Origin of the sequence: Streptomyces broussonetiae (assembly GCF_009796285.1) — a bacterium.
In the GTDB taxonomy this organism is placed as follows: Bacteria; Actinomycetota; Actinomycetes; order Streptomycetales; family Streptomycetaceae; genus Streptomyces; species Streptomyces broussonetiae.
The window spans coordinates 1,360,188-1,588,370 of the sequence record NZ_CP047020.1 but is presented as its reverse complement, the minus strand read 5'-3'; the positions used below and the strand labels follow the sequence as shown (position 1 = coordinate 1,588,370).

The window sequence follows — 228,183 nt, the reverse complement described above, 5'->3', positions numbered from 1 at the left end:
AGTTGCCCGGGCACCAGGACATCACCGGGGCTGAGCCGGTCGTCGAGCGGGCGGGCGGTCGTCCGGACGATCTCGCTCATCAGTGGTTCCGGCTGGCGACGTAGTCGGTGAGCGACAGCAGGGGGGTCGTGCGCTCCACGGGCAACTCCCGGACGGCGCCCAGTTCCTCGCGGGCCAGCTTCCCGAAACGCTCGATCTCCCGCACCGCGCTCACTCTGCCCCCGGCCCGGGTGACCAGGTCGGTGATGTGCCGCGCCTCCTCCTCGCCCACCGGCCCCTGGCCGGCGTAGAAGCGGGCGAGTTCGGCGGCCTCGGGAGTACCGGAGGCCAGGGCGGCCGTCACGGGGAAGCTGCCTTTCCTGTTGCGAAGGTCGGACCCGACGGGCTTGCCGGTACGGCGTGGGTCGCCCCAGATGCCCAGGATGTCGTCGGCTATCTGGAACGCCAGCCCGAGATGGAGCCCGAACCGGTTGAACCGCCGGGTCGCCTCCCCGGAGGCGCCGGCCAGGAGGGCCCCCAGTTCGCAGGCGCAGGCCAGCAGTGCCGCGGTCTTGTCCGAGGCGACCGCGAGCGCCTCGTCCGGGCTGGTCTGGGCCCGGCCCTCCAGCGTGAGGTCGGCCATCTGTCCGGCGGCGAGCCGGGTGACGGTGTCGGCCAGCAGCCGGGTCGCCTCCGGGTAGGAGGCCGAGGACCCGTTCAGCATCAGCGGGGCCTGGGCCAGCAGCAGGTCGCCCGCCAGGATGGCGGCCGGTACGCCGTACTCGTGCCAGACGGCCGGGCGCCCACGGCGTTCGGCATCACCGTCCATGACGTCGTCGTGGATGAGGGAGAAATTGTGGATCATCTCCACGGCGGCCCCTGCGGCCGCGACGCGGGAGATCGCCGCGGCGTCGTCCGTGAAACACTCACCGGCCAGGACGGTGAGCGTGGCGCGCACCATCTTGCCGCTGGTGGTCGCGGGCGGCAGATCGGTCTCCGGCCACCCGAAGTGGTGGGCGATCACGGGCCGGAGCCGGTGGTCGAACTCCGTGACGGCCCGGTGGAGAAGCGGGGTCACCATACGGTTCACCCGCTCGATCTCCGGCGGGACCGCTCTCGGGGCGGCGTTAGGAGGCCGGGAGGTCCCGGCGTGTTGGGTTGCTGCCGTCTCGGTATGCACAACTCACCTCGGAAGTCTCTTGCTCAGGAGAAGCGGAGGTACGTTCCGGCGGGCCGCGCAGGCCACCAGCGGTCGGGTGGTGCACCCGCGGGGTGGCACCGGATCGGCGGTCACGCGGGGCTGCGAACCGGCCGGGGACTCTGGTCCGAGACCTCGCTGATCAGCTCGGCGGGCACGGTGGCATCGTCGAACCAGCGCCCTCCGAAGGGACGCGGCATGGGCAGGATCTGATCGCTCGAATAAGCGAGGATCTTGCGGTTGTACGCGCGCATCTCGTCCCGCAGGCAGGCGGGGAGCCTACCGTCCAGGGTGAGAGCGCGTTCCATCTCCCCGAGCAGCCGCCGGGTCTGGGCGATCGTCTCCAGCACCGCCTCGCAGAACTCGCCGGGCAGGACGCCGTATTCGCCCTTGATGCGGACCAGGCGTTCGATCGCCTCGTAGGAGACGTCCTGCAGGTCGCGTCGGCTGAGCCAGCGGGTCTCATAGTTGAGGCGGCGGTACCACATCGGTTCGATCATGGCCTGCCGGTGTTCCTCCAGCGTGCGGTGGAAGATCCGGTAGCCGTGCTGTTCGGGCTCCTCGAAGAAGCGGCATCCGGGGTCGAGGAAGGGCACCATCGGGCAGATGAGGGGCAGCGCGGGCCACCCCTTGAACTTGCGGATCAGGTGCTCGGAGTACTCGACGGTGTCCATCACCGACTGGCGGTCCTGGTATGGCATGCCGATGAAGAACCACACCATGACGCCCTTGATCCCGGCGTCCAGCGCGCGCGGGATCCACTGTTCCATCTGCTCCATGGTGAACGTGCCGCGACCGGCCGCCTTGCTGATCCTGGGGTCGTGGGACTCGGGGGAGAGCAGGATGTAGGCGTCGGTCGATTCGCCCATCTTCTTCAACGTGTCGTCCGGCGTCAGGTTGAACTGCTCGAAGTGGACGCTCCGGTAGCCGAAATCGTGCACGGCATCGAGGTATTGGTGCATTCGGGTCTTGTTCTCGGAGTAGCACTGCAGGGCGTAGATGGAGGTGTGCTTGGCCGCCTCACCCATCGTGCTCAGCTCTTCGACGATCAGGTCGTGATCCTTCTGCACCAGCGTCTTGCGGACGTCCATGATGTTGCGGTAGGCGAAGCGGGAGCCGCCGCACCAGCCGCAGTCGTGGGCGCAACCGGTGTTCGGCAGCGTCATGATGAGCTTGCTGGCGAGCGGCGTCACCGGTGTCTTCTGGTAGTACGACCAGTCGTTGGCGACGTTGTTGTAGTTGGTCGCGGGCTTGTGGTCGAACCCCGTGGACTCGATTCCGTCGCCGGACGTGTAGAGGAGGTTCGGGATCGTGCGGAAGTCCCGGTTTCCCCTGAGCACCTCCTCGGTGAGGCGGCGAACGGGTTCGAGGGTGTCGTAGCCCTGGACGACGACGTCCACCGCGTCGTAGCGGGAGAGTTCCTCGGCGTAGTAGGTCGCCGAAATGCCGCCGAAGACGGTCAGTGCCTCCGGATGCACCCGCTTGACCAGCTTCGCCAGCTCGATCGCGCCGTGGCACTGCGTCATCCAGTGCAGGTCGAAACCGAAGATCGGTGCGTCGAGCCGGCGGATCAGCTCCTCGACGTTCAGTTCCGGGTGCATCAGCATCAGTGACGCGACGTTGACGATGTCGCACTGCACGTCGTGCTCGGCGAGGTGCTGTTTGATCGAGAACCAGCCGATCGGGAACATCTCGTAGACGGAGGTGACGTTGACGCTGTCGCTGTCGCTCAGATAGGCGAAGAGGAGATCGTCGCGCTCACGGAAGTCGAAGACGCTCGGAGCGTGCAGCAGGAACATGTCGGACTTCAGCTCATGCATGGGCGGAGCGCCGCCTCTCGTGCACCATCGAGCTGAGGCTGTCCACGTTCTTGAAGGCCTCCGGGGTGACGTCGTGCAAGGGCACCTTGACCCCGAAGGCATCGACCATGTAGGCGATCAGGGTCGCGGTGTTCAGCGAGTTGAGGACGCCCAGTTCGAGCAGCGGCGTGTCGCCGGTCAGCTCTCCCTGAGGATCTCCGGAGAGGAACCTCTCCCGGATGAACGCGAGGAGCGTCGTTGCGATCTCTTCTCGTTCCGGCGTGGCTGTCACTGAAACTCCTCAGGTGTCGTGTGCGGAGACCAGGGCCGCGAGGTCGAGCTTCCCCCGGTGGTTTCGGGGCAACTCGTCGACGAAGCGCACGTCGTCGGGAATCATCTGCGGGGGAAGCAGCCGCGCCAGGTGGCGTCTGAGCGCGATGTTCCCGAGGACACTCGCCGGGGTCCGGGCCACGAACGCGGCCAGGCGCCGGTCGAGCCCGTCCCCCACGGCGGCGACCGCGGCCTCGGCCACCTCCGGATGCGTGTGCAGTGCCGCGGTCACCTCGCTCAGTTCGATGCGGTGGCCGCGGACCTTGACCTGTCCGTCGGCCCGCCCCAGGTAGTCGAAGGAGCCGTCGGGGCGGACCCTGACCCGGTCTCCGGTGGCGTAGGGGCCGTTCTGCGCCGGCCGTCCCCAGTACCCGAGAAAGACGGTCGGGCCGCTGACCATCAGCTCGCCCTCCTCGCCGGGACCGGCCGCCCGGCCGTCGGGCTTGCTCGCCCAGACCCGGTCGCCGCTGCAGGCCGTGCCGATCGGGACCGGAAGGTCGCGTTCGAGGTCTTCGGGCTGGACCTCGTGCCGGGTGCACACGTTGGTCTCGGTCGGACCGTAGAGGTTGAGCAGCCGGGCGTCGGTCCATTCGGCGAACAGCCGGACGTGGTGGATCGGGAACGGCTCGCCGGCGAAGAGCAGTGCGCGCAGCGACCCGGGTGCGGGCCGATCGAGCAGGCCGCCGTCACGCTGCATGAGGATCAGCACGGAAGGAACGGAGTACCAGACGGTGATGCGCTCCCGGTGCAGGAACTCGACGAGACGCCCCGGGGCGTACGCGAACTCGGTGGGCACCGGACAGACCGCCGCGCCGACCGCGAACGCCGCATAGATGTCCAGCACCGACAGATCGAAGGAGAACGAGGCGTGGTTGGCGAACCTGTCCCCGGGACCCGCGGACAGCTCCTCGACGGCCCATGCCACGAACGCCAGGGCGTTGCGGTGGCTGACGGACACGCCCTTGGGCGTTCCCGTCGAACCCGAGGTGAAGAGAATGTACGCGGGCTCGTCCTGGTCCACCAGGACGCTCACCGCCTCGCGCGGACCCGCACCGTCCGGTGCCGCGTCCGCGCCCTCCGGGGGAGCGGTGTCGACGCAGACCAGGAGCTCGCGGAGTGCGCCGGGAACGCGCGAGAGCAGATCGGCCGGGGCGCACAGCGCCCGCGCGGAGGACTCGCGGGCGATGGTCGCGACGCGCTCCACGGGGCTGAGGGGGTCTATCGGGACGTAGGCGGCACCGAGCCGCAGGACCGCCTGCATGGCGGCGAGTGCGTCCGGCGACTTGGGACTCCACACGAGGACGCGGTCGCCGCGGCCCACGCCGTAGCCGGCCATGACGCCGGCCAGGGCGTCGGCGCGGGCGTCGAGCTGCGCATAGGTGACCGCACCGCAGGGGCCCGCCACGGCCAGGGCCTGCGGGGTTCGCGCCGCGGCCTCGGCCATGAGCTGGTGGAGGTTGGCGGGCCTGCTCACAGGCCCATCCCTCTGGCGATGATCTCCCGCTGGATGTCCGTCGTCCCGGAGAAGATGTGCATGGGCACGGCGTCCTTCAACTGGTCGCCGATCCCGTCGTCGGCCAGATATCCCCTCGCGCCGAACAGCCGCACCGCGTCGACGGCGTTCGCGACCGCGGCCTCGGCGACGGCCACCTTGGCGAGCGCCGCCGCCTCACCGGCGTCCGGGCCGCCCTGGTCGACCTGCCAGCACGCCCGGTACAGCAGCAGGCGGCTGCTCTCCAGGCGCTGCTTCATCGTGGCCAGACGGTGGGAGACGGCCTGGAAGTCCCCGATGCGCCTGCCGAACTGCCGTCGTTCCCGGCTGTGCGTGACGCAGCGCCGCAACTGGACCTCCATCGCACCCAGGTAGATCGCGGGCAGGCAGGCCCGTTCCCAGGTCATGGACCCGTGGAAGACGGCGCTTCCCTGCCCTTCGGAACCCAGCAGATGGCTGCGCGGGACCCGGCACTCGGAGAACTCCACCCGGGCGGCGGCGCACCCTTCCAGACCCACCTTGGCGAGGGTGGGGCCGACCCGGAGGCCGGGCGAGCCGGCGGGGACGGCGAACGCCGACAGTCCCAGATAGCCGGCAGCGGGCGAGGTGACCGCGTAGGTGACGAAGACGTCCGCCAACGGGCCGTTGCTGGCGAACGACTTGACCCCGTTCAGCACGTAGGAGTCACCGTCCGGCACCGCGGTCGTCGCGAGCCGGCTCACATCCGACCCGGCCTCGTTCTCGGTCATCGCGTTGGCGGCGATCGTCTTGCCGGAACTCATTCCGCGCAGGAGGTCGGCCCGCACCGGCTCGTGGGCGTGTTCCGCGAGAGCGGTGCCACAGGCCAGCAGGTGCGCGGCGATGGCGAAGGCGAGCCCCGTGTCGGCGCCGCCCGCGCAGAACGCCTCCAGGCCGAGAGCCGTGTCGAGCGCACCGAGCCCGCCTCCCCCGCAGTCCTCGGGCAGGCACAGGCCGGTGATCCCGGATTCTCCCGCGGCCTGCCAGATGTCCTTTCCGGCGGCCTCTCCCGGCTCTGGGCGGGGCAGCAGGCGGCCGGCGGCTTCGCGGATGCGCTCGGTCCGCCGTCGTTGCTCCGCAGTGAGGTCAAAGTCCACTGGCCTGGGCCTCACGTTTCCGTGTCGGGTCGGTGCTGAGGATGCGGATGACCGCGGCCTTGTAGGTCACTCCCGGGGAGAAGCCGCACAGCAGCACGTGGTCCCCGGCTTCGAGGCGGCTCGTCGACAGCAGGTGGTGCAGCGCAGCCATGTGATCGCTCGCGCCGAGGTGTCCGACGGTCCTGCTGAAGTCCCACGTCGACTGTTCCAGGGAGAAACCGAGGACCTTGAGGTAGGAGGCGGCCGCCTGGCGCGGCATGCCGTGGATGAGGACGCGGCTGATGTCGCCCGCCGCCACACCGGCCTCCGCCAGCGCCCGCCCAGTGCATTCCAGGTTGTGCCTCTGGTGGCCCAGCAGCAGCCGCACCCATGATCCGTCATCTTCGGCCTTCCGTTGGAAGGAGGCGGCTCTCGCTCCGTAGTCCAGCGCGGTGCCGGCGGTGACGTTGGGCGGGAACAGCGGCTCCTCGCCTCGATGGGCCTCCTCCATCTCCGAGAACGTGGCCGAGCACAGGGACCTCAGCTCGGCGAATCCCGGCGCGGTGCTGAGCACTACGGCGCTGGCGCCGTCACCCAGATAGGACACCCCGTCGCCGGGGCTCCACCTGTCGATCAGCCGCGTGCCGAAGTTGTCGCTCGCGGTGACGAGCGCCGCCGGGATCCCAGGGGAGGCCTTGAGATACCCGGCGGCCAGTTCCAGTGCGCTGAAGGTGCCGTTGCAGCCGTTCCTGATCTCGACCGCGAGCAGGTTGTCGCCGAGCAGGTGCCGTTGCAGGTAGGCCTGCGGACCCCAGCCGTCGGGGCCCTGATGCCAGACTCCCGTGTACAGGAGCAGTCCGATGTCCTCGGCGCTCATCCCGCTGTCCTTGAGCGCCTCCTGCGCGGCGGCCAGGGCCATCTCCGGCGCTGCGAGCCGTCCCGCGACGGCGACCCCCGAGAGGTCGTACTCCGCCGCCCTGCCGGCCGGGACGAGCCCCTGCTCCACTGCCGATTCGATGCTCTGCGCCGCGGGCAGGAACACGCCGACTCCGGCGAGGTATATACCCCGGGTACGCACTTGTTCCCCCCTCGTTCAAGCGGTGTTGTCGGAATGCCTTCGCACCACAAGGTCCGAAATCGAGCGCAGCGAGCTGGCGGCGCCAGGAGATGTCTCGGTGTCCCAGTCGATGTGGAACTCCGAGGCCACTTTGTCGAGCAGCAGGACCAGCGTGAGCGAGTCGACGCCGAGACTGATGAATGATGCGTCGCTCTGGACCGGAACGTCAGCGAGGAGCGGGCCCCGGACTTCCCTGAGCATCGCATCGAGACGGGCAAGAACGTGTTCTGGATCGGTGTTCTCCGTGACCATGTCTACAGAACCTCGGTTCAATTGGTGAATCGGCCACGACGCCTCAATGCGGCAAGGGGATCCACGCCTTGGAAGACGACATCCGTCAGCGGCTCTCATGCTCTTCACCGTGTCACCTGATCGGGGATTGCAGGAAATCCTCGCACGCGATTTCCCAGGGGAGTACCCCAACTTGTGGGGGACCGTTTCGGTCGCGGCCGCCGGCCTGTCCGCCCGCTAAGGCCGAGCTGAAGCGCGACAAGGTTTGATTTGGTGACGTTTTAGATCCGGCTGGCACCGTGGGGAAGGCGACCGGCGGCCCGAGGCGGCGCGCATGTGAAGCCCGTAGTGAAGCTGGACCACGAGAGAGGACCGGAATGGCGACCCCGGAACCCGATATCTCAGACGTCACAAAGGCGCTCACCGCACGACAGACCGAGGTGGTCCGGCTCGCAGCGCTGGGTCTGACCGCGAAGGAGACCGCCCGCCGACTCGGAATTTCCAAGACCACCGTGGACGAGCACCTGACCGAGGCGCGGCGACGCGTCGGCGCCACCACCAAGTCGCATCTGGTCGGCCTGGCGGTGGCCGCCGGGATCGTTTTCCAGTGAGTCCCGATGTGACGGATCGCAGCGCGCGAGCAGAACGCGGCGTTCACGGCCCGGGATGAGCAGCAGGATCAGTCCCCCAGAACCGCAAGCAGGCCCGTGCCGAGGTGGCGCGGGCCTCTGCGCGTGGTCGTGCGCCCGCTCATGGCGGGTCCACGACCACGGCATTTCGCAGTGCGACGGGAGGAGGGGCTACGAACGCCGGTCCGACCAGAATCGCACCGGCGACGGGTCTTCGAAGTCCTTGCTGCCCCATTCCCTGCGCGCGAGCTTGCGGAACAGGCCGCCGACCGGGCACTGCGTGGACAGGAACTCGTCGATGCGCCGCTCGCGTACCGCGGCCTGCATGTCCAGGTACCCCTCGACGAACGGGCCCTCTTCGAAAGCCGCGGCGGAGGGCCGTCCGAGCGCCCGCGCCCCCTTGGCCATTCGGGAGATCTGGGCCTTGTCCAGGTTCGCCCCCATGAGGCCGGCGAACCTGTCGGCGGCGACGAGGCCCATCGCGTACGAGCCCCACTCGGCGTGGGTGGCCGGCCTCCGGGCGTCGACCGTCCCACTGAGGATCCAGTTCGCGATCTCGTGGGCGAGGATGCCGAAGGAGTACTGCGTGGGCGGATTGAAGACGTCCCGCTGGTCCGCCATGTTCGTGCACACCGTGACGCAGAAGGGCTCGGCGGCGTTGGGGTAGGCGAGCGAAACGGCCCACCAACCGAACGCGTAGTGACCCACGGAGCGAACGCAGTAGTCCGTCGCTGCCGGATCTCCGGACAGGTGGACACCGAATCCGACCCGGCTGCCGTCCCGCGCGGTCGTCCGGGGCCGCAGGATCGTCTCGGCGACCTCACCACGGAACATGCCCTCGGGGCCGGTCAGCGCCAACATCAGCGTCGTGTAGTCGGCAGGGGTCATGACCGCTCCCACCGAGTGGTACGTCCCGCATTCGTGCCACGGCAGCGGAACAGCGCGGTTTCCGAACACCATGTGCCCCGTCGTGCAACGGCCACGCACCTCGTCCCAGTTCGGGCTGTCGAGCCAGGCGGTGTCGCGCATACCGAGCGGGTCGAGGATCTCGGCCTTCACGTAACGGCCCAGCGGCATCCCGGTCACCGCCTCGGCCGTCAACGCGGCCACCTGGTACATGAACGAGGACGATCGCCACTCGTCCGTGTCCGCCGAGCTGACGAACCGGGGCGCGCCGGTGCCGTATTCGTGGACGACCCCGCGCTTCAGCTCGCGCTCGATGTATCCCATCGCCGGCTCGGGCCGCTCGACCCAGTCGTATCCGTCCGTGGCGGCACCGCTGAGCATGGCCAGTGCCTTGGTCAGCGTTATCGTGCCGCCTTTCGGATTGACGACCGGAAAGGGCAGGTGCTTGTCGATCGGTTCGTCCAGATCGAGTTCACCGGACCGGGCCAGTCCTGCTATCGCGGTGGCTACCAGGAGTTTTCCGAGACTGCCGACCCGCATGGTGTGCGACTCGGTCATCGCGGCGCCGGTCTCCGCCTCGGCCAGCCCGAACGGCGCGGTCAGCGGGCTCTGCCCCGCGATACCGACGGATATGAGGGCGCCAGGAGTGCTGGTGACCTCCAGCACCGGGGGGACGACCTGGTCGATGCCCGCTCGCAGCGCTTCCCGCGACAAACTCATGTGAGTTCCTCTCGATCTCTGTGCACGGTCACCAGGTGACGGGAATGGACGTGGGGATGGCGGCGAACGAGGTCGGGCGCACGGTGAGGTCCTCGGCCGGCACGGTCAGGCGCATCCGCGGAAAGCGCTGGACCAGCTGACCGAAGGCGGTCTGCAGTTCCAGCCGGGCGAGCGGTGCTCCGATGCAGTACCGCAGGCCGAAGCCGAAGCAGAGATGGGGGTTGTCCTCGCGGGTGACGTCGAAGCGGTCGGCGTGGGGGAAGACGGACTCGTCATGGTTCGCGGCGTAGATGGCCAGCATCACCAGCTCGCCGCGCCGCACGGGCGTCCCGGCGATCTCCAGGTCCTCACGGGCGTAGCGGATGACCGGAGGGAGCAGTCGGCTGACGGCCCGCACGCTCTCCTCCGCCACGGAGGCGGCCAGCTCCGGGTTGTCGAGCACCGCCCGCCACTGCTCCGGGGAGTCCAGCAGGAGCGCCGTGCCGACGCAGAGCGCCGCCGCGGTGGTCTCGTACCCGGCGAACAGCACCCCCATGGCGAGTTGGGCGACCTCGTCGTCCGAGAGGGTTCCGTCCTCGCACAGCCAGGAGATGACGTCCTGGCCGGGCCGCGCGCGCTTGCGGCCCACCAGCTCTCGGCCGTAGCCGTGGAGGCCGGCCAGCCCCGCCATCGAGCGTTCCCGGTCGCCGGCGTCGCTCACGGCCGTCGTCCACTCGTCCAGGAGCGGCCTCTCCTCCACCGGAACCCCCAGCAGCTCGCTGATCACCTCCCGCGGCAGGGACAGCGCCAGGGCATCGGCCAGATCAGCCGACGGGCCCTGCTTCGCCAACCGGTCGAGGAGATCGGCGGTTATTGCCTCGACGCGGGGGCGCATGGCCTTCACGTGCCCAGGCGAGAAGAACGGCTGCAGACGGGAGCGCAGGGTCGCGATCCACTTGTGCTCGGTCTCGAAGTCACCGCGCGGACCGTCGAGCAACGCCGATGCACCGCTGCGTGCCGCGTTGTCGGGGTCGAAATGGCTGCGGCCCAGCCGAGGGTCGGCGAGCAGCTCCTTGATCTCCTGGTAGCCGGTCACCAGCCAGGCGGGGTCGCCCACGGCAGTGCTGACCCGGTGCACCGGAGCCAGTTTCTGGAGCGCCCCGAGGTTGCTCTGCAGTCGCGCCGGATGCGGTGGGTCGAGCGGAAGCCGGATCTTGGCGGCCATACCTGATTACCTCTTCCTGTAAGCAGCGAAAATCACTTTTCCGGACGCCGCCCGCGCCGGCCAATCCCCGATTTCACAGGGGTTCGCTCATTCGCGACGCCAGTGTTAAAGTCCACCGAATTTTTGCGCTATCGCATTGGCTGCCGAATGGTCATCGGGTGTCGGACGGGAGGCTCGACGTGCACGAGGGAACAGGGCCGGTGAGATTCGGCGTGATCGGTTGTGCCGACATCGCGTGGCGGCGGACCCTGCCTGCGATGCGGGCGGAACACAGCGTCGAGATACGGGCTGTGGCGAGCCGTGACCTGGGCAGGGCCGAGCGGTTCACCGGCAGCTTCGGCGGAGTGGCGGTGAACGGCTACGCGGAGCTGCTGAAGCGGGACGACCTGGACGCGGTCTACGTACCGCTGCCGGCCGCGTTGCATGCCGAGTGGGTCGAGCGGGCGCTGCAGGCCGGCAAGCACGTCCTCGTCGAGAAGCCGCTCACCACTCGGTCGCGGGACACCAGACGCCTCATCGGCCTGGCGGAGGAACGGGGGTGCCTGCTGCTGGAGAACATGATGTTCCTGCATCACCCGCAGCACCGTCAGGTCGATGAACTCGTGTCGGGTGGGGCCATCGGCGAGGTCCGGTCGTTCCTGAGCACCTTCACGATCCCACCGAGGCCGCCGGACGACATCCGCTACCGGCCCGACGACGGCGGTGGCGCGCTGGTGGACACCGGGGTCTATCCCCTGCGTGCCGCACTCAGGTTCCTCGGGCCCCGCCTGCGTCTGGTCGGCGCGGTGCTCCGTGTCGAACGAGCGAGGGGCGTCGTGGTGGGGGGCAGCGTCCTGTTGACCGATCCGGGTGGTGTCGCGGCTCAGCTCTCCTTCGGCATGGAGCATTCCTACTGCACCGGTTACGAGCTGAGAGGCGACTGCGGTCGACTCTTGCTCGACCGGGTGTTCACGCCGCCGCCCGAGCATCGCCCGGTCGTCCGGATCGAGCGCCAGGACCGATGTGAGGAGATCGCCCTCTCGCCGGGGGACCAGTTCGCGAACGTCGTTGCCTTCTTCGCCGCCGCCGTCCGGTCCGACGGTGGTGCGGCCGCCCGGGACCTGTCCGCCCGGAACGCTGATTCGCTCCGCCAGGCCGAACTCGTCGATGACATCCGTGACGGGGCCGAGTACGTGGACGTCTCCTGAGCGGAAGCGACGGTGGGACCGCCTTCGGCCGCGATGGCGAAACCCCTCCCGCCGCCTGCGAAGCCGTGTCCCGCACGCCTCGATCGGCAACCTCACACGCCGGCCGTCGCGTTCAGGCACAACAGGAGCGTCCGTGCCTGGACGCTGACGTAGTGGCTGTAACGCGTGAGAGCGGCGAGCTGGTCCCGTGAGACCCAGCGGAACCCGGGCGGTGCGTCGAGCGGTGCCTCGCACTCGTCGGCTTCCAGGACGAGGTAGCGGCTCACCGAGTCCAGGAAGCGGCCGCCCTCCTCGGAGTGCAGTGCGGAGTAGCGGATCCGGGAGGGGGGTGCCGTCGTGGCCAGGTCGAGGAAGAGTGGTCGGTCCGCGGCCGGCAGGTGTGCGTAATTCCCGGGCTGGCACTGCACGGTGGGGCCCAGCTCCGCGTCGATGAAGCCGCCTTCCGCGCGGGCCCGGACCAGCACGTGCGGCACGCCCTCGAACGTGCGGGTGAGGAACGCGACCACGCCCTGCCCGCGAGGCTCGATCAGTGGCTGGGTCCAGTGGCCGACCTCGCGGCTGCTCGCCCGCACCGACACGGCCACGGTACGGAAGTAGCGGCCGTCCTCGTGGTCGATCGAGAACCTGCCACGGGTCCAGCCCGTCACGGCGGCGAGCGGGACGCGTTCGCTGCGGATCGGGGTCGTGGACCGTCGCTCGGTCAGCCAGGACAGCAGCTCCGTGTCCGAGTGCAGTGCGTGGGACGTGCTGGGCACCTCCAGGCCGGCGAGGACCGAGCGCGCGTCCATGTTCACCGTGTTGTCGTGGCGCAGGAGTTCATGGATCTGGCCCAGCGTGAGCCAGCGGAAGTCCTCGTGCTCGGGTACCTGGCCGGTGGCCTCGACGATCATGTTGCGGTTGCGCTTGCGGTGGAACCAGGAGCCGTGCTCGGACTGCAGCACGTCCGACAGGACACGGCCCCGGGACGGGTCGGTGAAGTACTCCAGGTAACGGACGGAGGCGCCGTTGTGGACCTTGGTGTAGTTGCTGTACGTGGCTTGCACGGTGGGCGAGAGTTGCAGCAGCCCGGGGTTGCCCGGCTCCATCTTGGCCTGCACCAGGAAGTGCAGAACCCCGTCGAACTCCCGGGTGAGGATGCCCAGGATCCCGACCTCCGGCTGGACGATGACGGGCTGCTGCCACTCCACTCGACCGGGCTGCTCACCAATGCTGGCGCGCAGCCCCTCCACGGTGAAGAACCGGCCGCTGCGGTGCACGAGGTTCCCGGTCTGCGGGGCGAACGACCAGTCTTCGAGTGCCTCGAAGGGGATGCGCTCCACCGCGAACGACTGCTCCATGCGGCGCTGTTGGAGCCAGTCGTGGATCTCGTCCGTGGGCTCGCCGGCCAGCGCCGCCGCGGACCGGGCGACCCGGTCGGCAAGCGCGGCATCCTGCCGGGCCCTGAGCGACGGCCCCACCCGAGTGCTCCCGCTCACCGTCACTGGTGGGCCCCCACGAACTCGGAGATGGAAGCGATGACGTAGTCGATCATCTCCTCGGTGAGTCCGGGGTAGACGCCGACCCAAAAGGTGTGCTCGGTGACGATGTCGCTGTTGGGCAGCTCGCCGGAGACCCGGAACCCGCGGTCCAGGTAGGCGGGATGGCGCGTCAGGTTCCCGGCGAACAGCCTGCGCGTGCCGATCTTGCGGTTCTCCAGGAAGTCCACCAGCTCGGCGCGCCGGAAGGGCGCCTCGGGGTCGACGGTGATGACGAAGCCGAACCAGCTCGGGTCGCTGCCCGGCGTGGGTTTTGGCAGCAGCAGCCACGGGACGTCCGCGAGGCCGTCGTGCAGCTGTCGCCAGTTGCGCCGCCGTGCCGCGCCGAACTCGTCGAGCTTGTCCAACTGGCTCAGACCGAGCGCCGCCTGGAGATCGGTCGTCTTCAGGTTGTAGCCCACGTGCGAGAAGATGTACTTGTGGTCGTAGCCGGCCGGCAGCGTCCCCATCTGGTAGCCGAAGCGCTTGCGGCAGGTGTCGCTCTCGCCCGGCTCGCACCAGCAGTCCCTGCCCCAGTCCCGCAGGGACTCCACGATCCGGGCCAGGACCAGGTTCGAGGTGAGCACACAGCCGCCCTCGCCCATGGTGAGGTGATGGGCCGGGTAGAAACTGACGGTGGCGAGGTCGCCGAAGGTCCCGGTGAGCTGTCCGCGGTAGGTGCTGCCGACCGCGTCGCAGTTGTCCTCGATCAGCAGCAGGTCGCGTTCCTCGGCGAGTTGCGCCACCTCCGCGACCTCGAAGGGGTTGCCGAGGGCGTGGGCGACCATGATCGCCCGGGTCCGGGGTCCGACGGCCTTCTCGATGCGCTCCGCGGTGGTGTTGTACGTGTGCAGGTCGATGTCCACGAAGACCGGGACCAGGCCGTTCTGCAGGATGGGGTTGACCGTCGTGGGGAAGCCCGCCGCCACCGTGATCACCTCGTCGCCCGGCACGAGCCTGCGCTCCCCCAGCTGCGGGGACGTGAGGGCGGTGACCGCAAGGAGGTTCGCCGAGGAACCGGAGTTGGTCAGATGCGCCTTGCGCCGCTGCATCCGGCGCGCGAAGACCGACTCGAACTTCCGGGCCGAACTGCCCGCCGCGATCCGCAGGTTCAGGGCTGCTTCGACCATGGCCGCCCTGTCCTCGTCGTCGAGTACGGCGCCGGACGGCCAGATCTCCGTGACGCCGGGGACGAACCCCCTGTCGTCCTTGCTGTCCTGGTGGTATTTACGCACCTCGTCGAGGATGTGCGCGGCCCGTTCACTCATGTCTTCCGTACCCTTCTTCGTGGGCTGATCCGGGTCATTCGTGAGATCGGGACACCCGGGGGAGCCGGGTGCGGCTGACAGGCGGTCACCCTTGTCGAGGCACACGGAGATCGGCCGCCGCGCTCCATCACGTGCCGGCTCGGCAAGTGTGGCCTGCGCGGCTAAAGCCGATCTAGGCTCTGTCTTGTGCGGGCCTCACCGCAGAACCCATGTCGACGCCGGGGCTGCTCCGCAACGGAGCACGCCCCGGCGTCCGATGCCGGTCTTCGATTCGCCGTATCCCGGGCACCCGCCGACTACTGCGGTGCCGCGACGCTCTCAGCCCAGTGCAGCATGATGGAGTCGGTGACCGGCGCCGTCGTCGCCAGTGCCATGTCGTGACCGGTTTCCGGGACCAGTGCCACCTCGAGCTTCGCTTCGGGCAGGTAGAAGCTCGACTCGTAGGCGCGCACGCTGGCCGGGTCGCTGCAGTCATAGCTGGTGACCCCCTGGCAGGTCAACCAGTCCTGCGCACCGTCGAGGACGATCACCGGTACCCGGATCCCGTACGGCGGTGCCGCCGGCACGGTCTTCGCGGTCGGAACGACGTCCTTGGTCTCCTCGTCCGCTGCCACCACCGAGGGATCGGTCGTGGCCGGATAGTAGAACATGGAACCGCGCGTGCCCGGCTTGGTGGTCATGTATCCCGGGTCGTAGCCGGAGTTCGCGAACTTGGGATCGTCGATCGCCGGGTACGTATTCGCGACCGCGGTCGCGGCGTGGTCCGGGTTGTAGCCGCTCAGCGCGCCGGTGAGGATGGCCGCGTCCACGTCGTTGTACTGCGGGATCTCGCGCCAGGCATAGAACGAGCCGAGTGCGTGTCCTACCCAGATCACCTTCTTGAAGGCCTGGCCGTCGAGGGTTCCGTGGCGCAGAGCGGTGATGGCGTCGTGCAGTGCGACGGAACCGGCGTCGCCGGTGACCAGGCTGCTCTGGGGGTGGGAGCTGTTGCCCGAACCGATCGGGTCGACGTTGAAGGTGGCGTACCCGGCCGCGACGGCGTGGCGCACGTACGAGTAGTAGCCGTCGCCGACCGGGAAGTCCCAGTACTCGTGGTTGTAGTACCCGCCGTGCACGAGCAGTTGCACCGTGGTGGGACGGCTGTCCCGGGGCTGGCAGAGTTCTCCCCACAGGGTCTGCGTCGCCTCTCCGGGATCGGACATGCGGACCGGCAGCGAGTAGGCCTTGCAGATCGGATCCCCGCCCGCCTCGTCCGCGGAGGCGGGCGGTGCCGTGGTCACCAACGCGGCGGCCACCGTGAACGCCGAGACAAGCAGGTATTTCCATTTTGATTGTTTAGCTAACACAGGGTCACCGCTTCACGGCCGAAGTGGACAAATTCTACGGGGGGCTCTGCCGGATCTGGCACACGGCGCCCGAGGACGGGGAGACGACCCTCATCGGGATCAAAGTGGGCACCGGCCCACCATGATGCCTGTGAGGAGCGCTATGTCAACAGTCCGCCGCGGTCGGGGCGTTGCCGCGTGGGACCGCAACGTTGCGGACGGGACGCGCTCCGTACCATAGATTTCAGTGAGACGGTACCCTGATCAGCCCGGCTTGTGGCGGCCGTACCGAACCGGCAGCGTTGGTCGCACGCTCACATCTGCTGACGAGAATGGTCGGGTATCGGATGCGCATACTTTTCATTCCGGCTTCCGCGCCGTCGCACTATTTCCCGATAGTGCCGCTGATCTGGGCCTGCCGAACCGCCGGCCACGACGTCTGTGTCGCTGCACAGCCCTGGGGCGAATCGGTCGTCGTGAGTTCCGGCGTTCCGATGGTCACCATCGCCAAGTCGTTCGACATGACCGCCGAGTTGGCGAGGCATCGGGAGAGGGGCCCGGTGGCGACCGAGCCGGGCGCCCCGAATCCGCTGTTCCAGACACTGGTCAACGCCCAGATCCGGTTCGCCGCGGAGGCCGCGAACGACGTCGTCTCCCTCGTCCGTGATTGGCGCCCCGACCTGGTCGTCGCGGATCCGCTCGTACTCGCGGCGCCACTGGCGGCCGCGGCGGCCGACGTACCGCTGGTCCACCACCTCTGGGGGCCGGATCTGCTGCGCGCCTCCGAGTACGGCTACCCCGGAAGCGGGATGTCGCCGGACGCCTGGCCCGAACCACTGTGCGAACTCTACGCGCGACACGGATGCGCACCGCGAGCCGAGAACGCCGTCGCAACGGTCGACCCGTGGCTGGAGGCCATGCAGATCGTCGAGGTCCCGTCGCGGATCCCGGTCCGCTTCGTCCCCTACAACGGGTCCAATGTCCTGCCGGCCCCGGTTCTCGCTCCTTCGCGGCGGCGACGGGTCCTGGTCACCTGGGGCTCGATGCTGGTGATCCGCGACGGCATCGAAGCGTTTCCGGTCGCCGACGTCGTCAAGACGCTCCACGAGCACGACACCGAGATCGTCCTCGCGGTCACGAGCGCCGATCGCAGCCTGGTCCCGAGCCTGCCCTCGGGAGTCACCGTGGTGGAGAACGTCCCCCTCAACGCGATCATGCCGTCCTGCGACGCGGTCGTCCACCACGGCGGAGCCGGCACGATCATGACGGCCGCGTACTACGGCGTCCCGCAGCTCGGCATCCCGGCCACCCGTGACGTACAGACATGTTGCTCCCGTCTGGCCGACACCGGAGCCGGCATCTCCGTCCATAACGAGGAAGCGACCGTGGACGCACTCTCCGGCGCCATAGCGACCGTGCTGACCAGTGACCGTGTCGGGCGATCCGCCGCGGCGCTGCGCGCCGAGGTCCTCGCCCAGCCGGCCCCCGCCGAGGTGGTCGCGCGCTTGAGCGCGCTCGCCGCCGGCGGCCTCGGGTGACTCACGGAGCGAGCGCGTCCAACACACCGGACAGGCCGTCCGTCAGCCGGACGAGCGGCCGCCAGCCCGTGGCCGCGGCGAAGGGTGATGGATCGGCGTTCACGTCCCCGAAGTCGGTGGCGTCCGCCCAGTCCGGCGGCGGCACGGTGACCACGGGCACGGGCGGGCGTCCGGTCCGGGCGGCGACCAGGTCGGCGAGGGTGCGGAACACCTCGCCGAGCTGCGCGGGCCGGCCCGTCCCCACCAGCCACTGGCCGCCGCTGAGGGCCTCGGGCGCCTGCATCGCAGCGACGAAGGCGCGCGCGGTGTCCGTGACGTGCACCAGGTCCCGCTCGACCGTGCCGTCGTGCCACATGGTGATCGGCTCGTCGGCGAAGGCCTTGCGGGCCATCGCGGCGACCACACCGCGTCCCGTCGAGCCGGTGAGCGGAGTGCGCCCGTAGATGGTGGCCGGACGGAGCGCGATCCCGCGTACCGCACCGTCCCGGGTCGCCTCCGCGAGCAGTTCCTCGGCCGCGATCTTCTGCCGTACGTAGTCGTTGCGCGGCAGCCCGGGAGGGGCCGATGCCTGGACGGTGCTGGCGAACACGACGATCGGCGGTCGTCCGCGCACCGAGCGGACGAGCGTGTCGAGCAGGCCCGTACTCAGCTGCTCGGACTCGCTACCCGGCGCGCGCCACGACCGTTCGTCGGAGAGGTGAGCCGCCAGGTGGATAACGGCGTCCGCGCCGTCGAGAGCCTCACGCACCGCCTGCGGGGCGGTGAGGTCCGCGAGGCGGACTTCGGCCGTCGGAACCGGAAGCCGCCGCTCACGAGAGACGAGTCGAAGGCGCACCGGCAGGCGGGTCAACTCCGCGGTGACCGCGGCGCCGAGGAACCCGGACGCGCCGAGTACCGCTACGAGCGGCCGTTTCTCGGTCGGTGGCACCATGATCACCCCTCTCCGCTCGTGCGTGACCGAACCGTCGTCCCGGCCGGGACCCGCCGACCGCGGCCGGCACGCCGACCGCCGCCGACCGGAAAGGGATCGTCGGGTGTCCGTGGGAACACGCTCGTGATGCCCTCGACTCCCGAGTCGACAACCGTGATCGGCTCACTGCTTCCACAGGCCCGGCACTCAGAGATCACGATGCCGTCCCTGCTTCTCCTCGCCCGCCCGGGCGGCCGGTACCGCGAGAGAGCCGATGTAGTGGGGGAGTATCCCGGCAGCCGCCGCCTCCCGAAGACCCGGTGCAGCCCTGTCCTTGTCCGAGATGGTCGGTTCCTCGTCGAGGATCCAGGGCAGGGCGAGTTCGGGGTCCAGCGGATTCACGTCGATCTGGCTGCCCGGGACGAACTGTTCCGCGCACAGGTAGCTGATCGCGGTGCCCTCGGTGAGCGTCTGGTAGGCGTGTCCGAGACCGTCGACGAGGAACACCAGATCGCCGGACTCCTCGGTCAGGGCCGTGGTGTCGAACGCGCCGAAGGTCGGCGACCCCACACGCAGATCGACCACGACGTCGAGGACCGCACCGCGCACGCAGCTGATCAGCTTGGCCTCACCGGAGCCCGCCCCCGTGCCGTGCACGCCGCGGATCACCCCGCGCCTGCTGACCGAGACATTGCCCTGGCGGACATGAAAAGGAAAGCCTGTCGCGCGGGCGAGTTCCTCGGTCCGGAAGGCTTCGAAGAAACACCCCCGGTGGTCACGGAGTTTGTCCGGGATGACGCGAAACGCGCCTGCTATCGCCATCTCCTTGATCTCCACCCGCCGGCCGCCTCCTGTTCGTCAACGGGTGCCCTCGTCATGAGATGGGGAAACAAATGCTGGTCACCCGTGCTCCAGTATTCTGCTGGTGGGGCGACGTGACGTCATCCCCTATCTTTCGGGGTTGCGTTGTGGATTTACCGGAACCCTGCGGCACCGGCCGGGTTTCGGGACCAGGAAAGACGTCCGCAGCGCTGGGCCTGGTCGCCTCAACTGCCGTGACTGTGACCCGCTTCCTCACCTTCGATCGGTCGGGTTGGTGTGTTGACCAGGAAGGCGCACCCTCGTTAACGTCAAAAACATGACTGATATCCCCGAAGTGACTCCGCGGGACCTTGATGGGCGAATGAATTCCGAGACCGGCACCCCTGGTTACACAGTTCCGGCGCAGGTGAACGAGATGTGGCGGGAAACGCCCGTGCGCAAAATAACGACCAGGGACGGCCGCGACGCCTGGCTGGTCACCGGAATGGCGCAGGTGCGCGCCGTCCTCGCCGACCCGCGGTTCGGTCGCGCCGAGGCGCGGAGGCTCGGCGCCGTGATGAGCCCCGCCGTGATCTTCACCAAACCTGCCATCCTCGACATGGACCCGCCGGAGCACACCCGGCTGCGTCGCCTGGTCGCCGGGGCGTTCAGCGCCCACCGGATCCGGCGCTTCCGGCCGCGGATCCAGCAGATCACCGACGAGCTGATCGCGGAGATGGTTGCGGCCGGTCCACCCGCAGACCTGGCGGAGTCGCTGTCCTATCCGCTGCCGATCGCCGTGATCTGCGAGATCCTGGGCGTCCCCTATGCGGATCGGGAACTCTTCCGTGGCTGGGCCGACCGCGTCAGCGCCCCCGGAACGAAGCCCGACGAGGCGATCTCGGCACTTCGATCACTGTTCGAGTACATGGGCGGACTGGTCGAGGACAAGCGCGCCCACCCCGATGACAGTCTGCTCCACGCGCTTGTCACCGCACGCGACGAACAGGACCGTCTCGACGACGACGAACTCATGACCCTTGGCTGCGGCCTGCTCCTGGCCGGCTACGAGACGACCGCGAGCATGCTCGGCAAGGGGCTGCTGGCCTTGCTGGACAATCCGGACCAACTGGCGACGGTCGGCGCCGATCCGGCGGCGGTGCCGGTCGCCGTGGACGAGGTGCTGCGCTACGTCACTCCCGGCGTCGACCCGCACACCGGACTGATCCGCGCCACCACGACCGACGTGGACCTCGGCGGGACCACCATCCCCGCGCACAGCGTGGTCATCGCGTGCAACTCGGCAGCCAACTTCGACCCGGCGACGTTCCCGCACCCGGACCGCTTCGATGTCGCCCGGGAGGGAGCCGGGGAGCACCTCGCCTTCGGTTACGGGATGCACCGCTGTGTCGGTGCCCAACTCGCCCGCATCGAACTCGAGGTCGCGATCGGCACCCTCTTCACCTCGATTCCCGGGTTGCGGCTGGCGGTGCCCTCCGACGAGATCGTCTACAGCGACGGCACGCTCCTCAGGGGCCTGCGCTCGCTGCCGGTCACGTGGTGAGCGGCTGAGGCGCTCCTGGATTGACTAGTGGGCAAGCGCCCACTAGGGTGCTGCCATGACGAACTGGAAGACTGGCGGCGAACTCCACCAGCAGCGGCGCGTGGCCGAGAACTACGGTGTGGACGCTGAGCGCTACGACCGGACCCGGCCGCGCTATCCGGACGCCCTGGTGAACCGCGTGATGCGGTCGTGCCCGGGCGCTGAGCTCTTGGACGTGGGCGCGGGTACGGGCATCGAGGCGCGCCAGTTCCAGGCCGCCGGGTGTTCGGTGCTCGGCGTGGAGCCGGACGCGCGGATGGCGGAGTTCGCACGGACTCGGGGCACGGAAGTGGAGGTCGCGCGGTTCGAGGAATGGGATCCGGCGGGACGTCGGTTCGACGGGGTGATCTCGGGCCAGGCGTGGCACTGGGTGGACCCCGTGGCGGGTGCGGCGAAGGCGGCATCGGTGCTGCGTCCGGGAGGACGGCTGGCCGCCTTCTGGAACGTCTTCGAGCCTCCGGCGCAGGTGCGCGAAGCCTTCCGCGAGGTCTACGTCGAGGTGGTGCCGGACGCACTGGCCACTCGCGCCTACAGCATGCCGGCGCCCCCGCCGAACACTTCTCCGCTGCTGACCAAGGCCATTGACGGGATCCGCGCGGCCGGCGTGTTCGGCGAGCCCGAGCAGTGGCAGTTCGAGTGGGACTACGCCTACAGCAAGGACGAATGGCTGGATCAGCTGCCCACCCAGGGGGACCACGCCCAGTTCGCGCCCGAGAAGCTGGACAGGGTGCTGGAGAGGGTCGGAGCCGTCATCGATGCCATGGGTGGCAGCTTCACCATGAAGTACACCGCCGTCGTGGTGTCCGCGACGCTGCCCACGTCCTGACTGCGCGTCGCCCTCCTCCCGACGGTGCGTTCCGGCTCTGAGCCGAGTCCGTCGGAGGAGCGGCTGCTCTGGGGGCCGGCCCGGCGCTGCCGGGCCGGCCCCCAGAGCGTAACGGGCGCCCCGGACAGGGGCATTGGAGCACGCCCGGGTCCGACGCCGCATGCAGCAGGCCACGGGTGGGCCCTCTCCGGCATCCCCGGAGCGGAGACCCCGGCGAGACCGGTCGACCCGCGCGGACACGATCGGAGTTCCGCCCGCACGTCCAGCACGACCGAGCCCGGTGGCACTCGGCCCGCGACGCTTGTGCGTTGGGGCTCGGTCCGCGACGCCTGTGCGTTGGTACTCGGCCCGCGACGCCTGTGCGTTGGTACTCGGCCTCCGACGCCGCGGCACTGGAGCGGCCCACCGGCAGGCGCACCGGCTCTGCCTCCCCGCGGGAAGCACCTCACCCGCGAGGCCGAGCGGCTCATGAAGGAGCCGGCCGCCTGGAGTTGCTCTTCGAGAGTGCGGACCGACCCGCCGACGAGGCCCCGGCCGGCCCAGCCGTCCGGCCGGGGAGTTGACACCGCATCCGGGCATCGCGGCGGCCCGTCGGATCACCGACCGCTCGCGCGCCACCCGCCGCCGGCGCCTCAACCCCGCCCCGCCGGCATGCTCAGCCCGGCCGTGCAGGCCGTGGCCCCTCGCAGGTCTTCACCTGGGACATCGCGCGAGACCGGGCGGCCGGCTCATCCACTGCTGATGCGCTCGCTGCCACCGGTCGACTTCCTTGCGGCGAGCCGCATGCATGCGGTATGCGCGTCAGTAGTCACAGTCGTCGCCATGTTGACAATGCTGCGCAATCGCAACAACACTGTTACGCGCGCCGCTGTGGCGCATTGACGTGCAGTGCGGCTGTACGTGCTACGGCACTGGATTTGAAATCGTGATCGTTCTTGGTCGGATCTTCGCCAGGTGAGCACATGGGCGGCAAGGGGCCACCGCGCCGGCGGCAGTGGATGACGACGACACGGGTCTGGTGTCGGGCGCGCCGTTGGTGCCGCTGGAGTGCCGACCGAGGGGCGATGGGGTGAGTGACGGGAGCGCGACGAGCAGGGAGGCGAGAGCCGGGACGGCCGGTCGCATTAGCTGCGGCTGGTTCTGCCCTCCGTGGCGGGTGGCCCGGTGATCTGCTTGCCGGCCCTGCCGTTCTCCCCGGTCTGCCGGCCTGCGCCCGTACGGCGGATGAGCAGGCGGTCGGCGAAGCCGTCGACGGAGGGTTCGTCGCGGAGGAGGGCCTCGAACCAGGCCCGGCCGTAAAGGCGTTGCCCCTTGGAATCCTCGCCCCTTGCAGTGGCGTTGCCACTGGTCGCGGGCGTTGGCGTGGTGCGCGTTTCGCCCGCGGCCCGAGAGATCTCCAAACCCCGAGGCGAATGGGACCCACTCGTCCGCCCCCCTCCCATGTCCTCCGGCAACGCGTCGACCAGCGTGATCAGACAACGTTATCCACGATCTGCAGTTACAAGCTGAGGCTCTAGTACACAGGAGTAACGGGGGACCAGGGGCGCGATGTTCGAAAACGCCGAAAAGAGCAATGAAAAAACGATTCGACATGCCGAACTTGAACTGTTGACCGCCGCCTTGAACCAAGTATCCGCCGGTGGGTGCGGACAATTAGTGGAATTGATAGGTGAGCCAGGCGTCGGGAAGACCCAACTGTTGTCGGCGTTGACCAGCGAGGCAACGAGCAGGCAGGCCACGACCCTGACCGCCAGGTGCGTCAATCCGGAACGGGCGGGACGCTTCGACCCGTTCCTCCTGGCGCTGGCCGCCCAAGGAGTACCTCTGGGTCGATTGATCCACAAAATCAAATCATCCCGCCAGGAGCCGTGCGACAGCCCAATCGGCAACAGTCTGCATCTGCGATGCGGCTTCGAGGAACTGAAGAGAGAGATCGCGCGACAGGCCGCGCACGGCACACTGGTCCTGGTCCTGGACGACTTCCACCATGCCGATGTGCACTCCATCGGCCTGGTCGAGCATCTCGTCCTCGCACCGATCCCCGACGTGCTGGTGGTGATCGCCCACCGCACCCGTCAGGCCTCGGCCCGGCTCAGGGACGCACTGGCCCACGGCAACGGTCTGGGCACCGTACGAAGCATCCAGCTGGGCGCAGTGAACCTCGAGCAGGCCGCCGAACTCCTGGGTCTGCCTCAAGAGGACCGTGTCGTGGGCGAGTTACACCGGGCAAGTGGCGGAATACCCGGGTACCTCCTGGAACTCGCGCGCATCCGGGCCAACGGTGAGACCGCGGGCGCCATGGCGTCCGGTCGGCAGTGGAGTGCGCTGATGAGCGAACTCACCCCATTGAGCCCCGAGGAATCGGCTGTTCTCTCCGCCGCCGCCGTCCTCGGTGATCTGTTCGACATGGAAGCGCTCAGCCATGTCTCCGGGTTCACTCCCGAGCAGGTCGCGGGCGCGGTCAGCACCCTGATGCGGGCTGATCTGATCCGCCCGGTCGACCGCCCGCCCGCCTACTCCCTGCGTCACCCGGTCGTCCGATCGATGCTCTATGCGCGCTCCGACCCCGCCTGGCGCATCGCGGCCCACCGCAGGGCACTTCACCTGCTGACCACACGGGGCGCGCCCGTGGAAGCGCAGATGGCTCATGTGGAAAGCCTGCTCGGCCAGTCGGATCCGGGCGACATACCGCTGTTCGTACGCGCCGCCGAGGAGGCCATCGCCGCCCACCCGTCGTCCGCGGTTCGATGGATGCGAGCAGCACTGCGCCTGTCCTTGCTCCACCCGCACGAACGCCACTCACGCCTGGACCTCGCGCACACGCTGGCCAGGAGTCTGATCGCGGTGGACCGAGTGACCGAAGCCCGGGACGCGCTGCGGGAGGCGCTCTTCACGGCGCCACCCGGACCGGCTTCGGACCGCGCGCCGGCGGCAGTGTTGTGCGCGCAACTGGACTGGCTGTTGGGGAACCGCACGGAGGCGCAGAGCCTGGTCGAAGGGGAACTGCCCACCGCGGAAGGGAGCACAGCAGGCGATACGGTCACCCTGACCGTCACCCGTCAGCTGGTGGGTGGCCTGCAGGGCGATGACCAGGCCTTCCGTGAGGCTGCGCGATGTGTTCGCCTCGCGCGTGACCTGCGTGACCCCGTCGGTGAGGCCGGGGCCCTCGCTCTCCTTGCCACGCACGAGGCGAGCGTCGGCGACTCCCCGGCCGCACTGGCGACGCTCGGCGCCTGCACGGCGATCGTCGACCAGCTCGCGGACCACGAACTCGTCGGCGCGATCGAGTATCCGGCCCTGCTCGGATGGGCGCAGTGCAGCCTCGAGCAGTACACCGAAGCCCGGCGTCAGCTCCAGCGCGCCGAATGCCTCGCCCGCAGCGCCGGACGCCGTCACCTCCTGCCGTTCATCCTCATCGGGCTGGGCAAGACGCATCTGGCCATCGGTCCCCTGAAAAAGGCGCGGCAGTCGGCGGACGAAGGGCTCAGGCTGGCCCGTGAACTGGGGTCCCAGCACCTGACCGCACTTGCCATCGCCGTTCAGTCGGCCTGCGTGATGGCCGCCGAGCCGGCAGACGCACAGGCTCTCCGGCTCGCCGAGATCGCTACGGCCACCCTGCCCGTGGACGAGCCTCTGTGGCGCGCCGACTGTGCCATGTCGCTGGCCGACGCCGCGATCGAGAGCGGCGATCCGCTGCGCGGCACGGCCTTGATCCTGGACATCGGCGGCGGCCCGGGCCTCTCGGCGCTGCCCAGGGCCAAACGACCGGACTGCTTCGAGCTGCTCACCAGAGCGTCGCTGCGGGTCGGCGATGTCCTGCAGGCGGAACGGTGGGCCGCCCGGGCGGCGTATGCCGCCGATGCCACCGGACTGGCTTCCCACCGTGCGATCGCGTCGGTCGCCCGCGCGCACGTGCTCACCGCGCAACGGCAGCTGGAGAAGGCATTGCACTTCTATCGCACCGCCGCCGAGCTGTTCTCCAGCGTCACCCTGACCAGGGCTCAGGCGCAGGTCCTCGTCTCGGCGGCCGCCTGTGCGCTGGCCTTGAACATGTTCCGAGAGACCGCCTCGATGCTCGCGCTCGGCAAGGAGCTGGCCCGCCGAACCGGTGCGTCAGCAACCAGCCGCAGGGCTGCGGAGCAGCAGCGCATGATGGAGGACATCAGCAGCCGGACCCGGAGCGGACAGGACGTGGATCCGCTGCTCTCCGTTCTTACGGCCCGGGAATACGAAATTGCGAGCATAGCGTCGGAGGGGAAGAGGACGAAGGAGATCGCGCAGCAGCTGAATCTGAGTGCCAGAACGATCGAGACCCACCTTTCCCATGTCTACCGGAAACTCGGGGTCAGTTCAAGGGCAGCGCTGGCCAGCATGATGGCTCAATTCATACGGCAAGGACGCGGAGCAAGTTGAGATCCCATCAGGGCGGAATCACAGGATCCGCATGTGCGGCTCTGATGCGGATCAGACTTGGTGTGACAGAAACCTGCAGAATGCCCACGCGCATCCAGACATGATGACACCTGATCTACGTAGTTTCCCTGATGCGAGTTCCTCGGCCACCATGCAAGGGTGAGTGTGTCATGTCATTGCAGCAGGCATCGGCAGCGGGCAGTGCGGCTTCAGGGGGATGCATGAAGTACCATGTCCTGGGCAGTCTCCGAGTGGTCAATGGCGATGATGTCGTATTCATCAACGCCACAAAGGTAAAAACCCTACTGGCGATCCTGCTTATCCGGGCGAATCAGGTCGTCCCCTTCGACCACATCGTGACCGAACTCTGGGGAGAAAACCCTCCACGCCGGGCCAGTGCGGCGGTTCATGTCTACGTGTCTCAGTTACGGAAGCTCCTGAGCAATCCGGGCTGCCAGAAAGGTCCGATCATCACCCGGGCGCCGGGCTATCTCCTGCAGGTGAACCCGGACGACTTCGACCTGAACGTCTTCATGAGGCTGATCGAACAGAGCAGGGTCAGCAGACGCGAGCAGCGGCATCAGGACGTGATCGAGCTGGCCCGGACGGCGCTCGACCTGTGGCGCGAGCCCGTACTGGGCGACCTGCGCGAGAGCCCGGCCGTTGCTCGATTCTCGACGTGGCTGGAAGAGCTTCGCATCGAATTCATCGAGATGATGATCGATTCGCACCTCGAGTTGGGTCGGGATCGCGAATCGGTGAGCTACCTCTATTCGCTGCTGCAGGACTATCCGCTGCACGAGACGTTCTACCGGCAGCTGATGATCGCATTGAGTAACTGCGGCCGGGCCGGCGAGGCCCTGCAGGTCTATCGATCGGCTCGGGAAACCCTGCGAAACGAACTGGGGTTGGAGCCCGGACAGGCGCTCCAGGACCTCCGATGGCACATCCTGTGTGAGAACGGGAGCCCCCGACCAGGGCTGACCGCATCTCACAGCGGCTGAGTTCCCGAACGGCAGAGCGTCAGTGCCGACGTCCTCGTCGGCGACCCGCCTCCTCATCTGCGCACGCCACCCCGCCGTTTTGGTGGGCCTGTCGATGGTTTTTGAAAAGCGGGTACTGAGACACACCCCGTAGGCACGCCACCCCGACTTCCGGGGGAGAAGGACCGGTGTGCGACATGCCCGGCGCGCCGAGACGGAGCCAACCGCCCGTCCGCACGGCGATCGCCGACGGCCGGCTCGGCCCGGTCAACCCTGTCGGCCCGACAGCCGGCCGTCCCCGCATAGGACGCGGGACGGCCCCAGGGCCGCAGTCCGTACCGCGGGGGCAAGTTGGACGGGACGGAACCGGGAGCGGGGCACGGCCACGGAAAGGGCGGCCACCGTGCTGCCGCCGACGGAAACGGGCGCCGCGACACAGCTCACCCGCAGGGCGGCCTCCCTGCTCCTCGTAGGCGAGGCCCGAGACCTTGATCTTCTCCAGGGCCTTGCCCCCGCCGGTACAGGACAGAGGCAGGCTGCCGTCGCTGCGGGACGTCAGCTGCAGGGCCTCGTGCCCGTGGACACGTTCCAGGTGGACGACCTCCCCACCTTCGCGGACTCCCGGGTGGACGGTCTCACGAGTTCCTGTTGCGAGCCGAGGTGGTACAGGGCAGGCCCTCTTCTCGGAGCCGGTCCGAACGCCGGGCGCAACAGCCGGTGTTGAGGGGCCACTGAGCGAGCCCGTGGACTTCAGCCGGCGGTCGAGGCCGACCAGTTCCGCGCCGCAGACCCGGACTGCTGCGCAAATCCCGGTGCTGATTGACTGCTCGGCTCGGCGGGCCCGGTGTCCGTCGCGCCGGACGCGGCCGGCTGGACGACGAGGTCCAGGGGCTCCGTAGGTTGCACCGAGCGGGGAGGTCCGTGCGGGGCGGGGCCGGCACTGAGGCGTAACGGTCGTGCGGAACGGCGCCGTTGGTTTCCCTGCGCTGCTTTACCAATAGAGACAGCCCCAACCGCCAGATGCATCTGTCGTTCCTCGGGTGGTATCGACCAAGGGGCGATCAAATGCCCAATAACGTACGGTGTGATGGACGCAGCAAGCCGGGGTCGCCGTGACGGAAGCGGCTACGCAGCGCGCGGTAACCCCGGCTCGTCCAGGCCGGAGGAAGAAGCATGACCATACGCGTCCGGCAGCAGCCCAGGAGCCGCCGCCGCATAGCCCTGCGCACCGGGGTCCCGCTGGTCACCCTGGCGCTCGCCGTCACAGGCTGTGGTGCGTCGGTGGCGCCAGGGGCGCCCGCCGGCTCCCCCCGGTCCCCCGCTGCAAGCCATGGCAGCCGAACCCTGGGTGCCGGCAGTGCACTGCCGAGCCCTACCAGCACCGATGCTGCCCCGGTCACCGCGAGCACCGTCCCGTCGGCGACTGCCGCCACCTGCACGGACCGATACCTGTCCGGCATGACCACCGCTCAACGGGTCGGCCAGCTTCTCATGGGGGGAATCTCCGCGGCCCAACCCGACCAGGCCCAGCTGCGCACTCTGCGTGACAACCATGTGGGGTCCGTCATGCTGACCGGCCGCAGCACCGCCGGTACGACGGCGACCAGAAAGCTCGTCGACGGTTTCCGAGGCCAAGCGGACCAGGTCGCCGGCCGGCGGGTCGGCCTCTTGGTCGCGACGGACCAGGAGGGCGGCCGGGTACAGGTGCTCAGCGGCCCCGGCTTCTCGGCCATGCCCAGCGGCCTGACCCAGGGCGGCTGGCCGACCGCGACGCTGCGTACCCAGGCGGCCGAGTGGGCCAGGCAACTCAAGGCTGCCGGGGTCAACCTGAACCTGGCCCCGGTCGCCGACGTGGTCCCGGCCGCGCTGGGCACCCGCAACATCCCCATCGGTTCCTTCCAGCGGGAGTACGGCCATACCGCAGACACCGTGACCTCCCACACCAGCGCCTTCGCCGCCGGCTTCGCGCAGTCGGGCGTGATGACCACGCTCAAGCACTTTCCCGGTCTGGGCCAGGTGATCGGCAACACCGACACCACCGCCAACGTCGTGGACTCGGTGACGACTGCCGACAGTGGCAGCCTCGCGCCGTTCCGCGCCGGAATCCGGGCCGGGTCACCTTTCGTGATGGTCTCGTCGGCCACCTACACCAAGATCGACCCCAAGCACCTGGCGGCCTTCTCGCCCACGGTCATCGATCACCTGCTGCGCAGCCAGCTCGGCTTCAAGGGCGTGGTCATCTCGGACGACCTCGGCAACGCGGTCGCGGTACGGTCCTTCACCCCTGCCCAGCGGGCCGTGAACTTCATCGCGGCGGGCGGAGACATGATCCTCACGGTGCGGCCGAGCACGGTACCCGCGATGGCGCAAGGCATCCAGGCCCGGATGCAGCAGGACGCCTCGTTCCGGGCCAAGGTCAACGACAGCGTGCGTCGGATACTCGACGCCAAGCACAACGCGGGCCAGCTCGACTGCGGTTGAGGTCCCAGCGCGTTCCAGCGGCCGGCACGGCCGGCACCGCCGGTACGGTCGGATTCACGCCACCGAGGCATTCCGGGCCCGTATTTCATGGAAACAAATCCGGATATTCCGAGCCGAGAAGTGTGTTTGAATCCGGTGCTCCGGCGAGGTCATGCCCTTGGGTCGTGAGCGAAAACATTGCAGCTGCGCGTACCGTGCTAAACTTGTTGTAGTTGCAGTTGTGGTTCCCGAAACTTCAAGTGCCTCGGCGACTGCATGTCGTCGGGCATTTTTGTATCTCCGGTGCTTATCCGGACGGGGTTCATTGTGGCAACGCAGGGGTCCACACGGTGTGGGCCCGCGGGCACTGCCCCCGAGGAGATGTGACATGGCTACTGGCACCGTCAAGTGGTTCAACGCGGAAAAGGGCTTCGGCTTCATCGAGCAGGACGGTGGCGGCCCGGACGTCTTCGCCCACTACTCGAACATCGCCGCCCAGGGCTTCCGTGAGCTCCAGGAAGGTCAGAAGGTGAACTTCGACGTGGTTCAGGGCCAGAAGGGCCTGCAGGCGGAGAACATCACTCCCGCCTGACGTCGAAGCATATGAGAGGGCTGGGGCCCCGCCTCACGGCGGGGCCCCAGCTTGCTGCCTCCTGTATTCCAGCGGAATTCTTTCAGTCTCACATTCGGCCCGTTCTTGCGATTCTTCCGGCTCATTCCCGTCGGGAATTCCTCGATGCGCGCCCTGCCGAGGAAGGTTCTCCATGAGCCGTTCAACTCGCACGAACGACCGTTTCCGTCCGCAGGGCCCGGGCCGCCCCGACGTCGGTCCCGGCGACACCAGGCGCCGTCCCTCCGCACCGCAGGGGGAGTTCGCGCTGCCGGTCACCGTCACCCCGGCCCTCCCCGCGGTCGCGACCTTCGGTGAACTGGACATGCCCGTCGAGTTGCTGAGGATGCTCACCAGTCTCGGCCTGAACGAGCCGTTCCCGATCCAGGCCGCCACGTTGCCGAACTCCCTCGCGGGACGCGACGTCCTGGGCCGCGGGCGCACCGGATCGGGCAAGACGCTCGCCTTCGGCCTGGCGCTCCTCGTGCGCACGGCCGGCCAGCGTGCCGAGTCGCGAAAGCCCCTGGCCCTGATCCTCGTCCCCACGCGCGAGTTGGCCCAGCAGGTCACCGATGCGCTCACACCGTACGCCCGGTTGCTGAAGCTGCGGCTGGTCACCGTGGTCGGGGGGATGTCGATCGGTCGGCAGGCCGGCGCGCTGCGTGCCGGCGCCGAGGTGGTCGTCGCGACCCCCGGCCGTCTCGCGGATCTCGTCGAGCGCAAGGACTGCCGCCTGGACCGGGTGCACGTCACCGTTCTGGACGAAGCCGACCAGATGGCGGACATGGGTTTCCTGCCGCAGGTCACCGCACTGCTGGACCAGGTACGTCCCGATGGCCAGCGCATGCTGTTCTCGGCCACGCTGGACCGCAACATCGACCTCCTGGTCCATCGCTATCTCAGCGATCCGGTCGTCCATTCGGTCGACCCGTCGGCGGGCGCGGTCACCACCATGGAGCATCACGTGCTGCAGGTGCACGGCGCCGACAAGTACGCCACCGCCACCGAGATCGCTGCCCGCGACGGGCGCGTGATCATGTTCCTGGACACCAAGCATGCCGTCGACCAGTTCACCAAGCACCTGCTGAGCAGCGGCGTGAAGGCCGCGGCGCTGCACGGCGGCAAGTCGCAGCCCCAGCGCACCCGCACCCTGGCGCAGTTCAGGACCGGCGACGTCACGGTGCTGGTGGCCACCAACGTCGCGGCTCGGGGCATCCACATCGACGACCTCGATCTCGTCGTCAATGTCGACCCGCCCAGTGACCACAAGGACTACCTGCACCGTGGCGGTCGCACGGCCCGCGCCGGCGAGTCCGGCAGCGTCGTCACGCTGGTCCTCCCCAGCCAGCGCCGGGACATGGCCCGCCTCATGTCCGACGCAGGCATCAGGCCGCAGATCACGCATGTCCGCTCCGGCGAGGCCGAGCTGAGCCGCATCACCGGCGCCCAGGCTCCCTCCGGCGTCCCCGTCGACGGCAGTGGGCCGGTCGTGGAGCGCCCGAAGCGCGGCGGTGCCCCCTTCCGAGGCCTTGGCAACCGTCCGGGGCGGGCCGGTGGCGGTGGCGAGTCCCGCCGGTCCGCCGAGGCCCGCCAGATCGCCGAGGCCCGCAAGGCCGCCCGGGTCCGTCGCGGCGCATAGGCCGGCAGGCAGCCGTACCCTCGTACGCTGTGCGCGTGACTGAGGCCGCAGCCCGGTTTGCGCCACGCGGAGAGGTGCTCCGTGGCGTCCTGGGCGAACGGCGTTCCGTCCCAGTCCGCGACGCGTCGGTCCAGCTCGATCCCCGCGCTCCGTGCCATCAGGCCGAGCTTCGCCGGCCATGCGGACCGGTGCCGGCAGTTGCCGCGGCGAGGTAGCGACTCTGTAGGCGTGCGAGGGCGGGCACCCACGCTCTGCCACCGCGTTCCTGCCTCGACGCAAGGGGGCCCGTCGCCGTCACGCCGACGGTCGGCGCAATGGCGGTCGTCAGCGGCGCGGACGCTCCAGAGTGAGCAGCAGGCCCTCGACCGCACCGGGCCCTATACGGCCCTTGACGTCGGCGGACGTGATCGCCTTGAGAGCCCAGCCGTCCTCGGCGTGCTTGTTCAGAACCTTCTCCAGCTTGTCGCTGTCCAGTGCGTCTCCGATCAGTGACTCGCGAAAGGTGACGACCTTGTACTCGAGTGCGTAGGGGTTGCTCATGGCTGGGGCCTTTCCGTGGACGGGCCGACTGGCTGACGGAACAGGGGACAGCCAATCACCGTCCGACGCTGCCCCACACCGCGGGGTGGGGGTCATGTCATCGGGGGAGGGGGCGGGGGCGAAGCGGGCCGGCGGCGCCCGCGTCAGCGCTGGGCCGGTACGTCCCAGTGGACGCGCAGAGCCGGGGGCTTTTGGAAGACCAGGCCCCTGGGCGTGGTGGGCGAGGTCGCGTCGAGGCGCAGGCCGGGGAGCCGGTCGAGGAGCGCGAGGAGGCAGGCGCGGGTTTCCAGGCGGGCAAGGTGGGCGCCCAGACTGAAGTGCGGGCCGTGCGCGAAGGCCAGTTGGAGGCGGGAGTCGACCCGTCGCAGGTCGAAGCCGTCGGAGTCCTGGAAGATCTCGGGGTCGCGGCCTGCGTCTCCGCCGAGCGGCTGCACGTGGCCGAGTCGATCCGTGACCGGTTCGTCGACGCGTTCGTCGCCCGTACCAAGCGGCTCAAGATCGGCCCCGCATACGACTACAGCATCGATGTCGGCAGCCTCACCACCTCCTCTCAGCTGGTGACCGTCACCGCGCACGTCGACGACGCCGTCGCCAAGGGAGCGACCGTACTCGCCGGCGGGACGCGGGCGGCGGCGGCCCGGCCGCGGGTCGCCCGGGCCAATGCCACGCCGACCTTTGTGGGGCAGGCCGTTCGAGGTCACGCAACGCGTACGGTGCCGCCCTGGCTGCACCACACCACGCGAGCCCCGAAGGAGGACGAGTCCCGACATCGCCCTGGCCGCGTCCGGACCCGCCACGGCAGGACCCTGTGGCGACCAGCGTGCCTACAGACCGGAAGGGCCCCAGGCGGTCGGTGGCGCACCGGCGGCTCCGGGGGCGCCGTCCGGGCGGGAGTCGGCTGCCGGTCTGACGTTCACCGGGGTGGCGCCTCCTAATGTTGACACTGCACACTCCCGCCATCTAATGTGCGTGGTGTAAACATTGGGGCATGTGAACGGAGCGTCATGAAGGCGGTGTCGATCAAGGAACCCGGTGGCCCTGAGGTCCTGGAATGGATCGAGGTCGAGGACCCGCTGCCGGCCGTCGGTGAAGTGCTCGTCGATGTGGTGGCCGGTGGCCTGAACCGGGCGGACATCATGCAGCGTTGGGGCCTCTATCCCCTGGCGCCGGGTACTTCGCCGTATCCGGGGCTGGAGGCCTCGGGCCGCATCAGCGCCGTCGGCGAGGGCGTGAGCGGATGGCGGGTGGGCGACGAGGTCTGCGCGCTGCTGACGGGAGGCGGCTACGCGCAGAAAGTCGCCGTCCCCGCGGGACAACTGCTCACGGTGCCCAGGGGAATCGGCCTGGTCGAGGCCGCGGGCCTCCCCGAAGCGGCCGCCACGGTGTGGTCCAACATCGTCATGACCGCCGGGCTGAACGAGGGCGAGACCCTCCTCGTGCACGGAGGGGCCGGAGGCGTCGGCACCGCGGCGATCCAGATCGCCAAGGCGCTGGGCGCCCGGGTCGTCACCACCGTCGGCGGACCCGAGAAGGTCGCACGAGCGCAGGAACTGGGCGCCGACCTGGCGATCGACTACCGCACACAGGACTTCGCCGAGTACGGCCCGTACGACGTGATCCTCGACGTCATCGGCGGCGACTACCTCGAGCGCAACGTCCGGTCCCTCGCCACCGACGGGCGCCTTGTCGTCATCGGCCTCCAGAACGGCCTCGAGGGCAGACTCAACCTGGCCGAGATGGTGTTCAAGCGCGCATCCGTACACGGCACCACCCTGCGCACCCGGTCCAAGGAGCAGAAGGCCGCCATCGTCGCCGAGGTGCAGAAGCGCGTCTGGCCGATGATCGAGAGCGGAGCCGTGCAACTGCTCATCGATCAGCAACTGCCCATGGCCGAGGCCGCCGAGGCGCACCGGCGCATGGAGGCCGGTGGGCACCTCGGCAAGATGCTGCTGGTGAACAGCTAGAGCGCGGCGCGGAAGACCGGGCGGGCTGCTCCGCCCTGACGTCGGCGGCCGTCGCCGAGCGAGCGGGCGTTCCCACCGCCCCTGTCCGACACCGGATTCACCGCCCGCAAGGGCGGGGCCCAGGCAGCACCGGAACGCGAGGTCAGCCACCGACAGGGACGACAGGCCGACGCCGAGGACCACACGGCCGTCGGTCGATCCGCAGGCCGTCAACCATGTGCTCGACGGCACCCATGTGGTGTCGGTGGAGAACCCCGGCCGCGCGGTGGTCAGTTGGGGCCCACTAACCCTTGACCTCTATGGTGACCCGCCACCTGCCTCCTGACGGGTTCGAACTGCTCAGCACCGCCGTGCCGTCCGTCGTGCCTACGAACATCGCCGGGGTGACGCCGACCGGTGCGGTCATCACGCCTGTGTTCGCGGGCGCCAGCACGCCGTTCCCGGCAGTCTGGACCGGTTGCCACCGGCCGCTCTTCCCCGCGGACAGGAAGACGTCCACCCGCTGACCACGCGGGAGGCAGTACACGCCCTCGCGTTCCTGTGTCAGTTGGCCGGCGGAGTGCGGCAGCACGCCGGCCGGCAACTTCGCGCAGGCCGGAGGTGACGGCGGGGCCGAGGACGGCGCCGGGACGGCGGCCACCGTGGTTGGCGCGGCGCTGCAGGCGGACAGCAGGGCGGCGGCCATGAGTGTCAGGACGGACAGGGCTCGGCTCACGATCGACCTCCGGGGATCAGCCCGCAGGCAGAGCCCGCCCCGGTGGGGGAAGGGCTCGGCCCGCGGAACCGGATGCGGTGTCAGTGCTGGTTGCTCGCGCCGGTGTAGGAGACCACGCAGCCACCCGCCCCGCCGTTGAAGTTGTTGCTCCACAGCGACTGCACGGCGAAGTTGGTGCCGTTCAGGCCGACGATTGCGGACGCGCCCTGCCCGCTGGAGATCCAGGCGCACTTGTCACCGGTCTCGTAGCCCGTGCTGTCCACCCAACCGCTGCTCGGGGCGGGGTCGGTAAGGGTCTCGGCGTACTCGTGGCCGCCGACGATGGTGATGCCCTCGGTGGCGCCGCTGACCCCGGACGAGCCCGCCGCGACGAAGTTCGCACCGCATCCCGCACCCGCGTCCGTGATGTACGGCATGTTGGTGTAGGGCAGGTCGGCGCCCGAACCGGTGGTGGTGTGGTCGTGCCAGGCGCAGTACTGGGACTTGAAGCCGTTGGGCACGACGCCGTGCGGCAGGTCCACGATGACCTCGACGTTGTCTCCGGAGACCCCGAAGTGCGCGGCGGCCTTGACCGCCTCCGCGGCGATCGAGGCATCGCTCGGTCTGCTGGTGACCTTGGCCGAGCTGTCGAGCCAGGTGCCGCCCACGGGGTTGGAGGCGGGGTGGCCGACCGCCGTGCCGGACCCGTTGCACTGGGTGGTGCCGACGGCCACGCCCTGGCAGTACTGGGTCTGCGAGTTGGACCAGGTGTCACCGCTGCCGTATGCGTGCTGGAAGAAGTTCAGCTGCAGTGCGGCCTCGCCCGAGGGGTCGTTGGTGACCGTGGAGCCGCTGCCCCACTGATTGCCCCAGTAGACGACGTAGATCCGCGGGTTGGTGACGACGTTGCCGCCGCTGTAGGAGAGGTTGTTGCCCGCGGCGGTCGCGGCCTGCGTGCCGTGAGTCTTCATCTGGTGGCGGTGCGGTGCGAGTTCGCCGGCCCCTGCGGGTGCGGCGGCGGCGAGACCGGCGACGGCGAGCGCGGTGGCGCAGCCGACGGCGAATGCAGAACGAAGCACGGTGGTGCCCTTCTCTGTCCGGGAGACTTGCGGGAGGGCTGTGCAACGCCGCTGGCCAGGCGGCACGTTGGTGTCACCACGTTGGAACGTGCCTTGCGCCGCGAGACGCTAGAAGGTCTCTCGCCTGCAGTTCAAGACTGCACCAACACCCTCAGAGCGAACTCAGAGCATCGGGAGGCACGGCCGACTCGCGAGGAAGTACGGAAACGGCGGCAGTGCCCCGCGTGCGCGCGGATGCCCGACCAACGTCCTCCGAACCTCAACTCCCTTGTGACTCCTATGAAGCTTCTATGTCCCGTCAACCCCCAATTCGGCCGCGGCGGCGTTGTTGAGATGACGGTAGAGGCGTCGGGCGAGGTAGCGCTTGAGGCAGCGGCGGATCTCGCGGTCTGTCTTGCCTTCGGCCCGCCGTCGGTCAACGTAGGCGCGGGTTTGCGGGTGATGCACCATGCGGACCATCGCGATGACGTTCAGAGCTCGGTTGAGACGCCTGTCGCCGCCGCGATTGAGGCGGTGGCGAGTGGTGTTGCCCGAGGAGGCGGGTATGGGGCTCACTCCGGCGAGGGCGGCGAACGCGGCCTCGTCACGGACCCGTCCCGGGTGGGACCAGGCGACCAGGACGGTGGCAGCGGTGACGGGGCCGATCCCTGTTTCCTCGGGGAGGCCGGCCGCAGGGCTGGCGTCAACGAGCTCGCCTATCCGGTTCATGTTGTCCGCGATTTCCGTGTCAAGGGCGAGGATCCTCTTGGCCAGACGGACGGCCTCGGTGCGGGCCGTCGTGGCGGCGAGGTCCTCCTCACGGGGGCGCCAGCGGGCGATTTCGCCGATCTGCCTGGCGCTGAGGGGACGGCGGGCGTCTATGCCGAGGTCGGCGATGCGCACAAGGGCAGTCAAGGCGTTCACGGCCCTGGTCCGCTCGCTGGTGAGCTCGTCCCGGGAGGTGAGGAGGATCTGTGCTGCCGCCCGAACCCCCTCGTCCATTCGTGGAGTGCGCAGCTGTTCTTCGGGGAGCGGAAGCACGGCAGCGGCTATCCGCCGGGCGTCGATCGGGTCGGATTTGCCGATGCCGCGGCGGCCGGCGCGGCCCATTCTGGCGGCTTCAACCACCTGGTAGCCGGCGCGTGCCGTCTGGCGGGCGATCTGGGCTCCGTAACTGCCCGCCCCCTCGATCACCCACAGAGCACCGAGGTCTCCACCAGTGCGACGTCCAGCCCAGTTGATGGCTCGTGCCCTGCCAGCGTGGGTGTTGGGGAATGCCTCCGTGCCCAGGTGCTCACCACTGGAGGCGAGCACGGCGTAAGTGTGCGTTTTGGCGTGGGTGTCGACGCCGATGATGAATGAATGCGCCTGGGCGACAATGGTGTTCACGCGATCAGGGTTCCTCTCCGTGAGGCGGTGGTCCCGGTCGCTGCGGACCGGCGCCGTGCCCGGGAGAGGTCACTTCGAGGCAGAACTGTGACGGGCCACGGCCCTTTGGGGCCGGGCAGGCTTCTTATCAGGCCACCGAGGTGGGCCGGGTCGGCGCCGACCGCCCGCCATAGTCGGACAGTTCATAGGCAAGGCACCCGTGGGGGCCACTTTTGTCACGAGTCACGACTACGACGAGGCGACCGACGTCAACCCTGCCAGCCGGTCCCGGACCAGCCAGATGAAGACTCACAGGAGTTGTCAGACGACCGAGGTTCTCGCGGCTGCTTCGCGTGCGGGTGAAGTGACCTCGGCGGAACTGACCGGCGAGGGCGATCGCCCGTATCGGGCGGGACGACAAGACGGTCAACGCGATCTGTGTGCCGGACTTCGACCGTGCACGGGCTGCCGCGCGGGATGCCGACCAGGCGCGTGCCCGAGGTGAGGACCGGCCGCTGCTCGGCATTCCGGTGACGGTCAAGGAGTCCTACAACATTGCGGGGCTGCCCACGTCCAGGGGCATTCCGCTGCACCGGAACTACATGCCGGCCGAGGACGCGGTGCAGGTCGGTGCTGTGCACGCAGTTGCTGTTCTCGAGCGCCGTTGCACGTCTTCCCGTCGAGGGGCACGAGCAACTGCGGTCCGAGGGAACGGTGGATCCACATCGACGGTGTCGCGTACCCGTACTTCGACCAGTTGGTCTGGGCGGGTCTGGCCACCATGCCCGGCCTGCCCGCAACCGCCGTACCGACGGGCCGGTCCCCCGAGGGGCTGCCGGTGGGAGTGCAGCTCATCGGTCCGATGTTCGAAGGCCGTACTCCGCTGGGACTGGCCGAACTGCTCGAGCACAGGATCGGCGGCTTCCAGGCGCCGAAGCAGGGCGGGTGACGAATTCGACGAACGCCCAACTGCCCACCGACGACGTCGAGTTGTTCAAGGCGTCGGCCGCGGTGGTCAGCGCCCCTCGACAGACTCGGGGCTCATGTGGACGAAGTGTGGAGACTGTCCGGGTCGACCGATGAAAACCGATGAAAGTCCTGAGGGCCGCGTGACGGGTCGCTCCGGGTGCGGTTTTACTGGGAGTTACCCATGGACCATCGCTGGGGCCAGGCGTGTCGGCGATCAGGGTAACGGGAGGACTGTCGATGGCTTTCGCCAAGGGATACGACGTGTCCGACTTCCAGTCGGGCATACCGGGGGACGCGGGTTTCGTCTTCATCAAGGCGACCGAGGGGGCACACACCGAACAGGCCGGTTACAAGCAGAAGTTGGCCGTTGCTCGACGCCGCAAACTGGTGGTCGGGCACTACCACTTCCTGCACGCGGAGAACCCGGTGGAGGGCGAGATCGACCACTTCTGCAGGGTGGTCGGCCATGTGCCGCAGGGCGAGCTGCTGGCGCTGGACTTCGAGCCCTACGGGCAGAACGTCAGTGACGCGCACGCGACCCAGGTGAAGAACCAGTGGCTGGCGGCGGTGAAGCGGCACTATCCGGACAACCGGGTCGGCCTCTACACCAGTCAGGACTACTGGTTCCGGACCGACGACAACGCGGGTGAGTTCCTCTGGATAGCGGACTACGTCAAGCCGGGCGCCCCCAGGATCCGGGCCGCGTGGAAGTTCCATCAGTACACCGACCGGCCGCTGGACATCGACGTGTACCACGGCACGATGCAGGAGCTGAGGGAGTGGGCGGGCGCCACGGCGACCAAGCCACAGCCGCAGCCCAAGCCCCGCCCGAATCCCACGCCGCCCCCACACCCGTGGCAGGGACTTCAGTTGGTCTCCCGCGCGGAATGGGGCGCCCGCCCCTGGCGGGAGCCGAACGGGTCGATCCCGTACCACGAGCCGCGCAAGGGTGTGAAGATCCACTACCTCGGTACGCCCTACACCTTCGGCCCGCACTCCACCTGCGCGGCGTATGTGCGCCGCATCCAGGGCGGGCACATGGACTTCGACAAGTGGTCCGACATCGGCTACAGCTTCGTGGTCTGTGAGCACGGCGTGGTGTTCGAAGGCCGTGGGCTGAAGCGACGCAACAGCGCCAACGGAAACGTGCCGCTCAACGAGGCGCACTACGCGGTCTGCGCACTGGTCGGCTCCTCGGGGTCCACCACGCCCACCTGGGACCAGCTCAACGGTCTGCGGGACGCGGTCGAGTACTGCCAGAAGCACGGCCCGGCCGGACCGGAGATCAAGGGCCATCGGGACGGGTACGCCACCGTCTGCCCCGGGCCCGTGCTCTACGCGTGGGTGCGCGAGGGGGCGCCGCGGCCGTCGGGCTCGGGCACCAGCCCCACGCCGCAGCCCGAGCCGCAGCCCAAGCCACAGCCGGATCAGCCGACACGCCGTCAAGTCACCCTCGGCGGACTGCAGTACGGCTTCGGGGCCAGGGGCATGCACGTCACGGCGGTCGGCCGGGCGCTGGTCGGCGCCGGGTTCGGCAAGCACTATCACGACGGACCCGGGCCCGAGTGGACGGATGCCGACACGCTCAACTATGCGGATTTCCAGCATAGTCGGGGGCTTTCCGGATCCGACGCGGACGGCGTCCCCGGCGAACGTTCGCTGCGTGCCCTGCTGCGCGGTGCGATCCCGCTCGCCACGGTCGCGCACGCCAAGGTGGTCGACTCGGCACGGCGCGACCCGGGCGCCCCACAGGGCGCCACCAGCAACCCGGACCACGTCCTCACCGTCGAACTCGCCCTGGCCGAAGAGAGCCTGCTCGACCGCAAGTGGGTCGACGGCTCCTTCGGCACCAAGACCGTCACCGCCTACTCGCAGCTCCAGAAGCGCTACGGCTACACCGGGATGATGGCCGATGGCATCCCCGGCAAGGACTCGCTGACCAGGCTCGGTCACGCGCACGGCTTCGCCGTCGAGTGACCTGCTGCCGGGAGAGACTGAGGAACCGTCATGTACCAGATACTCCTGTCCCTTTGGCGCACGTTCGTGCCCTACCTGGTGGCCTTCGTCGTGCTGCAGGCTGCCCGACTGGGCATCCATCTGAACAACGCCACCGTGAACTCCGCACTCACCACCGGCTTCGGCACGGTCTACTACGCGGTCTTCCGCGTGCTGGAGCAGCGCTACGGCGCCCGCTGGGGCTGGTTCCTGGGTGCGGCCAAGCCGCCGGCCTACGCGCCCGCGGGAGCCACCGCCGCCACAGGCAGCCACGCGATCGACTACACCAAGCTCCCCGAGGGGGGTTGAGACACCGTCTCAAGTCCCCTTGGTTCAAAGGGAGTTGATCGTTCACCAAGTGAGTTGTGAAGGAGGTTGGGGCGAAGCGTGCAGATCCCTGTTTCCGGGCGGGAATGACCAGAACTGACCCGGTGCGGTCCTTGACTGGCGCGCAATCGGACCGTGAAACTCGACCTGCACTCAGGCACCAGGGACTTCATACACAACCAGCGCAGCGCCTCCGCGGTACAGGTTCCGCGGGGGCCGCGACGGGGGAATCAGTAACGGCCTCACCGGCCCTTTCCGGTGCCCGCGTGTCGTGACTCCACGCACGTTGGGCGGCGGCGACCACGCACTGCGCCGTCCGCCGGTTCGCGCGCGTTTTCCTCCTTCTTCGTGTCCCCGGGTGCGACTAGGGAATGGAGGGGGAATTGACGACGACACCGACCTATCCCGGAGTCTACATAGAGGAGCTGCCCAGCAGCGTCCGCACGATCGGTACCGTGACCACCTCGGTCACCGCCTTTGTCGGGCGCACCCGGCGGGGACCGGTCGACCGGCCCGTGACCATCACCAGTTTCGCCGACTACGAGCGGCAGTTCGGCGGTCTCGACCCGCAGAGCCCGGTCAGCTACGCCGTGCAGCAGTTCTTCGTCAACGGCGGCACCGTCGCCGTCATCGTCCGTGCGGTGGCGGCCGGCACCGGCAAGTCGGCGACGGTGTCGCTGCACTCGACCGAGAGCAGCACCGAGACCCCGGTCCTGGAGGTCACCGCCGAGCAGCCCGGCGCCTGGGGCGCGGGCCTGCGGCTTTCCGTGGACTACGACACCACCGCCCCGGACAGCACCTTCAACCTCCGGGTCTTCGACATCACCGGCGGCGTCAACGAGTTCTTCTCCGGGCTGTCGGTCAAGGCAGGCGACTCCAACTTCGCCGAGACCGCGGTCAACGACGGCTCCGACGCCATCCGGGTGAAGGTGCTCGCCGAGCAGCGTCCTGACCCGGTGGGCACCGTCTCCAAGCCCTTTGCCGCCACCCTGCCCGACCTCACGAAGCAGATCGAGGTCAAGATCGGGGAGACCCAGCGCACCTTCCGTATCTACGACGCCGAGCAGGACGGCAACGCCCCGCAGACCGTCACCGATCTCGCCCTGCTGCTCGAGCGCAAGCTGCGCGCGCTGCCGGACGCCCCTGGCAAGCGCGTCTTCGCGGGGACCACGGTCACCGCCTTCGGCAAGCGCCTGCAGATCGTGGCCGGTTCCACCGACCCCGCCGACACGGTGCGCTTCGTCGGCGAGGCCGCCAACAACCTCGGCCTGGAGGCCGGCGTCAATCCGCCGGTCTTCGCACTGGCCGGCGGTGAGGACGGGGGTGCGCCCGGCCCGACCGACCTCATCGGCAGCGAGTCGCAGAAGAGCGGCATCCAGGCGCTGCGCGACGTCCAGGACGTCAACCTGCTGGTGCTGCCCGAGATCTCGGCCTACCCCGACATCGAGGACCAGCTCACCGTGCTGTCCGCGGCGCAGGCGCTGGCCGAGGAGAAGCGGCTCTTCATCATCGCCGACGCCCCGCAGACCTGGTCGAGCGTGGACGCGGCGCGGGCGGGTCTGTCCGCCTTCGATCCGGTGCGCGGCGACCATTCGGCGCTGTACTTCCCGCAGTTGGAGCTGGTCGACCCGCTCACCGGCCGACTGCGCTCCTTCCCGCCGTCCGGCACCGTCGCCGGGGTCTACGCCCGGACCGACGCCGCCCGCGGGGTGTGGAAGGCACCGGCCGGGACGGAGACCCCGCTCTCCGGGGTGCGGGCGCTGGGCGTCAAGCTCACCGACAAGGAGAACGGGCTGCTCAACCCGCTGGGCCTGAACTGCGCGCGGAGCTTCCCGGTCGTCGGCCCGGTGGTCTGGGGCGCACGGACCCTGGCGGGTGCGGACGCGCTGCAGTCGGAGTGGAAGTACGTCCCGGTGCGGCGCCTGGCGCTGTTCATCGAGGAGAGCCTCTACCGCGGGCTGCAGTGGGTGGTCTTCGAGCCGAACGACGAGCGGCTGTGGTCGCAGATCCGGCTCAACGTCGAGGCCTTCCTGCAGAAGCTCTTCCAGCAGGGGGCGTTCCAGGGGACGACCCCGCGCACGTCGTACTTCGTCAAGTGCGACAGCTCGACCACCACACAGGCGGACATCGACCGCGGAGTGGTCAATGTGCTGGTCGGCTTCGCTCCGGTGAAGCCCGCGGAGTTCGTGGTCGTCCAGATCGAGCAGATGGCCGGGCAGTCCGAGGCATAGGTTCAGGGGTTAGGAAGCAGCTTTCATGGCCGAGTTCACCGTCAACCCGCAACGATTCGACCCCTACAAGAACTTCAAGTTCCTGGTGGTCTGGGACGGCCGAGTGGTCGCGGGCGTCAGCAAGATCAGCCCGTTGAAGCGGACCACCGAGGTGGTCAAGCACCGCAACGGCGGCGATCCCAGCTCGCCGCGCAAGTCTCCGGGCCGTACCGAGTTCGAGGCGATCACCCTGGAGCGCGGAGTCACCCACGATGCGGAGTTCGACCGCTGGGCCAACAAGGTCTGGCAGGTCGGCGCCGGGCTGGGCTCCGAGGTCTCGCTCGCCGACTTCCGCAAGGACCTGGTCATCCAGGTGCTCAACGAGGCCGGCCAGGTGGCCGTCACGCACAAGGTGTTCCGGGCTTGGCCGAGCGAGTACCAGGTGCTCGGCGAGATGGACGCCAACGCCAACGCGGTCGCCATTCAGAGCCTCAAGCTGGAGTGCGAGGGCTGGGACCGGGACTGGGCGGTTCCGGAGCCGCAGGAACCCTCGTACACCAACCCCGCGTAGCCGACAGTGATTTCGCAACGCTCCGTGGGCGCGGCGGCCCTGCTGGCGGTCTGGGAGGCGGGGCAGGTCGCGGGCTACGCCCAGCGCGCCCTGCTGCTGCACTCCGCCGCCCGGCCGACCGTGGGCAGCGAGGAACTGCTCGCGGTGCCGGTCGGCCGTCGCGACGCCGATCTGTTCGCGCTGCGCCGTGAACTCTTCGGGGAGCAGCTGGAGTTGCGCGTCACGTGCCGTCAGTGTGCCGAGGAGATGGAGTTCACGCTCGGGGTGCAGGACGTCGTCGGCGCCGGGGCGGCCGAGGTCGCGGACGGCCCGCTGGCCGTCGAGGCCGACGGCTGGACGGTGCGGTTCCGGCTGCCGACGGCCGGAGACCTGGCGGCGGTCGAGGCCTCGCCTTCCGCGCAGGCCGGAGCCGAACTGGCAGCCCGTTGCGTACTGCACGCCGAACGTCTTGGAACCGAGGTGGATGTCGACACACTGCCCGAGCATGTGCGGCAGCGCGTCGCCCGGGCCGCGGCCGAGGCCGACCCGGGGGCCGACGTCCGGCTCAACCTGGCCTGTCCGTCCTGCGGTCACGCGGCCACCGCCGAGCTGGACATCGCCTCGTACCTGTGGGCCGAACTGGACGCCTGGGCGCGGGGCACCCTGCAGGACGTCCATCTGCTCGCCGGCCACTACGGATGGAACGAGTCCGAGATCCTGGCGCTCAGCCCGCTGCGGCGCCGCTACTACCTGGAGCTGTGTGCGGATGTCTGACCACTTCGACCGCCTGGTGGGGCGGGCCGCTCCGGCGGCCGTGCCCACCGGTGGCGCGGGCGGCGCTGCGGACGCCGGTGTGGTGCGGGTGCGCCCGCGTCTGCCGGGTCCGTTCGAGCGGCTGGACGCCCTCGGGACGCGTGTCGAGCCGCTCGGATTGGACTTCGAGGACCGGGAGTCCACGGAGTCCACGGGTCGGACGGAGTCAACAGCCTTGCGCCGAAAGCCGGTTGCGACGGAACCGCGAGACCGTCCGATGTCTTTCCAGGCATCCGTTCGGCAGCTGCCGTTGGTGCTGCGTGAACAGACCGCTCCGCAGCGTGGGGTGCTGACCGCCGCCGCTGTCCCGCAGCCTGTCACCGAATCCGCTCCGCGGCCGGCGGCGCGTGCCCCCGGAGAGGGTGAGCGTGGTGATGCGACACGGCGACCGCAGGTCACCGGACGGCGGCCGACCCAGTTGACGGTGCGTCACATCGATGCCGCGGCCGGTCGGGAGGCCGCAGCTCCCCCCACCGCTGTCCCCGCCCGGGCCGCGGCACGGCCTGCCGAGGCCGCCGCCGGGCGCCGGTCTGCCCGCGACGACGCGCGGCAACGGTCGCAGGAGCGCACCGTGCACATCAGCATCGGCCGCCTCGAGGTCCGCGCCGCGGGCCGGCGGGGCGACGCTGCCGCACGCCCGCGTGAGCGTGCACAGCAGCCCGGTCGGCAGTCGCCCGTCCTGAGTCTGGAGAAGTACCTGTCCCGAGGGGAGGTTCAGCGATGAGCAACACGCTCGCCGTCGCCACGGTCACCGAGGCCCTGCGCCAGCAGATCGCGCAGTCGCTGGCACCCGACATCCCGTTTGCCGTCGACGTCGCCGCGCGCAAGCCGCCCACGGACCCGCCGGCCGAGCCGACCATCACCATCTTCCTGTACCAGGTGACGCCCAACGCCTCGCTGCGCAGCACGGACGCGCCCACCCGCGCGGCCGACGGCACCGTGCTCACCCGGCCCTCGGCCGCCCTCGACCTGCACTACCTGATCAGTTTCTACGGCGAGGAGGCAGAGCTGATCCCGCAGCGACTGCTGGGCTGCGTAGTGCGTACCCTGCACGAGAGCCCGGTGCTGTCCAAGGCGATGATCGAGGCCGCCGCCGAGCAGCCCTACCTGCAGGGCACCGACCTGGCCGCCGCCCCGCAGCGGGTGCGCTTCACACCCACCGCGCTGGACATCGACGACACCTCCAAGCTCTGGGGGATGCTCTACCAGAACAACACCCCCTACGCCCTCTCCCTCATCTACCAGGGCATCGCCGTGCTGATCGACGGCCGTTCGACGCCGGTCGAGCCCAAGCCCGTGAAGACCCGCACCGTGCACGCGGTGCCGGATGCCGGCTGAGCGGGAGCGGAGTCACGGCCATGGGAGGGGAGAGAGCGAAGGTGCCGGGCGGCGGCGATCTGCACCACAAGACGCTGGCGGTGGCGGTGGAGGCGGTGCTGGCCCGGCTGGACGCACATGCGTCCGGGCGTGACGGCGACGGCACGGCCACCGCCACCGCCCGGTCCGAGCTGCCCGCCTGCCCCGAGCCGGAGCCCGGCAGCGCCCTGGGCACCCTGTGCTCCTGCTTCGGCCTGAGCCCCTTCGAGCGCGACATCCTCGTCCTTGCCGCCGCCGCCGAGCTGGACTCCACCACCGCGAGCCGCTGCGCCGCGGCCGGCGGTGACCCGGCGCGGCCGTACCCGACCTTCTCGCTCGCCCTGGCTGCCCTGGGCGACACGCACTGGAGCGCACTCGCCCCGGTCGGACCGCTGCGCCGCTGGCGGCTGCTCGAACTCGACGACCGGGACGGCACGGTGGCCCTCACCGCCGCACGTCTGCGGATCGACGAGCGGATCCTGCACTTCCTGGTCGGTGTCGACTATCTGGACGTCCGCCTGCACGGCCTGCTCAAGCGGATCACCCCGTCGGCGGAGGCCCTGCCGGCCGCGCACGAGCGCACCGTGGATGAGGTGTCCGTGAGTTGGGCCGCGGCCGAGCTGGACGCGCTGCCCCATGTCGAGCTGGTCGGGGCCGACCGGCAGACACGCTGGGAGATCGCCGCCGCGGCGGCCCGCGAGTCCGGGCTCAGCCTGTACGCGGTCTCCGCCGAGGACCTGCCGACCGATCCCGGCGAGCGCGACCGACTCGCCCGGCTGTGGCAGCGGGAGGCGGTGCTGCTGCCCGCGGCCCTGCTGGTGGAGTCGAATGACGGTGCGTCGGTCTCGCTGGGCGAGGCGCCGTCCGGTCTGTCCGCCCGGGACACCTCGGCCGCTGTCGACGCCCTGACCGGCGGGCTCGCCGTACCGCTGGTGCTCTCCGCCGACGATCCGCGTCCCGCGACCGCTCGCGCCCGCGCCGAGCGGGTGAGCGTTCCGGCGCTGTCCGCCGAGGAACAACTGGACGTCTGGACCGCCGCGTTGGGCGGCCTTCCCGATGTCACCGAGAGCGGGCTTCGCGGGCTGGTCGCCCAGTTCTCGCTGCCGGCACACGTCATCCGCTCGGCGGCGACGTCGGTCCGGCGTTCCTCGGGCTCCGCAGACGGGGGCAGCGATCCGACCCAACTGGCCTGGCGCGCCGGTCTGGTGGAGGCCCGTATGGCCCTCGACGAACTCGGCCGCCGGGTGGAGCCGCGCGCAGGCTGGCACGACCTGGTCGTCGCCGAACGCCAGCGTGCGATCCTCCGCGAGATCGTCGCGCATGTGCGCCGTCGGGCCACGGTCCACCAGGAGTGGGGATTCGAGGGCGTGCTGCGCCGAGGGCTCGGCGTCACCGCGCTCTTCGCGGGCGGATCCGGCACCGGGAAGACGCTGGCCGCCGAGGTCATGGCGGGGGAGCTGGGCGTCGACCTCTTCGTCATCGACCTCTCGCAGGTGGTCAGCAAGTACATCGGTGAGACGGAGAAGAACCTCCGGCGGGTCTTCGACGCGGCCGAGCGCGGCGGTGCCCTGCTGCTCTTCGACGAGGCCGACTCCCTCTTCGGCAAGCGCAGCGAGGTCAAGGACAGCCACGACCGGTACGCCAACCTGGAGGTCAGCTACCTCCTGATGCGCATGGAGGCCTACCGCGGACTGGCCGTCCTGACCACCAACATGAAGAAGGCCCTGGACAACGCCTTCATGCGGCGGATCCGCTTCGTCGTCGACTTCCCCTTCCCGTCCGTGCCGGAGCGCGCCGAGATCTGGCGCCGCGTCATCCCGGAGCGGACGCCGACGGAGGGACTCGACCCCGATCGACTCGCCCAACTCACCGTCGCGGGCGGCTCGATCCGCAACATCGCGCTGGCGGGTGCCTTCCTCGCCGCCGAGGCGGGCAGCCCGGTGCGCATGGAGCACATGCTCGCCGCGGCGCGCACCGAGTACCTCAAGCTCGAACGCTCCCTGACGCCTTCGGAGGTGGACGGGTGGGTGTGAACGACGTACACGACATACACGGCGCACAGGACGAATACGGGGTACGCGGCGCACGCGACGGATACGACGTGCGCGGCGTACAGGGCGTGAACGATGTGCGCCAGGCGACCGTGGACGGAGGACAGGTATCCGCGCCCGCCGCAGCCGCGCCGACCGCGATCCGCATCGACATCGGCGAACTGACCCTCGATGGCTTCGACTTGGGCCCGCGTGACGCCGACCGCGTCCGGGAGTCGTTCCACAGCGAGCTGGAACGGCTGGTCCGCGAGCGCGGTGTCCCGGCCGCGCTGCTCGCCGACGGCGACCGCGCACTCGACCTCCTCTCCGGGCTGCCCGAGCTGCCCGCCACCGGTAACCCGCGCCGCCTGGGCGAGGCTCTCGCCCGCGCGGTCCACGCAGGCCTGTCCGGCGGCGGTGCCTCCGACCGTGGTGGGAGGCGCCGATGAGCAACAGCACCCACGCACCCGCGCAGAGTCGGCAGTCCGGCAGCGACCGCAAGGAGAAGGCCCGCAAGGCGCAGCGCTCCGCCCGGCTGCCCGCGCCCAAGGAGATCATCAGCGGCGCCGGGCACCCCCTCGACCCCAGCGTCCGGCGGGACCTGGAGGCCCGACTGGGCCACGACTTCAGCCGGGTGCGGGTGCACACGGACGAGGCCTCGGCGGAGCTGGCCGAGCTGGTCGGCGCGGACGCGGTCACCGTCGGCCAGGAGATCTTCTTCCGCAAGGGAGCCTTCAAGCCCGGCACCGAGGACGGCCGGCGCCTGCTCTCGCACGAGCTGCTGCACACCGTCCAGGCGCCCGACCAGCCCGGGCGGCTGCGCTCGGGCCGCGACTTCGGCGGCGTCAGCCTGCCCACCGACGCCCTCGAGCAGCAGGCCGAGCAGGGCGCGCGCGGCGCGGACGTGGCAACGCCGGAGGTGACCCGTGACTCCTCCGCCACCCCCGGCTGGCTCCGCTACGCCCGCCTCGACGCCGACCGTTTCCGCAGCGAGCGCCTGGACCCGGCCACCCTGGTGGACCGGCTGACGGCCGGCATCCTGCGCTCCCTGCGCGGCGACCCGACCGACTCCTCCGGGCGCGTGCGCAGGCAACTGGTGCGTTTCGCACCGGAGCTGGAACAGGCGGTGCTCGCCAGACTCGAACTCCGGCTGCCGTCCTCCGACTACCAGCGCGTCCTCGCCCTCGCCGAGCAGACCTCGCACCTGCCCGAGGGCATGGACACCCCGCTCACGCCCGTTCCGGTCACGGACACGGTCGACCGGACCGAGGCCGAGCACGACCAGGACGACGTGCTGGAACGTGATCACCACGAGACCGAGCAGGAGTACCGCGACGACTCGGCCGAGGGCCGTCGACGCGAGCGCCAGCACCCGGACGGTTCCTCCCGGGAACGGGGGGAGGAGCGGGATGGGCAGCGGCCCGAGCACGACCCGCACGAGGAGAAGCACCCGCAGCGCGACCACCAGGAGGAGCTGAAGAAGCGCAAGCCCTCCGGGCGGCACAAACGCGGAAAGCAGCACTCCCGGCAACAGGGCGGGACTTCATCCTCGTCCGGCTCCGGTGGCGCCTCCGCCGACGCATCCGCGTCCTCGGAGTACTCCTCGCCCGAGGGTACGACCGCCGGCCAGTCCGCTTCCGCGCAGCCCGGCGTCGCCACCGGGGACCAGGCGCAGGCAGCCCAGCCGGGCCGGGACCAGGCCCAGAGCGAAGTCCAGCAGCAGGCCGACGGCAAGGACGCCCAGGACAAGAACAGCAAGGACCAGCAGGCCCAACAGGACCAGCAGGACAAGAAGGACCAACAGGCCCAGCAGCAGAAGACCGAACAGAGCAAGGACCCCAAGGACAAGCCTGCCGCCGCGAAGGCCGAGGGCTCGCCGGAGCACGAGCGGAAGTCCGCGAGCAGGCAGCCCGTCGCCGGCAGCAAGCCGCGCAATCCGGACCACCTGCCCACCCCGCAGCCCGGCCCCGTCCGCCCGGAGGAGGTCGACAGGACCGCCGAGGAGCGCGATGGCTCGCTCGCCCGCCACGGCGTACTCGAGGGCGACGAGAAGAACGGCGAACACCCCGAGCAGGAGCAGCCCGAGGGCCTGGAGCCGGGCGCCGACAGCGAGGTCGACGGTCCGCACGGAGCAGAGCAGCCCGGCGCCACCGGCGAGGCGGAGACCGCGCTCAAGCCGGAGGACTTCGTGCCCTCCACCGACCTCGACGTCTCCTCCGTTCCGACGGCCGATCAGCTGCGGCTGCCCGCCGACGGATCCGCCCCGGCCCCCGCCGAGGTCCCCAGCTTCCCGGCCCCGCCCCCGACCAAGGCGGAGCAGGTCCAGGCGGCGCGCGAGAGCGAGCGTGCGGACGACGAGCCCGCCGAGCCCCCCGCTGCGATGGCCCCTCCCGCTCCGGGGCGTCGCACTCCGCAGTCGGCCCCGCTACCGGGACCCGTCGCCGAGAACGAGGCCGGAGACCGCACCGAGCGTGACCTGCAGACCGAGAAGCCGGTCGAGCAGGAGGTCGGTCCGGACCCCGAGCACTCCCAGCCTGCCGACGACGCCTCCCCGGCCGCGAAGCCGGAGGCCGAGCCACAGCCCGAGTCGGGCCCATCGGTTGACGGCTCGTCGGCCACGCGCCCGCAGACCGAAGAGGGCGCCGCCGCCACCTCTGCCCAGCAGGAGAGCACCGCCGAGCACAACGAGCGTCAGGCAGCCGAGCACGCCCCGGCCCCGGTCGAGCCGACCTCCGCCCGCGCCTCCGCGCGGCCCGCCGCGGCACTGCACCCGCACCAGCCGGCGGGCGCCCCGAACGGGGTGGGCCACGTCACGGGGCCCACCCCGGGCCACGCACCTGCCCCGGCCGGCCCTGCTGCAGCTGGAGCCGGTCCGGTCGGCGCCCCCGGGCCCTCGGGTGCGGTCGCGGGACCGGGCGCCGCGCCCTCCGCCGCTGCTCCTGCCCGTGCCGCCGCGAAGTCCCCCGCCCTCGGTCCCGCCGACCAGCAGTCCGATGCCCCGGGCACCCTGGGCGCCCAGCCCGACCCCGGCGCCTCGCTCGAACCGGGCGGCGGCGCCTGCGCGGGCTCCCCGCAGCCCAGCACCGAGGCCGACAAGCCCGAAGGCAGCGGCGGCGGTTGTGGCGGCGGAGGCGGCGCCGCCCCGGAGCAGAAGAGCCCGGCCCCGCCCAACGTCTCCAACCAGGACCCGCAGGCCGCCCTGGGTACGGCCGCCGGCGTGCCGGCGGACCAGACGGTCACCGTCCTCGACGGTGCCGATGGCGCGGTGGACCACTCCATCGGCCGGCAGCAGGCCCGGCTCAAGGCCGCCCCGCCGACCGCGCAGCGCCCTTCCGGCGCGCCGCAGACCCTGCAGGGCAAGCCGCCCGAGCAGGCCGCGGCCCCGCAGGTGTCGGGCCAGCTGGAGCGGGTGGCCCCGCCCGGGCAGGGGCAGCAGCAGAAGGCCGACGGCAATCAGGTCCAGGGCCAGAACCCGGCTCAGCAGGTCCAGACCCCCAACGTCCCGGACACCGACGCGGGCAAGGCCGACGCCCACGACGTCCAGAACATGCAGGACGCGGTCAACGACGTCCCCTCCACCGACCCCGGGCTGAACGTCACCGTCGGCCCGGCCCCCCAGGTCCAGCTGACCGGCGACGCCGACCCGCAGCTGACGGACCAGCAGGCCGGCAAGTACAACGACAAGACGTCCGAGATCCAGGACACCGGCCGCCAGGACGCGGCCAAGCCGCTGGGCGAGGACCACATCTATCCGGACGTCCCCCAGGAGACGCTCAAGGGCAATGTGCCCGGTGGCGTGGGAGGCCAGGGCGGCGGTCAGGGCAAGAGCGGCGAGCCGCTGAAGCCCGGCGAGGCCACCGTCGTCCAGCAGCAGCGCGGCCCGCAGATCAAGCAGGCGATCGGACAGGGCCAGGGCCAGGTCGGCAGCGCCCAGGCCAAGAACATGCAGCAGCAGGCCGACGCCCGTAAGAAGAACCAGTCGGACATCGACAAGGCGACGGCGGACAACGCCGGCAAGCAGACCGACAAGCGCGGTGAGGTAGGAGTCCAGGCCAAGCAGGCGCGCGACCAGTGGCGCTCCGAGCAGGACAAACAGGTCACCGACTCCGACAAGCAGGCGGATCAGTCGCACACGGAGAACAACCAGAAGATCCTCGCCAAGCGCGACGACAGCAACAAGCAGGTCAAGGACCGGCAGACCAGCGACAACAAGAAGATCCAGGACAACCGTCAGCAGGCGCAGCACAAGGCCCAGGAGGAGAAGGACAAGAAGAAGCACCAGTCCTCGGGCTGGTTCGGCTGGATCACGTCCAAGATCAAGGACGCCTTCAACGCGCTGCTGTCCGCGGTGACCAAGATCTTCGACTACTTCCGCAAGCTGGTCAACGACGTCATCGACGGCTTCAAGAAGTTCGCGGACTCGGTCATCGACACCTGCCGCAAGCTTGCCGTGGACCTGATCAAGGCTGTCGCGGATACGCTGATCAAGATCTGCGACGTCCTGCTCGCCGCCTTTCCGGCGTTGCGCGACAAGTTCCGCAAGGCCATCGAGGCGTTGCGCGACGGAGCGATCGCGGCAGTCAACGCCCTGGCCGACACGCTCAAGGCGGCGGTCAACACGCTCCTCGACGCGCTGGGAGCCGCCCTCAACGCGCTGCTGAAGCTGGCCGAGGCCACCCTCAAGGCCATCATCAACCAGGTGCGCGCGGCGGTCGAAGCCGCGATCAACTTCGTCAAGGCGGCCATCGCCGCACTCGGTCAACTCGCGGCGCTGATCGGGGACATCGCCCCCGACCCCGGCGGCTGGCTGCACAAGATGGGCGCCGCGGCGACGGACGGCATCCAGCACCACCTCTGGGGCGCGGTCAAGACGGCGGTGAAGGCCTGGTTCGACCAGAAGGTCGAGTCCATCGTCGGCCTGACGTCCACCCTCCTGAACATCCTCGTCAAGGGCTGCATCTCCCTCAAGAAGATCGGCCAGATGGCCTGGAAGGCCGTCATCTCCGCCCTCCCGATGATGCTCGCGCAGATCATCATCGAGAAGGTCATCTCGATGATCGTGCCCGCGGCCGGTGCCATCCTGACGATCATTCAGGGCCTCATGGCCGCCTGGGGCACCGTCAGCAAGATCATCGCCGCTTTCGGCAAGTTCTTCGCGTTCCTGAAGGCGGTGAAGGCGGGTCCGGCGGCGTGCCTCTTCGCTGAGGCGGTCGCCGCGGGCGTGGTCGCCCTACTGGAGTTCGTCACCCAGTACCTCCTCTCCAAGCTCAAGTCCGCCGGAAAGGCAGTCGGCACCAAACTCAAGTCCCTCGCCCAGAAGATCATGAAGGCCCTGGCGAAGGCGGGCAAGGGCGCGAAGAAGGCCGTAGGCACCACCGTCAACCGTGCCCGCACGGGCCTGCGCAACGCTCTCTCCTCCGTCCGCGAACGCTTCCCGTCCCGCGGCAGGCCGGCCGAGTCCCCCTTAGGAGAGCATCCCCACGAGCGCCCGGGCGAGCCCCATGTGACGCCCCATCACCCCGAGGCGGAGCATCCGCAGACCCACCGCCCCGAGGAGACACGCCCTCAGACGCACAGCCCCGAGGACCACCCCACCGAGACCAAGCGCCCGAGCGAGCACGAGGACCCCAAGTCCACGAAGCCGCACGAGCAGGAGCCCAGGCCTCATGAGCCCGAGAAGCCGAAGGAGCCTTCGCGCCCGCGCCGCCCGGTCTCCCGCGTGGGCCGCGTCCTCAACCGGGCCAAGGGCGCCGTCAAGGGTGCCCTCAGCAAGGCCCGCAACGCGGCTCGCGCCCTCGGCCGCAAACTCAAGAACAGCAAGCTCGGACGCGCCATCCGTAAGGGCGCTCACAAGATCTACAACGGCTTCAAGCGCAAGCGCGATCAACTCCGCGACTGGTGGAACAAGCGCAAGGAGCAGCGCAAGCAGAATCGCGATGAGCGCCAGAAGCGGGAGAACTCTCCGGAGGCGAAGGAGGCGCGTCTGGAACGCGCCCTCACCCAAATCCGACCCAAGGTGAGCCGCCTGCTGGACAAGGGTGTTCGTCAGCCGGTCATGCGGGCGACCCTCCTGGCTATGCGGGTCTGGTACCGCCTCACCAGCCTTGGCGAGGCCGGCCGCCCACGCTTCTCGATCAGGGCGGTGCTCAATCCGGAGGGTGAGGCCGGCTCCGGCCTGGAGGAGAGCCTGCGGACCGTGTTGGGTCCGGAGATCCAAGGGCTTCTGGAGCAGGCGCTGGGCATCTCGGGTGGCGTGAGCAGTGGTTGGAACAGCTTCCGCGGCGATGAACCAGTCGGTGACTTCGCGGAGGGGCTGCGTCAGGAGAAGGAGCGCATCGAGGCATCCCTTGGTTCCGAGTTGGTTCTGTTCCACGATGGGGCGCAGGAAGAACTCGTCGCCAGACTGAGGAATTACATCCGGGAGCGCTACGGCGTCCCCGGTCTCACGCCGGGATCCCCGCTCGTTGCGGGCTCGCATGCGCGCCCTCGTACGCGTCGCGGCCGCGGTCCCTCTGTGGACGAGGAAAGGTACGGCTACCGGAACCCAGGACTGAACGCGCGCGGAGCGCGGGAGCCGACGCAGCGTGACATGGTGCGGGCCGCCATGAATCCGGATGCCCAGTCCGGCTCCGCGGACCACATCGCTCAGTCGTGGCAGCGGTACCTGGCTGAGAGGGCGAAGCAGGGGAAGGCGGCGGATCCCTTTGCCGATTGGCTGAAGCGATACGTACCGAATCAGGGGAACGCCAACAAGGGAGCAGTCTTTGAGAACCTGTTTGCCGATGCTCATGGCCTGAAACCCGAGCATGGTTGGGTGTACGGGACACGCGAGCAGTATGGGGCCCGGGATCTACTGGAAAAGGCTACCGGCGTGCGTCTCAAACCGGACATCATCAACTTCGAGAAGAAGGTTATCTACGAATTGAAGTCCGGCAAGCTCGATCTCAGCGAACTGGAGCGCCTCAAACAACTGCAGGCTCAGGGATGGCGTATTGCGTATGTGCTTGCAGCGGGTCCTGGTTCGCGAGCGAAGGGGAGGAAGGCGATCGAGCGGGCTGGGATCAGCGTGCTCGACTGGAGAGCACGGGGTACCGCTTATCCAGGGACGCTGCCGCTATGGTAGTGCCGTGTTGATGAGTGAGGTGGAAGCCCGCGGAGGGGAACGATGAACAACGCCGAGATCGAAGAGCGCTACCTGCGCGAGGACCGCCAGAGCATGACGGAGCCGGCCCGTCAATGGCTCGATCGGTGGCTCGCGGATATGGATGACCGATTGGAGAGTTGGAAGGTGCGCTACCTTCCGGAGGGGTTTCGCTACGATTTCTCCATGGAGTCTCTCGATTTGCTCGAGGAGGTGATTCTCCGTCGGTATCAGGACGAGTCGGATTTTGAGGCGGACTCGGGTTCTGAATTTCTTGAAGGGGCTGTGCGGTACTACGGTGAGACGTTGCGGAAAAGGCTGAGCTGTCGATGGGGGTATCAGGATATGGGTCCTGATGTATCGAATCCGTTCAATAGGGTGCCGCAAATTCGTTCGAACACGCGTGATGAATACATGGATGTGATCGTGCCTCTGCATGTCTTCGATTACCTGGTGGCCGAGCGTCAGCCCGGTGTGCTGCAGAAGATGAGCGGAGTTATCACCAGAGCTCTTCACAATGCGGAACTCGACGTGGACAACCTGGGCTGATGAGCGATCTTTGAAGGGGGTGGAGCGCATGGTTGGCGGCTACGCAGACATACCGAAGCCTATCCGTTCCGGGCTGGTGATCATCGACCCCCAACGCGGAACTCCCAAGCAAATCATCGTCCTCCAGTTCAACCCCGACAGTCTCCAGCGCAGTATCGCGCCGCAGGCATCCGGCGCCGACAACTCGTCGGGGTCGTCCGGGGACCGGACGGAGGCGTTGCGGCTCAAGGGGCCGGCGGTCGAGACGTGGAAGCTGACCGCGGAGATCGACGCGACCGACCAGTTGGATGTGGCGGCGCCGAACGGGATCCACCCACAGCTCGCCGTGCTGGAGATGCTGGTGAGCCCGTCCAGCGCCAGCCTGCGGCAGCTCGAGGCGCTGGCCGCCCGAGGCACGTTGGAGGTCACCCCTGTCGAGGCGCCGCTGACGCTGTTCACGTGGGGCAACAAGCGGGTGGTGCCCGTCAGGCTGACGGAGTTCTCGATCACCGAGGAGGCGTTCGACGTCGACCTCAACCCGATCAGAGCCCAAGTGGACATCACATTGCGAGTTCTGACGGTCAGTGACCTGCCGGTGACCAACCGGGGGTACGAGCTGTACCTCGCGTACCTGGCACAGAAGGAGCGGCTGGCAGGTCCCGCCGCGACGGGCCGGCTCAGCGCGCTGGGGCTCAGCGGCAGTGGACTGGGAGGGGTCTGATCACCATGGCGTCGCTGGAGAACCCGCTGGACGCGGTCGCGCTCACCCAGGCGAGCACCGCCTACCCGCGGTCGAGCCGCTACTACGGGCTGGGGACGGCCCAGTTCACGGAGGCGGACGGCCGCCAGGTCACCTACCTGCGCCGCCGCCTGCTCCCCGACCCGGCGAGCATGGCGGACCTGACCACCCACACGGTCGGCGCCGGCGACCGCCCCGACCTGCTCGCCGCCCGCTACCTGGGCAACGCCGAGCAGTGGTGGCGGATCGCGGATGCCAACCCGCTCCTGGATCCACGGGAGTTGACCGGTGAGCCCGGCCGGCAGATCCGCATCACCCTCCCCAGTGGCGTGCCCGGAGGGGCGAATGGCTGACACCGGTCCGGTCGCGACCGGGCCGATCCATCTGACACTGATGATGGGCCCGCAGCTGGCGGTGCCGGTCGCCCAGGAGATTGCGGACTCGCTCCTGTCCGTGCAGGTGACGGTGGCGTCGGGGCAGCGCAGTGGCTTCCAGCTGGCCTTCGACCTGGCGAAGGACAGCCTGATCAGCAACAGTCTGCTGCCGGGCGGGTACTTCGATCCCAAGACGCGCGTCATCATCACGGTCACGATTCAGGGCACGCCCACCGTGCTGATGGACGGAGTGATCATCCGTCAGGAGGTCGGCATCTCCAATCAGCCCGGCCAGTCGACGCTCACCGTCACCGGCGAGGATCTGACCGTCCTGATGGACCTGGACGAGCGCGCCGCCGTCCCGTACCCGGCGATGTCCCCGGCCGCGCGCGTCCAGGCGATCATCGCCCAGTACGCCCAGTACGGGATCACCCCGCTGGTCGTGCCGGAGCTGATCCCGCAGACCCCCATGCCCACCCAGCGCGTGGACTTCCAGAAGGGCACCGACCTCGCCTACATCAACCAGCTGGCGCAGGCGAACGGTTACGCCTTCTACCTCGACCCGGGTCCGGTCCCCGGGCAGAGCCGCGCCTACTGGGGGCCGGAGGTCCGCCTCGGGGAGCCGCAGCACGCGCTGAACGTCAACATGGACGGACTGTCCACCGTCGACCAACTGACCTTCGCCTTCGACGGGACGGCACGGGAGCAGCCGGAGGCACGCATCCAGTTGCCCGCCACGCGCGTCTCGTCCATCCTGCCCGTGCCCGAGGTGAGCATCCTGCGACCACGGTTGGCACAGCGCCCGGCACCCGCACTGAAGAAGACGGTCATCGGGGACACCGCGAAGAAGGACAGCGGCCAGGGCATCGCCGAAGCCCTCGCCAAGGCCGCCGAGTCCGCCGACGCCGTCACCGGCTCCGGTCAGCTGGATGTCGTCCGGTACGGATACCCGCTGCGCGCACGTGAGTTGGTCGGCGTCCGTGGCGCCGGGATCACCTACGACGGCCGGTACTACGTGAAGTCCGTGACCCACAACCTGCAACGGGGCTCGTACACGCAGAACTTCACCCTTGCTCGCGAGGGGCTGATCGCGCTCGAGCCGACGGTCGTCCCCTAGGAGACAGAGAATGGCTGCTGAACCCACCCGCTACCTCGGCAAATACCGGGGCACCGTGGTGAGCAACGCCGACCCCATGGGTGTGGGCCGACTCCAGGTCCAGGTCCCGGACGTGCTCGGTGACGTGACCTCGACCTGGGCCATGCCGTGCTTCCCGCTGGCCGGCCCCGGAATGGGGCAGTTCCATCTGCCGCCGGTGGACGCGGGTGTGTGGGTGGAGTTCGAGCAGGGCGACCCCAGCTATCCGATCTGGACGGGGTGTTGGTACGGGTCCATGAGCGAGGTGCCCGAGGACGCCGTCACCGCCACCAACAACCCGAACGTGGTGCTCCAGACCCCCGGGCAGCGCCAGATCGTCCTCTCCGACGAACCCGGCGGCAAGGGCATCACCCTCAAGCACCCCTCCGGCGCGTCGATCGTCATCGACGACACGGGAGTGCACATCAGCAACGGCCAGGGCGCGGTGATCTCCCTCGTGGGGCCGACCGTGACCATCAACAACGACGCGCTCAGCGTCACCTGAACTCCGACGGGGGAAGGCCAAGTTCACGTGTCCGGAAATCTTGTCACCATCAGCGCCACGGTGATGTGCCCGCACGGCGGTCAGGCGAACGTCCTGCCCGCCCAGTCGCGGGTGCTCGTCGACGGCAGCCCGGCCGCCACCGAGGCCGACGTCCACACGGTGACCGGCTGCACCTTCACTGCCGGCGGAAGTCCCCGACCCTGCACGGCCATCCGCTGGACCGGGCCGTCCGCACGGATCCTCATCAACGGTTCGCCCGCCCTGCTGCAGGACTCAACGGCCCTGGCCCACAACGCCGTCGGGGCGACCCAGGGTCCGCCGAACGTCACCGTCGTACAGCAGCGGGTGGTGGGACGATGAGCCCCCGCAGCCGCCGGACCGCGGCGGCGGGCGAAGCCGCCACGGCCGGTGCCCACGGCGAGCGCGTCATCCAGCTCCCCGCGCCACAGCCGTACCCGCCCCGCACGGACATCGCCTTCCCTTTCCACGTCGACAACCGAGGCCGCACCGCGGACACCGACTACGACGGCCACGTCCGGGACATGATCGAGCAGTTGCTCTTCACCAGCCCGGGGGAGCGGGTGATGCGCCCCGACTTCGGCTGCGGGCTGCTCGACCTGGTCTTCGCGCCCAACAGCCCGGAGCTCGCCTCCGCGCTCCAGCTCTCCGTCCAGGCCGCCCTGCAGCGCTGGCTCGGCGACGTGATCGAGGTGGACGCGCTCGACGTGGTCAGCGAGGACAACGTGGTGCGCGTGCACCTGGCCTATACCGTCCGGCGCACCGGGACACGCCGGACCGATGTGTTCGAGGGGAGCGGGGGAGCCGCGTGAGCAGCACAGACTGCCGAACCGACCAGCGTCGCGGCGCCGTCCGCGCCGCACGCCTGCACGGCCTGGACGAGGTGGAGACGGGCGACGACGGCCGCACGCTCACCGTCACCTTCCTCGGCAAGGCACCGCACCATCTGACGCACCATCACGTCCGTATCGAGGGCGGCCGTCGGATCAGGGACGTTCACGCCCTGGCGGTCGAGATCGTCCGCGAGGACGACCCCGAACTCGACGACCGGATGTTCGTGCGCCTGGACAGGGCGGGGGACACGTCGCCCTACCGCCTCCGCGTCGTCGAGACGGACGCCTTCGGTCGACCGGGCACACAGCCGCGCCGGGGCTTCGACGTCCGTTACGCCGCCGCCGAGTTCACCTTCACCCAGGGCGGACCCAGCCCGTACGACTGCGGGGAGGACGAGGAGGACTGCGCCCCGCAGTACGCCCGCCACCCCGTGACCGACTACACCGCGCGCGACTACGACAGCCTGCGACGCCTGATCCTGGACCGGATGAGCCTGACCGCTCCCGGATGGGTCGAGCGCCATGTGCCGGACGTCGGCACGGCGCTGGTCGAGCTGCTGGCCTACAGCGGCGACCAGCTCTCCTACCAGCAGGACGCGGTGGCCACCGAGGCGTACCTTTCCACGGCCCGCCGTCGCGTCTCGGTCCGCCGCCACGTCCGCCTGATCGACTACGCGATGCACGACGGGTGCAACGCCCGTACCTTCGTGGCTCTCCAGACAGACCGCCAACTCTTTCTCGGAAAGGGTGAGTACCGCTTCGCCGCCATCGATCTGTCGCGTCTGGGCCCGCAGGAGCGCCCCGACTTCGGCACGGTGATCGCCGACGAGGACCTGGACGCACTTGCCAACCTGCCCGTCGGCCTCGAGGTCTTCGAGCCGGTGATCCCCTCTGCCGACCTGAGTCTGCGCCCCGACCACAACGAGATCGGATTCTGGACCTGGGGAGAGGAGGAGTGCGTCCTGCCCAAGGGCGCCACGTCGGCGACGCTCAGGGACACCCCTGAGCGCGGGCTGAAGCTCAAGCCCGGTGATCTGCTCGTCCTGGAGGAGGTTCTCGGCCCGCGCACCGGCACGCCCGCCGGTGCGGACCCGACACATCGCCAGGTGGTCCGGCTCACGTCGGTGACGCCCGGCGAGGACGAACTCTACGAGCAGCCGATCGTCGAAGTGAGGTGGGGTCAGGACGATGCGCTGACCTTTGCGTTGTCCCTGTCGGCGCGGGGCGGGCTCGCCTGCGGGCTGATCACCGGCATCAGTGTCGCCCGCGGCAACGTCGTCCTGGTCGACCACGGCCGTTCGCTGACCTTCTGCAACGGCGCCCCCGAACGCTTCGCGGTACCGCCCGCGCCCGCCGAACTCAGGCCCTGCGGCCCCGTTGCCCTCGGCTGCTCCGACGAGCGCACCCAGGGCAGCCCCGCCGCCGAGGCGGTACACGCCCTGCTCGACCAGACCGGCTCCGGGCGCCCTCTGACACCGGAGCAGGTGCGCGCTCTGGAACCACTCCTGGGTCCGGACGCCGTCGCCCGCGCAGGCATATCCGTCGTCCTCGCCCCCGGCACCACGGTCGAGGAACGTGTCCAGCCCGCCACCGCCGACGCCCAGGCCGCGGCTCTGGAGACGCTGCTCGCCCAGACCACCTACCCGGCGATCGCCCCCCGCTTCCGTCCGGTCCTGCGCTACGCTCCCGTCACCCAAGCCACCCCCTACCCCGACCCCGCCCGGATCGCCGCAGGCCAGGCCGCCCGGCTGGCAGCCGTACCCGCCCGCCTGCGCGAGCGGATCGAGGAGCTGTGGCGCCGCGCCGAGGAGGGCGAGCCACCCACCGAGGGCGAGATCGACGAGCTGACGGTGGTCTTCGGCGCCCGTACGATCCAGCGTCTGCGCATCGGCGAGCACCCCGGCCGGGCTCTGCGTGAACTCTACGACCGTCGCACCCGCCTCCTCGCCGGCAAGCTCCGCCGCCTGGAGGTGCTCACCGCCCGCGCCCACGCGGGCACGGTGCTCAACCGCTACGTGGCCTGGGAGATCGCCCAGAGCTGGGGCGAGCGCTATGCCGCCGAGCTGGACCCGAGCGACCCGGTCCTCGCCGGACCGGCCGCCGACGGGCTGCGCCAGAACCCACGCACCGCGCTGCCCGCCCTCCGTGCCCAGGCCGGTGACGGTGTGTGGACGCCCCGCCGCGACCTGCTCGCCGACGGCCCGCGCGGCCACCACCTGGTCGGCGAGGTCGAGGACGACGGGCGGCTGGCCCTCCGCTTCGGCGACGGCAAGCACGGCGCGCCGCCCCCGCCCGGCACCACCCTGGAGGTCGCCTACCGCGTCGGCAACGGCGCGGCGGGCAACGTCGGCGCCGAGGCCGTCAACCACCTCGTCGTCTGCCGCGGCAGCGACGAGAGCGGTCGCGGCGCGCGCTCCCGTCGAGCCGCCTTCGAGGCGGTCACAGCGGTCCGCAATCCACTCCCCGCCGTCGGCGGCACCGAGCCCGAGGCGGTCGATGAGGTCCGCCGGCTCGCCCCGCTCGCCCCGCACCGCCGGCTCGAGCGCGCCATCACCCCCGGCGACTACGCGGCCCTGGCCGCGCAGGTCCCGGGTGTGCGCCGGGCCGCCGCCGAACTGCGCTGGACCGGTAGCGGCCGGGAGATGCACATCGCCGTCGAGGCGGTGGAGCGCCCGAGGTCCGCCGTGGCCGGAGGACCCGCCGGCGCCGTCGACTTCCCCGAGCCCGGGGAGGCACTGCTGCAGGCCGTCGAGCACAGCCTGCTGCCCTACCGCCGCATCGGTCACGAGCTGGTGGTGCGCCCCGCGCTCCAGGTCCCGATCGACCTCGCGCTCTCGGTCTGCGTGGACCAGGCCCACCAACTCGGGCACGTGGAAGCCGAGTTGCGCCGAGTGCTGGGCAACCGCCGGCTGCCCGACGGCAGGCTCGGGTTCTTCCACCCGGACGCGCTGGCCTTCGGCGAGCCGGTCCGGGTCAGTCGTCTGGTCGCCGTCGCGGCGGCGGTGCCCGGTGTGCTCAGCGCCAAGGTGACCCGACTACGGCGCCTCTTCCGCGCCGACCAGGGCGAGTTGGCGGCCGGGACACTGCCGGTCGGCGCCCTCGAGGTCGCATGCTGCGACAACGACCCCGCCCGGCCCGAGAACGGCCGGCTCGGCATCGAGATCGGAGGTGGCCGATGACCGGCAACCCGTGCAGCTGCGGTTGCAATCCCGGCGGAGCCGACCCGGCGACACCGGTGGAGGTGTTCAACCCGCCGGGCCTGGACGCGGTCCGCTACCGGGTGGGGGAGTACGGGCGTTTCGTCTCCGCGATGCTGGACCGGCTCTCCGGCCCGGCCTACCCCGCCCTGCAGGACCTCACCGTGCGCACCCCGGACGACCCGGCGATCGCGCTGGTCGACGCCGCCGCCGTGGTCGCAGACGTGCTCACCTTCTACGCGGAGCGGATCGCCAACGAGGGCTATCTGCGCACCGCCACCGAGGAGGGCTCGCTCGCCCTGCTCGGCGGCCTGGTCGGACACAGGCCCCGTCCGGGCGTCGCCGCCGAGACCTATCTGGCGTACACCGTGGACCGCGATCCGCGCAGCGGCCAGGAGACCACGGTGGTCGTCCCGCGCGGCACGCGCTCGCAGAGCGTCCCGGGTCAGGGAGAGGAGCCGCAGTCCTTCGAGTCCGTCGAGGACCTCACCGCCCGCTGGGCCTGGAACGAGCTCAAGGTGCTCCAGCGCCGCTCCTACCAGCTGACAGTGACCCAACTCGCCAAACGCAGTCGGCTGTTCGCCGCCGGCACGACCAACAACATCAAGCAGGGCGATCAGCTGCTCTTCATCTTCAGCGCCGACCGCGCCGCCGACCGCAGCCAGCGCGTGCTGCTCACGGTCCCCGGCGTCAGCGTCGACCGGGCCGGCGGCACCACGGCCATCGGTCTGCCGCAGGCCTCACTGCCCTCCCTGCAGGGGATCAAGGCCGAACTCACCCGCTGGATCACCCCGGGCGGCGAGCACAACCCCAACCCGTGGCCCGAACACAGCCGGATCGTCAGCGACTTCGACGACCAGGTGCTGGCCCCGCTGCGCGGCGAACTGGACACCCTCGACACCCCGCCGAAGCTCGCCGACCGGCTGGCCCGGACCCTCGCCCGGCTGCGCGAGGCCAAGGCGTACGGGCAGGACTACCGGGACGTCTCCGACTGGTTCGAGGCCCTGGACACCGAACTGACCCGGTTGCGCACGCAGGCCCTCGGCCTGCAACCGCCGCAGCCGGCCACCGCTGGAACGGGTGTGCACACCGCTGGGGCGTCGGCCCCGGCCGACATGACGTCAACGTCCGGCAGCGAGCCCGGTGACTGCCCGGGCGACGCGATCGACCCGGCCCTGTCCGGCCTGGGCCCGCTGCTCTCCGCCCTGCGCACCCCACCGGCGGACCTCCCCCCGGACGCCCGCTCCCTGTCCCGCGACCCCGAGCGCAGCTACGCCCCCGGCTCCGACCTCGGTGCCCAACTGCTCACCGCCCTCGACCCGCGGCTGCGCGACGGCCTCTACTCCGCCTGGGGAAGCGTCGACCTGGGCGCGCCCCTGGCCCTGCTCGACGCCCAGGCGATGCGGGTCACCGCGACGCCCTTCGGCGCCACCGCGCCCCTCAAGCCGGTCTACGACGACGCCGGCCGCGTCGTCCGCTACACCGACTGGCCACTCACCGGGTCCAAGCTCACCAGCATGCGCATCGACTACGACACGGACGGCACCACGCCCCGCCGCGCCGAGTTCAGCTACGTCGAGGCCGGCGGCTCGGTGAGCATGAACTTCACGCTCCCCGGTGACGTCGGCACGCACGACTTCGGCCCCGGCCGGATCGAACTGTCCACCTCCGGAGGCGAGTCGGCGCTGCGCCGTGCCTTCGAAGCCGGCCAGGAGGAGGGCGTCACCGCACATCTGCTGGCCCACCTCCCGGAACGCGACCTCTTCGTCTCCCGCCCCGCAGACGACGGCCGTGTCCACGTCGGGATCACCGCGACCGGTACCACCGACGAGGGCGACGGCAACGGTCCCAACCCGCCGCTGCCCGGGCCGCTCGACTTCCACCTGGCCCCCGGCGATCAGCTGACGGGCGTTCAGGGCGCCTACCAGATCACGGTCAAGCGTTCCGCCGTCGGCGACCCGGCCTCCGTCGAGGTCGCCCTCTCCGCCCAACTGGGCCTGACCGCACGCAATGTGCTCGCGCTGGATGCGGTCTACGAGGGCATCGCCCCCGGCAGCTGGGTCGCCGTCGACCGCCCCCGCAAGGGTGTCACCGGCGGCGTCCCCGGCGATCCCAGGCTCTCCCGGGTCATCACGCGCGTGAGCGGTGTCCGCGTCCTCTCCCGCGCCGACTTCGGCATCACCGGCAAGGTCACCGAGCTGACCCTCGAGGACCCCTGGCTGGACGACAAGGACACCCTGCTCTCGCACATCCGCGACACCAGCGTCTACGCCCGCGGAGAAAGCTTCGAGCTGGCCGACGAACCGCTCACCGACGACGTCGGCGGCGACCTGGTCGACCTCGACCAGCTCTACGGCGGCCTCGCCCCCGGCCGCTGGATCGTCGTCTCCGGCGAGCGGACCGACATCCCCGGCACCCCGGGCGTGGCCGGCAGCGAGCCGGCCATGGTGTCCCAGGCGGTCCAGGCCGTGGACCCGGCCCTGCCCGGCGCCACGGTCCGCACCACGCTCATGCTCACCGCGCCGCTCGCCTACCGCTACAAGCGATCCACGGTGAAGATCTACGGCAACGTGGTCCGCGCCACCCAGGGCGCCACCCGCGACGAGCCGATCGGCAGCGGCGACGCGAGCAGGGCCGGCCAGAGCTTCGTCCTCTGGCAGGCCCCACTGACCTGGCTGGCCTCCGACACCCCCGAGGGCGCGGCGAGCACCCTCCGCATCCGCGTCGACGGAATCCTCTGGTACGAAGTGGACACCCTGGCCGCGGCCGGCCCGCACGACCGCGTCTACACCACGAGCACCACCGAGGACGGCCGGATCCGGGTCACCTTCGGCGACGGCACCCACGGCTCCCGGCTCCCCAACGGTCACGAGAACGTCCGGGCCACCTACCGGACCGGCATCGGCAGGTCCGCCAACGTCGCCGCCGAGAAGATCACCCAGCTGACCACGCGCCCGCTCGGCGTGACCGGGGTGACCAACCCGCTCCCGGCCACCGGCGGAGCCGACCCCGAGGGCGCCGCGGGCGCCACCGACACGCGCACCCTCACCCGCGGCTTCACCCCGCAGCGCCGCCAGGTCCCATTGGCCGTCTCGGCCCTGGACCGGCTGGTCTCGCTCCCCGACTACGCGGACTTCACCCGCGCCCGCGCCGGCATCGGCCGTGCCAGGGCCGCCCAACTCTACGACGGACGACGCCAGTTGGTGCATGTCACGGTCGCCGGTACGGACGACATCCCGATCGCCTCCGACTCCGGCCTGCTGACCGCCCTGCGTGCCTCGCTCGCCGAGTACGGGGACCTCCGGCTGCCGGTGGAGGTGGCGGTCCGCGAAAAGGTCCTGCTCCTGCTCGCCGCACAGGTGACGGTCGCCCAGGACCACGACTGGGAGCAGGTGGAGCCCTCCCTGCGCGCCGCCCTCCTCGCCCGCTTCGGCTTCGACGCGCGCGAACTCGCCCAGCCGGCCCACCTCTCCGAGGTGCTGGCCACCGCCCACGCCGTGCCGGGTGTCGACCACATCGAGGTCGCCGCCTTCACCGGGGTCCCGGGCGACCTCACGCCGCAGGGACTGGAGCGGCTGGGCGACCAGCTCGCCGTCCCTCAGGACGTGGTGGCGGCGCAGCCCGCCCGCCACCGCGTCGAACGCCACCGGGTGACCGGTCCGGCGCCGGAGACCCTGACCGACATCGCGGCCCAGTACGGCATCTCCCTCGTCGAACTGCTCCGCCTCAACCCCGACCTCACCGGAACCCAGCCCCTGCTGCCGGGCCGCAGCGTGGTCGTCTTCCGCGGGATCCGCCCTGCGCAGCTCGCCGTGCTCTCCCCGGACCTGCCGGACACCCTGATCCTCAAGGAGGCCTCCGCATGAGCCGGGACCCCGACGGCCTGCTCGACCTGCTCCCGGACTGGTACCGCATCCGCGACGCCCAGTCCGGCGAGCCGCTGCGGGCGCTGCTCGCGGTCATCTCCGAGCAACTCGACCTGATCCGCACCACCGTCGAGCAGCAGTACGACGACTGGTTCGTGGAGACCGCCGCCGACTGGGTCCTGCCCTACCTGGGCGACCTCGTCGGCTACCAGGTCCTCCCCGGCTACCAGGGCACCTTGAGCACCGACCCGGGCCTTGCCACCCGCCTCGCCCCGCGCCGCGACGTGGCCGACACGGTCGCCAACCGCCGCCGCAAGGGGACGCTGTCCGTGCTGGAGGAGATCTGCGCGGCCACCGCCGACTGGCCGGCCCGCGCGGTGGAGTTCTCCCGGCTCCTGGCCACCACCCAGCCGGTGCGCCTCCTCCGGGCCGACGAGACGTCGGCCGACCGCCGCCGCCTGCGCCGTGGCCGCCTCGCCGACCTCCGCGACGGCGCCGCCCTCGACCTGCTGGGCAGCCCCTTCGAGACCTCGGCCCGCACTGCCGACGTACGCCGTGCCGCCTCCACCCGCCGCCAGGGCGGGCTCACCCCGGGCGGAGTCGGCCTCTTCGTCTGGCGCCTCAAGCCGTACGCGATCTCCCGCGGCCCGGCCTACTGCCTCGACCGGGCCCGCAACCACTACACCTTCTCCATCCTCGGCAACGACACCCCGCTCGTCACCCTCCCCGAGCCGGAGCCCTCGACGACGCACATCGCCACCATCGACAACGTCCCGGGCTACATCACACGACGTCAACTCAGTGACCGGCTGAGCGACTTCTACGGGCCGGGCAGGAGCTTCGCCATCTGGCGCGACGACGAGTTCACCCCCATCCCACTCTCCGACATCGTGGTCGCCGACCTCTCCGGCTGGCACTACCGGCCCAGGTACGGCCAGGTCGCCGTGGACCCCGAGCTGGGGCGGATCGCCTTCGGTGCCCGCTCGGCGCCCACGCGCGGCGTCTGGGTCAGCTATCACTACGCGTTCTGCGACGACATGGGCGGCGGCCAGTACCCGCGTGACCGGGTCGATCCACCCGAGGCCGCCGTCTACCGGGTCGGCCCCGGCCGCCGCTTCGAGCGGATCACCGACGCCTACGAGCAGTGGCGCACCGACAAGGCCGCGGGGTCGGCCGGCCCCGAGGCGATCATCCAGATCACCCACAACGGTGCCTACCAGGAGCAGCTGGACTTCGCCCTTGACCCCGAGGACCGCCTCGAACTGCGCGCCGCCGAGGGCACCCGCCCGGTGATCCGCCTGCTCGACTGGTACAGCAACCGCCCCGACGCCCTCAACGTCCGGGGCACGGGCGGCCCTTCGGGCGACGTCCGGGGCGGCCGCATTGTCCTGGACGGCCTCCTCGTCACCGGCCGCGGCGTCAACGCCACGGGCCCGCTGGGCGAGTTGGTCGTCCGACACTGCACACTGATCCCCGGCTGGTCGCTCACCGACCACTGCGCACCGCACTCGCCCGAGGAGCCCAGCCTGGTCCTCGACCGCACCACGGCCTGCGTCCAGATCGAGCGGTCGATCCTCGGCACCATCCGGGTCGTCGGCGACGAGGTCGACGACGACCCGCTGCCGATCCACATCGCGGACAGCGTCCTGGACGCCACCGCCTTTGACCTCGAGGCGCTCTCCGCCCCCGACTGCCGTCACGCCCACGCGGTCCTGCACGCCCACCGCACCACCGTGATCGGCGAGGTGCACACGCACGCCGTCGAGACCGCCGAGGACTGCATCTTCACCGGTCGGATGAACGTCGCCCGCCGCTCCGTCGGCTGCCTCCGCTTCAGCTACGTGCCGCCCGGCTCGCGCACCCCGCTCCGCTACCGCTGCCAGCCGGACCTGGTCCGAGAGGCCGTCCAGCAGCTCGTCGAGAGCGGCCGCGCGGCCCGCGCGGACGCGCCCGCACTGGCCGCCGCCGAGAGCGACCGGGTCCGCCCGCGCTTCACCAGTCTCCGCTACGGCACCCCGGCCTACGCCCAACTCGCCCGCGGCTGCGCCCCGGAGATCGCCCGGGGCGCCGCCGACCGCTCCGAGCAGGGCGCCTTCCACGACCTCTTCCAGCCACAACGCACGGACAACCTCCTCGCGCGCCTGACGGAGTTCGCCCCGGCCGGCACCGACGCGGGCGTCTTCTTCGTGACCTGACGCCCGTCCATCCCCAGACCCGGACACAGACGCAGACCACCCATCGGCGCACCAGCACAGGAAAGTTGAGGGGGACCATGTACGGCGACTTCTCGCGCCTGACCTACCAGCCCGGCAAGCACTACTCCGCGGTGCTCGCTCAGCAGGGCCGCGTCCAACTGGACGCCGACGCCAACGAGCAGGCGGCGATCGAGCTGTTTCGCTCCCGCGCCCTGGCCCGTGACCTGATCGGCCCCGACGGGGGACCCGGGCTGCCCCACGAGGGCCCCGGCTTCGAGATCGCCTACGTCAAAGGCACCCACGAGGACGACCTCACCATCGGCGGCGGCCGCTACTACGTCGACGGCATCCAGCTCGACGCGACCCGTCCCCAGCCGGCCCCGGCCGTTCCCAACAGCGGACTGCTGCCGATGGACGGCGACGGCGCGGACAGCGACGGCGTCACCCCGTCCCCCACCACCGCCACCTGGACCTACTGGAACCAGCCCGACGCCTACCGCGACCCCGAACTGCAGGGCGACCAACTCCCTTCCACCTTCCCCTTCCTGGCCTACCTCAAGGTCTGGGACCGCAGTGTCACCGCCGTCGAGGACCCCGGGATCCGCGAGGTCGCGCTCGGCGCCGCCATGCCGGACACGGCCGCCCGTGTCAAGACCGTCTGGCAGGTACTCGCCCTCCCCGCCCAGGACTTGGATGTCGGTGACGGGGGACCGGGCACCGTCCGCGCCGCCTTCGAGAACTGGGTCACCGCCCAGCGCTCCACCGCCCGCCTCGCCGCCCGCGCCGAGCGGCCGGAGGGAGCCGCGGACGAGCCCTGCCTGGTCCGGCCCGACGCGCGCTACCGCGGCCCGGAGAACCAGCTCTACCGCATCGAGATCCACCAGGGCGGAACGGCCGAGCGCGGCGCGACCTTCAAGTGGTCCAGGGAGAACGGAAGCGTCGTCTTCCCGATCGCCGAACTCGACGGCACCTGGGTCGCGTTGTCCACCCTCGGCGACGACGACAAGCTCACCCTGGACGTCGGCGACCGCGTCGAGGTCTGCGACTCCGCCTACACCAGCCGTGGTGAGCCGGCGCCGCTGCTGAGCGTCGAGGAGATCGACCTCCCCGGCCGCCGGGTCCGCCTCTCCGCCGAGCCGCTCCCCGGCATCGGCGCGCTGCCCGAGCGTCACCCCTTCCTGCGCCGCTGGGACCACGCCTCCACGGGGACCCCTGGCCGGCGTCCGCGCACCGACGGCGGCGCCCTGCCCGTCGAGGAGGGCACCTGGCTGGACCTGGAGGACGGCCTCCAGGTCTACTTCAACCCCGGCGGCTCCTATCGCAGTGGCGACTTCTGGCTGGTCCCGACCCGCACCGTCACCGGCGCCGTGGAGTGGCCGGCCAATGCCGCCGGCGACCCCCTCCTCCAACTCCCCCTCGGCATCGACGTCCACTACGCGCCGCTGGCCTGGATCACCGGCGAGAACTCCCACTCCGACCTCCGCCGCGTCTTCCACCCCCTGGCCATGGCGCTCTCGGACGCGAACGCGGACTCCCCGGAGAACTGAGGAGAACTGACGTGCCCCTGTGCCCCTTCGCCTCGGTCCGGCTCCTAGCCCGGCCCGAGCCGCCTTCACCCCTCCAGCCGACCCAGATCATCGTCCACACGGCGAACGCCAGCCTCACCGCCGCGGACGTCCGCTTCCGTCGGTCCGGAGCCCGCGGCCGGAGTCATTTCGGTGTGTCCACCGCCGGAACGATCATTCAGTGGCTGGACACGTCCACCCCTGCCGACTCCGCATACCTTGCCAACCTCCGCTCCGACGGCACCGGCGCGGTGTCCATCACGACGGAGGGGCACGTCTCCGAGCCCTGGACGGACGCCCAGCTGGACGCCCTGATCCGCCTCCACTGGTGGCTCATGCGCACCCACCCCGCCATCGCCGGCCGCGCCTGCCGGACCCCCGCCGACCCCGGCCTGGCCCATCACACGCTCCTCGGCTCGCCGGGGCCCTGGACTCCCGTCCCCAAGTCCTGCCCGGGCCCGCGCCGCATCGCGCAGTGGGAGGACTCCCTCCTCCCGCGCGTCCTGGCCCCCTACGGCCTGTCCGTCTCCGACATGCGCCCGCGCCACGAGCGCGCCGAGGAGATCGTCCGGGAACTGCTGTCCACGCCGATCGCCTCCCCCTCCACCCCGGCTGCCGAAGAGGCGCTCCTGACTCCGCCGTCGGGGCGATCCCCGTCCATGACGCCGGAGCAGCCGCCCACTGCGGCCGATCCAGGACCCCAGCCACGCGCGCAGGACCTCGCGGCGTCGGTCCAGCCCCGCCAGCACCACCCCGTCCGCGAAGCCCTCCTGGACTTCTTCCTCCCCGACTCCGCGCCCCGCGCCCCCCAACCGTCCCCACCGCCGAAGGAGAGCTGACCGGGTGGACCCGGGGCCGTGAATCACCCGGGCGAACGACGGCGAGCCCGTGGCTCCACACCGAGGCCCTCGCGTCAGGCCACCCCGGTATGCGACGCACTGAGCTTCCTGGGCCGACCCGGCGACGCCGACCGGGAATCCGCCGAAGATCCTTCCACCGTGGTTCCCGCCCACCCAGGCGCTGCCGGACGACGTGAAGGGGGCTTGGTGGAAGCCGAGTGGGGGACGTTCGCCGGGCGGGCGGGCCACGGCGGTGATCACCTCGGCGGTCTCGGAGACCTGGCCGCAGATGTGCCGTGCCGGTGCCGCCCGGCGCCCAGCCCGACCGTCTGCTTGCCCCGACCGGCACGTTCAGCAACCGGGGGGCCGAACTCGACCGGCTCGACACGGTGTGCGGCGAACCCGGCCGGGTCGCGCTCGCCGGGCTGCCCGGCGTGGGCAGGACCGCGATCGCCTGCCGCTGGGCGGACAAGGAACGCGACCGCTTCCCCGACGGCCTGTTCTCCGTCGACCGGGCCGCCCCGCGCGACGAGTCCGCCGTCGGTGCCGCCATGGGACCCGCCGAGACCTCGCAGGCCCTCGCCTCGATCCTGTGGGCTCTGCTGGGCAGCGACGCCCACGTCTGCGAACGGTTCGAGGAACCGGGACGGCAGTACGAGACCCACTCCCGTGGCCGTCACATGCCCGTCCTCATCGACAACGTAACCCTGGCCGCCCAGGTGCGCGCCCTGGCCCCGGCCGGCCGCAGTACGACGTCGTCACCGCCGGGACGGTCCGGTACGCCGCGCCCACCACGCGTCCGGCACCGCCCCGAAGGGTGGTGCGGAGAAACGGTCTTGGCGGAAGGGGTCAGTCGCGCCCGGCGGCCCGGGCCTCCTTCTCCTTCTGCAGGTTCTTGATCCGCACGGCCTCCTTGCGGACCTCGGCCTGGGTGGCGCGCTCCTTCTCCAGCCACTCGGGCCGCTCCTGCTTGAGCGCCTCGATCTGCTCGGTGGTCAGCGGCTCGGTGACCCCGCCGCGTGCGAGCCCGGCGATGGACACGCCGAGCTTCGCGGCGACCACCGGACGCGGGTGGGGGCCGTTGCGAAGCAGTTCGCTCAGCCACTGCGGCGGGTTCGCCTGCAGCTCGTTCAGCTCGGCGCGTGTGACGACGCCCTCCTGGAACGAGGCGGGGGTGGCGGGGAGGTACACACCCAGCTTCTTCGCCGCGGTCGCGGGCTTCATCGTCTGGGTGCTCTGCTGCGAACTCATGAGGTCAAGGGTATCGGCCATGTGCCGGGGTGCCGACCACGGCCGGTAACCTGGCCTGGTGACAGGCTCGGAGGAATCACCGTCGTTCCGGCTCGCGTACGTCCCCGGAGTGACGCCCGCCAAATGGGTGAAGACCTGGAACGAGCGCCTGCCGGACATCCCGCTCGCCCTCGTCCAGCTCACGGCCGCCCAGGCGCCCGAGGCGCTGCGCGCGGGCGAGGCCGACGCGGGCCTCGTACGGCTCCCCGTCGACCGCTCGTTCTTCAGTGCGATCCCCCTCTACACCGAGACCACGGTGGTCGTCGTACCCAAGGACCACCTGATCACCGCCGTGGAGGAGGTCACCCTCGCCGACCTCGCCGACGAGGTGGTCTTTCACCCGCTGGACGACGTCTTCGACTGGGACGGCCCGCCCGGCGAGCCCGCCTTCGAGCGGCCCGCGACGACACCGGACGCGATCGAGCTGGTCGCCGCGAACGTCGGCGTGCTGATCGTCCCGCAGTCCCTGGCCCGGCTGTACCACCGCAAGGACCTCACCTACCGAACGGTCACCGACGCCCCCCAGTCGAGCATCGCCCTGTCCTGGCCGGAGGAGGCCACCACCGACCTGGTGGAGGACTTCATCGGCATCGTCCGCGGCCGCACCGCGAACAGCACCCGTGGCCGTACCAGGCCCGCGGCCACCTCTGCGGCCGACCAGAAGCGCAAGCGCTCCGAGGACACGGGCAGCCGTCAGAAGCCGCCGGCGAAGTCGGCGGGCCGTACCCCGCGCGCCCGCACGGCAGGGAGCAAGCCCACGCCCAAGCGGGGCAAGCCGCGCCGCAGGTCCTGAGGCCGGGGGCGGCGGCCGAGACAGGGCTCGTCAGCTGTACCGCCCGTCGGCCGGCGCCCGTCTCCGCCGATCCCTGCCGCGTTCTACGACCCCTGCCGAGCCGCTTCCGGACTCCTCCCGGCCTCCGGACGCACACGCCGTTCCCGCAGGTCGGCGTAGGCCAGCAGCAGGGCCAGCAGGATGATCCCCACGGAGGTGAGCAGGCCGAGCTGGAGTGCGGTGGAGGGGCTGCCGCGGTGGGCCAGGTGCGCGAAGTACACCGAGCCGACGACCGCGACACCGGCCGCCGAGCCGATGCGCTGACCGGTCTGCAGCACCCCGCCCGCCGCCCCTCCCCGCCCCACCGGGACGCGGGACAGGGTGAGCGTGGTGTTCGGGGAGATGGTCAGGCCCGAGCCGAATCCGGCGACGAGCAGCGGCACCCCGACTCCCCAGGCCACGGCCCGCCCCGGCACGAACTGCACGGCCGTGACGACACCGAGCATCCCGACCGCCACCGTACTCAGTCCGGCAAGGACCGTCCGGCGCCCGAACCGCAGCACCAGCCGGCCACCGGCGGCGGCACCCAGCGCCGCCCCCAGCGCGAACGGCATGGACGACAGGCCCGCCTCGAGCGCGCTGTACCCCATGCTGTTCTGGAGGAACAGCGTGTAGACGAAGAACAGCGTCGTGAAGCCGGCGAAGTACACGAGGCTCAGCAGCGCGCCGAGCGTGAAGGAGCGCAGCCCGAAGAGCCCCAGGTCGACCAGTGGGGCCCGGCCGCGCCGCTCCTGGTGGCGTTCCCACGCCCAGAACGCGGCCAGCAGAATGGCGCCTGCCGGGAGCAGCGCCCACTTCAGCCGCCCGTGCCACTGCTGGTTCTGTACCAGCGGCAGCATGAGCGCGAGCACTCCCGAGCCGAGCAGCAGGACGCCCGGCAGGTCGAAGCACTCGCGCCTGCCCGGTGAGCCGGGGGAGCGGGGGAGCAGCCGCAGTGCCGCGCAGAAGACGGCCACCCCGATGGGCAGGTTGACGTAGAAGACCCAGCGCCAGCCCTCGGGGCCGCCGGCCAACTGGATCAGCAGGCCGCCCGCGAGCGGACCGACCGCCGTGGAGATCCCGATGGTGCTGCCCATCATGCCGAACGCACGAGCCCGCTCCGGGCCCTGGAACATCTGCTGGATCAGCGCCGAGGTCTGCGGCGCGATCAGGCCCGCCGACGCCCCCTGGACCAGCCGGAACAGCACCAGCCAGGCGGCGCCGGAGGACAGCCCGCAGGCGGCCGACGCCAGCGTGAACAGGGCGAGTCCGGTGAGGAAGGTCCGGCGCCGCCCGCGCATGTCCCCGAGCCGCCCGGCCGGTACGAGGGACAGGCCGAAGGTGAGCGCGTAGCCGGACATCACCCACGACAGGTCGGCCTCGTCGGCGTGCAGCCCGCGCTCCACCGACGGCAGGGCCACATTCACGATGGACGTGTCCAGCAGCGTCATGAAGGCCGCGGTCAGACAGACGGCGAGCGCCTTCCACCGCCGGTCGCCGACGACCGGTCCGGCCTGGTCTGTGGTCATGCGATCACGCTATGCAGTCGCAGCCCCGCACGCACCACGGGGACTGCCCCGTGAACGGCACAAGCGCGGGCGCGCTCCGGGGGGAGCGGCGCGAACGGCCGTACCGCAAGCGCCTTCCGGACTGGCCCGTACGGGGGTGCTCAGTGCGAGCGGGCGGCCGTGTCCCGGAGCCAGGCGTACGTCCCCTGCGCCGTGAACTCCCGCTGCCCGCCCCGCAGCAGCAGGTCCGCCGTGGCGAAGCCGGGCGCGTCGGCCTGGGCCGCCACGTACGGGATCGCGATGCACCGCATCCCGGCCGCACGGGCGGCGGCGGCGCCCGGTGCCGCGTCCTCCAGGACCACGCAGTCGGCGGGGGCCGCGCCGAGCCGCCGGGCAGCCTCCAGGAAGACGCCGGGAGCGGGCTTGCCGTGCGGCACCTCCTCGGAGGACACCGCGGCGCGCAGATACGGGCCCAGACCCGTAGCCGCGAGGATCGCCTCGACCACCTCCGGGGACGACCCCGACGCGACCGCCATCGGCACCCCCTCCGCGGCCAGCAACTCCACGAACTTGCGCATCTGCGGGTAGACGACCGTCCGTTTGCGGGCGAGGTCCAGATAGCGCGGGTTCATCTCGGCGAGCAGTGTCCGTGCCGGAACGTTCAGGCCGTAGCGTTCGCGCCACAGGGCCGCCGTCTCCAGAGTGCTGACGCCGACGTAGCTGCGGTGGTCCGCCCAGGAGTAGTCCGGGACGCCGTGCTCGGCCAGGGTCCGCCGGCTCGCCTCGTAGTAGTTCGGCTCGCTGTCCACGAGCGTTCCGTCGAGATCGAAGATGACCGAGAGGGCGCCGAGGTCGCTCATGCGGTCCAGCATGCCAAGGGTCAGGCGCGGGTCGCCCGGCCCACCGACTCCACCAGCGGCAGCAGCCGGTACGGGACACGCTCGCGCAGCGCCACCTCGGTGCGGGTACGCACCACGCCCGGGAGGCTGATCAGCTTCTGGATCACGTCCTCGAGATGGGCGTTGTCCCGGCCCACCACCCGCGCGAGCAGATCCCCGCCACCGGTGATGGAGAACGCCTCCACGATCTCCGGTACGGCGGCCAGTGCGTCCCCCACGTCGTCCAGATGGCCCTGGGTGACCTCGATGTGCACGAACGCCAGCACCGGATGGCCCAGGGCGGCGGGGGAGAGCGAAGGGCTCGTGCCGGTGATCACACCGTCGCGTTCCATGCGGTCCAGCCGGGCCTGGAGCGTGCCGCGGGCCACACCGAGGACCCGGGCGTACTCGCGCACGCTGGTACGCGGCTGCTCCAGAAGCAGTCGCAGGATGCGGGTGTCGAGTTCGTCCACGGCCATGAAGGACGACTGTACCAATGGCACAGGCGCCAGCAGGCGCGCTGTACCGTCCGACCTGGTCCGTTGGTATTCCGGTGGGTCAGTCGGCAGAGAGGCTGCTGCGCCAATGGCCCAGTGATTTCGACATCACTTGAGCCAGTGACCTCCGTGATGCTCTCATGGGCATGTCGATGGCGCTGCGGAGACCCGCGGCGCCTTTTCTGTGCCGGTGTTCAGGGGAGGGCAGCAGTGCTGAAGAGGATGTTCGTGGCGCCGGACCCGGGACGGGCGCGGTTGCGCTTCGCCGCGCGGGCCGTCCTCGGCATCGGGCTGGCGGTCGTCGTCTGTTTCCTCGCCGGACAGTCCGTCGTGGGCGCGGTCACCGGCGGACTCGCCGCGCTGCTCGCCCTCTTCACCGTCGCCGACGCGACCGTGCGCGGGCAGGCGGTCACCACCGCGCTGCTGCCCGCCGTGGGCGTGCCGGTCCTCGCCGTCGCGGCCGAGCTGCACGCCTACCCCGTCGCGCGCGACCTGGCCTTCCTGGCCGTCGTCGGCGCCGGGGTGTACGCGCGCCGCTGGGGGCCGCGCGGGCACAGCCTCGGCGTGTTCGCCTTCATGACCTTCTTCGTGGCCCAGTTCGTGCACGCCACCCCGGCGCAGCTGCCCGAGCTGTACGCCGCTGTCCTGCTGTCCGTGCTCAGCGCGGCACTGGTGCGCTTCGGCGCCTGGTGCTACGAGGGCCGGCTGCCCCCGGCCGCCGCAGCCTCCCCCACTCCCGGCTCCGCTCGCGCAGGGGGACGCCCGTCGCCCGCCGACCGCATCCTGGCCCGGGTGACCACGCGGCAGGCCGTGCAGGCGACCGCGGGCGCGGGCTTCGCGCTGGCCGTGGGCCAGCTGGTGTCCGGACAGCGCTGGTACTGGGCAGTCGGCGCCACCTGGTGGGTCTTCGTCAACACCGCATCGCGCGGCGAGACGCTGGTGCGCGGCTTCCGCCGGGTCCTCGGCACGCTGCTCGGCATCGGTCTGGGCTTCCTCGTCACCGTCCCTGCGCACGGCGCGCCCGTCCCGACGGCCGTCCTGGTCGCGGTCGCCGTCTTCGGCATCTTCTACACGGCCGCCGTCTCCTACACCTGGATGATGCTCTGGGTGACCGTGCTCGCCGAATCCCTCTACGGCCTCCTCGGCGTCCTCAGCCCCGGCCTGCTCGCCCTGCGGCTGGCCGAGACCGGCGTGGGCGCGCTCGGCGCCGCGCTCGCCGTGCTGTTCGTGCTGCCGGTCACCACCCACGCCGTCACCGACGCCTGGATCCAGCGCGCCCTGCGCTGCGTCCACGCCTGCACGGCCGAGGCCGCGGACCGGCTCGCGGGTTCCGCGACGGCCGATCCGGCCCCGCGCGTGGCCGAACTGGAGCAGCTGCTCGGCCGGGTCCGGCTCGCCGTCGCCCCGCTGGTGCACCCGCTGAACCCGATGCCGGCCCGCAAACGGCGCGCCCGCCGGGTGCTCGCGCTGCTCGACGACTGTGCCCGCGAGGTGCGCGGCCTGGTGGCGGTCGCGGCCGACCCCGAGGCCTCGCACGACGCCCGGCTGGCCGCGGCCTGCTGGCGTGTGGAGGCCGCCGTCGAGGCGCTCACCGCCGGCCGCCCGGAGCCGGTCCGCGGCCCGGCCGAGCCGCCGGCCGAGCCCGCCCTGGCCCATCTGCACGGCCTGGAGCGCGCCCTCGCCGACCTCGCCGAGCCGCTGCGGGCACCGTCGGGCTCACGGCTGGTCGGTGCCTGAGCCGACGAGAAGCAGCGCATCGCCGCGCCCCTTGGTCTAGACCGGCATGATCGACTGCTACCGTCGGCCCCGGACTGGCTCGACCGAGAGGGGACAGCGGTGGCACAGGACGGCAACTCCGGCGGGCGCAGGGCGTTCATCGGGTCGTTCACGGCGGCGGGCGGACCCGGACTGGTGACCGCGCAGGTCGCGCCGGGCGGTGGCGCCCTCACGCTCGGCCCCGCCGTGAACTCCCTGCCCGACCCGTCCTACCTGGTCCTGTCGCCCGAGCAGGACACGCTCTACGCGGTCAGCGAGACGGCCGAGGGCGCCGTCGCCGCCTTCCGGGTCGGCGGCGGGCGGCCGGAACTCGCCGGGCCGCCCGTGCCGGTGGACGGCAGCGGCCCCACCCACCTCGCCCTGTACGACGGACACGTGCTGACCGCCAACTATGGCTCCGGCAGCGTCACCGCCGTACCCGTGCGTCCGGACGGAGCACTCGCCGCCAAACCCTCCGGACTGCTCCAGCACACCGGCTCCGGCCCGCACGACCGGCGCCAGCGCGGCCCGCACGCCCATCAGGTGCAGCCCGACCCGAGCGGCCGGTGGGCCGTCAGCGTCGACCTCGGCACCGACTCGGTACGGGTGTGCGCCCTCGCCGACGGCGCCCCCGTCCTGCACCGCGAGATCGCCCTGCGGCCCGGCTCCGGCCCCCGCCACCTGGCCTTCCACCCCGACGGCGAGCACGCCTACGTCGTCAACGAACTCACCCCGACGGTGACCGTCTGCCGCTGGGACGCCGGCAGCGGCTCGCTGAAGCCGCTGACCGAGGTCCCCGTGCTGCCCGGCGCCCCGGCCGGCGACGCCTATCCGTCGGGGATCGTGGTCTCGCCCGACGGCCGCTTCGTGTGGACCGCCACCCGTGGCGAGGACGTCCTGTCGGTCCTCGCCGTCACGGGCGACGGGCTGCGCCTTCTCGGCGCGGTGACCTGCGGCGGGAACTGGCCGCGCGCGCTCGCCGAGCATGCCGGCTTCCTCTACGTCGCCAACGAGCGCTCCGGCGACGTGACCTGGTTCACCGTGGACGAGGCGACGGGACTGCCCCGCTACGACGGCTCGGTGCCGGTCCCGGCGGCCTCCTGCGTGGTCTTCGGCTGAACCCCCGGCAGACGCCGGCAGGAAGGCCCGCAGACGCGGCGGAGCACGACGAAAGGCCCGCTCCGGGGTGGGGAGCGGGCCCTGGGTGGTACGGGAACCGTCGGGTTCCGGCGCGGGTCAGCGGACCGGCGTACCCTGCGGCTGCTGCGGGGCGATGCCCAGTGCCGTCGTGTACTTGGCAAGGGCGAGCTTGCCGATCGCCGGGTACGCGCCGAGCGGCTCGGCCGTGGCGCAGCCCGCCTCTTCGGCAGCCGCCGCCAGCAGCCCCGGGTCGATCTCCGGGCCGACCAGATACGGCGCCAGGGCCAGTTGCTGCGAGCCCGAGGAGCGCAGCTGCTCGGCGACGGAGGAGATCGCACCCTCCTGGTCCAGGGCCGCCGCCATCACCGGCACGGCCAGGCGCGCGGCGAGCAGCATGCCGGTGATCCCGGCCGCCTGCACGGCCTCGTCGCCGCCCACGGAGGCCAGGATGATGCCGTCCGCGGCGGTGGCCACGGTGAACAGCCGGGCGCGGTCGGCGCGGGCCAGCCCCGCCTCGGACAGCCGCACGTGCAGCGCCTCGGCGAGCAGCGGGTGCGGACCGAGGGCATCGGTCAGTTCGGCCGCGACCCGGCTGTCCATCACGGACTGACGGATCTGGCGCAGCAGAGCGCTGTCCGGACCGGCCAGCAGCGGCACGACGACGGCGACCGGGCCGTCGGGCTCCTTGATCCCTTCGACACCGGCGGCGACGGCCTGCTCATAGCGAGCGGTGCGCTCCTCGGCGGCGCGTGCCAGCACGGACCGGAGCGTGGGGAACTCGGCGTCGTCCCCGTCCAGGTACCCGATCCGGGCGTCCAGGCCGGGAAGCTCGGAGCGCGCGATGCTCACGACCTCCTCGGCGAGGCCGCGGGTGGCAGTGCTGGGCGCACCGGGCACCGCGAGGACGAGCGCGGGCGCGCCCTCGGGAGCCACCAGCGGTTCCGGGCGGCGGTGCCGTCCGGGCTGGCGGGGTCGCGGCATTCGTACTGGCAGGCCGGACGCGGGTCCAGTGGGGGAGCTCATGGCGCCGCATGTTACTGGCTTCGAGGGTTCCTCCGTTCGGGGAGGGTGCAGGTGAGCGGTTTCCGTCCGTATTTGTCTGATGAGTTACGTACGCGGGACACGTGTTCCGGGCACGTGCCGGGAACATGGGCCTACAAGGGGGACAATCCGCTTTTACGGGGATCCTGATACCGTCGCCTGCAGTGTCCTCAATCCCCGTGTCCGGCGACGACGTAGAGCATCGTCGGTTCATCCGGCAGGGTGAGCCGGCCGGCCGCCAGGTCGGTCGCGATCCGCACCGAGCCGTCCAGGGGATCGCCTTCGGCGGGCACCTGCCGCGCGTGCGGCACCCTGCTCGCCAACTCCTCGCCCAGCGGTACGAGGAGAGGATCGCCCATGCGGAACAGGCCGCCGGTGAGCGCAACTTCGGGCCTCCCGTCCGCCGGGCACACCGCGGCGGCGGAGTCGGCCATGTGCCGGGCCGCCGCACGCAGGATGCCCGCGGCCACCGGGTCGTGCGCGGCGCACGCGGCAACCCGGGGCGCGAACGAGGCCAGTACGGCGGGCCGGTCGGAGCGCGGGTAGAGCCTGCCCGGCAGTGCGCGCACCGGGCCGAACTGCTCCTGCGCACCGGCCAGCAGGGGCGCGGAGCCACCGTCGCGGCCGTCGTGGGCGCGCAGTGCCGCCTCCAGGCCGGCCCGTCCGATCCAGGCGCCGCTGCCGCAGTCGCCGAGCAGATGACCCCACCCGTCGGCCCGCCGCCAGCCGGTGAGGTCGGTGCCGACCGCGATCAACCCGGTGCCGGCCGCGAGCACCGCGCCCGGACGTGGCCCGAGGGCGCCGACGTAGGCGGTGACGGCGTCGGCCGCGAGCGCCACCTGTCGCACCCCCAGCTCCCGGGCGAGCGCGCCCGGCAGTTCGGCGCGCAGGGCGTCGCCCAGCGTGGCGAACCCGGCGGCGCCGACGACGGCCGTGCGCACACCGGTCAGCCCCGCCTCCGCAGCCGCCGCACGGGCCAGCGGCAGCAGTTCCGCCAGCAGATGAGCGGGGTCGATGCCCCGCGTGCCCGTGCGCACCGGCTCCCGTGACTCCCGGCGGGCCGCCGGAGCCCGCCCAGGGACACCGACGACGACCCGGAGGCCGGAGCCTCCCGAGTCGACCGCCAGGTAGCCGGCACCGGTCACGGCAGGCGCCAGTCCACCGGCTGTCCGCCCTGCTGGACCAACAGGTCGTTGGCCCGGCTGAAGGGACGCGAGCCGAAGAAGCCGCGGTCGGCCGACATCGGCGAGGGATGCGCGGACTCCACCGCCGGCAGACTGCCCAGCAGCGGACGCAGGTTCCGGGCGTCCCGCCCCCACAGCACGGACACCAGCGGCTTGCCGCGCGCCGCAAGGGCCCGGATCGCCTGCTCGGTGACCTCCTCCCAGCCCTTGCCGCGATGGGCGCCGGGGCTGCGCGGGGCCGTGGTCAGCGCCCTGTTGAGCAGCAGGACACCCTGCTGAGTCCAGGGGGTGAGATCGCCGTTGGACGGCTGGGCCAGCCCCAGGTCGGTGTTCAGCTCACGGAAGATGTTGATCAGGCTCGGTGGCAGCGGGCGTACCTCGGGCGCGACCGAGAACGACAGGCCCACCGCATGCCCGGGGGTCGGATAGGGGTCCTGACCGACGATCAGGACCCGTACGTCGTCGAAGGGTTGCTGGAAGGCCCGCAGGACATGGGGTCCGGCCGGGAGGTAGGTGCGTCCCGCGCCGATCTCCGCGCGCAGGAAGTCGCCCATCTGTGCGATCCGCCCGGCGACGGGTTCGAGGGCCTTCGCCCAGCCCGGTTCGACGATTTCATGCAAGGGTCGTGGTGCCACGGGCGTCACCCTACTGCCGTACACGGGCCGGTGATCAACCGATGGCCGCAGCACGACGCGCGGGCCCCATCGCCCGGCTTGCGCGGTTCAGGCGATCACCGCCGCCCGCACGCACAGCACGTCCGGCAGGTGCGAGGCCAACTGCTGCCAGCTGTCGCCGTCGTCGGCCGAGGCGAACACCTCGCCGTTGCGGTTGCCGAAGTACACACCGGCCGGGTCGGCGTCGTCGGTGCCCAGGGCGTCCCGCAGGACCGTGCCGTAGTGGTCCTCTGCCGGCAGTCCCTTGGTCAGCGGCTCCCAGGTGCGGCCCGCGTCCGTGGTACGGAAGACCCGGCAGCGGTGCTCGGCGGGCACCCGGTCCGCGTCGGCGTTGATCGGGAAGACGTATGCCGTGTCGCCCCGGTGCGGATGGGCGGCCACCGCGAAGCCGAACGTGGACGGCAGATCCGCGCCGATGTCGGTCCAGCGTCCGCCCGCGTCGTCGCTGCGGTACACCCCCCAGTGGTTCTGCAGGTACAGCCGGTCCGGGTCGGCGGCGTCCTTGGCGATCTTGTGGACGCACTGGCCGAACTCCGGGTTCGGATCCGGCAGGAACACCGCCGACACACCGGAGTTGGACGGCTTCCAGTGGGCGCCGCCGTCGGTGGTGCGGAACACTCCTGCCGTCGAGACGGCCACGGTCACCGCTTTCGGATCGCGGGCGTCGGTGACCACGGTGTGCAGACCCTCACCGCCGCCGCCGGGCACCCACTGGGCGCGCGTGGGATGCTCCCACAGCGGGCGGACCAGCTCGAAGCGCTCACCGCGGTCCGTCGAACGGTACAGCGCCGCAGGTTCCGTGCCCGCGTAGATCACGTCCGGCTCGGCAGCGGCCGGATGCAGCTGCCAGACGCGCTCGAGTGAAGCGCCGGTGTCCTTGGGGAACTTGACGGCCGGCTGCGCAGGCTCGGTCCAGCTGCGGCCGAGGTCGTCCGAGTGGAAGACCGACGGGCCCCAGTGCGCGCTGTCTCCGCCCGCCAGCAGCCGGGGCCGGTTCCCCCGGGTGTCGATGGCGACCGAGTACACCGCCTGAGCGTTGAAATACGGGCTGTCGTCGAACTCCCAGGCCCCACCACCTTTTCGCCGCCCGATGAACAGGCCTTTGCGGGTGCCCACCGCCAGCAGAACCTCGGTCATGCCGATCACCTCCGGGACGCCGTTGTCCGGGTAGTCGTCAGATATCGGCCAGTCTGCACCCCACCACTGACACTCTCCCCCCAAGTCGGTGTTTGCACAGGTCACGGCGGTGCCGTCGACCTGCGGCGGAGATCGGCCGGATGCGTTCCGGCATGTGCCTGCGCGAGCGGGGTGTCTCGTGCGACCGTCGGGAAGACGGCTCGTCGTGAGCAATGGAGCGGTCTTCCGCGTATGGGAGGACGGTCCGGCCGGTCGGTGCGCTCGTGAGGAGGATGCCTTGAAGGCGTTCCGTGGTCCCAAGGTGTGGCTGTGGCGCTGGCGGCGCAACCCGCTCAAACGCCGGGCCGACGTGGTGGAGGCCTGGGTGGTGCTCGGTGCGTGGCTGCTCACCGTCGTCGTCGGTGTGCTGGGCGGTCTTGCGGCGGCCCGGTCGGTCGAGGACGGCCTGGCCCGGGAGCGTGCCGCCTCGCGACTCGTCGTGGCCCGGGTCGCGGCAACGGCCCCTGGCGCGCCCTCCACACGCGGCCACGCAGCCTCGGGTGAACGGGTGTGGGCCGAGGTGAGCTGGACGGCCGCCGGCGGTTCCACCCACACCGCTCGGGTCCGGGTGGAGCCCGGGAGCAGGCCCGGCACCCCGGTCACCGTCTGGACCGACCCCCAGGACCGTCTCGTCAGCCGGCCCACCTCCGCCGCCGAGGCCGCCTTCCGGGGCACCCTCATCGGCGTACTGGTGGGAGTGAGCGCCGCGGCCGTCCCCTTCGTCGGCGGCCTCGCACTGAGCGGCCGACTGGAGCGCCGCCGGACGGAGGCCTGGGACGCGGAATGGGCAAGGCTCGGACCGCAATGGGGACGGATGGTCTGACGCACCGGCAACAGCCCGAGGGCGGGGCCGGTGGTCCCGCGGGGGCGCCGGTATCTGCCGCCTACATCTCCGCCAGCAGCTCCCGGCACGCGCTCAGCAGTGCCTCGTCCTCCGGGATGTCCCGGCGCGCGGTGCTGCTCGCGCGGGTCAGGTGGTGCAGATGGCGGCGCGGGGCGGCCAGTTCCGATGTCACCAGGTCCCGGAGGGGAGCTGCGGCCGGGCCCATCGTCGTCAGGCACCGGGCGATCGAGCCGCGGCTGTGCGGGTCCTCCGCCCAGGCCGACCGGAACACGGGCAGGACCGGCTCCGGATCCGCGTCGATGCGCCACAGCGCGCACGCGGCCGACGTCCGTTGCCGTATCCGCCCCGCGCGGGCGGCCCGGCGCAGAGCGGGCAGGGCGGGCCGGGCGGCCGGACCGAGTCCGCCCAGCCGCCCGGCGGCCAGACACCGACGCGCCGGGTCGCCCTGGGTCAACTCCCGCAGCAGAACGGGGAGTACGGCCCCGGCGTCCCCGTCGGCCGACCAGAGGGAGCCGGCTGCGGTGGCCGCGTGGCGGGTGGGCAGGAGCGCTCGCAGGAGCGGCACCGCCCGCGCGCTGGCGCCCAGCGTCTCCAGCGTGTCGAGGGCCTGATCCACGATCTCCTCCCGCGCCCCCAGGCCGTCGGGGGTTCCCGAGAGCAGCCGCAGTACCTCCGGGACCGCGTCCGCGTCCCGGCCGGCCCTGACCGCTGCCAGCAGCGGAGCGGCGAGCCGGGCGGCGGCGGGTGAGGCCAGTGGGATGCGGCCGAGCCGGTGCCGTATCGCCGGGGCGAGCGGGGCCGCGGCAGTGCCCAGGTGGGCCAGTTCGAACCCCAGGTCCACGGGCGCGGCCGGACCGGCCAGGAGCTGGGCCAGGGCCGGGAGTGCGCGGGGATCACCGCTCCTGGTCAGCGCCCTCAGCGGGCCGCCCAGTGCGGGGGAGCCACGCTCCCAGCGGTGCGTCCACAGGTCGGGCCGGGCACACACCAGCGCGTACAGGTCCCCGGCGGCGGGCGCGGCCAGTGCGAACAGCTCCGCCAGGACCGCGACCGCCGCGTCCCGCAACGGGTCCTGTTCCACGCTCAGTTGGCCGCCGAGCAGCCCGACGGGCACCGTGTGATCGCCGCGCCAGCCGCGCAGCAGCGCGCCCGCCATCCACACCGCATTGCACCGGTCCACCGGGTCCGGACTGGTCAACTGCCCGGTCAGCAGGGCGATCCGGTCGCTCACCCGGTCGTCGAGCGCTGTGTGCAGGGCGCGCAGCAGGTTGGCGCCCTCCTCGTCGGAGGGGCGCAGCCGCCGAATCCGCCCCACGAGGGTGTCGCTGCCGGAGGGCTCGGCGGCCCGGGCGCGGTACGCGGACCGCTCCCGCAGCAGCTCGACCGCCGTCGGCACCAGCCCGGCCGGAAGCCGGGCGGGGGCGGTGAGCGCGAGCTGGCCGAGGGCGGCGAGCCGCAGTCCGGCCTCGTACGGCGGTCCGCTCTGCTCGGCCAGGAGGGCCACCGCGGCATCGGCGTGTGCGGGGTGCCGGCGGACGAACAGGCCGAGCGCCTCGGTGAGCGCGAACAGGACAGGGCCGTCCCGCTCGACCCGCAGCCGCTGCCGTAGCAGTCCCAGCGCGCGCCCCGGCTCGGCCAGGAAGTGCACCAGGGCTCCGGTCGACGCTCCGCGCACCGCCGGATCGGCGTCCCCGGCCAGCGGGACGAAGACCTCGGCGCCGGCGGACACCGCATCACGCGCGCGGGTGTCCCCGTTCGTGCTCTCCATGCCGATCGCGACCAGCAGTTCCACGATGCCGGCACGGTCCGGCAGCTCCGTGCGCGCCACGAGCGAGAGCAGGAAGGGCACGCAGGCCAGCGTCGAGTCGTACACCCGGCCCTCGTGGCGCAGCGCGCCGTACATCCCGTCGAGCGCGCTCGTCCGCTCGGCGGTGTCCGCGGACGCCAGCGCCCGCAGCCATCCGGGCATGTCCCGTGCGCTGCCGTGGGCATGCTGTAGCGAGGCCCAGTCCACCTCGTCGATCCCCGTGAACACGTTGTCCTCCCCAGACGAGTGCCACCTGATCGCGAGTGTGCACCACGGCACTGACAACGGTCCGGAATCACGCCCTGACTGTGTGCGATCCGTCGGCTGTCACCGGCCACGCACGCGCGTGGCCCGCACCCGCCCGGGGAGAGGGGTCAGTTCAGGCCGGGCAGGGCCCGCTCGAGGATCGCGTCGAGACCGGTCCCGGAGGACAGTGTGCCGAACGCGTGCCCCCAGTCGCCGCCCAGCCTGCTCGCGCAGAAGGCGTCCGCGACCGGCTGCGGTGCGTGCCGGACCAGCAGCGAGGCCTGGAGGGCGAGCGCCATCCGCTCGACCAGCCGACGGGCGCCCATCAGGTCGGTTTCGGCCAACTGGCTCTTGAGCGCGGCCACCGCTGCGTCCAGCCGGGCGTCCGCTCCGCGCGCGAGGGCGAGTTCGGCGAACAGGGCCTCGGCGGTGTCCTGTTCGCGGCCGAGGGCGCGCAGCACGTCGAGTGCGTTGACGTTCCCCGAGCCCTCCCAGATCGACAGCAGCGGGGCTTCCCGGTAGTGCCGGGGCATGCCGGAATCCTCGACGTAGCCGTTGCCGCCCAGGCATTCCAGGGCCTCCGCGGTGAACGCCGGGCCGCGCTTGGTCACCCAGTACTTGCCCACGGCGGTGGCGATCCGCCGGAAGGCGCGCTCCCCGGCGTCCCCGCGCACCGCCCGGTCGGCCGCACCGGCCAGCCGCAGGGCGAGCGTCGTCGCCGCCTCCGACTCCAGCGCGAGATCGGCCAGGACGTTGCGCATCAGGGGCTGGTCGATGAGCCGGGCGCCGAACGCACTGCGGTGCCGGGCGTGGTGCCCCGCCTCGACCAGCGTCTTGCGCATCAGGGTCGCCGTGGACATCACACAGTCCAGGCGAGTGCAGTTGACCATCTCGATGATGGTCTTCACACCGCGTCCCTCCGGCCCCACCAGCCAGGCCACCGTCCGGTCGAACTCCGGCTCGGAGGAGGCGTTGGAGCGGTTGCCCAACTTGTCCTTCAGGCGCTGGATGCGGAAGGTGTTGCGGCTGCCGTCCGGCAGCAGGCGGGGCACCAGGAAGCACGACAGCCCGCCCGGGGCCTGCGCCAGCACCAGGAAGACGTCGCACATCGGCGCCGACGTGAACCACTTGTGCCCGCGCAGCGTGTACACGCCGGGCTCCCCGCTGGGCGTGGCCACGGTGGTGTTCGTCCGCACGTCCGAGCCACCCTGCTTCTCGGTCATGCCCATCCCGGCGAGCAGCCCCGGCTTCTCGGTCGGCACACGCAGCTCCGGGTCGTACTCCCGGCTGGTGAGCAGTGGTTCGTACACCTTGGCGAGGTCCGGCTGGGCGCGCAGCGCGGGGACGGCGGCGTACGTCATCGAGGTCGGGCAGCCGTGCCCGGCCTCCGTGTGCCCCCACACCAGTCCGCCCGCGGTACGGGCCACATGGGCGCCGGGCCGCTCGTCCGCCCACGGGGCGCCCGCCAGACCCTCGGCCACCGCCGTGCGCATCAGGTGGTGCCAGCTGGGGTGGAAGTCGACCTCGTCGATCCGGTGGCCGTAGCGGTCGTGGGTGCGCAGCACCGGCTCGTGCCGGTTGGCCAGTTCGCCCCACTCCTGCGCCTCGGCGCTGCCGGCGCGCGCCCCCAGCAGCCGGATGCCGTCCTCGGCCCACCCGGCGCCCTCCCGGCGCAGCCCCTCCAGCAGGGCCGGGTCGTCGGAGGCGTCGTAGGGAGCCAGGGGCGGGGCCTGATTGGTGACGTCGTGCGTGGCGTACTGCGGCTGGGACGGCGACTGCGCGGGCATCGAGACCATACCGCCATGTTGCACTCTTCCTGCGACCGTAGCAATATCGCAACAAGATGCGGTGCCCGTACAGTACGTGCCCATGCGCATGAACGTGTCGGCCGAGCCGGAGGAGGCGGACCTGCGGCCGCTGTCCGCGCGGTCGGTCGTGCTGAGCCTGCTCCTCGGGGCGCACCCGCCGGAGCTTCCGGTGAAGGACCTGGTCGGGCTGGTGGAACCCTTCGGCGTGGGCGGCTCCACGCTGCGGGCCGCGCTCAGCCGGATGGTGGCCGCCGGGGACCTGCGGCGCACGGACGCCGTCTACCGGCTCAGCGACCGGCTGCTGGGCCGTCAGCGGCGCCAGGACGAGGCGCTGCGTCCCGCCACGCGCGCGTGGGACGGCGACTGGGAGATGGTGGTGATCACGGCGACGGGCCGCGGACCCGCCGAACGCGCCGATCTGCGCACCCGGTTGACCGCCCTGCGCCTGGCCGAACTCCGCGAGGGCGTGTGGCTGCGCCCGGCCAACCTCGACCGTCCGCTCCCGGCCGACCTGCACCGCATCGCCCTGACGTGCACCGCCCGGCCCGAGGAGTCCGCGCACGACCTGGTCGCCCGGCTCTGGCCGCTGGGCACCTGGGCCGCCACCGCGCGCGCACTGCTCGCGCACACGGCGGCCGACCGGAGCCCGGCGGACCGTTTCACCGCGTACGCCGCGACCGTACGACACCTGCTCACGGACCCCGTGCTGCCCCCCGGGCTGCTGCCCGCCGACTGGCCGGGGGAGACCCTGCGCACGGCCTACGCCCGCTACCAGCGGGAGCTGACCGCGTCAGTGGGCCGAAGAGAGCGCGCTGCATGAGGGCGACACTCCTCGAAGCCTCGCCCAGCCCTGCCGTTCGCCCCCGCTGCTCGCAGGGACGGCGGCACGGGCCGGGTCCGGCCACGGGGAGTGGCAGGGGCCTTCGCCGGGCAGCGGCCCGGGTGGGCGGAGCCGACGGGTTCGGGACGGGGCCGGAGGTTGCCCGGCGGACGATGGCATGGCCCCATCGCGGCGCGACGGCGTTCGGGGCGTGACCGCGCCGGTGGAACGGCCGGGCCACCGGCGCGCTCCTTCGTCGGGGGCATCCCGTCCGTGCAGGTTAGGGCAGACAGGGTCGGCCGTCGGCCGCCTGGCCGGCGAGGTCGACCGAGGCCCGCGCGAACCCCTCGGCAGCGCCTGCCCGTTGGGCCTCCGCCAGGACCGTGTGCAGCTCCTCGACGGCCGTCGGCGCGCGGCCCTTCTTGTCCTGCCGGCCATCAGCATGCTCAGGTGGCGTCCTGGAGCCGTGCCACGGGCACGGCCTCGAGCGCCCGCTCCACCGTGGCTTCCTCGATCGGCCCCAGCGCCGCTCGTACCGCCTCGAGGGCCTGGTCGTGGTCGTCGGCCGGGGACCGCGCCGCCTCGTCGGCCGCCCCGCCCGCGCGACCGTCTCCTGCTGCCTGCGCCCCATCCGCCCTCCCCGTCGCCCGCACCTCCTTCCATCCGTCCGGATCCGGGGCGTGCGTGCGGGGCGTGGAACGGCGGGCGGGAGCACGGCGGCCGGAGCCGCTGGGGGCGGCTCCCGGCCTGTGCCGTTGCCCGTCCCGGCCGGAACGGGGCTGAGCAGCGCGGATGCCGACCCGACCGGAGCAGGCGGTCGGCCGGGCCCGTGCCGACCGGTGCCGGCGGCAGGCCGGGCTCAGACCGACCGGAGGTACTGGTTCGGCACGGTGACCTCGCCGCCCAGCTCGCGGGCCGCGTGCCGGGCCCAGGACGGGTTGCGCAGCAGCTCGCGGCCCAGCAGGACGGCATCGGCCTCGCCGTTGGTGACGATCTTCTCGGCCTGCTCGGCCTCGGTGATCAGTCCCACGGCGGCGACGGGCAGGGGAGTCTCGGTCTTGACCCGGGCGGCGAACGGCACCTGGTAGCCGGGCCTGACCGGAATGGTGACGCCTGAGGCGTTGCCACCGGTGGAGACGTCGAGCAGGTCGACACCGTGGGCATGTAGATCGCGGGCGAAGCGGACCGTGTCCTCGGTGGTCCAGCCGCCGTCCTGCAGCCAGTCCGTGGCCGAGATGCGGAAGAACAGCGGCTTGCTCTCGGGCCACACCTCCCGTACGGCGTCCACGACCTCGAGGGCGAACCGGGTGCGGTTCTCGTACGAGCCGCCGTAGGCGTCGGTGCGCCGGTTGGAGTGCGGGGAGAGGAACTCGTTGATCAGGTAGCCGTGGGCGCCGTGGATCTCGGCGATCTCGAAGCCGGCGGCGAGCGCGCGGCCTGCCGCGGCGGCGAACTGGCCGATGATCTCTCGGATCTGGTCCATCGTCATCTCCGTGGGCACGGGATGGCGCTCGTCGAAGGGCACCGCGCTCGGGGCGAGCGCCTGCCAGCCGGGCGCCTGCGGACCGATCGGCGCACCGCCCTTCCAGGGCCGCTCGGTCGACGACTTGCGACCGCCGTGCCCCAACTGGATCCCCGGCACCGCGCCCTGGGTGGTGAGGAAGCCGGTGATCCGGCGGAAGGCCTCCACCTGGGTGTCGTTCCACAGGCCGAGGTCGTAGGGGGAGATCCGGCCCTCCGGCGAGACCGCGGTGGCCTCCACGATGATCAGGCCGGTGCCGCCCGTGGCACGCGCCCCGTAGTGCGCGAGATGCCAGTCGAGCGGGGCACCGGTGAGCGGCCCCTCCGGCTCGGCCGAGTACTGGCACATCGGGGGCATCCACACCCGGTTCGGGATGGTCACTTCACGCAGGGTGATGGGCTCGAAGAGCGCGCTCACGACGGACTCCATTCGTCACGTACCGCTGGTCGACTTGTACGGTAACCCTCGTACTACGAGACCTGTCAAACTACGAAGTCTCTCGTACAATGGGTTCCCGTCGACGACATCCGTGACCGAAGGGCAGTCGCCGTGACCGAGACCGCCACCGCCGGCCGTGCTCTGCCGCACCCGGAGCGGTCGGAGATCCGCCTGGAGGCCGTGCTGCATGCTCTCTCCGATCCGCTGCGACTGCAGATCGTGCGCGAACTGGCCGCCCGGAATACAGAGTTGACCTGCTCGCAGTTCGACCTTCCGGTGACCAAGTCCACCAGCACGCACCACTTCAGGGTGCTGCGCGAGAGCGGGGTCGTCCGCCAGGTCTACCGGGGCACGGCCAAGATGAACGGCCTGCGCCGGGAGGATCTGGACAGCCTCTTCCCGGGGCTGCTCGACAGCCTTCTCGCCGCCGCCGGCCGGCAGTGTCTGCGCCTCGGCGAGGGCGCCTGAAGCACCCGGCTCGCGACGCCCCGGTGAACCCTGGTGTCAGCGCCGCCGCCGTGCGCGGGCCGGCTCGAAGCGGGCGGCCCGGTGGGCGGTCCGGTCCAGGCAGGCCGTCCGCGCCCGGCCTCCGGTACGGCCGTGGGCTCCCGCGGAGGAGAGGTGGTCGAGGGCGCCCGGGACGACCTGGGCTCCGCCACCCATGTCACCGACCGGGTCATCAGCGACCGGCAGCTGCTGCTCGCGCGACGGCGCCAGGCGGCAGCGAACCCGCGCCCGCGATCCTCGTCAGACTCCCGGCATCGGCAATGGCATCGGCATCGGCATCGGTGACGGCGCGTCGTGTCCTGGGCAGCCGTGGCAACGGCTCATCGCCACCGACGGCGGGCCGCCCCGTCGGCGGTGGCGGCGCAGGCCGGACCTGCCGTGTCCGAACCCGCCCTCGCCGGAAGGTGGTTGAAGACCAGGTTCAGCACGACGGCGGACACACAGCCCGCGCTGATGCCGCTGTTCATCACCGTCTGGAACCAGTCGGGGAACCTGCCGTAGACGGTCGGCACGCCCACCGGCAGCATGCCGATCGCCACCGAAACGGCCACCACGGTCAGGTTGTTGTTGCCGTGGAAGTCCACCCCCGCCAGGGTCCGCAGCCCGCTCGCCGCGACCGTACCGAACATCACCAGACCGGCGCCGCCCAGCACCGGCTCCGGGACGGCCGCGACCACCGCGCCCAGCTTGGGCAACAGGCCCAGCAGTACCAGGATCCCGCCGGCCGCCGCGACCACCCAGCGGCTGCGCACCCGCGTCATGCCGACCAGGCCCACGTTCTGCGCGTACGCCGTGTACGGAAAGGTGTTGAACACCCCGCCGAGCACCGTCGACAGACCGTCCGCGCGCAGCCCGTCGGCGAGGGAACGCGGTTCCACCGTTCGCCCGGTCAGCTCGCCGACGGCGATCAGATCACCGGTCGTCTCGGTCATCGTCACCAGCGCCACCACCAGCATGGACACGATCGCGGACCCGTGGAACGCCGGCGCCCCGAAGTGGAACGGCGTACTGATGCCCACCCAGTCCGCGCCCCGGACCCCGCTGAAGTTCGCGAACCCGAACGGCACCGCGACCGCCAGACCCACCACGATCCCGGTCAGGACGGCGATCCTGGCGAGGAAGGCGGGCGCGAACCGCTGCACGGCCAGGACCACCAGCAGCACGAAGGCCGCCAGCGCCAGGTTCTTCGGCTCTCCGAAGTCCTTCGCACCGGCGCCGCCCGCCGCCCAGTTGCCCGCCACCGGCAGCAGCGAGACCCCGATGATCAGGATCACCGTGCCGGTCACCAGCGGCGGGAAGAACCGCAGCAGCCTGCCGAAGACCGGCGCGAGCAGCATGATCGCCAGCCCCGCGACGATCACCGCGCCGTAGACCGCGGGCAGCCCGCCGCCCTTGGTCCCGATCAGCACCATCGGCGAGACGGCCGCGAACGTACAGCCCTGCATGATCGGCAGCCGCACACCGAAGCGCCAGAAGCCGACGCACTGGACGAGCGTGGCGACACCACACACCAGCAGGTCGGCGGTGATCAGATACGCCAGGTCGGCGGCCGACAGCTTCATCGCGCCGCCCACGATCAGCGGCACGGCGACCGCGCCCGCGTACATCGCGAGCACGTGCTGCAGCCCGAAGGCGGCCAGCTGTCGTACCGGGAGTATCTCGTCGACGGGGTGCACGTCTGCGGTGGTGGCCATGGGTTCTCCAGCGGCGGCGGGCGGGGCATCCGAACAGGACGAGACCGTAAGTGCCTTGAACGGTTTGTTGATTTCCGAACGGTTGCCGGTGTGTGTCCTCCCCGCCCGGAAACCGGCGACCCTGCTACGCCGACCGCGCCGCCCCCAGCAGCGCGTCCCAGTCGGCCAGCTTGACCACGCTGCGCCCGAGCTGTGCGCCGAGCGCGGCCTCGGCCCGCTCGATCGCCAGCCAGCCGTGCCACGGCACGGGTTCGACGCCCGCCGCCCGCAGTGCCGTCAACGGATCCTCGGGCACCTGCGCGGCTGCGAGCGCGGGCGCGTCCGCGAGCAGGGAGACCGCCGTCTCCTTGGCGCACGGCCTGTTCGTGCCGATGACACCCGTCGGCCCGCGCTTGATCCACCCGGCGACGTACTCGCCCGGCGAGACGACGCCGTCGCGCAGGACGCGGCCCTCGTGGTGCGGCACGGTGCCGCTCGCCGTGTCGAACGGCAGCCCCTCCAGCGGTACTCCGCGATAGCCCACCGAGCGCAGCACCAGCTGGGCCGGCACCTCCTCGTACCGGCCGGTGCCCGTCACCCCGCCGTTCCCGTCCGGTGCCGTCCGCTCGAAGCGCACGCCGGCCACCCGGCCGTCGCGCTCGAGCAGTTCCACGGGCCGCAGGAAGAAGCGCAGCCGGATCCGGCGGGCCGCCTGCCGGGGCGGTGCGGCCGCCCAGCCGCGCAGCACCTCCACGTTGCGCCGCTGGACGGCCGTCAGTGCGTCGGGCGCGGTCGCGGCCAACTCGGCTTCCTGCACGATCACTTCGGTGTCGGGCACGGTGCCCAGCTCGCGCAGTTCCTTGGTGGTGAAGCGGGCCTGCGCCGGACCACGCCGGCCCACCATGTGCACGTCGGTGATCCCGCTCGCGATCAGCGTGTCCAGGGCCGCCTGCGGGATGTCCGTCGGCTGCAGTTCCGGGGCGCTGCGGACCAGCATCCGGGCCACGTCCACCGCCACATTGCCCACGCCGATGACGACGGCCGAGTGCACGCCGTGCAGACAGCCCGCGTCGACCGCGTCCGGATGGGCGCTGTACCAGGCCACGAAGTCGGTCGCCGACCAGCTGCCCGGCAGCTCCTCGCCGGGGATGCCGAGCCGGCGGTCGGCGGCGGCGCCGACGCAGTACACCACCGCGTGGTACAGCTGCCGCAGCCGCTCCACCGGCAGCCCGTCCGGACCGCCCACCCGGACCCCGCCGAGGAACCGCACCCGCTCATGCTCCAGCACCCCGCGGAGGTTGCCCTGCAGGGACTTGATCTTCTCGTGGTCCGGGGCGACGCCGTAGCGGACCAGGCCGTACGGACACGGCAGCCGGTCCAGGACGTCCACGTGCACCCCTGGATCCTGCTGGACCAGGCTCTGGGCGGTGTAACACCCGCTCGGCCCCGAACCGACGACGGCGACACGCAGCACAGCGCTACTCCTTGCCCGAAGGAGGGGTGCGGACGTTTCCAGCATGGCACCGCCGGGCCCGTGACGGCAGGGGCCGGCGGGGTGAAACGGACGCGTGTCCGTTCGTATGGAGTGTGATCATGCGGTTACGTTGCGTGCGTGCTGGAAGCATCCTTGCTTGATCTTTCCGCTCTCAATCTTTCCGAGCGGAATGCGGAGGACGGTGCGGTGTCCGTGTGGCCCGCGTGGGAGGTGCGCGAGCACGGCGGCACCTTGTCCTGGTTTCACGTCCGGCTGGCCTTCCCCGACGGCGCCGGGGTCGACGCCCTGGCCGTGGTGTGCGGGGGGCACGTCTCCATCGAGGACGTCCGGGCCGAGCCCGCCCTGTCCCTCGCCGACCTGACGGCACTGGCGGACTGGATCCAGGGCCCGCTGTTCGCGTCGTGCGGGGTGGCGGAGCAGGAGCAGGAGCAGGAGCAGGTCGAGGGTATGGCCCAGCGGCCGTGCGGAGCGGACGAGCGGAGCGAGGGCGAGCGCGCGGACGAGCGCCGGCCGGATGCCGACGGCGGGACGGGGAGCGGCCTTTGCGCGGGGGCGCGGCGCGCACGGCCGACCTGGCCGCGTGGCGTCGAGGGGCGCCGGTGGGTCGCCCGGGAGTACCGCGCCGCGCAGGAGGAGGGCGCCGATCCGGTGCTCGCCGTGATGAGTGCGACCGGGCACAGCCGCCGCCGCTCCCTCAGGCTGATCGCCCGGGCGCGGGACGCGGGGTTCCTGACGGCACGTCACGCACGCCGTGCCTAGCGGGAGTTGTCCGTCTCAGGCGCGATCCGACCGTTCCTCCGTAGCGAAGAACCGGGACAGGTCCTGATCCCGGGTGGCGGCGGACGGCTCGTTCTCCGGCGGCATTCCCAGTGACCAGTCGAGCCCGTACCGGCGGAACAGTTCGGCCCGCAGCACCGCGGTGGGCATCGGCGCCCCCGGCATCAGCGCCGCGTAGACCGCCCCCATCAGCAGTGCCCGCAGCCTGGGGTAGTCGGCCGAGACGTTGTGCGAGCCGTACCGGGCGACGGTGTCCCCGAGCAGCTCGCTCAGCCGCTGCTGTTCCGGGCACTGTACGAGGCCCTCGGCCTGGAGCAGTCCGGCCATGTGCTGGCGCATGAGCACGGGCTGGTCGCGGGCGAGGCCCAGGATCGCGTCGATGGCGCGGGCCAGCCGCTCCCGGCCGTCCTCGATGCGCGGCTCGCGCTCCAGTGCCTCCTCCAGGGTGCGGTGCATCAGCCGGTGCACGGCGGACTGCACCAGCTGGCGTTTTCCCGGGAAGTAGTACGACACCAGACCGCGTGCGGAACCGGCCCGGTCCGCGATGTCGCCCAGGGTGGTGGCCTCGAACCCGTGCTCGCCGACCAGCTCCACGGCTGCCTGCAGCAGCCGCTCCCGGGAACGTCGCCGCAACTCTTCATTGACCGAGGCGCTGCGCGGGGACATTCTGTAACTCCTGCGTTGACTGGCTGCCAGCCAACTATACTCATCGCAGGGGACGTCGCCTTGCGCGGGGTCCGTCCAGGGCTGCCGTCCGTCTGGGGCGACGCGGGGGATCGTCTCAGACGGACGGTGCGTGGGCGAGCCTTTTGCCCTGCGGGAGCGGCCTTCTGCGCGTAGCGGTCTTCGGCGGCGCGCGGAACCCCCGCAGCTGTCGCACACCGGGCGCTCCCTTCTCGCAGTGGACACCGGCGCCCAGCCGGGCAGGCGGGTCGGCATGGAGCAGGACCGGCGGATCCTGGGCAGGAGCACGCGGACGGCCGAGGGCGCGCGAACTCGACCGGTGCCGGGGCCTGTTGGACCGGCGCCGGGCGGGTAGGGGGACCATGCGGCAGGGGTCATGTGCCGCTCGTACAGGGCGTCGTACAGCCCCGCACCGGGCAGCGGCACCCGCCTGGCCATGCCCGTGCAGGCGGCCCGGTGCAGCTCTGCGCTCTCGTCCCGCACCGCCCGGACCTCCGCGAGGTCCGCCGCTCGCTCGACCCGCTTCGCCCCGCCCGGCAGCGCCCCGGCCGCCTCCAACGCCCTTGCCTCCTCCTCGAGTCGGGGTTCGGGCAGGGCGTGCCCGGACGCGTCATGGGCCGCGCGCAGCCAGGACCCGGCTGACCCGACGCGGAACAGCGTCCCGGAGAAGTCGAACAACACGGCCCCTCAAGCCTGCGGCTCTGCCGGGGCCGGTGTGCGGGTGAACGTGTGCGGAGGGATCGGGGCCGCCGCCGGGCGCACGACCCTCCATCGGTCCGTGCGTCGCCGGTGGGGCGAGGTGCATCGCGCGAGCCTCGCCGGTCGGCCGGGGGCGGTCACCGGCGTGAGGGCTCAGCCGAGCACCCGCAGCGCCGGTACCAGGGTCACCAGCACCGGGATCACCGGTACCAGGGCCGCCAGGGCCGTCAGTCGGAGCCGGTGCAGGGCGGGCAGCCGGTCCGGGGCGGTGAGCAGGCGGTGGACCCGTTGCGGGACATGGGCGTGCGGGGTGGGGGAGGGGCCGAACACGCCCCGTTCCTCGTTGAGTTCGACCAGGGCAAGCGCGGTCGTCAGTCGGCCGAAGCGCCGGGAGGCCGTGTCGTCGGCGGCCAGCTCGACCAGCCGGTGCATCTCGCCCCGGAACGCGGCGAACACCGGCACCTGCGGGAAACCGCCGGCCAGCGCGGCCGAGCTGTGCCGCAGCCAGTCGTGCCGGGCCTGGGCGTGGCCCTGCTCGTGCGCGAGGAGCGCATCCAGCTGACGCCCCTTGAGGCGGCGCAGCGCGGCCGTGGTGATGACGAGCCGGGGCGCCGTACCGGGAAGCCACCAGGCGTCGGGACGCTCGCCCTCGAGCACCACCAGACGACCGTGCGCCTGCTCCTCGCCGGGCAACAGCGGTGCGCGTACGAGGAGTTCGGTCCGCCGGGCGCGCCGCCGCGCTCGGGACCGTACGATCTCGCGCACCAGCATCGCTAGGCTCCACAGGCCGCCCGAGGCGAGCAGTACGGCCGTCGGCGCGGCCCACGGCCCGGCCTTGCCGAGTGCGTACGCGTCCACGACCGCGTGCGGCGCCGCGGCGAACACGTTCCCGCGCACCGCCTCCCAGGCCGCGGCCGCGCTGAGCGTCATCGACAGCGCGCAGCACAGCAGGACGGCCGCCACGACGCACTGCCACGCCCAGAGTGCGACGACCGGTTCGCGGTCCACCCAGTCGGCCCGGGCGAGCAGCCGGGGACCGACGACGGCGGTCAGGGCGCCGAGCAGCAGCAGTGCCACGGGGACCATCATGGACAGCACCCTATGAGCGCCGGGCCGCTCACCGTACGGTCCATGACGCCGAAGTGACGCAGACAACGCTCCCGGCGGCCCCGTCCGCGCCGTTCACATGGCGAGCAGCATGGCGACCATGCCGATCCCCATCGACAGCCGGCACACCCGGGCCAGCTCCGGGCGGTCCCCCCAGCGCACGGGCCCGGACCCGGCCACCGCGACCGCGGCGGGCACGAGACGGGCGCCGGAGTGCAGCACGTACCCCGTGAAGTACACGAGGAGGGCGCCGGTCAGCGGCGGCACTCCCAGGCCGCCGTGCTCGTGGTGCGCGCCGGGCGGGGCCGCGGCCATCGCCGCCGACATATAGACCATCGCGGCCGTGCCCACCAGATGGTGCAGATGGTGGGGGGTGCTGCGGGCCGACCACAGCGCGCGCAGCGCCGCCGCCCCGAAGACGGCCGCGTACAGCGGCCACGCCCATCGCGGCGGGGTGAAGACCGCCGCCGGTACGGCCATCACGGCCATGCCGAAGCCCATCAGCGCCTCGCCGCCCGCGGCCCGGCGCTGCTCCTGGACTGCGCTGCGCATCCGCAGCAGGCAGTAGGCCCCGGTCGCCGCGCACAGCGCGACCAGCAGCCAGGCCGCCGGTACCGGTCCGTGCACGCGCACCCCCCCGCTCGACGGTCGGTCCAGGGATGCGATGCCCATGCCGGACGGAGCGCACGCGAGCGCAAGGGTGTACACGGGGAGCACTCGGCAGAGCACGGCAGGTGAGCGAAGCAGGAAAGCAATTCATTTACTAGTAAAACACATGCTAAATTAGTGGTCATGAGCAGTGCGATCCCCTACCGACTTCCCCTCGCCGGGGTGCTCCGTCTCGGGCGGCCCTCCGACATCTGGTTCAAGCCCGCGCTGAGCGTCGTCGCCGCGGTCGCCCCGCCCAACCTGATCCTGCTGGCGCTCGGCCGCCTCGACCTCGCCATGTACACGATGGCCGGATCCCTGTGCGCGCTGTACGGCCACAACCGGCCCTACGCCGCCCGGGCCCGCCTCCTCGCCCGGGTGGTGCTCGGCATGGTCGCCGGTCTCGCCGTCGCGCTGCTCGCCGCGTCGCTCACCACCGACGCCGTCGTCCTGGTCACCATTGGCGCGGTCATGGCCGCCGTGCAGAAGGCCGTGTGCGACGCCACCCGGCTAGGCCCGCCCGCCAACGTGGTCCTGACCTTCATCAGCTCCGCCTCGCTGTTCGCTCCGCAGAGTCTCGGTCAGGTCCCGGGACATCTGGGGCTGGCCCTGGCCGCGGGCGCCTGGGCCTGGCTGGTCGGCATGGCGCCCGGGCTGCTGCGCCCGCACGGTCCGGAACGGCGCGCCACCGCCCAGGCCCTGAACGCCGCCGCCGTGTACGCCGCCACCCGAGGCACCGCAGACGGACACGCCAGGGCGCGCACGGCGAGTGCCGCCGCCATCCACGCCGCCTGGCAGTCGCTGCTCGCCGCCGGGACCCGCCCCGACCGCTCCCGGCGCGCCCTCGAGCAGCTCCTGGTCCGCGCCGAGGTCGCCCTCGCGGCCCCCGCCGACTGCGACCCCGCCCGGCTGCGTGCCTGGGCCCGCGAACTGCGCGGCACCGGCCGCATACCGCGGGTCGCGAACCCGCGCGCGTCCGCCGACGAACTCCTCGGTATCGATGTCGAACCGGCCCAGCCGTCAAGGCGGTTGCGGCAGCGGCTCGCCCCCCTCGCACCGATCGCCGTGCGCACCGCGATCGGCTGCGCCCTCGCCGGCTACGCCTCCCTCGCGCTCGGCGTCGGCCGCCCGTACTGGGCCCTGGTCACAGCGGCCTCGCTCTACCAGGCCAACGTCACCCTCACCTGGAGCCGGGGTGTCCAGCGGGTCGTCGGCAACCTCCTCGGCGTGCTCGCCTTCGCGGCCCTCGCCCCGCTCGCCCATCTCCACCCGGCCGTCCTGGTGCTGTGCTGCCTCGCCCTCAACTTCGGTGCCGAGGCGCTGATCGGCCGCAACTACTGGCTCGGCAGCGTCTGCGTGACCCCGATGGCCCTGCTCATCACCGAGTTCGCCCACGCCCAGGACCCGGGGCGGCTGATGACCGAGCGGGCCCTGGACACCCTCGTCGGCGCACTGGTCGGCTTCGTCGCCGCCGTCGCGGTGACCAACCGGCGCGCGGGCGACCGCCTGGAACAGGCCCTGACCACGGCGGAACGCGCCCGCGAGAACACCGCCCGGCTGCTGGCCGAGCCGCACCCGGCATCCACCGCCCTGGAATCCGCCCGCCGCACCCTGGCCGGCGCCCTGGCCGAGCTGCGCGCCACGGCGGACGCCGCAGCCGGCGAATGGTGGCAGCGCGCCCTGCCCGAGGAGCGGGTCGTGCTCGCAGAGCAGGGCGGACACCGTACGCTCGCGGCGACGGTACGACGGCAGGGGTTCGTACCGCCAAACGACGAGGACCAGACCCGGGACCGGTGGCAGGACCCCGGCAGGGCGACGGAGGGCATACGGCCATGACGGCGAGGAACGGCGGACCGGCGCCCGCGGACGACACGGCGGACACGGTGCCGGGCGGCGCAGCGCAGCGCAACGGCCCCGGCTCCGGGACCGGTACGGCCAAGGACGCGGCCCCCGGCACCGCCCCGGACGACACCGTCGCCGCCGTCGTCCGGCAGTGGCAGGCCGTACACCCCCAGCTGGACACCGGGCCCATGGAGGTCATCGGCCGGATCAACCGCTGCGCCGCCCTGCTCCAGCAGGCCGAGGACGCGCCCCTGCGCCGCGCCGGTCTCAGCCGCCCGGAGTTCGACCTGCTCGGCGCACTGCGCCGCACCGGGCACGAGCTGACCCCTGGGGAGCTGGCCCGCGAGACCTTCTCCTCCGGGGCCGCCGTCACCAAGCGGCTCAAGCAGCTGACCGAACGCGGTCTGGTCGAGCGACGCGGCGACACCCGCGACCGCCGTGTGGCCCACCTCCGGCTCACCGACGCCGGCCGTGCCCTGGTCGACGGCATCCTGCCCGAACAACTCGCCTACGAGACCGCCGTCCTGTCCGTCCTGACCCCTGGTGGCCAGGCCGAACTCGCCGGACAGCTGGGGGAGTTGCTCGGCCGTCTGGAGGGCCGCACGGGCGCGCTCAGGACCTAGGCCGGCCGTCACCTTCCCGGCTGCCCCGCGGCGCCTGGCACCGTCCGACCCCTCGGCCCCGCAAGGGGGTCCGCGCGGACGATCTCCCGCGCCGGCCGGTCAGGACGCGCCCGCCTACTGCGCCTTCCCCGAGCGCACCAGATCCTCCAGCGCCCGCCCCACCCCCTCGACCGGGGCGAAGCTGCGGCGGGCGTGCACCCACAGGACGTCGAGCCGGTCCGTGCGCAGCCGCAGGCTCTCCTCGACCGGCTGCGCCAGGTTCTCGGATCCGTTCCGAACCCGGACGTGCAGTTGTTCGCCTTGCCGGCGAAGTTCCCGCCCGCGTCGGCACACGCGTCGACGCCCCGGGCACCGAGGTCCCGATCGGTCGGAGTGCGCGCGAAGGCAAGCCGTCCGGCGCGCGGCCCGCGCCGGACCGCCCCGCCCCTCAGCCCTCCACACCCTCCAGATGCACCCCGAACTCCGCGCCCTGCGGATCCCGCAGCACGGCGATGCGCGGGCCGTCCGGCACCGTCACGGGGGCCAGCACGACGGCACCGCCCGCCCGCTCCGCGCCCTCGGCCGTGGCGTCCACGTCGGCCACCGCGAAGTACGGCATCCAGTGCGGGGGCATCTCGGGCGGGAACCGGTCGCCCATGTCGGCCATACCGCCGAACTTCGCCCCGCCGAGCGCCCACTCCGTGTACCACTCGGAGGACTCGGCGCTCCAGTCGAACACCGTGGTGTAGAAGTCCCGCGCCCGGGCGGTGCCCCGGGTGGCCAGCTCCACCCAGCCGAGCGTGCCGGGCGCGTTGAACAGCCCGGCGCCCCGGAAGGCCCGTGCCTGCCACAGTTGGAACGCGGCACCCGTCGCGTCGAGGACGACCGCGAACCGGCCCATGTCGAACACGTCCATCGGGCCGAGGACCACCGTCCCGCCGGCCTCCTCCACGCGCCGTACCGCCGCGTCCGCGTCCGGTACGGCGAAGGAGACGTTCCACGCCACCGGCTGGGACTCCTGGTACAGCGGGGTGAGCGCGGCGACGGGGGCGTCAGCCAGGTGGGCCACCGTGTACCCGCCCGCCTCGGGCCGTGGGTCCGTCTCCGGCCGCCACCCGAACAGGTCGGCGTAGAACCGCTTGGCCCCCTCCAGATCGCTCGTCCCCAGCTCGGTCCAGCACGGGCCGCCGGTCACCGGCTTGTCGAACTCCATCACGGTTCCTTCCGGACGGGCGGACGAACGGACCTCCCGCGCCGCGCGAAGCCCTCTCCCGGCACGCTAACCCCCGCCCACGACCCCGGCCATCCGAGCCGACACCGAGGACCCGACCCCAGCTGCCGCACGCCCCGAGCCCGTGGGCACCGCGGGCCGGGACAGCACGGAGGGAGGGCGGACATGCTTTGCCCGGGTGGTGTCGAGGGTGCGGGCTTCGGACGGGGGACCGGTGCCGCACCGGGCCCCCGCCCAGGTGTTGTGCCGGTGCTGGGCCGCTGTCGGACCGGGCCCCGGCCGGTTCCGGCCGGATTCCCTCCGGTCCCGGGCCGGTACCCGGCATGAGTCCGGCCGAGCGGCGAACCCGGCGTGGGATGCCCGTGCCCGGCGTGGATGTCGGCCTGTCCGGCGGACGGGCCTCAGGCCCCCTCGCCCTGCCGGCCGCCGGACTGCCCAGCCGGCCCGGCACACGGCTCGGCAACGGTACGTGCGCGGGGGCCCGCCCAGGTGTTGTGCCGGTGCTGGGCCGCTGTCGGACCGGGCCCTGGGGGGGGCAATCACCCCGGAGCCTTGTTGGTCTCGCGAGGGCCCCGGCGCGGGCCCTGGCGGATTCCCGGCCGGTGCCGCCGGTCCCGGCCCACCCCGGCCCGTGCCGCGTGGGTGTCCCGGCCGGTGCCGCCCGTCCCGCCCCGGCGGTGCCCCTCTCAGATTCCCGGCCGGTACCGCATCGGATGGTCCGTCGGGATCTCCACCAGGGCGATGGGGACGCCGTCCGGATCGGCGATCCACATCTCGATCAGGCCCCACGGCTCCTTCACCGGCGGCCGGACGATGCCGACGCCCTTCTCCCGCAGTTCCTCGTGCGCGGCCGTCACGTCGTCGACCTGCAGCCACAGCCGTACCGCGGGCGACGGCCGGGTCTGGGAGCGCCCGGAGACCTCCAGGAAGCCGCCGCCGAGGAAGTACACCGTCCCGCGCTCGGGGCCGGTACCGAACTCGCGGTAGACGGACAGCCCCAGCTGCTCGCCGTAGAAGGCGCGGGAGCGCTCGGGGTCGGTGGGGGTGAGCAGCGTCCGGCTGTTGAGTACGTGCACCATGCAGGCGGAGCCTAGTGGCAGGGTTACCCTCGACCCTGGCTCAGCCACGCCCGAGATCGAAAGGCCGCCCCATGGACAACCCCGCCAACGGACTCACCTTCCGCGCCGCGACGGACGCCGACGTGGACGTCCTGGTCGCGCTGATCGAGTCGGCCTACCGCGGCGACTCCAGTCGAACCGGGTGGACCACCGAGGCGGACATCCTACAGGGACAGCGCACCGACCCCGAGGGCGTGCTCGAGGTGATCAAGTCGCCGGACAGCCGACTGCTGACGGTGGAGCAGGACGGCGGCGTCGTCGCCTGCTGCCAGCTCGAACACCGCGGCGACCACGCCTACTTCGGCATGTTCGCCGTCAGCCCCGCCCTGCAGGGCGCCGGCCTCGGCAAGGTGGTCATGGCCGAGGCGGAGCGCCAGGCCCGCGAGGACTGGGGTGTCACGGAGATGCACATGACGGTGATCTCCGTACGGAACGACCTGATCACCTGGTACGAGCGCCGCGGCTACCGCCGTACGGGACAGATGAGCCCGTTCCCGTACGGCGACGAGCGCTTCGGCATCCCGCAGCGCGACGACCTCCAGTTCGAGCTGCTGGTCAAGCCGCTGGTGTGACCCTCACGCGGTGAAGCGGGCGGTGCGCTTGATCTCCGGGAAGTCGGTCGTCGCGCCGTCCAGCTCCAGGGCGCGCACCAGCCGCAGCTGATCCTGCGTGTTGACCACCCAGCCGATGATGCGCAGGCCGGACGCACGCGCACGCTCGACGATCTCCAGGGTGAGCCGGCGGATGTTGAGGCAGAGGGTCGGGGCGCCCACGGCCACGGCCCGCTCCACCACGTCGGTGCCGTAGCGGCTCCCGATCAGCGCGGTGCGCACCCCCGGCACCAGCCGGGCGATCTCGGCGATCGCGTCGTCGTGGAACGAGGACACCTCCACCCGCCCGACCAGGTCCCGCTCGTGCATCACCTCCGCCAGCGCCCGGGCCGCCGCCACATCCTTGATCTCGGCCTGCAGTGGCGTACGCACCACGTCCAGCACCTCCTCGAACACCGGCACCCGCTCTCCACGGCCCGCGTCCAGGGCGCGCAGCTCGGCCAGGGTCTTGTCGGCGATCGGCCCGGTGCCGTCGGTCGTACGGTCCACCTCGTCGTCGTGCATGACGACCAGGGCGCCGTCCTTGCTCAGGTGCAGATCGAGTTCGATGAGATCGAGGCCGGCGTCCTGCGCGGCAACGAACGAACGAAGGGTGTTCTCGGGCTCGACACCCATGACCCCGCGGTGACCGATGGTAAGGAAGTTCAAGGTTCGACTCGCTTCCGTCGACGGCGGCTCGGCACGCGCGGGACGGGCGGACGCCATCGTCCGCGCGGGCAGAGTCGCAGCCTAATCGCCGGGGCCCGCGATGAACCCGCACGTGCACGCCGTACGGGTGCGCGCCGCGCGCGTCAACTGGCCGGTATGCGCCCCGGCCGTCACTCGCTCGTGGGCGAGTCCCCGCATCCTTGACCGACCGGATCGCCACCCCGACGGGACCCCGCAGAAGCGACGGAAGTGAGCGCCGTCACGGTTTACTGCAGGAAAATCAGCGGTGACCAAGGGGTCGGGCAGGATATTTTCCCGATGAACCTCTTGATGGCGGAAACCGAGTATGCATACGGTGTCCTTACGCGAGGTTCTCCCGTGGAGGATGGGATATGACGGAAATTCTTGTGCAGGCGGCTATGGAGGGGCAGATTCCTTCATCGACCAGGGTGATTGAGCACCCGGCCTGGCCCGTGCTCAAGGATGCCGTGGAGCAGATCCGGCCATGGCAGAGCAAGGACGGATCGATCGACTTCGCCGTCGAGGGTGCCCCGGCCAGGACCGACGCCGAGGCGGCCGTGCGGCGTGTCGTCGAGGCGATCGAGCTGCTCTCCCCGCTGCTCCCGCACGACAAGGCCTACCACCAGGCCGCCGTGGAGGATTTGCGGCGCTGGGCCGAGGGCGGCTTCGAGGTGCCCGACTTCCTGGACTCCCTGCTGGCCTTCCAGCCCGCCGCGCACCGCGCGGACGGCCTGCAGCACCTGGTCGTCTTCCCGATGTACACGCAGAACGGCAACCTGGACCGCAACCTCGAGGCGGTCGTGCTGCGCATGGTCTGGCCGGACTGGCTGGCCGAGCTGGAGCGTACCCGCTACGACAACCCGCTGTTCTGCGGTATCACGTTCGAGGACTTCACCTCCGGCTACGACACCAACTCGGCGGTCCTCTTCCCGGAGACCATCGCCGTGCGCGAGGCGCCGGAACGTTTCTCCTGGGGTGGCATCTTCTGCGACCGCGAGGCCGCCCGCTTCCGCCGGGTCACCGACGCGGCCGTCGACCTCCTGGGCCTTCAGCTGCCCGAGGACATCGCCGCGATGGTCCACGACCAGAAGCGCTGCGAAGAGGCCTTCGTGCTGTGGGACATGGTCCACGACCGCACCCACAGCCACGGCGACCTGCCGTTCGACCCGTTCATGATCAAGCAGCGCCAGCCGTTCTGGATGTACGGCCTGGAGGAGCTGCGCTGCGACCTCACCGCCTTCAAGGAGGCCGTGAAGCTCCAGGCGGACGGGGTCCCGCAGGCCCGTGACGTGCAGTACGCGGTGCTCTTCGACCGGATGTTCCGCTTCCCGGTCACCGGTGACCGTGTACGCAACTACGACGGCCTCGGCGGCCAGCTGCTCTTCGCCTACCTGCACAAGCACGACGTCATCCGCTGGACCGACAACAAGCTCTCCATCGACTGGGAGCGCGCTCCGCAGGTCACCAACCAGCTGTGCGCCGAGATCGAGACGCTGTACCGGGACGGCATCGACCGTCCTAAGCTCGTGCACTGGTTCGCCGGCTACGAGCTGGTCGCCGGCTATCTCGCCCCGCACCCCGGCTCCAAGTGGGCCAAGGGCCCGGACGCCCTGGACCTGACGCAGCCGCCGCGCAAGCTCGTGGACGACGTGCTTCCGGACGAGTTTCCGCTGAGCATGTTCTATGAGGCGCTGTCGAAGAAGCTGAAGAACGTGATTGCCTCCACCAAGGGCATCACGGCGGACGGCGCCGAGCGGGCCGCCGCGTGAGCGACCGCCCGAGGAACACTGCTCAAGAGGGGAAGAACATGGTGGGGAACGGGTCTCTCAAGGGTGCGGTGATCGCGGTGGCCGGCGCGGGCGGACCCGCCGGGCATGCTGCGCTGGTCCGGCTCGCAGAGGCGGGCGCGGTCGTCGTCGGCGCCGACAACAACCCCGAGCGCCTGGCGGAGGCCGTCGACGCCGCCCGTTACGCGAACGGCGGAGCCACGGTCACCGGCGAGACGGTCGACCTGCTCAGCCTGGACTCGACGCGGGACTGGGCGGCGCGCATCGAGAAGGACCACGGGCGCATCGACGGCCTGGTCCACCTCGTCGGCGGCTGGCGCGGCAGCGCGAACTTCGCCGAGACCGATCTCGCGGACTGGGACCTGCTGGAGAAGCTGCTGATCCGCACCGTCCAGCACACCTCCCTGGCCTTCTTTGACGGCCTGCTGCGCAGCGACCGCGGTCGCTACCTGCTGATCAGTGCCGCCGGCGCCTCGAAGCCCACGGCGGGCAACGCGGCGTACTCCGCGGCCAAGGCCGCCGCCGAGGCGTGGGCGCTCGCCATGGCCGACGGCCTGCGCAAGGCGCAGGCCGCGGAGGGCGCCGAGGGGCTGACCTCCGCGGCTGCCATCCTGGTGGTGAAGGCGTTGGTCCACGACGCGATGCGCGCGGAGCGGCCCAACGCGAAGTTCGCGGGTTTCACGGACGTCAAGGACCTGGCCGAGGCCATCGAGGGCGTCTGGAGCAAGCCCGCCGCCGAAGTGAACGGAAACCGTCTGTGGCTGACCGAGAAGCCGTGAACCCACCCAAGACCGACGCGCGTCGCCACCACGACCCGCAGGTCCGCGGTTTCGCCAGTGACAACTACGCCGGAGCCCACCCCGAGGTGCTCGCCGCCCTGGCCCTGGCCAACGGCGGCCACCAGGTGGCGTACGGCGAGGACGAGTACACCGAGAACCTCCAGCAGATCGTCCGCAGCCATTTCGGGGCCGGCGCGGAGGCCTTCCCGGTGTTCAACGGCACCGGCGCGAACGTGGTCGCGCTCCAGGCCGTCACCGACCGCTGGGGTGCGGTGATCTGCGCCGAGAGCGCGCACATCAACGTCGACGAGGGCGGCGCCCCCGAGCGCATGGGCGGCCTGAAGCTGCTCACCGTGCCCACCCCCGACGGCAAGCTCACGCCCGAGCTGATCGACAAGCAGGCCTGGGGCTTCGAGGACGAGCACCGCGCGATGCCGCAGGTCGTCTCGATCACCCAGAGCACGGAGCTGGGCACGCTCTACACGCCTGCGGAGATCCGTGCGATCTGCGAGCACGCCCACGCCCACGGCATGAAGGTGCACCTGGACGGCTCGCGCATAGCCAACGCGGCCGCCTCCCTGGACGTGCCCATGCGGACTTTCACCAGCGCGGTCGGCGTCGACATCCTCTCGCTCGGCGGGACGAAGAACGGCGCCGTGTTCGGTGAGGCCGTCGTCGTCATCAACCAGGACGCGGTGCGGCAGATGAAGCACCTGCGGAAGCTGTCCATGCAGCTCGCCTCCAAGATGCGCTTCGTCTCGGTGCAGTTGGAGGCGCTGCTGGCGAAGGACCTGTGGCTGCGCAACGCCCGGCACGCCAACGAGATGGCCCAGCGCCTGGCCGAGGGCGTGCGCGCGGTGCACGGGGTGGAGATCCTCTACCCGGTGCAGGCCAACGGCGTCTTCGCCAGGCTTCCGCACGACGTGAGCGAGAGTCTGCAGCAGCGGTTCCGGTTCTACTTCTGGGACGAGGCCGCCGGAGTGGTGCGCTGGATGTGTTCCTTCGACACCACGGAGGAGGACGTCGACAGCTTCGTGGCGGCGGTCAAGGAGGAGATGGCGCGCTAGCAGCGCTGCCGCAGGCAGGAGTGCATAGATATGCGGCCACCTGAAAAGTCATTGACGCTCGGGTGGTCGCATTCCTATGCTCTGCGCCCATGGAGCTGATCCAGAACACCGCCGACCTCTCTGCCTACTTGGCCGCCGACGAGGTCATCGACCATCACCATCCCGTGGTGCGGGAGACGGCCGCCCGACTGGCCGAGGGTGCCACGGACTCGTATGCCTATGCGCGAGCCGCTTATGGGTTCGTGCGGGACGCCATCCTGCACTCCGCCGACGCCGGCGACCCACGCGTCACCTGGCGTGCCTCCGACGTGCTGGAGCAGCGCACCGGCATCTGCTACGCCAAGGCGCACGCGCTGGCTGCGCTGCTGCGGGCCGAGGACATCCCCACCGCCCTGTGCTACCAACGGCTGGCGCACGACGACGGCAGCGGTCACGCCGTGCACGGCCTGGTCGCCGTGCGCTTCCACGGCGCCTGGCACCGGCAGGACCCGCGTGGCAACAAGCCCGGTGTCGACGCCCGGTTCTCCCTGGACGGCGAGCGGCTGGCCTGGATCCCCGACGCGGCCTCCGGCGAGGTGGACCACCCGCTCCTGTACGCCGAGCCGCATCCGCTCGTCATCGGTGCCCTGAAGGCCGCACCGGACCGGACGTACCTGTGGAAGACGCTGCCGGACGCGCTCTGAGGCAGGCGGTGGCTCCCCGGCCCGCCCCCCGCCTGCCGCTCACCCCGTCGCACTCGCGGATCTCGCGGATCGTGAGCGATGGAGGGCAAGCAGAGGGGGATGAAAAGGGCGCAAATACCGCAAGGGGAGCCGGGATCGGCGGCAGGAGGAGGCGGCCGGCCCGCTCGCGTGAGCCCCGGGCGCTCGCCTCCGCCCTGGTGACGGCCGTTGCCGCGGGCGGTGTCGCGAGGCCGCCGGCGCGCGGCGGCGGAGGCGCCACGCGCAGGGAACTTCCCTGCAAGATGCGGAGGTTGACGAGGGATCAGGCGGCGGCGACCGTGCCCTGGACCCCTGGGACGGCATGTCCCGCCTCGACGTCGTACGCTGCGCCCTGCCGCCGTCCGGCACGCGGGCACGATCCCTCTCGGTGCGGAACGGGGCCGGTCCGCATGCCCGCAGGCTCGCCGGGTACGTCGTCGATGCCACGGCCCTCGGTTCCGGGGCGCCCGCGATGCCGCCACTGCGGCCGCCTCAGGCGTGCAGGCGCCCCCGACCGAGGTGGCCGGTCGCGCTCAGGACGCCTTCTCGTGCCAGGTGAGGCGCAACCCGGGTTGGGCTCCGGCCGCACCGGCACGCCGTCGGCCGACCCCGGACCGCTCTTCGGTCGGTCCGCCCGCGGCCCGCAGGCGTCCGCGATCCTCTGTGACACCGAACCTCATGGACACCGAACGGGCCTGCTCCGCCCACTGCTTGGGGCGGCTCGGCCGCCACGGAACGGACCCGGACCACCACCCGGAGAAGGAGCCGGGCGGGGAGAGGCCCCCACGATCGGCCCCGACAACGACCTCGCGGGCATCGCACGCTGCGTAGGCACCCTCGCACACGCGGTCGGACGGTGCCGCCGCGGCGGCACCGCGATCTCGAGGCCTTCGGCACGGCCGTGCGCCGGCACACCCGGGGCGTCTGCCGAGCCGGGCCCCCGGCAGGACGTGCCGGCGCGTCGCGGCCGTACACATACCGTGGGAGCGCCCCGGCCCTGGGCGAGCGGGACCGCCGCCGGCGCGCCTTCGGCCGTACGCGCCTGCGGGTCAGTGGGCCTCGGCGGCGCGCAGTTGTTCCACCGTCGGGGCCGTGCCGCCCAGGTGGGCGGGGAGCCACCAGGAGTCCGACGGGTCCTTGGGGCGGCCGGGGTAGGCGCGCTGTGCGACCTCCAGCAGTTCCTGGACGGCTTCGCGCAGTCGGCGGGTGATCGCGCCCGCGTACTGGTCGCGGGGTGCCTCGACCGCCTCGCCGACCCGGATGGTGACGGGCAGGTGGTCGCGCTTGAAGTTGCGGGGGTGGCCCTTCGTCCACAGCCGCTGCGTGCCCCACACCGCCATCGGGACCAGCGGGACACCGGCGTCCTGGGCGAGCCGGGCCGCACCGGACTTGAAGCCCTTGAGCGTGAACGACTGCGAGATGGTGGCCTCCGGGAAGACCCCGATCACCTCACCGGAGCGCAGCGAGTCCAGTGCGTGCGCATAGGCCGCCTCGCCCTGATTGCGGTCCACGGGGATGTGCTTCATGCCGCGCATCAGCGGACCGGAGATCCGGTGACGGAAGACGGACTCCTTCGCCATGAAGCGCACCAGGCGCTTCTGCGGCAGCGCCGCCAGGCCGTTGAAGACGAAGTCCAGATAACTGATGTGATTGCTCACCAGCACGGCACCGCCCGAGCGCGGGATGTTCTCCGACCCCTGGCAGTCGATCTTCAGGTCCCAGACCTTGAACAACGTCTTGGCGAAACCGATGACGGGACGGTAGACCAGCTCGGCCATGGGCGGGGTGGGCCCTTTCTGCTCTGCTCGGGAAAGGGGGGATCCCGGCGGGAAAGTTACGCAGCCGTAGGTTTACGGCGTCTCGCAGATCGTGCCCGAAGAACGGGCGGGTAGCCAGTCCTGGTGCCCCGCCGCGGCGAGATCCTCGTCACGTCGGCCTACATCCCACCTCGGACCTTTAAGTGACCTTTGCGGGCGATTCGAGTCTTCCGCCACCGGGGCTCTTCCGGGCGGCGGGAATCTTTGCGTGCCGATGGGCGCTGGTGCGGATGGTGACCGGAAGAGGCGGAGCGGGAGAGTCGCGGGTGCGCGTACAGGATGACGGCATACGGCTGGTAGCGGCCGAACTCGGCGGCGAACTGGGGGAGCGGGCCACGCTCCTCCAGTTCTCGAGCGCCTTCTGCGCGCCGTGCCGGGCCACCCGGCGCGTCCTCGGCGAGGTGGCGGCGATGGTCCCCGGCGTGGCGCACGTCGAGGTCGACGCCGAGGCCCACCTGGGCCTCGTACGCCAGTTGGAGATCCGCAAGACGCCCACGGTGCTCGTCCTCGACGCGGACGGCCGCGTGGTGCGGCGTGCCACGGGGCAGCCCCGCAGGGCCGACGTCATCGCGGCGCTGGGGGAGGCCGTGTGAGGGTGCCTCAGGAGCCGACGCGGCGTTTTCCGGATCCCGGAAGGCACTTGACTGCGCCCACCACCTATCGTCAGCCTGACCGTATGCCGATCGAACTCCTTCTCCACGGGCGGGCCCACGTCGACCTCGCCCGCACCGCGAGCGCGTGCTGTCCGGGCTGTTGAGCGCCACGCCCCCTCCCCCGCGCCCGGCTCCGCTCGAGTGGGGGACGCCCAGCCTCCCTCGCCAGAAGGACAACTCCATGACGGCCTCGCCCGAACTAGGCAGCCCCCGGCTCGCCTCCCCCGACCTGCTCCGCTCGACCTTCCGCCGGCACGCTGCCGGTGTGGCGGTGATCACCGCACGTGGTGTCTCCGGCCCCGTCGGCTTCACCGCCACCTCCCTGACCTCGGTCTCCGCCGAGCCCCCGCTGATCTCCTTCGGCATCGGCACGGGCGCCTCCAGCTGGCCCGCGATCGCCGAGACGGACCACGTCGGCGTGCACATACTCGGTGAGCACCAGAGCGAGCTGGCCGCCACCTTCGCCCGCAGCGGTGCCGAGCGCTTCGGTGCGCCCACGGCCTGGCGTACCGGACCGGAGGGCGTGCCGGTGCTCGACGGCGTGCTCGCCTGGCTGGTCTGCCGGATCGTCGGCCGTGTCCCGGCCGGTGATCACCGCATCGTGCTTGCCGAGGTCGTCCTCGGCGACCCGTCCGGCTCCGGCCGCCCGCTCCTGTACCACCAGGGCCGATTCAACGGCCTGCGGGACTGACGTGCAGCCCTCGTCCGCGCGGCCGTCGAGTTCCGGTTACGCTGCGTTGCGAAGGTCACAGTTCAAAGCGCTTGCTTAGCGGGCATGAACTGGGTGTACTGACGAGTAATATTTCGGTCGGAGCGCGCGGACGCCCCGACCGGGATCGGCCGCTTGAGGCGCCTATGCTGCCTGCAAGAGGCAGCCCGGAAATGTCGATGCAGTAGGAGAGCCGGCGTGAGCTTGAGGATCGTTGTCACTGTGAAGTACGTGCCCGACGCCACTGGCGACCGGCACTTCGCCGATGACCTGACCGTCGACCGCGACGACGTGGACGGTCTGCTCTCCGAGCTGGACGAGTACGCGGTCGAGCAGGCCCTCCAGATCGCGGAGAACTACGACGGTGACGGCGACGCCGAGGTCACCGTGCTGACGGTCGGCCCGGAGGACGCCAAGGACGCCCTCCGCAAGGCCCTGTCGATGGGTGCCGACAAGGCCATCCACGTCGAGGACGACGACCTGCACGGCACCGACGCCATCGGCACCTCCCTGGTGCTCGCCAAGGCGATCGAGAAGGCCGGCTTCGACCTGGTCGTCTCCGGCATGGCGTCGACGGACGGCACCATGGGTGTCGTGCCGGCGCTGGTCGCCGAGCGTCTCGGTGTCCCGCAGGTCACCCTGCTCTCCGAGGTCTCCGTCGAGGACGGCGTGATCAAGGGCCGTCGTGACGGCGACGCGGCGAGCGAGCAGCTCGAGGCCTCCCTCCCGGCGGTCGTGTCCGTGACGGACCAGTCCGGCGAGGCCCGCTACCCGTCCTTCAAGGGCATCATGGCGGCCAAGAAGAAGCCGGTTCAGTCCTGGGACCTGTCCGACCTGGACGTCGAGGCCGAAGAGGTCGGTCTCGAGGGTGCGTTCACCACGGTCGAGGCCGCGAACGAGCGCCCGGCGCGCACGGCCGGCACCATCGTCAAGGACGAGGGCGAGGGCGGCAAGCAGCTCGCTGAGTTCCTCGCGAGCCAGAAGTTCATCTAAGGGCTCGCACCCGCTGACCGCCCCTCAACTTCGTTACGCAGGAGAGCAATCCCATGGCTGAAGTCCTCGTCTACGTCGACCACGTGGACGGTGCCGTCCGCAAGCCCACCCTGGAGCTGCTGACCCTGGCCCGCCGCATCGGCGAGCCCGTCGCCGTCGCCCTCGGGGCCGGCGCCGCCGACACCGCCGCCACCCTCGCCGAGCACGGCGCGGTGAAGGTCCTCACCCACGACGCGTCCGAGTACGCCGACTACCTGGTCGTGCCGAAGGTCGACGCCCTCCAGGCCGCCCACGAGCAGGTGTCCCCGGCCGCCGTGCTGGTCCCGTCCTCCGCCGAGGGCAAGGAGATCGCCGCCCGTCTGGCGCTGCGCATCGGCTCCGGCATCATCACCGACGCCATCGACCTCGAGGCCGGCGACGAGGGCCCGGTGGCCACCCAGTCGGTGTTCGCCGCGTCCTTCACCACCAAGTCCCGTGTCAGCAAGGGCACCCCGGTCATCACGGTCAAGCCGAACTCGGCCGCCGTGGAGGCTGCCCCGGCCGCCGGTGCGGTCGAGGCCCTCGCCGTGACCTTCTCGGACAAGGCGACCGGTACCAAGGTCACCGCCCGTACCCCGCGTGAGTCCACGGGCCGCCCGGAGCTGACCGAGGCCGCGATCGTGGTCTCCGGCGGCCGTGGTGTCAACGGCGCCGAGAACTTCTCGATCATCGAGGCGCTCGCCGACTCCCTCGGTGCGGCCGTCGGCGCCTCGCGTGCCGCCGTCGACGCCGGCTGGTACCCGCACACCAACCAGGTCGGCCAGACCGGTAAGTCGGTCTCGCCGCAGCTCTACATCGCCAACGGCATCTCCGGCGCGATCCAGCACCGCGCCGGTATGCAGACCTCCAAGACGATCGTGGCCGTCAACAAGGACCCCGAGGCCCCGATCTTCGAGCTGGTCGACTACGGCGTCGTCGGCGACCTGTTCGACGTCGTCCCGCAGCTGACCGAGGAGATCAAGACCCGCAAGGGCTGATCCCGGTCCAGGCGCGTCCGCACGCACCCGGGGCCCCGGTGACCATGTCGGTCACCGGGGCCCCGGTGCATTCTGGTGACGATCCCCCGGTGGCCGACCACCGTCCGGACAGGGTGTTGACCAGCGAGAACCACCCGGATAACTTCATTCTACGGATTGTTGATTCCGTACAGCGGAAAATTGGAGGGTGTGGGATGGGTCAGCAGGAGAAGGTGGCGACGAGTCTCGCGGGTGCCGTCAGCGAGGAGATCAGCGCCTCCCTCGCGCCGGTCGACGCGGAGCTGGAGCGCCGCTACCCCGGGGACCCCGGCACCCGGCAGCCCGTCCACACCGTGTACGTCCCCGGTGACGCCTTCGCCGCCGACACCATCCGCTCCTGGGGCGCCCAGGCCCTCGCCGCCCTCGACGAGCACGCCCCCGACGCCGCCTCCTTCGCGGCCGTCCTCGGCCTGTCCGACGAACTGGCCGAGCCGGTCTACTCGCGCGTGCGCGCCAAGCTGGAACGCGAGCCCATCGAGGACCTGCGCGTCGACTTCGAGGACGGCTACGGCCCCCGCCCCGACGCCGAGGAGGACGGGACGGCGGCCCGCGCGGCCCGCCTGGTCGCCGAGGCGTACCGCGACGGCACGGCGGCGCCGTACATGGGCATCCGTATGAAGTGCATGGAGGCGGCTGTCCGCGACCGCGGCATCCGCACCCTCGACGTCTTCCTCACCGGCCTGATGGAGGCCGGGGGCCTGCCCGAGGGCCTGGTCCTCACGCTGCCGAAGGTGACGTATCCCGAGCAGGTCGGCGCCTTCGTGCGCCTCCTGGAGGCCTTCGAGAAGGCCCACGGCCTCGACGCCGGGCGACTCGGCTTCGAGATCCAGATCGAGACCAGCCAGTCCATCCTCGCCACCGACGGCACCGCCGCCGTCGCCCGGATGATCCAGGCCGCCGGGGGCCGCGCCACCGGGCTGCACTACGGCACCTTCGACTACAGCGCCTGCCTCGGCGTCTCCGCCGCCTACCAGGCCAGTGACCACCCGGCCGCCGACCACGCCAAGGCCGTCATGCAGGTGGCCGCCGCGGGCACCGGCGTGCGCGTCTCCGACGGCTCCACGAACGTCCTGCCCGTCGGCCCGACCGCCAAGGTCCACGACGCCTGGCGGCTGCACTACGGCCTCACCCGCCGCGCCCTGGCCCGCGCCTACTACCAGGGCTGGGACATGCACCCCGGTCACATCCCGACCCGCTACGCCGCCGTCTTCGCCTTCTACCGCGAGGGCTACGAGCAGGCCGCCGGCCGCCTCGCCCGCTACGCCAACCGCGCCGGCGGCGACGTGATGGACGAGCCCGCCACCGCCAAGGCGCTCAGCGGCTATCTGCTGCGCGGGCTGGACTGCGGCGCCCTGGACATCGCCGAGGTCGCCCGCCTCAGCGGCCTGACCCGCGCCGACCTGGAGTCCTTCGCGGCGCCCCGGCGCGGTGACCTGACGGTCTCCGCGAAGTAGCGGACCTCGGACGGGGCCGGCCTGACGCTGCTGCGTCACCGTACGGCTCGGGGCTGCGCCCGCGGGCGTGCTGATCGGGGTCCTCCCTCGACGGCATCCTGCGAGAGCGCGGCCCCTTCGGGTCGCGCGGCGGACGCACGGTGGCCCGGGCGCCCGTCCGGCAGGCGCGGCAAGCCCGCTGCCTCGGTGTCGGCGTCGGCGTCGGCGTCGGCAAGGCGCGGGCAGGCGCCGATGGATTCGCCGCCGTGGCCGCGCAGCCGGACCGGCACTCCAACAGCCCGGAGCCGACGGGAGGTTCAGGCCGCCTCCTCCCCGTGCCTGCCCGCCGGATCCCCCTGAACGCGGGCCGGCACCGGCGTCCGCTGCTGCCGGTGTCCGCGTCAGTGACGTCTACCGCGTCGGTGACGCCTACTTCGAGGGCGGGAAGAACGACGGCCCGGTGCCCGGGCTTCCGGTCCACCGGCCGTCGGCGTAGGGCTCGAGGCCCGACGCCGTCACCCAGCGCTGCTCGGCGAACAGCCGCGTGCCCCGCGCGCACAGCCCGGGATCACGGCGGGCCCGGGTGCAGAACTCCTCCGGAGTGGTCCCGAACAGCTCGCGCAACGGAGCCGATCCCCCGAGGAGTTCGGTGAGGAGCCTGTGCTGGTCGGCGAGGTGCCGACGCGGCTCACCGGTGCCGTCGTGCAGCACCCCGTGGCGGTTGACGTAGGAGTACGCCCCGGGGAGCCGGGAACCGTCGGGCAGTTCGACCCGTACGTCCGGGGCCGGCAGCCAGAGCCGCCGGAAGTTGCCGCCGGGCAACGGCACGCCCTCGCTGGCGTCGATCACCTCCAGCTGGTGCCGGTCCAGCCAGAGAAGAAACAACTCCCCAGACGCGTCCGGCGACTTGACGGGAGACGCGGAGACATAGCCCATGCGGCTGACGTGCGCCGAGACGCCCACGTCGAGCCCGGACACCCGCGAGCGCACCATCGGCAGCGGGGAGCCGATCCCGAACTCGGCCATTTTGTACCGCAGTTGGCCCGGACAGGCGTTGGAGCCGACGGCGAGCACCGGCACCCGGTCGTCGTACACCAGGCGCTCCAGCGGAAGCATCCGGTCGCCGTGCAGCAGCCCGGAGCCGGCGGGCCGGGCGCCGGGGTAGGCCAGCGGATGGTCGCGAGGGGCGTCGGCGAGGCCGAGTTCCTCCAGGGTGCGGCCGGTCATGCGCGGCTCAGTCGGCCGGCGGCAGCTCGCCCGAGCCGCGTGTGATCAGCCGCGTGGGCAGCTCGATGCGCTCCGGGGTGACCAGACCGCCGTCGAGCCGGCGAAAGAGGCGCTCGGCCGCCGTACGGCCGAGGGCGGCCGCGTCCTGCGCGACGACCGTCAGGCCCGGCTCGAGCAGATCGGCCAGCTCGAGGTCGTCGAAGCCGACCAGGGCGACCCGGCGGGACTGCTCGGCCAGGACGCGGATCACGGTGACCGTCACCCGGTTGTTGCCCGTGAAGATCGCGGTGACGGGATCGGGTCCGCCGAGCATCTCCCGCGCCGCCCGGCGCACCCGCTCCGGATTCGTCTGCCCGAGGGACATCCACGCGTCCTCCACAGGTATCCCCGCTTCCTCCATGGCCGCCCGGTAGCCGCGCAGCCGCTCGGCCGCCGTGTGGATGCGGGGCATGTCGCCGATGAACCCGATCCGGCGGTGGCCGTGGGCGATCAGATGGGCCACGCCGTCCCGGGCGCCGCCGAAGTTGTCGGACAGGACCACATCGGCGTCGATCCGCCCGGCCGGACGGTCCACGAACACGGTCGCCACCCCGGCCCGGATCTCCGGCTCGAGATAGCGGTGGTCGTCCCCGGCCGGGATCACCACCAGCCCGTCCACCCGCCGGGCGCACAGCGCCAGCGCCAGCTCCTGCTCGCGGTCGGGGTCCTCGGCGCTGGAGCCGTTGATCAGCAGTGCGCCATGGGCCCGGGCCACCTCCTCGACGGCGCGGCTGAGCGGGCCGTAGAAGGGGTCGGCGAGATCCTCCAGGACCAGGCCGATGCTGGCCGTACGGCCCTTGCGCAGCACCCGGGCGCTGTCGTTGCGGCGGAAGCCCAGTGCGTCGATGGCCTCCTGCACCCGGCGTTCGGTGTCCGGCGTGACCCCCGGCTCGCCGTTGACCACCCGGGACACCGTCTTGAGCCCCACACCGGCCCGCGCCGCGACGTCCTTCATCGTCGGGCGGTTGCCGTAGCGGCTGCCGGGCAGGCGGTCTGCGGGGCGGGTGGTGTCGGGCACGATGCGGCGTCCTGTCCTGTCGTCCGTCTGATCCGTGTGATCGGCATCCCGGAAGGGTGGTGCGCCGATCCGACGTTTGTATGAGGATGTGGCGTCGAGCATAGAGCCTGGACAACGTTGTCAGCTGCGAGAGACACTGTCCACCGCTGTCTGTCCTGCGCCCCCACCGCTTGACCGGCCTGGCTCTCTTTGGTTTTCAAGTTTCGACGGGGAGATTCTGACGCTCATGCACACCGACCTCGTGGCGGCCCTGGACATCGGTGGCACCAAGATCGCCGGCGCGCTCGTGGACGACGACGGCCGGATCCTGGCGCGCGCCCAGCGCGCCACACCTGCCCAGCAGGACGGCGAAACGGTCATGCTGGCGGTCGAGGAGGTGCTCGCCGACCTCGCCCGGACACCGATGTGGGACCGCGCCGGCGCCCTCGGCATCGGCAGCGCCGGCCCGGTGGACGCCTCGGCCGGCACCGTCAGTCCGGTGAACGTGCCCGGCTGGCGCGACTTCCCGCTGGTCGAGCGGGTCCTGGCGGCCACCGGTGGCCTGCCCGTCGAGCTGATCGGCGACGGCGTCGCGATCACCGCGGCCGAGCACTGGCAGGGCGCCGCACGTGGCCACGACAACGCGCTGTGCATGGTGGTCTCGACGGGCGTCGGCGGCGGCCTGGTCCTGAACGGGCAACTGCATCCCGGCCCGACCGGCAACGCCGGGCACATCGGGCACATCAGTGTGGACCTCGACGGCGACCCGTGCCCGTGTGGCTCCCGGGGTTGTGTGGAGCGCATCGCCAGTGGGCCCAACATCGCCCGCCGTGCCCTGGAGCAGGGCTGGCGGCCGGGCCCCGACGGCGACACCTCCGCCGCCGCGGTGGCCGCCGCCGCCCGCGAGGGCGACCCGGTCGCCGTGGCCTCCTTCGAGCGGGCGGCCCAGGCGCTGGCCGCCGGCATCGCGGCCACCGCGACCCTGGTCGAGATCGACATCGCGGTGATCGGCGGCGGCGTCGGCAAGGCGGGCGACATCCTCTTCACGCCGCTGCGCAAGGCGCTCACCGACTACGCGACCCTGTCCTTCGTCCAGCGCCTGACGGTCACCCCCGCACAGATGGGTACCGACGCCGGCCTGGTCGGTGCCGCGGCGTCCGCCCTGGCCCGCCGCCCGGACGCGACGGCGGCGGGGGTCTGAACTCCGGGGGCGGACACCGGAGCGGGTGCCCGCCGATCCCGGGGGCTCAGCAACTGACCTGTGCGTCCGCCCAGTCCGCGTGGTCCGAGTCGTTGCCGTCGCCGCCGTCGGTGACGACGAGGCGGACCACCTGGGCGCCGGTGACGTCGGCGGTGAGCGGCTGGGCGGGCATCGCGTTCGTCAGGACGCCCGTCGAGGCGACCTTCGTACCGTCCGCCCAGATCTCGAAGGCGACGGTGCCCTGAGTGCCCTTCTCGTCGTCCACGCCGACGTCCGCGCTGACCTTCGTACAGGCCCTGCCGGTGTAGAAGGAGATGTCGCTCGGCGCGTGCGCCCCGAGCCCCTTGGCGTACACCGTGCCGCCGATGGTGATCGGGTGTCCGTCGCCCGCGGCGCTCTCCCCGTTGCTGGTGTCACGTTCCACCGGTCCCCAGCCGCTGGTCGCCGACAGCCAGGGCAGGTCGCTGAGATACGACGGTCCGGCGGGCGGCCGTACCACCACGGACGCGCTGACCGGGAGGGTGCTGGTGACCTGCTGACCGGCCGGTGAGCGGTAACGGGTGTGGAGCGTCAGGCCGTAGGAGCCGGTCGGTGTCCCGGCGGGCGCGGTCACGCTCCAGCCGGTGCGCAGGGTGCGGCCGGTGGTGAGTGCGGCGGCCGTGGTCGCCGTGGTGGGACGTACGGCCCATCCGTCGGGGCCGGTCAGGGACACGGAGACCCGGCGCGCGGGGGTCCGGCCCAGGTCGGTGACGGTGCCGGTCAGCGTGACCGGGGTGGCGGCCTCCATCAACGGGCTGCCGTCCAGGCCGAGTTCGGTCGCCGGGGGCCGGGTCGCCCAGTGCGGATCGGCCGCGACCCGCAGCAGGACCGTGCCGTGGGCAGGGACGGTCGCGGCGATGGTGCCGGCGGTGTTGTAGCTCTGCTGCTGCCACAGGTCCCGCAGGGTGTAGGCGGGGGTGCCGGGCAGGCCGACGGCGCTCGCGGTGGTGGCGATCCGCTGGGCGGTGCCGGACTCGTTGAACAGGGCCACCGCGCGGCTGCCGTCCTTCATCTCCTTGGCGATCACCCAGCGCCCGTCCGTGGACGACACGACCGTGCCCTGCTTGCCGAGCGGGTCCTGGTCGACGGCGATGACCTCCTTGTTGTCCAGGATGTCGAGGGTCGCCTGGGAGGCCTTGCGCAGGTCGGTGCCGATGAGCAGGGGTGCCGCCATGATCGACCACAGCGAGAAGTGCGAGCGGTACTCGGTGTCCGTCATGCCGCCGTTGCCGACCTCCAGCATGTCGGGGTCGTTCCAGTGGCCGGGTCCGGCGTACTGCGCGAGCGGGAGGTTCTGTTTGAGGATCGAGACCATCGAGTCCCAGCTGTCGCTGATGTCACCGGTGGTGCGCCACAGATTGCCGACGTCGGCCGCCCACTGCCAGGGCTTGTTCTCACCCCACTCGCAGATGCTGTAGACGATGGGCCGACCGGTCGCCTTCAGCGCGTCGCGCATGGTCCGGTAGCGCTGCTGGGCGTCGACGCCGAGGTTGTTGCAGTTGTCGTACTTCAGGTAGTCGACGCCCCAGTCGGCGAACTGTCGTGCGTCGCTGTACTCATGGCCGAGCGCGCCCGGGAAGCCCGCGCTGTTGCACGTCTTGACTCCGGCGCTGGTGTAGATGCCGAGCTTGAGGCCCTTGGCGTGGACGTAGTCGGCAACCGCCTTGATGCCGTTCGGGAAACGGGCCGGGTCGGGTACCAGTTTGCCGTCGGCGTCGCGGTTCGGCAGGGCCCAGCAGTCGTCCAGGTTGACGTACCGGTAGCCCGCGTCCTTGAGGCCCTTGGCCACGAAGAGGTCCGCGATCCCCTTGACCATGGCCTCGTTGAAGTCGGCCCGGCAGTGTGTGGAGTTCCAGTTGTTGAAGCCCATCGGCGGGGTGAGCGCGAGGCCGTTGGCCAGGGCGGGGGCGGCGGGTGCCTGCCGCGCCGGGGCCGCGGCGGCCGGGGCGGCGACGGCCGGGGCGGCGACGGCCGGGGCGGCGAGGCCTGCCGTGCACAGGAGCCCCGCCGTCAGCGCTCTGAGCAGTCTTGGGCGCGTGGCGTGGATGGCGTGGGTGGTGCGGGTGTGAGGGTGACGCATCGTCGACGTTCCTCCGACTCGCGAACGGTGGCTGACGGCCCGGTGCCACCTGGGCGTCATGTGTGTCAGCTGTGCGCGTTTACGGTAGGAGCTGTCGGACTGTGTTGGAAGAGGTGTGCCTGACTGTTCGATATCCCGTCAAAAACCTTGACAGCTGTACTGTTTCACCCAGTGGGCTCGCCAAGTGTTCGGATGTGTTGAATTCAGGCCGTCACGTCTCGCTGTCGATACGTCCCCAGCCCGGCAGCGGCGGCTGGGGCCAGGCGGGCGGGGTCGGCAGCGGACGCGCCGGTCCGTAGGTGTTCAGTGCGTCGGCCGGAAGGCGTCCGCTCAGCCAGCCGAGCACCAGGTGTCCGGCCCCGGCGACCGAGGGTCCCGCCTGTGCCAGGGGCCAGTGCCGGCCGAGATCCACGGCCTCCACCGAGGCGAGTGGAAAGCCCTGGGTCCGCAGCGTGCCGAGTGTGTCGTCCAGCGCCCAGCAGACGTACGCTTCCGGCCACTTCTCGGTCCCATGACCGACGGCCAGATCGAAGTGGTGCGTCTCCAGCTCCCGCAGACACCGCAGCAGGAGATACCAGGCCGGGTGCCGCCAGCCGGCCAGCGCGGCGACAGGAGTGCCCCAGGCGGGAGCGGGCATCGCGAGAGCCTGCGCCGTGAACCGGTCGAGGCTCTCCCGCAGCAGGGCCGTGAGCCGCCCGGCGGACAGTGACGCGTCCCGCTGCAGTGCTGCGGCCAGCGTCGCCTTGTCCGCGCGCGGTCCCGGCGCACGGCCGGTGCGTGCGAGACCCAGCATCCACACGTAGGCGTCGGCGCTGTGGGCGACATGGGCGAGCACATGGCCGCGCGTCCACCCGGGCAGCCCCGACGGGGCGCGCACCTGGGCGTCGGACAGCGCGGCGGCGGCCCCTGCGAGCCGGTCCCCCGAGCGCACCACGAGGCCGAGGGGATCGTCGTCGGAGTCGCCGGCCGGGAATCCGCTCACCTGTACACGCATACGACCTCGATCCGTCCGGCGATGGGGGTGTGGAAGACGGCGGGACGGGGCACGGGACCGGCGCCGTCGCGCTTGAACGTTCCGCACCCGGACGATATCCGTCGGTGATCGTCGCGACCACGGGATTACCGGCTCGGCATCGGATTTCGACGATCCCCGGGGCCGGTCTGCGACGGTGCTGGGGCCGGTCTGCGACCGTCCTGGGGCGCCGGCCCGTGCTCGGACTCCGCTCGGCCTGCGCTCGGCCCTGCGGGCGCAACCGTCGCGGCCCGCGTGACCCGAGGGCCGTCGGCGTAGTTGATCAGCGCATGAAGAAGCGCAGCATCCTCGCCCTCGCCACTTTGGCCACCGGATTCGTCGTGGCCGCCGTCACCCCGTCGCACGCGGCGGACAACGGGTCGCTCGGCGACCTCAACGTCCCGGACACCCTCCACTCGACCGGCGACCTCGTCTCCCAGGACAGTCTGGCCCCCGCCGACGACCCCGTCTTCGGACTGGAGTAGGCCCCACGGCCCATGGCGTGTGTGCCGGTGCCCCCGTGACAGAGGGGCACCGGCACACCTGTGCGGGCGCCCTCACCGGGACGGGGTTTCCGTGGCAGGGTGTTACGGGCAAGCCACAGGGGGCCAACAGAAGAGGGGGAGTACGTGACCGTCGTCTGGATCAACGGCGCGTTCGGTGCGGGGAAGAGCACGACCGCACGGGAACTGATCGAACTGATCCCGAACAGCACGCTCTTCGACCCCGAGCTGGTCGGAGGGTCGCTCACGCACCTGCTGCCGGCCAAGCGCCTCGCAGAGGTCGGCGACGTCCAGGACCTGCCGATCTGGCGCCGACTGGTCGTCGACACGGCCGCCGCGATGCTCGCCGAGCTGGGCGGAACCCTCGTGGTGCCGATGACCCTGCTCCGTCAGGAGCACCGCGACGAGATCTTCGGCGGCCTCGCCGCCCGCAGGATCCCGGTGCACCATCTGCTTCTCGCCACGGACGAAACGATCCTGCGCGAGCGAATAGCCCGCCGGGAGATTCCGGCCGACCCGCCCGACGGCGAGATACGCATACGGCAGTGGTCGTACGACCACATCGAGCCCTACCGGGCCGCCCTCACGTCGTGGCTCGCCGCGGACGCCCACCTCGTGGACACCAGCGGCCTCACCCCGTACGAGGCTGCCGCGCGTGTCACCGACGCCGTCGCCGGCGGTGCCGTGCCCCCCTGCGACATCGTGCAGACCCCCGAGCCGACCGCCGAGACGCTCGCCGCCGGGGTGCTGCTCTTCGACGAGCACGACCGGGTGCTGCTGGTGGACCCCACCTACAAGCCCGGCTGGGAGTTCCCGGGCGGTGTGGTGGAGCGCGGTGAGGCACCGGCGCGTGCCGGGATGCGCGAGGTCGCCGAGGAGACCGGGATCGAGCTGCGGGACGTGCCCCGGCTGCTGGTGGTGGACTGGGAGCGGCCCGCCCCGCCCGGCTTCGGCGGGCTGCGGCTGCTGTTCGACGGCGGCCGACTGGAGCGGGACGAGGCCTCGCGGGTGCTGCTGCCGGGTCCGGAGCTGCGCGGCTGGCGCTTCGCCACCGAACAGGAGGCCGCCGTCATGCTCCCGCCGGTCCGCTACGAACGGCTGCGCTGGGCCCTGCGGGCCCGCGAGCGGGGGACCGTGCTGTATCTGGAGGGCGGGGTACCACTCGGGTGAGCGGGCGCACCGGCGGGCCGTGGCCGCGGTGAGACCGCGCCGACGGGCGGCGAGGCCGGCCTGGTTGAGTCGGAGTCCGGCCGGGCCGTCGCTCGGGGCCAGGGTGGCTGTGGGAGCGGTGTGATGGTTGGCCCGACGAGCATCCGGCCGGGGGGCATGCCCGCTGCACGGTGGGGTGGCGGCCGGCGGTCGTGCATCGTGCTCAGGAGGCGGCTGCCGCTTCGTGCAGGGTTCCGGCAGCGTTCTTCAGTACCGGGTCGCCGTGTCCAAAGCAGGCCACGGCCGCGTCCAGCTGCACCAACCGCCGCAAGGAGGCCTGCAGTTGGGGGCGGTCGAGGTTGAACACGCCCGGGATCACCGAGCCGTCGACCGGCGAGGCCGCCACCGCGTCCCCGGTGAACAGCACGCCCTCGGCGGGCAGGAACAGCGCGATGCTGCCGTCCGTGTGCCCGGGGACGTGGATCACCCGGGCCCCGCCGCCGAAACCGAGGGCGTCGCCGTCCGACCCCTCGGTGACCGCGGCCGGCGCCACCGGCGTTCCCCGGGGCAGGTGCCTGACCGCCTCCGCGTGGATCGGCAGTTCCCAGTCCTCGAACCGGGGTGGCGGGCCGGGCAGTTCACCGCTGACGAACGGGGCGTCCAGGTGGTGCGCCAGCACCTCGGCGCCGCTCAGCGCCGCGAACTCGCCCGCCCCGCCCGCGTGGTCCTCGTGGAAATGCGTCAGCGCGATCCGCCGTACGTCCCCGGGCGCACGCCCCAGCGCCGTGTTCGCGTCGGCGGTGGTCCGGCCGGCACCGAGCGCGCCCGCGTCGATCAGTGTCAGTTGCTCGCCGTCGTGTCAGAGATAGGCCTGGCCGACGGGGAAGCGCAACAGATGCAGCCTCGGCAGCAGTTCGATGACGTCCATGTGCCGACCGTGGGCAGCGCCCCCGCCCGGAGGCGAGGGCGCTTTGCCGGGGGCGGAAAGGGGCCGGAAGGATTCAGCCCGCGTAGTTGCGCAGGAACAGCGCCTCGGCGACCGACAGCCGCTCCAGCTCCTCGGGGCTGACGCTCTCGTTGACCGCGTGGATCTGCGCCTCCGGCTCGCTCAGGCCGATCAGCAGGATTTCCGCCCGCGGGTACAGCCCGGCGAGGGTGTTGCACAGCGGGATCGAGCCGCCCTGCCCGGCGTACTGCATGGTCTCGCCCGGGTAGGCCACGGCCATCGCGTCGGCCATCGCCTGGTACGCCGGGCTGGTCGGGTCGGCGCGGAAGGGCTGGCCCTGGCCGACCTGCTCGATGCTGAGCCGGGCGCCCCACGGGGTGTGCGCCTCGATGTGCGCCTCAAGCAGCTTGGTCGCCTCGGTGGCGTCCACGCCCGGCGGGACCCGCAGGCTGATCAGCGCCCGGGCGCTGGAGTGCACCGACGGGGTCGCGCCGACCACCGGCGGGCAGTCGATGCCGAGGACGGTGACCGCAGGGCGGGCCCACAGCCGGTCGGCGACCGAACCGCCACCGGTCAGCTCGACGCCGTCGAGCACCCGGGCGTCGGAGCGGAACTGCTCCTCGGTGTACTCCAGGCCGTCCCACGTCGCCGACGCGTCGAGACCGTCGACCGTGGTCGAGCCGTCCGCGGCGCGCAGCGAGTCCATGACCCGGATCAGCGCGGCCAGTGCGTCCGGGGCGGCACCGCCGAACTGCCCGGAGTGCAGATTGCCCTCGAGGGTGTCGATCTGCACCCGGACCAGGGTCATACCGCGCAGGATGGTGGTCACGGTCGGCAGGCCGACGCGGAAGTTGCCCGCGTCGCCGATCACGATGGTGTCCGCCGTCAGCAGCTCGGGGTGCTGCTCGGCGTACCGCTCCAGGCCGCCGGTGCCCTGCTCCTCCGAGCCCTCGACGATCACCTTCACGTTGACCGGCACGCCGCCGTTCGCCTTCAGGGCGCGCAGCGCGAGCAGGTGCATGATGAGGCCGCCCTTGCAGTCGGCGGTCCCACGGCCGTACCAGCGGCCGTCACGCTCGGTCAGCTCGAACGGCGGAGTGGCCCAGGCGGTCTCGTCCAGCGGCGGCTGCACATCGTAGTGGGCGTAGAGGAGAACCGTTTTCGCGCCCTGAGGGCCCGGCAGGTAGCCGTAGACGGACTGCGTGCCGTCCGGGGTGTCCAGCAGGGCCACGTCGACGAAACCCTCGGCGGTGAGCGCGTCCACGATCCAGCGCGCGGCGGCCTCGCTCTCGCTCCTGGGGAACTGCGCGAAGTCCGCCACCGACTTGAAGGCGACCAGCTCGGTCAGCTCCGCCTTGGCCCTGGGCAGCAGCGAGGCGACGGTCTCGGCGACCGGATTCGACGACATGGGCACGCTCCTCGTGGGTGCGACGTTGAACGGGGTGAATACCCCCGATACTCCCACAGTGGCCTGCGACGACGGCCGCCGTAGGATGCGAGGGACACTTCGGCAGCGGCTTGATCGGAGCAGTAGACCATCGTGAGCGGCGAGAACTCTTCGGCGGACGGCGTTCAGCAGGTTTGGGACGTCGTCGTGGTGGGCGCGGGACCCGCGGGGGCCTCGGCCGCCTATGCTGCCGCGGTTGCGGGACGGCGCGTGCTGTTGCTGGAGAAGGCAGAGTTGCCGCGCTACAAAACCTGCGGCGGCGGCATCATCGGACCCTCCCGCGATGCGCTGCCTCCCGGCTTCGAGCTGCCCCTGCGTGACCGGGTGCATGCGGTCACCTTCTCCCACAACGGACGCTTCACCCGTACCCGCCGTGCCAAGCAGATGCTGTTCGGCCTGGTCAACCGCGCCGAGTTCGACCAGCAGCTGGTCGAGCACGCCCAGAAGGCGGGCGCCGAGCTGCGTACGGGCGTCACGGTGCAGCGAGTGGAGCAGCACGGCTCGGCGGTCCCCGACCGGCGCACGGTGGCCGTCGTCCTCCAGGGCGGCGAGACGGTGCTGGCCCGCGCGGTCGTCGGCGCCGATGGCAGCGCCAGCCGCATAGGGGCCCATGTCGGGGTGAAGCTGGACCAGGTGGACCTCGGCCTGGAGGCGGAGATCCCGGTGCCGGACCCGGTCGCCGAGGACTGGAAGGGCCGCGTCCTCATCGACTGGGGCCCGATGCCCGGCAGTTACGGCTGGGTGTTCCCCAAGGGCGACACCCTGACGGTCGGCGTGATCTCCGCGCGCGGCGAGGGCGCCGCCACGAAGCGGTACTTGGAGGACTTCATCGCCCGGCTCGGCCTGTCCGGCTTCGAACCCGTCGTCTCCTCCGGACATCTGACCCGCTGCCGCGCGGACGACTCGCCGCTGTCCCGGGGGCGGGTACTGGTCTGCGGTGACGCGGCCGGCCTGCTGGAGCCATGGACCCGCGAGGGCATCTCCTTCGCACTGCGCTCGGGCCGGCTCGCGGGGGAGTGGGCGGTCCGCATCGCCGAGGCGCACGACGCGGTCGACGCCCGCCGTCAGGCCCTGAACTACGCGTTCGCGGTCAAGGCCGGGCTCGGCGTCGAGATGAGCGTCGGCAAGCGGCTGCTGGCCGTGTTCGAGAGGCGTCCCGGTATCTTCCACGCGGGCCTCACCGGCTTGCGCCCCATCTGGCGGGCGTTCCGGGACATCACCCAGGGCAAGAGTTCGCTCGGCGAGATGATCCGTTCCCACCCGCTCGCCCAGCGCGCCCTGACCGCGGTGGACCGCGAGCAGAGCGCCACGGCGCAGGAGCCGGCGCAGGACCCGGTCGGTTCGTGACGAAGGTCAGCGCCTGTGACCACGGTCAGCCCGTGACGCTGATGCGGAACACCGGGTGGTCGCCCGCGCAGGCGATGATCTCCTCGTCGGAGGACTTCGCGGTCACCCCGTCGAAGTACTGGTTGACCTCCCAGCCCCACTTCTCCAGATAGGTCCGCAGCACGGGGAGCTTCTCGGCATCGGGAAGCTCCGCGGCGGTGAAGGTGCGCACCCTGCGGCCGACGCGCAGTTCGCCGCCGCCGGCGACGCGCATGTTCCGCACCCACTGCGAGTGGCCGCGCGCCGAGACCAGGTACTGCTCGCCGTCACAGGTGTGCGGGTTGACCGGGATGCGCTGCATCTGGCCGCTCTTGCGGCCCCGCACGGACATCTCCGCGGTGCCCGCCAGGCTGAGGCCGTGCCGGGCGAGCCAGCCGATGACGCCGTTCAGCCGGACGTTCATCGGGCTGCCCTTGAGGTAGTACGGCGAAGAGCTGGACGAAGAAGACGACGCCATGATGACCCCCACGAATTGGGAGAGCAGTGCTCTCGGGTGACTCCAGTGTGGGGGAGGTCGCCACAAGAAAGCAAGAGCGGTGCTCTCTTTTGTGTGCACCGCTCTCGCACGTGGCAGACTGCCGGCATGAGCACTCCACGGGGCGCCCGGGCGCGGGCCAGGATCGAAGTCACCGCCGCGATCAAGGAGGCGGCCCGCAGACAGCTGGCGGAGGAGGGCGCGGCAAAGCTCTCGCTGCGCGCCGTCGCCCGCGAGCTGGGCATGGTCTCGTCGGCCCTGTACCGCTACTTCCCCAGCCGCGACGAACTGCTGACCGCCCTGATCATCGACGCCTACGACTCCCTCGGCGAGGCCGCGGAGCAGGCGGACACCGCGGTTTGCGGCGCCGCGCCGGTGGCCCGCTGGACGGCCGTGTGCGAGGCGGTGCGCGGCTGGGCGCTGGCGCATCCGCACGAGTACGCGCTGATCTACGGCTCGCCCGTGCCCGGCTACTCGGCTCCGGAGACCACCGTGCCGCCCGCCTCCCGCGTGGGCCTGGTCCTGATCGGCATCATCCGCGCCGCGTACGAGGACACGGGCCTCGCGGACCTGCCCCTGCCCGACTCCCTGCGCCCGGAGGCCGAACGACTGGCCGCCGACCTCGCCCCGGAGCTGCCGCCCGAGGTCGCCGCCTCGATGGTGGCGGCCTGGGCGCAGCTGTTCGGGCTGGTGAGCTTCGACCTGTTCGGCCAGTTCAACAATGTCGTCGAGGACCGGGAAGGCTTCTTCCGCCTCGCGGTGACACAGCTGGCGCGCGGGGTGGGGATGCGGTAGGCGCCGGCGAGGCGGGGGCCGCCGGTGCCGGGCCGGACGCGGACGTCGTCGTACGGCGGACAGCGGTGTACGTCGAGGCGGGCGCCGGACACCTCATGAGCGCTGTCCTGCCGGTCAGGGCCGTACTCCCCGGGGAGTAGGGGTGATCACCTCGCCCGGCTGACGCCCTGCCGCGTCGGCGGCGTCTAGCGTGGCGGGCATGGAAGAGCAGCGCGCCCCCGGACCGTGGTGGCGCTACGGGCCGGCGGGGCCGCGGCACGGACCCCCGTGGCGTGGCGGCCCGGACGGCGCGGAGCCACGTCGCGGCCACCGTCCGCCCTGGCGCTCCACCGTACTGATCACCGGGTTTGTGCTGGTCGGCAGTAATTTCGCCGCCCACACCCAGCAGCACCGTGTGCCGCTCGACCACTACGCGCGCGTGCTGCTGCTCGTCGCCTCGCTCCTGCTGCTGTGGCGGCACCGCCACCCGGTGGCCGTGGCGTTCGGCACGGCGGCGGTGACCCTCGGCTACCTGGCCGCCGGCTACCCGAACGGGCCGGTCTACCTCACCGTCGCGGTGAGCTGCTTCAGCGCTGTGGTCGCCGGGCACCGGCGGGCCGCCTGGGCGTCCGTGGGGCTGCTGTGGGCCGGGCACGCCCTGGTCGCGCTCTGGCTCTACCGCTGGCTGCCACCCGCGGGGGCCAAGGGTGCGGGCATCGCCCAGGAGGTCGTCGTCGCCACCTGGGTGCTGGCCGTCGTCGCCGTGTCCGAACTGGCCCGGGTGCGGCGCGAGCAGTGGGCACGGGAGCGCGCCGACCGGGCACAGGCGGCCAGACGGCGCGCGGACGAGGAACGGCTGCGGATCGCCCGCGAACTGCACGACGTCCTCGCGCACAGCATCTCCGTCATCAACGTCCAGGCAGGCATGGGGCTCGCGCTGCTCGACAGCGACCCCGAGCAGGCCCGCACCGCGCTCACCACCATCAAGGCCGCCAGCAAGGAGGCACTCGGCGAGGTGCGCCAGGTGCTCGACACCCTGCGCGCCCCCGGCGCCGCCCCACGCACTCCCGCGCCGGGCCTGGACCGACTGCCGGAGCTGGTGGAACAGGCGGCGGCGGCCGGTCTGACCGTCGAGGTCCAGGGCGAGCCGTCGCACCTGCCGCCGGGCGCCGACCTGGCCGCCTTCCGTATCGTGCAGGAGGCCCTGACCAATGTCGTACGGCACTCCGGATCGCGGCACGCGCGCGTGTCGTTCGCCCGAGACGGCGATGCGCTGCGGCTGCGCATCGACGACGACGGGCCCGCGACCGGTGCCGACGCCGGCGGCAGCGGGAACGGGCTGGCCGGGATGCGGGAGCGGGCCGCGGCGCTGGGTGGCGCCATCGAGGCGGGCCCGCGCCCCGACGGCGGCTTCCGGGTGATCGCCGTACTGCCGTCGCAGCTCAGGGAGGACCAGTGATCCGGGTACTGCTCGCCGACGACCAGTTGCTCGTGCGGGCCGGTTTCCGCGCGCTGCTCGACGCACAGCCGGACATCGAGGTGGCCGGCGAGGCGGCCGACGGTGAGGAGGCACTGCGGCTGGCGCGCGAACTGACGCCGGATGTCGTCCTGATGGACATCCGCATGCCCCTGCTGGACGGCCTGGCCGCGACCCGGCGCATCACCGGCGACGCGGAGCTGACGGACGTCAAGGTGGTCATGCTCACCACCTTCGAACTGGACGAGTACGTCTTCGAGGCGATCCGTTCCGGAGCCTCGGGCTTTCTGGTCAAGGACACCGAGCCGGAGGAACTCGTGCGCGCCGTACGGGCGGTGGTCGAAGGCGCTGCACTCCTCTCGCCCGGCGTCACCCGACGTCTGATAGCCGAGTTCGCGGCCCGCTCCAAGGAGCCCGCGGCGGCGGACGCCCTGGCGCGGCTCACCGAGCGGGAGCGGGAGGTGATGGCGCTGGTCGGTATCGGCCTGTCCAACGAGGAGATCGCCCGCCGACTGGTGGTCAGCCCGCTCACCGCCAAGACCCATGTGAGTCGCGCGATGGTGAAACTGGGCGCCCGGGACCGCGCTCAACTCGTCGTCCTGGCCTACGAGTCGGGGCTGGTACGACCCGGCTGGCTGGGCTGAGCGGACCGTCGGAAGCGCACCAGCACACTCACCACACGGACCGCGAAGACCACGGGTGCGACCACGAGACCGCCCCACCGCAGCGTGGTCTCGAGGGCACGGGGGAGATCGAAGAGCAGAGTCGGCCCGGCGACGGCCCCGAACAGCACCGCCGCCGCGAAGCACCCGCTCGCCGGCGCACAGCCGATCTCGACCGTGGCCGCATCCTGTTGGGCTTTGGTGCGGCGTACCCCCGTATGCGCACATTCCCCCAGCTTCACAGACGTGCGCCCGGCGGAGCAAACAGCCCCGCCGGGCGCACGGTTGGAGGCGTCCCCCTAGTCACGGACCGCCACGCGCTCCGTTTCCGCCTCCCTCATGGTGGATCCGGCGACCACGACAGACGGCCGGCCGCGACGGCTGCGCAGACCTGTCAGAGTGATCAGCAGGCCGGCCAGCGCGATGCCCGCGACGACGAGGAAGCCGGGGCGGTAGCTGTCGAGCACGGCCTGCGGGCTGGCGTGGGCGGGGGCGCCCGCGGTGACCACGGCCGTCACAACGGCCAGGAAGAGCGCGCCGCCCACCTGCACCGAGGTGTTGAGCAGACCGGAGACCATGCCCTGCTCGTGGTCCTCGACCCCGTTGGTGGCCTGGATGTTGAGCGAGGGGAAGACCAGCGCGCAGGCCGCGCCGATCAGCAGCATGGACGGCAGGATGACGGCCGCGTACGCCGGGTCGAGGTCGACGCGCAGGAACAGGGCGTACCCGAGGGCCATGAAGGCGAAGCCGAGCGCGATCAGGCGCGGGGTGCCGAACCGGTCGACGATCGCGCCGACCTTGGTGGAGGACACCGCCACCAGCGCGCCCGCCGGCAGGAACGCGAGCGCCGTGTGCAGCGCCGACCAGCCGAGCAGGGACTGCATGTAGAGCGTCGTCAGGAACTGAAAGCCCACGTACGATCCGAAGAAGGCGATCGCGCCGAGCTGCGCGCGGACCTGGCTGCCCGAGCGCAGCACGCCCAGCCGGATCAGCGGGCTCGGCGAGCGCCGCTCCACCAGGACGAAGGCCGTGAGCAGCACCGCGACGGCGAGGAACGACAGCAGCGTACGGGCCGAGGCCCAGCCGGCCCCGGGGGCCTGGACGACGGTGTACACCAGCAGCAGCATCGAGGCCGTGCCCAGGATGGCGCCCGGGATGTCGTAGCCGTCGTGGTTCTCCTCGCGGGCGCTGCGCGGCAGCAGCCGCAGGCCGGCGACCAGCGCGATCAGGGCGATCGGCGCGGGCAGCAGCATGGTGAAGCGCCAGCTGGCCTCGGTGAGCAGTCCGGAGAGCACCAGGCCCATGGAGAAGCCGGTGGCGGCGCAGGTGGTGTAGATGGACAGGGCCCGGTTGCGCAGCGGGCCCTCCGGGAACGTCGTGGTGATGATCGACAGTCCGGCCGGTGCCGTGAAGGCCGCGCTCAGGCCCTTGATGAAGCGGCTCGCGATGAGCAGCGGACCGGAGTCCACGACTCCGCCGAGCAGTGAGGCGAGCGCGAAGACGCCGAGCGCGACGAGGAACACCTGGCGCCGGCCGAGCAGATCGGCGGTGCGTCCGCCGAGGAGAAGCAGGCCTCCGTAGCCCAGGATGTAGCCGCTGACGATCCATTGCAGCGTCGATGTGGAGAGGTGGAGATCGGAGCCTATGGACGGCAGCGCGACGCCGACCATCGACACGTCCAGCGCGTCCAGGAACATCGCGGCGCAGAGCACCAGCAGGGTGCCCCACAGGCGAGGTGTCCAGCGGACGGCCGGGGACGGGGCCGTGGCGGGGGTGAGCGGAGAGGTCATGCCGACGAGACTACATGCATGTGCATTGAGTGCAAACGCATTTAATTACGATGCAACAATCTTGGTTCTCTGCTACCGTGCGCTCATGGCGGCGAACAGGGCCGAGCAGGCGCTCGTGGAGCAGTGGCGGGACATCCTGGCCTTGCATGCCCGCACGCAGTGCGAGCTGGACCGGGTGCTGCACGAACACGGCCTGTGCGCCAGCGACTTCGAGGTTCTCGACCTGATGGCCGAGGGGGCGGGCGGCTGCGCCTACCGCGTGCAGGAGATCTCCGAGCGGGTCCATCTCAGTCAGAGTGCGCTGTCCCGGCTGATCGGCCGTCTGGAGAAGGACGGCCTCGTCGAACGTGCCATGTGCGCCGAGGACCGACGCGGGGTGCGGGTGGCGCTGACGGCCAAGGGGCGCGCGCTGCACGGCGAGGTGCGGCCCGTGCAGCGCGCGGTGCTGGCCCGGATGCTGACCGAAGCCGGCTGACGGGGCGCCGCGTCAGATCCGGCCCTTCTCCCGCCACAGCTCGGCCAGGGAGCGGTCGCCGGTCACGCTGGGCACGGGCTCGCGGTTCCACAGCGCCAGGTACAACTGCTCTGCGGGGCCGGACAGTTCGGCCTCGGCCTCGTCGGCCGCGTCCCGCACGGTCACCGGCGGCTCGGCCGACAGCCGTACGGTCCACACCGCGTCCGTCCCGTCCGGCGTCGCGGCCAGTGCCCGCACCCGCACGACGCGCGGTTCCTCGGTGCGCAGACGGCTCCGGGAGCGGGCGTGGAAGCCGCGCAGCAGCTCGTCGATGCCGTCCACCGCGAAGTCGGGCGCAAAGTCCGGGGCGACGGGGGATGCCGTACCGCCGAGCGCCGCCTCCGCGTCGTAGCGGTGGACCGTCGTCTCGTGAGCCTGCCTGCGGGTCCAGAAGGCCAGCGGTGACGGGCCTGACGCCGGAAGGAAGGTCCAGCACTCCAGGGCGGCGGGTGCGGCGGCCAGGGTGTCGACCAGCAGGCGGTGACTGTCCCGGTACCAGGCCACCAGTTCGGCGCCGTCCAGGTCCGGCAGGTCGCCGAAGGGGCGTGGCGCGGGGTCCGCTTCGGCCACGAAGCCGGTGGCCCAGCGGTGCACGGCGCCGGTGTGCCGCAGCAGGTCGCGCACCTGCCACTCGGGGCAGGTGGGCACCTTGGCATCGGCCCCCGCGGCTTCGGCGGCCGCCGCGAGCAGTCGACCCTCGCGGTCCAGCGTCTCAAGGAAGTCGGCAGTGTCCATGGGAGCGAGTGTGCCGGATGGAGGGCGTTCGAGATCTCTCCCGACGGGCGGGGCTTTATCAGTGGCCCATGGTCTGCCGCGTCGTCACCCCGATGAGCGCGGCGACGGCGGCCAGCGCGGCCACGCTCGTCAGGGCGGCCGGCAGGGAGAACCAGTCGGCCATGAAACCGATCGAGGGAGGACCGAGGAGCATGCCGCCGTAGCCCAGCGTCGAGGCGACGGCGACGCCGGACGGGCCGGTCAGCGAGCCCGCCCGCTCGACGGCGACCGGGAAGAGGTTGGCGAGCCCGAGCCCGGTGACGGCGAACCCGGCCAGGGCCGCCCCTGCCGAAGGCGCGAGGGAGCCGAGCAGCATGCCCGCCGCCGCGACGGTACCGCCGGTGATCACGGTGCGCGCCCGGCCGAGACGCTCCAGGAGCGTCGTCCCGGTTGCCCGGCCGACGGTCATGGCCAGCGCGAAACACGAGTACCCGGCCGCCGCCACGCCCGACGACGCCGCCAGGTCCTGCTGGAGATGGAGTGCGCCCCAGTCCGCCATGGCGCCCTCGCCGTAGGCGGTGCACAGCGCGATCAGCCCGAAGACGACGACCAGCCCGCCCCGGCCGGTCCGCCCGGTGCCGTCGCGGTCGGGCTCCGCGTGCGGTGACGGGCCACGCTCCGGCGGTGCGGGCGGCTCGTGCCGCAGGAGGGTGCGCCCGGCGACGGCGGTGACGAGGAGCCCGATGAGTGTGAGGCCGAGCAGATGCCGGGTGGGGGAGAGCGCACCGGCGACCAGCCCGCCGAGGCCCGCTCCGATCATGCCGCCGAGGCTGAACGCGGCGTGGAAGGTGGGCATGATGGGCCGCCGCAGCGCGGCCACCAGGTCGACGGCGGCGCTGTTGAAGGCCACGTTGATGCCGCCGTAGGCGGCGCCGAAGAGCAGGAGTACGGCGCCGAGGGCGGGCGCGGAGTGGGTGAGCGGGGGCAGGGCGACGCTGAGCGAGAGCAGTACGGCACAGACCACGGTGACCGGATGGCTGCCGTATCGGCGGCACAGGCGACCGGTGAGGGTCATCGTGATCACGGCACCGGCGGACACCCCGAGCAGAGCCAGGCCCAGGTCACTGGCCGAGGCGTGGGTCTGCTCCTTGATGGCCGGGATCCGGACGACCCACCCGGCGAAGATGAATCCGTCCAGGGCGAAGAAGGCGGTGAGGGCGGTCCGCAGGCGGATGAGGCCGTGACTGCTGCCCGGCACGACGCTGTGCGATCGGGATTTGTTTATTAGCGGCACAAAGTCAGGTTAGGGCGCTGCCGAGGGGAGGGGCAAGGGTCGCCGGGTGTGCCGGGCGGTCCGCCGCGCGCCCTGGGCCCCGCTGCTGTTCCACACTTCGAGACAGCCGGATCCGCGGCGTCACCCGCTCCGGCGACACCGCGCTCCTCCTGAGGTCCGGGTCGCCCTCTGTTTTCATATGACCGGCACGGGTCTGTCCGCGGAGTGAGTGACGCGGCCTTGGCCTGCGCCGACTTGGAGTGGTTCGGTTCGGCCGCGACGTCAACGCCGTGCGGCGCATGCTCCGTTCGGGGTCGCTCGGGGCTTCCCGTGCCTGGTCCCCGCCCGGATACAGGTCGGTTAATGCTTGTTCACGAGCTGGTTGCGAGAGGGTGAGCGGTCCATGATGGGCCCATGACGTTGGCCTCGCGCGCGTTCGCGCAATTGGCGACCTGGCCCGACCTGAGTCGGACGGTCCCGAGCTGCGGTCTGGGACAGGCAGTGAGTTCGGCCCAGGGCGAGATCGCCCACTTCCACTCGGACCGCGATGTCGATCTGCGGCTGACCGACCGGGCCGTCAGGCGGTTCGCCAAGGACCTGCAGGACTCGGGGGCGATCAGGATCGTGCCCGGCTCGCACTGGGTGACCCTGCGCCTCGACGCGGCGAGCGATGTCGACCTGCTGCTGACCTTGGTGAGCGTGGCGCTCAAGGCCCAGCAGGCCTGGCCCGACCCGGTCGAGCGGCAGCCGACCGGCTGCAACGACCAGCGGGGTGCGGGGTTTGTGAAGGCCGACCTCGGGCGGATCTGATCCGGCCGGTGTGGCGCCGGTTTCCCGCGGGCCGACCGTGGTCGGCTCGGCCGGCCGTCACACCGTCAGGACCCGGACCCCGGCCTCCTCGAACCGGCGGACCGTCTCCTGGGGTGCGGCCGTGTCCGTCACCAGGGTGTCCACCAGCTGCGCGCCGCAGATCCGGGCGAAGGCGCGCTGGCCCAGCTTGCTGGAGTCGGCGGCGACCACCACTCGCTCGGCGCGTTCGCACATCAGCCGGTTGATCGCGGCCTCCGCCTCGTCGTGCGCCGCCGCGCCGTGCGTGACGTCGAAGGCGACGACACCGAGCACGGCCACGTCGAGCGTGATCTGCCCGAGCACCCCGTCCGCGAGCGGGCCGATGAGTTCGTACGACTGCGGGCGCGCCACCCCGCCCGTCACCACGATCTTGAACTGAGGCCGAACGGCCAGCTCGTTGGCGATGTTGAGCGCGTTGGTGACGACGGTCAGCGCCGGTGCACCGGTCGACAGGTCGCCGCGCACGGCCAGCGCCCGGGCCACCTCCGTGGTGGTCGTACCGCCGGTCAGCCCCACCGCCTCACCCGGAGCCAGGAGTTCGGCCACGGCCTTCGCGATGCGCTGCTTCTCGGAGGCGCGGCGGGCCGTCTTGTAGCGCAGCGGGAGTTCGTACGACACCCCGTGCACCACCGCTCCGCCCCGGGTGCGCACCAGCATCTGCTGCTCGGCGAGCTGGTCGAAGTCCCGGCGGATCGTGGCCGCCGACACCGCCAGCTCGGCCGCCGCCTCCTCGACCTCCAGCCGGCCGCGCTCCACGAGCAGCTCCAGCAACGCCTTCCAGCGGGCGTCCCGGGACATCCGCAGCCTCCGTTCTCCGTGTTCCCGGTGACCCTAGCGCACCATTCTCTGCGCGCCGATGCTTGATTGTGCTTGAAAGCTCGCTATATCTTGCAGGAACAATCAGCCAGAGAGGGTGTGGGCATGACCCATGTCGAGGACGAGCTGAACAGCCAGCCCGAGTGCTGGGCGCGGGCCGCCGAGCGGGTGGAGCGGCACAAGACCGCGCTGCCGCAGCCCGGGGAACGGGTCGCGATCGTGGGGTGCGGAACCTCGTACTTCATGGCGCAGGCGGTGGCCGGCCTGCGGGAGAGCGCCGGACAGGGCGAGACCGACGCGTTCGCGGCCTCCGAGTTCCCGTACGGGCGGTCGTACGACCGGGTCCTCGCCCTCACCCGCTCCGGTACGACCACCGAAGTGCTCGAGCTGCTCGGGCAGTTGAGGGGACGGACCCGGACCACCGCCGTCACCGCCGACCCGGCCACCCCCGTCATGTCGGCCGCCGACGACCTCGTCGTCCTGGACTTCGCCGACGAACGCTCCGTCGTCCAGACCCGGTTCGCGACCACCGCCCTCACCCTTCTGCGCGCCCACCTCGGCCTGCACAGCGACTCGGTCGTCGCCGATGCGCGTACGGCCCTCTCCGCTTCTCTTCCCGAACGGCTGGTCGCCTGCACCCAGTTCACGTTTCTCGGGCGCGGCTGGACCGTGGGGCTCGCGAACGAGGCCGGACTCAAGATGCGCGAGGCCTCGCTGTCCTGGACCGAGGCCTACCCGGCGATGGAGTACCGGCACGGCCCGATCAGCGTCACCACCGAGGGCACGGCCACCTGGATGCTCGGTGAGGCACCCGAAGGGCTCGCCCAACAGGTCGGTGCCACCGGAGGGTTGTGGATCGGAGGCGGTCTCGATCCGCTCGCCGAACTCGTCCGCGTCCAGCGGCTGGCGGTCGCGGTCGCCGCCGCCCGCGGCCTCGACCCCGACCGCCCGCGCCACCTCACCCGCTCGGTGATCCTCGCCCCCTGAAAGGCCCTCGCGGAGCCGGGGCGCGGCCTGCCCGAGCCCGAGCCGCTCCTCGGCCGCACCTGGCGCAGTGCGGGCCGATGCCGGGCCAAGGCCTTGGCCCGGCAAGGTCTCTGCCAGGCCAGGGCCTCTGCCAAGCTCTGTCCGATCCCCTGTCCGTGCCCTGGCCGTGGTCCCGTCGAGCGCCCGGCGGATCCCCGGCCGAAGTCCGGGCCGGGTTCCGACGGATTCCCTGCCAAGCCCGTTGCCAAGCCCTGTGCGGCCCCAGGTCGCGACCTCGTCCAGCCCCGTCCAACGCTGGGCCCGGTGCTCTGCAGCCCGTCGGCCGGTCCCTGTCCGTCTCTCAGCCCGGCAGCCCCCAGCCACCTCCGATCGAGCCCCCCTGCAACCCGTCGGCCGATCCGTGGCCATCCCTCAACCCAGCAGCGTCAGCCAACCTCCGGTCGAGCCGCATCCACCTCCGGTCGCCGTGGCCCTGTGGACAAGCAGCCTCGGTCAACCCCCTTTCCCAGCAGTCTCAGTCACCCCCGGCCACCCCCGGTCCGCGTCCTGGAAGGACACCCGAAGTGCCCCTCGCGTCCACCGGCGAGCTGGTCACCGCCGCCTCCGCAGCCCGCTCCGCCGTCGCCGCCTTCAACGTCATCACCCTGGAACACATCGAGGCCGTCATCGCCGGCGCCGAGTCGGCGGGTGCGCCCGTCGTCCTCCAGGTCAGCGAGAACGCCGTCAAGTTCCGCTACGGGCGGCTGCTGCCGTTGGCGCGCGCCGCCGTCGCCGCCGCCGAACGGGCCGCCGTACCCGTCGCGTTGCACCTCGACCACGTCCAGAGCGACGACCTGCTGCGCCAGGCACCCGGCGCCGGGTTCGGCTCGGTCATGTACGACGCGGCCCGCCTGCCCTACGCCGACAACCTCTCCGCCACCCGGGCCGCCGCCGACTGGGCGCATGCCCAAGGGCTCTGGATCGAGGCCGAGCTGGGACAGATCGGCGGCAAGAACGGCAGACCCCCGCTGGACGCCCACGCACCCGGCGCGCGCACCGACCCCGACCAGGCCCGCGACTTCGTGGCCGGTACCGGTGTCGACGCGCTCGCCGTCGCCATCGGCAGCGTGCACGCCATGACCACCCGCACGGCCCGCCTCGATCACGGCCTGCTCAAGCGGCTGTCCGCCACGCTCGCCGTCCCGCTGGTCCTGCACGGCTCCTCCGGCGTACCGGACGAGGGGCTGGTGGAGGCCGTCGTGGGCGGCATCGTCAAGGTCAACGTCGGCACGGCCCTCAACGTGGCCATGACCGGAGCGATCCGGGAGTTCCTCGCGGCGCACCCCGAGGCCGTCGACTCGCGCAAGTATCTGAGCGTGGGCCGGGAGGCGATGGCCCAGGAGGTGCACCGGATCATCGGGGTCCTGACCCGGACCCCGCGCTGACCGTGCGTGCCCCTTGCCTCAGTCCTTCTTGACCGCCCTCAACACCACGAACTTGGGGTCGGACGCCACCAGTTCGCTGTTGCCGAACAGCCGCCTGAGCTTCACGTGATACCCCAGATGCCGGTTGCCGATCACCCACAGCTCGCCGCCCGGCCGCAGCGCGCGCTGCGCGCCGGTGAACATGCGCCACGCCGTCGCGTCGGTCGTCGCCTGGTGGGCGTGGAACGGCGGGTTGTTCAGCACGAGGTCCACACTGCCGGGCGCCACCCCGGCCAGCCCGTCCCCGACCCGGAACTCCGCATGCCCGGGCACGCCGTTGGCCTTGTACGTCGCCTCCGCCGAGGCCACGGCCTGGAAGGACTCGTCCACGAACAGCACCTCGGCGGCGGGATCCGCCAGCGCCACCGCCGTACCGACGACACCGTTGCCGCAGCCGAGGTCCACCACACGGGCGGCACCGGGGCCGGGCAGGTGTGTCAGGAAGAAGCGTGTGCCGATGTCGAGCCGGTCGGCACAGAAGACGCCCGCATGGTTGACGACCGTGCGCCCGGAGGCCGCGCCGATGCCGTCCGGGAGGCCGTAGCTGTACGGCCACGGGTTCGCGGGGCGCTCCAGCGCCGGATCCGGGGTGCAGAAGATCAGCCGGGCCTTCTGGCGTGCCAGTGAGGTCCGGGTCGGGCCGAGGACCCGCTCGAACAGCTGGAGCGTGGAGGTGTGGATCTCCTTCACCATGCCGGTGCCGACGACGACCGTGTCCGCGTGCACCGCGGGTGCCAGCCGTAGCAACTGGTCCTCCAGCAGCGCGAGGCTCTTGGGTACCCGCACCAGCAGGACGTCCACCCGCTCCGGCGGCGGATCCTGGGTGGTGAGCAGCTGGACGGCACCGGGCTCGACGCCGGCCCGGGCCAGGTTCGCCCGGGTCGCCTCCTGGCCCAGAAAGGAGTCGGTGATCTGCGTCGGACGGTGCTCCGCGAGCGCCGTGGCCAGCGCGCCCCAGCGGTCCCCGACCACCACCACCGTGCCGGTGAGCGGCACCCCCTCCTCGGCCAGGTGACGCAGCAGGTACGCGTCGGAGGCGTCCCAGGCGCGCAGCGGGTCGCGGGGATCCTCGGGGAAGCGGGTCAGGTCGACCTCGCCCCACGGTGTCGTCATACGGTCGCTCATCGTGCGTCCAGGCTAGCCGAGCCGCAGATCAGGGGTGGTGCGGCGGGCCTGCGCGATGATGGAGCGCGTGGACGCGGAGCTGTTTCCCAGGGAGCGTGCGCGGGTCGCACCGGGCGCCGTGCACGCCCCGGGCTGGCTGGACGGCGACGAGCAGCGCGAGCTGCTCGCCGCCTGCCGGGACTGGGCGCGGCCCCCGGCCGGACTGCGCACGGTCCGCACGCCGGGCGGCGGCACGATGACCGCCCGGCAGGTCTGTCTGGGCTGGCACTGGTACCCGTACGCCTACGCCCGTACGGCCGTCGACGGCGACGGCAGCCCGGTCAAGCCGTTCCCGGCCTGGCTCGACGAGCTGGGCCGCCGCGCGGTGGCCGACGCACTGGGCCCGGATGCGGTCCCGGCGACGCCGTACGACATCGCGCTGATCAACTTTTATGACGGCGACGCCCGCATGGGCATGCACCGCGACGCCGACGAGCGCGCGGACGCCCCGGTGGTCTCGCTGAGCCTCGGCGACACCTGTGTGTTCCGCTTCGGCAACACCGGGACGCGCACCCGGCCGTACACCGACGTGGAGCTGCGCAGCGGCGATCTGTTCGTCTTCGGCGGGCCGTCCCGGCTCGCCTACCACGGCGTGCCGCGCGTGCGCCCGGGTACGGCACCGCCCTGGCTGGGCCTGGCCGGCCGGCTGAACGTCACCCTGCGGGTGAGCGGGCTGCAGCGGGCGGCCCGGAACCAATGATTGCGGATCATGGGAGACTCGCCCTCATGAGCGGCAAGGCGGACCCCAGGACGGCGGGGGAGAGAACGACCCCGAGGGCGCGGCTGGACCGGGGGCGCGGCGCGCTCGGACCCGCACTGGAGCTCGTGCACACCGGGCGTGCGCCGACCCGGGCCGTGCTCACCGCCGAACTCGGAGTCACCCGGGCGACGGCCGGCGCGGTGGCCGCCGAGCTGGAGGCGCTCGGGCTGATCCGGGTGGACGCCCGGCCCGCCGCGGCGGCCGGTTCCCAGGGGCGCCCCTCGCACCGGCTGGAACTCGCCGAGGAAGGGCCGGTGGCACTCGCGGCCCAGGTCCACGCCGACGGGTTCCGGGCCGCACTGGTCGGACTGGGCGGCCGGATCGTGGCGACCGCGCCCGGCTGCGAGACCGTCGACGCCGACCCGGCGAAGGTCCTCGGCTCGGTGGTGGAAGCGGGCGCCGACCTGCTGCGCACGACCGGCCGGCGCTGCGTCGGCGCGGGGCTCGCCGTACCGTCCGCAGTGGCCGAACCCGACGGGCTGGCGCTCAACCCCCTGCACCTGGCCTGGCCGGTCGGCGCCCCCGTGCGGCGGATCTTCGCGGAGTGCGTGCGCGCCGCCGGCCTCACCGGCCCCGCCTTCGCCGGCAACGACGTCAACCTCGCCGCACTCGCCGAACACCGGCACGGCGCCGGGCGGGGCGCCCGGGACCTGCTGTGTGTGGCCACCGGCCACCGGGGCGTCGGCGGCGCCCTGGTCCTCGACGGGCGTCTGCACACCGGCAGTTCGGGCCTCGCCCTGGAGGTCGGCCACCTCACCGTCAACCCGGAGGGCCGCCCCTGCCACTGCGGCAGCCGGGGCTGTCTCGACGTCGAGGCGGACCCGCTGGCCCTGCTGGTCGAGGCGGGCCGCGAGCCGGGCCCCGAGGTGTCCCTGCTCCAGCAGGCCAACGACCTGCTGCGCACGCAGTACGACGACCCGGCCGTCCGTACCGCAGCACAGGCGCTGATCGACCGCCTGGGTCTCGGTCTCGCCGGGCTGGTCAACATCCTCAACCCCGACCGCATCATCCTCGGCGGCCTGCACCGCACCCTGCTGGGCGCCGACCCCGGCCGGCTGCGCGCGGTCGTCGCCGACCGCAGCCTGTGGGGTCAGAGCGGCGGCGTGCCGATCCTGCCGTGCACGCTGGACCACAACAGCCTCGTCGGCGCCGCCGAACTGGCCTGGCAGCCGGTCCTGGACGACCCGCTGGGGGCGCTGCGGTGACCACGTCCGCCGTGGAAGCCGACCGCTGGGCGCATCCGCCTCGTGGAGACGGCCCTGCCGGAGCTGTCGCCGGGGCACCGCGTGGAGATGGACCGCGCCTGCGAGGAGGCGGTACGGGCCAACCCGGCGCTCTTCGACGGCCCGGTTGCCGCCCTCACCCGGCCGGCCCGGTACGGGGCGGACGGCCTGGTGCTGTACTGGGCGCGGGCCACCTACCGGTTCCGGGCACTGCGCGGGCTCCCGGACGCGCCGGTGTACGCGTCTGTGTTTGTCTGTGTGCTGCAGCCCTGCGACGACGGGCGTCTGCTGGTGGGCCGGATGTCGTCCTCGACCGCGGCTCCGGGCCGCCGGCAGCTTCCCGGGGGTACCGCACCGTGGAACCCGCTGCGCAGGAGCGGGAGTTGGACCTGCCCCGGGCTGCGTGAGCAGGCCACCAGGGAGCCGGCCGAGGAGACCGGCTCGGACACCACCGACGACGCCCTGACCCTGTGGCTGACCACCCGAGGGCCCGGGGCGGCGGCGTCATGTTCCTGGCCCCGCCGCGTCCGGAGCGGGAGCTGCGCGAGCGGTACGCCCGGCTGGTCCGCACGGAGACATCGCTCGGCCGCGATCCCGAGTTCGACCGTATCGAGCTGATCGCCTCACCGGCCGACCTGGAAGACCTCACGGGCCGGCCTGGAAGACCTCACGGGGCCGCTCGTCGACTACCTGGCCCCTGTCGTCCGCCGCCGTTTCGAGCCGTCGTCGCCCTCGACCGGTCTCCACCGAACGCCGTGGCGGCGAGCGGCAGAGGCCGGTCCTCCCCGTCTCAGCCGGCGGCGGGAACGCGACGGGGCCGGGCGAGCAGTTCGCCACCGCAGTTGGGGCAGACACCTGCCATGGCCTCGCCGCACGCCACGCAGAACGTGCACTCGTACGAGCAGATGAGAGCCTGGCCGTCCGCCGGCAACTCGGCGGTCGTACAGCGCTCGCAGCGATCGCGCATCTCCAGTGCCATGGGTGTCTCGTCTCCTCCTGGTGCCGGTGCAGGCGGTTTCCGCCTCCCATACTGAAGCCCGGAGTGGGTGGTGTGCGAGGTCCGGCGGTCTCGCCGTGCCTGACGGCGGGTCGTCCGGTTCGAGGACTTCAGAGGCGGGCGCAGACGCGGTGCGCAGGGGCGAGCGTCCGGGCGCCGGGTCAGTCGGTCCTGCGGCGGACCAACCAGACGCTGGCGATGGCGAGGAGAAGGGCGAGCAGGCCCATCCAGGCCGCCTCGATGAACTGGAAGGACCAGAAGCGGGCGGAGGGCTGGTAGCTCGTCACGATGGTGTAGTGCCGGGCCTGGAGCCAGTCCCTGTAGGGAACCGAGGGAAGCCCGTTGCCGGATGGGAGCTGTGCCACGTACTTCATGTACAGGCTGTGGCTCTGGGAGTCACTGAGCGGGTGACCGGTGGGGTCCGTGTATGCCGTGCCGACCACCCAGTCACGTGGGCCAGGCTTGTGGAAGGTGGTCAGCGGCGTCATGTAGTGCCGGCGGAGCTTGAACACGGTCGCCATGAGCAGGCCGAAGAAGCCGAGGAAGACCGCACCGACCGCGACCATGGTGCGGCGGACGAGCAGGCCGGCGAAGACCCCCGCCGCGAATGCCAGCAGCGTCTGGACCGGGAAGGCGATCCCCTCCAGCTCGAAGCCGAGATAGTCGCCGAATCCGACGGGCAGGACGTGGTCCAGCGGGGCGTTGTACCACGAGTACAGGGCACTGAAGCCTGCCGTCACGGCGACCAGTACCAGGGCGATCAGAAACAGCTTGGTCAGCAGCCAGCGGGTGCGCCCGGCCGCCTGGGTCCAGGCGAACCGGTAGGTGCCCGTCTCCAGCTCCCGTGCGATCAGGGGCCCTCCGAGGAAGGCACCGAACGCCCCCGGCAGCAGAAGGAGGAACAAGAAGGGCCACTTCGTCCCGTACGAGGTGAACAGGTCGTCGGCGAGGTGCTGGCAGCGGCCGGCGGAGTAGGACGTGCACTGGGCCAGCCCCAGTTGTCCGTAGGTCGAACGTGCCTGCATGCCTCCCGCCACCATCAGTACGGCGAAGCAGGCCAGCATCCCCAGCAGGCCGTAGACGGCGAACCGGTGCTGGCGCCAGGTCACCCAGGCCAGGCCGAGCCGGGGCAGCGCGCGGTCCCGGGCCAGGGACGGAGCATCGGTCATCGCCATCAGTGGACCACCTGTTCGCCGTGTAGGGGTTGCGGGCCGGGCAGGACCGAGGCCGAGGGCTCGCGCATGTAGGCCAGCAGCAGTTCCTCCAGGCCGACCGGGTGCCGTTGCCAGCCCGCGGGCGCGGCCGACGAAGCGGGGGCACGGGCCAGCAGGTGCGCCTGGGCGGCAGCGCGCCGGTCCTGGACGACCGGGAAGCGCTGCACGACGGTCTCGGCCTGTTCGGCGGGACCGGTCAGGACGCAATGCTCGGCCACCAGGTCCTCGACCTCACCGCAGACCTGGATGCGGCCGCCGTGTACGACGACGACGTAATCGCACACCCGCTCCAGCTCCGAGACGACGTGGGAGGAGAACACCACCGAGATGCCGTCCTGCGACACGGCCGTCATCAACGCCGCCATGAAGTCGTGGCGCGCGACCGGATCCAGCGCGGCCAACGGCTCGTCCAGGACCAGCAGTTCCGGGCGTTTGGCGAGCGCCAGGGTCAGCGCCACCTGTGAGCGCTGGCCGCCGGACAGGGCGCCGACCTTCTTCGCCACGGGAATGCCCAGTTCCCTCAGGCGGTCCTGGGCGCGGTCGGCATCCCATCGCCGGTTCATGCCGCGCCCCATCCGCAGCATGTCGGCCACGGACAGGTTGCGGTAGAGCGCTGCCTCCTGGGCCACGAAGGCGACTGCGTCAAGCGCGGCAGCCGACCCGGCGGGCCTGCCGCCTGCCACCCGCACCTGCCCGGTCGTCGCCGTGGCCAGGCCGACGGCCAGGCTCAACAGTGTTGTCTTGCCCGCACCGTTCGCGCCGACCAGTCCGACCACGTGCCCGGCCGGAACCGCCAGCGAGCAGTCCCGCAGGGCCCACGTGCGGCCGTAGCGCTTGCCGAGTCCGGCTGTTTCCATCGCCAGGCCTGTGCTCATGCGCCCACCCCCGCCCGGCCGTTGCCGCCTTCCTCGTCCGCACGGCCTGCACGGCTCTTCCGCAGATCGTGCAGGGCTGCGGTGAACAGGGCACTCATGCCCTCCTCGTCCAGCCCGGCCTCGCTCGCCGTGCGCATCCAGACCAGCAGGCTCTTGTGCAGGGCTGCCTGTTCCCGCAGGCCCACACGCTCCACGGTGCCCTCGACGAACGTCCCGACTCCCCGCCGGCCGGCCACCAGGCCTCGGTGTTCCAGCTCCCGGTAGGCCTTCAACACCGTGTTCGGGTTGATCGCCAAGCCGGCGACGACGTCCTTGACCCTCGGCAGCTGATCGCCCTGCCGCAGATATCCGAGCCGTACCGCCTGCTCCACCTGCTGGACCAGTTGCAAGTAGGTGGGTACTCCCGACCCTGGATCGAGACGGAATCCGATCGGTGACGGTGAATCACATTTATCTACATCCATAGTTATTGAGTTAAAGCGAGTTGAGGGCTCCATGTCAACCCTGTCCTGATCATGGCGGCGGCCACCGCCGCCGCCATGAACCTCGGGCTGCTCTTAGGGCTGGCGCCCCGGCTCGTCCTGTCCGTCGTCGGCGGTCAGCCGCGCACGTGCAGCCCGAAGCCCGTGCGGCCCGCGGGCTCCAGCCCCTCCTTCAGCTGCAGCGAGGGGATCTCGTAGTCGCCGAAGTTCTGCCGCCGGAACGCGATCGGCTCGGTCGACTCGAGGGTGAGCAGGCGCTGTTCCCAGGCCTTGGCGACGTCCGGGTAGTCCTCGCCGGTCAACCGGTCGGTGCCGTACAGCACGAACGGCGGCAGCACCTCGATGCCCGGGTAGTAGAGGATGCCGTGGTGGATCGGGAACAGCAGATCGTCGATGGGGCCGTTGATACCGCGAGCGGCGTAATGCGACCGCGGGCCGCCGGCGGTCACCGACAGCAGAGCCTTCCTGCCCGCGAGGGTGCCTTCGCCGAAACGCTCGCCGTACCTGGTGTCGCTGTGCTCGCCGACGCCGTACGCGAAGTGGTAGGTGAACACCCGGTCCACCCAGCCCTTGAGGATCGCGGGCATCGTGTACCACCACAGCGGGAACTGGAAGATGACCGTGTCCGCCCACAGCAGCTTCTCCTGCTCGGCGCGGACGTCCGGGGTGAGTGTCCCGGCGTCGAAGGCCCGGCCCGAGTCCAGGGCGACCCTGAGCGGACTTGAGGCGTCGGGGCCGTAGTCCGCGGCGTCCACGACCGCCTTCCAGTTCATCGCGTACAGATCGCTCACCCGTACCTCGTGCCCGGCGCTCTCCAGTGTGGACACCGCGAGGTCCTTCAGCGCGTTGTTGAGCGACCTGGGCTCCGGGTGGGCGTAGACGATCAGCGTCTTCATGGGAACTCCTTGGGATCGGGTGCCTTCGATCCTCGGCGCCGCGGCGCCCGGCGTTCAGGGGCGCCTCTTCCGTCGGACGGGACTTCCTGGTACTGGCAGGGCCACCTTCACGGGCTCCACCGAGGCCATACTGGCGGCATGGACGATCTTGCGGGCTTCCTGCGGACCCGGCGTTCGCGAGTCGACCCGGCGGCCGTCGGCATCCCCACCGACAGCCGCCGCCGGGTCGAAGGGCTACGCCGCGAAGAGGTCGCGCACCTGTCCGGAGTCAGCGTCGACTACTACGTACGCCTGGAGCAGGGCCGCGCGACCCAGCCCTCCGAGCAGGTCCTCGACGCGCTCGGCCGTGTCCTCGGCCTCGACGAGACCGAACGCAGCCACCTCTACCGGCTCGCCCGGCAGCGCCGCCGCCGCGCAAAGGCACCGGGCGGGCGGGTCCGGCCGGAGCTGCTGCGCGTCCTCGGCCTGGTCGCCGACGCACCCGCGCTGATCATGGACCACCGCCTGGACGTGCTCGCCGGGAACCGCCTCGCCGGGCTCCTGTACGGCCGGCCGGTGCCGGGCCTGAACACCGCCCGGCACATCTTCCTCGAGGAGGCCGAGCGCGGCCTCTACGCGGACTGGGAGAAGTGCACCCTCGACGTGGTCGGGCACCTGCGTCTGGCCGCCGGCAAGTACCCCGAGGACCCCCGCCTGGCCTCGCTCATCGGTGAGCTGGCGATGGGCAGCGAGCGCTTCCGCCGCCTCTGGGCCCGCGCGGACGTGCGCGCCCGCACACATGGACGCAAGGCGTACCGGCACCCGCTCGTCGGACTGCTGGAACTGCACCAGGAGAACTTTGCACTACCGGACGAATCGGGCATGGAGCTGCTGGTGCTGTCCGCGGCTCCCGGCAGCCCCGCCGAGGACGGGCTGCGCCTGCTCGCGGGCCTGGGCGCGGCCGACGGTGACGCGCATCCCACGGTGAACGTCCACGACGCGCTCGCCAACGGCGCCCCGCCATCCGCTTCGTGGTCGGACACCAGACCATCGGGGCCGTGACGTTCGACGTCACCAACGGCAGGATCGCAACCGTGCGCGGTGTCGCCGCCCCCACCGCCTCACCGAAGCCCGGCGGGAGCGCGCACCGGGCACACGCCGCTCATCGCCCAGCACGCTGCCGGGCACGACCCAGCCGTCCGCCGCCGCGGGTGAACCCGGGCAGCCAGGGCTGCAAGGTCATCCCGTGGCCCATTCTGCCTGCCCCGGTGATCCCCGCGCCCGGCCCCGAACCGTGCACGGTCCCGGCTCATCCCCACTCGGCCCCGAACGCCCGCCCCGGATGCTCGCTGAGGATCCGGTCCACCAACTCCGCACCCAACTCCGCCACCAGTCGCGGCCGCACCCGGCGCAGCAGGTACGGCATCCCGGGCCCGCCGTCGACCGAGCGAGCCCCGGCGAGCACGGTGTCACCGCCGAGCAGCAGCCGGTCGCCGAAGCCCGCCTCGGCCAGGTCCCGCACGGACTGCGGCATCCGCCAGTCGGTGGCGTGCTGGGCGCGGGAAGGCCCGTCGAAGGCCAGCCAGCAGCCGGCACCGGCCGCCTCCCGCTGCGTGACCGGGTCGGGGGAGCGGTTCAGATGGCCGAGGATCACCCGGTCGCCGGGCACACCCAACTCGCCGCACAACAGGTCGAGTACGTCCAGTGCGCCGGTGCCCAGCTCGAGGTGCACGGCGATGGGGGCGCCGGTGGCGTGGTGGGCCTCGGCGGCCGCCGTCATCGTCCAGCGGGCGTGGGCGTCGACGGCGTGGAAGCCGCCCGCCACCTTGATCAGCCCGGCCCGCACCCCCGTCGTACCGATGCCGTCGGTCAGTTCGGACACGAAGACCTCGGCCAGCCGGCCGTGCAACGCGTCGAGCAACTCCGGTGCGTAGTGGACCGCTTGGTGCAGCCCGGTGGCGCACACCAGCGTCACGCCCGTGGCCCGGGACAGCACCGGCAGGTCCGCCGCCCGCCGTCCCATGCCGTACGGCGTCCACTGCACCACAGCCGCCCCGCCTGCCGCCCGGAACGCCATCAGCTCGGCCCGGGCCGCCGCGGCGTCCTCGAGTTCCTGGCCGCGGAACTTAGGGCTGCTCAGGAAGAGGTGGTCGTGAGCGTCGCACACGCCCAGCTCCCCGGGCGCGACGTCGCCGAGGACCGTGCGGACGCGGCTCACCACTGCCGTCCCCGCGGCAGCCGGTTCCTGCCGGGCGCGGACAGATGCAGCACCTGGAAGACGTCCCCCGCGGCCTTGGGGACGTCCTGCTCCCAGAGCGAGAAGTGCACCAGCTCCCATGCGTGCGTGTCCACGGCAGCCGCCGCCAGCACCGCGCCGTCCTCGGCGGCCAGCCGCTCCGTCTCGCCCGTCGCGTCCGCCATGAAGGCCGCCAACTCCACGCCCTGCGGCACAGGTTGGCGTCTGCGCACGGCGAACGCGGGCGCGCACCGGGTCGCGGTGCCCTCCTCGAACGCCAGGCCCGTCCACTGCCGTACCGCCGGCCGCCCGAAGTCTGCGACAGTCCGCTCGAAGGCGCCCTCTCCCCACAGGAAGCTGTTCATGCCCTCCACGGTGTTCCAGAGGTAGAACGGCGCGTACTGGTTCACGGGCGAGCCGAGCACCCCGCGCTCGCGCAGCAGGTACGTCTTGACGCCGAGGCCGTCCCAGCCGTCCAGCAGATGCCCGACGCGGGCGACACGGGAGCGGATGATCCCCGGGTCGTAGTCCGCGGGCAGGGTGAACTCGTACTGCATGGCGTGCATGTCGTGGGTCCCTTCCGGGCCGGTCCGGTCTACGGGGTGGTCATTCCTGTACGCGGGCCACTGCGGATGCCGGACACGTCACCGCCGCTGTCCGGGAGTCGAGGGCGCGAGAAGGGAGAGGAGGCCGCGTACTCCCGCGTCGAACGCGGCGGGGGAGCCCGAGGCGCGGGCGAGTACATAGCCGCCCTGGACGGTCGCGAGGACCGCCGCGCCGATCTCCTCGCCGTCCAGCGAAGGTGCGAACTGCCCCTGCCGCTTGCCCTCTTCGACGATCTCCGCGATCCGGTGCCGGATCCAGGCGATCGTCTCGTCCACCGGCGCGCGCAGTTCGTCGCTGGCGATCACGTCCGGGTCCATCGTCAGCCGGCCGACCGGGCAGCCGCGCAGGACATCGCGCTCGCGCCGCAGATACGCCTCGATGCGCTCGTACGGTGTGCCCGGCCCGGCGAGGACGCGCTCGGCGGTGGCGCGCAACTCCTCGGCGGTCCGTCTGATCGCCGCCAGGGCGAGGTCCGGCTTGCCCTTGAAGTGGTGGTACATGCTGCCCTGGCCCGCGCCCGCGTGCTCCAGGATCGCCTTCGGGCTGGTACCCACGTAACCGCGCTCCCACAGCAGCTCGCGTGTGGACTCGATCAGTCGTTCCGAGGTGCTCATGCGCTCAATGTACATACTAGTAGTTACAATCCGCCAGCCCTCGTGGAGCACCGCGCCGCCCCGGCCGTACTCCCCGGGAGGTACACGCGGTGCCGCCGCCCGCACGACGACCCGGACCCCTTCCCGGAGGGAGTCTCGTGGCATCCCCGGAGACAGGGGGCGACGAGAACGACAAGGGAGATGACCCAAGATGCAGACCCTGGCCAGCTGGCACGGCGGACCCGGCCCGTGGATCCTGTTCTTCCCGCTGATCTGGGCGGCCGTCGTGATCGGCGCCGTCACCTTCCTGCGGCGCACCGCGTGGCGTGGCCGGGGCGGCCCCTGGCGCCCCGTCGACGCGGGCCGCCCGGCCGGTGACTCGCCGCTCGCGGTCCTCGGCCGCCGCTTCGCCTCCGGCGAGATCGACGAGGACGAGTACTGGCGCCGCCTGTCCGTCCTGGAGGAGCAGTTCGGCCGTACGGGCAAGGGTGGCGCGGCATGACCGCGACGACCGCACCGCGGGCCGCCGCCCGCGTGGCCGGAGCGGTGCGGAAGTACGGCGGCGGCGCCGCCGTAAGCGGCCGGAGGCGAGCGTGTCGAGGCCGGCCGCGCCGTGCATGAGGGTGGCGCGCCGCGGCCGGAGGCTTCGTAGTCCAGGCGCTCCACCTGGTGCAGACGCACCGCGCCGCCGGCCGCCCCGTGCGAGCCGGCCGGGGACACCTCGGGCGTCTGCCGCCCGCGCGCGATCCCGGGCACTGTGCCGTGTCCTGGGCGGGTTCGTGCCCGTCGCGCTCCTCGGCGGCGTGCTCGTCACCCCGTCCGTACGGTTTGGCCGACAGGCCTCGGCGCGATGCCGGCCCGGCGGCGCGCGCGGTTCTCGGCCCGGTCGCCGCGACCATCCTCGTACGACCGCTCGGCGGTCTGCTCGACCGGCTGCGCGGGGTCACCGCCGGCCTCGCCCGGCGCAACGCCCTGCGCGGCGGGCGGCGGCAGCGGACTCGGCCCCCGGTTCGCCCCGGCCCAGCAGCGGCTGCCCCGGGTGGACACCGCGTTCGGACCCGGGCGCGGTCGCTCAAGTCGACGACGGGGGAAGGGCATTGACCGCGGACGACACGGCCGCGCTCGTCCGTCCCTCCTCGGCATGGTCGCCGGCTCCTTGCGCGACCTCGGCACCGACGGCACGGCGCTCACCCGGTCCCAGGCCGACCGGCAGCATCTGAGACCCGCGGCGACACCGCACGTTCGACCAGCACCGACGGCCGGCGCGGGAGCCTCACCGTCCGGGCCGCCCGCGGCTGGTCGGAACCCGGCCGCGACCACGGCATTTCTCGGGCCGCCCGGGCCCCGCCCCGCACCCCATGACAGTGGGCGTACTGCCCGCACCTCATGACAGTGGGCGGACTGGGGGCCTCGACGCCTCCCTCGGCCGGGTTCCGGTGCAGGCCTTCGACGGCACGAACGGTGCCGCGTTCGCCTTTGGGCGGCCCGCCTGGGCGTACTGCGGGCCACCGCCACGGCGTGGGGATGGGCGGCCGACGCGGCCGTCGTACCGGGTTGGCCACCGCCCGCTGTCGTGGCGGAGAGGTCACCGCCCGGTCAGCCGGGAACGGCCGACCGGGCGGGAGCCTGCGCCCCGGCCGCGACGGAGGCGTGTGCCACGGCGGGAGCGGGAGCGGAGGTGGGAGAGGGAGAGCGGACGGGAGAGGGAGTTGGGGTGGCGGCATGAGGCGCGCTCGCGACCGGAGCACCGGCGCCGACCGGAGCACCGGCACCGGCCGGGGCTCCTGCCGTCACCGGGACCCCTGCGCCGACAGGAGCCCCTGCCGTCACGGGAGTCCGGGGGATGACGGTCGTCGTCGCCACCGTGACCGGCACGCCGGCCCCTACGGCAGCGGATTCCGGCGTGGGCCGTGACTGTGCCGTACGGCGTGGCACGGCGTGCGGAGGGGTCCGGGTCGGTGTCGGCGCGGGCAGCGTGAACCACACGACCTTGCCCTTGTCGCCGTCCGGCCGCGCGCCCCAGCTCTCGCTCACCGCGGCCACCATCGCCAGCCCCCGTCCGCAGGTGGCCAGCGGGCCGGCGTCCGGCGTGTCCGCGGTGTCGGGCGGCACCGGCAGCCGCGGATCGCTGTCGTGCACCGAGACCGTGAGCCGGTCCGGCAGCAGCTCCAGCTCGACCGTGCACGACTTGTCGGGCCTGGCATGCCGGTGGACGTTGCTCAGCAGCTCCGTCACACCGAGCGCGGCTCCGTCGATCAACGGGTCCATGTGCCAGTAGCGCAACTGTGCAGATACGATTCTGCGGACCTGGCCGATCCGCGACGGCAGAGCCTGGAGCTCCACCGTGCAGTGCCTGCTCGGATGACTGATCACTGCTGTGACTCCCCGGTGTAGAGGTCCTGACGGACCGGAAGAACACGGAGAACAACGGATCCAGCAGGGTGCTTGCGTCCAAACGTCCGCCTGCTGTCATGACCGGCGGGCTGGTTCGCAGCGTTATCGCCGGTAAACCCAGAGTGACGTGAGAACAGCGTGACAGGGCGGATGCGGTCCCGCAACTCGCCGCGAGGGGCCGCCGCTCGGCGGATACGACCACCGATGTGCCCGTGTGTTCCTCGGCCGGGCCGCCCTGCGACCGTCAGCCGCCGCGTCCGGCGGCCCGCCGCACGGCCTCGATGAAACGTCGCGCCGCGGGCGGCCCCGGCTCCCCGGGGGCGGGGTCGTGCTCGCCCAGCGTCAGCAGGTACCGGTTGCCGTTGAGGTCGGCCAGTGCCCGGTCGTCCGCCGCGAACCACGGCTTGGACGCCCGCACGGCCTGGACCGGCGCACTGTCGATCTCGCTGCCGTAGCTGTTGAGCAACTCCAGCCGGCCGTCGTTGATCCGGACCTGCCCGGCCCGCGTGAGCGAACGCAGTCGTGTGCCGATCCGCACACCCTTGGCCGTGAACTCCGGCTCCGCCATCCTTCGCCGCCCCCTTGCGCCTGTGCTTCCGCGTTTCAGTGTGCGCCCCCGTTCGGGACGATCGTCCCAACGCGTGCAGTCTGCCCCGATGCGGCTCGGAGCACCAGTACACGCGGGGCGCGTACGGCGGGCTCCCGGAGCACTCCCGCCAATGCGCCCCCGGGCGCCTCCCCCGCCCGCAACCCCAGGGCGGCTTTGGCTGGCTCAAAGATGCGTTTATGCAGGTGGGAAGCGGTGCGAAAGATGCCTATGCTCGAGGTGCCGGCCGCGTCGGGCGCCGTCGGCGTCCAGCGTAAGGAGCACCGCCGTGAGCACCACCCACCGGACCAGGACCGGCGCCACCCTCGACGTCGACCGCAGCGATGCTGCCTACCGCGACTGGCTGAAAGAGGCCGTGCGCAAGGTCCAGGCCGACGCCAACCGATCGGCGGACACGCACCTCCTGCGCTTCCCGCTCCCCGAGCGGTGGGGCATCGACCTCTACCTCAAGGACGAGTCGACGCATCCCACCGGCAGTCTCAAGCACCGCCTCGCCCGCTCCCTGTTCCTCTACGGCCTGTGCAATGGCTGGATCCGCCCCGACCGCCCGGTCATCGAGGCGTCCAGCGGCTCCACCGCCGTCTCCGAGGCCTACTTCGCCAAGCTGATCGGCGTGCCCTTCATCGCGGTCATGCCGCGCACGACCAGCGCCGAGAAGTGCCGCCTCATCGAGTTCCACGGCGGCCGATGTCACTTCGTGGACGACTCCCGGAAGATGTACGAGGAGTCGGCCCGCCTCGCGGTGGAGACCGGCGGCCACTACATGGACCAGTTCACCTACGCCGAGCGGGCCACCGACTGGCGCGGCAACAACAACATCGCCGAATCCATCTTCCGCCAGCTGGAGTTGGAGCGGTTCCCGGAGCCCGCGTGGATCGTCGCGACGGCGGGCACCGGGGGCACCTCGGCGACGCTCGCCCGCTACGTCCACTACATGCAGTACGACACCCGCATCTGCGTCGCCGACCCGGACAACTCCTGCTTCTTCGACGGCTGGACCACCGGCGATCCGGACGTCACCTGTGACTGCGGCTCCCGGATCGAGGGCATCGGCAGGCCACGCATGGAGCCGAGCTTCGTGCCCGGCGCGATCGACCGGATGATGAAGGTCCCGGACGCGGCCAGCGTCGCCGCCGTACGCGCCCTGGAACGCGCCATCGGCCGCAAGGCGGGCGGTTCCACGGGCACCGGGCTGTGGAGCGCGCTGAAGATCGTCTCCGAGATGGTCGCCGAGGGCCGGCGGGGCAGCGTCGTCACGCTGCTGTGCGACCCGGGCGACCGCTACCTCGACAAGTACTACTCCGACGCCTGGCTTACGGAGCAGGGCCTGGACGTCACGCCGTACGCGGCGGCGATCGAGACGCTGCTGACGACGGGGGTATGGCCGGACTGAGCCCGCGAACGGGTCAGGAAAGGCGCCGGTCCAGCGCCGCGACCGCGTTCCGGAACGCCTGGCCGGTACCCGGCCGGACGAGCCGGCACACCTGGCGGAAGGGGGCGGTGCCGTCGAGGGCGAAGGTCATCCGCACCCGGGTTCCCGTCCCGGAGGGGAGCAGCCGCCACTCCTCGACCCATGCGCGGGCGCCCGGAGTGTTCGTCGTGTCGACCCGATAGGCGTACACCTCGGGTGCCTTCGCCACCAGTACCGTCTCCTGGAAGCGGATCCCGCCCCGCAGCCGTACCTCGCGCCCGCCCTCGACCGGCCGGGCGGAGGCCACCGCCGAGAACCACTCCGGCCAGCCGGGCACGTCCTCGGCGAGGGCGTGGAAGACCGCCTCGGGAGCGGCGGCCATGTCCCGGGTGAACACGAACCGCACGGGCGCGTTGTCGACGAACTCCGGCCCGACCGGGCGCAGACGCTGAGCCATGACGGCGAACCCCTCGTGAAGTCCCGTGCGGAAGCGGGGCGTTGGCGGTCAGCCTAGTTGACGCACCGTCAGATGTCCTCGTCCGTTTCGGGTTCCCCCGCCACGATCAGCCGTGCCAGGTGCTCGGAGACCTCCGCACGCGCCTCGGCCGGCAGACCGGCATCGGTGACGAGCGTGTCCACCTGCTCCAGCGCGGCGAACGAACTGAGGCCCACCGTGCCCCACTTGGTGTGGTCGGCGACCACCACGACCCGGCGCGCGGAGTGCACCAGCCGGCGGTTGGTCTCGGCCTCCGCCAGATTCGGTGTGGACAGCCCCGCCTCGAGCGATATGCCGTGCACGCCCAGGAAGAGCAGATCGAAGTGGAGGGCGGCGATCGCCTGGTCGGCGACCGGACCCACCAGCGAGTCCGACGGGGTGCGCACGCCGCCGGTCAGCACCACCGTGGCCGCGCCCTGGCGCTGGCCCGAGGTGCGCTGCGCGGCATGGAAGACGTCCGCGACCCGCACCGAGTTCGTCACGACCGTCAGGTCGGGCACCTCCAGCAGGTGCTGCGCGAGCGCGTACGTCGTCGTGCCGCCGGACAGGGCGATCGCCGTGCCCGGGGTGACCAGCCGGGCGGCGGCCCGCGCGATGTCCTCCTTGGCGGTCAGCTCCAGACCCGACTTGGCTTCGAACCCCGGCTCATGGGTGCTGGCCTCGACCACCGGCACCGCGCCCCCGTGCACCTTCTCCAGCATGCCCTGGCGGGCCAGCGCGTCCAGGTCACGGCGCACGGTCATGTCCGACACGCCGAGCTTGCGGGTCAGTTCGTTGACCCGCACACCGCCCCGGCGCCGGACCTCGTCCAGGATCAGGGCGCGGCGCTGCTCCGCGAGGAGGTTCTGATTCTCACTCACGTACGCTCCGGTCCTTTCGCCGCCAACGGTCCGACATGCCCGGCGCACCGGCTCCGACCAGGAGATTCCATAGGACCGGAGGTGCGCGGGCGTCCCATCTTTTCACGGGTCGGTACGGGTTGCGCCACCCGCCTGTCACGACGCGCACATGCCATTGGTGCCACAGCCGTCCCGGCCGCCGTCACCCGGATCGGGGAGATTCCGTGACGAGCGGTGCACGGTGCCGGTGCAGCCGGGATCCTGAACCCGCAGCGGCACAGTCCTCAGGGCGCGTCACGGGGGTGCGACAAGGGTGGAACGCGCACAGCACCGCTCCACAGGGCGGCAGACGGACGGGCCCGGCGAGCCGGGCACCGACCGGGCGGACGGGGCGCTCGAGCCGGAGACCGACCGGTCCGGCGGGGGCGCCGCGTCGGGCCCCGACCGGTCCGGCACCGGTGCCGGATCCGAGAGCGAGCTGGAACTGCTCGTGCACGGGGTCGGCGGCACCACGCCCGAGAAGATGCTCGGCGACCCGCGCACCGTGCGGATCACCGGCGACGACACGGCCGCCGTCTTCCGGCGCGCGGCGGACGCCGAGCCCGCAAAGGCCCCCCGCAGCGAGCCGGTGCAGGAGGCCTATGTCTGGTGCAACCTGACCTCCGGCGACAGCAGCCGCGCCCTGTGGCTGTTACTGCTGCCGTTCATGGTGGTCAACCTCGCTCACTGGATGCGCCCCGCCGCGGCCGGCCGGCCCCGCGTCATCCGCCTGTACGGACTCCTGGTCCGCCTGACCGCCCTCACCCTGACGATCCTGCTGGTGGCCGCCGCCTGCGAGGTGGCCCTGGACCTGGTGGCCTGGCAGTGCGCGGGTGTCCACGACTGCGCCCGGCGCCACTCCTGGCTGACCTTCTCCGCCGCCGCGCCGGGCGTGGGCGGCGGCTGGTGGAGCCTGCCCGGCCGCCGCCTCGCCCTCGCCGCGCTGGTTCCGGCCGCGCTGGTCGTCCTGCTCTGGTACCTCTCGCGCCGTACCTGGAGCGCGTACGAGTCGCACCGGCCGATGGACCGCGAACCCGAGCCGGAGACCGACGCCGACGCGCTGGCCAGGCCCGGCTTCTGGTACGGGCGTCGGATCGTGGCCCGGCTGCGCGCCGCGCACACCGCGGCCGGTCTGCTGACGGTGGCCGCCGCCGTCGCGACCCCGGCGGCCCGTTTCGACCACCGGCCCGGCGGCCCCGCGGCCCTGAACGTCCTGAGCTGGCTGCTGACCGCGGCGCTACTGGCCTCGGCGGCCGTCGCGGTGGGCGTCGTCTGTCGCCGAGGCCGCAGTGAGAACCTCCTCGACCAACGGCTCGACCGGCACCTCGTACGCCGACTGCCGCTCGGCGCGCTCGGCCTGCTGCTGCTCACCGCGCTCTACACCGGCTGGTCCCGGCCCGGCTGGCACTCCACCGGGCGGCTGCCCGGCGACCCGGCCTTCGGCGCCCTGATGCTGGCTCAGGGGCTGCTCGTGATCGCCCTCGCCGTCGTGGCCCGGGACCTGCACCGCCGCGATCCCGACCGGCGCGCCGGGATGCGCGGTCTCGGCGGGCCCGCCGTCGCACTGCTCGCGTGCGCGCTCGGCGGCGTGATGTCCGGCGGCGTCGCGCAGCGCGTCGCGGGCTGGCTGGACGGCACCGGCACCCTGCCCGCCGGGCCGCCCGTGCTGCTGACCTGGCAGGCCTCCACGATCCCGCCGGTCCTTGCGGTCCTGCTGCTGCTCGCCGTGCGGCTCGGGACCGGCACCGCCCGGCTCGCCCGCGCCGAACGCGCACGCATCCGCCACGAGCATCCCGGCGAACCCGAGGACGCGGGTCGTACCCGCACCATCGCCCACGTCCGGGCCATGGCCACCCTCACCGACCGTGCTCCTCTCGTCGTCGCCGTGCTCACGGCCACCACCTTCCTGCTCGGCGCGGCGGCGCTGGCCGGTGCCATCGCCACCGGAAAGACACCCGACGCGGCGGCCGACCGCAGCTACGACGTCCTGCAGGCCGTCGCCGAGACCTCTCAGGCGCTGGGCTCCTGGCTGGTCGGGTTCGGCTTCCTGCTGTTCGTCACCTGGGGCCGGCGCGCCTACAAGGACGCCGCCGCACGGCGCACCATCGGCATCCTGTGGGACGTGGGCACCTTCTGGCCGCGCGCCGCCCACCCGTTCGCACCCCCGTGCTACGCCGAGCGGGCGGTGCCGGACCTGACCTGGCGGATGGCCACCTGGACAGCGCGCACCGGGGGCCGGCTGGTCCTCTCCGGCCACTCCCAGGGCAGTGTGCTGGCCGCGGCCGCCGCCTGGCAGCTGGCCCCGGCGACCCGCAAACGCATCGCCCTGCTGACCTACGGCTGCCCGCTCGAGCGTCTCTACGGCCGTTGGTTCCCAGCCCACTTCGGACCGCCCGCGCTCGCCTCCCTGCACCGCGACGTCGCCTGCTGGGGCAACCTGTACCGCCGCACCGACCCCATCGGCGGCCCCGTGCGCATCCCCGACGACACCGCCCCCGAGGTCGACCACACGCCCTTGCAGGACCCGCTCGCCTACGGCCGTACGCCGGACCATCCCCTCCCGGCGCCCATCCTCGGCCACTCCGACTACCAGGCCGACCCGGCATTCGCCGAGGAACGCCTCCGTCTGCTCAGCCGGTTGCGGCCGGAACTGCCCGGGCAACGCCCGGTACCGGCGGAACCGGCGGAACACCGGGCCGACGCGGGCTAGGACCGGCCGGTGTCAACAACGCTCGTGATCAATAAGCGCCGGCAGCGCCGCGTCCAGGTCCTCCACGTAGAGCCGGGCAAGGGTCGTCAGCGCCTTCATACGGAATCCTCCGGGGACGGCGGTCGGCGAGGCTGTCACGCGATTTCCGGCAGGTCCTGCGCGTACAGCAAGGTCAGATCGTCGGTGCTCGGGTCCGCGAGCTGGGCGACCCGGCCGGCGTGCCGCTCCACCATCGCCTCGAACGTCTGCCGGGCGGTGCGGCCATTGCCGAACGCGGGCCCCTTGGGGATCGCCGTGAAGTACTTCAGCAGCGCCTCGGACGCGCCCGCCGCCAGCCGGTACTCGTGCTCGTCGGCCTGCTGCTCCACGATCCGCAGCAGCTCGTCGGGGCCGTAGTCGCCGAAGGTGATGGTGCGCGAGAAGCGGGAGGCGACACCGGGGTTGACGGACAGGAAGCGCTCCATCTCCGCCGTGTACCCGGCGACGATCACCACCACCGCGTCCCGGTGGTCCTCCATCAGCTTCACCAGGGTGTCGATGGCCTCCTTGCCGAAGTCCCGCCCGGCGTCCTGCGGCGACAGCGCGTACGCCTCGTCGATGAACAGCACACCGCCGTGCGCCCGTTGGAAGGCCTCCTGGGTGCGGATCGCCGTGGAGCCGATGTGCTCGCCGACCAGATCGACCCGGGAGACCTCGACCAGGTGTCCCTTCTCCAGCACCCCGAGCGAGGCGAGGATCTCGCCGTAGAGCCGGGCCACCGTCGTCTTGCCGGTGCCGGGGGAGCCGGTGAAGACCAGGTGCCGTTTGACCGAGGCCGCCTTCAGTCCCGCCTGCTGCCGGCGCCGGCCCACCTCGATCATGTCGGTCAGCGCCCGCACCTCGCGCTTGACGCTCTCCAGACCGACCAGCGCGTCGAGTTCCCCGAGCACGTCCTTCGACGTCCGTACCGGCTCGACCGGTTCCGCGGCGGCGATCAGCGGCTCCTGCTCCGTGGTGCGCTGCCCGGGGATCGAGCCGAGCAGCCCGGCCGAGTGCGTCACCGTCTGTACGGCGGTCTCGCGCGCCGACGGCGGCCGCAGCCCCCCGCTCTCGTCGCTGGTGCAGTCCTCGACCACCGGGCCCGACCCGGATCCCGCGTCCGGCCCCGCGTCGGCGAATTCGTAACCACCGCGCGCACACCGCTCCGTACGGCACTTGCGCAGGGTCGACCGGCAGCCGTCGATCACATGGAATCCGTAGCCGCCGCTGCCGCTCACCCGGCAGTTCAGGAAGCTGCCGCGACCGCCCGCGGAGACGTAGAAGCCGGCCTCGGCAGGGGACTCGACCGTGCAGCGCTCGATGGTCGGGTCGGCGCCCTTGGTGACGATCACACCGGTCTGGGTGCCGTCCAGGGTGCAGTTGTTCAGGGTGCCGCCGCTGCCGTGGTCGCGGAACCACGCGCCGGTCGCCGCCTCCCGGATCCGGCAGTCGTCGAGCTGGGCGGTCGCCCCGTCGCTCACCGACACCGCCGTGTTGCGCACCTGGGACAGATCACTGTCGACGACGTCCGCGCGCGAGCCGCGGTCCAGCACGAACAGTGCGTCGGGTACGTCGTGCACCCGGCAGGAGTCCAGCACGGCCGTGGCGCCGTCGCTCACCCACACCGCCGGATAGTCGCCGGTGCTGTCGAAGATCTCGCACTGGTTGGCGTCCACCCGGGTGCCCGGGTCCCACACCGACAGGCCGTTGCGCCCGAACTGACGGACCGTTGTCCGGGTCAGTGTCAGCACCGAGCGGGAGCGCAGATCGACCGCGTTCTCGGGGATGTCATGGATGCGGCAGTCGGCGAGCGTGAGCACCGCGTCGGTGTCCATCGTGACGCCGTCCGCGGTGGTGCGGTGCACATCGCAGTCGGTCAGGTGGGCGGTGGCGCGCTGGGTGACCTGCACACCGGAGCCGCGGACCTCGTAGATCTCGCAACCCACCGCCTCCAGCGCGGAGTTCTCCCCGGTCGCGCTCAGTCCGGTGCCGGAGGCGTGGTGCACGCGGCAGCGCTCCAGCCGCGGGTGGCCGCCGCCCCGCACGGCCACGCCCGCCTGCCCGGCCGCGACGACCTCGCACTCCTCGAACACCCCGCTGCCGCCGTCGAGGACCGCGATGCCGATGCCCGCGGGGTTGTCCACGGTGCAACGGCGCACGGTCGGGCGGGCGCCGCCGCGCACCTCGATGCCGGCGGCGGACCGGGTGACGATCCGTACGTCCCGCAGCTCGGGCGTGCCCTCCTCGACCAGCAGCGCCGGTGCCGCCGAGTCCTGGCCCTCCACGTGCAGGTCCTGCACCACGGCCGAGGCCCGCACGGTCAGCGGCACCCCGTCCACGGGTGCGATCCGCACCGAGCCGGGGGAGCCCTCGGGGCCGCGGAGCGTCACCGCCCGCTGGACGACGAGATTCTCCCGGTAGGTGCCCGGGGCGATGGTGAGGACGTCGCCGTCGGCGGCGGCCTCCAGGGCGGCGGCGAGCGAAGGGTACTCACCCGTGCGGCGCCGCCACCGCGACGTACCGGTGTGCGTCACCTGGACCGTGCCCTGTGCCATGGCGTTGCTGTGCCCCCACCTCGTCGTACCTGATGGCTCGCTCCCGCACGGGGCCGTGCCGCCGGTGCCGGGAGCGCTGTCGTGCCCGACCCTGGGGTCCGTGCGCGTTCACGCTCCCGAAAACCTGCGTGCCCCTGCGGCTCGTTGCTCCGCGGGTTGTCGCCGAAAGCGTCTCGGATGGTCCACCGTAGCGTGTGCGTGCAGGGTGGGTTGACCAGAGCCGTCGGCCCGTCAGCTGCCGGTGCCCGCCTTGCCCCAGTCCGGGCCCGCACGGTCCCAGGCCTGGTCCCAGCGTGCGTACCGCCGGCGGACCATGCGCCAGACCGCCACCCGCCGGGCGCTCTCGACCAGGCCCGCGATCAGCAGGGCCGTGCCGAGGCCGGCCAGCACCGCGTGCGTCGTCGCGGTGGGAGAATCCAGCGGCCGGGTGGTTATTCGGCCGTGCGGGTCCGTCCAGAGGCTGAAGTGGTCGCCCGGGTGCGGGGACTTGAGGCTCGCCAGGGTCGCGCCGTGCTCAAGCGTGCCGTCCGGCGCGGTCCAGTCGGCGAGGACACGGTGACGGACCTCGCGCGCCGTGGTGGTGTCGGGATCGGCCTCCAGTGGGGCGTCCCCCAGGTCACGCACGACGGTGGCCCTGACGAGGTGGCGTGTGTGCTGCTGCTCGCGCACGGAGCGCTGCAGGCAGTCCTGGGCGACGGCGCCGACCAGGCAGCCCGTCACGGGCGCGGCCACGGCGATCAGCACCAGCGCCACGAGGGCCACCCATGCCTCGGTCAGGTCTGTCGCGCGGCGCAGCGGATTGCGCCGCCAGCGCCACAAGCCGGTGATGGCCCGCATGGTCCCCACCCCCCTTCGCTCCGTCATAGCCCCCCGGCGCGGGTGAGCGTCCGCGCCCCGGGGCAAGAGAGAGCGACATCACGTCCGCCGCGGACGGTCACGCACGCGGCTTCTCATGCGTTTCTCATGCTCTCTCAACGACCGGAACCCGGTTGCGGTTCCCGCCTCGTGCGGACTTTCCCCGGGTCACTCCAGCACCCGGACCCGGTCCCCCAGCCTGATCGTGCCGGGCGAGAGCGGGACCAGGTTCTGGCCGAAGACCAGCTTCGAGCCGATCTTGCGGTGGCGGGCCAGGGTGAGCAGGGGTTCCCGGCCGCGTACGGCGGTGTCCTGGTCGACGGTGGTGACCACGCACCGGCCGCTCGGCTTCGCGACGCGGAAGAGCACCTCGCCGACCGCGATCCGTGACCAGTGGTCCTCGGCCCAGGGCTCGGTGCCTGCGATGACGAGATTGGGCCGGAAGCGGTTCATCGGCAGCGGGCCCTCGTGGGCGTGAGCGCCTTCCGCCAGCCAGGAGTTGAGGGCGTCGAGGGAGGCCGCCGTGGCGACCAGCAGGGGATAGCCGTCGGCGAAGCTCACCGTCTCACCGGGCAGGGCGTACGCGGGGTCGACGGGGCGACGGGTGGCCGGATCGTCCATGTGCACCAGGCGGACGTCCGCGCCGAGATAGTCGCTGCACCAGGCATGCGCCTGCGCCGTGGCCGGGACCGCCTCCACTTTGGTGCCGAACACACTCACCGGCATGGTCCCGGCCGGCTGGGGCACCGGCACCGTCAACGGCGTTCGGCCGGGTGCGGACAGACGGACGCCGCCGCCGGTCAGAAGCTCGGCGGCGGCCAGCGCGAGGCGCGGCTGCTCGCGCTGTGTGACGACCTTTCCCCCGTCGTCGATCAGTGTCCAGCGTCGGTCCCCGGTCAGCCCCCAGGGCTCCACCACAGCCTCCCGGGGCGCAAATCCCCGGAACGCCTTGACCGGATGAATGTGGATCGACTGCACCTCGGCGTGTCCCATGACGCCATCGTGCCAGGTGGCACCGACAGCGCGAGGGGACGCCGATCAGTAGCCGCGGTACTGCTGGTTGTTGTACGGGTCCTGGTAGGGAGCAGGACCGGGCCGCGGCGAGGCCGGGCGCATGGCCTCGTATCCCGTGCCCGTCCCCATCGGGCGCTGGGGCTGCTGGGCCTGCGGGCCGGGGTAACCCCGCGGGGCGCTCGCCTGCTGCGGGATGTAGGCGGTGGGCGCCTGCTGCAGCGGTGCGGGCTGCGGCGTCTGCGGGTAACCGTAGGCGGGGACCTGCGGGGAGGGGGCCGCCGGGAGGGCGGGCAGTGCCGACGGCAGGGCGGGCAGGTTGCTGCCCGTGTCGTAGGCGGCGGGGACCCGGATCGGAGCGATCTGCGGGGTGCCCCGCTCGGCGACGAGGGAGTCGTAGATCGGGGTGTCCGGGAAGGAGGCGGAGTAGTAGCCGCCACCATAAGTGGAGCGGGGGGAGGTCATGGCACATAAGTTAAGCCCACGATGTGCTCGTTGGGGAGACCGATAAGAGGGTTCTTTTCCGTGTCGGCAGTGACCTGGGATCCCCAATCCGAGCGAAGTTGGCAAAATAGGGCGCCGACCTACGTTTGGATCCTGTAATGGCAGCCTTTCTGTGGGGTTACCGGCGGTCGACCGGTGATCTTCCCGTCCTGCTCGGGGGAGTTCACCGGACCCGTAACAGGTTCCGTGGGTAGGGATCACGGCACGGGCGGGCGCCCGGAAGGCGACACGGATTGGGGCGGACATGTCAATGTCGAAAGGGTCGAACGCGCCGGTGCCGATCACGGCCCTGCGGGTCGAATTGGGCTGGCGCTCCGGTCCCGGCGTGCCCGACGCGGACGCCTCGGCGCTGTTGCTCACCGCCGGAAAGGTCCGATCCGCCGGGGACTTCGTCTTCTACAACCAGCCCGCCCACTCCTCCGGCGCGGTGCGCCACGAGGGCAAACGGACGGCCGGCGGACAGGTCACCGACGTCCTTGGCGTCGACCTCACGCGCGTGGAGGGCGCGATCGAGCGGATCGTCCTCGCCGCCTCCGCCGACGGTGGGACGTTCGGGCAGGTGCCGGGCCTCTATGTCGAGGTGACCGACGCCGCGAGCGGGGCGGTCGTCGTCCGCTTCGACAGCCCCGGCGCGACCTCGGAGACAGCCTTCGTGCTCGGTGAGTTCTACCGCCGCCAGGGCGGCTGGAAGTTCCGCGCCGTCGCCCAGGGCTACAGCAGCGGACTCGAAGGCCTGGCAACGGACTTCGGGATCACCGTGGACGAACCCCAGCACGCCGCACCGCCCGCCACGGCGGCCCCGCACCCGGTGGTCACGCCTCCCGCGCCCGTGGCGCCCCCGCCCCCGCCCTCGCCCGCGTCCCCTCCGGTCGCCGCCCAGCCGCCCGCGGCCCGGCCGGTCCGCCTGTCCAAGGTCACCCTCACGAAGGCCGCACCCTCCGTCTCGCTCGCCAAACAAGGCGGAACGTCCGGTGTCATGCGGGTGAACCTCAACTGGCAGGTCCGCAAACAGCTTTCGGGCTGGGGCGGCCGCTGGGGAGGCGGCGGCCGTGGCGACCTCGACCTCGACCTCGACCTGTGCGCCCTGTACGAACTCGCCGACGGCCGCAAGGGCGTCGTCCAGGCGCTCGGCAACGCCTTCGGATCACTGCACCGGCCCCCGTACATCCATCTCGACGGCGACGACCGCACCGGAGCCGTGGCCGCCGGGGAGAACCTCACCATCAACCTGGACCACCGGCAGGACTTCCGGCGCATCCTCGTCTTCGTCACGATCTACGAGGGCGCCAGCTCCTTCGCCGACCTGCATGCCACCGTCACCCTGCAGCCCCAGCACGGCGCAGCGATCGACTTCTCGCTCGACGAGTGCACGGTCCCCTCCACCGTGTGCGCGCTCGCGCTGATCACGAACACCGGCGGCGATCTCCTGGTGCAGCGCGAGGCGCGCTATCTGGTGCCGGAGCGCGCGGTGAGCCCGCAGCGGACCGTGGACCGTGCCTACGGCTGGGGCATGAACTGGACACCCGGCCGCAAGTGACCGGGCGTGCGAGGCCCTGTCGTCACATTCCCGTCTGCCTCGCGACGCCTGGCACGCCCTCTCGCCGCACCGGGCGAAAGCCCATGTACGTCCAGTACGAGGACTTCCGTCCGGCACGCCGGGAGCACGCACCGGACGCCGCGAGGCCGCCCTTCGGGCGACGACGGGAATGTGACGACAGGGCCTAGCCCTCGTCGGGCACGGCATCCGGACGCGCGTACGTACGGCCCTTCCAGGCGGCCCCGCGCCCCCGGTGGTGCTGCACGGCCGAGTCGACCGTCATCAGCAGATACAGAAACGCGGTGAACGGCAGCAGCGGAGCGAGCCACACGGGCTGGCCGTAGTAGCGCAGCATCGGCAGATACGTCCCCGCCATCCCCGCCCACGCCAGGGCGCCGAGCACCGCCGTGGGCGCATTGCCGTCGGCCGCGCCCGCGACCAGTGCGGCGGGCGGCACCAGGTAGACCAGGGCGAGCCCGGCGACCGTACCGATCAGCAGCAGCGGGTTGTGCCGCAACTGGGCGTAGGCGCTGCGCGAGACCATCCGCCACAGGTCGTGCAGCCGCGGATAGGGCCGCACGCTGTCCACCCGCTCGGCCAGCCCCAGCCAGACGTGCCCTCCGGCGCCCTTGACCGCGCGCGCGAGCGCCACGTCGTCGATCACGGCGTGCCGGATGGCGTCCGGGATGCGGGCCCGCTCGGCCATGCCGGCGCGCAGCAGGACACAGCCGCCCGCCGCCGCGGCCGTGCGCGACCTTCTCCTACTGATCCGGCGGAAGGGATACAACTGCGCGAAGAAGTACACGAACGCCGGCACCACCAGCCGCTCCCACAGGCTCTCCACCCGCAGTCGCGCCATCTGCGACACGACGTCGAAGCCCCCGGTGTCCGCCGCCGCCACCAGTTCCCGCAGGCTGTGCGGAGCGTGTGCGATGTCCGCGTCCGTCAGCAGCAGAAACTCGGGATCACGCGCGCGTGCCAGGCCGATGCCGTGCCGAACCGCCCACAGCTTGCCCGTCCAGCCCGCCGGCGGCTCCCCGGGCGAGCCCACCGTCAGCGGCAGCCCCCCGTGCCGCCGCGACAGCTCCCGGGCCAGCTCGCCCGTGCCGTCCGTACTCCCGTCGTCCACGAGGAAGACCTCCGCCCGCCCCGGATAGTCCTGTGCCAGCAGCGACGGCAGACTCGCGGGCAGCACGGCCGCCTCGTCCCGGGCCGGCACGACGACACACACGGACGGCCACGCCGCCGGTTCCCCGTGCGCCGGCAGCCGGACGTCCGTGCGCCAGAAGAAGCCCTGGAACAGCAGCAGCCAGCACCAGGCGGCCAGCGAGACGACGGTGATCCACATCAGGGCGCTCACGGCCGCAGTCTGCCCCACCCGGGCGGTCGGTCATGCCCGATCGTCTATCGTGGCCGGGTGAAGATCGCGCTCATGGACTCCGGAATCGGCCTGCTTCCCGCCGCCGCCGCGGTACGGCGGCTGCGGCCCGACGCGGATCTCGTGCTCTCCTGGGACCCCGACGGGATGCCCTGGGGGCCGCGCACCCCACAGGACATCACACAGCGGGCCCTCGATGTCGCCGAGGCCGCCGCCGCCCACGGGCCCGATGTCCTGATCGTCGCCTGCAACACCGCGTCCGTGCACTCGCTGCCGCAGATGCGGGCCCGTTTCGAACCGGATCTGCCGATCATCGGAACGGTCCCCGCGATCAAGCCGGCCGCCGCGGGCGGCGGCCATGTCGCCATCTGGGCCACCCCCGCCACCACCGGGAGCGCCTACCAGCGCGGTCTGATCGAGCAGTTCGCCGCCGGTGCGACCGTCACCGAGGTGGCCTGCCCCGGCCTGGCGGACGCGATCCACCACGCCGACGAGGCCGCGGTCGAGGCCGCGATCGCCTCCGCTGCCGCCCGCACCCCCGAGGACGTAACCACCGTCGTCCTCGGCTGCACCAACTACGAGCTGGTCGGCGAGCGGATCCGTGCCGCCGTCCAGCGCCCGGACCGCCCGCCGCTGGCGCTGCACGGCTCCGCCGGGGCGGTGGCCGCCCAGGCGCTGCGCCGGATCGGCGCGGAGCCGGCCCCGCACGCCGTCGCCGACACCACCCTCACGGTGCTGCTCAGCGGCCACGAGGCCACGCTCCCGGACACCGCCCTGTCCTACGCGGAAGGCCGCTTCCTGCGGTCCGTCAGCCCGGTGCGCTGACCGGTCCGGCATCGGTGGGCCCGCTGTGCCCCCACCAGGGTCAGTCACGCTCCGCCGCGCCCTGCCCGCGCAGCGGATCCTGAGTAATCTCATAAACATGAGGGACCACCCCCACGCCGACGACACCCCGCACCCCGATGTCTGGACCGGACGGGCCACCAACCGCTGCCAGTGGCTGCTGGCGCTGGTCGGCGCGGCCTGCATGGCGCTCGGTATCGAGCTGGCCGTGGACTCGGCATGGACCTCGGGCATCGCCCCGCTGGCGATGTCGGTCGTGGGCTGCATCGCCGCGGGCCTGCTGGTCCTCTTCGGCACGCTCGCCTTCGTGCACGTCGACCTGCGGCTCGACAAGGAGTCCCTCGAGGTGCGCTGCGGCCACATGGGGCTGCCGCGCCGCCGTATCCCGCTCTCCCATGTGGCAGGTGCCGACTTCACCGCCCTGGTCACGCCCCGGCAGTGGGGCGGCTGGGGCTACCGGTGGCGGCCCGAGAAGGGCACCGCGGTGGTCGTACGCCGGGGCGAGGGCATCGTGCTGCGCCTGTGGGACGGCCACACCTTCACGATCACCGTGGACAACGCGGAATCCGCGGTACGGGTCATCCGGGCCCGGTTGCGGACCGTCACACCGGGTCCTGCCACCTGAGACCGCGCGCCGGTGAACTGCCGACGGCACCGGTCAGAGCCGCGGCTCCGCGTCCTCGCGCGCCCAGGGCCGCGCCGTCGCCCACCCGGCGAGCAGCCCGGCGCCCGCCGTCACCGAGGTGAAGCTCAGCGCGTTGCTCACCGAGGCCAGCGCGGCCAGGGCCGTGAGAGCGGCGCCCGCGGTGAGGGCGACCGGCGTCGAGCGCGGCGTACGCCACAGCGCGTGCAGCACCCAGCAGAACACGGCGGCGATCAGTACGACCCCGACCAGGCCCTGCTCCGCCGCCACCTGAAGCGGGGCCGAATGCGGCTTGCCGTCTGCCGGCACCGTCTGTGACGCCGCCGGGCTCAGCTCCCCGAACCGGTCCGGGCCGACGCCGAGACCCCGGTTCCGGTCGGCCATCCGCAGGGCGTCCTGCCACAGCCCCACCCGGTGCGCGGTGAGCCGGCCCTCGAGCACGCCCGCGAGCCCGCCGCGCAGGGCATCCGAGGCGAGCGCCCACGCCGTGCCCGCCACCAGGGCCGCCGCAACGGCCAGACCCAGCAGGGACACACCCCGACGGACCGGCGAGCCCGCGGCCAGCGCGCACAGCAGTACGGCCGCACCGGCCGCGCACCCGGCCGCCGAACCCAGGGCGGCCCCGGTCAGCACGATCCCGACGGCCAGCGCCCACATCCCGAGCCGCAGCGCCGGTGTGGGCGCGGCCCATGCGGCACAGCTCGCGGCTCCGGTGGCCAGCGCCAGCAGAGCGGCCGTACCACCGGTGTGCCCGAGCGGGGCGGCGTACCAGAAGCCGGGGGAGAGATCGGGCTGCGCCACGGCCAGCGCGAGGGCGGCCAGCGCGCCGGCGCAGGGCGTGGCGACGGGCAGCAGGGCTCCGGAGACCCGGCCGACGGCATGACCGGCGGTCACGGCGAGCACCGCGAGCAGCACGCCCTCGGGCCGTCCGTCATGGGCCGCCGCGGTGAGCAGCGCCCATCCCGCGCAGGCGCCGAGCAGAATCATGCCCGCGCCGTCAGAAACGTTTCCTCTGGTGCCCGCCGCGTCCGCACCGGCCGCAGGCCTCATCCCCGTCGAGCCCACCCGCCGCCCCTCGTCCCCGAACGCCCCTGTCGGGCCACGGCAGGGCACGGCACCCAGTCCGGCCGCACTGCCGAGGCTGGGCACACCGTAGCGGCTGATGACCGGTTTGGGCACGAGATGCGGCGCATCGTCGAGCCGGGGCAAGCGTGCCGGCGCGGCTGATCCGTGCTGGCGGCCCGGACCCGTCGCGCGGCGGACCGCGGGACGGCGGCCGGAGGTGCGGTGGGGCCCGGGCCGGCCCGCGGACCGTGCTGTCGGTGGCCAGGTCAGCCGCCGTACACTCACCCGGGTGACCGTCACCGCAACCTCCGTGGACCAGCCGGACCAGCTCCAGCCGTCCGCCTCCGGCACGCGCGGCGCCCGGCTGCTGCGCCTGGTCCCGGCCGTCGCCTCCGCGCTCTGCGGAGTGCTGCTCTACGTCAGCTTTCCGCCGCGCACCCTGTGGTGGCTGGCGCTGCCCGCCTTCGCCGGTTTCGCCTGGGTGCTGCGCGGTCGGAGCTGGAAGGCGGCTCTGGGCCTCGGCTACCTCTTCGGCCTGGGCTTTTTGCTGCCCCTACTGGTATGGACCGGCGTAGAGGTCGGGCCTGGTCCCTGGCTGGCCCTGGTCGCGATCGAGGCGATCTTCATCGCCCTGGTCGGCGTCGGCGTCGCAGCCGTCTCCAGACTGCCGGCCTGGCCCCTGTGGGCCGCCGCCGTCTGGATCGCGGGCGAGGCCGTACGCGCGCGTGTGCCCTTCCAGGGCTTCCCCTGGGGCAAGATCGCCTTCGGCCAGGCGGACGGCGTCTTCCTGCCGCTCGCCGCGGTGGGCGGCACCCCGGTGCTGGGCTTCGCGGTCGTCCTGTGCGGCTTCGGTCTGTACGAGGCCGGCCGGCTGATCGCCGAGAAGCGCCGGAGCCGGGCCGTGTGGCGCGGGGCCGCGGCCGCCGCGCTGCTGAGCGTGGCCGTCCCGGTGGTGGGCGCGGTCGCCGCCCGGCCGCTCGTGAGCGACAAGGCCGAGGACGGCACCCGGACCGTTGCCGTCATCCAGGGCAACGTGCCGCGCTCGGGGCTGGAGTTCAGCGCCCAGCGGCGGGCCGTGCTCGACCACCACGTGCGCGAGACGCTCAGGCTCGCCGCCGACGTCAAGGCGGGCAAGGTCGCGAGGCCCGACTTCGTGCTGTGGCCGGAGAACTCATCCGACATCGACCCCTTCGCCAACCCCGACGCGGCCGTCGTCATCAACGAGGCCGCCAAGGCGGTCGGTGTGCCCATCTCGGTCGGCGGAGTCGTGGAGCGCGACGGGAAGCTGCTGAACGAGCAGATCCTGTGGGACCCGGTCAAGGGGCCGACGCAGACCTACGACAAGCGGCAGATACAGCCGTTCGGCGAGTACCTCCCGCTGCGCGGGCTCGTCGGCGCGATCAACAAGAACTGGACCGGCATGGTCCGCCAGGACTTCAGCCGGGGCAGCAAGCCCGGCGTGTTCGACCTCGACGGCGCCAAGGTGGGTCTGGCCACCTGCTACGAGGCCGCCTTCGACTGGGCGGTGCGGGACACCGTCACGCACGGCGCGGAGATGATCTCCGTGCCCAGCAACAACGCCACGTTCGACCGCAGCGAGATGACCTACCAGCAGCTCGCCATGTCCCGGATCCGTGCCGTCGAGCACAGCCGCACCGTCACCGTGCCGGTGACCAGCGGCGTCAGCGCAGTCATCATGCCGGACGGGAAGATCACCCAGAAGACCGGCATGTTCGTGCCCGCCTATCTCGTGCAGAAGGTGCCGCTGCGCACCTCCAAGACCCCGGCGACCGAGCTGGGCATCCTGCCGGAGATGGCTCTGGTGCTGGTCGCCGCCGGCGGCGTCGGCTGGGCGATCGGGTCCGGGCTGCGCGGCCGCCGCGCCGGTGGCGCCTGACCGTACGACCGGCGTACGCCTCCTGGACCGGCGACAAAGCTCGAGCCCGGCCCGTTAGGGTCGGGCCATGGCTACTCCTGACTTCATCCGTACGCTGCGGGCCGCCGCCGGACAGCAGTTGCTCTGGCTGCCCGGGGTCACCGCGATCGTCTTCGACGACGAGGGCAGAGTGCTGCTGGGCCGCCGGGTCGACAACGGCAAGTGGTCGGTGATCGGCGGCATCCCGGACCCGGGTGAGCAGCCCGCGGCCTGCGCCGTGCGGGAGGTCTTCGAGGAGACGGCGGTGCACTGCGTCGCCGAGCGGGTCGTCCTGGTCCAGGCCCTGGAGCCGGTCACCTACCCCAACGGTGACACCTGCCAGTACATGGACATCACCGTCCGCTGCCGCGCCGTGGGCGGCAGCGCCCGGGTCAACGACGACGAGTCGCTGGAAGTGGGCTGGTTCGCCGTGGACGCGCTGCCCGATCTGCACGAGTTCGGCCTCTTCCGGATCAAGCAGGCCATGTCCGAGGCACCCACATGGTTTGACCCTATGACCATCAACTGAAGTGTGGGTGCACGCCACATGTGGTGACGGGTGGGCTCCGTCTAGGGTCGGCGCATGACCGCGTCCAACCCCCCGCCCGGCCCTCGCGCCCAGCCCCTCGCCCTCGACCTCGGCGGTCGCACCGCCCTCGTCACCGGTGCCGCCGGCGGCATCGGCCGCGCCTGCGCGCTGCGGCTCGCCGCCGCCGGGGCCGAGGTGCGGGCCGTCGACCGTGACGCGGCCGGCCTGGCCGAACTCGCCGCGCAGGCGGAACGGGCCGCCGACCTTCCCGGGACCGTCGTTCCGCACGTCGTGGACCTCACCGACCTCGATGCCGCCGAGCGGGCCGCCGCCGGGACGGACGTGCTGGTCAACAACGCGGGCCTGCAACTGGTGCGCCCCATCGAGGACTTCCCGCCGGAGGTCTTCCACGCCGTGCTGACCGTGATGCTGGAGGCGCCCTTCCGGCTCATCCGCGGTGCCCTGCCGCACATGTACGCACAGGGCTGGGGCCGGATCGTCAATGTGTCCTCCGTCCATGGTCTGCGCGCCTCCGCTTTCAAATCGGCCTATGTGGCGGCCAAACACGGTCTCGAGGGCCTGTCCAAGACGGCCGCTCTGGAAGGTGCCGCCCACGGGGTGACCTCGAACTGTGTGAATCCGGCCTATGTGCGCACGCCCCTGGTCGAGAAGCAGATCGCCGACCAGGCACGGGTGCACGGCATCCCCGAGGAGCGGGTGGTCTCCGAGGTGTTGCTCAAGGACAGTGCCGTCCACCGGCTCATCGAACCGGACGAGGTCGCCGAGGCCGTGGCCTACCTGTGCAGCCCGCAGGCGTCCTTCGTCACCGGCACCTCACTCGTCCTCGACGGTGGGTGGACGGCTCACTGAGGAAGAGGAGAACCTCCGGCCCGGGAGGCCAGGAACGCCCGGGGAGGCCCACGAACGCCCGGGAGGCCAGGAACGCCGGGAAGCCCGGAGGTCCATCAGCCCGGAAGTCACGAAGCCCGGGAGTTGTCCACAGGCCCGACCGGCTGGGCCGTCGATGCGGAATCCTGTGACCATGTCTCGCGATCACGTTCAGCCGGTCCTCGGCCACGGCCCCGAGGCCCCGTACCTCGAGCTGCTGGCCCGCGACGCCTCCGTGGAGGCCTACGAGCAGCCGGTGCTGCTCGCGCGCGCCGAGGGACGCCCGGCCGACCGCGTCGCCGAACTGGAACAGACCAGACTGCTCGCCCTGCGCGTCCGCGCCGAGCTGGAGGGGCGACGGCGCCGGGAGGCGGAGCTGTCCGCACTCTTCGAGACCGCCCACGACCTCGCGGGCCTGCGCGATCTGGACGCCGTTCTGCAGGCCATCGTCCAGCGCGCCCGCTCCCTGCTCGGCACGGACGTCGCCTACCTCACCCTGCACGACCCGGCACGCGGCGACACCTATATGCGGGTGACGGAGGGCTCGGTCTCCGCGCGCTTCCAGCAGCTGCGGCTGGGCCTGGGGGAGGGGCTCGGCGGGCTGGTCGCGCAGACCACCCGGCCGTACGTCACCGACGACTATTTCCAGGACGCCCGCTTCCAGCACACCCTCACCATCGACGCCGGGGTCCGTGACGAGGGACTGGTCGCCATCCTCGGCGTGCCCCTCATGCTCGGCCCGCATGTCATCGGGGTCCTCTTCGCCGCCGACCGCCGGGCACGCGTCTTCGAACGCGTACAGATCGCCCTGCTCGGCTCCTTCGCCGCGCTCGCCGCCGCCGCGATCGACACCGCCAACCTGATCACCGAGACCCGCGCCGCGCTGGCCGGCCTGGAGCGCGCCAACGAGATCATCCGGGACCGCAGCGCCGCCGTCGAGCGTGCCTCCGACGTCCACGACCGGCTCGCCGAACTCGTCCTGCGCGGCGGCGGGGTGCACGACGTCGCCGCCGCCGTCTCCCAAGTCCTCGACGCCACTGTCGAGTTCACCGAGGCCGCCGCGGCACCGGCCGAGGCGCTCGAGGCATCCCGGGCCGAGGGGCACGCCGTACGTCACGGCACGGACTGGATCGCCCCGGTGGCCGCGGGCGGCGAACTGCTCGGCGCGCTGGTCCTGCGCGGACACCCCGGCCTGGACCCCGTGGACCAGCGCACACTGGAGCGGGCGGCCATGGTCACCTCGCTGCTCCTGCTCGCCCGCCGATCCGCCGCCGAGGCCGAACAGCGCGTGCGCGGCGAGCTGTTGGACGATCTGCTGGACGCCCGCGACCGGGACCCTCGGCTGCTGCGCGAACGCGCCGACCGGCTGCACGCCGACCTGGACGCGACCCATGTCGTACTCGCCGCACGTCTGGACGGCCCGGCGGCCGACGCCGACGAGGAGGCCGCGGCCCGCCGCCGTCTGTGGTCGGCCGCCTCCCACCTCGCCGCCACCCGGCAGGGCCTCGCCGCCGCGCGCGACGGCGGCACCGTCCTGCTGCTGCCGCTCGGGGCCGGCGACAGTGCCACGGAGCTGGCCCGCCGCACCGCCCGCCACCTGGGCACGGCCGTCCGGCAGCCGGTCACGGTCGGCGCCTCCGCGCCCGTCACCGCCCTCGCCGCGCACCCCGAGACCGTCACCGCCGCCTACGCCGAGGGCCGTCGCTGCCTGGACGCGCTGCACCTGCTGGGCCGGGCCGGGGACGGCGCGGCGGCCGAGGACTTCGGCTTTCTCGGCCTGCTCCTCGCGGGCGAACGGGACATCACTGGCTTCGTGGAGCGGACCATCGGCCCGGTGGCGGGGTACGACGAGCGGCGCGGAACGGAACTGCTGCAGACCCTGGAGGCGTATTTCGCCTGCGGGATGAGCCCGGCCCGCACCAAGGACACTCTCCACGTCCATGTCAACACGGTGGCCCAGCGGCTGGAGCGGGTGGGCAGGCTGCTCGGCGCGGACTGGCAGACGCCCGCCCGCGCCCTGGAGATCCAACTGGCCCTACGGCTGCACCGGTTGGCGGCGCCGGACAGAGGCTGACCCCCCGCACGGACGTGCCGCGCGGGGGCCACCACAGCGACCGGGGGAGCCGGTCAGACCGTACGTGCCCGGCCCGCCCACCTCACCGGGAAGGGGCAGGCACGCCTGACCGCGGTCCAGGCTGCCGTATACGCCGTCGAACGGCGCATGGCCGAGGCCGTCCCGCCGCAGCGCATGGCAGCGCTGCTCACCGACCTCGACCGTATCGCGGCAGCCCTGGAGGAATGACCCGCCAACCTGCGAGGTGCCCCATGGCGACGGCCGGGTGCTCGCCCGCGACGCCTCGTCCTCCACGGGCCGCCGGGTTCACCAGGCCCACGACCTCGATGACGCCCGGTGCTCAAGAGACCGTCTCGTCCGGCCGTGCCGGCGGTCTGCGTGTCGATGGCCGAACGTCTGGTTGCTCCGGCTGGGCGGCGGAGGATGCGCGTGGCCGCTTCAGGCACGCAACCGGGCTGGTGCGGCGCTCGATGTCCGGCATCAGGCGCCATGTCCGCCCTCAACGAGTCGCTGTGACCGGCAAGTTCGGCAGATGTCGCCGTCGGCGGCGGATGTGGTGTCAGACGTCCGCTCGGTACAGATCGCTCTGGCCGTTCGACGCGGTCAGGCCGCCGTCCACGGGAAGGTGCACCCCGTTCAGGTACGCCGCGTCAGGACCGGTGAGAAAGGCCACGGCGGCGGCGACCTCGGCCGGCTCCGCGGGCCGGCCCATGGGTACGCGATCCACGAAGCGCTGATGCAGCGAGGTGCCCTCGGCGAGTGCGTCGCGCAGGAACTGGCTGCTGAGTGTCACACCCGGGTGGACGGCGTTGTGGGTGGACGGCGTTGACCCGGATCTCCCGGCCGTGGTCCAGCGCCATCGCGTTGGTCAGGTTCACCAGTGCGCCTTTGGTCATGTCGTAGGCGGCCTGGCCCCAGTCACCGCGCAGGCCGCCGACCGACCCGACGTTGACGATGCAGCCACGTACCGCCCGCAGATGGGGCAGGGCGGCTCGCGAGGCGAAGAAGGCGCCGTCGATGTTGGTGCCCATCATGGTCCGGTAGTCCTCCGGATCTATCTGTTCGACGGTGCCGGGGATCGCCACGCCCGCGTTGTTGACCAGGACGTCCAAGCGGCCGAACCGCTCGGCGACGGCGTTCATGACCGCGCTGATGGCGGCCGGGTCCGAGACGTCCGCGACCCACGGACGCATGTCCGCGCCCTCCGGTCCCTCGTGCGCGGTCCGCCGCAACGTCGCCTCGGTGCGGCCCACGAGCGCCACCCTGTACCCGTCGGCGGCGAACCGGTACGCGGTCGCGGCGCCGATGCCGGAGCCCGCACCCGTGACGACCGCTACGCGGCCGGAATGCTGATCGTTCACAAGATCCTCGTCTTCTCGCGGAGCCAGGCCGCGGCAGCCCGGCATTGCCCCCCTCGCAGGACCGTAGAAAACTCGGCACGGTGCGCGCTTGGACCACGGCGCCGTCCGGATGGGACATCAACGCCACGCGACAGCGGCGGACCAACGAACACGAGGTGTGGACCGGCCATGAAGAGTGCCGAAGCCGAAGGTGCCCGGGCAGGCGGGGCGTTCCGCCTGGACTCCACGACCCCTGGCGCCGTACCTCGGGCGTTCGACGCCTTTCGGAGCGGGTGGCAGACGCAGGTCGGCGACGGCTTCCCGCTGCCGGCCTTCAGCCGGGCCACGATCGACGACTTCCGGGTCAGAACCCGGGCCACCACGGTGGGCGACGCGGCGATCACCGACATCGAGGGTGCGTCGGCCATCCGGACGGCGGGCACTGCGGGCGGCGTCGAGGACCAGGTGCGGCTGTATGCGGTGTACCGGGGTGCGTGGACGCTGGGCGGCGCCCGCGACGGCGTCGAACACACCGTGTCGGCCGGGCAGTTCCTCCTCCGGCATGTCGGGCGGCCCTCGCACTTCGAGACGGCGCCCGGCACGACGGCCCGGGTGATCGTCCTGCCCGCCGCCATGCTCACCCCACTGCTCGGGGACCGGGTCGTCACCGGTCCCGCGGACTTGGCCGAGGTGCGCCTGCTGGTGTCGCACGCCAACATGATCCACGCGACCATGGCCGACCTCGGCGCGGCCGGAGTCCGAGCCGCCCGCGGCGCTCTGCTCGAACTGGCCAAGGCGGTGGCCGGGCGGGGCTTCGACGACGCGGAGCCCCGGCTGGCTCCCGTGCTCGCCCAGGCCGCCAAGGACCTCGCCGACGGCATGCTCGCCGACTCCGGGCTTTCTCCGGCGCTGCTGGCGCGCCAACTGAACGTCTCCGTACGCACCCTGCACCGGGCATTCGCGGCGACAGGCGAGTCGGTGGCCTCCTACATCCGACGCCGACGCATGGAAGAAGCCCGGCTCGCCCTCACCGCTCCGGCCGGCTCGCTGAGCGTCTCCGAACTCGCCGCCCACTGGCAGTTCGCCGACAGCAGCCACTTCATCCGCACCTTCAAGAAGCGGTACGGCAGGACACCGACCGAGTACGCCCGCTGGGCCAGGTCGGCCAGAGGCTGAACCCTTTGCGGCGCACGAGTCGGTGCCGGCGCCGGAGGTGCTGCGAGAGGGGATCCGGGACCTCTTCCACCGCAGCCGGAACCACCGGCACGAGACCGACCTCGCCGCCGAGCGTCTGGCCGAGGGAACCGGCATCCGGCCGGGTGAGGTGACAGGCGCCCTCACCGCGAGACCTGCCGAGGCACCCGGCACCCGGCACCCGTCTGGCCGCCGAGCCTGGCGACCGGATGCACCACTACGACGGGAGAAGCCGCAGCCTCCATCCGTCCTCGCGACACGGCAGTCCGCGACCGGATTCCGGTTCTCCCGCGCCGGTGGCACTTGCCCGCTGTGGAGCGTCTACGACACCGCGAGCCGCGCCCCCGCTCGGCCGTCAGCTGCTCATCGACCAGAACCGCAGCACGTTTGTCCCGTACCGGTCGAGGACGGCGGTGGGTCCAGGTGATCGGGGTGGGCGGGGGACATCGGTATCGATATCTTCCGGCCCAGGAGCGCTTCATCGGTTACGGTCCGCGGTGAACCGACTACTTCCAGTTGTCCTCGGCCGGGCCCTCACCCGCACGCTGCGATACGCTGTAACGAGAGTGTCCGTGCCCGCCGGTACCTCGCGGCCCAGCCGCCCGGACGGCGCATGGTGGCCCACATTTGCTCGGCCGGCGGGAACCCAACTCCAGCAGTGCCGGGGGACAGTTGTCCTCCCGTAGGCCCGTTCTCCCGTAGGTCGGTTTCCATGGACCTCAACACCATCACCGAAGTGATCCGGCGACCGTCCGAGCAGCCAGGCACGGACTGGCACGAGGGCGACGCCTGGCTCGCGGGCGGGACATGGCTCTACTCCACGGAGCAGCCCGACCTGCGACGGCTGATCGACCTGACGGCGTTGCGTTGGGAGCCCCTTGTCCCGACGGACCAGGGCCTGGAGATCAGTGCCACATGCACCATCCGCGACCTGTACGCCTTCTCGTGCCCGGTGGACTGGACCGCCGGAATTCTCTTCCGGAAGAGCTGTGAGGCATTGCTGTCCTCGTTCAAGGTGTGGAACGCGGCGACCGTCGGCGGAAACATCTGCATGTCCCTGCCCGCAGGCCCGATGATCACGCTGACCGTCGCGCTCGAGGCGCAGTACGAACTGTGGGCACCCGACGGCTCCGTGCGCCTCGTCGACGCCGTCGACTTCGTCACGGGCGACCACCGCAACGTTCTCGCCCCCGGGGAGATCCTCCGCCGCATCACCATTCCGGAGCGCGCGCTGCGCAGGCGCACCGCGCACCGTCGCTTCACGCTGACCCGGCTCGGCCGTTCGACGGTGTTCCTCGTCGGCACGCAACGGCTGGGAGCGAACGACCTGTTGCTCACCGTCACGGCAGGCACCACCCGGCCGGTGCGTCTCGCCTTCGACTCCCTGCCCGATGTGCGCACCCTGCGGCAGAGCATCGATGCCCTGCCGGACGACGTCTGGTTCGCCGACCCCAACGGGACCCCCGACCACCGCCGGCATCTGACACGGCACTTCGCCGAAGAGATCTGCCGCGAACTCACGGCTGGGGACCTGGCATGAGCTACCGCGTGAACGGCAGGGAATTCGACCGGGAGCCGGCCCCCGGTCAGTGCCTGCGCACCTTCCTGCGCGAACTCGGCCACTTCGGCGTCAAGAAGGGGTGCGACGCGGGCGACTGCGGCGCCTGCACGGTATGGCTGGACGGGACGCCGGTACACAGCTGCATCACCCCCGCGTTCCGCGCGGACGGCCGGGAGGTGACGACGATCGAGGGCCTCGGACGGCCCGGCGCCCCGCATCCCGTGCAACGGCAGTTCGAGGACGCCCCGGGGTTCCAGTGCGGTTTCTGCACCGCGGGGATGATCATGACGGCGGCGACCTTCACCGAGGACCAGAAGGCGGATCTGCCACGGGCGTTGAAGGGCAACCTCTGCCGCTGCACCGGATACCGGGCGATCGAGGACGCCGTGAAGGGCGTCGGCGCGGTGGAGACCGCGGCAGCGGGCAAGGCCGTCGGGACGAGCGTCGGCGCGCCCGCGGGCCACGACGTGGTGACGGGGCACGCCGAGTTCACCATGGACACCCACATCGACGGACTGCTGCACCTCAAGATGCTGCACTCACCCCACGCGCACGCCCGGATCCTCTCGATCGACAAGAGCGCCGCCCTCGCGGTGCCCGGCGTGCACCGGGTCTACACCTGGCAGGACGTACCCCGCAGACGCTTCACCACGGCGATCCACACCGACCACCTGGTCGACCCGGACGACACCTGAATACTCGACGACACGGTCCGCTTCGCCGGTCAGCGCGTCGCCGCGGTCCTGGCCGACACGGTCGGGGCGGCCGAGGAGGGCTGCCGGCGTCTCGCGGTGGAGTACGAGGTGCTGCCGGCGGTGTTCGACCCCGAGGCCGCGATGGCCGACGGCGCACCCCCGCTGCACGGCTCCGACGATCCGTTCGTCCGCGACCCCGTCCACAACATCCTGCTCGAACTCCACTCGCACATCGGCGACGTCGGCGCGGGATTCGCCGCGGCCGACGTGATCCACGAGGGCACCTACGTCTCACCGCGGGTGCAGCACGTGCATCTGGAGACCCACGGCTCGATCGCCTGGATGGAGGACGGGCGGCTGACCGTCCGCACCAGTTCGCAGTCACCGTCGATCGCGAAGGTCAAACTGGAGTACCTGTTCGCGCTGCGTCCGGACCGGCTGAGGGTGTTCTGCAAACGCGTCGGCGGCGGATTCGGCGGCAAGCAGGAGGTGATCACGGAGGACCTGGTCGCGCTCGCCACCCTGGACACCGGGCGGCCCACCTGCCTCGAGTACACCCGTGAGGAGGAGTTCACCACGGCCTCGCCACGGCACCCGATGACCCTGACGGTCAAGCTCGGCGCAAAGGCCGACGGAACGCTCACCGCCATCCAGGTACGCAACGTGTCGAACACCGGCGCCTACGGCAACCACGGCGGCGAAACGCTGTACGCGGGCGGAGCCGCCGTCATGATCTACCGCTGCCCCAACAAGAAGTACGACGCGTACTCCGTCTACACGAACAGCGTGCCGAGCGGTGCCCTGCGCGGCTACGGGATGACGCAGCCCGCGTTCGCCGTGGAGTCGGCGATGGACGAACTGGCCCGCGCCCTGCACATCGACCCGTTGGAACTGCGCCGACGCAACATCGTGCGGCCGGGCGAGCCCCTGGTCGCTCTGCACGACGGTCCCGACGACGTGATCTTCACCGAGGACGGACTCGCCGGCTGCATCGACCTGGTGGACGACGCCCTGGCCCGCACGGCCGACCTGCCCCCTCCCGGTCCGGAGTGGCTCGTCGGAGCCGGCGTGGCGAGTTCCCTGCACGAGACCGCGCCTCCGACGGAACACCTCTCCGAGGCCTGGATCACCCTGGGCGACGATCTCATCTACGAACTGGCCGTCGGGACCGCCGAGTTCGGGGAGGGAACCTCCACGGCCCATGTCCAGATCGCGGCCGGCCAGCTGGGTACGACGCCGTCGCGGATCCGTCTGGTGCAGTCCGACACCGACCGCACGGGATTCGACACCGGTGCCTTCGCGAGCGCGGGCCTCTTCGTGGCGGGCAACGCGGTCCTGCGGGCGGCCAACGCCGTACGCGACCGTATCCTGGAGTTCGCCGCGGCGTACACGGGCGTCCATGTCGTGATGTGCGCGATGGACGACGACGGTGTCGTCTGCGGGGACCGGCGGGTGTCGCTGGCCGAACTCGTCGCCCTGGCCCGGACGCGCGGAATCCGGTTCACCGCAGCACGCAAGGCGTACGGCTCGCCCCGGAGCGTCACCTCCAACACGCAGGGCTTCCGGGTAGCCGTGCACCGCGTGACGGGCGAGATACGGATCCTCTACAGCGTGCAGGCGGCGGACGCCGGAGTGATCATCAACCCGGCCCAGGTCAGAGGTCAGGTGGAGGGCGGGGTCGCCCAGGGGATCGGCTTCGCGCTGACCGAGAACCATCACGTCGACGACAGCGGCGTCATGGCCAACCCGAACCTCAGGAACTATCGCATCCCCGCCTACGCCGACATCCCCCGTACCGAGGTCCTCCTGGTGGGCTCGGCGGACTCGGTGGGGCCCATGCACGCGAAGGGGATGGCCGAGTGCTGCATCAACCCGGTGGCCCCCGCGTTCGCGAACGCGGTGCACGACGCCACGGGCGTCCGCTACCGGGCGTTGCCGCTGACTCCGGAACGCATTTACGGCCGACTCCCCGCGGAGCAGTCGCTGTCGACAGGGTGAGCCACCATGAACACCCAGAAGAACGTAGCCGCCGCGGCGACGGCGATCATCGGACAGAACGTCCTGCCCGGGATGGACCGGGAGTTCGAGGCGTGGCAGGAGGACCTCAACGCCGCGGCCGCCTCCTACCCCGGTTTCCTCGGCGCCGAGATCTCCCCGCCGACGCCTCTGCAACCCGACTGGGTCATCGTGTACCGGTTCGACTCGGTGGCGCATCTGCAGGCGTGGATCAACAGCGCGACCAGGCAGACGTATCTCGACGTCGGCGCCAAGTACTTCGACGGTCCGGCGACCCAGCAGGTGGTCAGCAGCGGCACCCAGTCACTGGATCCGCTGGTGACCGTGGTGGTCACCCACCTCGTCCCGCCGAGCCAGGTCGACGACTTCCTCGCCTGGCAGCACCGCCTGGTCCAGGAGGAGAGCAAGTTCGAGGGGTTTCGCGGGAGCGAGCTGTTCCGCCCCATCGAGGGGCTCCAGGAGGAATGGACCACGTTGTACCGCTACGACACCGCCGAGCATCTCGACGCCTGGCTGACGTCGCCCAGGCGGCAGGAGGTCCTGGCCGAGGGCGAGAAGTTCAGCGACTTCAAACTGCATACGATCGACAACTCGTTCGGCAGCTGGTTCGCCTTCGGGGGCGAGGGCAAGGAGGCACCGCCGCCCCCCTCGGAGACCAGGACCTCCCTCGCCGTCTGGGTCGGCCTGTACCCGACCGTCGTACTGCTCACGCTCGCCCTGTCCCCGCTGCACCTGCGGCTCTGGATCGGCCTGCTCGTGGGCAACCTGCTGTCGAGCTTCATCATGACTTTCCTGACCATGCCCCACTACGTGAACCCGCTGCTCGGGCGATGGCTGCGGCCACCGCCGGACGCACCGGCGAGGGCCACCCTGCGAGGCATCGGTGTCGTCGCGGTGACGATGGCCTTCTGGGCCGCCGTCTTCTACCTCGTCACGGTCCGGTTGTGGACGCTGCCCTGACAGGCGAGCGAAGTCACCCGGTGGCCGGCAGCACATGGTCGCCGACCCGGTCCGTGCTCAGGCACAGGGAACAGACGACCGCGTCGTGGGTGGCGCAGGCGGTCAGATCCGGGCGTTCGTACGGTTGATGGCAGACGTGGCAGTCGAGAGTGACCGCGCTCGGGTTGCCGGTCTCGTCGAGGAGTGGCTCGCTGATGCCGTCGTCTGTGCGACGGAGGTAGTACCTGCCCTGGGTGACGAGGGCCATCAGCGGGGTCAGGACGAACGCGATGACGGCGGCGGCCACGGGGGAGTACGGCTGCAGGGCGTGCCCCAGTACCCGGAAATACAGGGCGATGGACAGGCCGGAGGCGGCGACGAAGGCAACCACGCCGACGGGGTTGACGGCGTAGAGCATGCCGCGGCGGAACTCCGGCCGCAGCGGGGACAGCTTGAGCAGGTACTTGTTGACGCCGATGTCGGTCGCCACCGTGACCACCCAGGCGATCGCGCAGTTCGAGTAGAAGCCGAGGACGCTGTTGAGGAAGCTGAACATGTCGGCTTCCATCAGGGCCAGCGCAAACCCGAGGTTGACCAGGACGAAGACCATGCGGCCCGGGTAGTGCCTGGTCACGCGGGTGAAGGAGTTCGTCCACGCCAGCGAACCGGAGTACGCGTTCGTCACATTGATCTTGATCTGGCTGATGACCACCAGGGCCACGGCCAGCGGGACCACCATCCAGGACGGCATCATCGCGTCGAAGGCGCCGCGGAACTGCTGGATCGGCTCCGTCGCGGCGGCCGGACCGACCTTCGCGAGAATGTAGACGGCGAGGAAGACACCGATGGCCTGCTTGAGCGCGCCGAGCACCACCCAGCCGGGGCCGGCCATGATCACGGCCGTCCACCAACTTTGCCTGTTCGCCTCGGACTTGGGCGGCATGAAGCGCAGATAGTCGATCTGCTCGCCGATCTGCGCGATCAGCGACAGGCATACGCCTGCGCCGAGGAGGACCGGCGCGGCGTGGATACCGCCGTCGCCGTCGGTGCCGGCGTAGGAGAGGAAGCGGTCGACCGTGCCGGGGTCGGTGGCGACCAGGTAGACCAGCGGGCCGATCATCAGCAGCAGCCAGATCGGCGTCGTCCACACCTGGAGCTTGCTGAGTGCCTTCATGCCGTAGATCACCAGGGGGATGACCATGAGGGTGGAGACCAAGTAGCCCAGCCACAGCGGCAGTCCGAGGCCGAGCCTGAGGCCCTGGGCCATGATCGAGCCTTCGAGGGCGAAGAAGATGAAGGTGAAGCTGGCGAAGATGACGCTGGTCAGCACGGAGCCGTAGTAGCCGAAGCCGGAGCCGCGCGTGATCAGGTCGAGGTCGATGTTGTAGCGGGCGCCGTAGTATGCCAGCGGAAAGCCGGTGACGAAAATGACGACGGCGGCCACCGCGATCGCCACGAGCGCGTTGCCGGTGCCGTGTGCCAGGCCGATGCCGGCGCCGATGGAGAAGTCGGCCATGTAGGCGATGCCGCCGAGCGCGGTCGTCGCCACGACCATGGGGGTCCAGCGACGGTAACTGCGGGGAGCGAAACGGAGGGTGTAGTCCTCCAGCGTCTCCCTGACCGCCTGGTCCCCGGCGGCCTTCGTCGTGCCTGCCGCCTGGGGTCGTGACTCGGTGGTACTCATGCCGCGCCTCCCGATGACGCTGGTGCGGATGCCTCGGTGAAGGGAAGAACCCCGCTTGGCGTCGTCGGCAGGACGGGGGAGCCGACGGCCCGTCATACGCCGCGAACAGCCGTCCGTACGGTTCATCCCATGGCCGGTCACGCTAGGAAGCGGTTGTTACCGTCGGTTCCCGCCGTCGTGAACGCGAAGTTGCCGAGAACTCACCTGCCTTCTCGCGGACGTTGTTCGGGGGCCGGTGGGCGGACGCCGCCCGAACGAGCCGGGCCGGGCCGTGTTCGAGTGTGTCGGCGGCGACGTGGCCGGCGACGTGGTGGACGCCGTGGAGCGGGACGTGCAGCGCGCAGGCGCCCCCTTCGCCGCGGCAAGTCCGATCTGGAGCGGGCCGGACAGGCCCGCACCGTTGGTCACCGCCACCGCCACCGCCACCGCCACCGCCACCGCCGCCGCCACCACGCCGATGCCGGGCGGCCGGAGCCCCGCGTCCGCCCGGGTCGGCAGGGGCGCGACTCATCCTTCCCGGGCAGGTGGTACGAGGGAAGGCTCCCGCGAGGAAGGTGCTCGGGGGAGCCTTGCGGCTGTCGGGCCGCTCCGGGACGCCGGCTGCGGCGCCGGTCGCCGTGCTGTCAGCCGGCGTCCAGGGTGCGGGCGCGCCAGCGCTCCTCGACCTTGGCCAGGCGCCAGTAGCCGATGGCCACGGCCCAGACGACCACGAACAGTCCGACGATGACATAGCCGACGTTGTCCAGGTTCAGGCCGGCGATCCAGCTGGTGACGTCGTCGTTCAGGCCGAGCTTGTCGTGCAGGACGCCGACCAGTTCGATGGTGCCGACGAAGAAGGCGACGGCGATGGACAGGCCGGTGATGGTGAGGTTGTAGAAGACCTTGCGGACGGGGTTCGAGAACGCCCACTGGTAGGCGAAGTTCATGAACGTGCCGTCCAGGGTGTCGAACAGACTCATGCCCGCCGCGAAAAGCAGAGGCAGGCACAGGACCGCGTACCAGGGCAGGCCGGCGGCGGCGCCGTTGCCGGCCAGGGCGAGGAGCAGGACCTCGGTCGAGGTGTCGAAGCCGATACCGAAGAGGAAGCCGAGGGGGAACATCTGGCCGGGGCGGCGGATGGACTTGGTGAACCGGCCCAGGATGCGGTTCATGAAGCCGCGCGAGTCGAGGTGGGCCTCCAGCTCCGTCTCGTCGTAGCGTCCGGCGCGCATGGCCTTGAAGACGCGCATGATGCCGAACAGCGCGACGAGGTTGAGGGCGGCGATGAGGTACAGGAAGCTGCCGGAGACCGTGGTGCCCACGGTGCCGAGAACCTGGTGGGTCCGGGAGCCGTCGTTCATCAGCGTGCCGGCGAGTTTGGCGCCGCCGGCCACCAGCGCGGCCATGACGACCACCACACTGGAGTGCCCGAGCGCGAACCAGAAGCCCACCGACACCGGCCGCTTGCCGTCGGCCATCAGCTTGCGGGTGGTGTTGTCGATCGCGGCGATGTGGTCGGCGTCGAAGGCGTGCCGCATGCCGAGGGTGTAGGCCGTGATGCCCAGACCGATGCCGAACGCCTTGGTACCCACCTCGTAGTGACGCGGGACCACGAGCAGGAACAGGATCCCGAACGCCAGCACGTGCAGTGCGACGATCACGGCCAGCAGGCCGGCGGTTCGTACGGTGTCCTCGCGACGCCAGTGGAAGGACGGGGCGGCGTCGGTTTCGGGCACGCCTGGGGACACGGTCATACAGTCACGCTCCAGCACCTCGTGGATCAGCTTCGTGATGCCGTGGCCGGTCTCCTGGCTGACGGGTCGACGCGCCCACCCCTGCCTTCCCGGCCGTGAGGCCAGTGGCAACGCATGAGGTGGGAACTCCCCGATCACAGTGGCGAGGGCCGCTCCGGACTGAGCCCCTGAGGGCTGTCACCGGTCTTCCCGAACACCACGGCCTGCCCACCCTAAGAGGCCGTGGCGTATGGCTGCAAGGCTGCACAACTGCTCAGGTATGGAGCGGATCGAGGGCGGCTGCGATGATGAGCCCATGCATCTCGTCCCCGCGGAACGCGCCGGGCAGCGGACCATCGACGGTCACCGGGTCTGCGACGCCATCGCCGCCGTCGGCGAGCCCGAGCGCGTACGCGCCTGGGCCGAGCGCTTCTCCCTGCTCTCCGACCCCGGACGTCTGTCCTTGCTGCTCGCCCTGCAGGAAGCCGGCCCCATCGCGGTCTCCGACCTCGCCCTGGCGACCGGCATGAGGGACACCGCCGTCTCCCAGGCTCTCCGTCTCCTGCGGACCGCCGGCATCGTCGAGGGCGAGAAGGACGGCCGGATCGTGCGCTACCGGCTGGTCGACGGCCCGATTTCCGCGCTGCTGAAACACTGCACGTCCCAAGGCGCGGACACTGACGGCTCCTTGACTCCTGAGACCGCAGGGCCGTCGTGGGCGGCAGCGCCGCCTTCGCCGGATGCCGGCCCCTGACGAGGAGTTCTTCGCGCTGTTGGACCTGCATGCGCAGCAAGTGAGCGCTGTCGACGAAGCCGAGCACCGCTGGTACCTGCCGTCCACCCGGTTCACCCGGTGCGCGATCCACCCATGGTGGGTTCCTTCCGGTGCGGGGTACGCGGGTCGCCGTACCCCGGATGGGTTTCTGGCGGACGAGACGGACCACGCAACCGCCCCGCTGCCCTGTGCGTCAGGCGAGGACGCGGGCGAGGAAGGCGCGGATGTGCTCGGTGACGGTCTGCAGATGGCTCTCCAGGGCGAAGTGCCCGGAGTCCAGCAGGTGGATCTCGGCCTCGGGCAGGTCCTGGCGGAACGCCTCGGCGCCCTCGGGACCGAAGATCTCGTCGTTCGCTCCCCAGACCGCCGGCAGGGGGACCTGGGAGTCGCGGAAGAGCCTGAGCTGGATCTCGTTGTTTCCGGGGCGGTCCAGCAGCGCTTGGTCGTGGACCCAGTTGTCGGGGCTGGACCAGGCTCGATCTAACCTGTCAACGATATTTCATAGGTTATATTGGGGGTGGCGTGTCAAGCGCCCCGGATCGGTGAGGGGGTGCGAGGGTGACCGACCGAGAACAGCAGGACGTGCTGCTGGGGCTGCTCAACAGCACGCCAGTGGTCAACGGCGCCGTCCAGGCCCGGCTGGCGGATCCGGAAGCGGCCGGATTCTGGCAGTGGGTCCACAGCGGCAGTGGCACCGCGGACGAGCGCCGCAGCCTCGTGCAGGCGCGCGACGCCCACCAGGGCGTGGTGCGCGGCAGGCGCCCCGCCGCGTCGCCGGCTCCGCTCCTGGAAGACGTCACCTCCCGCCCGTATCTCTCGCCCGCGGGGGTGTCCTGGCAGGTGGACGCCCCCGCGGAGCGCCGGATGGCGGTGGAAGCCGTGCTGGCGTGGAGCGTGCTCCAGCAGGCGACCCCCGGCCGGCTCCGGCCGTGCGCCAACCCGGAGTGCCGACGGTTCCTCATCGACCGCAGCAAGACCGACAACGCCCGCTGGTGTTCGATGGCCGTCTGCGGCAACCGCATGAAGGCGAGGCGCCACTACCGGCGCACGCGCGCCGCGCACCGCGCTCGATCTCCCCGAACAATCCAATTGGTCGGGGAGATCAATTCGACGATGCCCATCCCCCGGTAATGTCAATTCCTCGGCGATGCGATTGCCCCGGCAATTCCGCAAGGAAATCGGCGAATACACAGGCCTTGGGATCGCGGAATCGCGGTGGCACCGGCGGGGAACTAGGATCGGCCCCGGTGCACAGTGACAGCGCCGGGAGGGGCCGCGCCGGTCGGCCGCTCCGCAGGAGGTCCGCGATGGCGACGCTGCTGTCCGTCAACGTAGGGATGCCCAAGGACGTCTCCTGGCAGGGACGTACCGTCCGCACCGGAGCCTGGAAGGCCCCCGTCCAGGGCCCCCGTATGGTCCGGCGGCTCAACGTCGACGGAGACGGTCAGGGAGATCTGGCCGGGCACGGCGGCGACATCCGTGCGGTCCTCGTCTACCAGCTGCAGTCCTATCAGTACTGGCAAGAACGGCTCCGCCGCGACGACCTGACGTTCGGCAGCTTCGGGGAGAACTTCACCGTCGACGGCCTGCCCGACGACGAGGTGTGCATCGGCGACCGGTACCGCATCGGCGAAGCCGAATTCGAAGTCACCCAGCCCCGCGTCACCTGCTACCGCGTCGGTATGCGCCTGGGCGAACCCGGCATGGCCACATTGCTGGTCGCCCATCACCGCCCGGGTTTCTACCTGCGCGTCATCACCGAGGGGCATGTCCAGGCCGGTGACGAGATCACCCTCACCCGCAAGGGTCCGGAAGAACTCAGCGTCGCCGACACCGACGCGCTGCTCTACCTTCCCGACCGTGACCCCGCGAAGCTGGGCAAAGCGCTGAACATCCCCGCCCTCAGCCCTGGATGGCAGCAGTCCTTCCGCGAACTCGCCGCCGCGCAGCAGCCGAAGCAGCAACCGGGCCGGCCGGGCGAACGCGCCGGCGCGCGACAGTCCAGCCAGGAGCCGGGCCGGCCGGGCTGGCCGGGCTTCAAGGCCATGCGCGTTGCCCGCATCGTCCCCGAGACCCCCTCGGTCCTGTCGGTCTACCTCGACGCCGCCGACGACTCCCCGCTGCCCGAGGCTCGCCCGGGCCAGTACCTCTCCATCCGCCTCGCCGTGGGCGACGCCGCCCCCGCGACGCGCAGCTACTCCCTGTCCTGTGCCCCCACGGCCGGCAGCTACCGCATCAGCGTCAAGCGTGAGCCGCACGGGACCGTCAGCGGCTACATCCACGCCACGCTCCGCCCCGGAGACCTCGTGGACATCGCAAGCCCCCGCGGAACGTTCGTACTCGAAGAAGGCATCCGCCCGATCGTGCTCGTCTCCGCAGGGATCGGGGCCACTCCCGTGCTCGCCATGCTCCACCGACTCGCCGCCGTCCGGGACCCACGCCTCCTCTGGTGGATCCACGCCGCCCACGACCGCGCCCACCACGTCTTCGCGGACGAGGCGCACACCCTGGTGGCTCAACTCCCCAACGCCCACGAGCACATCTACTACACCGCCGAAGCCGCCCCACTCCCCGACGATCCCCAGGTCACCCATGGCCGTCCGACCGCTTCCTCGCTCGCGGCCCTCAACATCCCCGTCGACGCCGACGCCTACCTCTGCGGCCCACCCGCCTTCATGAACGATCTCGGCGGCTTCCTGCGCGATCGCGGCCTGAGCCCCGAGCGGATCCGTACGGAACAGTTCAGCGCCCTTCCCGCCGTCAACCCCGGTGTCACGACCACCGCCACCGGCCGGCCGCACCGGCCTCCCGGCCCACCGGGCACCGGCCCCCTCGTCACCTTCGCCCGCAGCGGCATCACCACGCCCTGGTCACCTGCGCACGCTTCACTCCTGGAGCTGGCCGAAGCCTGCGACATCCCCACGCGCTGGTCCTGCCGCACCGGCGTCTGCCACACCTGCGTCACCCACCTCGTGGCGGGCGGCATCACCTACTCCACCCCACCGCTCGAACCGCCCGAGGCCGGCACCGTCCTCGTCTGCTGCAGCACACCGACCACCGAAGTCGTCCTCGACCTCTAGGAGGCCGGCAACTCGGCTTGACAAGTGTGTGGTTGTACGAGTCCACGTGTGCGGCGAGGGCGACCGCGGACGAGAGCCTGCGCCATCCCACCGCTCTCGCCGCCTCCGCGTACGGAAGGCCTCCCGCGCGTGATCGCCCGGCAGTGAAGTGCGCACTCTCATCACCCTCTGGTAAATTGTCCTACTAAGGGTAAATTGCCTGCTGTTGGGACGGTGACCATGGTGATCGGCCGGCGTCGGTTCTCCGCCCTGGGCGCGGGAGTGGCGGCGGCCACTCTGTCCGGAGCCCCGGTGGCCCGGGCGGCACGCAGCGGCGGCAAGCCCGCGGTGCGCAACGTCGTACTCGTGCACGGCGCGTACGCGGACGGCTCTTCCTGGTCGAAGGTCATCCCCTTGCTGCAAGGGGCGGGAATGAACGTCATCGCGGTGCAGAACCCGCTCACCTCTCTCGCCGCCGACGCCGCCGCCACGAAGTTCGCGCTTTCCCGCCAGGACGGGCCCACGGTCCTGGTCGCGCATTCCTACGGCGGCACGGTCATCTCCGAGGTCGGACTCGCCCCCCAGGTCGCCGGGCTCGTCTACGTCGCCGCGCGCGCCCCGGACGCCGGCGAGGACTTCGCGGCGCTCTCCGCGAAGTTCCCCACCCCTGCAGTCGCCTCAGGGATCATCACCTCGGACGGCTTCAAGTACCTGAGCCGCTCGGCATTCCTCCGGGACTTCGCGAACGGCGTGCCGCGGGCGCAGGCCCTCGAGCTCTACACCGTCCAAGGCCCGCTCGCCACCGCCGCGCCCACCACGAGCGTCGCCGCCTGGCGCAACAAGCCGTCCTGGTACGCGGTCTCGAAGAACGACCGCACCATCAACCCCGAGCTGGAGCGCTTCATGGCGCGGCGGATGAAGGCCACGACCGTCGAGGTCGACTCGGGCCACCTGTCGCTCGTGACGCACCCGGAAGTGATCGGTCGGCTCATTCTGCAAGCAGCCGCAGCGAGTTGACGGTAAGTCAGGCTGGGTCGGGCGGTCCGGACCCCACCACCCGGCAGGGGATGTGGCTGCCGGAGGTGGAGGTGCTGACCGAACTGGCCCATCCGGTGGGCCGGTTCGTCGTACCCGGCATGTACGGAGGCTTCAGGATCGGCCTCGTCGGCACCGAGTTGATCGTGCGCACCTGGATCCGCGTCGTCGACGGCTCGGAGCGGACGGACACGGTGACCGTCGACGGGGTGAGCATCCAGGAGGGCGGGCGGCTGTGACGTCAGACGGCGACATTCGATGACGGCCTCAGGCTCAGGGATGCCCTGGCCCGTCGTCGGGTGCCAGGGGCAACGCGAGGTGCGCCAGGTCGGCCGGTGGGGGTGTGGTCACCGGCCACAGGGGAGCGGCTTCCCCGTCGGCGAGGGCTGCCGGGGCGTCGGTGAGGTTCATGCGCTCGCGCAGCCGGCCGTAGAAGTCCATCGGGCCCAGCCGGACGGCCTTGAGGCGGCGGGGCGCGGCGTACACGCCGATCCAGTCCCCGGGGCTGAGCACACCGCGCAACTGGCCGTCGATGCTGACGGCGGCCTGGCCCGACCGGGCCAGTACCCGTAGCGCGACGGGTTCGTCGGGGGCGGCCACGACCGAGCGGTTGAACACCATGTGCGGGGCGACCGGTGTGAAGACCAGACCCTCCGCGCGCGGCGAGACGACCGGCCCGCCCGCGGCGAAGCTGTACGCCGTGGAGCCCGTCGGCGTGGCCACCAGCAGCGCGTCGGCGGAGTAGCAGGCCAGCAGCCGGCCCGCCAGATACACGCCGACCGACACCTGCCGGTCCCGGGCCAGTTTCTCCAGGACCACGTCGTTCAGCGCGATGACGTTCAGGGCGACGCCCCACTCGTTGCCGCTCTCGCACTCGCCGCGCACCCGGGGCGGCGGCAGCATGGGACCGCGCCCGTACCGCAGCAGCGCCTCCATCTGCGCGGGCACCTCCAGCCGGCAGGACGCGCGCATGGTCAGCAGCATCCGGCTCTCCACGGTGATACGCCCGTCCCGTACGGCCTCCAGCGCCGAGTGCACCTCGCGGACGGGGACCTCGGTGAGGAAGCCGAGCCGGCCCAGGTCGACGCCGAGGACCAGAGCATCGTGCTCGGCCGCGAGCCGCGCACCGCGCAGAAAGGTGCCGTCGCCGCCCAGCGTGACGATGAGGTCCGGATCGCCCGCGGCCTCGACCTCCTCCAGCGCGCTGTGCCGCGAACCCTCCTGCCACACGTCGATGTCCGCACACCCCACGGCGTTCTCGGCACACCACGCGCGTACGGCCCGTGCCGCGAGCACGGCCTCGGCCCGGCCGCCGTGCACCACCAGCCCGACCCGGTCTACCGTCATACCTGCCTCCCGGCCGCCTGCCTCGGACCGCCATCCTCACCGCGCACCCCGCCGACGCGGCGCACGCCACGCCGCCGGATCCGGCGCCCGGCCGCTCGCCGTCACACGGGTGCGCGGGCGCCCCGGGTGCCGGGCCCGACCTCGCGGATGTTCCACCTCCTGCCCGCTGCGCTGCCGTGGGCCGACGTCGCCGTCGGGGCCTTGTGCGGGGCGGCGGTGCCCGGGCCGGGCGGCGGGGCTCGCCGCCGCCCCGCCGCCCGCCTCCGCCACGCGGGACCGAACGGCTCCTGGCACCGCTGCGCCACCGCTCGCCCGCAGCCGTCAGCCGCGCGTGCCCGGCGGCCGGGTGCCCGGGGTGTGGCCGAAGGTACGGCGGAAGGCGTCGATGAACGCGCTGGCCGAGGACCAGTCGCAGCGGTGGGCCACCGTGGTCACCGGGGTCTGTTCGGCCAGCAGGACCAGGGCGTGGTGCAGGCGTGCCTGGGTGCGCCACTGCGGGAACGTCATGCCCAGCTCGCCGCGGAACAGCCGGGACAGCGTACGGTCGCTCGCCCCGACCTCGCGGCCCAGCTCGGCCAGGGTGCGGCCGTCGGCCGGATCGGCGAGCAGGATGTCGCACAGTGCGCGCAGCGGGGGCGACGACGGCGCGGGCAGGTGCAGGGGCTGTTGGGGCGAGGCCCGCAGCTGGTCGAGCAGCACCGCGCGCAGCCGCGCCCGCTCGGGACTGCCGTCGTCCGCGGTGCGGGTGTGGGCGATGATCAGCTCGCGCAGCAGCGGGGAGACGGCGAGCACGGTCGGCGCCTGCAGGGCCAGCGGGTTCCCGGCCAGGATCCGCGCGGCCAGCGCGTCCAGCCCCACTGATCCCCCTCACCGGGATCCGGGTGCAGGGCGCTCGCACAGCCGGGGTGGTTCCAGTCCGAGTGGGAGTAGTACAGGCCCACCTTCAGGCCGCGCTCGCGCAGAGCGTCGGCGTGTCCGGGGATCAGGTCACGCCCGGCCGGCGTACGGCGGACCACGTTCAGCTCGCCGTGGGCGCTGTCCCACAGGGCCACACCGTCGTGACGGCGCGCGGTGAGCACGGCGTACCGGGCACCGGGGCGGGCGAACAGCTCGGCCCAGGCACCCGGGTCGTAACGGGAGGCCGTGAAACCGCCCAGCTGCTTCATGTACGGCGCGTGGGACACCTGACGGGTGCAGAAGGACCAGGGCCGCGGGACTCCGTCCACCGCGTGGACGCCCGGTGGACGAAGATGCCCAACTTGGCGTCACGGAACCAGGGTTGCATCGGCATACGGTCAGGCCGGGCCCCGGGCGGACGGGGCCGTGAGTGCGCGGACCCGTCCCCGCCCGGCCGACGCTCACCTGGCCACCCCCGCCGGCCGGTTTTCACCGTCCCCGACCACCACGAGGGCCCGACCACCACCGGATCTCCCGAGGGTCCGCACGCATGCACCGCCGTCCACCGGGTACGCGAGATCCGAGCACGCCCGGGAGCCGATGCGCCCCAGGGCGGCTCGTACGACCGCCGCTACCTGGGGATCTGCCATGGACACATCCGCATACGACGACCTGCCGACGCCGGCCCAGCAGGCGCTGGACGCGCTGGCCGTGAACGCCGAGGACCCGGCCGCGCTGGACGTCCTCGCCCACAGCGACGTGCTCGTCCCCGTGCCGGACGACGCGGTCGACGGGGAGGGCGCCGACGCCACGTCCGTGGCCCTGCCCGTCCTCGACCAGCCCGGAGGCGAGCCGGTCGTCCCCGTGTTCACCACGGAGGGCGAGATGGCCGAGCTGCTGCCGTTCGTCTCCCGCTACCGCCTCATCCCGCTCGGCGCCCTAGCCTCCCAATGGCCCGAGGAAGATCTCTCACTGGCCATAGACGGCAACTCCACCCACGCCCTGACCCTCACCTCACAGGGGGTGCGCACACTGCTGGCGCGGTGAAAACGGCGCGGCGCACCGCACAACGGCCTCCACGCACCCGCATTCGCCGCCGAAACCGATCACCGAACCCCTCGGGCGCAAAAATAGGACCATGGAATACATCGCCGGCGCGGCCGGGGCCCTGGTCCTCGTCCTGGTCCTGACCAGCATCCTTCGTACCCTCGTGGTACCCCGAGGCCTCTACTCCGCGCTGGTGTTCCGCCTGTGGTGGAGCCTGCGCAGACTGCTGCGGCTCACCGCCGTCCGCGGCGGCTACGACGCGATGGACCGTGCCCAGACCTGGCTCGCCCCGCTGATGCTCATCGGCATGCTCGCCAGCTGGCTCGTCGGCGCGCTGTTCGGCTTCGGCCTCCTGCTGTACTCGCTCTCCCCGCTGTCGTGGACCACCGCCTTCCGTGAGGCGGGCTCCAGCCTGTTCACGCTCGGTTTCGCGAGCGGCGCCCGGTTGAAGCTGTCGGTGCTCGACTTCGTGGCCGCGGCCACCGGCCCGGTCCTGATCGCCCTGCAGATCGCCTACCTGCCCACCCTGTACGCCGCCTACAACCGCCGCGAACTGGAGGTCACCCTGCTCCAGGCGCGGGCCGGCGAGCCCGCCTGGGGGCCGGAGATCCTCGCCCGGCAGTGGCTGGTCGACACCGAGACCGCACTTCCGGCGCTGTATCGCGCCTGGGAGCGGCTCGCCGCCGACATGGGCGAGAGCCACTCGACGTACCCCGTCCTGCTGACCTTCCGCTCACCGCGCCCGCACCGCAGCTGGCTGGTCGGACTCGTCGCGGTGATGGACGCGGCGGCCCTGCAGCTGGCCCTGGCCCCGCGGCTCGCCCCGCCGGAGGCCCGGCTGGTGCTGCGCGCCGGCTTCACCGCCCTGCGTGACATCGCCCGCGCGCTGCGCATCCCCTTCGACGCCGATCCGTCACCGGACGCGACGATCCGGCTCACCTTCGCCGAGTTCGACGCGGCCGTGGCCATGCTGGAGTCGGCAGGGTTCCAGGTCGAGCGCCCGACGAAGGAGGCCTGGCCGCACTTCCAGGGCTGGCGGGTCAACTACGAGGCGATCGCCTACGAACTGTGCCGCCGCTGCGACGCCGTACCCGGGTTGTGGACCGGCCCCCGCGACTTCCCCGGCGGCCCGATCCCGCCCGAGCGCCCGGAGGACCGGCGGCCGGAGGACCGGCGGCCCGGGGAAGTACGGCCGGAACTGCCCCCCGCCGCCGGATAGTCCCGGGCCCGCGGCGGGAAGATCCCAGCGAAGGACAGGTCCAGGACAAGACCAGGACAGGTCCGGACGAGTGCGAAGGAGCCGATGGTCGTGAGGGTCGTCCTGCTGGGCACCGCCGCCGGGGGCGGCTTCCCGCAGTGGAACTGCGCCTGCGAGCTGTGCACGGCCGCCCGAAACGGCGAACTGCCCTCCCGCACCCAGGAGTGCGCGGCCGTCAGCGGCAACGGCCGCGACTGGTGGCTGCTGAACGCCTCGCCCGATCTGCGCGCCCAGCTCACCGCCACACCGGCGCTGCGGCCCGGGCCCGGGCCCCGGGACACGCCGCTGCGCGGGATCCTGCTCACCGACGCCGAGGCCGACCACGTCACCGGCCTGGCCGAGCTGCGCGGAGCGACCGGCCTGAAGGTCTACGCCGCCCAGCCGGTGCGCGCCGTCCTGGGCCCCGCCCGCGCCGCCCTGGACCGCTACACCCCCTGGGAGTGGGCGGACAGCCTGGCCGACGGTGGTTTCGTGCTGGCCGGCGGGCTGGTGGTCACGGCCCACCCGGTGGGTGCGAAGGTCCCCAAGTACGTGCCCGTGCAGGTGTCGCAGCCCGCAGGCCCCTGGGTGACGGCCTACCGAGTGGAGGACCTGGCCAGCGGGGGAGTCCTGGTGTACGCGCCCTGTGTGGGCGCCTGGAGCACGGAGCTGGACGAGCTGTGTGCCGAGGCGGACTGCGTCCTGCTGGACGGCACCTTCTTCGCGGCCGACGAGATGGGTACGGCGGTGCGGTCCGGCGCCGGACAGGCGGCGATGGGGCATCTGCCGGTCGCGGGCGCGAACGGCACGCTCGCTGCCCTCTCCCGCCATCCCGGCGCACGCCGGATCTACACCCACCTCAACAACACCAACCCGCTGCTCGACCCGGCGTCACCGGCACGCGCGCGTGTCTGCGAGAAGGGGGTCGAGGTGTTGCCCGACGGGGCCGAGCTGGTGCTCTAGTCCTCCGCGCAGCTGCCGTCCCGAGGGTCCTGCTCGGCCAGCATGCGCTCCAGCACCGCCCGCTGCAGGGGCAGTACCGCGGCGTGCAGTGTGCGGCCCCTCGGGGTGAGCGCCACCCACACCCCGCGCCGGTCCTCCGCGCACACCGAGCGCTCGACCAGCCCGTCCTTCTCCAGTCGGCCGATCAGCCGGGACAGCGCGCTCTGGCTGAGATGGACCCGGCCGACCAGGTTCTGCACCCGGCACTGGTCGCCCTGGGCGGGAGACTCCGTCGCCAGGATGTCCAGCACCTCGAAGTCGCTGGCGCCCAGCCCGTGCGGGTGCAGGGCCCGGTCGATCTCGCACATCGTGCGCGCGTGCACCGCGAGGATGTCCCGCCACCGTTCCTCGAGCCGGGTGTCGGCCGTCTTGACTGCCATACCCAGACCGTAGCACCGATCCGGCCAGTTGTTGAGTGTGCAACTAGTTCAGGATGCGGGCGGCGGCCGGGACTCAGGCGGCCGGGTCCTGGAGCAGGCCGATCAGGTTTCCGTCGGGGTCCTTCACGGAGGCGACCAGCCGGCCGTTGCCCACGTCCCGGACGTCCTGGAGCACCTCCGCGCCCGCCTCCACCAGGGCCGCAAGACGCTCCCGCAGATCGGTGACGTGCCAGAACGGCACCGGCCCGGTCAGGCCCTGCGCGTGCCCGTTCGGATCGAGACCGACGTCCTGCCCGGCGGCCTTGAAGCCGATGTAGTACGGCTCGTCGGCGTACGGCTCGACGCCCAGCAGGGCGGTGAACAGCGCCTTGGCGGCCTTGGGGTCCTTGACGGGGTAGATGATCGTCTGCACTCCGGCGGTCATGGGACTCTCCTTCTGAGGTGCGTGGTCCGACGGGTTCTCCGCCGGTGCACTTCACGCTAGGACCAGGGAGCCCGCTCCGGCTTCTTCGATCCTGACCGGTTGCGGGCTCCCCGATGGTCCTACTCGTTGTGCAGTACCTCGGCGACGGTGAGGCGGGCGGCACGGCGGGCGGGGACCAGGGTGCCCACGACGGCGATGAGGGCCCCTGCGAGGGCCAGGAACGCCAGGACCGGCGCATCCCAGACGTCCGTCATGTACGAGGGCAGCGTGACGTCGATGCCCGCTGCCATACGTGGCACGACCACCTCGTAGGCGGCGATGCCCAGCGGCACACCCAGCACGGACCCGATGATGCCGAGCAATGCCATCGACGTCACCGTCATCACCGTCACCTGGCGCGGGGTCATGCCGATCGACTTGAGCACGCCGAGGTCGCGGCGCCGGTCGTGGGTGTTGAGCACAGCGGTGTTGAAGACACCCAGGGAGGAGACCAGGGCCAGCATCAGGGTGAGAGCGCTCGCCGAGTAGCGGATCGTCTCGGCCGCGGTGTTCGGGCCGGGCAACTCCGTACTGAGCCCCCTGTCGACGGCTTGGGCCGCGCGCGCGTACGCCGCCGGATCGGCGCCCCTGCGCAGTTTGACGTGATAGGAGAACGCTTTCCCGCCGGGGACCAGAGCGGTGAACGTCGGCCAACTACCGGTGACCGCCCAGTCGTTCTGCGACATGGTCTCTCCGACCACGGTGACCTCCTCCTCGTGGCCGCTCCTGCGCAACCGCAGATGGTCACCGACGCCCACTCCGTTGCGGCGCAGGAAGGCCGAGCCGACCACGACCTCGCCGGGGCGGTGCATCCACCGGCCCCGGACGAGCACGCGCTCCAGGGGCAGGTCTGGCCCACGCCAGCCGTCGATCCAGAACCTCCGCGTGGAGCCCGCGAGCTGCGCGTCCTCGTCCCCTTGCGCTGTCACCCGGGCCGCGCCCGGCAACGAGCCCAGCAGCGACTGGAGTTCACGGTCGCTGTGGACCGGCAGCACTTCCTTGCCCTTGACGTAGTTGCTCGCATACACCGAAACGTCGTATGCGCCCTTGCCGGCGTCCCCGAAGCGGGTCATCGTCGCCCCGAGACCCGTCGCAAACGTCACCGTCGTCACGCCCAGGACCACGGCGGCCAAGGTGAGCGCGCTGCGCGCGGGCCGGGCGAACGGCAGCCCCGCCCCGAGGCTCACAGAGCGGGGCAACCACAGCCCCGCGAGCCGCCGTTGGACGCCGAGTGCCCGGCCGGCCCGCGGCGCGCTACCCGCGCTGATCGCCCGCACCGCCGACAGCCGTTGCGCACGCATGGACGGACCGAGCGCGGCCAGCACACATACGAACGGCATGCCGGCGAGGGCCAGGACATTCACCCAGGCGGCGACGCCGACGCTGTCCCGCAGCACTCCCGAGTCCGGGCCGGTGAACACGAACCGGAGGAACGGACGGGCCAGCAGATTCCCGGTGAGTGTGCCGAGCGCACAACCCAGGACTGCCGGAACGGAGATCATGACCAGATACACGCCCAGCACCTGCCCCGGGCTGAACCCGAGGGCCTTGAGGACGCCGATGTGCCGGAATCCCGACACCACGGCGCCGCCGACCACGTTGGCGACGATCAACACCGCCACCAGGATCCCCAGGACACCGAACGCCAACAGATACGGGGCGTAGGCGCGGGCGTTGCTGCCCACCCGGTGCTTGACCGAGAGATAGCTGCGCGAACCGGCGGGGGCGCCCTGGGGCAGCCCCTCGGTCACCTCTGCCAGCCCTGTGCGCAGTGCCTTCTGCGAGGACGCGTCCTGGAACCGGTACAGCATCTGCGTGGCGTTCGGGTGCAGGGCGGCGATCTGAGCGGGGGCGACCCACACATCGGCCGTGTCGCTCAGGTCGAAGGCGAATCCGACGATGGTCAGGGTCGGGCCGGACGGCACGTGGAACTTCTTGCCCAAGTCGTCGGCGCTCCAGGCGGACTGTCGGTTCATCACCATCTCACCGGGCCGCGTCGGCCAGCGGCCCGCCCACAGATCCACGCGGTCCACCGAACCGCCGGGCCCGGAACGACCCACGACCGTGATCTGGCCGCCAAGACCCAGAGCCGACGCGCCACGGGGGATGTTCACGGTGGCTTGCGGGAACGGCCCGGCCACCGCCTCGACCCCGGACTTCCGGGCGGTGTCCGTCAGCTGCGCGTCCGTCACCCTGCCCCTGTCGAACTCGGCGACCACATGCGGCCCGTGCTGCTTGCCGAAAACCCGGTCGAATGGCGCCGACGCCGCGTCCACCAACCCCAGCGCGACCACGATCGACCCCGTCGACACCAGTGTGACCAGCCAGATCACCAGCGTCTGAAGTCTGCGTCTGCGCACGGCCGCCCGCGCGGCCTTCCACACCGCCCTCATGCCGACGGCTCCAGGGCGTGCTCACCGGTGACCCGGCCGTCGGCCAGCTCCACCAGCCGGCTCGCGCAGCGCTGCGCAAGGCGCTCGTCGTGCGTGACGATGACCAGCGTCTGCCCGATCTGGTTCAGGTCGATCAGCAGGTCCATCACCTGCTCCCCGGCCCGGCTGTCCAGTGCCCCCGTCGGCTCGTCGGCCAGCAGCAGCGCGGGCCGGTTCATCAACGCCCGTGCCACCGCGACCCGTTGCCGCTCACCACCGCTGAGCACCGCGGGGTAGGCGTTGCGGCGGTCCGCGATACCCAGCTCCTCGAACAGTTCCAGCGCGCGCCGCCGGGCCTGCCGGGCCGGAGTTCCGGTCAACTGGGCGGCCAGCGCCACGTTGTCGAGCGCCGACAGGTCGTCGATCAGGTTGAAGAACTGGAAGATCATTCCGATCCGGCGCCGCCGGTACAGCGCGAGCCTTCTCTCGCTCAGCTCCCCCACGTTCTCACCATGTACGACCACCCCGCCGGCCGTCGGCCGGTCCAGCCCGGCGATCATGTTGAGCAGCGTGGACTTGCCGCACCCCGAGGGGCCCATCACCGCGACCGCCTCCCCGGCGCGGATCTCCAGCGAGACCCCGTCGAGCGCGACCGTCTCGCCGTACTCCTTGCGTACACCGTCGAGCCGTACGACGGTGTCTCCCGTTCTCACCTCGGTGACCATGGGCAGGACGCTAGACGCGGAACGCCGGCCAGGGCATCCCTCCCCGGATGGCACTGCGCCACGGGACTCATCCTGGGGATGCAGAACGCTGAATCCCCAGGTCGATGCGGATGTCAGTGCCGTCTGCGACGATGAACGGCATGGGGGAGTACGACGTGACGACGGCGGTGCTCGCGATCACGGTCGCGGCCGTCATGGGGCTGACGGTGGCGCTGGTGCGCACCCGGCGCCGCTGGCGGGCGGCGGTCGGGGAGCGTGGCTGGCTGCTGGAGCGTGAGCGGGAGAGCGCGGCACAGGCCGCGATCGCGGCCGAACGCGACCGGATCGCCCGCGAGTTGCACGACATCGTCAGTCACAACGTGAGCCTCATGGTCGTGCAGGCGAGCGCCGCCCGCGAGGTGCTGGGCACGATGCCGGACGAGGCGGCAAAGGCCCTGCGAGCCGTCGAGGACGCCGGCCGGGGTGCGATGACCGACCTCAGGCATCTGCTGGGCGTGCTGGCCCCCGCACAGGACGGCACGGAAACCGGTCCCGCAGGCAGGGACACCGACGCGGGACGTACGGACGGCGACCCAGGACCGGGCGTGGACGCGGTGCGCACGCCCCTCGCCCCCCAGCCCGGCCTCGACCGGCTCGGCCCGCTCGTGGACCGGATTTCGTTCGCCGGGCTGCCGGTGGAGGTCCGGGTCTCCGGTGAGCCGCGCCCGCTGCCCCAGGGCATCGATGTGACCGCCTACCGCATCGTCCAGGAGGCCCTGACCAATGCGCTCAGGCACGGCGACGGCGGCAAGGCGGAGGTGACCGTGCGGTACGCCGAGCACGCCCTGCGTGTGGAGGTGCTCAACACCGGACCCAGCGTACTGACCGGTGCCGCCCCGGCCGCTCCGGGACGCCCGACCGCCGGCACCGGACGCGGACTGCTCGGCCTGCGCGAGCGGGTCGCCGTCTACGGTGGCGATCTCGACGCCCGCCGCAGACTCGGCGGTGGCTACCGCGTCCGCGCCCGCATACCCCTGGACCGCCCATGACGGCCGGGACGCCCGAGCGGGCGCCCCGTGTGCTGATCGCCGACGACCAGACGCTGATCCGCACCGGCTTCCGGCTGATCCTCACCGCCCGCGGCATCGAGGTGGCCGGTGCGGCGGCCGACGGCGCCGAGGCGGTGTCCGCGACACGCGAACTGCGCCCGGACGTCGTGCTCATGGACATCCGCATGCCGGCCATGGACGGCCTGGAGGCCACCCGGCGCATCCTGGCCGAGAGCCCCGACTGCCGGGTGCTCATGCTGACCACGTTCGACCTGGACCGGTATGTGTACGAGGCGCTCGCGATCGGGGCCAGCGGTTTCCTGCTCAAGGACGTCACCCCGGAGCACCTGGCGGCGGCCGTACGGCTCGTCGGCACCGGTGACGCCCTGCTCGCGCCGCAGATCACCCGGCGCCTGGTGGAGCGGTACGCGGCCGACTCCGTGCGGGCGGCCGAGGCCGTGCCCGCCGACCTGGCCGCGCTCACTCCGCGCGAGCGGGAGGTGCTGACCCTGATGGGCCGCGGCCTGTCCAACACGGAACTGGCCGCCGAACTGACGCTGAGCGAGGCGACGGTCAAGTCCCACGTGGCCCGTATCTTCGCCAAGCTGGGCCTGCGTGACCGTGCCCAGGCGGTCGTCCTCGCCTACGAAACCGGCTTGGTCGCGCCCCGAAGGGGCGCGGGGCCGGGGTAGACATACGGCTCCGGTGCGTGGGTGCGACAGGCCACGACGGTGCCGCGGACGCCTGACGGCCCTTCCCGGCCCCCCGGTGGTGGGCGCAGAGCCTCGCCTGGCGCCCCAGCGAGGACCACGACCCGCGCGAACGCGCCGACTCCTTCTACGAGGCCCTCTACGACCGCCATCTCACGGTCGACTTCGCCCACCCGGAAGCCGACTTGTCGAGGTATCCCCTTGTCGTCGTACCGGCCCTGTACCTGATGACGGAGGCCGCCGGGAACAACCTCCTGGCGTACGTCGAAAGCGGCGGCACGCTCGTGGTGTCGTATTTCTCCGGCATCGTCGACGAGCACGACGCCGTCCACGAGGGCGCCTGCCCGGGTGTGCTGCGCGAGGTCCTCGGGCTGACGGTGGAGGAGTTCTCGCCGCTGCTGAAGGACGAACGGGTGCGGCTGACCGGCCCCGACGGCTCCGAGCCGACCGGGGACGTGTGGACCGAGTTCGTGTGCCACGCGGCGCCGAGACCGTGTGGTCCTACGCCGGCGGACTCACCGCGGGCCGCCCGGCCGTCACCCGGCACCGGCTCGGCCGGGGCACCGCCTGGTACGTCTCCACCCGCCTGGACGCCCAGGGCCTGGACGCGCTCCTCGGCCGGGCGCGGGAGTGCGGAACAGCGCACCGATCTGCCCATATCGTCCAGGGGGTGGATCCGTATCGTCACGCCGATCAATGTGACGAACAACCAATGCACCATCAGCATCAACAGTGACGCGAACGCCGGCAACTGGATCAACGTTGACGAGCTGACCTTCACGTCCGGCAGCACCGGTACGTCCATCCACGGCGTCGGCATCTCCTCCCTCGCCAAGAGCGAGGCCAAGGGCGGTGTCTACAGGACCGCGTCCGGCACGACCGGCGACGCGCTCTCCATCCTGAAGTCGTACGGCATGAACTACGCCCGTCTGAAGGTCTGGGTGGACCCGGCCGACGGCTTCAACGACAAGGCCCACGTCCTCGCGATGGCCAAGCGCATCAAGGCGCCGGGGATGAAGCTCCTGGTCGACTTCCACTACTCGGACACCTGGGCCGACCCCGGCGCCCAGACCAAGCCCGCCGCATGGATGGGCCATACATACAGTCACCTCAAGGCAGACGTGTACGACCACACGTACGACGTGTTGAACGCCTTGAAGGCTCAAGGCACCACCGCCGACATGGTCCAGATCGGCAATGAGATCAACGGCGGCATCCTGTGGTCCGAGGGATCCACGTCCAACTGGAGCCAGCTGTCAGGTCTGCTCAACTCCGGCTACGACGCCGCCAAGGCGGTCAGCTCCTCCACCGTGGTCGCGCTGCACCTGGCCAAGGGCGGCGACAGGTCAGGCACCGAGTGGTGGTTCGACAACGCGGTGGCCAATGGCGTGAAGTTCGACGCGATCGGCCTGTCGTACTACGGCTACTGGCACGGTCCGCTCTCCGACTTCCAGAGCACCCTGGACGACGCGGCCTCCCGCTACGGCCGGCCCGTCTTCGTCGCCGAGACCGCTTACCCCTTCACGCTCGCCCAGGACGACTCGCTGGAGAACCAGATCGACACCACCGGAGAGCTGGTGAGCGGCTGCCCGGCCACGGTGGCCGGACAGTCCAGGTGGATGAACGACGTGGCGAGCATCGTGGAGGCCGTCCCGAACGGCCGCGGCCTCGGTGTCTTCTACTGGGAGGCCACCTGGACCGCCGTCCCCGGCAACGGCTGGGACCCGACCGACGCCACCTCCGGCAACGGCTGGGAGAACCAGGCCCTGTTCGGCTACGACGACAAGGCGCTCTCCTCCATGACGTGGTTCAGTCACCGCTGAACCACCCGTGACGGGGCCCGGCCGCAAGGGGCGGCCGGGCCCCCGCCCCGTCCGCGGGACCGGCACGGCGGGCGTCGGCCGCATGCCCGATCCGTACCGGACAACGACCGGTGAGTCCCCCACGCGTCGGCGTCGCCCGGGCCACAGTGGGAACACTGCGTACGAGGAGGCCGCGACGGAGGGCGGACGGATGACGGGAAATCCTTCGGGCCGGTTACGGCGCACGATCCTGGAATGGCTCAAGGACCCGGCGGCCCACTTCCCGGCCCGCGGCCGTGGCGACCTCGTGGAGACCGGCGTCACCGCGCGTGCCGTCGCCGCCAAGCTGGGCGTGCCCCGCCGCACCGCCCGCGCCCACCTGGACTTCCTCACCCGCCTCGGCCTGCTGAGCACCCGGCGCGTGCGCTGCCGCGTCCGCTACCGGCGCGACGAGATCCGCATCGCCGAGGTGGCCCGGGTGTTCGAGAAGGGCTGGTGAGACCGGCCTCGTATGCCCCGCCCGGCCCTTGGACACGCGACCTTCCGCGCACCTGTACGGCGGTACCCTGGTGCTCGGCCGTGATCACCCGTCGGGGCAGGCCCGAACAGGAGACATGCGAGCATGACAGCCCCGGAAGCCGAGAGCATCCGTGTCCGTCCCACACCGCGACGGCGGTCCGAGTGGCGTACCCAGGCACCGGTCGTCGCGGTGGTCGCGATCGGCGGCGCCCTCGGTGCGACGGCGCGTTACGCGCTGACCCTCGCCTGGCCCACGTCACCCGGCTGCTTCCCCTGGGCGACGTTCTGGACCAACGTCGTCGGCTGCGCCGTGATCGGCGTGTTCATGGTGCTCATCACGGACGTGTGGGCCGCCCACCGCCTCGTCCGCCCCTTCTTCGGCACCGGAGTCCTCGGCGGCTTCACCACCTTCTCCACCTACGCCGTCGACATCCGCAAACTGGTGGACGCCGGCCGCCCGGGCATCGGGCTGGCCTATCTCGCCGCCACGCTGTGCGCGGCCCTCGCGGCGGTGTGGCTCGGCTCGGTGGCCGCCCGCCGGATCCTGATCGGGACGCAGCCATGACATCGCTCAGCGGCCGGGCCCTCAGGCTGACCGTCTACGTCGGCGAGGACGACACCTGGCACCACAAGCCGCTCTACTCCGAGATCGTGCACCGCGCCCACGCGGCCGGACTCGCCGGTGCGAGCGTCTTCCGGGGCATCGAGGGCTTCGGCGCCTCCTCCCGTATCCACACCTCCCGGCTGCTGTCCCTGAGCGAGGACCTGCCCGTGGCGGTCGTCGTCGTGGACGCCGAGGAGCGCGTCCGGGCGTTCCTTCCGCAGCTCGACGAACTGGTCGACGAGGGCCTCGTGACCCTGGAGGAGTGCGAGGTCGTCCGGTACGTGGGGCGTGCCCAGGGCCCTGGCACGGCGGAACCGAAAGGTAAGAAGTAGTTGTGAACTGGCTGCTGGTCATCGCTGGGGCCGTGGTCGGCGCGCCGCTGCGCTACCTCGCCGACCGTGCCGTGCAGGCCCGCCACGACTCGGTCTTCCCTTGGGGCACGTTTGTCGTGAACGTCACCGGATGTCTGGTTCTCGGGCTGCTCGCGGGTGCGGTCTCCGCCGGGGCCGCCGGGCCCCATCTTCAGCTCCTGATCGGCACCGGGCTGTGCGGCGCGCTGACGACGTACTCGACGTTCTCCTACGAGACCCTGAGGCTCACCGAGGCCGGCTCCGGGCTCTACGCTGCCGCCAACGTGGTCGCGAGCGTGGTGGCCGGGCTCGCGGCGGCCTTCGCCGGAGTGTCGCTCGCCGGCGCCCTGTGGGCTTAGGCGTTTGCGATACGGCCGGGCATAGTACCTACTGACTGCAGCATTGTCGACCAACTCTTCTCAGAACTGGATCCCATGAGCGCCATCTCCGTCGGTCAAGCCGTCGTCCTCGGAGTCGTCGAGGGGGTGACCGAGTTCCTCCCGGTGTCCTCCACCGGTCACCTGAAGATCACCGAGGGACTCATGCACATCCCCGTCGACGACAGGTCGGTCGTCGGTTTCTCCGCCGTCATCCAGGTGGGCGCCATCGCCGCCGTGCTCGTGTACTTCTTCAAGGACATCAAGCGGATCGTCACCGCCTGGTTCCGCGGTCTGACCAACCGTGAGGAGCGCTACCACCACGACTACAAGTTCGCCTGGTGGGTGATCGCCGCCACCATCCCGATCGTCATCGTGGGTTTGGCCGCCAAGCCCCTGATCGACGGTGCGCTCGGGTCCCTGTGGGTGGTGGCCGGCTCGCTGATCGTCGGCTCCGGTGTGATGTGGGCGGCGGACCAGATGGGCCGGCACAAGCGCGGTGAGGACGACACGTCCTTCAAGGACGCGATGTGGGTCGGCTGCTCCCAGATCCTCGCCCTGCTCTTCCCCGGCTTCTCCCGCTCCGGCGCCACGATGTCCACCGCGCTCATCCTGGACCTGGACCGCGTGGCCGCCACCCGCCTTTCGTTCTTCCTCGGTATTCCGGCCCTGACCGGCGCGGGCATCTACGAGCTGAAGGACGCCCTCGGTGCGGGCGTGGGCGCCGGCCCGCTGGCCGTCGGCACCATCGTCTCCTTCGTGGTCGCCTACGGCTCCATCGCCTGGCTGCTCAAGTTCGTCGCCAAGCACTCCTTCAACGCCTTCGTGATCTACCGGATCGTCATCGGTGTCGCCCTGCTCGGCCTGCTCGGCGCGGGCGCGCTCAGCGCCTGACCGAACCCTCCTGATCAAGCACGGGGTGCGGATGCCTGCATACAGGCGCCGCACCCCGTGAATGTTTTCTTACGGATGCCTTGACAGCATCTGCGGGCAACCCGCAGGATCGTCACTCGTGAACCTGTCAGACAGCCAGACAGGTGGCCCGGCCCCCCGGCGCGTGAGCGCCATGGAAGCGGTCCTCGGCCACCTCCGCGGTGCCATCGAACGCGGCGAGTACGCCATGGGCGACAAGCTGCCCTCCGAGGCCGAGCTGTGCCGCACCCTCGAGGTGTCCCGGCCCGTGCTGCGCGAGGCGCTGCGCGCGCTGCAGACGATGGGCCTGACCGTCTCCCGGACGGGCAAGGGCACCTTCGTCGTCGCGAACGCCGTGGAAGACCCCACCTTCGGCGACTACGCGGCCAGCGACCTCCTCGAGGTGCGTCGGCACATCGAGATCCCGGTGGCCGGGTACGCGGCGCTGCGCCGCAGCCCGGAGAACCTGGACCACCTGGCTCACCTGCTCGACCGCATGGAGCGGGAGACGGACACGACCGCCTGGGTCGCGATGGACACCCTCTTCCACCTCGCCGTCGCCGAAGCCGCCCAGAACCCGGTCTTCCGCCGGGTCATCGAGGAGATCCGTGACGCACTGGCGCGTCAGTCGGCCTTCCTCAACGAGCTGGGCGGGCGCCGTGAGCAGTCCAACCGTGAGCACCGGGCGATCGTCGAAGCGCTGATCGACGGTTCCGAACACGACGCCGTGGAGGCCATGAGCCATCACCTGGACCGCGTCGAGACGACCCTTACCGACATCGTGCGTCCCGGGCGGACGGACGACCCTCCCACGGAAGGCGGACCCGAGGCGTGAGCGAGCAGCACCTCAAAGACGAGACGCGCCCCTCGTCCGGCCATGTCGACGCCGGAGACGCCGGCTACAGCAAAGGCCTCAAGCACCGGCACGTCAACATGATCGCCATCGGCGGAGCCATCGGCACCGGCCTCTTCCTCGGCGCGGGCGGCCGGCTCGCCGACGCCGGGCCCTCCCTGTTCATCGCCTACGCCGTCTGCGGCGTCTTCGCCTTCCTGGTCGTGCGGGCCCTCGGCGAACTCGTCCTGTACCGCCCCTCCTCCGGCGCCTTCGTGTCGTACGCCCGGGAGTTCCTGGGGGAGAAGGGCGCGTACACCGCGGGCTGGATGTACTTCCTGAACTGGGCGACCACGGGCATCGCCGACATCACCGCGGTCGCCACGTACACCCACTACTGGGGGATGTTCTCGGACATCCCCCAATGGTTGATCGCGTTGATCGCCCTGGCCGTCGTCCTGACCGTGAACCTGATCTCGGTCAAGGTCTTCGGCGAACTGGAGTTCTGGTTCGCGATCGTCAAGGTCGGCGCGCTCGTGGTCTTCATGTGTATCGGCATCTTCCTGCTGGTCACCCAGCATCCGGTCGACGGCCACCACCCCGGCCCGGCGCTGATCACCGACAACGGCGGTGTCTTCCCCAACGGCCTGATGCCCATGCTGCTGATCATCCAGGGCGTCGTCTTCGCCTACGCCTCCGTAGAGCTGGTCGGCGTGGCCGCCGGCGAGACCGAGAACCCCGAGAAGATCATGCCGAAGGCGATCAACTCGATCATGTGGCGTGTGGGCCTGTTCTACGTCGGCTCCGTCGTCCTGCTCTCGATGCTGCTGCCCTGGAACGTGTACAAGGCAGGCGAGAGTCCCTTCGTGACCGTCCTGTCCCACATCGGCGTCCCCGCGGCCGGCGGTGTGATGAACCTGGTCGTGCTCACCGCGGCCATGTCCTCGCTCAACTCCGGTCTGTACTCCACCGGCCGAATCCTGCGTTCCATGGCGATGAGCGGCTCGGCGCCGAAGTTCACCGGGAAGATGAGCCGCAGCCAGGTCCCGTACGGCGGAATCCTGCTCACCAGCGGTATGTGTGTTCTCGGCGTAGGCCTCAACTACGTCGTCCCCGCCGACGCGTTCGAGATCGTCCTCAACTTCGCGGCGATCGGCATCCTCGCGACCTGGGGCATGATCATGGTCTGTCACCTGCTCTTCTGGCGGAAGATCCGGAACAGCGAGCTGACCCGGCCGTCCTACCGGCTGCCGGGCTCCCCCTGGACCGAACTCGTGACGCTGGCGTTCCTCGTCTGCGTCCTGGTCCTCATGTATGCCGACGGCGGCGCCGGACGCACCACCGTGCTCTGTCTGCCGCTGATCGTCGCAGCACTGGTCGCGGGCTGGTACGCCATCCGCGGCCGCATATCCCGCATGTCCACCGGCGCCGACGCGTGACCCGCGAACCGGCCGCCCCAACTCATCGATGCAGGCAGTGATGTACAGCAGTTCCCCCGCAGACGCACCCATCGTCCGCGAGCCCCTCCACGCCCCCGTCGCCCACCTCATCCGCGGCGGGGTCGTCGAGGGCATCCACTACGGCTCCGTCGTCGTCCTCGGCGCCGACGGCACGGTCGAGTTCCAGCTCGGCGACATCGAGGCCGCCTTCTATCCGCGCTCGGCCGTCAAGCCCCTCCAGGCCGTGGCGATGCTGCGGGCCGGACTCCCGCTCGACGGAGAGCTGCTGTCGCTGGCCGCCGCCAGCCACTCCGGCGAGGAGCGGCACCTCGAAGGCACCCGGCGCATCCTCGAACTCGCCGGGCTCACCGAGGACGACCTGCGCAACGTCCCGGACATGCCGTTCGACCCGGTCGTCCGGGACGCCTGGATCCGCGAGGGCCGCCTGCCCTCCCGGCTCGCCCAGAACTGCTCCGGCAAGCACGCGGCGATGCTGTGGACCGCCAGGCTCAACGGCTGGTCCCTGACCGACTACCTCGACCCGGAACACCCGCTCCAGCAGGCGATCCAGGAGGTCGTCGAGGACCTGACCGGCCAGCGGGTCGCGCGGGTCACCGTCGACGGCTGCGGCGCGCCGCTGTTCTCCATCTCCCTGCACGGCCTCGCCCGCGCACTGTCCCGGATCACCTCCGCTGCCCCCGGCACGCCCGAGGCCAAGGTCGCCGACGCCATGCGCGAGCACGCCGAGATGGCTTCCGGCTCCGGCCGTGACGTGGCCGCGCTGATGCGGGCCGTGCCGGGGCTGCTGGCCAAGGACGGCTTCGAGGGCGTTCAGGTCGCCGCCCTGCCCGATGGCCGGGCCGTCGCCGTGAAGATCGCCGATGGGGCGAATCGCGCGCGCATACCCGTCGCGTCGGCTGCGCTCGCCCGCGCGGGCGTCGACCCCGAATTGCTCACCGAGTTCGCGGGTGAGCCGCTGCTCGGGGGCAGGGAGCCGGTGGGGTGCGTGCGCGCTGTTCGTGCGCTGGACCCCGTTTCGCAGCCCGCGTGCGTGTAGCGCGCCTTCACTGACCACCGATCACCCTCACCCCCTCAGAAAAAGAGGATCCGAACCCTCATGACCGCCGCCACCCGCAGCGAGCACGATCTGCTCGGCGACCGTGACGTACCCGCCGACGCCTACTGGGGTGTGCACACCCTGCGGGCCACCGAGAACTTCCCCATCACCGGTACGCCGATCTCCGCGTACCCGCATCTGATCGACGCCCTGGCCGCCGTCAAGGAGGCCGCCGCGCTCGCCAACGAGGAACTGGGGCTGCTGGCACCCGAGAAGGCGCGGGCGATCGTCGCCGCCTGTCGGGAGATCCGCGCGGGCAGGCTGCACGACCAGTTCGTCGTCGACGTCATCCAGGGCGGCGCCGGCACATCCACCAACATGAACGCCAACGAGGTCGTGGCGAACCGCGCGCTGGAACTGCTCGGCCACGACAAGGGGCAGTACACCCATCTGCATCCCAATGAGGATGTCAACCTGGGCCAGTCAACCAATGACGTCTACCCGACCGCCGTCAAGATAGCGACGGTTTTCGCGGTACGTGGACTGCTCAAGGCCATGGCTGTACTGCAGGACTCGTTCGCCCGTAAGGCCGTCGAGTTCCGTGACGTGCTCAAGATGGGCCGCACGCAGTTGCAGGACGCCGTGCCGATGACGCTCGGGCAGGAGTTCTCCGCGTTCGCCGTCATGATCGAGGAGGACCGCAGCCGTCTTGCCGAGGCCGTCGAGTTGATCCATGAGATCAACCTCGGTGCCACGGCGATCGGTACGGGACTCAACGCGCCCGCCGGCTACGCCGAGGCGGCCCGCCGTCACCTGGCCGCGATCACCGGGCTGCCGCTGGTCACCGCGGCCAACCTGGTCGAGGCCACCCAGGACTGCGGGGCCTTCGTCCAGATGTCCGGCGTGCTCAAGCGGATCGCGGTCAAGCTCTCCAAGAGCTGCAACGACCTGCGCCTGCTCTCCTCCGGTCCGCGCGCGGGTCTCGGCGAGATCAACCTGCCGCCGGTGCAGGCCGGTTCGTCGATCATGCCGGGCAAGGTCAACCCCGTGATCCCCGAGGTGGTCAATCAGGTCGCTTTCGAGGTGATCGGCAACGACGTCGCCATCACCATGGCCGCCGAAGCCGGACAGCTCCAGCTCAACGCCTTCGAGCCGATCATCCTGCACTCCCTGTCGGAGTCGATCACGCATCTGCAGAGCGCCTGCCTGACGCTGGCCGAGCGCTGCGTGAACGGCATCACCGCCAACACCGAGCGGCTGCGCGCGACCGTGGAGAACTCCATCGGCCTGGTCACCGCGCTCAACCCGCACATCGGCTACACGGCGGCGACCGACATCGCCAAGGAGGCCCTCGTCACGGGCCGCGGCGTGGCCGAACTGGTGCTGGAGAAGGGGCTGCTGCCGGCCGACCGGCTCGCCGACCTGCTGCGACCCGAGGTCGTCGCGGGCCAGGGGGCATCCCTGGCCTGACCTGCGGCAACGCGCACTCGATTACGTTCCGGGACCGAGCGGGAGGCACAATGGCGATCATGACAACGACGTCGTCCCACACCTTCCTGCCGGTCCTGGAGCGCATCGCCGAGGAGATGGGCCGCACCCCCGGCCGCGGCCGTCCCGCCGACTACATCCCGGCCCTCGCCGCCTGCGATCCCCGCAGCTTCGGCATGGCGGTCGCCGAGCTGGACGGCACGGTGTACGGGGTGGGGGAGTGGCGGCAGCCGTTCTCCACGCAGTCGATCACCAAGGTCTTCACGCTCGCCCTGGACCTGGCCCGCGAGGGCGACGAACTCTGGGAGCACGTGGGCCGAGAGCCCTCCGGCAACCCCTTCAACTCCCTCGTCCAGCTGGAGTACGAGAACGGCATTCCGCGGAATCCTTTCATCAACGCCGGTGCGCTCGTCGTCACCGACCGCCTCCAGACCCGTAGCGGCGACGCGGCCGGAGAGCTGCTGGAGTTCCTGCGCGCCGAGAGCGGCAACGCCGGCCTGGACTTCGACCTGGAGGTCGCCGCCTCCGAGACCACCCACGGCGACCGCAACGCCGCGCTCGCCCACTTCATGGCGTCCTACGGCAACATCGACAACGACGTGACGGTCCTGCTCGACCAGTACTTCCGGCAGTGTTCCGTCTCCGCCTCCTGCGCCGACCTGGCCCTCGCCACCGGCTTCCTCGCCCGGCACGGCATCCGCGCCGACGGCGGCCGACTGCTCACCCGCAGCCAGGCCAAGCAGGTCAACGCCGTGATGCTGACCTGTGGGACGTACGACGCGGCGGGCGACTTCGCCTATCGCGTGGGTCTGCCCGGCAAGAGCGGCGTCGGCGGCGGCATCATCGCCGTCGTACCGGGCCGGTGCACGCTGTGCGTGTGGAGCCCGGGTCTGGACGAACGCGGCAACTCGGTGGCGGGGGTGGCGGCCCTCGACCGGTTCACGACGCTTACGGGCCTGTCGGTGTTCTGAGCGACCACAGCGCGAACTCCTCCAGAGCCGCACGGCGGTGCACAACGGGCGGGAGGAGCCGATGGACCGGGCCGGACCGGTGGACCGGGACGGGCACGGTTGTCCCTCGGTGGGCGGGCCCGGGTGACCTCCGGTCGTGCGGAAGACGTCGTTGCTCACACTCCGGTCACGTGCGGGCCGCCCGCAGGTGAGTGGAGCGTCGCCTTCCAGCCACCCGGCGTTGACACGCTGAACCAGTGTTGGCCATGGCATTCCCCATCGATCTCCGCCGCTGCCAGTTGCTCGGGCTGGCCGGTACGGCCTTTCTCGCGCTGGGCGGGGAGAGCGCCGGTGCGCTGCCCGTGCAGAACCTGCTGGCCCCTGCCTCGGTGCAGGTGGCGCTCGGCCTGGTCGGGGTCTACTTCGGCGTCGTCCTGCTGATAGCGGCCTGGGTGCTGCTCGGCCGGCTGGTGCGCGGACCGCAGCCGCCCAGCCCGCGCGCCCTGCTGCTCGTGCTGGCCGTGTGGGCGGCCCCGCTGCTGCTCGCCCCGCCGCTGTTCAGCCGGGACGTCTACAGCTATCTCGCGCAGGGCGCCATGGTTGACGCCCACATCAACGTCTACGCCCACGGCCCCGACCAGCTCGGCGGCCCGCTCGCCGACGAGGTCGCGCCCATGTGGCAGCACACCGGCGCCCCCTACGGCCCCGCCTTTTTGGGGCTCGCCTCCGCACTGACCGGCCTGACCCGCGGCGCCCTGCCCGCCGGCCTGCTCGGCATGCGCCTGGTCGCCCTGCTCGGCGTGGGCCTCATGGCCCTGGCGCTGCCCCGCCTCGCCCGGCACAGCGGCGCCGACCCGGCCGCCGCCCTCTGGCTCGGCGCCCTCAACCCGCTGGTCCTGCTGCATCTGGTCGCGGGCGCCCACAATGACGCACTCATGCTCGGCCTGCTGGGGCTCGGCCTCGTCGGCGCGTGCAGCCGACGGCTGGCCTGCGGTGTCGCCGCGGCCGTCCTCGTCACCCTGGCCGCCCTGGTCAAGGCACCGGCCGCACTCGGACTCCTGGCGGTGCTCGCCCTGCAGGTCCGAGCCGGTCGCCGCCCGGTGCCCGCCGCCCTGACCACGCTGGCCGTCTCCGCCGTAACCACCATCGCGGCCACCGCCGTCGCCGGTACCGGTTATGGCTGGATCGGCGCTCTCACCACCCCGGTCTCGCCGCAGAACTGGGCCCTGACCAGCCTGCTCGGCCGGGCCACCGGCGCCCTGCTGCAGCACCTCGGCAGCGGCCTCGCCCCGCTGGCCGTACCGGCCTGGCATCTGCTGGGCCTCGCCGCCACCGCCGTCGCCGTGGCGCTGATATGGCTCCGGCTGCGGCTCAGACCGGTGTACGCACTCGGGCTGAGCCTGCTGACCGTCGCCGTGTTCGGCCCGGCGATCCGCCCCTGGTACGTGCTCTGGGGCCTGTTCCTGATCGCCGCCGCCGCGCCCAACACCTCGGTACGGCACCGGGTCGCGGCTCTGGCCGGTGTTCTCGCCCTCGCCGTTCTGCCCAGCGGCGGCCCCGCCGACCTCGGTCAGTTCGTGCTCGCCGTCTCCGGCGGGCTGCTGGGCGTGGTCGTGCTGTGGCAGGCCCACCAGGCGGCGCAGGCCCCGGCACCGGGACGCACGGCGTGACCGCGCTGACCGGGCCCGTCTGGCCGCGTACGGCCAGATGGCGGCTGCTGCTGGTCCTCGTCCTCGCCGCCGCGGTCACCGTCTTCACGGCGACCGTGCCGCTGCTGCGCGACTTCTTCGACCTGCGTGTCTACTACGGGACCGTGCACACCTGGGTGCACCACGGCGGCCGGATCTACGACTACCGGGTGCCCGGCACCTCGTACGGCTTCACCTATCCGCCGTTCGCCGCCCTCACCATGCTGCCGCTGGCCCCGCTGGGCCGGAACACCGCGATCGTGCTCTCGCTCCTGGTGAACCTGGCTGCGCTGGCGGTGGTCCTGCGGATCCTGGCCGGTCCCGGCTGGCGGCGGCACGGCTGGTACCGCTGGTCGCTCGTCCTGTGCCTGCTCGCGCTGTTCGAGCCGCTGCGCGACACCTTCAGCTTCGGCCAGGTGAACCTGGTGCTGCTCGCCCTCGTCCTCGGCGACTCCTGGCTGCTGAGCACCGGCCGGGGCCGCTGGGCGGGCGCAGGGATCGGGCTCGCCGCAGCGGTGAAGCTGACGCCCGCCCTGTTCATCGGCCTGCTGCTGCTCGCCGGGCGGCGCCGGGCGGCCGGGATCGCGACGGCCGTGGCCGCCGTGGCGACCGCGCTGGCGGCCTGGGCGGATCCGCGGGCGTCCCGCTTCTACTGGACCGAGGCGCTGTGGGACACCAGCCGGGTGGGCCGGCTCGACTATGTGTCGAACCAGTCGCTCCAGGGGGTGCTGGCCCGCCTCGGCGAGACCGGCCGCCCGATGTGGGCGGCGGTGGTCCTGCTGACACTGTGTGTCTGGGCCTGGCGGGCCCGAGGGGCGGTGAAGTCCGGTGACTGGACGGCGGCGTTCGCGCTCACCGGGGCGACGGCGTGCCTGGTCAGCCCGATCACCTGGGTGCACCACCTGGTGTGGCTGCTGCCGTCCTTCGTGGTGCTGGTCCGCGCCGGGCGCCCGCGGCTCGCGGGCGCCCTGTACGCGGTGCTGTGCACGAGCGTGGTGTGGCTCTGGTACGACGGCTCCTTCGGCATCGGCGGGTTCCTCGGCAGCAACACCTACACATGGATCACGCTGGGCCTGCTGCTCGGTCTGCCGACGGGTCAGCCGCGCGCCGCCTTGCCCCTGGTCCGCAGGAACACGGTGATGACCCCGGCGCCGAGCCCTGCGAGCCCCGCGACGAGCGCGGCCGGCCAGTCCACGCCGTTGGCGGGAGCCTGTGACGCGGCTGCGGCCACCGGGACGGCCGGCGGCCTGGCCGGGCGGGGCTTGGCGCGCAACGCGTCCAGCGAGCCGACCGGATCCACCCGGCCGGCCGCGTCGAAGCCCCAGTCGAGCAACTGGCGGGCCTCGCCGTACACGGACCCACCGCCCTGAGGGTTCATCACGGTCACCACGAGTGTGCGGCCGCCCCGGCGGGCGGCGGCCACGAGGGTGTTGCCCGCGTTGCTGGTGTAGCCGTTCTTGATGCCGAGCAGCCCCGGATACGGCTTCACGCCGTTGGCGCCGGTCAGCAGGCGGTTGGTGTTCTGGATGCCGAACGACCAGCCGTCGCCGGGGAACGTGGCCTGGGCGGTGGAGCAGTAGCGGGCGAAGTCGGGGTTGCGCAGCCCCTCCCGGCCGAAGATCGCCAGATCGTAGGCGGAGGACACCTGGCCGTCCGCGTCGTAGCCGTCGGGGGAGACGACGTGGGTGTCCGGGGCGCCGAGCGAGCGGGCCTTGGTCTGCATCTGCGTGGCCGTGGCACCCCAGCCGCCGGCCATGGAGGCGAGCACATGGACGGCGTCGTTGCCGGATCTGAGGAAGACCCCGCGCCACAGGTCGGCCACCTGGTAGGTGTGATCCTCCTTGATGCCGACCAGGCTGCTGCCCTGGCCGATGTCCGCCAGCTCCTCGCGGCGCACGGTGTGCCGCATCCCGCCCGGCAGCCTGGGCAGCACGGTGAGGGCGAACAGCGTCTTGAGGGTGCTGGCGGGCGGCAGCCTGCGGTGGGCGCCGCTCGCGGCCAGCACATCCCCGTTGCCGGCGTCGGCCACCAGCCAGGACAGTGCCGAGACCTGCGGCACCTCGGGCGCGTCCCGGTGCGGCCGGACCTGCGTGCCGGAGCGGTAGAGCAGGGACGCTTCCGGCATCGCCGGCCGGGGGCCGGGCGGGGCGGGCTCACCGGCGAAGGCGGTGGCCGGACCGAGGGCCAGCACTCCCGCCACACACAGGGAACAGGCCGATACCGCCGCCCGATGAGAAAGTGCGTTAATCATACGAATCAACGTAGGAACGAGTCTGCGGTTCCTCGCGCCGTCGGGTCCGTTCGGCCCATGCAGGTAACCCGGACGAGGCATTCCCCGGCCGTGAGCCGTGGTCAGCCGGTCGGCAGGGTGGGCCGGATCTGGCGCAGGAACGTGGCGTTGTCGGGGGTGGCACGCAGCCGCTCCAGTAGGGTCTCCAGGCCGGACGGACCGCCCTCCCGGGTGCGCAGGGCGCGGCGCAGGCCGTGTACGACGGTCAACTCCGCCGGTGTGAGCAGGAGTTCCTCGCGGCGGGTGCCGGTGGCGTCGATGTCCACAGCGGGGAAGAGACGCCGGGCGGCGGCTTCGCGGTCGAGGCGCAGCTCCATGTTGCCCGTGCTCTTCAGCTCCTCGAAGTAGTACTGGTCGGCGCGGGAACCGGTGTCCACCAGCACGGTGGCGAGGATGGTGAGCGAGCCCCCCTCCTCGGCCTGCCGGGCGGCACCGAAGAACCGCTTGGGCCCGAGCAGCGCGCCCGCGTCGACACCGCCGCTCAGGGTGCGTCCGCCGGCGGCGGAGGCGTTGTTGTGGGCCCGGCACAGCCGGGTCAGTGAATCCAGCAGGAGGACGACGTCCTCGCCCGCCTCCACCAGGCGTTTGGCCCGTTCGACGACGAGTTCGGCCAGCGCGATGTGCTCCTTGGCGGCCCGGTCGAAGGTCGAGGCGTACACCTCGCCGCGCACCGAGCGACGCATCTCGGTGACCTCCTCGGGCCGCTCGTCCAGCAGCAGCACCATCAGCCGGCACTCGGGGTGGTTGCCGGCCACGGCGGCGGCGAGCTGCTGCAGCAGCACCGTCTTGCCGCTCTTGGGCGGGGCCACGACGAGCCCGCGCTGGCCCTTGCCGACCGGCGCGAGGAGGTCGGTGACCCGGCCGGCCGGTCCCGACCCGGGATGTTCCAGGCGGAGGCGGTCGTGCGGGTGGAGCGGGGTGAGGTCGTGGAAGTGGCGCCGGGCGCGCGGATCGGCCAGAACCCGTCCCTCGACGCGCGTGACCTCGGTCAGCGCACGCCGGTCGCCCGGCGCGCCCTCGACGAGGTCGCCCCTGCGCAGCCCGTGGCGCCGGATCAGGGCGGCCGGCACCTGGGGGTCGGCCGGGGTGGAGAGGAGGTTCGTGGCCCGCAGCCGGCCCTTCCCCTGCGTGTCGATGTCGAGGACACCGGTGACGAGCCGGGCGGCCGGGGTCTTGGGGACCACAGGAGGGTGTTCGAGTGTGGTGGTGGTCATGGTGGGAGGCCCTTTCGGGGACGGAGAAGAAGGCAGTGGGAAGGGGGAGTGGCCGTGAGCGGGAGGCGGACGGGCCTGCCTCCGGGCGGCGGGAACGGCACCTCGGGACACGGCGGAAACGCCCTGGTCACAAGGTGGTGCTGAGAAGAAGCCCGGGCCGGTCGGAAGCTCGGCCGAGGGGCTGGAGGAGAAGTCGGCGGCACCGGTGTCCGTACGACGGGACACGCACATGCGCTGATCGCACTATACCCGTGCGTCCGTCTGGGTCAACATGATGGCGTCCGTGTTCATTCCTGCCCCGCGAGACCGTCAGGAGACCCCGTGGTGACCTCCGCTGCCCGGCCCCCGTACCGTCTGGACCCCTCCGGCGGCTGTCCGCACGCCGTCAACGCGCGTCTGCTGGCGGACGGTGCCGTGGCCCCGGTCGAACTGCCCGGCGGCATCGAGGGGATGGCCGTACTCGGGCACGAGGCGCTCAAGGACTTCCTCCAGCATCCCGAAGTCGCCAAGAACGCCATGCACTTCACCGCCCTGCGGGAAGGGCGGATCGCCCCCGGCTGGCCGATGCTGACCTTCGCGACCGTCCGGGGCATGACCACCGCGGACGGCGATGACCACCGCCGGCTGCGATCTCTGGTCGGCCGGGCCTTCACCCCGCGCCGCGTGGCGGAACTGCAGCCCCGGATCGAGGAGTTGACCGCCGCACTGCTCGGCGACCTTGCGCACGCCGCCGAGGCGGGAGGCGGGGTCGCCGATCTGCGGCGCCACTTCGCCCTGCCCCTGCCAATGGTCGTCATCAGCGAACTCCTCGGTGTGGAACCGGAGTTCCGCGACCGGCTGCACCACCTGAGCAACCAGGTCGTGGCCACCGACAGCACACCCGGCCAGGCCATCGCGGCCAACCGCGAACTCGTCGCCGTACTCGGCGAGATCGCGGCGGCGAAGGCCGCGCACCCCGCCGACGACCTCACCAGCGCGCTCATCGCGGCCCGCAACGAGGGCGGCGACCGGCTCAGTGACCAGGAGCTGATCGGCACCCTCGTGCTGATGATCATTGCCGGGCACGAGACCACGCTCAACCTCATCACCAACGCCGTACGCGCCCTGTGCGCCCACCGTGACCAGCTCGGCCTGGTGCGCGCGGGCCGGGCGAGCTGGGCCGACGTGGTGGAGGAGACCCTGCGCTGGGACGCCCCGGTCAGCTACTTCCCGTTCCGCTACCCGGTGCGGGACCTGACCGTCGACGGCACCGTCATCCCCGCGGGGACCCCTGTGCTCGCCGGCTACTCCGCCGCCGGTCGGGATCCGGGCGCGCACGGCCCCGACGCCGGTCGCTTCGACGTCACCCGACCCGCCCGGCCCGACGCCGTACGCCATCTCTCCCTCGGCCACGGCGCGCACTACTGCCTCGGCGCGCCGCTGGCCCGGCTGGAGGCAGGGATCGCGCTGGAGCGGCTGTTCACCCGCTTCCCGGACCTCGAACTCGCCGCGGCCGAAACCGATCTGCTGCCGCACTCCGGATTCGTCGGCAACAGCGTGCGCTCCCTGCCGGTCAGGCTCACGCCGGCCGTCTCCCGCGGAGCCTGAGCCGTATACCAGCCAACCAGCAGGATACTCACCCGGGTCGAGCCGCGCACCCTGCTCATGGGCGGACCGCTGCCGATGGCGGCCGGGCAGTTCTGGATCGCCGCGCTGCCCGTCACCACAACCTCCCTCGTCGCCTTCATCGGCCCGGTGCCGCTGCTCGGGCTACGGCACCTACGCCATCGGCGACGCCACGGTCCGCGTCCTGGGCTCCCGGCTGGACGCGGGCTCCTGCACGACCGTCATCGCAGGGCCGGCCGCGGTCGTGCACTACGGGGACAGCACCCGCGCGGCCGTCGCCGCGCTCAACACCGAGCTGGAACCGGCGCTGGCGAAAGCCGGGTTGGCGGCCGTGCCGGAGCGGAGCACGGAAGTGGACTCCGGCCGCTCAGGGCTACGTGTTCTTCGGTTCCGGCACGCTGACCCTGGACGGCGGCACGGTCGTGAACTCCACACGCTCCACCTTCCTCGACAAGGGCCGGCAGACCGCCATCACCGTCGACGGAAGGATGATGAGCATCGGCGTCTACACCGAGCCCCCCCCCTCGCGGCTCGACATGGACGGTCACCGGTACCTCGTACCTGACCCGGGCCGCCCTGGACACCGGCACGGCCGTTCGGGCCCCCGGCGGCAGGTCCGTGACGACGACGGTCGACGGCACCGCGACCGCCATCGCGCCCGGCACACCCTGCACCGGCGACATCACCCGCGCCCTGGCGTGAGGCGACGGCGGAGGCGTGCTCACGCCGACCGCGCCTCCGCCTCCCGCACGACCTGGTCGAACCGTGCGCCCATGGCCTCGGCGAGGGCCTGTGCGGCGGACAGCGGACGGACCATGACCATGAAGTCGTCGATCAAGCCGTCCTCGTTCACCCGCAGGAAGTCGCAGCCGGTCAGCTCGCGGTCGCCCACCCGGGCCGCGAAGACCAGCGCGTGGTCGCGGCCGTCCGGCTCGCCGATCTGACGGACGTACCGGAAGTCCTCGAAGACCTCGACCACTGCGCGCAGGATCGCCGCGGTGATCGCCTTGCCCGGATACGGCTTGAAGACGACCGGGCTGGTGAAGACGACGTCCTCGGCCAGCAGCGCCTCGGCGGCGTCGATGTCCCCGGCCTCCACCGCCTCGCGGAACGCGCGCATCGGATCACCTCGTATAGTCAACTAATTGAATAGGTGCGGATGAGATTAATCAACGACTGCTAGCCTGTCCACATGTCGCTCAAATACGCCGTCCTGGCCGCTCTGCTGGAGGGCGAGGCCTCGGGGTACGAGCTGTCGAAGGTGTTCGACGTCTCGCTCGCGAACTTCTGGCCCGCCACCCCGCAGCAGCTCTACCGGGAACTGGAGCGCCTCGCGCAGGACGGGCTCGTCCGGGCCCGGACCGTGCAGCAGGAACGGCGGCCCAACAAGCGGATGTTCACGCTCACGGGGGCCGGCCGGGCCGAGCTGAGCGCGTTCGCCGCCGAGCCGCCCAAGCGGCCCACGGTCCTGCGCGACGAACTGCTCATCAAGATCCAGGCGATGGACAGTGGCGACCCGGAGGTCACGCGGGCGCTGCTCGAGGAGCGCATGGGCTGGGCGCGCGGAAAACTCGACCGCTACCGACGGGTGCGCGACCGTCTCCTGGACGGCCGGACCGAGGAGGAGTACCTGCGCACCGCCGACCGCGTCGGACCGTACCTCACTCTGCTCGCGGGGATGGCCTACGAGGAGGAGAACCTGCGCTGGTGCGAACGGGTCCGCACGATCCTCGCGGAGCGGGTGGCCCTAGGCTGAGACGATGTTCGGTCCCGAAGGCCCCAGCCTGCGTGAACTCGCCGCACAGGCGCTGTCGTCCGTCGAGCGCGGCTACGACCTGCTCGCCCCGAAGTTCGACCACACCCCCTTCCGCACACCCGACGAGGTGCTGGAGTCCGCCGCGAAGGCGCTCGCGCCACTCGGCCCGTTCGCGGACGGACTCGACCTGTGCTGCGGAACCGGCGCGGGTGTGCAAGTGCTGAGCGGGCTGTGCCGTCAAAGCGTCACCGGGGTCGACTTCAGTGCGGGCATGCTCGAGGTGGCCCGGCGCCGGGTGCGGTCCGACGTCGGGCCCCTGACCGCCTGGGTGCGCGGCGATGCCCGGGCCCTGCCCTTCCCGGCCGTCTTCGATCTCGTCGTCTCCTTCGGGGCGTTCGGTCACTTCCTGCCGCGCGAGCTGCCGGGGCTGTTCGCGCAGGTCCACTCGGTCCTGCGGCCCGGTGGCCGGTTCGCCTTCCCGGTGCTCGCCCCGCCCCGACCGACGCGGCCCGGCTTCTGGATGCTGCTCGGCTTCGACGCGGTGATGCGGGTGCGCAACGCCCTGTGGCGACCGCCGTTCGTCATGTACTACCGCACCTTCCGACTCGGCGATGTGCTGGGGGAGTTGGGGCGTGCCGGCTTCGAAGCCGAGCTGCGTGCCCTGCCGGAGTTCGGCCGACGCGATGACGGCAGCCCGCGGGCCGGGCTCGTGGTGGCTCGCGCGCTCAGCCCGCGGCGGGCAGCGTGAACTCGTAGACCAGGGCGTCCTGTTCGTTCACCACCAGGTCGGTGATCTCCAGTGGCCGGGCGTACTGGTCGTGCACCCGCCGGGTGACCCGTACCGAGAACGCGTCGCCGACCTGTGTGATCGCGTCCCGGTGGTGCAGGGCCAGACCGGCTTTGCGCATCCAGTCGTAGGCGCGGCGCAGCTGGGCGGGGGTGGCACCGTCGGCCCGGTCCCGGTAGCGGGCCAGCTCCGTGACCTCCGACAGCGCCACCGCCGAGAACGAGGTCACCGCCGTGCGCAGCGACCGGCCGTCCGGCGTGGCCGACCGGTAGCGGTGCACCAGCGTCGGCCGGTGCGGGGCCAGCCCCAGCGCCTGCGCATGCTCCGGTGGCGGCGCCTCCCAGGTCACCGTGGCCCGGTCGACCGCACACGGGTCCGACGAGCGGGCGCCCAGCGGGAAGACCGGCGCCCCTGGCGTCTCGAGTGGCCGGCCGGGCAGCGTGGCATGGCTGCCGCGCCGGTCGGTCGCGACCAGGCCGCTGCGGCGCAGCACCTCCAGCGCCTGCCTTACGGTCTCCCGGCTGACCTGGTAGTGCGTGGCCAAGTGCCGCTCGCCGGGCAGCCGTTCGCCCGGAGGGATGGTGCCGGCGCGCAGTTCGTCGAGCAGCAGTGCCGCGATCCGCCCGTACAGGGGCCGATCGTCGCACTGCGCGGGTTCGTGGCTCGGTGAGGGTTCGTACGGGGTGGTGCGGGCCATGCCGCGCCCTCCTGTGGTGACAAGACGTAGCCGTGCGGGCTCATTGCGCGACCACAATTAGCATTGGTCTAAACCACAAGGGAAGAGCGGCCTGCCGGTTCGGCCGAAAACCCGCCCCGCTCTGTCAGACGCACGACCGCAGCTCTGTCGCAGCTCCGTCAGGCGTGCGACCGCAGCCAGCGTACCTTCGCCGCCTCGTGGAAGGGGCCGCCGCCCTCGTGGTCGTTGAAGTCGTACACCTCGATCGCCTTGTCCTCGTGCGCCCAGGCGTTGAAGGCCGCGAACACCGTCGAGGGCGGGCAGGTCTGGTCCTCCAGCGCGGTCGAGAACAGGGCCGGTGCGCGGCCCCGCGCCGCGAAGTGCACCCCGTCGAAGTAGGACAGTGTGCGCCGTACGTCGGCCGAGCGGCCGCGGTGCGTCTTGAGGAACAGGCCGATCTCACGGTATGGGTGACGGTCCGTCAACGTTGTCGCGCGCGGGAAGTCGCACAGGAACGGCACGTCCGGCGCGACCGCGACCAGATCGGGGACCAGGCCGCCGACGGCCAGCGTGATCCCACCGCCCTGGCTCGCACCGAGCGCCACCGTGCGCGCCGCGTCGGTCAGCGGGTGCGCACGGGCTGCCTCGACCGCGCGCACGGCATCCGTGAACACCCGGCGGTAGTAGTAGTTCTCGGGCGCGTCGATGCCCCGTGTCAGGAAACCCGGGTACGCCGGTGCCGCGCCCACCGGGTCCGCCGTGCCGCCCCCGCCGCCCCACGCGCTGCCCTGGCCACGGGTGTCCATCACGAAGTGCGCACGGCCCGTCGACGCCCACAGCAGGTTCTCGTGCGGCAGTCCGCGCCCGCCGCCGTAGCCGATGAACTCGACGATCAGCGGCAGCGGCCGGGTTGCGCCCGCCGGCAGCCGCAGCCAGCCCTTGACCGGGTGGCCGCCGTACCCCGCGAACGTCACGTCGTACACCTCGACCGTCGACAACCCGGTGTCCACGCGCTCGAAACGGGCGTCCAGTTCGTGTGCGCGCGCCTGCTCCAGGGTCTTGTCCCAGAAGGCGTCGAAGTCCTCGGGCTCGGCGGAGTCGCTGCGGTACGCACGCAGTTCGTCGAGGGAAAGGTCGAACAGGACCATCGCCAACCGCCTTTGCGAAGGGACAGTGCGTCAGCTCACCGTACGTCCGTGATCGGAGCGTCGGCCAGGCCCAGGGATGCGCGCGGAGGCGATGTGCGCGGGATCGCCGTGCTGGTCACGCGGTGGGCAAGCGTTTACTGCCACAGGGTGCGGCCGGCTCGTCGGCGCGCCGTGATCCGGTCGCCGTCAGGTCCGGGGCTGGTTCCACCTCGGTCCGGTCTGCGCCCACTCCCGTTCCCACTCCGCCATCCGGTGGCGCAGCGCGATCCGGCGCTCCATGGCGTGGCCGAAGAGCACGACGGCCGCCGCACCGCCCGCAGCGCACACACCGATGGTCACCGCGTGCTGCCAGACCGCCGTGCCGTTGGGCGGCGGGGCGACGGCACGGCCCTGCCCGTCGAACCACACCGAAACCGTGTCGCCGATCCGCGTCCCCGCCGGCACCCGGGCCCAGGCGGTGCGGGTGCCCTTGCCGGGCTCGGTCCAGCGCACCTGGGCACGGTACGGGCTCTGGCGCACGCCCTCCGCCGCGGACACCCGCCGGGGCGGGTCGCCGATCACCTGGGCGCGGGCCTCGTGCCGTGCGGCACGGGCCCTTGCCGCGAGCGCACTGGCCTGGTCGTGCGCGCGCAGACCCGCGGCCACGCCGACCAGGGGCGCCACCACGAACAGCAGGACGGCCACGACCAGTACCGTCCATGCCTCCACGACATCCGAGTGGCGCCGCAGCGGATTGCGCTGCCAGCGCCAGCCACGCACCCGGCTACGCATGTGCACCTCCTCGCCGGACGGAGCCGGAGAACCGGACGAGCCGCCGCACTGCCCGCTGCCCCCCCCCCCGCCGCTCACGCACACGAGCGTCCACACTCGTCTCGTACCCGGTACGGTGCCCCTCGCTCACGCCGCGAATCGCGAGTTCAAGCCCGCTTGAAGCGCGGATCGAGCCACGCGCCCCACGATCGCGCGGCCGACCCGACATGCGACCCGGCTGTGGGCCTGCGGGCTCGCGCAGCCGGGTCAGCCGAGGCGGCGGTCGGGGCTGCCGAAATGGCGCGGGGCTGCCGGAGTGGCCGCCGGGTCTGCCGGGGCGGCGGCCGGGTCTGCCGGGTCAGCCGAAGCGTTCGATGCGGATCCGCTCCACCGGCTGCCCCGCCGCGACCAGCAGCCGGGACGCGTGCTCGGCGAAGGCGTTGGATCCGCACACATAGGCTTCCCACCCATGGGCAGGCTGGTCGGCCAGGAGCGGCGCCACATGTGCGGCGGCCAGACGTCCCACCGGCACCCCCTGGGGGGCGCGGCGGGTGAACACGGGCGTCGTCTCCGCGCCCAGCTCCGCGGCGTAGATCAGCTCCTCGGGGCCGCGCGCCGACACCAGCAGGCGCAGTGGCACGGTGAGCCCGCGCAGCCGGTGGTGCCGCACCATCGACATCAGCGGTACGACCCCGGAACCGGCGCCGATCAGCAGCGCGGGCCGGTCGCCCGGCCAGGCGAAGAAGCCGCTGAGGGGCCCGCGCACCTCGACCGTGTCACCCGGGCGGGCCGTGGTGTGGAACCAGCCGGAGACCTCGCCGTCCGGCACATGGTCCAGGGTCAGCTCGATGTTACCGGAGTCGTCCGGCGCCGATGCGATGGAGTAGTGGCGCTGCGCCGTGTAGCCGTCCGGCGCGGTCAGCCGCAGCATCAGGTGCTGACCGGGCAGGTGCCCCGCCCACTGCGGCACGGCCAGCCGGAACGTGGCCGCCTGCGGGGTCTCGCGCCGGATCTCCGTCAGCGTGGCGGTCTGCCACTCGGCCGCCGTTCGGTTGCTGACCGCGATCCGTCCGGGCACGGCGAACCGTGTCGCGGGAACGGCTGTCGGGCCGGTGGCCGGGGCCGGGGCGGTCGGCTCCGGGGCGGCCGCGCTCCGGCCCGGGGCCGGCGGGTTCGTCGTCACCGTCTCAGTCACCGGAGTACCGCTGCTCCTCCCAGGGGTTGCCGCGTTCGTGGTAGCCGTTGCGCTCCCAGAAGCCCGGCTCGTCGTGGTCGAGCAGTGTCAGGCCCGCGATCCACTTGGCGCTCTTCCAGAAGTACAGGTGGGGCACGATCAGCCGCGCCGGGCCGCCGTGCTCGGACGGCAAGGGCTTTCCGCCGTACTCCCAGACGATCCAGGCCCGCCCGTCGGTGACATCGGCGAGCGGCAGGTTCGTGGTGTAGCCGCTGTGGGAGTAGGCGACGACATGTGTCGCGGACACATGGGGGCGCGCCACACTGAGGAACGCGTCCAGCGAGACGCCGCCGAACCGCACGCCGAACTTGGACCAACCGGTCACACAGTGGATGTCGCCGTCGTACGCCGACGCCGGCAAAGTGTGCGCCGCGTCCCAGTCCCAGGTGTGCGGCCGCTCGACCAGGCCGTCGACACGGAAGGACCAGTCGGCCGGCGCCAGGTCGGGGGTGACCTCGGCGGACAGGACGGGCCAGTCGTCGCCCGCGTCGTACTGCCCGGGCGGCAGCCCCGGGTTGTGGACGCGCGGGCGGCCCGTGAAGCCTCGCGTGACGTTCATACTTCAACCGTACGCTGTCCTTCCCGGGGGCTCAGCCCCAGGTCACCGCCCGCATCATTGCGTCCGTATGAACTCTTTCGGGCCTGGGGAATAGCTCTGCGGCGCTTCTCCTTTGCGCTCGATGCCGACACCGGTAGACCGGTGACAGCGCGAGAGAAGCGAGGAACGAGCATGCCCAAGGCGTATGTCTACACGCGGCACGGCGGACCGGAGGCCGAGGCGCTGACCGAGCTGGACCGTCCGAGTCCCGGCCCCGGCGAGATCCTGATCGCGGTCCGTGCGGCCGGAGTCAATCCCGTCGACTGGAAGCTGCGCCAGGGATTCCTCCGCCCCGGCGAGCGGGAGCGCGCCTTCCCCATGGTCTTCGGCAGCGAGGCCGCGGGCGTCGTGGCGGAGGTCGGCCCGGACGTCACCGGCTTCGCCGTCGGGGACGAAGTGTTCGGCAGCGCACCGGCCGGTGGGTACGCCGAGTACGCCCTGCTCACCGCCGGTGCGAGTGCTCACAAGCCCGCCGCGCTCTCCTTCCGTGACGCAGCCACCCTCCCCGTCGCCGCGGCCACTGCCTACGACGGCGTCCGCCAGCTCGCGCTGCCCGGGGGCTCGACCCTGCTCGTGACGGGCGCGGGCGGCGGGGTGGGCAGTGCGACCGTGCAGATCGCCCGGTCCTTCGGCCTGCGCGTGGTGGGCGTGGCGAGCGAGGGCAAGAAGGACTTCGTGGAGTCGCTCGGCGCCGTCCACGTCTCCTCGGGCCCCGGCCTCGTCGAGCGGGCGCGCGCCGCCGCGCCCGAGGGGATCGACGGGGTGTACGACCTGGTGGGCGGCCCGGTGCTCGCCGAGGCCGCCGAGCTGCTCAAGGACCGCAGCAAGCTGGTGACGGCCGGCTCCCCGCTCGACGCCGTCGCCGCGCTGGGCGGCGCCCGTGTCGAGCGGGTCCGCACGACCGCCGTCATGGCGGCGGTCGCCGACCTCGTCGTACGCGGCGCGCTCAAGCCGTTCGTCACCCGCGCCTTCCCGCTGGAACAGGCCGACCAGGCGCTGCGGGCCGTCGAGGACGGCCACACCCTCGGCAAGATCGTGATCGAGGTGGCCGAGTGAGCGTCATAGCCGGCGCGGGCGGCGACGAGGCAACCACCGCCGCCGCCCCGCACGTCCTCGACAACCCCGCCCTGGCAGCGCTGACGGGCCCGCACGCCCGTTTCGCCGAGCGGCGCGGCCGGGTGCTGCGCTACCCGCTCGACGTCTCCCCGTGGCTCGCGCTGCCCGACGAGCCGGACGCGCGGGACTGGGCGGACCTGGCCGCGCTGGCGGGTCCCGGGGCCGAGGTCCCGCTGCCGGGCTTTCGCGGCGAGGTGCCCGAGGGCTGGGAGATCACCTTCCGGATCGACGGTGTGCAACTCGTGGACGACGGTCTCGATGCCGCACCGGACGCGGAGGCGGTCCGCCTCGGCCCGGCGGACGTGCCCGAGATGCTCGACCTCGTGACGCGCACCCGGCCCGGACCGTTCCTGCCGCGCACCATCGAACTCGGCACCTACCTCGGCGTCCGCCGTGGTGGTGCGCTGATCGCCATGGCGGGCGAGCGGCTGCATCCGCCGGGCTGGACCGAGATCAGCGCGGTCTGCACCGATCCGGCCTTCCGTGGCGAGGGTCTCGCCACCCGCCTGATCCGCGCGGTCGCGCACGGCATCCGGGAGCGCGGCGAGACGCCGTTCCTGCACACCGGCGCCCAGAACACGACCGCGATCCGGCTGTACGAGTCCCTGGGCTTCCGGCTGCGCCGCCGCACCGCCTTCGCCGCGGCCCGCGCCCCGCAGCAGCCTGCGCACGACCGCAGCGCGGCAGCGGTGGCGTAGCCGTCACGAGCGGGGCGCCACCACCGGGGTCCGGGCGGTCTCGGGGCACCGGTCAGCCGGACGCCGCATGGCCGGGCCCCGCGTTGTACCGCTCCAGATAGGCCGCGAAGCGGACCAGATCCTCCTGAGGCCAGTCGGCGAGCCGCTCGCGGAAGGCGGCGCGGCGGCTGCGGGTGACCTGGGCGAGGATCTCCTGGCCCGCCTCCGTCAGATGCAGCACCTGGACCCGGTGGTCCTCCGGGTCCTGGCGACGCTCGATCAGCCCGGCCCGCTCCAGCGCCGCCACCTGACGGCTCACGGTGGACTTGTCCAGGGCGTAGTGCGCCGCCAGGTCCGTCGCCCGGCAGCCGCCCTGCTCCTCGAGATGGCTGAGCAGGGTGTACGACACCAGCGACAGCTCGGGGTGCATACGGCCTGCCGAGGCGCGGGCCCGGCGGGCGAAGATCGTCATCTCGCGTTGGATCGCCTCGACGGCCGACTCCGCTGCGCTCACAGGAATACCTCCTCCGGCGTTCTAGTTGTATAGCACAACTTGCCTGGAAGTTGTATAAGCCAACCTTTGGAGGTCCTGCGCGATGAAGTCCCCGGCGCTGCGCCATGTGCTCACGCACCTGATCACCCCGCTGTTGATGTGCATAGGCATGGGGCTCGCCTACATGGGGGCCTTCGTCACCCCTGAGCCGCACCATCTGCCGGTCGCCGTCGTCGGCACCACCCCGCAGGCGAAGGTGTTCGCCCAGACGGTCAAGGACACGGCGGGGGACAAGCTCGACGTCCGTACGGTCGCCACCCGCGCCGACGCCGTCCACCTGCTGAAGTCGCGTGATGTGACCGGCGCCTATGTGCCGAGCGCCAAGGCGCCCGAGCTGCTGGTGGCCAGCGCCGCCTCGGACATGGGTGCGACGGCCGTCGAGAAGGTCTTCATGCCGGTCGCCGCCGAGCAGGGCGTTGTGCTGAAGGTCACCGACGTCGCCGCGCCGGTCGCCGACGATCCCACCGGCCAGGGCCTGTTCTTCCTGCTGATCGCGGTGAGCATCGGCTCCTACGCCTCGGTCGCCGCCCTCGGCGCGGCGGGCGCCGCGCTCGCGATGCGAGTACGGGCGCTGCTCGCGGTCGGTGTCGCCGTCGTGGTCGGCGGTATCGGGACGCTGCTCGCCGGGCCGGTGTTCCACCTCGCGCACCACGACCTGGCGAGCCTGTGGGCGATGGCGTCCTTGTACTCCGCGGGCATCCTTCTCATC

Annotated in this window: 199 protein-coding genes, 13 pseudogenes and 1 riboswitch (2 of these 213 running past the window's edge); of the genes and pseudogenes, 114 read left to right on the top strand and 98 right to left on the bottom strand. The window is 71.6% G+C overall.

Features of this window, described 5'->3' with window-relative positions; all coding sequences use genetic code 11:
- The 8 genes from ispH to GQF42_RS07500 form a co-directional block, all read right to left on the bottom strand.
- Positions 1-80, bottom strand: the start of a protein-coding gene (gene ispH, locus GQF42_RS07535; protein ID WP_233273281.1) for a 4-hydroxy-3-methylbut-2-enyl diphosphate reductase. The gene continues 1,264 nt to the left of window position 1, outside the view; 80 of the gene's 1,344 nt are visible here — the first part of the coding sequence; its start codon is at positions 78-80; its stop codon lies beyond the left edge, outside the window.
- Entirely contained in the window at positions 80-1,060 is a 981-nt protein-coding gene (locus GQF42_RS07530) for a polyprenyl synthetase family protein (RefSeq protein WP_158918844.1), read from the bottom strand. Before GQF42_RS07530 ends, ispH begins: the two co-directional genes overlap by 1 nt.
- A gap of 209 nt (positions 1,061-1,269) precedes the next feature.
- Positions 1,270-2,997, bottom strand: coding sequence for a B12-binding domain-containing radical SAM protein (locus GQF42_RS07525; RefSeq protein ID WP_233273280.1), 1,728 nt, complete (start codon positions 2,995-2,997; stop codon positions 1,270-1,272).
- Positions 2,990-3,268 (bottom strand): acyl carrier protein, encoded by a 279-nt coding sequence (locus GQF42_RS07520; protein WP_158918842.1) that lies wholly within the window; start codon positions 3,266-3,268, stop codon positions 2,990-2,992. Before GQF42_RS07520 ends, GQF42_RS07525 begins: the two co-directional genes overlap by 8 nt.
- A 9-nt stretch (positions 3,269-3,277) precedes the next feature.
- Positions 3,278-4,750 (bottom strand): amino acid adenylation domain-containing protein, encoded by a 1,473-nt coding sequence (locus tag GQF42_RS07515; RefSeq protein WP_158929881.1) that lies wholly within the window; start codon positions 4,748-4,750, stop codon positions 3,278-3,280.
- A 26-nt stretch (positions 4,751-4,776) separates the two neighbouring features.
- A complete protein-coding gene (locus GQF42_RS07510) occupies positions 4,777-5,913 on the bottom strand; it encodes an acyl-CoA dehydrogenase family protein (RefSeq protein ID WP_158918840.1) in 1,137 nt (378 codons plus the stop codon).
- The gene (locus tag GQF42_RS07505; protein WP_158918838.1) at positions 5,903-6,970 is read right to left on the bottom strand and encodes a ketoacyl-ACP synthase III family protein; all 1,068 of its coding nucleotides are present in this window, start codon (positions 6,968-6,970) and stop codon (positions 5,903-5,905) included. The genes GQF42_RS07510 and GQF42_RS07505 overlap by 11 nt, the downstream gene beginning before the upstream one ends.
- Positions 6,971-6,985: 15 nt before the next feature.
- Positions 6,986-7,261 carry a phosphopantetheine-binding protein gene (locus GQF42_RS07500; protein ID WP_158918836.1) on the bottom strand — a complete coding sequence of 92 codons (276 nt, stop codon included), beginning with the start codon at positions 7,259-7,261 and terminating at the stop codon, positions 6,986-6,988.
- 356 nt (positions 7,262-7,617) lie between these two features.
- Between GQF42_RS07500 and GQF42_RS07495 the strand changes: the two genes are divergently transcribed.
- On the top strand, positions 7,618-7,851 hold the full coding sequence (locus GQF42_RS07495) for a response regulator transcription factor (protein WP_158918834.1): 234 nt from the start codon (positions 7,618-7,620) through the stop codon (positions 7,849-7,851).
- Between the two features lie 189 nt (positions 7,852-8,040).
- Here the strand turns inward: GQF42_RS07495 and GQF42_RS07490 are convergent, their stop codons facing one another.
- Positions 8,041-9,495, bottom strand: coding sequence for a serine hydrolase domain-containing protein (locus tag GQF42_RS07490; protein WP_158918832.1), 1,455 nt, complete (start codon positions 9,493-9,495; stop codon positions 8,041-8,043).
- Between the two features lie 28 nt (positions 9,496-9,523).
- Complete coding sequence (locus GQF42_RS07485; RefSeq protein ID WP_158918830.1) at positions 9,524-10,699, bottom strand: cytochrome P450; 1,176 nt, start codon at positions 10,697-10,699, stop codon at positions 9,524-9,526.
- A gap of 158 nt (positions 10,700-10,857) precedes the next feature.
- Between GQF42_RS07485 and GQF42_RS07480 the strand changes: the two genes are divergently transcribed.
- Positions 10,858-11,886, top strand: coding sequence for a Gfo/Idh/MocA family protein (locus GQF42_RS07480; protein WP_325100309.1), 1,029 nt, complete (start codon positions 10,858-10,860; stop codon positions 11,884-11,886).
- Between the two features lie 92 nt (positions 11,887-11,978).
- On the opposite strand, the gene GQF42_RS07475 is transcribed toward GQF42_RS07480, so the two are convergent.
- From GQF42_RS07475 to GQF42_RS07465, 3 genes are all read right to left on the bottom strand, one after another.
- Complete coding sequence (locus tag GQF42_RS07475; protein WP_158918826.1) at positions 11,979-13,361, bottom strand: NDP-hexose 2,3-dehydratase family protein; 1,383 nt, start codon at positions 13,359-13,361, stop codon at positions 11,979-11,981.
- Positions 13,362-13,363: 2 nt separating this feature from the next.
- The gene (gene rfbH, locus GQF42_RS07470; protein ID WP_158918824.1) at positions 13,364-14,668 is read right to left on the bottom strand and encodes a lipopolysaccharide biosynthesis protein RfbH; all 1,305 of its coding nucleotides are present in this window, start codon (positions 14,666-14,668) and stop codon (positions 13,364-13,366) included.
- Positions 14,669-14,964: 296 nt separating this feature from the next.
- Entirely contained in the window at positions 14,965-15,948 is a 984-nt protein-coding gene (locus GQF42_RS07465) for an alpha/beta hydrolase (protein ID WP_158918822.1), read from the bottom strand.
- Positions 15,949-16,325: 377 nt separating this feature from the next.
- On the opposite strand from GQF42_RS07465, the gene GQF42_RS07460 reads away from it, so the two are divergent.
- A complete protein-coding gene (locus tag GQF42_RS07460) occupies positions 16,326-17,531 on the top strand; it encodes a nucleotide disphospho-sugar-binding domain-containing protein (protein ID WP_325100308.1) in 1,206 nt (401 codons plus the stop codon).
- Between the two features lies 1 nt (position 17,532).
- Here GQF42_RS07460 and GQF42_RS07455 read toward each other — a convergent pair whose 3' ends face one another.
- Both GQF42_RS07455 and GQF42_RS07450 read right to left on the bottom strand, forming a co-directional pair.
- The gene (locus tag GQF42_RS07455) at positions 17,533-18,462 is read right to left on the bottom strand and encodes an NAD-dependent epimerase/dehydratase family protein (RefSeq protein WP_158918818.1); all 930 of its coding nucleotides are present in this window, start codon (positions 18,460-18,462) and stop codon (positions 17,533-17,535) included.
- A 186-nt stretch (positions 18,463-18,648) separates the two neighbouring features.
- Positions 18,649-19,278 carry a dTDP-4-dehydrorhamnose 3,5-epimerase family protein gene (locus GQF42_RS07450; protein WP_158918816.1) on the bottom strand — a complete coding sequence of 210 codons (630 nt, stop codon included), beginning with the start codon at positions 19,276-19,278 and terminating at the stop codon, positions 18,649-18,651.
- A 418-nt stretch (positions 19,279-19,696) separates the two neighbouring features.
- On the opposite strand from GQF42_RS07450, the gene GQF42_RS07445 reads away from it, so the two are divergent.
- On the top strand, positions 19,697-20,806 hold the full coding sequence (locus GQF42_RS07445) for a cytochrome P450 (protein WP_158918814.1): 1,110 nt from the start codon (positions 19,697-19,699) through the stop codon (positions 20,804-20,806).
- 55 nt (positions 20,807-20,861) lie between these two features.
- Complete coding sequence (locus GQF42_RS07440) at positions 20,862-21,671, top strand: class I SAM-dependent methyltransferase (protein WP_158918812.1); 810 nt, start codon at positions 20,862-20,864, stop codon at positions 21,669-21,671.
- A gap of 1,124 nt (positions 21,672-22,795) precedes the next feature.
- On the opposite strand, the gene GQF42_RS07435 is transcribed toward GQF42_RS07440, so the two are convergent.
- Positions 22,796-23,071 carry a hypothetical protein gene (locus tag GQF42_RS07435; protein ID WP_158918810.1) on the bottom strand — a complete coding sequence of 92 codons (276 nt, stop codon included), beginning with the start codon at positions 23,069-23,071 and terminating at the stop codon, positions 22,796-22,798.
- Between the two features lie 148 nt (positions 23,072-23,219).
- Here GQF42_RS07435 and GQF42_RS07430 point away from each other — a divergent pair, with 148 nt between their 5' ends.
- The 5 genes from GQF42_RS07430 to GQF42_RS07405 all read left to right on the top strand — a co-directional run bounded on the left by GQF42_RS07430 (position 23,220) and on the right by GQF42_RS07405 (position 31,776).
- Positions 23,220-26,084 (top strand): helix-turn-helix transcriptional regulator, encoded by a 2,865-nt coding sequence (locus GQF42_RS07430; protein WP_158918808.1) that lies wholly within the window; start codon positions 23,220-23,222, stop codon positions 26,082-26,084.
- 221 nt (positions 26,085-26,305) lie between these two features.
- Positions 26,306-27,088, top strand: coding sequence for an AfsR/SARP family transcriptional regulator (locus GQF42_RS07425; protein WP_158918806.1), 783 nt, complete (start codon positions 26,306-26,308; stop codon positions 27,086-27,088).
- Positions 27,089-28,240: 1,152 nt separating this feature from the next.
- Positions 28,241-29,548, top strand: coding sequence for a glycoside hydrolase family 3 N-terminal domain-containing protein (locus tag GQF42_RS07415; RefSeq protein WP_158918804.1), 1,308 nt, complete (start codon positions 28,241-28,243; stop codon positions 29,546-29,548).
- Between the two features lie 367 nt (positions 29,549-29,915).
- Positions 29,916-30,119, top strand: coding sequence for a cold-shock protein (locus GQF42_RS07410; protein ID WP_158918802.1), 204 nt, complete (start codon positions 29,916-29,918; stop codon positions 30,117-30,119).
- Between the two features lie 172 nt (positions 30,120-30,291).
- The gene (locus GQF42_RS07405; RefSeq protein WP_158918800.1) at positions 30,292-31,776 is read left to right on the top strand and encodes a DEAD/DEAH box helicase; all 1,485 of its coding nucleotides are present in this window, start codon (positions 30,292-30,294) and stop codon (positions 31,774-31,776) included.
- Between the two features lie 324 nt (positions 31,777-32,100).
- Here GQF42_RS07405 and GQF42_RS07400 read toward each other — a convergent pair whose 3' ends face one another.
- Both GQF42_RS07400 and GQF42_RS44815 read right to left on the bottom strand, forming a co-directional pair.
- The gene (locus tag GQF42_RS07400) at positions 32,101-32,316 is read right to left on the bottom strand and encodes a DUF4177 domain-containing protein (protein WP_053666946.1); all 216 of its coding nucleotides are present in this window, start codon (positions 32,314-32,316) and stop codon (positions 32,101-32,103) included.
- A 143-nt stretch (positions 32,317-32,459) separates the two neighbouring features.
- Positions 32,460-32,750, bottom strand: coding sequence for a cytochrome P450 family protein (locus tag GQF42_RS44815; RefSeq protein ID WP_199273171.1), 291 nt, complete (start codon positions 32,748-32,750; stop codon positions 32,460-32,462).
- On the opposite strand from GQF42_RS44815, the gene GQF42_RS47630 reads away from it, so the two are divergent.
- Together GQF42_RS47630 and GQF42_RS07390 are read left to right on the top strand one after the other, a co-directional pair.
- On the top strand, positions 32,634-33,251 hold the full coding sequence (locus tag GQF42_RS47630; protein WP_407699531.1) for an aldehyde dehydrogenase family protein: 618 nt from the start codon (positions 32,634-32,636) through the stop codon (positions 33,249-33,251). The two genes, GQF42_RS44815 and GQF42_RS47630, sit on opposite strands and share 117 nt — an antisense overlap.
- A 69-nt stretch (positions 33,252-33,320) precedes the next feature.
- Positions 33,321-34,280 (top strand): NAD(P)H-quinone oxidoreductase, encoded by a 960-nt coding sequence (locus GQF42_RS07390; protein WP_158918798.1) that lies wholly within the window; start codon positions 33,321-33,323, stop codon positions 34,278-34,280.
- Between the two features lie 283 nt (positions 34,281-34,563).
- On the opposite strand, the gene GQF42_RS07385 is transcribed toward GQF42_RS07390, so the two are convergent.
- The 3 genes from GQF42_RS07385 to GQF42_RS07375 all read right to left on the bottom strand — a co-directional run bounded on the left by GQF42_RS07385 (position 34,564) and on the right by GQF42_RS07375 (position 37,421).
- On the bottom strand, positions 34,564-34,995 hold the full coding sequence (locus GQF42_RS07385; RefSeq protein ID WP_158918797.1) for a hypothetical protein: 432 nt from the start codon (positions 34,993-34,995) through the stop codon (positions 34,564-34,566).
- Between the two features lie 80 nt (positions 34,996-35,075).
- Positions 35,076-36,053 carry a hypothetical protein gene (locus GQF42_RS07380; RefSeq protein ID WP_158918795.1) on the bottom strand — a complete coding sequence of 326 codons (978 nt, stop codon included), beginning with the start codon at positions 36,051-36,053 and terminating at the stop codon, positions 35,076-35,078.
- A 288-nt stretch (positions 36,054-36,341) separates the two neighbouring features.
- Positions 36,342-37,421, bottom strand: a complete 1,080-nt coding sequence (locus GQF42_RS07375) for an IS110 family RNA-guided transposase (RefSeq protein ID WP_158918164.1) — start codon at positions 37,419-37,421, stop codon at positions 36,342-36,344.
- Positions 37,422-37,701: 280 nt separating this feature from the next.
- Here GQF42_RS07375 and GQF42_RS07370 point away from each other — a divergent pair.
- The 23 genes and pseudogenes from GQF42_RS07370 to GQF42_RS07260 all read left to right on the top strand — a co-directional run bounded on the left by GQF42_RS07370 (position 37,702) and on the right by GQF42_RS07260 (position 71,484).
- A pseudogene (locus GQF42_RS07370) lies at positions 37,702-38,349 on the top strand (amidase family protein).
- Between the two features lie 257 nt (positions 38,350-38,606).
- On the top strand, positions 38,607-40,346 hold the full coding sequence (locus GQF42_RS07365; RefSeq protein WP_158918793.1) for a peptidoglycan-binding protein: 1,740 nt from the start codon (positions 38,607-38,609) through the stop codon (positions 40,344-40,346).
- Between the two features lie 30 nt (positions 40,347-40,376).
- Positions 40,377-40,673, top strand: coding sequence for a hypothetical protein (locus GQF42_RS07360; protein ID WP_233273278.1), 297 nt, complete (start codon positions 40,377-40,379; stop codon positions 40,671-40,673).
- A 401-nt stretch (positions 40,674-41,074) separates the two neighbouring features.
- On the top strand, positions 41,075-42,922 hold the full coding sequence (locus GQF42_RS07355) for a phage tail sheath family protein (RefSeq protein WP_233273277.1): 1,848 nt from the start codon (positions 41,075-41,077) through the stop codon (positions 42,920-42,922).
- 25 nt (positions 42,923-42,947) lie between these two features.
- Positions 42,948-43,472 (top strand): phage tail protein, encoded by a 525-nt coding sequence (locus GQF42_RS07350; protein WP_158918789.1) that lies wholly within the window; start codon positions 42,948-42,950, stop codon positions 43,470-43,472.
- Positions 43,473-43,496: 24 nt separating this feature from the next.
- Positions 43,497-44,225: a T4 family baseplate hub assembly chaperone gene (locus GQF42_RS07345; RefSeq protein ID WP_233273276.1), complete on the top strand. Its 729-nt coding sequence runs from the start codon at positions 43,497-43,499 to the stop codon at positions 44,223-44,225.
- Between the two features lie 759 nt (positions 44,226-44,984).
- Positions 44,985-45,602, top strand: coding sequence for a DUF4255 domain-containing protein (locus GQF42_RS07340; RefSeq protein ID WP_158918787.1), 618 nt, complete (start codon positions 44,985-44,987; stop codon positions 45,600-45,602).
- A gap of 20 nt (positions 45,603-45,622) precedes the next feature.
- Complete coding sequence (locus tag GQF42_RS07335) at positions 45,623-47,653, top strand: AAA family ATPase (RefSeq protein WP_158918785.1); 2,031 nt, start codon at positions 45,623-45,625, stop codon at positions 47,651-47,653.
- Positions 47,650-48,099 (top strand): hypothetical protein, encoded by a 450-nt coding sequence (locus tag GQF42_RS45725; RefSeq protein ID WP_233273275.1) that lies wholly within the window; start codon positions 47,650-47,652, stop codon positions 48,097-48,099. Before GQF42_RS07335 ends, GQF42_RS45725 begins: the two co-directional genes overlap by 4 nt.
- Entirely contained in the window at positions 48,096-54,773 is a 6,678-nt protein-coding gene (locus tag GQF42_RS07325) for an eCIS core domain-containing protein (RefSeq protein WP_158918783.1), read from the top strand. The genes GQF42_RS45725 and GQF42_RS07325 overlap by 4 nt, the downstream gene beginning before the upstream one ends.
- 42 nt (positions 54,774-54,815) lie before the next feature.
- On the top strand, positions 54,816-55,340 hold the full coding sequence (locus GQF42_RS07320; protein WP_158918781.1) for a hypothetical protein: 525 nt from the start codon (positions 54,816-54,818) through the stop codon (positions 55,338-55,340).
- A 28-nt stretch (positions 55,341-55,368) separates the two neighbouring features.
- Positions 55,369-56,040 carry a CIS tube protein gene (locus tag GQF42_RS07315; protein ID WP_158929875.1) on the top strand — a complete coding sequence of 224 codons (672 nt, stop codon included), beginning with the start codon at positions 55,369-55,371 and terminating at the stop codon, positions 56,038-56,040.
- Between the two features lie 5 nt (positions 56,041-56,045).
- Positions 56,046-56,411, top strand: a complete 366-nt coding sequence (locus tag GQF42_RS07310; protein ID WP_158918779.1) for a LysM domain-containing protein — start codon at positions 56,046-56,048, stop codon at positions 56,409-56,411.
- Positions 56,404-57,549, top strand: coding sequence for a hypothetical protein (locus tag GQF42_RS07305; RefSeq protein WP_158918777.1), 1,146 nt, complete (start codon positions 56,404-56,406; stop codon positions 57,547-57,549). The genes GQF42_RS07310 and GQF42_RS07305 overlap by 8 nt, the downstream gene beginning before the upstream one ends.
- Positions 57,550-57,559: 10 nt before the next feature.
- A complete protein-coding gene (locus tag GQF42_RS07300; RefSeq protein ID WP_158918775.1) occupies positions 57,560-58,072 on the top strand; it encodes a phage baseplate assembly protein V in 513 nt (170 codons plus the stop codon).
- Positions 58,073-58,099: 27 nt separating this feature from the next.
- Positions 58,100-58,432 carry a PAAR-like protein gene (locus GQF42_RS07295; RefSeq protein WP_158918773.1) on the top strand — a complete coding sequence of 111 codons (333 nt, stop codon included), beginning with the start codon at positions 58,100-58,102 and terminating at the stop codon, positions 58,430-58,432.
- Positions 58,429-58,902: a GPW/gp25 family protein gene (locus tag GQF42_RS07290; RefSeq protein ID WP_158918771.1), complete on the top strand. Its 474-nt coding sequence runs from the start codon at positions 58,429-58,431 to the stop codon at positions 58,900-58,902. The genes GQF42_RS07295 and GQF42_RS07290 overlap by 4 nt, the downstream gene beginning before the upstream one ends.
- Entirely contained in the window at positions 58,899-62,102 is a 3,204-nt protein-coding gene (locus GQF42_RS07285; RefSeq protein ID WP_233273274.1) for a putative baseplate assembly protein, read from the top strand. Before GQF42_RS07290 ends, GQF42_RS07285 begins: the two co-directional genes overlap by 4 nt.
- Positions 62,099-65,986, top strand: a complete 3,888-nt coding sequence (locus GQF42_RS07280) for a putative baseplate assembly protein (protein ID WP_158918769.1) — start codon at positions 62,099-62,101, stop codon at positions 65,984-65,986. Before GQF42_RS07285 ends, GQF42_RS07280 begins: the two co-directional genes overlap by 4 nt.
- Positions 65,983-68,181 carry a hypothetical protein gene (locus tag GQF42_RS07275; protein ID WP_158918767.1) on the top strand — a complete coding sequence of 733 codons (2,199 nt, stop codon included), beginning with the start codon at positions 65,983-65,985 and terminating at the stop codon, positions 68,179-68,181. The genes GQF42_RS07280 and GQF42_RS07275 overlap by 4 nt, the downstream gene beginning before the upstream one ends.
- 77 nt (positions 68,182-68,258) lie before the next feature.
- Positions 68,259-69,728, top strand: coding sequence for a DUF6519 domain-containing protein (locus GQF42_RS07270; RefSeq protein WP_233273753.1), 1,470 nt, complete (start codon positions 68,259-68,261; stop codon positions 69,726-69,728).
- 11 nt (positions 69,729-69,739) lie between these two features.
- Positions 69,740-70,585 carry a peptidoglycan recognition protein family protein gene (locus GQF42_RS07265; protein WP_158918765.1) on the top strand — a complete coding sequence of 282 codons (846 nt, stop codon included), beginning with the start codon at positions 69,740-69,742 and terminating at the stop codon, positions 70,583-70,585.
- Positions 70,586-70,881: 296 nt separating this feature from the next.
- The gene (locus tag GQF42_RS07260) at positions 70,882-71,484 is read left to right on the top strand and encodes a hypothetical protein (protein ID WP_158918763.1); all 603 of its coding nucleotides are present in this window, start codon (positions 70,882-70,884) and stop codon (positions 71,482-71,484) included.
- Here the strand turns inward: GQF42_RS07260 and GQF42_RS07255 are convergent.
- On the bottom strand, positions 71,435-71,836 hold the full coding sequence (locus GQF42_RS07255) for a DUF5997 family protein (RefSeq protein WP_158918761.1): 402 nt from the start codon (positions 71,834-71,836) through the stop codon (positions 71,435-71,437). The two genes, GQF42_RS07260 and GQF42_RS07255, sit on opposite strands and share 50 nt — an antisense overlap.
- Positions 71,837-71,894: 58 nt before the next feature.
- Between GQF42_RS07255 and GQF42_RS07250 the strand changes: the two genes are divergently transcribed.
- Positions 71,895-72,668: a LysR family substrate-binding domain-containing protein gene (locus GQF42_RS07250; RefSeq protein WP_199272598.1), complete on the top strand. Its 774-nt coding sequence runs from the start codon at positions 71,895-71,897 to the stop codon at positions 72,666-72,668.
- A gap of 83 nt (positions 72,669-72,751) precedes the next feature.
- Here the strand turns inward: GQF42_RS07250 and GQF42_RS07245 are convergent, their stop codons facing one another.
- The 3 genes from GQF42_RS07245 to GQF42_RS07235 form a co-directional block, all read right to left on the bottom strand.
- Positions 72,752-74,215 (bottom strand): MFS transporter, encoded by a 1,464-nt coding sequence (locus tag GQF42_RS07245; RefSeq protein WP_158918759.1) that lies wholly within the window; start codon positions 74,213-74,215, stop codon positions 72,752-72,754.
- A 140-nt stretch (positions 74,216-74,355) separates the two neighbouring features.
- A complete protein-coding gene (locus GQF42_RS07240) occupies positions 74,356-75,054 on the bottom strand; it encodes an HAD family hydrolase (RefSeq protein WP_158918757.1) in 699 nt (232 codons plus the stop codon).
- 20 nt (positions 75,055-75,074) lie between these two features.
- Positions 75,075-75,551: an Lrp/AsnC family transcriptional regulator gene (locus GQF42_RS07235; RefSeq protein ID WP_158918755.1), complete on the bottom strand. Its 477-nt coding sequence runs from the start codon at positions 75,549-75,551 to the stop codon at positions 75,075-75,077.
- A 228-nt stretch (positions 75,552-75,779) separates the two neighbouring features.
- Between GQF42_RS07235 and GQF42_RS07230 the strand changes: the two genes are divergently transcribed.
- Both GQF42_RS07230 and GQF42_RS07225 read left to right on the top strand, forming a co-directional pair.
- Positions 75,780-77,306, top strand: a complete 1,527-nt coding sequence (locus GQF42_RS07230) for an FUSC family protein (RefSeq protein ID WP_158918753.1) — start codon at positions 75,780-75,782, stop codon at positions 77,304-77,306.
- Between the two features lie 99 nt (positions 77,307-77,405).
- Positions 77,406-78,443 carry a lactonase family protein gene (locus tag GQF42_RS07225; protein ID WP_158918751.1) on the top strand — a complete coding sequence of 346 codons (1,038 nt, stop codon included), beginning with the start codon at positions 77,406-77,408 and terminating at the stop codon, positions 78,441-78,443.
- A gap of 117 nt (positions 78,444-78,560) precedes the next feature.
- Here the strand turns inward: GQF42_RS07225 and GQF42_RS07220 are convergent, their stop codons facing one another.
- From GQF42_RS07220 to GQF42_RS07205, 4 genes are all read right to left on the bottom strand, one after another.
- A complete protein-coding gene (locus GQF42_RS07220; RefSeq protein ID WP_158918749.1) occupies positions 78,561-79,487 on the bottom strand; it encodes a sirohydrochlorin chelatase in 927 nt (308 codons plus the stop codon).
- 188 nt (positions 79,488-79,675) lie between these two features.
- Positions 79,676-80,650, bottom strand: a complete 975-nt coding sequence (locus GQF42_RS07215; protein WP_158918747.1) for an N-acetylglucosamine kinase — start codon at positions 80,648-80,650, stop codon at positions 79,676-79,678.
- The gene (locus GQF42_RS07210) at positions 80,647-81,324 is read right to left on the bottom strand and encodes a uracil-DNA glycosylase (protein WP_158918745.1); all 678 of its coding nucleotides are present in this window, start codon (positions 81,322-81,324) and stop codon (positions 80,647-80,649) included. Before GQF42_RS07210 ends, GQF42_RS07215 begins: the two co-directional genes overlap by 4 nt.
- A gap of 87 nt (positions 81,325-81,411) precedes the next feature.
- Positions 81,412-82,500, bottom strand: coding sequence for a WD40/YVTN/BNR-like repeat-containing protein (locus GQF42_RS07205; protein ID WP_199272597.1), 1,089 nt, complete (start codon positions 82,498-82,500; stop codon positions 81,412-81,414).
- 277 nt (positions 82,501-82,777) lie between these two features.
- On the opposite strand from GQF42_RS07205, the gene GQF42_RS07200 reads away from it, so the two are divergent.
- The gene (locus GQF42_RS07200; protein ID WP_158918743.1) at positions 82,778-83,362 is read left to right on the top strand and encodes an Rv1733c family protein; all 585 of its coding nucleotides are present in this window, start codon (positions 82,778-82,780) and stop codon (positions 83,360-83,362) included.
- A gap of 61 nt (positions 83,363-83,423) precedes the next feature.
- Here the strand turns inward: GQF42_RS07200 and GQF42_RS07195 are convergent, their stop codons facing one another.
- A complete protein-coding gene (locus tag GQF42_RS07195; protein ID WP_158918741.1) occupies positions 83,424-85,415 on the bottom strand; it encodes a HEAT repeat domain-containing protein in 1,992 nt (663 codons plus the stop codon).
- A 146-nt stretch (positions 85,416-85,561) separates the two neighbouring features.
- A complete protein-coding gene (locus GQF42_RS07190; RefSeq protein WP_158918739.1) occupies positions 85,562-87,229 on the bottom strand; it encodes a DNA alkylation response protein in 1,668 nt (555 codons plus the stop codon).
- Between the two features lie 73 nt (positions 87,230-87,302).
- On the opposite strand from GQF42_RS07190, the gene GQF42_RS07185 reads away from it, so the two are divergent.
- Entirely contained in the window at positions 87,303-88,061 is a 759-nt protein-coding gene (locus GQF42_RS07185) for a PaaX family transcriptional regulator C-terminal domain-containing protein (protein WP_158918737.1), read from the top strand.
- 446 nt (positions 88,062-88,507) lie between these two features.
- Here the strand turns inward: GQF42_RS07185 and GQF42_RS07180 are convergent, their stop codons facing one another.
- Together GQF42_RS07180 and GQF42_RS07175 are read right to left on the bottom strand one after the other, a co-directional pair.
- The gene (locus GQF42_RS07180; protein ID WP_158918735.1) at positions 88,508-88,714 is read right to left on the bottom strand and encodes a hypothetical protein; all 207 of its coding nucleotides are present in this window, start codon (positions 88,712-88,714) and stop codon (positions 88,508-88,510) included.
- 206 nt (positions 88,715-88,920) lie between these two features.
- On the bottom strand, positions 88,921-90,000 hold the full coding sequence (locus GQF42_RS07175) for an NADH:flavin oxidoreductase/NADH oxidase (RefSeq protein ID WP_158918733.1): 1,080 nt from the start codon (positions 89,998-90,000) through the stop codon (positions 88,921-88,923).
- Between the two features lie 132 nt (positions 90,001-90,132).
- Here GQF42_RS07175 and GQF42_RS07170 point away from each other — a divergent pair, with 132 nt between their 5' ends.
- Complete coding sequence (locus tag GQF42_RS07170) at positions 90,133-90,489, top strand: ArsR/SmtB family transcription factor (protein ID WP_158918731.1); 357 nt, start codon at positions 90,133-90,135, stop codon at positions 90,487-90,489.
- A gap of 36 nt (positions 90,490-90,525) precedes the next feature.
- On the opposite strand, the gene GQF42_RS07165 is transcribed toward GQF42_RS07170, so the two are convergent.
- The 3 genes from GQF42_RS07165 to GQF42_RS07155 all read right to left on the bottom strand — a co-directional run bounded on the left by GQF42_RS07165 (position 90,526) and on the right by GQF42_RS07155 (position 93,675).
- Complete coding sequence (locus tag GQF42_RS07165) at positions 90,526-90,684, bottom strand: hypothetical protein (protein WP_158918729.1); 159 nt, start codon at positions 90,682-90,684, stop codon at positions 90,526-90,528.
- A 164-nt stretch (positions 90,685-90,848) separates the two neighbouring features.
- Entirely contained in the window at positions 90,849-92,222 is a 1,374-nt protein-coding gene (locus GQF42_RS07160) for a nucleobase:cation symporter-2 family protein (RefSeq protein WP_158918727.1), read from the bottom strand.
- Between the two features lie 124 nt (positions 92,223-92,346).
- Complete coding sequence (locus tag GQF42_RS07155) at positions 92,347-93,675, bottom strand: FAD-dependent oxidoreductase (protein ID WP_158918725.1); 1,329 nt, start codon at positions 93,673-93,675, stop codon at positions 92,347-92,349.
- 207 nt (positions 93,676-93,882) lie between these two features.
- Here GQF42_RS07155 and GQF42_RS07150 point away from each other — a divergent pair, with 207 nt between their 5' ends.
- Positions 93,883-94,455: a DUF6214 family protein gene (locus tag GQF42_RS07150; protein ID WP_158918723.1), complete on the top strand. Its 573-nt coding sequence runs from the start codon at positions 93,883-93,885 to the stop codon at positions 94,453-94,455.
- Between the two features lie 15 nt (positions 94,456-94,470).
- Here the strand turns inward: GQF42_RS07150 and GQF42_RS07145 are convergent, their stop codons facing one another.
- The 3 genes from GQF42_RS07145 to GQF42_RS07135 form a co-directional block, all read right to left on the bottom strand.
- Positions 94,471-95,139, bottom strand: coding sequence for a TetR/AcrR family transcriptional regulator (locus GQF42_RS07145; protein WP_158918721.1), 669 nt, complete (start codon positions 95,137-95,139; stop codon positions 94,471-94,473).
- Between the two features lie 870 nt (positions 95,140-96,009).
- Positions 96,010-96,945, bottom strand: coding sequence for a M56 family metallopeptidase (locus GQF42_RS07140; protein ID WP_158918719.1), 936 nt, complete (start codon positions 96,943-96,945; stop codon positions 96,010-96,012).
- 93 nt (positions 96,946-97,038) lie between these two features.
- On the bottom strand, positions 97,039-97,590 hold the full coding sequence (locus GQF42_RS07135; RefSeq protein ID WP_158918717.1) for a DUF5134 domain-containing protein: 552 nt from the start codon (positions 97,588-97,590) through the stop codon (positions 97,039-97,041).
- A 165-nt stretch (positions 97,591-97,755) separates the two neighbouring features.
- On the opposite strand from GQF42_RS07135, the gene GQF42_RS07130 reads away from it, so the two are divergent.
- Both GQF42_RS07130 and GQF42_RS07125 read left to right on the top strand, forming a co-directional pair.
- On the top strand, positions 97,756-99,447 hold the full coding sequence (locus GQF42_RS07130) for an FUSC family protein (RefSeq protein WP_158918715.1): 1,692 nt from the start codon (positions 97,756-97,758) through the stop codon (positions 99,445-99,447).
- Entirely contained in the window at positions 99,444-100,076 is a 633-nt protein-coding gene (locus GQF42_RS07125) for a MarR family winged helix-turn-helix transcriptional regulator (RefSeq protein ID WP_158918713.1), read from the top strand. The genes GQF42_RS07130 and GQF42_RS07125 overlap by 4 nt, the downstream gene beginning before the upstream one ends.
- A 114-nt stretch (positions 100,077-100,190) precedes the next feature.
- Here GQF42_RS07125 and GQF42_RS07120 read toward each other — a convergent pair whose 3' ends face one another.
- The 3 genes from GQF42_RS07120 to GQF42_RS07110 form a co-directional block, all read right to left on the bottom strand.
- Positions 100,191-100,409, bottom strand: a complete 219-nt coding sequence (locus tag GQF42_RS07120) for a hypothetical protein (protein ID WP_158918711.1) — start codon at positions 100,407-100,409, stop codon at positions 100,191-100,193.
- Positions 100,410-100,503: 94 nt separating this feature from the next.
- Positions 100,504-101,268, bottom strand: a complete 765-nt coding sequence (locus GQF42_RS07115; RefSeq protein WP_158918709.1) for a VOC family protein — start codon at positions 101,266-101,268, stop codon at positions 100,504-100,506.
- Positions 101,269-101,972: 704 nt separating this feature from the next.
- Positions 101,973-102,365, bottom strand: a complete 393-nt coding sequence (locus tag GQF42_RS07110; protein ID WP_158918707.1) for a VOC family protein — start codon at positions 102,363-102,365, stop codon at positions 101,973-101,975.
- Positions 102,366-102,436: 71 nt separating this feature from the next.
- On the opposite strand from GQF42_RS07110, the gene GQF42_RS07105 reads away from it, so the two are divergent.
- Complete coding sequence (locus GQF42_RS07105; protein ID WP_158918705.1) at positions 102,437-102,976, top strand: GNAT family N-acetyltransferase; 540 nt, start codon at positions 102,437-102,439, stop codon at positions 102,974-102,976.
- Positions 102,977-102,979: 3 nt separating this feature from the next.
- Here GQF42_RS07105 and GQF42_RS07100 read toward each other — a convergent pair whose 3' ends face one another.
- A complete protein-coding gene (locus tag GQF42_RS07100; protein ID WP_158918703.1) occupies positions 102,980-103,663 on the bottom strand; it encodes a glycerophosphodiester phosphodiesterase in 684 nt (227 codons plus the stop codon).
- A gap of 392 nt (positions 103,664-104,055) precedes the next feature.
- Here GQF42_RS07100 and GQF42_RS07095 point away from each other — a divergent pair, with 392 nt between their 5' ends.
- From GQF42_RS07095 to GQF42_RS07080, 4 genes are all read left to right on the top strand, one after another.
- Positions 104,056-105,453 carry a DUF6421 family protein gene (locus GQF42_RS07095; RefSeq protein WP_158918701.1) on the top strand — a complete coding sequence of 466 codons (1,398 nt, stop codon included), beginning with the start codon at positions 104,056-104,058 and terminating at the stop codon, positions 105,451-105,453.
- A gap of 38 nt (positions 105,454-105,491) precedes the next feature.
- Positions 105,492-106,250 (top strand): SDR family oxidoreductase, encoded by a 759-nt coding sequence (locus GQF42_RS07090; protein ID WP_158918699.1) that lies wholly within the window; start codon positions 105,492-105,494, stop codon positions 106,248-106,250.
- Complete coding sequence (locus GQF42_RS07085; protein ID WP_158918697.1) at positions 106,247-107,317, top strand: threonine aldolase family protein; 1,071 nt, start codon at positions 106,247-106,249, stop codon at positions 107,315-107,317. The genes GQF42_RS07090 and GQF42_RS07085 overlap by 4 nt, the downstream gene beginning before the upstream one ends.
- Positions 107,318-107,406: 89 nt before the next feature.
- Positions 107,407-108,000, top strand: coding sequence for a transglutaminase domain-containing protein (locus tag GQF42_RS07080; protein WP_158918694.1), 594 nt, complete (start codon positions 107,407-107,409; stop codon positions 107,998-108,000).
- 1,067 nt (positions 108,001-109,067) lie between these two features.
- Here the strand turns inward: GQF42_RS07080 and GQF42_RS07075 are convergent.
- Positions 109,068-109,796, bottom strand: a complete 729-nt coding sequence (locus GQF42_RS07075; RefSeq protein WP_158918692.1) for a lysophospholipid acyltransferase family protein — start codon at positions 109,794-109,796, stop codon at positions 109,068-109,070.
- 253 nt (positions 109,797-110,049) lie between these two features.
- On the opposite strand from GQF42_RS07075, the pseudogene GQF42_RS07070 reads away from it, so the two are divergent.
- The 5 genes and pseudogenes from GQF42_RS07070 (at position 110,050) to GQF42_RS07050 (ending at position 114,699) form a co-directional block, all read left to right on the top strand.
- Positions 110,050-110,428, top strand: a pseudogene (locus GQF42_RS07070) (TlpA family protein disulfide reductase).
- Positions 110,429-110,669: 241 nt separating this feature from the next.
- Entirely contained in the window at positions 110,670-111,179 is a 510-nt protein-coding gene (locus tag GQF42_RS07065) for a flavin reductase family protein (RefSeq protein WP_158918688.1), read from the top strand.
- Positions 111,180-111,395: 216 nt separating this feature from the next.
- Complete coding sequence (locus GQF42_RS07060) at positions 111,396-112,190, top strand: electron transfer flavoprotein subunit beta/FixA family protein (protein ID WP_158918686.1); 795 nt, start codon at positions 111,396-111,398, stop codon at positions 112,188-112,190.
- Between the two features lie 53 nt (positions 112,191-112,243).
- Complete coding sequence (locus GQF42_RS07055; protein WP_158918684.1) at positions 112,244-113,206, top strand: electron transfer flavoprotein subunit alpha/FixB family protein; 963 nt, start codon at positions 112,244-112,246, stop codon at positions 113,204-113,206.
- 194 nt (positions 113,207-113,400) lie between these two features.
- Positions 113,401-114,699 (top strand): DUF6986 family protein, encoded by a 1,299-nt coding sequence (locus GQF42_RS07050; RefSeq protein ID WP_158918682.1) that lies wholly within the window; start codon positions 113,401-113,403, stop codon positions 114,697-114,699.
- Between the two features lie 408 nt (positions 114,700-115,107).
- Here GQF42_RS07050 and GQF42_RS07045 read toward each other — a convergent pair whose 3' ends face one another.
- Both GQF42_RS07045 and GQF42_RS07040 read right to left on the bottom strand, forming a co-directional pair.
- Positions 115,108-115,905, bottom strand: a complete 798-nt coding sequence (locus tag GQF42_RS07045; RefSeq protein WP_158918680.1) for a hypothetical protein — start codon at positions 115,903-115,905, stop codon at positions 115,108-115,110.
- A gap of 7 nt (positions 115,906-115,912) precedes the next feature.
- Positions 115,913-116,962 carry a LacI family DNA-binding transcriptional regulator gene (locus GQF42_RS07040; RefSeq protein WP_158918678.1) on the bottom strand — a complete coding sequence of 350 codons (1,050 nt, stop codon included), beginning with the start codon at positions 116,960-116,962 and terminating at the stop codon, positions 115,913-115,915.
- Between the two features lie 226 nt (positions 116,963-117,188).
- Between GQF42_RS07040 and GQF42_RS07035 the strand changes: the two genes are divergently transcribed.
- The gene (locus GQF42_RS07035) at positions 117,189-118,142 is read left to right on the top strand and encodes an ROK family protein (RefSeq protein ID WP_158918676.1); all 954 of its coding nucleotides are present in this window, start codon (positions 117,189-117,191) and stop codon (positions 118,140-118,142) included.
- Positions 118,143-118,188: 46 nt separating this feature from the next.
- Here GQF42_RS07035 and GQF42_RS07030 read toward each other — a convergent pair whose 3' ends face one another.
- Both GQF42_RS07030 and GQF42_RS07025 read right to left on the bottom strand, forming a co-directional pair.
- A complete protein-coding gene (locus GQF42_RS07030) occupies positions 118,189-120,261 on the bottom strand; it encodes an NPCBM/NEW2 domain-containing protein (RefSeq protein WP_199272595.1) in 2,073 nt (690 codons plus the stop codon).
- Positions 120,262-120,472: 211 nt separating this feature from the next.
- A complete protein-coding gene (locus GQF42_RS07025) occupies positions 120,473-121,255 on the bottom strand; it encodes a maleylpyruvate isomerase family mycothiol-dependent enzyme (RefSeq protein WP_158918674.1) in 783 nt (260 codons plus the stop codon).
- Positions 121,256-121,563: 308 nt separating this feature from the next.
- Between GQF42_RS07025 and GQF42_RS07020 the strand changes: the two genes are divergently transcribed.
- Both GQF42_RS07020 and GQF42_RS07015 read left to right on the top strand, forming a co-directional pair.
- Positions 121,564-121,758 carry a hypothetical protein gene (locus GQF42_RS07020; RefSeq protein WP_199272594.1) on the top strand — a complete coding sequence of 65 codons (195 nt, stop codon included), beginning with the start codon at positions 121,564-121,566 and terminating at the stop codon, positions 121,756-121,758.
- Between the two features lie 144 nt (positions 121,759-121,902).
- Positions 121,903-122,946 carry an NUDIX hydrolase gene (locus tag GQF42_RS07015; RefSeq protein WP_158918672.1) on the top strand — a complete coding sequence of 348 codons (1,044 nt, stop codon included), beginning with the start codon at positions 121,903-121,905 and terminating at the stop codon, positions 122,944-122,946.
- 202 nt (positions 122,947-123,148) lie between these two features.
- Here GQF42_RS07015 and GQF42_RS07010 read toward each other — a convergent pair.
- Positions 123,149-123,853: pseudogene (locus GQF42_RS07010) on the bottom strand (MBL fold metallo-hydrolase).
- 73 nt (positions 123,854-123,926) lie between these two features.
- The gene (locus GQF42_RS07005; RefSeq protein ID WP_158918670.1) at positions 123,927-125,279 is read right to left on the bottom strand and encodes a dipeptidase; all 1,353 of its coding nucleotides are present in this window, start codon (positions 125,277-125,279) and stop codon (positions 123,927-123,929) included.
- A gap of 132 nt (positions 125,280-125,411) precedes the next feature.
- On the opposite strand from GQF42_RS07005, the gene GQF42_RS07000 reads away from it, so the two are divergent.
- The gene (locus tag GQF42_RS07000) at positions 125,412-126,665 is read left to right on the top strand and encodes a geranylgeranyl reductase family protein (protein ID WP_158918668.1); all 1,254 of its coding nucleotides are present in this window, start codon (positions 125,412-125,414) and stop codon (positions 126,663-126,665) included.
- A gap of 25 nt (positions 126,666-126,690) precedes the next feature.
- Here the strand turns inward: GQF42_RS07000 and GQF42_RS06995 are convergent, their stop codons facing one another.
- A complete protein-coding gene (locus GQF42_RS06995; protein WP_158918666.1) occupies positions 126,691-127,161 on the bottom strand; it encodes a nitroreductase/quinone reductase family protein in 471 nt (156 codons plus the stop codon).
- A gap of 126 nt (positions 127,162-127,287) precedes the next feature.
- Between GQF42_RS06995 and GQF42_RS06990 the strand changes: the two genes are divergently transcribed.
- The 3 genes from GQF42_RS06990 (at position 127,288) to GQF42_RS06980 (ending at position 130,074) form a co-directional block, all read left to right on the top strand.
- Complete coding sequence (locus GQF42_RS06990; protein WP_158918664.1) at positions 127,288-127,974, top strand: TetR/AcrR family transcriptional regulator; 687 nt, start codon at positions 127,288-127,290, stop codon at positions 127,972-127,974.
- 199 nt (positions 127,975-128,173) lie between these two features.
- Positions 128,174-129,412 (top strand): sensor histidine kinase, encoded by a 1,239-nt coding sequence (locus GQF42_RS06985; RefSeq protein WP_158918662.1) that lies wholly within the window; start codon positions 128,174-128,176, stop codon positions 129,410-129,412.
- The gene (locus GQF42_RS06980; RefSeq protein ID WP_158918660.1) at positions 129,409-130,074 is read left to right on the top strand and encodes a response regulator; all 666 of its coding nucleotides are present in this window, start codon (positions 129,409-129,411) and stop codon (positions 130,072-130,074) included. Before GQF42_RS06985 ends, GQF42_RS06980 begins: the two co-directional genes overlap by 4 nt.
- Here the strand turns inward: GQF42_RS06980 and GQF42_RS45715 are convergent.
- The gene (locus tag GQF42_RS45715; protein ID WP_376002989.1) at positions 130,035-130,334 is read right to left on the bottom strand and encodes a DUF6332 family protein; all 300 of its coding nucleotides are present in this window, start codon (positions 130,332-130,334) and stop codon (positions 130,035-130,037) included. The genes GQF42_RS06980 and GQF42_RS45715 overlap by 40 nt on opposite strands.
- Before the next feature lie 57 nt (positions 130,335-130,391).
- Entirely contained in the window at positions 130,392-131,882 is a 1,491-nt protein-coding gene (locus GQF42_RS06970; RefSeq protein WP_158918658.1) for an MFS transporter, read from the bottom strand.
- Positions 131,883-131,967: 85 nt separating this feature from the next.
- On the opposite strand from GQF42_RS06970, the gene GQF42_RS06965 reads away from it, so the two are divergent.
- Positions 131,968-132,357, top strand: coding sequence for a MarR family winged helix-turn-helix transcriptional regulator (locus GQF42_RS06965; RefSeq protein ID WP_158918656.1), 390 nt, complete (start codon positions 131,968-131,970; stop codon positions 132,355-132,357).
- 12 nt (positions 132,358-132,369) lie between these two features.
- On the opposite strand, the gene GQF42_RS06960 is transcribed toward GQF42_RS06965, so the two are convergent.
- The gene (locus GQF42_RS06960) at positions 132,370-133,131 is read right to left on the bottom strand and encodes a maleylpyruvate isomerase family mycothiol-dependent enzyme (RefSeq protein WP_158918654.1); all 762 of its coding nucleotides are present in this window, start codon (positions 133,129-133,131) and stop codon (positions 132,370-132,372) included.
- A 58-nt stretch (positions 133,132-133,189) separates the two neighbouring features.
- Positions 133,190-134,368: an MFS transporter gene (locus GQF42_RS06955; protein WP_158918652.1), complete on the bottom strand. Its 1,179-nt coding sequence runs from the start codon at positions 134,366-134,368 to the stop codon at positions 133,190-133,192.
- A gap of 429 nt (positions 134,369-134,797) precedes the next feature.
- On the opposite strand from GQF42_RS06955, the gene GQF42_RS06950 reads away from it, so the two are divergent.
- Positions 134,798-135,193 carry a luciferase domain-containing protein gene (locus GQF42_RS06950; protein WP_158918650.1) on the top strand — a complete coding sequence of 132 codons (396 nt, stop codon included), beginning with the start codon at positions 134,798-134,800 and terminating at the stop codon, positions 135,191-135,193.
- Positions 135,194-135,250: 57 nt separating this feature from the next.
- Here the strand turns inward: GQF42_RS06950 and GQF42_RS06945 are convergent, their stop codons facing one another.
- On the bottom strand, positions 135,251-136,030 hold the full coding sequence (locus GQF42_RS06945) for a DeoR/GlpR family DNA-binding transcription regulator (RefSeq protein WP_158918648.1): 780 nt from the start codon (positions 136,028-136,030) through the stop codon (positions 135,251-135,253).
- Positions 136,031-136,153: 123 nt separating this feature from the next.
- Between GQF42_RS06945 and GQF42_RS06940 the strand changes: the two genes are divergently transcribed.
- Both GQF42_RS06940 and GQF42_RS06935 read left to right on the top strand, forming a co-directional pair.
- Positions 136,154-137,035: an SIS domain-containing protein gene (locus tag GQF42_RS06940; RefSeq protein WP_158918646.1), complete on the top strand. Its 882-nt coding sequence runs from the start codon at positions 136,154-136,156 to the stop codon at positions 137,033-137,035.
- 563 nt (positions 137,036-137,598) lie between these two features.
- Positions 137,599-138,459 carry a class II fructose-bisphosphate aldolase gene (locus GQF42_RS06935; RefSeq protein WP_158918644.1) on the top strand — a complete coding sequence of 287 codons (861 nt, stop codon included), beginning with the start codon at positions 137,599-137,601 and terminating at the stop codon, positions 138,457-138,459.
- Positions 138,460-138,477: 18 nt separating this feature from the next.
- Here GQF42_RS06935 and GQF42_RS06930 read toward each other — a convergent pair whose 3' ends face one another.
- A complete protein-coding gene (locus GQF42_RS06930; protein ID WP_158918642.1) occupies positions 138,478-139,611 on the bottom strand; it encodes a methyltransferase in 1,134 nt (377 codons plus the stop codon).
- Between the two features lie 79 nt (positions 139,612-139,690).
- Between GQF42_RS06930 and GQF42_RS06925 the strand changes: the two genes are divergently transcribed.
- The 3 genes from GQF42_RS06925 to GQF42_RS06915 are packed head-to-tail and all read left to right on the top strand — an operon-like array spanning position 139,691 to position 142,263.
- Positions 139,691-140,362 carry an alpha-ketoglutarate-dependent dioxygenase AlkB family protein gene (locus GQF42_RS06925; protein ID WP_158918640.1) on the top strand — a complete coding sequence of 224 codons (672 nt, stop codon included), beginning with the start codon at positions 139,691-139,693 and terminating at the stop codon, positions 140,360-140,362.
- Positions 140,363-140,388: 26 nt separating this feature from the next.
- The gene (locus GQF42_RS06920) at positions 140,389-141,627 is read left to right on the top strand and encodes an ROK family protein (RefSeq protein ID WP_158918638.1); all 1,239 of its coding nucleotides are present in this window, start codon (positions 140,389-140,391) and stop codon (positions 141,625-141,627) included.
- 42 nt (positions 141,628-141,669) lie between these two features.
- Entirely contained in the window at positions 141,670-142,263 is a 594-nt protein-coding gene (locus GQF42_RS06915; RefSeq protein ID WP_199272593.1) for an NUDIX hydrolase, read from the top strand.
- Between the two features lie 172 nt (positions 142,264-142,435).
- Here the strand turns inward: GQF42_RS06915 and GQF42_RS06910 are convergent, their stop codons facing one another.
- The 5 genes from GQF42_RS06910 to GQF42_RS06890 all read right to left on the bottom strand — a co-directional run bounded on the left by GQF42_RS06910 (position 142,436) and on the right by GQF42_RS06890 (position 146,109).
- Entirely contained in the window at positions 142,436-142,624 is a 189-nt protein-coding gene (locus GQF42_RS06910) for a DUF1272 domain-containing protein (RefSeq protein ID WP_158918636.1), read from the bottom strand.
- Between the two features lie 179 nt (positions 142,625-142,803).
- Positions 142,804-143,811, bottom strand: a complete 1,008-nt coding sequence (locus tag GQF42_RS06905) for a hypothetical protein (protein WP_158918634.1) — start codon at positions 143,809-143,811, stop codon at positions 142,804-142,806.
- Between the two features lie 5 nt (positions 143,812-143,816).
- A complete protein-coding gene (locus GQF42_RS06900) occupies positions 143,817-144,731 on the bottom strand; it encodes an ABC transporter ATP-binding protein (RefSeq protein WP_158918632.1) in 915 nt (304 codons plus the stop codon).
- Entirely contained in the window at positions 144,728-145,120 is a 393-nt protein-coding gene (locus GQF42_RS06895; RefSeq protein ID WP_325100306.1) for a GntR family transcriptional regulator, read from the bottom strand. The genes GQF42_RS06900 and GQF42_RS06895 overlap by 4 nt, the downstream gene beginning before the upstream one ends.
- 209 nt (positions 145,121-145,329) lie before the next feature.
- A complete protein-coding gene (locus tag GQF42_RS06890) occupies positions 145,330-146,109 on the bottom strand; it encodes an NAD(P)H-dependent oxidoreductase (RefSeq protein ID WP_158918628.1) in 780 nt (259 codons plus the stop codon).
- Positions 146,110-146,247: 138 nt separating this feature from the next.
- Here GQF42_RS06890 and GQF42_RS06885 point away from each other — a divergent pair, with 138 nt between their 5' ends.
- The gene (locus GQF42_RS06885) at positions 146,248-147,150 is read left to right on the top strand and encodes a helix-turn-helix transcriptional regulator (protein WP_233273272.1); all 903 of its coding nucleotides are present in this window, start codon (positions 146,248-146,250) and stop codon (positions 147,148-147,150) included.
- A 247-nt stretch (positions 147,151-147,397) separates the two neighbouring features.
- Here the strand turns inward: GQF42_RS06885 and GQF42_RS06880 are convergent, their stop codons facing one another.
- From GQF42_RS06880 to GQF42_RS06870, 3 genes are all read right to left on the bottom strand, one after another.
- Positions 147,398-148,306, bottom strand: coding sequence for a phosphotriesterase family protein (locus GQF42_RS06880; RefSeq protein ID WP_158918626.1), 909 nt, complete (start codon positions 148,304-148,306; stop codon positions 147,398-147,400).
- Positions 148,303-148,890, bottom strand: coding sequence for a DUF4865 family protein (locus GQF42_RS06875; protein WP_158918624.1), 588 nt, complete (start codon positions 148,888-148,890; stop codon positions 148,303-148,305). The genes GQF42_RS06880 and GQF42_RS06875 overlap by 4 nt, the downstream gene beginning before the upstream one ends.
- Positions 148,891-148,968: 78 nt before the next feature.
- On the bottom strand, positions 148,969-149,544 hold the full coding sequence (locus GQF42_RS06870) for a TetR/AcrR family transcriptional regulator (RefSeq protein WP_233273271.1): 576 nt from the start codon (positions 149,542-149,544) through the stop codon (positions 148,969-148,971).
- A 190-nt stretch (positions 149,545-149,734) separates the two neighbouring features.
- On the opposite strand from GQF42_RS06870, the gene GQF42_RS06865 reads away from it, so the two are divergent.
- Positions 149,735-150,025, top strand: coding sequence for an SHOCT domain-containing protein (locus GQF42_RS06865; RefSeq protein WP_158918620.1), 291 nt, complete (start codon positions 149,735-149,737; stop codon positions 150,023-150,025).
- A gap of 1,376 nt (positions 150,026-151,401) precedes the next feature.
- On the opposite strand, the pseudogene GQF42_RS45710 reads toward GQF42_RS06865, so the two are convergent.
- Both GQF42_RS45710 and GQF42_RS06855 read right to left on the bottom strand, forming a co-directional pair.
- Positions 151,402-151,896 (bottom strand): annotated as a pseudogene (locus tag GQF42_RS45710) (ATP-binding protein); the annotation flags it as partial.
- Between the two features lie 265 nt (positions 151,897-152,161).
- Positions 152,162-152,485: a hypothetical protein gene (locus GQF42_RS06855; protein WP_158918617.1), complete on the bottom strand. Its 324-nt coding sequence runs from the start codon at positions 152,483-152,485 to the stop codon at positions 152,162-152,164.
- 307 nt (positions 152,486-152,792) lie between these two features.
- Between GQF42_RS06855 and cds1 the strand changes: the two genes are divergently transcribed.
- Positions 152,793-153,917, top strand: coding sequence for an L-cysteine desulfhydrase Cds1 (gene cds1, locus GQF42_RS06850; protein ID WP_158918615.1), 1,125 nt, complete (start codon positions 152,793-152,795; stop codon positions 153,915-153,917).
- Positions 153,918-153,930: 13 nt separating this feature from the next.
- Here the strand turns inward: cds1 and GQF42_RS06845 are convergent, their stop codons facing one another.
- Positions 153,931-154,392, bottom strand: a complete 462-nt coding sequence (locus GQF42_RS06845) for an SRPBCC family protein (protein ID WP_158918613.1) — start codon at positions 154,390-154,392, stop codon at positions 153,931-153,933.
- A 68-nt stretch (positions 154,393-154,460) separates the two neighbouring features.
- Positions 154,461-155,291 (bottom strand): DeoR/GlpR family DNA-binding transcription regulator, encoded by an 831-nt coding sequence (locus GQF42_RS06840; RefSeq protein ID WP_158918611.1) that lies wholly within the window; start codon positions 155,289-155,291, stop codon positions 154,461-154,463.
- A 457-nt stretch (positions 155,292-155,748) separates the two neighbouring features.
- Here GQF42_RS06840 and GQF42_RS06835 point away from each other — a divergent pair, with 457 nt between their 5' ends.
- Positions 155,749-158,019, top strand: a complete 2,271-nt coding sequence (locus GQF42_RS06835; protein WP_158929861.1) for a hypothetical protein — start codon at positions 155,749-155,751, stop codon at positions 158,017-158,019.
- A gap of 12 nt (positions 158,020-158,031) precedes the next feature.
- Here the strand turns inward: GQF42_RS06835 and GQF42_RS46890 are convergent, their stop codons facing one another.
- The 5 genes from GQF42_RS46890 to GQF42_RS06815 form a co-directional block, all read right to left on the bottom strand.
- Complete coding sequence (locus GQF42_RS46890) at positions 158,032-158,157, bottom strand: hypothetical protein (RefSeq protein WP_267906130.1); 126 nt, start codon at positions 158,155-158,157, stop codon at positions 158,032-158,034.
- On the bottom strand, positions 158,154-160,592 hold the full coding sequence (locus GQF42_RS06830; RefSeq protein WP_158918609.1) for a right-handed parallel beta-helix repeat-containing protein: 2,439 nt from the start codon (positions 160,590-160,592) through the stop codon (positions 158,154-158,156). Before GQF42_RS06830 ends, GQF42_RS46890 begins: the two co-directional genes overlap by 4 nt.
- A 231-nt stretch (positions 160,593-160,823) precedes the next feature.
- Positions 160,824-161,429 carry an Rv1733c family protein gene (locus GQF42_RS06825; RefSeq protein WP_158918607.1) on the bottom strand — a complete coding sequence of 202 codons (606 nt, stop codon included), beginning with the start codon at positions 161,427-161,429 and terminating at the stop codon, positions 160,824-160,826.
- Between the two features lie 186 nt (positions 161,430-161,615).
- Complete coding sequence (locus tag GQF42_RS06820) at positions 161,616-162,440, bottom strand: MOSC domain-containing protein (RefSeq protein WP_158918605.1); 825 nt, start codon at positions 162,438-162,440, stop codon at positions 161,616-161,618.
- 45 nt (positions 162,441-162,485) lie between these two features.
- The gene (locus GQF42_RS06815) at positions 162,486-162,923 is read right to left on the bottom strand and encodes a DUF6643 family protein (RefSeq protein ID WP_158918603.1); all 438 of its coding nucleotides are present in this window, start codon (positions 162,921-162,923) and stop codon (positions 162,486-162,488) included.
- Positions 162,924-163,212: 289 nt separating this feature from the next.
- On the opposite strand from GQF42_RS06815, the gene GQF42_RS06810 reads away from it, so the two are divergent.
- On the top strand, positions 163,213-164,499 hold the full coding sequence (locus tag GQF42_RS06810) for a TerD family protein (RefSeq protein ID WP_158929859.1): 1,287 nt from the start codon (positions 163,213-163,215) through the stop codon (positions 164,497-164,499).
- Positions 164,500-164,683: 184 nt separating this feature from the next.
- On the opposite strand, the gene GQF42_RS06805 is transcribed toward GQF42_RS06810, so the two are convergent.
- Positions 164,684-165,847, bottom strand: coding sequence for a glycosyltransferase (locus GQF42_RS06805; RefSeq protein ID WP_199273034.1), 1,164 nt, complete (start codon positions 165,845-165,847; stop codon positions 164,684-164,686).
- Between the two features lie 69 nt (positions 165,848-165,916).
- Between GQF42_RS06805 and GQF42_RS06800 the strand changes: the two genes are divergently transcribed.
- The gene (locus GQF42_RS06800; RefSeq protein WP_158918599.1) at positions 165,917-166,702 is read left to right on the top strand and encodes a glutamate racemase; all 786 of its coding nucleotides are present in this window, start codon (positions 165,917-165,919) and stop codon (positions 166,700-166,702) included.
- 97 nt (positions 166,703-166,799) lie between these two features.
- Entirely contained in the window at positions 166,800-167,345 is a 546-nt protein-coding gene (locus GQF42_RS06795; protein WP_158918597.1) for a hypothetical protein, read from the top strand.
- Positions 167,346-167,378: 33 nt separating this feature from the next.
- Here the strand turns inward: GQF42_RS06795 and GQF42_RS06790 are convergent, their stop codons facing one another.
- A complete protein-coding gene (locus tag GQF42_RS06790; RefSeq protein WP_158918595.1) occupies positions 167,379-168,350 on the bottom strand; it encodes an O-antigen ligase family protein in 972 nt (323 codons plus the stop codon).
- Between the two features lie 367 nt (positions 168,351-168,717).
- On the opposite strand from GQF42_RS06790, the gene lnt reads away from it, so the two are divergent.
- The 4 genes from lnt to GQF42_RS06770 all read left to right on the top strand — a co-directional run bounded on the left by lnt (position 168,718) and on the right by GQF42_RS06770 (position 173,834).
- The gene (lnt, locus tag GQF42_RS06785; protein WP_158918593.1) at positions 168,718-170,325 is read left to right on the top strand and encodes an apolipoprotein N-acyltransferase; all 1,608 of its coding nucleotides are present in this window, start codon (positions 168,718-168,720) and stop codon (positions 170,323-170,325) included.
- Positions 170,326-170,392: 67 nt separating this feature from the next.
- Positions 170,393-170,872: an NUDIX hydrolase gene (locus GQF42_RS06780; protein WP_158918591.1), complete on the top strand. Its 480-nt coding sequence runs from the start codon at positions 170,393-170,395 to the stop codon at positions 170,870-170,872.
- A 54-nt stretch (positions 170,873-170,926) separates the two neighbouring features.
- Positions 170,927-171,742, top strand: a complete 816-nt coding sequence (locus GQF42_RS06775; protein WP_158918589.1) for a 3-hydroxybutyrate dehydrogenase — start codon at positions 170,927-170,929, stop codon at positions 171,740-171,742.
- A 172-nt stretch (positions 171,743-171,914) separates the two neighbouring features.
- Entirely contained in the window at positions 171,915-173,834 is a 1,920-nt protein-coding gene (locus GQF42_RS06770; RefSeq protein WP_158918587.1) for a helix-turn-helix domain-containing protein, read from the top strand.
- A 559-nt stretch (positions 173,835-174,393) separates the two neighbouring features.
- On the opposite strand, the gene GQF42_RS46885 is transcribed toward GQF42_RS06770, so the two are convergent.
- Together GQF42_RS46885 and GQF42_RS46880 are read right to left on the bottom strand one after the other, a co-directional pair.
- Positions 174,394-174,627, bottom strand: a complete 234-nt coding sequence (locus GQF42_RS46885; RefSeq protein WP_267906129.1) for an SDR family oxidoreductase — start codon at positions 174,625-174,627, stop codon at positions 174,394-174,396.
- 79 nt (positions 174,628-174,706) lie between these two features.
- Positions 174,707-175,240: pseudogene (locus tag GQF42_RS46880) on the bottom strand (SDR family oxidoreductase); the annotation flags it as partial.
- Between the two features lie 123 nt (positions 175,241-175,363).
- Here GQF42_RS46880 and GQF42_RS45705 point away from each other — a divergent pair.
- From GQF42_RS45705 to GQF42_RS06740, 5 genes and pseudogenes are all read left to right on the top strand, one after another.
- On the top strand, positions 175,364-176,350 hold the full coding sequence (locus GQF42_RS45705; protein WP_233273270.1) for a helix-turn-helix domain-containing protein: 987 nt from the start codon (positions 175,364-175,366) through the stop codon (positions 176,348-176,350).
- 22 nt (positions 176,351-176,372) lie between these two features.
- Entirely contained in the window at positions 176,373-176,795 is a 423-nt protein-coding gene (locus GQF42_RS47625; protein WP_199272592.1) for a short-chain fatty acyl-CoA regulator family protein, read from the top strand.
- A 285-nt stretch (positions 176,796-177,080) separates the two neighbouring features.
- Positions 177,081-177,908: an FAD binding domain-containing protein gene (locus GQF42_RS06750; protein WP_158918585.1), complete on the top strand. Its 828-nt coding sequence runs from the start codon at positions 177,081-177,083 to the stop codon at positions 177,906-177,908.
- Positions 177,905-180,622: pseudogene (locus GQF42_RS06745) on the top strand (molybdopterin-dependent oxidoreductase). Before GQF42_RS06750 ends, GQF42_RS06745 begins: the two are co-directional and overlap by 4 nt.
- A gap of 6 nt (positions 180,623-180,628) precedes the next feature.
- The gene (locus GQF42_RS06740; protein ID WP_158918584.1) at positions 180,629-181,600 is read left to right on the top strand and encodes an antibiotic biosynthesis monooxygenase; all 972 of its coding nucleotides are present in this window, start codon (positions 180,629-180,631) and stop codon (positions 181,598-181,600) included.
- Positions 181,601-181,613: 13 nt separating this feature from the next.
- On the opposite strand, the gene GQF42_RS06735 is transcribed toward GQF42_RS06740, so the two are convergent.
- From GQF42_RS06735 to nicT, 3 genes and pseudogenes are all read right to left on the bottom strand, one after another.
- Positions 181,614-183,263 carry an allantoin permease gene (locus GQF42_RS06735; RefSeq protein ID WP_158918582.1) on the bottom strand — a complete coding sequence of 550 codons (1,650 nt, stop codon included), beginning with the start codon at positions 183,261-183,263 and terminating at the stop codon, positions 181,614-181,616.
- A gap of 265 nt (positions 183,264-183,528) precedes the next feature.
- Positions 183,529-183,743 (bottom strand): annotated as a pseudogene (locus tag GQF42_RS45690) (hypothetical protein); the annotation flags it as partial.
- 143 nt (positions 183,744-183,886) lie between these two features.
- The gene (nicT, locus tag GQF42_RS06725) at positions 183,887-184,996 is read right to left on the bottom strand and encodes a Nickel transporter NicT (protein ID WP_199272591.1); all 1,110 of its coding nucleotides are present in this window, start codon (positions 184,994-184,996) and stop codon (positions 183,887-183,889) included.
- A 27-nt stretch (positions 184,997-185,023) separates the two neighbouring features.
- Positions 185,024-185,212, bottom strand: a riboswitch (cobalamin riboswitch).
- A gap of 79 nt (positions 185,213-185,291) precedes the next feature.
- On the opposite strand from nicT, the gene GQF42_RS06720 reads away from it, so the two are divergent.
- Positions 185,292-185,729 carry an ArsR/SmtB family transcription factor gene (locus tag GQF42_RS06720; protein ID WP_158918580.1) on the top strand — a complete coding sequence of 146 codons (438 nt, stop codon included), beginning with the start codon at positions 185,292-185,294 and terminating at the stop codon, positions 185,727-185,729.
- A 214-nt stretch (positions 185,730-185,943) separates the two neighbouring features.
- On the opposite strand, the pseudogene GQF42_RS45685 reads toward GQF42_RS06720, so the two are convergent.
- Positions 185,944-186,231, bottom strand: a pseudogene (locus GQF42_RS45685) (alpha/beta fold hydrolase); the annotation flags it as partial.
- 77 nt (positions 186,232-186,308) lie between these two features.
- On the opposite strand from GQF42_RS45685, the gene GQF42_RS06710 reads away from it, so the two are divergent.
- From GQF42_RS06710 to GQF42_RS06695, 4 genes are all read left to right on the top strand, one after another.
- The gene (locus tag GQF42_RS06710; RefSeq protein ID WP_158918578.1) at positions 186,309-186,881 is read left to right on the top strand and encodes a CGNR zinc finger domain-containing protein; all 573 of its coding nucleotides are present in this window, start codon (positions 186,309-186,311) and stop codon (positions 186,879-186,881) included.
- 176 nt (positions 186,882-187,057) lie between these two features.
- A complete protein-coding gene (locus tag GQF42_RS06705) occupies positions 187,058-188,830 on the top strand; it encodes an MOSC and FAD-binding oxidoreductase domain-containing protein (RefSeq protein WP_158918576.1) in 1,773 nt (590 codons plus the stop codon).
- Positions 188,831-189,049: 219 nt separating this feature from the next.
- Entirely contained in the window at positions 189,050-189,826 is a 777-nt protein-coding gene (locus GQF42_RS06700) for an alpha/beta hydrolase (RefSeq protein WP_158929852.1), read from the top strand.
- 50 nt (positions 189,827-189,876) lie between these two features.
- Complete coding sequence (locus GQF42_RS06695; protein WP_158918574.1) at positions 189,877-190,083, top strand: hypothetical protein; 207 nt, start codon at positions 189,877-189,879, stop codon at positions 190,081-190,083.
- Between the two features lie 34 nt (positions 190,084-190,117).
- Here the strand turns inward: GQF42_RS06695 and GQF42_RS06690 are convergent, their stop codons facing one another.
- The 3 genes and pseudogenes from GQF42_RS06690 to GQF42_RS06680 all read right to left on the bottom strand — a co-directional run.
- Entirely contained in the window at positions 190,118-191,191 is a 1,074-nt protein-coding gene (locus GQF42_RS06690; protein ID WP_158918572.1) for an NAD(+)/NADH kinase, read from the bottom strand.
- Between the two features lie 321 nt (positions 191,192-191,512).
- Positions 191,513-192,010 (bottom strand): annotated as a pseudogene (locus GQF42_RS06685) (helix-turn-helix transcriptional regulator); the annotation flags it as partial.
- 35 nt (positions 192,011-192,045) lie between these two features.
- Positions 192,046-192,482 (bottom strand): annotated as a pseudogene (locus GQF42_RS06680) (alpha-L-fucosidase); the annotation flags it as partial.
- Positions 192,483-192,736: 254 nt separating this feature from the next.
- Between GQF42_RS06680 and GQF42_RS06675 the strand changes: the two are divergent.
- The 3 genes from GQF42_RS06675 to pqqB all read left to right on the top strand — a co-directional run bounded on the left by GQF42_RS06675 (position 192,737) and on the right by pqqB (position 195,335).
- Entirely contained in the window at positions 192,737-193,135 is a 399-nt protein-coding gene (locus tag GQF42_RS06675) for an SseB family protein (protein ID WP_158918570.1), read from the top strand.
- Positions 193,136-193,226: 91 nt separating this feature from the next.
- A complete protein-coding gene (locus GQF42_RS06670) occupies positions 193,227-194,354 on the top strand; it encodes a hypothetical protein (RefSeq protein ID WP_199272588.1) in 1,128 nt (375 codons plus the stop codon).
- Positions 194,355-194,444: 90 nt separating this feature from the next.
- Entirely contained in the window at positions 194,445-195,335 is an 891-nt protein-coding gene (gene pqqB, locus GQF42_RS06665; RefSeq protein WP_158918568.1) for a pyrroloquinoline quinone biosynthesis protein PqqB, read from the top strand.
- On the opposite strand, the gene GQF42_RS06660 is transcribed toward pqqB, so the two are convergent.
- The 4 genes from GQF42_RS06660 to GQF42_RS06645 form a co-directional block, all read right to left on the bottom strand.
- The gene (locus GQF42_RS06660; RefSeq protein ID WP_158918566.1) at positions 195,332-195,754 is read right to left on the bottom strand and encodes a MarR family winged helix-turn-helix transcriptional regulator; all 423 of its coding nucleotides are present in this window, start codon (positions 195,752-195,754) and stop codon (positions 195,332-195,334) included. The two genes, pqqB and GQF42_RS06660, sit on opposite strands and share 4 nt — an antisense overlap.
- A gap of 73 nt (positions 195,755-195,827) precedes the next feature.
- Positions 195,828-196,178: a VOC family protein gene (locus GQF42_RS06655; protein ID WP_158918564.1), complete on the bottom strand. Its 351-nt coding sequence runs from the start codon at positions 196,176-196,178 to the stop codon at positions 195,828-195,830.
- A 119-nt stretch (positions 196,179-196,297) separates the two neighbouring features.
- Positions 196,298-198,610, bottom strand: a complete 2,313-nt coding sequence (locus GQF42_RS06650) for an ABC transporter permease (protein WP_158918562.1) — start codon at positions 198,608-198,610, stop codon at positions 196,298-196,300.
- Positions 198,607-199,314: an ABC transporter ATP-binding protein gene (locus GQF42_RS06645; protein ID WP_158918560.1), complete on the bottom strand. Its 708-nt coding sequence runs from the start codon at positions 199,312-199,314 to the stop codon at positions 198,607-198,609. Before GQF42_RS06645 ends, GQF42_RS06650 begins: the two co-directional genes overlap by 4 nt.
- A 140-nt stretch (positions 199,315-199,454) precedes the next feature.
- Here GQF42_RS06645 and GQF42_RS06640 point away from each other — a divergent pair, with 140 nt between their 5' ends.
- The 16 genes and pseudogenes from GQF42_RS06640 (at position 199,455) to GQF42_RS06565 (ending at position 214,440) form a co-directional block, all read left to right on the top strand.
- The gene (locus GQF42_RS06640; RefSeq protein WP_233273269.1) at positions 199,455-200,342 is read left to right on the top strand and encodes a sensor histidine kinase; all 888 of its coding nucleotides are present in this window, start codon (positions 199,455-199,457) and stop codon (positions 200,340-200,342) included.
- Complete coding sequence (locus GQF42_RS06635; protein ID WP_158918558.1) at positions 200,339-201,034, top strand: response regulator; 696 nt, start codon at positions 200,339-200,341, stop codon at positions 201,032-201,034. The genes GQF42_RS06640 and GQF42_RS06635 overlap by 4 nt, the downstream gene beginning before the upstream one ends.
- A gap of 77 nt (positions 201,035-201,111) precedes the next feature.
- Positions 201,112-201,683, top strand: a pseudogene (locus tag GQF42_RS06630) (beta-galactosidase trimerization domain-containing protein); the annotation flags it as partial.
- Positions 201,652-202,875, top strand: a pseudogene (locus GQF42_RS06625) (glycoside hydrolase family 53 protein); the annotation flags it as partial. The pseudogenes GQF42_RS06630 and GQF42_RS06625, both read left to right, overlap by 32 nt.
- Positions 202,876-203,065: 190 nt before the next feature.
- Complete coding sequence (locus GQF42_RS06620) at positions 203,066-203,353, top strand: helix-turn-helix domain-containing protein (protein WP_158918556.1); 288 nt, start codon at positions 203,066-203,068, stop codon at positions 203,351-203,353.
- A 123-nt stretch (positions 203,354-203,476) separates the two neighbouring features.
- Positions 203,477-203,938, top strand: a complete 462-nt coding sequence (crcB, locus tag GQF42_RS06615) for a fluoride efflux transporter CrcB (RefSeq protein ID WP_158918554.1) — start codon at positions 203,477-203,479, stop codon at positions 203,936-203,938.
- Positions 203,935-204,309, top strand: a complete 375-nt coding sequence (locus tag GQF42_RS06610) for a DUF190 domain-containing protein (protein WP_158918552.1) — start codon at positions 203,935-203,937, stop codon at positions 204,307-204,309. Before crcB (GQF42_RS06615) ends, GQF42_RS06610 begins: the two co-directional genes overlap by 4 nt.
- 2 nt (positions 204,310-204,311) lie before the next feature.
- A complete protein-coding gene (crcB, locus tag GQF42_RS06605; RefSeq protein ID WP_158918550.1) occupies positions 204,312-204,686 on the top strand; it encodes a fluoride efflux transporter CrcB in 375 nt (124 codons plus the stop codon).
- A 75-nt stretch (positions 204,687-204,761) separates the two neighbouring features.
- Positions 204,762-205,598 (top strand): undecaprenyl-diphosphate phosphatase, encoded by an 837-nt coding sequence (locus GQF42_RS06600; protein WP_158918548.1) that lies wholly within the window; start codon positions 204,762-204,764, stop codon positions 205,596-205,598.
- A 172-nt stretch (positions 205,599-205,770) separates the two neighbouring features.
- Entirely contained in the window at positions 205,771-206,451 is a 681-nt protein-coding gene (locus GQF42_RS06595; RefSeq protein ID WP_158929848.1) for a FadR/GntR family transcriptional regulator, read from the top strand.
- Positions 206,448-207,887 (top strand): amino acid permease, encoded by a 1,440-nt coding sequence (locus GQF42_RS06590; RefSeq protein WP_158918546.1) that lies wholly within the window; start codon positions 206,448-206,450, stop codon positions 207,885-207,887. The genes GQF42_RS06595 and GQF42_RS06590 overlap by 4 nt, the downstream gene beginning before the upstream one ends.
- Before the next feature lie 40 nt (positions 207,888-207,927).
- Entirely contained in the window at positions 207,928-208,944 is a 1,017-nt protein-coding gene (locus tag GQF42_RS06585) for an asparaginase (protein WP_158918544.1), read from the top strand.
- A 60-nt stretch (positions 208,945-209,004) separates the two neighbouring features.
- Positions 209,005-210,414, top strand: coding sequence for an aspartate ammonia-lyase (aspA, locus tag GQF42_RS06580; protein WP_158918542.1), 1,410 nt, complete (start codon positions 209,005-209,007; stop codon positions 210,412-210,414).
- Between the two features lie 50 nt (positions 210,415-210,464).
- Positions 210,465-211,403 carry a glutaminase gene (locus tag GQF42_RS06575; RefSeq protein ID WP_158918540.1) on the top strand — a complete coding sequence of 313 codons (939 nt, stop codon included), beginning with the start codon at positions 210,465-210,467 and terminating at the stop codon, positions 211,401-211,403.
- Between the two features lie 245 nt (positions 211,404-211,648).
- Positions 211,649-213,052 carry a polyprenol phosphomannose-dependent alpha 1,6 mannosyltransferase MptB gene (mptB, locus tag GQF42_RS06570; protein ID WP_158918538.1) on the top strand — a complete coding sequence of 468 codons (1,404 nt, stop codon included), beginning with the start codon at positions 211,649-211,651 and terminating at the stop codon, positions 213,050-213,052.
- On the top strand, positions 213,049-214,440 hold the full coding sequence (locus GQF42_RS06565; RefSeq protein WP_233273268.1) for a glycosyltransferase family 87 protein: 1,392 nt from the start codon (positions 213,049-213,051) through the stop codon (positions 214,438-214,440). Before mptB ends, GQF42_RS06565 begins: the two co-directional genes overlap by 4 nt.
- A gap of 59 nt (positions 214,441-214,499) precedes the next feature.
- Here GQF42_RS06565 and GQF42_RS06560 read toward each other — a convergent pair.
- Positions 214,500-215,195: pseudogene (locus tag GQF42_RS06560) on the bottom strand (D-alanyl-D-alanine carboxypeptidase family protein); the annotation flags it as partial.
- A gap of 227 nt (positions 215,196-215,422) precedes the next feature.
- Positions 215,423-216,574 carry a transcription termination factor Rho gene (rho, locus tag GQF42_RS06555; RefSeq protein ID WP_158918537.1) on the bottom strand — a complete coding sequence of 384 codons (1,152 nt, stop codon included), beginning with the start codon at positions 216,572-216,574 and terminating at the stop codon, positions 215,423-215,425.
- A 321-nt stretch (positions 216,575-216,895) separates the two neighbouring features.
- On the opposite strand from rho, the gene GQF42_RS06550 reads away from it, so the two are divergent.
- On the top strand, positions 216,896-218,161 hold the full coding sequence (locus GQF42_RS06550) for a cytochrome P450 family protein (RefSeq protein WP_158918534.1): 1,266 nt from the start codon (positions 216,896-216,898) through the stop codon (positions 218,159-218,161).
- A gap of 739 nt (positions 218,162-218,900) precedes the next feature.
- On the opposite strand, the gene GQF42_RS06545 is transcribed toward GQF42_RS06550, so the two are convergent.
- The gene (locus GQF42_RS06545) at positions 218,901-219,299 is read right to left on the bottom strand and encodes a nuclear transport factor 2 family protein (RefSeq protein ID WP_158918532.1); all 399 of its coding nucleotides are present in this window, start codon (positions 219,297-219,299) and stop codon (positions 218,901-218,903) included.
- A gap of 72 nt (positions 219,300-219,371) precedes the next feature.
- Here GQF42_RS06545 and GQF42_RS06540 point away from each other — a divergent pair, with 72 nt between their 5' ends.
- Together GQF42_RS06540 and GQF42_RS06535 are read left to right on the top strand one after the other, a co-directional pair.
- Positions 219,372-219,935 (top strand): PadR family transcriptional regulator, encoded by a 564-nt coding sequence (locus GQF42_RS06540; RefSeq protein WP_158918530.1) that lies wholly within the window; start codon positions 219,372-219,374, stop codon positions 219,933-219,935.
- A gap of 4 nt (positions 219,936-219,939) precedes the next feature.
- The gene (locus tag GQF42_RS06535) at positions 219,940-220,683 is read left to right on the top strand and encodes a class I SAM-dependent methyltransferase (RefSeq protein ID WP_158918528.1); all 744 of its coding nucleotides are present in this window, start codon (positions 219,940-219,942) and stop codon (positions 220,681-220,683) included.
- Here the strand turns inward: GQF42_RS06535 and GQF42_RS06530 are convergent.
- The 5 genes from GQF42_RS06530 to GQF42_RS06510 form a co-directional block, all read right to left on the bottom strand.
- Positions 220,661-221,419 carry a GntR family transcriptional regulator gene (locus GQF42_RS06530; RefSeq protein ID WP_158918526.1) on the bottom strand — a complete coding sequence of 253 codons (759 nt, stop codon included), beginning with the start codon at positions 221,417-221,419 and terminating at the stop codon, positions 220,661-220,663. The two genes, GQF42_RS06535 and GQF42_RS06530, sit on opposite strands and share 23 nt — an antisense overlap.
- A 158-nt stretch (positions 221,420-221,577) precedes the next feature.
- The gene (locus GQF42_RS06525; protein WP_158918524.1) at positions 221,578-222,546 is read right to left on the bottom strand and encodes an acetylxylan esterase; all 969 of its coding nucleotides are present in this window, start codon (positions 222,544-222,546) and stop codon (positions 221,578-221,580) included.
- Between the two features lie 186 nt (positions 222,547-222,732).
- Positions 222,733-223,317 (bottom strand): Rv1733c family protein, encoded by a 585-nt coding sequence (locus GQF42_RS06520; protein WP_199272587.1) that lies wholly within the window; start codon positions 223,315-223,317, stop codon positions 222,733-222,735.
- 337 nt (positions 223,318-223,654) lie between these two features.
- Entirely contained in the window at positions 223,655-224,374 is a 720-nt protein-coding gene (locus GQF42_RS06515) for a ferredoxin reductase (protein ID WP_199273033.1), read from the bottom strand.
- Positions 224,375-224,483: 109 nt separating this feature from the next.
- Complete coding sequence (locus tag GQF42_RS06510) at positions 224,484-225,089, bottom strand: sulfite oxidase-like oxidoreductase (RefSeq protein WP_158918522.1); 606 nt, start codon at positions 225,087-225,089, stop codon at positions 224,484-224,486.
- Between the two features lie 171 nt (positions 225,090-225,260).
- On the opposite strand from GQF42_RS06510, the gene GQF42_RS06505 reads away from it, so the two are divergent.
- Both GQF42_RS06505 and GQF42_RS06500 read left to right on the top strand, forming a co-directional pair.
- Positions 225,261-226,184 (top strand): NADP-dependent oxidoreductase, encoded by a 924-nt coding sequence (locus GQF42_RS06505; RefSeq protein ID WP_158918520.1) that lies wholly within the window; start codon positions 225,261-225,263, stop codon positions 226,182-226,184.
- On the top strand, positions 226,181-226,942 hold the full coding sequence (locus tag GQF42_RS06500; protein WP_158918518.1) for a GNAT family N-acetyltransferase: 762 nt from the start codon (positions 226,181-226,183) through the stop codon (positions 226,940-226,942). Before GQF42_RS06505 ends, GQF42_RS06500 begins: the two co-directional genes overlap by 4 nt.
- Positions 226,943-226,994: 52 nt before the next feature.
- Here the strand turns inward: GQF42_RS06500 and GQF42_RS06495 are convergent, their stop codons facing one another.
- The gene (locus GQF42_RS06495) at positions 226,995-227,393 is read right to left on the bottom strand and encodes a MarR family winged helix-turn-helix transcriptional regulator (RefSeq protein ID WP_233273752.1); all 399 of its coding nucleotides are present in this window, start codon (positions 227,391-227,393) and stop codon (positions 226,995-226,997) included.
- A gap of 124 nt (positions 227,394-227,517) precedes the next feature.
- Between GQF42_RS06495 and GQF42_RS06490 the strand changes: the two genes are divergently transcribed.
- On the top strand, positions 227,518-228,183 hold the 5' portion of the coding sequence (locus GQF42_RS06490; RefSeq protein WP_158918514.1) for an ABC-2 transporter permease. 450 nt of this gene lie beyond the right edge of the window; the window shows 666 of its 1,116 coding nt (coding positions 1-666); its start codon is at positions 227,518-227,520; its stop codon lies off the right edge, out of view.

What these genes read in the sequence shown, in the direction of transcription:
- GQF42_RS07530 (WP_158918844.1), bottom strand. Translation starts at nt 1,060, where the DNA reads ATGGTGACCCCGCTTCTCCACCGGGCCGTCACGGAGTTCGACCACCGG.
- GQF42_RS07525 (WP_233273280.1), bottom strand. Translation starts at nt 2,997, where the DNA reads ATGCATGAGCTGAAGTCCGACATGTTCCTGCTGCACGCTCCGAGCGTC.
- GQF42_RS07515 (WP_158929881.1), bottom strand. Translation starts at nt 4,750, where the DNA reads ATGGCCGAGGCCGCGGCGCGAACCCCGCAGGCCCTGGCCGTGGCGGGC.
- GQF42_RS07500 (WP_158918836.1), bottom strand. Translation starts at nt 7,261, where the DNA reads ATGGTCACGGAGAACACCGATCCAGAACACGTTCTTGCCCGTCTCGAT.
- GQF42_RS07495 (WP_158918834.1), top strand. Translation starts at nt 7,618, where the DNA reads ATGGCGACCCCGGAACCCGATATCTCAGACGTCACAAAGGCGCTCACC.
- GQF42_RS07490 (WP_158918832.1), bottom strand. Translation starts at nt 9,495, where the DNA reads ATGAGTTTGTCGCGGGAAGCGCTGCGAGCGGGCATCGACCAGGTCGTC.
- GQF42_RS07485 (WP_158918830.1), bottom strand. Translation starts at nt 10,699, where the DNA reads ATGGCCGCCAAGATCCGGCTTCCGCTCGACCCACCGCATCCGGCGCGA.
- rfbH (WP_158918824.1), bottom strand. Translation starts at nt 14,668, where the DNA reads ATGAGTGAACGGGCCGCGCACATCCTCGACGAGGTGCGTAAATACCAC.
- GQF42_RS07460 (WP_325100308.1), top strand. Translation starts at nt 16,326, where the DNA reads ATGGTCGGGTATCGGATGCGCATACTTTTCATTCCGGCTTCCGCGCCG.
- GQF42_RS07455 (WP_158918818.1), bottom strand. Translation starts at nt 18,462, where the DNA reads ATGGTGCCACCGACCGAGAAACGGCCGCTCGTAGCGGTACTCGGCGCG.
- GQF42_RS07440 (WP_158918812.1), top strand. Translation starts at nt 20,862, where the DNA reads ATGACGAACTGGAAGACTGGCGGCGAACTCCACCAGCAGCGGCGCGTG.
- GQF42_RS07430 (WP_158918808.1), top strand. Translation starts at nt 23,220, where the DNA reads ATGTTCGAAAACGCCGAAAAGAGCAATGAAAAAACGATTCGACATGCC.
- GQF42_RS07425 (WP_158918806.1), top strand. Translation starts at nt 26,306, where the DNA reads ATGAAGTACCATGTCCTGGGCAGTCTCCGAGTGGTCAATGGCGATGAT.
- GQF42_RS07415 (WP_158918804.1), top strand. Translation starts at nt 28,241, where the DNA reads ATGACCATACGCGTCCGGCAGCAGCCCAGGAGCCGCCGCCGCATAGCC.
- GQF42_RS07410 (WP_158918802.1), top strand. Translation starts at nt 29,916, where the DNA reads ATGGCTACTGGCACCGTCAAGTGGTTCAACGCGGAAAAGGGCTTCGGC.
- GQF42_RS07405 (WP_158918800.1), top strand. Translation starts at nt 30,292, where the DNA reads ATGAGCCGTTCAACTCGCACGAACGACCGTTTCCGTCCGCAGGGCCCG.
- GQF42_RS07400 (WP_053666946.1), bottom strand. Translation starts at nt 32,316, where the DNA reads ATGAGCAACCCCTACGCACTCGAGTACAAGGTCGTCACCTTTCGCGAG.
- GQF42_RS07390 (WP_158918798.1), top strand. Translation starts at nt 33,321, where the DNA reads ATGAAGGCGGTGTCGATCAAGGAACCCGGTGGCCCTGAGGTCCTGGAA.
- GQF42_RS07365 (WP_158918793.1), top strand. Translation starts at nt 38,607, where the DNA reads ATGGCTTTCGCCAAGGGATACGACGTGTCCGACTTCCAGTCGGGCATA.
- GQF42_RS07360 (WP_233273278.1), top strand. Translation starts at nt 40,377, where the DNA reads ATGTACCAGATACTCCTGTCCCTTTGGCGCACGTTCGTGCCCTACCTG.
- GQF42_RS07350 (WP_158918789.1), top strand. Translation starts at nt 42,948, where the DNA reads ATGGCCGAGTTCACCGTCAACCCGCAACGATTCGACCCCTACAAGAAC.
- GQF42_RS07340 (WP_158918787.1), top strand. Translation starts at nt 44,985, where the DNA reads ATGAGCAACACGCTCGCCGTCGCCACGGTCACCGAGGCCCTGCGCCAG.
- GQF42_RS07335 (WP_158918785.1), top strand. Translation starts at nt 45,623, where the DNA reads ATGGGAGGGGAGAGAGCGAAGGTGCCGGGCGGCGGCGATCTGCACCAC.
- GQF42_RS07325 (WP_158918783.1), top strand. Translation starts at nt 48,096, where the DNA reads ATGAGCAACAGCACCCACGCACCCGCGCAGAGTCGGCAGTCCGGCAGC.
- GQF42_RS07320 (WP_158918781.1), top strand. Translation starts at nt 54,816, where the DNA reads ATGAACAACGCCGAGATCGAAGAGCGCTACCTGCGCGAGGACCGCCAG.
- GQF42_RS07315 (WP_158929875.1), top strand. Translation starts at nt 55,369, where the DNA reads ATGGTTGGCGGCTACGCAGACATACCGAAGCCTATCCGTTCCGGGCTG.
- GQF42_RS07310 (WP_158918779.1), top strand. Translation starts at nt 56,046, where the DNA reads ATGGCGTCGCTGGAGAACCCGCTGGACGCGGTCGCGCTCACCCAGGCG.
- GQF42_RS07305 (WP_158918777.1), top strand. Translation starts at nt 56,404, where the DNA reads ATGGCTGACACCGGTCCGGTCGCGACCGGGCCGATCCATCTGACACTG.
- GQF42_RS07300 (WP_158918775.1), top strand. Translation starts at nt 57,560, where the DNA reads ATGGCTGCTGAACCCACCCGCTACCTCGGCAAATACCGGGGCACCGTG.
- GQF42_RS07290 (WP_158918771.1), top strand. Translation starts at nt 58,429, where the DNA reads ATGAGCCCCCGCAGCCGCCGGACCGCGGCGGCGGGCGAAGCCGCCACG.
- GQF42_RS07280 (WP_158918769.1), top strand. Translation starts at nt 62,099, where the DNA reads ATGACCGGCAACCCGTGCAGCTGCGGTTGCAATCCCGGCGGAGCCGAC.
- GQF42_RS07275 (WP_158918767.1), top strand. Translation starts at nt 65,983, where the DNA reads ATGAGCCGGGACCCCGACGGCCTGCTCGACCTGCTCCCGGACTGGTAC.
- GQF42_RS07270 (WP_233273753.1), top strand. Translation starts at nt 68,259, where the DNA reads ATGTACGGCGACTTCTCGCGCCTGACCTACCAGCCCGGCAAGCACTAC.
- GQF42_RS07255 (WP_158918761.1), bottom strand. Translation starts at nt 71,836, where the DNA reads ATGAGTTCGCAGCAGAGCACCCAGACGATGAAGCCCGCGACCGCGGCG.
- GQF42_RS07245 (WP_158918759.1), bottom strand. Translation starts at nt 74,215, where the DNA reads ATGACCACAGACCAGGCCGGACCGGTCGTCGGCGACCGGCGGTGGAAG.
- GQF42_RS07240 (WP_158918757.1), bottom strand. Translation starts at nt 75,054, where the DNA reads ATGAGCGACCTCGGCGCCCTCTCGGTCATCTTCGATCTCGACGGAACG.
- GQF42_RS07235 (WP_158918755.1), bottom strand. Translation starts at nt 75,551, where the DNA reads ATGGCCGTGGACGAACTCGACACCCGCATCCTGCGACTGCTTCTGGAG.
- GQF42_RS07220 (WP_158918749.1), bottom strand. Translation starts at nt 79,487, where the DNA reads ATGAGCTCCCCCACTGGACCCGCGTCCGGCCTGCCAGTACGAATGCCG.
- GQF42_RS07205 (WP_199272597.1), bottom strand. Translation starts at nt 82,500, where the DNA reads ATGACCGAGGTTCTGCTGGCGGTGGGCACCCGCAAAGGCCTGTTCATC.
- GQF42_RS07190 (WP_158918739.1), bottom strand. Translation starts at nt 87,229, where the DNA reads ATGGTCTCGATGCCCGCGCAGTCGCCGTCCCAGCCGCAGTACGCCACG.
- GQF42_RS07185 (WP_158918737.1), top strand. Translation starts at nt 87,303, where the DNA reads ATGCGCATGAACGTGTCGGCCGAGCCGGAGGAGGCGGACCTGCGGCCG.
- GQF42_RS07165 (WP_158918729.1), bottom strand. Translation starts at nt 90,684, where the DNA reads ATGGGTGGCGGAGCCCAGGTCGTCCCGGGCGCCCTCGACCACCTCTCC.
- GQF42_RS07160 (WP_158918727.1), bottom strand. Translation starts at nt 92,222, where the DNA reads ATGGCCACCACCGCAGACGTGCACCCCGTCGACGAGATACTCCCGGTA.
- GQF42_RS07145 (WP_158918721.1), bottom strand. Translation starts at nt 95,139, where the DNA reads ATGTCCCCGCGCAGCGCCTCGGTCAATGAAGAGTTGCGGCGACGTTCC.
- GQF42_RS07140 (WP_158918719.1), bottom strand. Translation starts at nt 96,945, where the DNA reads ATGATGGTCCCCGTGGCACTGCTGCTGCTCGGCGCCCTGACCGCCGTC.
- GQF42_RS07130 (WP_158918715.1), top strand. Translation starts at nt 97,756, where the DNA reads ATGAGCAGTGCGATCCCCTACCGACTTCCCCTCGCCGGGGTGCTCCGT.
- GQF42_RS07125 (WP_158918713.1), top strand. Translation starts at nt 99,444, where the DNA reads ATGACGGCGAGGAACGGCGGACCGGCGCCCGCGGACGACACGGCGGAC.
- GQF42_RS07115 (WP_158918709.1), bottom strand. Translation starts at nt 101,268, where the DNA reads ATGGAGTTCGACAAGCCGGTGACCGGCGGCCCGTGCTGGACCGAGCTG.
- GQF42_RS07110 (WP_158918707.1), bottom strand. Translation starts at nt 102,365, where the DNA reads ATGGTGCACGTACTCAACAGCCGGACGCTGCTCACCCCCACCGACCCC.
- GQF42_RS07105 (WP_158918705.1), top strand. Translation starts at nt 102,437, where the DNA reads ATGGACAACCCCGCCAACGGACTCACCTTCCGCGCCGCGACGGACGCC.
- GQF42_RS07095 (WP_158918701.1), top strand. Translation starts at nt 104,056, where the DNA reads ATGACGGAAATTCTTGTGCAGGCGGCTATGGAGGGGCAGATTCCTTCA.
- GQF42_RS07090 (WP_158918699.1), top strand. Translation starts at nt 105,492, where the DNA reads ATGGTGGGGAACGGGTCTCTCAAGGGTGCGGTGATCGCGGTGGCCGGC.
- GQF42_RS07080 (WP_158918694.1), top strand. Translation starts at nt 107,407, where the DNA reads ATGGAGCTGATCCAGAACACCGCCGACCTCTCTGCCTACTTGGCCGCC.
- GQF42_RS07075 (WP_158918692.1), bottom strand. Translation starts at nt 109,796, where the DNA reads ATGGCCGAGCTGGTCTACCGTCCCGTCATCGGTTTCGCCAAGACGTTG.
- GQF42_RS07065 (WP_158918688.1), top strand. Translation starts at nt 110,670, where the DNA reads ATGACGGCCTCGCCCGAACTAGGCAGCCCCCGGCTCGCCTCCCCCGAC.
- GQF42_RS07055 (WP_158918684.1), top strand. Translation starts at nt 112,244, where the DNA reads ATGGCTGAAGTCCTCGTCTACGTCGACCACGTGGACGGTGCCGTCCGC.
- GQF42_RS07050 (WP_158918682.1), top strand. Translation starts at nt 113,401, where the DNA reads ATGGGTCAGCAGGAGAAGGTGGCGACGAGTCTCGCGGGTGCCGTCAGC.
- GQF42_RS07045 (WP_158918680.1), bottom strand. Translation starts at nt 115,905, where the DNA reads ATGACCGGCCGCACCCTGGAGGAACTCGGCCTCGCCGACGCCCCTCGC.
- GQF42_RS07035 (WP_158918676.1), top strand. Translation starts at nt 117,189, where the DNA reads ATGCACACCGACCTCGTGGCGGCCCTGGACATCGGTGGCACCAAGATC.
- GQF42_RS07030 (WP_199272595.1), bottom strand. Translation starts at nt 120,261, where the DNA reads ATGCGTCACCCTCACACCCGCACCACCCACGCCATCCACGCCACGCGC.
- GQF42_RS07025 (WP_158918674.1), bottom strand. Translation starts at nt 121,255, where the DNA reads ATGCGTGTACAGGTGAGCGGATTCCCGGCCGGCGACTCCGACGACGAT.
- GQF42_RS07020 (WP_199272594.1), top strand. Translation starts at nt 121,564, where the DNA reads ATGAAGAAGCGCAGCATCCTCGCCCTCGCCACTTTGGCCACCGGATTC.
- GQF42_RS07005 (WP_158918670.1), bottom strand. Translation starts at nt 125,279, where the DNA reads ATGTCGTCGAATCCGGTCGCCGAGACCGTCGCCTCGCTGCTGCCCAGG.
- GQF42_RS06995 (WP_158918666.1), bottom strand. Translation starts at nt 127,161, where the DNA reads ATGGCGTCGTCTTCTTCGTCCAGCTCTTCGCCGTACTACCTCAAGGGC.
- GQF42_RS06990 (WP_158918664.1), top strand. Translation starts at nt 127,288, where the DNA reads ATGAGCACTCCACGGGGCGCCCGGGCGCGGGCCAGGATCGAAGTCACC.
- GQF42_RS06985 (WP_158918662.1), top strand. Translation starts at nt 128,174, where the DNA reads ATGGAAGAGCAGCGCGCCCCCGGACCGTGGTGGCGCTACGGGCCGGCG.
- GQF42_RS06970 (WP_158918658.1), bottom strand. Translation starts at nt 131,882, where the DNA reads ATGACCTCTCCGCTCACCCCCGCCACGGCCCCGTCCCCGGCCGTCCGC.
- GQF42_RS06965 (WP_158918656.1), top strand. Translation starts at nt 131,968, where the DNA reads ATGGCGGCGAACAGGGCCGAGCAGGCGCTCGTGGAGCAGTGGCGGGAC.
- GQF42_RS06960 (WP_158918654.1), bottom strand. Translation starts at nt 133,131, where the DNA reads ATGGACACTGCCGACTTCCTTGAGACGCTGGACCGCGAGGGTCGACTG.
- GQF42_RS06950 (WP_158918650.1), top strand. Translation starts at nt 134,798, where the DNA reads ATGACGTTGGCCTCGCGCGCGTTCGCGCAATTGGCGACCTGGCCCGAC.
- GQF42_RS06945 (WP_158918648.1), bottom strand. Translation starts at nt 136,030, where the DNA reads ATGTCCCGGGACGCCCGCTGGAAGGCGTTGCTGGAGCTGCTCGTGGAG.
- GQF42_RS06940 (WP_158918646.1), top strand. Translation starts at nt 136,154, where the DNA reads ATGACCCATGTCGAGGACGAGCTGAACAGCCAGCCCGAGTGCTGGGCG.
- GQF42_RS06930 (WP_158918642.1), bottom strand. Translation starts at nt 139,611, where the DNA reads ATGACGACACCGTGGGGCGAGGTCGACCTGACCCGCTTCCCCGAGGAT.
- GQF42_RS06920 (WP_158918638.1), top strand. Translation starts at nt 140,389, where the DNA reads ATGAGCGGCAAGGCGGACCCCAGGACGGCGGGGGAGAGAACGACCCCG.
- GQF42_RS06910 (WP_158918636.1), bottom strand. Translation starts at nt 142,624, where the DNA reads ATGGCACTGGAGATGCGCGATCGCTGCGAGCGCTGTACGACCGCCGAG.
- GQF42_RS06905 (WP_158918634.1), bottom strand. Translation starts at nt 143,811, where the DNA reads ATGACCGATGCTCCGTCCCTGGCCCGGGACCGCGCGCTGCCCCGGCTC.
- GQF42_RS06900 (WP_158918632.1), bottom strand. Translation starts at nt 144,731, where the DNA reads ATGAGCACAGGCCTGGCGATGGAAACAGCCGGACTCGGCAAGCGCTAC.
- GQF42_RS06890 (WP_158918628.1), bottom strand. Translation starts at nt 146,109, where the DNA reads ATGAAGACGCTGATCGTCTACGCCCACCCGGAGCCCAGGTCGCTCAAC.
- GQF42_RS06885 (WP_233273272.1), top strand. Translation starts at nt 146,248, where the DNA reads ATGGACGATCTTGCGGGCTTCCTGCGGACCCGGCGTTCGCGAGTCGAC.
- GQF42_RS06875 (WP_158918624.1), bottom strand. Translation starts at nt 148,890, where the DNA reads ATGCACGCCATGCAGTACGAGTTCACCCTGCCCGCGGACTACGACCCG.
- GQF42_RS06870 (WP_233273271.1), bottom strand. Translation starts at nt 149,544, where the DNA reads ATGAGCACCTCGGAACGACTGATCGAGTCCACACGCGAGCTGCTGTGG.
- GQF42_RS06865 (WP_158918620.1), top strand. Translation starts at nt 149,735, where the DNA reads ATGCAGACCCTGGCCAGCTGGCACGGCGGACCCGGCCCGTGGATCCTG.
- GQF42_RS06855 (WP_158918617.1), bottom strand. Translation starts at nt 152,485, where the DNA reads ATGGCGGAGCCGGAGTTCACGGCCAAGGGTGTGCGGATCGGCACACGA.
- GQF42_RS06845 (WP_158918613.1), bottom strand. Translation starts at nt 154,392, where the DNA reads ATGGCTCAGCGTCTGCGCCCGGTCGGGCCGGAGTTCGTCGACAACGCG.
- GQF42_RS06830 (WP_158918609.1), bottom strand. Translation starts at nt 160,592, where the DNA reads ATGGCACAGGGCACGGTCCAGGTGACGCACACCGGTACGTCGCGGTGG.
- GQF42_RS06825 (WP_158918607.1), bottom strand. Translation starts at nt 161,429, where the DNA reads ATGCGGGCCATCACCGGCTTGTGGCGCTGGCGGCGCAATCCGCTGCGC.
- GQF42_RS06820 (WP_158918605.1), bottom strand. Translation starts at nt 162,440, where the DNA reads ATGGGACACGCCGAGGTGCAGTCGATCCACATTCATCCGGTCAAGGCG.
- GQF42_RS06815 (WP_158918603.1), bottom strand. Translation starts at nt 162,923, where the DNA reads ATGACCTCCCCCCGCTCCACTTATGGTGGCGGCTACTACTCCGCCTCC.
- GQF42_RS06810 (WP_158929859.1), top strand. Translation starts at nt 163,213, where the DNA reads ATGTCGAAAGGGTCGAACGCGCCGGTGCCGATCACGGCCCTGCGGGTC.
- GQF42_RS06805 (WP_199273034.1), bottom strand. Translation starts at nt 165,847, where the DNA reads ATGTGGATCACCGTCGTCTCGCTGGCCGCCTGGTGCTGGCTGCTGCTG.
- GQF42_RS06795 (WP_158918597.1), top strand. Translation starts at nt 166,800, where the DNA reads ATGAGGGACCACCCCCACGCCGACGACACCCCGCACCCCGATGTCTGG.
- GQF42_RS06790 (WP_158918595.1), bottom strand. Translation starts at nt 168,350, where the DNA reads ATGATTCTGCTCGGCGCCTGCGCGGGATGGGCGCTGCTCACCGCGGCG.
- GQF42_RS06780 (WP_158918591.1), top strand. Translation starts at nt 170,393, where the DNA reads ATGGCTACTCCTGACTTCATCCGTACGCTGCGGGCCGCCGCCGGACAG.
- GQF42_RS06775 (WP_158918589.1), top strand. Translation starts at nt 170,927, where the DNA reads ATGACCGCGTCCAACCCCCCGCCCGGCCCTCGCGCCCAGCCCCTCGCC.
- GQF42_RS06770 (WP_158918587.1), top strand. Translation starts at nt 171,915, where the DNA reads ATGTCTCGCGATCACGTTCAGCCGGTCCTCGGCCACGGCCCCGAGGCC.
- GQF42_RS45705 (WP_233273270.1), top strand. Translation starts at nt 175,364, where the DNA reads ATGAAGAGTGCCGAAGCCGAAGGTGCCCGGGCAGGCGGGGCGTTCCGC.
- GQF42_RS06750 (WP_158918585.1), top strand. Translation starts at nt 177,081, where the DNA reads ATGGACCTCAACACCATCACCGAAGTGATCCGGCGACCGTCCGAGCAG.
- GQF42_RS06740 (WP_158918584.1), top strand. Translation starts at nt 180,629, where the DNA reads ATGAACACCCAGAAGAACGTAGCCGCCGCGGCGACGGCGATCATCGGA.
- GQF42_RS06735 (WP_158918582.1), bottom strand. Translation starts at nt 183,263, where the DNA reads ATGAGTACCACCGAGTCACGACCCCAGGCGGCAGGCACGACGAAGGCC.
- nicT (WP_199272591.1), bottom strand. Translation starts at nt 184,996, where the DNA reads ATGACCGTGTCCCCAGGCGTGCCCGAAACCGACGCCGCCCCGTCCTTC.
- GQF42_RS06720 (WP_158918580.1), top strand. Translation starts at nt 185,292, where the DNA reads ATGCATCTCGTCCCCGCGGAACGCGCCGGGCAGCGGACCATCGACGGT.
- GQF42_RS06705 (WP_158918576.1), top strand. Translation starts at nt 187,058, where the DNA reads ATGGCGACGCTGCTGTCCGTCAACGTAGGGATGCCCAAGGACGTCTCC.
- GQF42_RS06700 (WP_158929852.1), top strand. Translation starts at nt 189,050, where the DNA reads ATGGTGATCGGCCGGCGTCGGTTCTCCGCCCTGGGCGCGGGAGTGGCG.
- GQF42_RS06695 (WP_158918574.1), top strand. Translation starts at nt 189,877, where the DNA reads ATGTGGCTGCCGGAGGTGGAGGTGCTGACCGAACTGGCCCATCCGGTG.
- GQF42_RS06690 (WP_158918572.1), bottom strand. Translation starts at nt 191,191, where the DNA reads ATGACGGTAGACCGGGTCGGGCTGGTGGTGCACGGCGGCCGGGCCGAG.
- GQF42_RS06675 (WP_158918570.1), top strand. Translation starts at nt 192,737, where the DNA reads ATGGACACATCCGCATACGACGACCTGCCGACGCCGGCCCAGCAGGCG.
- GQF42_RS06670 (WP_199272588.1), top strand. Translation starts at nt 193,227, where the DNA reads ATGGAATACATCGCCGGCGCGGCCGGGGCCCTGGTCCTCGTCCTGGTC.
- GQF42_RS06660 (WP_158918566.1), bottom strand. Translation starts at nt 195,754, where the DNA reads ATGGCAGTCAAGACGGCCGACACCCGGCTCGAGGAACGGTGGCGGGAC.
- GQF42_RS06655 (WP_158918564.1), bottom strand. Translation starts at nt 196,178, where the DNA reads ATGACCGCCGGAGTGCAGACGATCATCTACCCCGTCAAGGACCCCAAG.
- GQF42_RS06650 (WP_158918562.1), bottom strand. Translation starts at nt 198,610, where the DNA reads ATGAGGGCGGTGTGGAAGGCCGCGCGGGCGGCCGTGCGCAGACGCAGA.
- GQF42_RS06645 (WP_158918560.1), bottom strand. Translation starts at nt 199,314, where the DNA reads ATGGTCACCGAGGTGAGAACGGGAGACACCGTCGTACGGCTCGACGGT.
- GQF42_RS06640 (WP_233273269.1), top strand. Translation starts at nt 199,455, where the DNA reads ATGGGGGAGTACGACGTGACGACGGCGGTGCTCGCGATCACGGTCGCG.
- GQF42_RS06635 (WP_158918558.1), top strand. Translation starts at nt 200,339, where the DNA reads ATGACGGCCGGGACGCCCGAGCGGGCGCCCCGTGTGCTGATCGCCGAC.
- GQF42_RS06620 (WP_158918556.1), top strand. Translation starts at nt 203,066, where the DNA reads ATGACGGGAAATCCTTCGGGCCGGTTACGGCGCACGATCCTGGAATGG.
- crcB (WP_158918554.1), top strand. Translation starts at nt 203,477, where the DNA reads ATGACAGCCCCGGAAGCCGAGAGCATCCGTGTCCGTCCCACACCGCGA.
- GQF42_RS06610 (WP_158918552.1), top strand. Translation starts at nt 203,935, where the DNA reads ATGACATCGCTCAGCGGCCGGGCCCTCAGGCTGACCGTCTACGTCGGC.
- GQF42_RS06600 (WP_158918548.1), top strand. Translation starts at nt 204,762, where the DNA reads ATGAGCGCCATCTCCGTCGGTCAAGCCGTCGTCCTCGGAGTCGTCGAG.
- GQF42_RS06595 (WP_158929848.1), top strand. Translation starts at nt 205,771, where the DNA reads ATGGAAGCGGTCCTCGGCCACCTCCGCGGTGCCATCGAACGCGGCGAG.
- GQF42_RS06585 (WP_158918544.1), top strand. Translation starts at nt 207,928, where the DNA reads ATGTACAGCAGTTCCCCCGCAGACGCACCCATCGTCCGCGAGCCCCTC.
- aspA (WP_158918542.1), top strand. Translation starts at nt 209,005, where the DNA reads ATGACCGCCGCCACCCGCAGCGAGCACGATCTGCTCGGCGACCGTGAC.
- GQF42_RS06575 (WP_158918540.1), top strand. Translation starts at nt 210,465, where the DNA reads ATGGCGATCATGACAACGACGTCGTCCCACACCTTCCTGCCGGTCCTG.
- mptB (WP_158918538.1), top strand. Translation starts at nt 211,649, where the DNA reads ATGGCATTCCCCATCGATCTCCGCCGCTGCCAGTTGCTCGGGCTGGCC.
- rho (WP_158918537.1), bottom strand. Translation starts at nt 216,574, where the DNA reads ATGACCACCACCACACTCGAACACCCTCCTGTGGTCCCCAAGACCCCG.
- GQF42_RS06545 (WP_158918532.1), bottom strand. Translation starts at nt 219,299, where the DNA reads ATGCGCGCGTTCCGCGAGGCGGTGGAGGCCGGGGACATCGACGCCGCC.
- GQF42_RS06540 (WP_158918530.1), top strand. Translation starts at nt 219,372, where the DNA reads ATGTCGCTCAAATACGCCGTCCTGGCCGCTCTGCTGGAGGGCGAGGCC.
- GQF42_RS06535 (WP_158918528.1), top strand. Translation starts at nt 219,940, where the DNA reads ATGTTCGGTCCCGAAGGCCCCAGCCTGCGTGAACTCGCCGCACAGGCG.
- GQF42_RS06530 (WP_158918526.1), bottom strand. Translation starts at nt 221,419, where the DNA reads ATGGCCCGCACCACCCCGTACGAACCCTCACCGAGCCACGAACCCGCG.
- GQF42_RS06525 (WP_158918524.1), bottom strand. Translation starts at nt 222,546, where the DNA reads ATGGTCCTGTTCGACCTTTCCCTCGACGAACTGCGTGCGTACCGCAGC.
- GQF42_RS06520 (WP_199272587.1), bottom strand. Translation starts at nt 223,317, where the DNA reads ATGCGTAGCCGGGTGCGTGGCTGGCGCTGGCAGCGCAATCCGCTGCGG.
- GQF42_RS06510 (WP_158918522.1), bottom strand. Translation starts at nt 225,089, where the DNA reads ATGAACGTCACGCGAGGCTTCACGGGCCGCCCGCGCGTCCACAACCCG.
- GQF42_RS06505 (WP_158918520.1), top strand. Translation starts at nt 225,261, where the DNA reads ATGCCCAAGGCGTATGTCTACACGCGGCACGGCGGACCGGAGGCCGAG.
- GQF42_RS06495 (WP_233273752.1), bottom strand. Translation starts at nt 227,393, where the DNA reads ATGACGATCTTCGCCCGCCGGGCCCGCGCCTCGGCAGGCCGTATGCAC.